Source organism: Rhizobium leguminosarum (genome assembly GCF_010668065.1).
In the GTDB taxonomy this organism is placed as follows: Bacteria; Pseudomonadota; Alphaproteobacteria; order Rhizobiales; family Rhizobiaceae; genus Rhizobium; species Rhizobium leguminosarum_S.
Genome location: NZ_WUEN01000007.1, coordinates 1 through 226,785, shown reverse-complemented (window position 1 = coordinate 226,785; position 226,785 = coordinate 1). Strand labels below are relative to the sequence as shown.

Genomic DNA, 226,785 nt, shown 5'->3' with positions numbered 1-226,785 from the left:
GTGGTCGGCGATGGCACGGAGCTTGGCGGAGGGATTTCGGCCTTCGGGATGGGCCATATAGATGAATTCGGCCTCCGGCCTATGGCCGACATCGATTTCGGCAAGCCGGCAATCGCGGATGGCCGGGCCGGCGATGAAGGCAGGCAGCAGCGCGATGCCGAGCCCGGCAATCGCGGCGTCGCGGAGCATGTCGCCATTGTTGATGCCGAGCGCCAGTTTCGCGCGGACGACGATCGCCCCGTCGGGCGTCTGGAAGCGCCAGTCGGCAACGCCGCGATTGGTGTAGAAGATGCCGCGATGGCTGTTGAGATCAGCCAGCGACGACGGAATTCCCTGGCGCGCGAGATAATCCGGCGAGGCGCAGAGAAGACGGCGGCTGCGCGTGAGTTTCCAGGCGACCAGCCGGCTATCGGCGATCGGGCCGTTGCGGATAATGGCATCGTAGCCGTCCGAGGCGGCATCGACGCGCCGGTCATCGATGTCGAGGGTCAATTCGATCTCGGGATGTTCGGCAAGAAACGGATAAAGCGCCGGGCCGAGATGCATGCGGCCGAAGGTGACGGGGGCGGCGATGCGGATCGGGCCTGACAGCGTTCCGCGCCGCTCGGCCATATCTGCCGCGGCTTCCTCGATCTCGCGCACGATGCGCGCGGCGCGCCCGAGGAAGACCGCGCCATCCTCCGTCAAGGTGAGCTTGCGCGTCGTTCGGTGCAGCAGCACGCCGCCGAGCGACTTCTCCAGTTCCGCCAGCCTTTCGCTGACGACAGATTTGGACAGCCGCAGACGCCGGGCCGCCTCGCTGACCGAGCCCGCCTCAACCACGGCGACGAAAGCCGCAATACCTTCGATCCTGATCATCGTTCGGCTTTTCCGAATTCGAGTTCCTCGATCTGGAGACTAATCCGAACGAAGGGAAAATGCCATCTTCCACTCATCAAAAGGGACGGCAGGGGCCGCCTCGCCTTAAATCTAGGAGATGGAACCATGAACCGCTTGAACAACAAGGTCGCAATCGTCACCGGCGCAAGCTCCGGAATCGGCCGCGCCACGGCAAAGCTCTTCGCCGCCGAAGGCGCCAAGGTCGTCGTCGGCGCCCGCCGCCAGGGCGAACTCGACAGTCTCGTCGCCGAGATCAAGGCAGAGGGGGGCGACGCCATCGCCATTGCCGGCGACGTGCGCTCGGAAGACTATCACAAGGCGCTGGTCGCCGCCGCCGTGACGAATTGCGGCAAGCTCGATATCGCCTTCAACAATGCCGGCACGCTCGGCGAAGCCGGTCCGAGCACCGCCGTTTCGGAAACAGGCTTCAGCGAGGCGCTGGCGATCAATCTGACGGCCTCCTTCCTCGCCGCCAAGCACCAGATCGGCGCAATGGTGGAAAATGGCGGCGGCTCGGTGATCTTCACCTCAACCTTCGTCGGCTACAGCTTCGCCTTTCCAGGCGTTGCCGCCTATGCCGCCAGCAAATCCGGGCTGATCGGCCTGACGCAGGCGCTTGCCGCCGAATTCGGCCAGCAGGGCGTGCGCGTCAATGCCATCCTGCCGGGTGCTGTTGATACCGACATGTATCGGGACATGAACGATACGCCTGAGAAGCAGGCCTTCGTCACCAATCTGCATGCGCTGAAGCGTGTCGCGACACCCGAAGAACTCGCCCGCTCGGTTCTCTATCTCGCCTCCGACGATGCGAGCTTCGTCACCGGCACGGCCTCGCTGGTCGACGGTGGCGCTTCGATCACCCGCACCTGAAATGGCGCGGCACGATTATCCGCTGCGGGTCGGTGATCCTTCAATGCGCCGGCTTATCGTGCCGCTTTTTTCAGAGCATTCTCGCATTGAGCAACAACGGGTCGCGGCCCAGCATTCGATCAAAGGAACGTCATCATGTCACGCCTGCAGAACAAGACAGCCCTCATCACCGGCGGCACCAGCGGCATCGGTCTCGAGACCGCCCGCCAGTTCATCGCCGAGGGCGCCCGCGTCGTCGTTACCGGCAGCAGCGCGGCAAGCGTCGAGGCGGCCCGCGCCGAACTTGGCGGCGAAGCCACCGTCATCCAGGCCGATGCCGGCAATGCGGCCGGCCAGAAGGCCGTCGCCGAGAGCGTGAGAGAGGCTTTCGGCACACTCGACATCCTCTTCATCAACGCCGGGGTCGCCGAATTCGGGCCGCTGGAACAGTGGAGCGAAGCCGCCTTCGACAAGTCAGTTGATATCAACGTCAAGGGCCCGTTCTTCCTGATTCAGTCGCTGCTGCCAATTTTTTCGAAGCAGGCCGCGATCGTGCTCAACACCTCGATCAACGCCCATATCGGCATGCCGAACTCCAGCGTCTACTCGCTGACGAAGGGTGCGTTGCTGACGCTTGCCAAGACCCTGTCGGGCGAACTGATCGGCCGCGGCATCCGCGTCAACGCCGTCAGCCCCGGTCCAATCGCCACGCCGCTTTACAGCAAGCTCGGCGCTTCGGAAGCCCAATCGAAGGCGATGACTGCGCAGATCCAGGCTCAGATCCCGGTCGGCCGCTTCGGAAATCCCAGCGAAGTCGCCAAGACGATCGTCTTCCTCGCCTCCGATGAGGCGGCCTATATCGTCGGCAGCGAACTCATCATCGACGGCGGGATGAGCAACCTCTGACCCCACGAGCGCGGCGGACACCAGCTGCCGCGCTGCTTGCCGGCTTCGGCATGTCGCCCGCGCGATTGCATGTTCTTCGCCAAAGGCTTAGGGTCGAGGGCGGTCAGAAAAGGCAACGGGAAGAAGGCCATGGCTCTCAGCGGCAAACGCATCCTCCTCATCATCTCCGGCGGCATCGCGGCCTACAAGAGCCTGGATCTGATCCGCCGGCTGCGCGAGCGCGGCGCGAGCGTGCGCCCTGTCATGACCAAGGGCGCGCAGGAATTCGTCACGCCGCTTGCCGTCGGTGCGCTGGCGGCGGACCATGTCTTCCTCGATCTGTTTTCGCGCCAGGACGAACAGGATATCGGCCATATCCGGCTGGCGCGCGACTGCGACCTCGTGCTGATCGCTCCTGCCACCGCCGACCTGATGGCGAAGATGGCGAATGGGCTTGCCGACGATCTCGCCTCGACCGTGCTTCTGGCGACCAACAGGCCGGTGCTTGCCGCACCGGCGATGAATCCGGCCATGTGGGCGCATCCGGCGACGCGGCGGAATGCGGCGATGCTGAGAGCCGACGGCATCCACTTCGTCGGGCCGATGGCCGGCGAGATGGCGGAAAGCCGGGAGGCCGGGCTTGGCCGGATGGCGGAACCGCTGGAGATCGTCGCTGCGGCCGAAACCATGCTCGACGACGGAGAAAAGCCGCTCAAGGGACGCAAGGCAATCGTGACGTCGGGACCGACGCATGAGCCGATCGATCCCGTGCGCTATATCGCCAACCGCTCCTCCGGCCGGCAGGGACATGCGATCGCCGCAGCCCTGGCAAAGCTCGGAGCGGAGGTGACCCTCGTGTCCGGGCCAGTGACGATCGCCGATCCCGTCGGCGTCAGCGTCGTGCATGTCGAGCGGGCGGAGGAAATGCGTGATGCCGTGCTTGCGGCGCTGCCGGCCGACATCGCGGTGATGGTCGCGGCGGTTGCTGACTGGCGCGTCGCCTCGGCGGCCGACCAGAAGCTGAAGAAACATCCGGGCGAATCCATCCCGACGCTGGCGCTGACCGAGAATCCGGACATCCTGAAAACCGTCGGCCATCATACGATGCGGCCGAAGCTGGTGATCGGCTTTGCCGCCGAGACGCAGGACGTCGAAAGCAATGCGAAGGCGAAACTCGAGAGAAAAGGCGCCGACATGATCGTCGCCAATGACGTCTCTCCCGCGACCGGCATCATGGGCGGCAGCCGCAACCGCGTCAAACTCGTTCGCCGCGACGGCGTCGAGCAATGGCCTGACCTGGCGAAGGAAGAGGTCGCCGAACGACTCGCGGCACTGATCGCCAAGCAGTTCAGTTAACGCCGAGGGATCAGGCTGGAACGACGACGCGCTGCGATTTGACGGCCGCCCGTTTGCCCGGTCGAAAATCCGCGACGTCGATTCCTCCTTCGTCGACCGTGACGGCGCTGCCGTTCGGGATCTCGGCCCAGGCATCGCCATCGTCGTTCAGCGGCTCCGACACAAGACAATAGCCCTTGCCGACCGGCGAGGCATAAAGAGTCGGCGCCTTGCGATCGGTCGCATAACGGATGGCATAAAGCGCCTTGCCGTCGGAGAAGGCAGCGGTAAAGCGCAGCAGCACCGAGCCGATGGTGTTTTCCGCCAGGTCCTCGATGAAGCCGATCATTTCCGCCATCGCGGCGATCGGCGCTTCGCGCAGGCCGAACTGCAGCGCCAGCAGGAACATCAGCTCGGAATCGGTGGTGCCACCGCGGGCATTGAACAAGTCGTCGTCGAGCATCGCCTCCATCGGCCGGCGCAGACGCTCGAAGCCGGAGACCTGGCCATTGTGCATGAAGGACCAGCTCTCATGGGTAAAGGGATGGCAATTGTCGCGGCGCGTACCGCCGCCCGTGGCAGCGCGGACATGGGCGAGGAAGAGCGGCGAACGGATCTGCCGCGCCAGGCTCTTCAGATTGCAATCCGACCATGCGGGCAGGATATCGCGGTAGCGGCCGGGCTCAGGCCTGTCGCCATACCAGGCGATGCCGAAGCCATCGCCATTCGTCGCCGTCTTGGCGCGGGTGGCGCAATGCGACTGCTCGATCAGGGAATGGGCGGGCGAGGATACCAACTCCTCGAGATAGAGGGGGTCTCCGCGATAGGCTGCCCAGCGACACATGGCTCTTTGCTCCGGAACCCGCCGCATCGGCGGGAATGCTGAAACGCAACTGAATTGTCGAATGTCGTCGCTAATAACAGCTTAACGCCCGGCCGGTTTGCAAGTGAAACATGACGATTTCTTGACGCCTGACCTCTTCAAATTCGGCAAAACGCAGTGTTCTTTTGTGAACACTGCGTTGTCTGCCCCGCAGACTTCGCGCCCGGCAGCCGGGCGGCTATAGTCGCCGCCAAGTTGAACCTCTAGGAGGACGCCATGTCGATCCGCCCCGTCAAGCATGAAAGTACTGCCACACCGACCATGGAAGGTGCCGGCGTCAAGCTGCACCGCGTCTTCGGCTTCGGCGATCCCGCGATGACCGATCCCTTCCTGATGATGGATGATTTCCGCAACGACAATCCGGCGGAATATATCCGCGGTTTTCCCTGGCATCCGCATCGCGGCATCGAGACGATCACCTATGTGCTTGCCGGCACCGTCGAGCACGGCGACAGCTTGGGCAATAGCGGCCTGCTCGGCGCCGGCGACATCCAGTGGATGACAGCCGGCAGCGGCATCATGCACCAGGAAATGCCGAAGGGCGATTTTGCCGGCCGTATGCACGGCTTCCAGCTCTGGGCGAACTTGCCCTCCTCGCTGAAGATGACGGCGCCGCGCTACCAGGACGTCAAATCCACCGATATTCCTGTCGTCGTCGATGATGACGGCACGGCGGTGCGGGTGATCTGCGGCGATTTCTGGGGTAAGGCCGGTCCGGTCGATGGCGTCGCGGCCGAGCCGATCTATCTCGACGTTTCGGTGCCGCCCGGCCGGAAGAAGCGCCTGCCAGTCGATACCTACCGCAATGCCTTCGCCTATATCTTCGCCGGCTCCGGCACCTTCCGCGATGCATCGAAACCCTTCGGCGTGCGCGTCGAGAAGGAAGTCGACGGCGAGGAATTGAATATCCGCGACATGTCCGGCAACCGCACGCTCGTGGTCTTCGACAGCGGCGACGAAGTGACGGTGCAGGCAGGCGACCAGGGCATCCGTTTCCTGCTTGTCTCCGGCAAGCCGATCGAGGAGCCGGTTGCCTGGCACGGCCCGATCGTGATGAATTCGCGCGAGGAAATCATGCAGGCGATGCGCGAACTGCAGAACGGCACCTTCATCAAAGCTGCGCACTGAACGCATTTCTCTCTTGCATCTCAGAAGAATCAGCCTAACTTTAAGTCATCAGCAACAGAACGAAAGGAAGGTGATCCAATGTCTAATGAGATTTCGGACCTCGTAACGGGCATGGAAGAGGTGACGAAGGCGAGGCAGCCCTCGCTCTAATCCCCGCCTTCCTAGGGCTGCATAGACAGTCCAGGCCAGTTTGAGGCCAAACTCATGGAAAGGGTCGCTGAGGCGGCCCTTTTTTATTGTCTTGATGTCCTTATTGTCTCGATGCCAGGCGTTGACGGAAGATCGAAATCCCACTACTCATAAAGTCATCAGATGACTTTATGAGTAGTGGGATGCGAGCACTCAGCAAGACCAATCTCGCCGATGAGGCGATCGAGGCGATCCGCGGCGACATTCTTGGCAAACGCTGGGCGGTCGGCGAGAAATTGCCGAATGAAGCCTCGCTGTCGGCCATGCTTTCCGTCAGCCGCGGCACGGTGCGCGAGGCGGTTCGGGTCCTCGTCTCCCAGGGTTATCTCGAAACAAGGCAGGGTTCGGGAACCTATGTCCGCGCCACCAGCGATGCCGGCCGGCCGCTGACGATGGCGCGGCGCGCCAGCCTGCGTGACCAGTTCGAGGCGCGCTTGGCGCTCGACGTCGAGGCCGCCCGGCTGACGGCGATCCGCAAGACGCCGGAAACGGTTGCCGGGCTTCGCAGGCTGCTAGCCGAACGCGGCAATTACGACGGCGGCAACCAGGCCGCCTTCATCGAACGCGACCTCGCCTTCCACAAGGCCATCATCGCCGCTTCGGGTAACCGGGCGATGATCGAGATCTACGATTTCTTTTCGGCTTCGATCGCCGATACCATCGCCGCGACGCTCGGCAAGGATATTCCGGAACCCGATATGCAGGCGCATGCCGATATCGTCGACGCCATCGAAACCGGCGATCCCGACAGGGCGGATGCGGCGGTGCGCCGCTTCATGGCGCCGGTTCTTGCCGCACTCGAGCGGATGATCCTGTCATGAACACGCCTGCCAACGATGCCACCAGCGCGCTCGACGCCGCCGACGAACTGCTGATCGATGCCGAGGCCGGCAGCCTTCCACCGCCGCAGGCAACGCCGGTGCGAGGAACTGCCGGTCGTTTTCTGCTGGGCGCGAGCCTGGTGCTGATCGCCTTCAACCTGCGCCCGGTCTTCTCGAGCGCCTCGGCGCTGCTGCCGGAAATCCGCTCCGAACTCGGCCTCAGCGCGCTTGGCGCCAGCCTGCTGACGACGCTTCCGGTCGTCTGCCTCGGCGCCTTCTCGCCGCTTGCGCCTCGTCTTGCCCAGCGCTTCGGGACTGAACGCACGCTGCTCGGTGTTCTCCTGCTTCTGGCCCTCGGTACTGGTTTGCGCGGGCTTTCCTCCATACCGCTGCTCTTCATCGGCACGGCCCTTGCCGGCGCCTGCATTGCCGTCGGCAACGTGTTGCTGCCGGGGCTGGTGAAGCGGGATTTCGCCGGGCGCGCCGCGCTGATGACCGGCTTCTACACGATGGCGCTTTGCGCCGGCGCGGCAAGTGCCGCCGGGCTGACACTGCCGATCGAGCATGGGCTCGGCGGCTCCCTCGAAGGCGCGCTCGCCATCTGGGCACTGCCGGCGCTCGTCGTCAGCCTGCTCTGGTTGCCTGAGGTTCTCCGCAGCGGCAGACAGACAAGACGAAACGGCTTTCGCGTCGAAGGCCTCTGGCGCGACCGGCTCGCCTGGCAGGTGACGCTGTTCATGGGGCTGCAATCCGCACTTGCCTATTGCGTCTTCGGCTGGCTGGTTCCGATCTTGCGCGAACGCGGGCTCGACGGCGTCACTGCCGGGGCGATCGTTTCGCTGTCGGTGATGGTGCAGGCGGCATCCTGCCTGATCGTGCCGCATATCGCGGTGCGCGGTCGGGACCAGCGGCTAATCAATGCGAGCCTCTGCGGCGTCGCCGTCATTGCTCTGCTCGGCCTGCTCTTCGCGCCGCTTTCGACGGTCTGGCTGTGGGCGGTGCTGCAGGGCATCGGCCAGGGCGGGCTGATCGCAGCGGCCATGACGACGATCGTGCTGCGCTCGCGCGATCCCGATGTCGCCGCCCATCTTTCCGGCATGGCGCAATGCGTCGGTTACCTGCTCGCCGCCATCGGCCCGCTCATCGTCGGCCTCATCCGCGGCTGGACCGGAAGTTTTTCCTGGTGCGCGGCCCTCTTCGTTGCGCTCGGGCTGGGCGCGGCGATCAACGGCTGGAAGGCCGGCCGGGCGGTGGAGATCAATGTCCATGCGGTCGAAAAAGACGGTTGAGCCGTTCGCTCACCTATCCATCACCATCTCTTGATGCCGGTCGTCGGCAGCGGATGCTACGCTATCTCAGCCTCTCATTCCCGATCGCCGGAGGAGACATCTTGCGCATACGAACCCTGTTTCTGCTCGCCGCGCTTGTAGCATCGCTGGCCCCTGCCCTTTCCCATGCGCAGGAAAGCGATCCACCGAGGGCGAATGCCCAAAGCGGCGCGCGCGGCGGCGTATTGAAGCTGCTGCCGGCCGATTCCGTCACAGAGCACGCGCTGACGATCGGCGACCGGAAGCTTGCCTATACTGCCACCGCCGGCACGCTGGATCTCTTCGGCCAGGACGGGGCGCAGACCGGCGCGATCTTCTACACCGCCTATGTCGCGCGGGATGGCGGGCCGGACCGGCCTCTGACCTTTGCCTTCAACGGCGGGCCGGGTGCTGCTTCCGCCTTCCTGCATCTCGGGCTGGTCGGGCCGAGGGTGCTCGATTTCGGGCCGGACGGACGCGACGGCGCCAATGCGAAACTCGTCGACAACCCGCAAAGCTGGCTCGATTTCACCGACCTCGTGCTGATCGATCCGATCGGCACCGGCTGGAGCCGGACGGCGAGGGCCGACGACACCTCCAATTATTATAACGTCAGTGCCGATGCTGAGAGCATCGCCAAGGCGATCGCGCTCTATGTCGCGCACAACAACCGTTCCAACTCGCCGAAATATCTTCTCGGCGAGAGTTATGGCGGCTTCCGCGCCGCCAAGGTCGCCTCGGCGCTTCAGGAAAGCCAGGGCATCATCGTCGCCGGAGCGGTGATGCTTTCCCCCTTGCTCGAGGGTCAGCTGATGTTCAATGCCGATCAGTTCCCGCTCGGTGCAGCACTAGAGCTGCCGTCGCTCGCCGCCGCCGAACTCGACCGACACAAGGCCTTTGACGAAGAGAAGCAGAAGGCGGCCGAGACCTTCGCGCTCGGGGACTATCTGACGACGCTCGCCGGGCCGCCGCCGACGGGTGCCGAGGCCTCCGCCTTCTATGGCAGGATCGCCCGCCTGACGGGCATTCCCGAGGATATCGTCACCCGCAACCGCGGCTTCCTCGGCAGTTCCTTCGTCAAACATTCCGACGCCGGTAGCGGCGAGGTGATGAGCTCTTACGACGCCTCCTTTGCAGCACCCGATCCCTATCCGGAATCGGATTACGATCGCGGCGACGACGCCATCCTCGACGGTTTCACCCGCGCCTATGGCGGCGCCTTTGCCGATTACGCCCGCAACGAACTCGGTTTCAGGACCGAGATGACCTATTCGCTGCTCGACCGCGATATCAGCCGGCGCTGGGAATGGGGCGGCGGGCGCGGCGGCGGATCGCGCTTCCAGGCCAGCGCCACCGACGACATCAGGCAGCTGCTCGCCGCGAACCAGGCCTTCCATCTGCTGATCGCACATGGCTACAGCGATGTGGTGACGCCTTATGGCGTCAGCCGCTACGTGGTCGACCATCTGCCGCCCTCGCTCGCCAGTGGCCGTGTCAGACTGAAGCTTTATCGCGGCGGCCATATGTTTTATACAAGAGCTGAACAGCGGGCCGCCTTCACGGCGGATGCAAAGGCCTTCTACGCCACACACCCTGCCGCTCAGCCGGCCGACTAACGCGTGGCGATGTCTTGTCGCTAAACCGCTGTACAGTTTTGCGCGACATGCTTTGGGGACTTGCCGATGCATATTACCGGAGGATGCCACTGCGGCGCGATCCGCTATCAGGCGGAGATCGACCCGGAGCGGGTCTCGATCTGCCATTGCACCGATTGCCAGCGGTTGACGGGCTCGGCCTATCGCATCACCGCGCCGGCGCGGCCGGGAAGTTTCACGCTCACTTCAGGCGAGCCGAGAGGCTACGCAAAATATGGCGATAGCGGTGGTCTCAGCCGGCAGTTCTTCTGCCCGAATTGCGGATCGCCACTCTACCGCACGGACGGCGACGGCGGCGGGTTCGGCATCCGCCTCGGCAGCATCGATCAGCGGCAGGAACTGGTGCCGAAGAAACAGATATGGTGCCGCTCGGCCCTGCCCGGGGTGGAGAATATCGAAACGCTTCCGCGCTTCGAGGGCGAGGATTAGGCTGGCCTCGGCTTAATACCCCGCCTTTATTCCGGCATAGGCATGTCCGGCCAGCTATCTGTCACGCCGGCCTGTACCGGGCGCTCCAGATAGGTGGATAGGGCGATATAGCTGCGGGTGCCGGTGACACCGGGAACGGCGTGGATCTGGGCGAGAAAAGCTTCCAAGGCCTGCGGGCTGGCGGTGCGGACCTTGAAGAGAACGCTGGCGTCGCCGGCGACCGAATGCATCTCCTCGACCTCGGGAAACTGCAGAACCTGCATCAGCCGCTCGCTCTTGCCCCAGCCGGCCGCCTCCACATGCACGAAGGCAAGCAGCGGCTTGCCAAGCGCTGCGCCATCCAGTGCGGCATGCACGCCTTTGATGGCACCGGATTGTCTCAGGCGGCGCACACGCTCATGCACGGCCGGCGCCGACAGGCCAACTGCTTCGCCAAGCCTGGCATAACTCTGGCTGCTGTCGGCGGCGAGCGCGGCTAATATTCTTCGGTCGAATGCATCGATGACCGGCTGCTGCCTGCGTCCCTGCCGAAGACCGTCTGTATTTTTCGCCATTCCGCAAACTCCCCTTTCTGCCGAAGAATAATCGCCGATACTGGCATTCTTCAACAGAATATTCGGAAGAGAGGAAAACTCATGGAGCTGATCGCGCACAATCTGGCAAACGGGATCTATGCAGCGAGCCCTGATTACATCCATGCGCTGGAGGTCAGGCATCCATCCCGGCTGCTCTTCGTCAGCGGCACCATGGGTCTCGATCAACAGGGAATGGCGGCGGCCGATCTGGAAGGCCAGCTGGAGCTCATCTGGTCCAATCTGCGCGCCATCCTCACGTCCGCTGATATGACGGTGGACAATATCGTGCGACTGACGAGCTATCTCAGCGACGGCGCCTTTGTGGAGGCGAACCAGAATGCCCGTGTTCGGGCGCTTGGCGGCCGCGCCGTGCCGACCACGGCGATCATCGTCGAAACGCTGCGCGACGACTGGCTCGTCGAGATCGAGATCATCGCCGCCGGCTGACCGGCACATTGGCCATCGCACCCGAGGGGTGCGATGGCCGCGGCGATCAAGCCGCCTGTTTCAACAGGCCGAGCGCCTCGGCCAGATCGACCTCGCCGCGGAAACCGCCGCTGCTTTTCGCGTCCTGCCGATGCTCGATCGCATGGGCAAAACGCACGGCCGGTTCCTGCTGCATGCGCTCATAGAGGCGATGCAGGCCGGGAAACTGCCGGCGGTCGACGACCTGGTGAAAGTCGTTCCAGCGGGCGATGCCGACGAAATAGGCATCCGCCAGGCTCGGCCCATTGCCGAGAAGCCATTCGCGACCTTCGAGCAGACGCTCCAGCGTATGATGCGCCTTTTCGACCGCCGCGATTCCATAGGCGGTGAGGACCTGTTTCTCTTCCGGCTCCATTGGATGCTCGATCGCATACCAGAGCGGGCCGAAGGCCTTGAAGAAGGTGGTGTTGAGAAAGGAGAGCATCTGGTTCAGGCGATCGAAATCCGCCGACCCCTGCACAAAACCCAGACCTTTGCCAATCGTGCCGGCGCCGATATGGTGGAGGATCGCCATGCTTTCGCTGATCGTCCTGCCATCTTCGAGCAGCAGCGACGGCGTTTCGCCGACCATGTTGATCCGCTTGTATTCTTCACTGGAGACTATTTCCGGCATCTCGACGCGGCAGAGCCGATAAGGCAGGCCGGACCATTCCAACGCGACGATCGAGCCGAAGGAGCAGCCCTCCGGCACGCCGTAAAACAATATGGGTGACATCAATCGTTCCTTTCAGAATTGAACCCGTTTGGACACGTTGAATGTGTAGATGTGGACGATCCCGCGGTAGAGCCTATAAATGCATCGCAATGTCCACATATCTGGAAGCTGGCGATGGCGCTTTTCAACCTCAACGACCTCCATCTTTTCGTGCAGGCCGTCGACAGCGGCAGCTTTACGGCCGCCGCAAGGCATCTCGGCATTCCGAAATCGACAGTGAGCAAGCGGGTTGCAGAACTGGAGACCCGGCTTGGCGTCCGGCTGATCCAGCGCACGTCGCGAAGCTTCGCGCTGACCGAGCTCGGCCGGGAATTCTTTCAGCATGCCCAGGCCTCGATCATCGAGGCGGAGATGGCCGAGGGCATCGTGCGGCGGCATCTGGCCGAACCCGCCGGCAGTGTTCGCCTGACCGCCTCGGTGCCGACCGCGCAATTTACCTTGGCGGAGCATCTGCCGGCGCTGGCGGCGCGCTATCCGAAGCTCCGGCTTTCCGTGCACGTAACGGACCGTTTCGTCGATATCGTCCAGGAAGGGTTCGACATCGCGTTGCGCAGCCACCGTGGGCCACTGCCGGATTCGGCGCTGGTGCAGCGGAAGCTCGCCAGCCATCCCTTCTACATTCTCGCCTCGCCGGATTATGTCAGCGCCCATGGCGAACCGCACCTGCCGGAGGAGCTGGCACAGCATGCGACGATCATGACCAGCCTGACGGAGGACCAATGGCGGCTTTACTCGGGCGGCGACGAGGCTCTCGTCGCGCTGCATTCCGTCATGGCGGCGGATGAGCCTTATGTCTTGATGGAAATGGCCATGTCGGGGCTCGGCATTACCTGCCTGCCGACATCCGTCTGCCGCAAGGCGCTGGCCGACGGGCGGCTGGTGCGGGTGCTGCCGGAATGGACGGCCGGCAGCATCGAGACGACGATCCTGATGCCGCACCGGCGCGGCCAACTGCCGGCAGTGCGCGCCGTCGTCGATTTCCTGGCCGAACGGCTTGGCGGTTAGCTATCACGCCGCCTTGGCGGCGTGATATTCCTTGATCGCGACCATCTTGATCGCCGGATGGCGCTCGGACTCGTAACGCAGCGAGAACCCGTCCTGGGCGAGGAAGACCGGATCGCCGTCGAGATCGCGGGCGATATCGCCGCGTTTGACGGTGAGGAATTTCTCGAGATCGGCCGGCTGCTCGGCCGAGATCCAGCGGCAGACGGAAAAACGCGACATTTCGAAGGAGACCGGCAGGCCGTATTCGGCCATCAGCCGCTCCTTCAAGACGTCGAGCTGCAGGGCGCCGACGACGCCGACGATCGCCGGCGAGCCGTCTTCCGGCGAAAACAGCTGGACGACGCCTTCTTCGGCCATCTGCTGCAGGGCTTCCTTCAACTTCTTCGCCTTCATCGCGTCTTCCAGGCGCACGCGGCGCAGGATCTCCGGCGAGAAGTTCGGCACACCCTGGAAGACCAGCGATTCACCCTCGGTCAGCGTATCGCCGATCCGGAGCGTGCCGTGGTTGGGAATACCGACGACGTCGCCGGCATAGGCGGTGTCGGCGAGCTGGCGCTGCGAGGCGAAGAAGAATTGCGGCGCCGTCAGGCCGAGCTGTTTGCCGGTGCGGGCAAGCCTTGCCTTCATGCCACGCTCGAGCTTGCCGGAGCAGATGCGGGCAAAGGCGATGCGGTCGCGGTGGTTGGGGTCCATATTGGCCTGGATCTTGAAGACGAAGGCCGTCATCTTGTCGTCGGTCGCATGCACGGTCCTGGTATCGGCGACCTGGTCACGCGGCGGCGGCGCGAAATCGCCGAGCGCGTTGATGAGGTCGCGAACGCCGTAATTGCGCAGCGCCGAGCCGAAGAAAACCGGCGTCATATGGCCTTCCAGGAAGGCCTGGCGGTCGAAGGGACGGCAGGCCTCGATCGCCAGCTCGGTCTCCTCGACGAAGACCTGGCGCTCGTTTTCCGGCAGCCTGCCGGCCACGCTTTGCGGGCCATTGACCGGCGTTCCCTCGATTTCGGTATCCGAACCGCGCACCGTGTTGGCGGCGATATTGTACGAGCCGCAAAAGGTCTTCGAGCGGCCGATCGGCCAGGTGATCGGCGCCGTATCCAGCGCCAGCTTCTCTTCGACCTCGTCGAGGATCTCGAAGGGATCGCGGCTTTCGCGGTCCATCTTGTTGATGAAGGTGATGATCGGGATATCGCGCATGCGGCAGACTTCGAAAAGCTTCAGCGTGCGCGGCTCGATGCCCTTGGCGGCATCGATGACCATGACGGCGGCGTCGACGGCGGTCAGCGTGCGATAGGTGTCGTCGGCGAAATCCTCGTGACCCGGCGTGTCGAGGATGTTGAAGACGTTATCGTTATATTCGAAGGTCATCACCGAGGTGACGACGGAGATGCCGCGTTCGCGCTCGATCTTCATCCAGTCGGAGCGCGTCTGCATGCGATCCTTCTTCGCCTTGACTTCGCCGGCAAGCTGAATGGCGCCGCCGAACAGCAGCAGCTTTTCGGTGAGCGTCGTCTTACCCGCGTCCGGGTGGGCGATAATAGCGAATGTGCGGCGGCGGGAAACCGCCTCGGCGAGACTTTCGGCCATGCTTGTAAATCCTGTGGAATTGCCGCGTATCTAGCGATTAAAGCCCGGCAATGCAATTGACCTCGGGCCTTCGGGCGCAAAGTAATGGGCCATGACCATTCATCACGATACGCGCCCGACGCTGAACCTCATCCGCTTAGCCAATGGCGAAGGCCTCGATCTGCCCGCCTATGAAAGCAAGGGAGCAGCCGGCATGGACCTGCGCGCTGCCGTCGACGAGGCAGCACCACTGACACTTCTGCCCGGCAAGCGGGCGCTGGTGCCGACCGGCTTCATCTTCGAGATCCCCGAAGGTTTCGAGGGACAGGTGCGGCCGCGGTCCGGCCTTGCCTTCAAAAACGGCATCACCTGCCTGAATTCACCGGGCACCGTCGACAGCGACTATCGCGGCGAGGTGAAGGTGCTGCTCATCAATCTCGGCGAGGAAGCCTTCGTCATTTCGCGCGGCATGCGCATCGCCCAGATGGTGATCGCGCCGGTAACCCAGGCGCGGGTGTCGGAGATCACCGCGGCCAGCGAAACGATGCGCGGCGCAGGCGGCTTCGGCTCCACCGGCGTCTGATGGCAGAGCGCCTCGACAGCGCTGGCCTGACCTTCCGGCAGGACTATTTCGGCGACACCGCCGGCTGGGCGGCGCTAGTCTGTCTGCTCAGGGATATTTTCGGCATCGATATCGGACCGCTGCAACAGCTCGGCGGACCCGACCCCACCAGCATGCCCTTCGGCTGGTTTGATGCCGAAGGCGAGCTTGCGGCCAATATTTCGGCCTTTGCGCTGCCCTTCGTCCTCAATGGCAGGATCGTCAATGCCGCCGGGCTGCAATCCGGCGCCGTGCGGCCAGCATGGCGCGGCCGCGGGCTCTATCGCGACGTCACGGTGAAAGCGCTCGACTGGTGCGATCGACAGGGTTTTGAAGCCGTCATCCTCTATACCGACAAGCCGTCGCTCTACGAAGCCTATGGGTTTCACGCGATACCGCTGCACCGATATGAGGGAGCGGCGGCCGTCCCTTCGTCCTTCGCCGCCCGCGCCCGGCCGCTTTTGCCGACGAATGCGGATGATCTTGCGCTGCTGCAATCGCTGCTGAAGGCACGAAGCCCGGTTTCGACGTCGCTGGCGGTCACGGTCAATGCGGCGATGTTTCTGATCAACACCCAGCTCGATCCCGATATCCGCATCAGCTTTCTGGCAGAGCGGCAGGCGGCCATCGCCTGGAAGATGGATGAGGCGGGCCGCTTCAGCCTCCTCGACGTCGTGGCGGCTGAGATACCGCCGCTCGCCGCGATCCTCGGCGGACTGGAAATCACCCCCGCCTCCGTCGAGGCGCTTTTCCGTCCCGACAAGCTCGGCTGGGAGGGCGCTCCACAACAATTGGAAGGCGGCACGAGGCTGATGCTGCGCGGGCTCGGCGATGCCACCCTGGATTTTCCGGCGATGTTGTCGCCGATGGCGGAATTCTAGAGCAGTTCCAGCAAAAGTGCGCAGCGGCTTTGCGTCCGGAATGCGCAAAAACAAAAAGGCGTTTCGCCGCCCCTCTATTTCCGGCGGGAAAGCGGCGGCAGGCGGCGTTTGACGGGCGAGGCTTTGATCATCGCGGTGTTGGTCTCCGCCCTTTCGGCGACCCGGTCGAGGATGCCGTCGAGGTCGGCCATCGAGCGGATGACCAGGCGGGCGATAAAACAATCATCACCCGTCACCTTGTCGCATTCGATGATTTCGGGAATTTCCTGGATGATCCGCTCGACGATGTGCAGCTGTCCCGGCAGCGGACGCACCCGCACAATCGCCTGCAGGGGATAACCGACGGCGGCGGGATCGAGATCGATGGTGAAGGCCTTGATGACGCCGCGCTCCTCCAGCCGGCGCAGGCGCTCGGCGGCACTCGGCGAGGACAGGCCGACCTGCTGGGCCAGTTCCTTCAGCGAGATCCGCGCATTGCCGGCCAGCGCTTCCAGAATGGCCTGATCGATTTCGTCGAGCGATTGCACATCATTAGCCACAGCGATATATTTTCCTCGTATGATTAGGCGATACCAGTCATTTTCCTTCTTATCCTTATATAAAATCGCCTTCCGCCGCAATATTCTTATGCCACCGAAATGGAGGCAATTATGGGTAGCGACATCAGACGAGGCACGGCGGAAATGACGGCAGCGATGCTGATCTCGGGGACGATCGGCTGGTTCGTCGTCATGTCGGGTCAGCCGGTCAGCGGCGTGGTCTTCTGGCGCTGCCTGTTCGGCGCGCTCACCTTGCTTGTCATCTGCGGCGCTCTCGGACTGCTGCGGCCCGGCATCATCACGCTGCGCGCCTTCGGCATCGCCATTTTCGGCGGTATCGCCATCGTCTTGAACTGGCTGCTGCTGTTTGCCTCCTATTCGCATGCGACGATCTCGATCGCGACGACTGTTTACAACACCCAGCCCTTCATGCTGCTGGTGCTCGGCGCGCTCTTCCTCGGCGAGAAGATCACCGCCACCAAGCTGTTCTGGCTGGCGCTCGCCTTCGCCGGCATGGTGGCGATCGTCCAGGCGAAACCCGGTGCGGGCGGTGATACATTCGACGGCTACGGCCTCGGCATCCTGATGGCGCTCGGTGCGGCGTTCTTCTACGCGCTCGCAGCCCTTGCCGCGAAATGGCTGAAAGGCACGCCGCCGCATCTGATCGCGCTCATCCAGGTCGCAACCGGCATGCTGATGCTGGCGCCGATGACGGACTTTTCCCATCCGCCGGGGGATGTCGGCGCCTGGGCGATCCTCGTAACCGTCGGCGTCGTCCATACCGGGCTGATGTATGTTCTGCTCTACGGCGCAATCCAGAGGCTGCCGACGCATCTCACCGGCGCTCTGTCCTTCATCTATCCGATCGCGGCGATCCTCGTCGATCGGCTCGCCTTCGGCCACGCGCTGCAGCCGATGCAGATCGCAGGCGCGGCGATCATTCTCCTTGCCGCCGCCGGCATGAATCTCGGCTGGGCGCCGCGGTGGCTGCGGCCGCGGGCGCTGGAGAGCTGAGAACCGGGCGGGCATGACACGCCCGGGAGATGCCGATATTATTTCTGTCCGCGCGTCGTTTCGAACAGGAACCAGGTACGGCGCTCGGCCTCGTCGATCCAGTTTTCGATCAGGCTGGCGCTTGCGACATCATTATGCTCGTCGCAGAGATCATGCACCTCGCGCAGCAGCGAAACGAGCTGAACGTTATCCTCGCGCAGTTCCGACAACATGTCCTCGGGCGTGACGAAATCCGCGTCATTGTCCAAAAGGCGCTGCTGACGAGCGATCTGGCCGATGGAGCGCAGCGTCGTGCCGCCGATCTTGCGGGCACGCTCGGCAATGTCGTCGGTCATGGCGAAGATCTGTTCCGCCTGTTCGTCGAGCAGCAGATGATAGTCGCGAAAATGCGGGCCGGACATGTGCCAATGGAAATTCTTGGTCTTCACATAAAGCGTAAAGACATCGGCGAGCAGCGCGGTCAGCGCCGCCGAAATATCGGTAATGGCGTTGGTCGACAGGCTGGACGGCGTCTTGAGTGGCGAAAGCCTGCGGGTTTCGGCTGGCGTATGGGACATTTAATCTCTCCTTGGTGATGAAAATCTCTAGCGCCACCGGCCGGGAAAACGCGGCGGGCCGCGCTGATCGCGCATTTGCAGAGAGAGAAATAGCAAGGCCGGGTCGCTTTCCAAGTGGATCATGGTCTAGCAAACCTATTCCTTATGGTTATGGACCGATCAGCGCCAAAGCATTGATGAGGAAGCGGCGCTTGCCTATAGATGGGCGGTGGCAGCCCTGAGGGTTAAGAAGATGAGCCTCACCGTCCTGATCACCTATGCCGGAGCGCTGTTCATCGCCGCGGCCATTCCGGGACCGGGGATCACCGCGATCGTCGCACGGGCGCTCGGCTCGAATTTCCGCGAGACCTTCTTCATGGGTCTCGGCCTGGTGCTCGGCGACATGACCTATCTCACGGCGGTCATTCTCGGCCTTGCCTTCGTGGCGCAAACCTTCACCGAGGTGTTCATCACAATCAAGATCGCCGGCGTCCTCTATCTCGGTTACATCGCCTGGAAACTCTGGACGGCGGGGCTGTTGCCGCAGGATATCGCGGCACCGAAATCCACCAATATCGGCCTATCCTTCCTCTCCGGCCTGCTGGTGACGCTCGGCAATCCGAAGACGATGCTCTTCTATGTCGCCCTGGTGCCGACGCTGATCGATATCGGCAATATCGGCTTGCGAGACTATGCGCTCCTGCTCACCACCACCTTCGTGGTGCTGATCGTCGTGCTCGTGCCCTATATGCTGCTTGCCTCGCGGGCTCGCACGATGCTGAAGCAGCCTCGCGCCTTGCAGGCGCTGAACCGGGTTGCCGCCGGCATCCTCGCCGGCACGGCCGCCTTCATCGCCACGAGGGCCGCCTGAAATAAACATTCGGCAAGAACCGGTTTTCAAAGGTTATTTTCTCCGAGGACCGCCTCCCCGGGATGAAGGCGGGCTGGCCTAGACCGGTCTTTGACCCTATTCTCCTCCTCGATTTCAAGGACAGGATTTCAAAGGGAGAGCACCCATGTCGCACAAGCCCGGCCGCGGCCGCATCTATTCCTCGATCACCGAGACCATTGGCGACACGCCACTCGTGCGCTTCGACAAGCTGGCGCGGGAAAAGGGCGTCGTGGCGAACCTGATCGGCAAGCTCGAATTCTTCAACCCGATCGCATCCGTGAAGGACCGTATCGGCGTCGCGATGATCGAGGGCCTCGAAGCGCAAGGCAAGATCACCCCCGGCAAGACGGTGCTGATCGAGCCGACCTCCGGCAACACAGGTATCGCGCTCGCCTTTGCCGCCGCCGCCAAGGGTTATCGGCTGATCCTCACAATGCCGGAAACGATGTCGGTCGAGCGCCGCAAGATGCTGGCGCTGCTCGGCGCCGAGCTGGTGCTGACCGAGGGACCGAAGGGCATGAAGGGCGCCATCGCCAAGGCCGAGGAACTGGCGTCCTCGCTTCCCGATGCCGTCATTCCGCAGCAGTTCGAAAACCCTGATAATCCCGAGATCCACCGCAAGACGACGGCCGAGGAAATCTGGAACGATACCGACGGCACGGTCGATATCGTCGTCTCCGGCATCGGCACCGGCGGCACGATCACCGGCGTCGGACAGGTGCTGAAGAGCCGTAAGCCCGAGATCCAGATCATCGCCGTCGAACCGGCCGATTCGCCGATCCTCTCCGGCGGCAACCCCGGCCCGCATAAGATCCAGGGCATCGGCGCCGGCTTCGCCCCGAAGATCCTCGATACCGGCATCTATGACGAGGTCGTCACCGTGTCCAACGACGAAGCCTTCGAACAGGCGCGCCTCGTCGCCCGGCTCGAAGGCGTGCCGGTCGGCATCTCCTCGGGTGCGGCACTGACGGCCGCAATCAAGGTCGGCGTCCGTCCCGAGAATGCCGGCAAGAACATCGTCATCATCATCCCCTCCTTCGCCGAGCGTTATCTGTCGACGGCGCTGTTTGAGGGGCTCGGGAGCTGAGGCGGGGCTCACCGGTCATTCATCTCAGCAGAATAGTGGGGGGTGCATTGAAATCCTGTGTGAAGCAGGATCTGATCGTAGAATACGGCTGGACCGAAGACCACGATCAGAGCGGACCATACAAACTCTGGAAACTGAGAGGGGCGACCGCAAGGCCGCCCCAATCGTGCTTATGCCACCGGGAAATCCGGCGGAAGCTGCTTGGCGGGAGGGATACCGGAGAACATGCGCCCCTTCATCACATCCGCGATGCGGCCGAAATTGAGGCCTGCATAGTATCCGGAAATCCACGAATAAGGAATCCGCATCATGCGGGCGAGCTTAATCACCGGAACCATATCCGGCGTTACCTTGCGGTCGTGCATTACCTTTCCTTTCTAGAAAGGTTGCGACCGGATAACGGTTGACGAGATTCCTGAAATGAATCATGGTCAAATCGTTGATGATGTCCGTTATGCGGTCATCGTTCTGGCCCGAAACCATTTTCGGACTAGGGTGGAGCCGAGGCATTCGCGCCCCGGTTCCTGTCGCCCTGACGGCGACTGCTGAACTAACCGGGTGTTGCAGACCCCGTTAGATCAGGAAGCGGTCGTTATATGGGTTCCATCGTATGCTCCTAACGAAGCCGCCGGCCCGATTCATTGTGGGCTGGCGGCTTCTTTCCGGGGTAGGCTGACGTTCTCATTCCTCGCTTTCCTCATCTCGGGTAACCGGAAAGCAGAAGTCGAGAACGGCTCCAAACGTATTGACGAATCTGTCCCGCTCCTGTTTTGACCAAGAGTTACCCCTGCTTGGCAAGCTCGCCAGAAGCCCAGCCAGTGCGGGCGGCAGGTCGCCACTGAGAGGCGTGCGGTCAGTCTTTTGTGGAGATTTTCCAAACTCCTCTTGCGTTTTGCGCTTCTGTTGTGTGGGTGTTTTTGCGGCGATTGGACGATTTGGTTTCCTGCTGCCCGTCTTGGGTTTCTCAGGCGTAATACCCGCGGCGGCGAACAGTCCCATAAACAGCGTTACCATCCGCGGCTGCTGACCGACTGGTTGATAACCACGGAAAGCATCACGAACCCGGACCTCGTCATCTTTTGCAGGATCTACATAGGAAAGAGCATCTGAATAGGCTTCGGTTAGCCACTCTCTCAGCCGAGTCTCAAATTCTGGCTCAGGCGCTAGGCGTAGGCCTTCAAGAATAGTCGATGGCCTGCCATCCTCACCAATGAGGTCTAGCGTCTGTAACGCCTGTAACGTGCGCGGGATGAGACTGCTCGAAACCCCGGCGCGAGCGAGCACGTCGGCGTCATAGCTCGGAAGACCCCGAGTACGGTGCCGCTGGATTAGCGCCAAGATCGCGGATGCGGGGGCATAAGGGGCCGGACGGTCGGCAGTAACAGGCATCACTGATTCTCCTGCGTTCTTGACTGGTACAGAAGTACCAGAACTGCAAAATCTGTCAATTCTTCGGTTCATGATCATCAGGTACAACTCTGTACTGTATTATCTATATGATATAAATGATGAATATCATACATCATACAATCATATCATAAACAGTGGCGACGCTCTGTTATGAACATGAAACTGGATAAATACCGGTTTGTGAAGACGGTGGTGGTGGATGGCTCGGAATTTCAGCGTCGAGGATGGTCGGTCGGCGTTGTCAGCTCTAATGAGGCGGAAACGGCTCCAGCACTCGGTAGAACGCTGGAGATGCCTGCTCCAACAGGACGGCGGCAACCCAGAAGGCCTCCGGTTGAAGAATGTTGCCTAAGCGCTGTGGCACTGCCACTAACCGCGGTTACAGAGCAGACTTAGGAGCGACTGCAACGACACCCATTATCATCGTTTATTTGGTACCGTATGCTTCATGACGGCAACTCTCACGCCATGCCATGTCGGCGGCGTAGGCGCTAAGATAGCAGCCAGCAGCTGTGGCCGCGCACGCAGTCCGCCGCCCACCAGAACGGCCAGTTGCCATATGACGATCGCCACGCGTCGCGCGGCTATGTCTATTTTAGCGCTTTGCGGCGTTACCGGTCATTCGTTTGCTAGAATACTGGGGCCTTCCGGCGCCCTTTCTCACGCCGCAGCCGTCAGCCTCTCCCCGGCGATGCGGTAGGAAATCGCTTCGGCGAGATGGATGCGGCCGACGGTCGGCTTGCCGTCGAGATCGGCCAGGGTGCGGGCGACCTTCAGCACGCGGTGGTAACCGCGGGCGGAGAATTTCATTTTTTCGGCGGCGTCGCGCAGCAGCTGCAGGCCGCTGGCATCGGGCTCGGCCAGTTTCTCGATCATCGCGGTGGAGCAGCGGGCATTGGTGCCTATGCCCTTTGCGCCGGTGCTTTCGAAGCGCTCCTGCTGGATCTCGCGGGCGCGGGCGACACGGCGGGCGACGTCGGCGCTGGTTTCGGCCGTCATCGGCCGGATCAGATCGGCGGCGGAGACGGCCGGCACATCGATGCGGATATCGATGCGATCCATCAGCGGACCGGAGATGCGGGCCTGGTAATCGCTCATGCAGCGCGGGCCGCGGGCGCAGGTATGGCCAGGCTCTCCCGCCATGCCGCAGCGGCAGGGGTTCATCGCCGCGATCAGCTGGAATTTGGCCGGATAGGAAACGCGGTGATTGGCACGGGCAATGACGCATTCGCCGCCTTCGAGCGGCTGACGCAGCGCATCCAGCGCCTGCGGCGTGAATTCGGGAAACTCGTCGAGAAAGAGCACGCCGTGATGGGCAAGCGAAGCTTCGCCCGGACGGGCGCGTATCCCGCCGCCGACGAGAGCTGCCATGGTGGCGGAATGGTGCGGGGTGCGGAAGGGCCGGCGATCGGAAAGCTTGCCGCCGGAGAGTTGGCCGGCGATGGAATGCACCATCGACACTTCCAGCAGCTCGGCGGCCGAAAGCGGCGGCAGGATCGACGGCAGCCTGGCCGCCAGCATCGACTTGCCGGAGCCCGGAGGACCGACCATCAGAAGGTTATGACCGCCGGCGGCTGCGACCTCCAGCGCCCGCTTGGCGCTTTCCTGGCCCTTGATCTCGGCAAGGTCCGGCAGGTTTGCGGCATTGGCGCGGATCGACGCTTCCGGCCGGGACAGGACCTGCGTGCCGCGGAAATGATTGGCAAGGGCGATCAGGCTGCGGGGTGCGAGGATATCGACGTCCGAACCTGCCCAGGCGGCTTCGGCGCCGCTTTCGGCCGGGCAGATCAGCCCCTTGCCGAGCGCATTGGCGCCGATCGCAGCCGGCAACGCGCCGGATATGGCGGCGATCGTTCCATCGAGGTTGAGCTCGCCGACGACGACAAAATCCGACAGCGCATCGGCGGGAATGGCGCCGAGGGCGGCCATCAGGGCGAGCGCGATCGGCAGATCGAAATGCGAGCCTTCCTTCGGCAGGTCGGCAGGCGCCAGATTGACCGTCACGCGCTTGGCCGGCAGCGCCAGGCCGGAGGCGTGGAGGGCCGCCTGCACGCGCTCGCGGCTTTCGGCAACCGCCTTGTCAGGCAAGCCGACGATCTGCATTGTGAGGTGGATTATTTGATAAGTGTGAGGAAGGCCCGATCCGCGATGACCCGGACTTCGGCGGCACAGTGCAGCTCGCCTGGAACGAATCAGCTTGGGGCCCAAAAGGGGAACTGGTAGAGTTTTTACAGCTGCGCTGAGCATGCGCAGCCTGATAGACGATGATAGAATTCACTCATCAGGAGTTCCCGTGAATGTAATCTGTCCCTTAACCCAACCTCTACCCCTGCAGGTGCAGATGCCAAGTACGCAGGTCTCCCCCAGTGGCGTGGCAGTAGCAGTCACTTTGAAACATCTAGGGCTTGTACGCTGCGCCTCAATGCGACTGCGGCCATTTTGAGAGCTGTACGTGGGTGCGCCTTCCTGCAGGTGCCATCCTTTCGGAGCGCAGACACTTTTAGAACTAACGACGGTGTCCCTGCAGTTACTGGTTGTTGCTTCTATCTGAACGATCTGAGTATCATTCTGAGCATAGCCCATAGGGCTTGCGAAAAGCCCCACCAATACAGAAACCGCAACTTTCTTGAAATGCTGAGCCATGTTTATTTGACCTCCAAGCTAAAGGGAGGCAGCATTTTCGGAGTTGGGTCAGAACTTTTTGGAAAGGGATTCGCAGGCGAATGCGGCGTCACTTGAGCGATGGCTCCGATCGCCGAATCCGGCGCTCGCAGCCGAGCAGAGTCCCAGATCGCAAAGAGTGGTGGGGTCGCGAAGATACAGACAACTACAACTTGAATCATCAGGGCGGCAATGGACTTAACGTTTACCTTCTCTAGTCCTCCAAGGACAATGAAGCCACACATAGCAAACACCGTGACGGCACAATAACCCCAGCCTATGTGAATCTCAGCGAACCTGTACGAATTGGTGCTAGACGGAATCGAAAGCAAAAAAGTCACCGCACCAATGATGCTGAAGCCATTCCTGCCAACAAGCCTGTAGAGATCGGGGTTATGTTCTGTGGGAGGCCGCACAGCAGGCGAAGGCATCGTTGTTGTGCTACCACCATCGGTTCCCGCCGACATAGTATCCTCCTATAGAGTTAAAATGTCATCGAACGGAATGCATCCATAGGTTATACTATAGATGTCAGCGCCACGGCAAAGCAATTCGTTCACAATCGGAATGGCCGGGACTGACTGAACAGGTTGTCCGGCACGAAGCCGAACCGATGCCGATAGGAATGAATAACGATAGCCTGACGGTTCACACTGGCGATCCGTTACAGTCGCCGTGACCTTGAGCTTGCAAAGGGAAATCGGTGATCAGCAGCGGTTCAATCGACAAGGTCACCAGCGCCCTCCAAGCGAGCCAACTGCATTGTTCGCAAGGTCGTTTCGACTCCAGGACGCGCGCCCTTTCCTCAGGCACGCCCACCATGCGCGTACTCCAGGCCCTTGGCTTTGCGTGGTCGCGGCCTTCAATATAAACATGACCCTCTGTAATGGCCCCATAAACGGATTCTCACGCGGGGAGGCAATGACTGGACGCACCGGTTTCCGGCCATAGAGCAGGCCGCCCCAGCGCTCGGGCCGGCAACGATGATCATTGATGGCGAGGCCGTCGTGCTCGACGCAGAGGGTCGGCCGGATTTCGGGCTACTGCAGCAATCGCTGGGCGCATCCGGCCAACAAGCTGCTAACCGTGCTTCCGACGCCGTCCTTTACGCTTTCGATCTTGTTTATTTGGAAGGGCACGTTCTACGCGGTGTCGAATACCGATCCATGAGAAGGCCATGCCCGTCCAGTTGATGACAAAGGAAGAGACCGACACCTGGATGCGGGCGCCCTGGGATGAAGCCAAGGAGCTGGCCCGCCCGGTTGACCTGAATCGTCGAAGAAGGGAATTCCACTCGACTCTAACGGGTATAGGTATCAAAGTGCTAATGTGAGCCAGAGAGGCGTTAATTCCTGGATTCTCCTTTCTGGCGTCTTTCTCGGAGGGGATCATGCCTGAAGAAGTCAGTAAACTATCTGAGGTACTCGACCACAACTTGAAGCATACTCTCGAAGGACAGACGTCGTACGGCGGGGACGAGTATTTTCTCGTGGCCCAGGACGGCGATGAAGAAAGCGCGCTGTCGCTGGTAAAACTGTCCGGCGGAAAGCCTATGTTGATCACTGCTGAGGTTCTCCCAGGCGATCCTGGACTTCGCTCGGTGCCAAAGGAAGTGCTGCAATCACTGTTGCCCCAAGTGGACTTCGCGGTTCCTAGGGAGGGGCCAGAACCTGCGGTCGCTGAAGGTTCGCGGTGGACAAAGGAAGAGCTCTCGTCACTCACTTTTGAAAAAGCTAGGGCGAAGGTCGGTTCCGGAGACATGAACTCTCGCGACAACTCTCCGCCAGCCACCAACCACGGCCGTCTTGCCTGTGCATGGGCCGTAAACAAGATAATCTCGATGGCCCTGGGAAAGCCAGTTGGGGGAGGCCTCGCAACGGCGGCCATGTACGAAGTGCTGAAGGTTAAAGACATCCTGTTCGACGAAGTCCAACTCGTGCCGGGGTTGGTGATCATTTCACCCACAACAGGCAGCAATATCGGACATGTGGGGATAACCGGGCAAGACGACAAAATCTATTCGAACAGTTCGTCCGCAGGGATGTGGGAGCAAAACAGAACGCTGAGAACGTGGAGCGACTACTACCACGTCAGAAAGGGCCTTCCGATACTTTTCTACCAGCTCAATCCAAACAGATTTCCGAAAGCGCTCACGTCCTGATATTTGTGCCTCCATCTAGTGTTTGCGCCAGGAATGCTGAACGCGCTCCCGGCGTTTCAACTTAAATCGCCAGCGGCGTCTGCGCGTCGAATACCGGGTTAGGGGAACCGATTGTCCAGTAATTCGGCGACTGGGTTTCCGGGAGTCGTTTCATGATGGCCTTGTGGAACGTGGCATAATCCTTGGTGAACCTACCGTGGTCCCACGCCGCTATCAGCGCTGCGGTGAAGGCACCGTTCCCAATCCCGTCAAGGGACACCTGGTTGTCCTGGCAGCCAGAGATGAGCTTCACCGTACAGGATAGAGGCTGCTCTTTGGAGCGTGCTGCGCTTTGTTTCTCCAATGTTTTCGTACTGCTCCCGAGCGAAGTGTAGAAGTCCCGGTTTTTGCGGAATGTGCGGCTCGCGACGTTCAACGGCATGGCTTTGGCTTTTGCAACCGGTTCAGGGACCGGAAACGTCGTACCCCTCAACTCGGGCACGATGGCGCGGATGACAGTGCCGCTGTGGCAACTATCGGAAAGGACAAGGACGCGAACGCCAGTTTTGAATTTAGACCAGAGCACGTACAACTCGTCATCGAGTAACTGGCCATTGAAGAGACACCAGGTCTCGTCAACCCCGTCATCTTCGTCACGATTGAAATCCGGAGCCTGCCCGCCGTGTCCCGAATACGATAGGAAGAAGATATCGCCTTCGCCGAGCACGTCGGCGGCGCTGGAAATGCTTGCGATAACAGCCTCTCGGGTTGCTTCGGCGGAAAGCATCAAGGTCGATTTGTATCCCAGCGCGTCGGCGATTTCCTGCATGTCCTGCGCGTCGAACTCGCAAGCTGAGAGTTGCCCGTCCCAGCCTTGGTAATGATCCGTGCTGACCGTGTTCAAACCGATGTGTAGCGACAGTGCTTGAGGGCCGCCTTCTACACTCGCGCTGGGTTGCTTGAGCGCCGAACTGACCGTCGTGGCCTCTGCAACTACCTTCGTGGATCTGGCGGCAGGCGCTTTCGAGGTCTTGCCGTCGACCGATTTCGGTTTGGGCTTCAACTTTTCAATGACACCGGCGAACCTGTCGGCCACTTTCTTGTACCCGGCGTCTGTCGGATGAAGTTCGTCGAACCACTCGGACTTTCCAAGGGTATCCCTGCAATCGATGTAATGCATTCGCGCCGATGTTTTGGAGAGCAGCAGAAGCCTTTCATTGAAGCGGTCGATCATGACACGGGCGATCGACGCCTGTAGATCGCGGTCGACGATTCCGCGGGATTTCATCGGTTCCCCCAACCACGGCCCGTCGTTAGGGATAGTGTAGTCATAGCCGTGGCAGAGGATATCCACCTTCGGGAAGCCCTTAGCGACTTCGCGCACCAGCTTCGAATACAGGCCGATAGCCTCGTCCAATACGGTGTTGAAGGTCGATTTGAGGTGCGCTGCAGCCGATAGTCCGGGATCGTATTCCCGTAGATGTGCGGCGAGGTTGCCGCCAGCGACGACGTCGTTTCCACCGCCGCTGAAAAGAAAGATGGAAGCACCCGTGTCGGTTAGCGCCTTCAGATATTCCTTTTGCTGAAGCATGTTCGACAGTGTGTCACCCGCTGCGTCGAGACTGTAGACCGCGTATTTTGGAAGCAGTTGATCAACTACGTCTTCGAGACGAAAAGGGTATTGGAACCAGCTATCGCCCTCGGAAACCACGATGGGACCGTGGTAGTTGCCCTCGCGGATGCGGCTGTTGAACGCAAATTGGCGTCTTGCTCGCGCGATCCAGTTCGCGCTATTCAAAAGCGAAGCGCTCTTTTGTTGACCTTCGGTAGTCTGAGGGATTTCTACGGTTTCAGGGTTTATCGCCAGGACCGGGTTGAACGGTTTCGAACGAGTTTCATTGACGATGAAATATGGCTTCAGCTCCGAGTCCGGTTTTGTCGTGTCAGCGAGCTTAGCGTTTAGTTCTTCGAGCGTAATCTTTCTTGCCATTGTCTTCCCCTCCTGGTGTCAATGTTGAATTTATTGCTTGGAAAATATTCTCCATGAGCTTCGTCTTGGAATGCAGGTCCTGCTGACGTATTGGTCCGGTTTTCGGGTTGCCGACGTTGATGTCCGATCGCGCGATCCATCGATTGGGTCCGGAAAATGCATCAGGATCAATTTTGGTAACGGTGGCGGCCGATTTTCCGAGGAAGTTCGGCTTGGGCGACATGCGTGATACGAACGAATTCTCGATCAGGCTGAGGATCGGTTTCGTATAGGCCCCCACGCAAAGCCTGCCCTCGTCTTTGGTGGAGGGGACATGCAGCCGGACTAGGCCGGGCTTTTGGCCGGCTCGTTCGAGCAGGTCTGAGAACACTGTTTCAAAGGCACGGACGTCGATGACCGGGGTGATAAGATCCAGGCTCGAAATTCGGGACACCAATTTTCGGTAGAGCTTTGGATCGGCTTGCGCCGTAGATTTTACGAGCTCGGAAAGGACCAGGACACCAGCTCCGTCGCACACGCAGTGAATGCTATATCCACTCAGCGAAAGGATATCTTCGACCAGCGAGAATACGGGGCCGTGCGGCCTCGAAGATTTCATAGCTGCGTTTTCGACGTCTCGCCAGAAAGCGCGCCCGACGCCATGAGTCCGCAATTCGATGAGGAGGTTCAGGTCGTCTCCGCGCTTCTGTACTTGTGCTTCTGAATCCAGGAATATCTGGGCAAGGACTCGGTCGGACTCTTCGACGGTGTCGGCACACCAACTGACTGTAATCGGGTAAAGCCCGTGCGACTTGGCAATTGTCTTGTCTTTGGCTACCTGATCTGCCACGACGTTTATTCCGTTGATGCTGCCTGCGAAGTTGAGGAATATGCCACGGTATCCTTCGGCTGGGAGCGACGTCGTAGCTTCCCGCCACAGAGGCGCGATCGGGCGGCTTGGGTACTTTTGATCACGGCGAAGATACCTTATTGTCTCCGCCATAGTATCAAGGGAGGTCGGGTAGGGTGCCCGGTTGAAGGTTTCCCCATCGTCGAGATGAAGGAGGTGGCCAGTGAGTTCGTGAGCGGGCGTGCTTCTCACAGGGAAATTCGTTGCGGCGAAGTAAATGCCTTGCTCGCCGATGGATAGTGGAAAAACCGTGGGCGCTGGAACGCCTAACCGCAACACCCAACCGTCCATGATCGTGTCCGCCCAGTCGTTGTAACTCCAGTGCGCGACCCCTTTGCATTTGTCGAAACCGCCCCAGGCCGAGCCCCAGGAGTTGAGAACGATGAACCCGGTGTCGTCGTATCCGACGATAACGAACGCGTGCGCCTCGGTGGTATCTCCCACAGGAACGATCTTACCTGAAGCCCGCCGAACGGCGTCTTTTTTCCAGCCTGCATGGATCCAGGCTGAAACAAGGATCGGGCCGACCTCGTTGATGGCCGAGTGATAATCGTTTAGCGACGGTCGAAGCCTGAAGTACGTGCCAAGGCAGATTTCGCGGGCAGCTTTCGATCGTTCCACATTGAACTTCTCGTCGATTTGCAAAGGCTCATACGGCCATACAGAGTCTGGACAAACCCCATTGTGGTAAAACCCTTTGATTACGTCCCTTAGCGAAACACCGCGATCCGGCCTGTCGGAGTGGCGCTCCGCCATTACCGAGAGCATTCTGGCACTCACTGGTCTCAGGTCTGTCGCCGACTCTGCTTTAAAGGTTTTCTGTAAGTCGATTACGGCAGCCAGAGCTTGGGAGGCGCAAGACCCTTCCTCACCTTGATCTCTGGGAAGGCATCGCAAAACGCTTGGGTCGCGAAGAAGAGCCATGACAAAGTCAGACGGTGTTACCCTTGGAAGTAGGGGGCGCAGGGACGGGGTGTAGATTGCATCTCGAAGATCGGGAATGTCGGATTTGACAGCAGATTTGTTAGCTTTCATTGGCGACCACCAGTCCACATCGAGCCGTGCCGGACACCAGCTTGCGTAGCGAATCGGAGGCCATCGGAGCTGCTGAATGATTTTCGGCAGGCCCGTGTGCGTCGGTCAATCACCTCATTGTAGCCCACCATCTCACGCATCAATCGCCCGTGACCGTTTCGCGATTCGAAGTGAAGGCGCGAACGTTTTCTCTGTATTGTTCCGCTGCAACTCCCGACCTGTTGTCCATCCGAATTGCTTTCAGCAGATCAACCCGGTCAACCTTTCACAGACTTCAAGGTGGCGACTGTTGTGCTCAGCGCGCTGCTGATGTCTTTTGCAATCGGGGCAAGGGGTGTCGCCAGGAGGCCAATCAGGAGCGCCAGTAAGAAGTCGGAGCCAGCAGGGACACCTTTTTGGATGACGATGACGCCGGCGATGGACAGTGTGACCGAGATGACCGCGGCCAGCAGTTTTGACGCGTTGCGATACAATTGATCCGCCCGTTCAAATCCGGCATCCATGCGTGCGTCAAGGATGGCGTCGAAGCGACCGAGCGTATTGGCCTCCTGCTCCGAGAGATCACTACCGGAGTTGATCTTGGTGGCTGCGGCGCCGAAGACAGCTGCATCGACGCCGGGTGCGGCGCGAGCCAAATCTGCTGCGGTCGCGGCTGTGATGCCAAGCCGTACGAGCGACTTCGCCATTGCTTTTTGTTCGGCTTTAGCAATGCCATTCAGCCAGTTTGCCTTCAACGGCTGGAGCGGATCGGCCGGGTTGATAACATTCAGCGCCGGAAGAAAGCCTTTGACAGCAGTGCTCAGATGGCCGAATCCTGCGTTCGAAATACCGCCCTTGGAGGCTTTGGTCGAATCGACAAGTCCAAAGGATGTCGTCCCTATCGCGCTGGCGGCGGCCAATATATTCCCGACGTCTCCAAGCGTTCCGGTAATATCCACTGCCATCCTCCCTTTGGCGCGAATAACCTCCTGCCTCACTTCAGAAGCCATACTTCACAGTGCGTCTTTGCTAAAAAGGTACCGTCTATTAAATAAAGATTATGGGATACGGCAATATTTCATCGAGCGACGAATTATAGGTGCCGCTATATACTCTTCCGTCAATCACTATGATTTTTTCAATACACGATAAGGTTGCGCGGCGCAAGTATGATTACTAATAAAATCACAAATATTTTGGAGGCCACTGCGAAATTCGAATGCAAGGACGTGGAAATATTCAACAACACTTTTAGTCCGTGTAACCCGTCACCAATCCCGTCTGATTAACAGGATTCTACTTTTCTGATTTTGGTTGCCACTCGACTATTAGTACTCAATGAGCGGTCAAAAGCAAGATTCTGTGGCGCATACCAGCGCAAGCGATGCGTGCGTTTTTCACCAACATCCGCCAATAGCGAACCCTACAAAGTGTATGAGTCAAACTCGCCGGCTAAGATACATTCTGCATTATGAGGTGGATTAAAAGAACTTTTGTAAGGGGGGTCGGCGGTAGCGTTCGCACCGACAAGAGTGTTGGCTTTCAGTATGCGGGCGGCGTATGAGTCCAACAGCGCTTAGCGCCTCGATTTATTTCAAAGGCAAAGAGAAGTCCGTTGAACTTAAGGTTTTTTGTCAGCGCGCAGGACGGCTTGAATGCTTATTTGCTGAGGCCGCCTGCTTGAAGAAGGCCACGCATTGCGCGCAAACGTCTGGACTTTCTTCTCGCTCGTGACGACAGCTTCGCGGATCACCTGCATTTTTATTCTCATCTAAACGCTCGTCGCCGCCCGGTGGCATTCCAGCTATTTCATCAACCCCTCCCCTTGTCCGGGTTGATGTCGATACCTTCCAGCGTCCTTGGAACTAGGCGTTCCGAAAAGCCGCCCACAAATGACCAGACAAGGAGTTTCATCACATCAATGTCCGTCGGATTATTAAGGCTTGGAAAGAGCGGTCCAATGATGAACTGGCCTCGTAGTAGAATTTGGATAATGAGCGCGCCAAATATGCCTACAACAATTCTCAACATGATCCACCGCACTAGATAGGCGCCCTTTAGCGCTTCGTAGTCCAACAACTCGCTGCTATTTTGGAAAGCAATTAGACGGCTGAACAGCGCACCTGCCGAACCAAATGCAATCGGCGCATACAGCCAGCTGAATATCTTGCTACTGAGTAGCGGGCCATAGCCGTTTTGTTCGTGGAAGAGGCGATATAGCAGAACCGGCACGAGCAGTGTCGCCAAGACAACCAGGGAAATAACTAGCAATCGCGTTCCAGCGTCATACCTCTCGAAGCGGTCAACTCTCCGTTTAACAAAAGATCGATTGATATCTCCGACGAGGGCGGAGAGCAGTTTTCGCTTGTCTTGTGTAGAGTTGTTGACTGCATTTTTGAAATTTTCAGCAGATGGAAGTTTCAGAGTCTCAGCTTCCGACAATCGCCGAACAAATTCAGCGCTTACTGTGGGGTCAGGAAGTGCATGAATGAGAATCTGTTCCGCTTCGAATACCTCTGCCCATGAGGGGTCGGGTCGTCTCAGAATTTCTATCGCAGCAGCAATCTGTGTTGGGGCTTCATTTCCGAGGGAGACAGTAATCTCATTCACATGAGCACGAAGCCTACCTAGGCAAACTTTGCGAAGTATTACGGGGGCGCATTCGCGGCGGTATTGGATGCCTGCGTTAATCCAATCAATGAGTTTCATGTCATCCCCTCCATTCTATAGCATTGGATAAGGTTCGACGCCTAGGGAAGCTTCTGCATTGGAAAACCATCTCCTAGTTGTTCATCCACCTCTGAATAATTGTAGCACATTGCTCGCACTCTGCCTTCATCGCCTACGCATAATGCGCGTTGGTTGGAGAGAGGTTCGCAGCGACGCCCTACTGCTGGTGAATGATAGCCACAATCAATCGGATGGATATTGGTCGAATCGGATTTAGTACATAGCAGAAGCTACCCGCTGAGGTCGCGTTGCTTCTGCTTCTTCGCTGGCCTACTTAACGCTCAAAAAAGGAACGGCCCATACGATGGGCCGCCTACCCGTATTCCTAGGCCTTTGAAGGTGAGGTTCACTATGACCGACTTCAATGCTGCAATCGTTCTCACCCGGCCATATGTTGGTTCGCGGACCAGCAACCCATATCGTGCAGAAGTCTGCCAATGGCATTGTGTCAGCTGGCCGGTCATGTGGAAGTGTCGTCAGAGTTGAAAGAGGAACCATCGTAACCAGCGACGAAATATTTCGTCACTTTACATTTCCCGATCGCCGCACGCGTTGTTTCGACAGCACCGTCGAAGGCCTGTTTAGCGGACTCGCGGCTCGGAAATTCTCCCACCAGGGTCGTGTTCGGAAGCCTGTACCACGTAGACGTCGCCGGAGCATATATCCAAACACTCCATCCGAAAGCATCCGCGTGTTTCAATAGTTCCGAGTGAGGGTCGGGGTAGGTGTCTTCAAGATCATAGCTAATGACGAAACGTGGCATTGAAGTTCCTTTCTGGTTGCATCAGAAGGAGGCCACATGCGCTTGAGTCGTGGAAGTGGTTTTGCGAACCTCGCATCGTAAAAATGAGTGCGAGGCGAGCGTTGTCCACCTTCCTTGAGCAGACGCGCAGATAAGCAATCCAGCTATCATTGAGTTCAATCGTCCCTATAGCAACGTCGTTTGCGCCGGTTCCCCGCCCGTGCTGATGATGCTTGCGCCATAGGCCTCGCGCGAAATAACCTTGATAGCGTCGTTCGGTACCGGGCGAACGAGTGCCTTTGCCTCTTCCCAAGGGGCGCGCATCCACACGTCGACTTCCTCCTGCGTCAGCAGCAGGACAGGCATCGCCTTTCCGTGGATCGGCTTGACGATGTCGTTGGGATCGGTGGTCAAGAAGGCGTAGAGGTCGTCGGTCGTGAGGCCGTCCTTGATCTTTCTGACACTCGTCCATTGCGGCACCCATATGCCCGCGAAAAACATCAGCGGCTTGCTTTCGTCGCGCGCGAACCATGCGTTCGGCGTGCTGCCGCCATCCATTTTGCTGTCGGGATCCGGCTCGGCGAAGCTGTTTATCGGTACGATGCATCTGTTCTCGACACCAAACCATTGCTTCCAGTGCTTGAAATTAAGATTCCGGATGTTGGTGACGCCCTTATCGGGCTCCATCCGCATGAGTGTGTCCATGTCGACAGGCTTGCCTTTCTGTCGCAATTTATCAGCTCGTTTTTCGACTGCTTCCCCGATTACCTTAGGCGGCGAAGGCACACCCCATCTCGCATGAGCGAGCTGCCTGCGGCCGTCAGCAGTGTTGCGGACAATTGGCCCCACCTGGTCAGGGTTCATCTGGTAGGCAGGCATCAAGTTGATCAACCTCTCGGCATCTTGTGCCCACTTGTTGACCCAATCCTTCGCGTCCATGCGATAGAGATTGCACACATCGCCCTCCCTTGGCGTCCACGTACCTTTTCGGCTGACTTCGTCCGTGTCGATAAATTGACCGTTCCACCGATGCCTGAATTGCTGTGCAGCTTCGTGGCTGCTGAAGCAAAAGACAAGATATTGATCCCATTCGATCGAAGCAGAATAGGACTTCGAAGCTTGGTCAAGAGCAAGCGCAGAGGTGAGAATTTCACCCCTTTCACGAGAGGTGTAAGCAGATTCGCCGCTCTGATAGTTGCCCCACCAGATTATGACATGGTGCGGCAGGTGGCGGTCTAGCCGCCAGCGCGCAAGCGGATTCTCACGTCGAGATGCCATGTTATAAAACCCCGTCCTCCCATATCGGCTTCTTGACCGTGGCAACCTTGACTAAGCGGCGCACCGTGAGCTGGCCGGTTTCAGATCCCCAAAGTTGGAGCACTTTCAGACTCATGTAATCTCCCCGGTCGCAGCGCTCGCAATGGAAGCGAGATGCCAGCCGATCGAGGCTGACATTCGTCGTCAGCTGCAGCAGGTCGCGTGGAAAGAAACGGTAGGTTCTTCTGCAGGACTGGCACGTAATTTCCAGCAATTGGCCAGCGTCCCCCGCGTCGCGCAGACTCCATCCACGCAGCTTCTTGGCTTCATTCATTTCCGGCATTGTCAGTCTCGATCGTAACTCGGGCGCCAGCCGCGGGCCATGCCTCGGCTCATGACGCCTTCTGCCAACGCCAACTGCCGGCGAAGGTGACGGATGTCGTCGAGCAGAGTGCCGATCGCGGCGCGGGCGTTATCCTCATGCCAGGCGAGAACGGCTTCGATCTCCCCCTCGGGCGGCAACTCATCAACGGAAAATGCCTCTTTCACGACAGATGCACCCATCGCAAATCTCCGTAGTCCTGAAGAATGGCGAGGTAGCGGGCAAGCGCCAACTCGAAATCCGGCGCAGATCGAAATCTAATCGGGTCGGTCCAAACGTCCCGCAGCACCGGTTGCTTCAGGCCATCGTCATCAACCCATCCAGCGATATCCGTTTCCATGCTGGCAACGCCAACCGCATCACCCGCCATAGCATCGAGCGCGATCACAATGAGCGCACGCCGAAGCGTGTCTGGATCGAGAATATGAACGACGAAGAACCGAACGTCTCTACTGCCAGCAACAGCTTTCACGAGCGCGGGGACAGCTCTTTCTTTGCTGATCTCGCGCGCTTGGCCGCAATAGAACTCGGCATCTTCAAGAAGGTCGGTGTACCAGTGAAGGAGCACAGCTTCGCCGTTCGGCTGCTCGCGCATATCCGTTCTCCATAGCCTCGGTTTTTAGAATGGCGGCCGCCGCGCCGATGTTCTTATTATGTTCGCATCCGGATGCGAGTCAATAATCAATCTAGGCGAATTGCTTTTTAAGGTGTTGCTGATGAAATTGGGGCATGACAAAGCCTTCCAAGCCGCTGCTGCGCGATGATGCGCCTATCCGCAGCAGACCTCGCCGGCAACGCGATCCCGCTCAGCCCAATCTTCCGTTAGATCCCATGCCGGCCCGTATCGAGCCGTGCCTTGCGCTTCTGAGGGCAAAGCCGCCGAAGGGCGACGATTGGGCTTATGAGATCAAATGGGATGGCTATCGCCTGGCCGTTCATATCGAGCCGACGGGCATTCGCATCCTGACGCGCAGCGGCCTAGACTGGACACACCGCTTCCCGGCAATCAAACAAGCGGCCATGTGGCTTCCCGTTGGCACGGCAATCCTCGACGGCGAGGCCGTGGTTCTCGACGAGCAGGGCCGGTCGGATTTCGGCCTGCTGCAACAATCGCTTGGCGGCCGGGGCGGCAAGAAGATGTCAAGCGACGCCATCTTCATGGCCTTCGATCTGCTGTATTTCGACGGTCACGACCTCAGGAATTCCGAACTCGACATGCGTCGGCATCTGCTCGAGGATTTGGTGCCGGCCGGCGGAGAAGGCGATATTCGACTCTCGGAGGAGATCGAGACCGATGGCGATCAGCTACTGGCAAGCGCCTGCGAGCACAATCTGGAAGGCATCATAGCAAAGCGGCGGAACGCGCCCTATAGCTCCGGCCGCCTTGGCGATTGGGTGAAGATCAAATGCGTCCAGAGCGAAAGCTTTGTGATCGTCGGGTATGAGCGATCCACAGTCGCGCGTGCCGGGATCGGTCGGCTTCTGCTCGCCGCGCGCAAGGGCAAGAAGCTGGTCTATGTCGGCGGGGTAGGGACGGGCTTCAATGAACGATCGGCCGCCGAGCTCCGGGAGCAAATGGACAAGCTGATCATCAGCAAACCCGCTGTCGATACCGGAAGGAAGCGGAATGCCGTCTTCGTCCGGCCGGAGCTTGTTGCCGAGATCGAGTATCGGGCCTGGACCCATGACGGCAAACTCAGGCATGCGTCCTATAAGGGGCTGCGGGAGGTGCAGGATGAGGCGATGGTTTATGAGGTAGAATAATCCGCCAGCGCCGCTACGGCCCGCAATTGTAACAAGGCTTGAGGATCCCCGTGGCCCGCCGATGGTCGCCTATCGCTTCGAAGATAGCCGTGCTGGCGATCGTGTCGCCCGGCATCTGAATGGCTATCACGGCATCCTCCAGGTCGACGGATATGGTGCCTACAACAAGCTCGCTCGATCTGACGGAGGCAATGACGGCGTGATACTGGCCGGCTGCTGGTCCCACAGCAGGCGCAAGTTCTACGAGCTCCACGCCTCGGAAAGCTCGACGATTGCGACCGAGACGGTGGAACTGATGGCAAAGCTCTGGCAGGTCGAAGAAACAGCCCGCGGGCAAAGCCCTGATGCTCGTGTCGCGGCGCGTCAGCAGACATCTGCTGCCGTCGTCACTGAGCTCTTCGACCTTTGGCAGAAGACTCTGCCGCGGATCTCCGGCAAGTCGAAGCTCGCCGAGGCTATCCGCTATGCCACCTCGCGTCGCTCCATCTTCGAACGCTTCCTCACCGACGGCCGTATCGAGCTCGACTCCAACATCGTCGAGCGCGCGATCAGGCCCCAGACAATTACGAGAAAGAACAGTCTCTTCGCTGGCAGCGACGGCGGCGGAAGGACCTGGGCGACAATCGCCACGCTCCTTCAGACGGCGAAGATGAACACCGTCGATCCACAGGCCTGGCTCACCCAGACCCTCGAGCGCATAGCCAACGGCTGGCCCAGCAGCGAACTCGATGCACTCATGCCGTGGAATTACGCGGGCTGAACGGTCTCAGCTTGCCGCTTACGCAGCATCAGAAAGGCCGCGAGCTTAACCCCGCAAATATCTTCGAAAAACTTTCCGGACTTCCTCCAGCCGCAGCGTCCATAAAAGCTTATCGCAGATGCATTGAACGCTCCGACGTATAGCTGTCTACCTGAGCGCTCAAGCAGCCTAACCTGCGGCATTCACCGGATGCTTACTGCTTACTCTGTTGGGAACCGGTTGCAGCTATAGCGCCATCGACGAGTTCACGCGAACCTGCTCGCGCCCAGCGTGTCAGATGGCTTCAGCAGCAACCCGAGGCAACCTCACTCTTGCGATTCGCTATGGTCACCGTGATCTGGAGTCTTTAAGGTAAAATTCGCGTGAGTGTGCGTTTCCACTTAACCGCTTTGGAGTGCTGGACGCAACCCGGCTACATTGTTCCAAGGAACGATCCGTGAATACATGGTAACACGCGCCGGGGTTCATACGTTGGTTGCTCTACCTTCCAACGACCACGAGCGGCGCCCAATTCAACTCAGTCGTCTGAGCTAATCCCGGGAAAATCTTACCGTTTCGCATCATTTGCATGGCACTTGTTAGTGCAACATCCATGGGTATTGCGCCACCATCCCATTCAGCTAACGCATATTTTAGCAAAGCTTTAGTTATTATGGTATCCAAAGGCCAGTGCGACACAATCACTCCACTTGCACCAGCGCTTAGAAACGCATCGGCCAAACCTAACAGCGCGTCGCCACCATACCTTCCATCTGAGCTCGCGGAGTTGCAAGCTACTAGGAAGACCCATTCTGCGGAGATATCCAGCGTGGCGATTTCGTCCGACGTAAGTATACCGTCATGGGAATCTAAGGGTCTTGCCTCACTTGGTGCTGACATTATCAAGGCGGGCTGCGCTATCCCTGCGACCTTCTGAGCTTCATCCGATAAAAGCCCATGGGTCGCGAATACAACAACCTCAGCCTTCGAGAAACTGGGGTTATTTCGCAATGCACTCTCAGTTGCAGCAGCACCGCTTAGTAACCATTCACTACTGGACTCATTGATATGCTGATGAAACAGCTCTGCGATTCGCTTGGTTCCTGAAACTGAGCAGAACTGTCTAAACCGAATTCGCTCAACAAACCCCGAGTCGTTTCGTAGAGAGTATGGAGATCGGCTGCACTCTTCCCAAGTTCCTAGTCCACCGGGATCTGCAACAGCAAAGAGTGATTTAAATCTCTGGCCTGCCCTCGCATTCGCGGGGAAATATAGTGCGTCCAGGCCAGGCACTACAACAGTTCGAAAGCGCTCATCAAGCCATGCGCCCTCGGAGCCCACATTCTGCGACGGAAACCGCAACAAATGAAATGGGATAGAAGATAATGGGCCTGCGGCAATTATGGTGACTTTGCTACCATTGAGTTCTTCTGCAATGTCCGCCAATACCAGACCGCCTATTGCTCTTAATGCACTTCTGTCAACGGATGTCTTTCCAACGGCCGCCTTTAAGCTCCGTCTTGCGTCATCAACTAATTTTTCGACGGTACCGCCGCCTGTATCGGTTCGGTATACGATAACTTTACTATTAGTTATGACGGACTTGTATATCGTGGAGCCCTGACCAACTACCACGAATGCGTTCTCGTCACTCGCCAGCTGCAGTTTTGAAGGAGGCACAGCTGAATGAAAAGAGAGCCGATCTTTGAGGTTGGACTCAGACATTTGGTCATCCCAAACTTCGGTATTTCTGACGATCAGGTCTGCAAGCGTTGAGCGTATTTCATTGTCGTCTGCTGGGCGATTCCCGCATGGCGCCTGCAACTCTAGGGCATCACCAATTTGACGGGTACTCATCAGGGCGAACAGAGTGTCGGTAGCTATGAATCGATTGCTTGCCCGCTCGACTCTTTCGAAAGCGATTGCACGTCTCAGCGCGGATGCGTCTGATGACGCTCGCGCAAGCCGTGCTCGGTTGTACGAGATCGCAACTTGCGAACGGGTCCCAACCCTCAACTCATCCAGTACGGTGTTCATTTGCGGTGGTGATAGCTCGCTTCCAAGCAAACGAATTCGGTTGGCAGCCTCCAACGCAAAAAGCAATGGACTAAGGGGAACATTCCCCGCAGCGTCGGGCATCCGACCGAGCTCACTACGCCATTCATGATTTAGGACGCTAGACGGATAAGCGGACGAGCCATCTACGAGGTCTGTCAATTTCGTGAGAGGCCGCTCCTCCAAAAGCCCTCTAAAGAGGAATGTGCTTCCAAACGGTTCTCCGGCCGAACCTGGCCACCACTCTCTTAGTAAACCGAGCTGATCAAGGGCCTCAGTGGGATTACTCGAGGCTAGCAGCACGCGCGCTTTTAGGTAAACAAGTTCGGCACGTGCACGGAGGTCAAGGTTCTGACGCTGTGCCGCTTGGCGCAGGAGCTCGACAGCAAATTCAGTCTGGCCGAGACTCAGTAACATGTGTGCAACCGCAATTTGCTTCAGCAGCATGTGACCGTCTGTAATTTCCTTCATTTGCCCCAGAGTCGAATTACCTTTCATGCCTGGTGCATTGGACAGATCCCAAATTTTGCGAAATGTGGTTAGTGCATCGTCCCAGTCCCGGTCATAGAGCTGAATTACAGCTAAAGCGTGGAACAATTTGGATTTGTACACCTTATCGGCGGTTCTCTCAGCCGATGTCGCTAGAAGGCGTATAGCATTCTCTTTGGACCCTCGTGCGACAAGTGCCTGAGCAAAGGCAAGCTCATCTCCGTTGAGGGCTTCACTTAATTTCTTCACACTCAGAGCATCTAAACTTGCTTTGTTGGTCGAGCAAACCCGAAGAGCGGCGCTTATGTTATCGATAGCGCTCTGTCTTTGATCCTCTTTATCGAGGATAAGTCCACTTTGCCGTAGAAGCGGCTCGGCAAGAACGTATTCTGTTAGGATTTGCTGCGCGCTGAAATGCTCTCCTTCCTGAGTTAACTTGACCACATGAAACAATGTTTCCGAGTCAACGTCATCCAATGTTTCTTTCAGAAATTCCAGACGATCTGCATTATGACCTTCGCCAGCTAGACGCGCCAGGATCTCCAAAACGCGCCTCGGGCTCTCCACTGAAAATGTTCTCAGAAGCGATTCATGTAAAATACCGTTTATCTCACGTCCCGAGACGAACTGGATCTCTCCCGCAAGAAACCTCTCCTTCAGGGTCTCTATCTGGGCATCAACCTCTTGTCGCGCTGCGGTGTCTATCCACAGCCGGCTTAGCCGCAGTAGCTCTGCTGAGTATCTCCCTGTTCCTCCTCGATTGATTTCGATATTCGCGAGAACGGGCTTTAATCTATTGAGAAAAACTGCGTCGTCATTTGTCAACACGGCGATCCGTAGGACCTCCCGTAAGGCCCTCCACGAAGGCTCGCCATCAAGGACGGGCACCTCTTCAACAAAGTTGATTACGGCGTCAGCAAGCATTAGCGCGCTCGGATATTGGCCGGTGTTGACAGCTTTTCTTGTTAAATCGAGTAGTATCTCGGTAGCGCCCTCAATTTCGCTTGTTCGATTGCTCCAGCCGTTTGTCTTCGGCCACCCAAGCTCTGCTTCAGCGTGGACGCTTTGTCCAATAACTGACAGAGCCTCTTCAAGTTTCCTCGTACTGGTAGAGGTCTCAGTCCAGTTCTCTGTTAATTTAGCGACGGCCGATGGGAACGGAGAAGTTTCATCCTCGAGAAAATGAGGGCGCGCTATTGTTTTCAGCCCTTCAGGCATCCGGCCTGATAGACCGATACGGCTGTAAAAAGTACGAAGTTCGTGAAGAGCGGATTGGGCATTCTGCCCTGTAACCTCGACGTAGCTAACCCTTCCTTCCAAGTATCGGAGCTCTGCAATTTCGACCGCATCATGTCGTAGATTGAAATCACCGCTGAGCAAATCTGCGCCTTTGGAGAATATGACTTCGGGCGTAAAAATCTCTAAAACAAGTTCCACGATCAGAGACTCCATCTCTTCCACGTTTGATACATCGAATGCCGATACCAAAGAAGATATACGGCTATAAAGTGGGTGCTCGTCACCTAGCTTTCCGGTTTCGCGCACCATCGGAATTACATCATATAAAGAGAGTACGGGTTCTATTGCTGAATTCCCATTAGCTATAGCGGCCTGTAACTTGAGTGCTGCAAACCGAAGTCCCTGCTTGGAGTTGCATACTTTTTTAGTGGATGAAGATGTCGCCCAGTCGAAGAATTCGCCTAATTCGGGGCTGTAGTTCTCATGGTCTCTAATCTCAAGAATCATTATCAACGGCGCACATAAAGATGCGCGACCTGCTCTAACTTCGGCAATGTACCTCTGGATGAGTTTTTGTGAGCGCTGTGTTACTTCCTTTTCGAAGCCGGCATTCGATAAGGCAACGATGGAGGCTAGAACGCTATTGGCGTCTTCGTCGAGGTTGGCATTTTCGATCAGTTTTAGCTCTGAATCTATCCGTTCTCGGCCAGCTCCCTTAAGCGAGGCATACATGATCATCGGGGAGATGGGAGGGTCATTGTCATCTGAGGCGACAAGCGACCCATCCAGCCCAAGCCCTTCTATCGGTCTAGCAGCTATCGAAGACAGCTCTGGTCTATGTTCACTGAGAAGCGGCGTTTCTATTAGAGTGGTAGTTGGCGCTGATCCATACCATAAAGCTACTCTGGCCCACTTGGTTGCTACGTGAGGCTTCCCGAGTGCTTCGGAAGCTAAAGCTGCTATCGCAGCACTCTCAGCACAACGTGTTCGCTTCCTTATCCGCCAAGCTAGCTCCTCGTCCGCGAGCTCCGAGGCTAATCGTTGAGCAGTCTCAAAGTCGGAGACTCGCAGGTATCCAGCCGCAAGCTTCACTTGCGTCTCCAATCGAACCTCGGGCGCTAGGAGAGTGCCGTTTGACGAGCTAGTCCATAGTTTTATCAATAATTTCAAATGCAAGTCGAATTTTTTTTCTTCAAGAAAGATTTCTGCCAATCTCCAAAAAGCTAACACATCATCCAATTCATATTGGTTGCCCTCAATGTTGGAAATCGAACGCACCAAAGCGTCTCGCTCGCCCTCCTGCTTGGCGACAACGCGGTTATAAAGCACTTGCGCCCACGCTCCACCTGCACTTCGGCCGCGCAAATGTACGGCCAATTTAAGGGCATCATTCAACTTAGTATTGGCTGTTGCGGTGTCACCTTTTGCTTCAGAGCTCGCCGCTAAAAGAGCAAGTGCGTCACTGGCTTCTCGAGGGTAGTCCGTCCGCGAGGCTAACAGGGCCAACCACGGCGGAACTGAAGATGGATCAGCACTTAGTTGCTCGGTCGCCCATTGGATGCGTTCCCGGCGAAAATAGGCCTGGTCGATCCAATCGCCAGGTTCGTCCAGCGGAATTTGATTTATGGCGACTCGGCTAGCCTCCACCAATAATTGACGTGGGTAGCCAAATCGAGCTAAATGCACTTGCCAACGAGCAACATTCAACGGTGGAACGGCATGGCGAAAGCCATAGGCCAATTCGATCCATGCTGCATCGCTCTCTGCGTTGATATCAGAGCGGATCGAAAGCCGCCTCTCAGTCTGCGACCAAACAACCTCCTTTTCAGAGCCATTTCCACGCTTGGAAGCCAGTCCAGAAAGTTGAAACCAGAAGAGAGCCGTCACAGTATCGTGACCTTTCTCTGACGCCATCCCTCTGATAAGCGCGATCTCTGCCCAAAGGTCGAAATACTGCGCGTTTCGGAGATATCTGTCCTTGTCACCCGACCGCAATGGTAGCCGCCAAGGAGCACTTGGTAGAAACTTCTCCGCTCTTCCTAGTGGCAACTCAGTCGCTCGCAGGTCAGTCTCGAGCGAGGCCCTGGCTGCCATTGTAAAGATGGTAGCGAGCTCCAGCCGCGCTGCAGGACCAGGATCGAGGCTAGCGCCTCTCTTATCGGCTATCGCCGTCAGGAGGTCATAGATCTCGACCGGATAACCGTTGAGGTAACTTGTAATTATTCGAGCGGCAACCGAAGGTTTCGGATACTTCAGGTCAGAGGTAATATAGCTGGTACCAAAGGCCCTTGTATTGGCAAGTCTGTTAGAACCTACGGCCGTGTCAAGTTGAAGGTTTAGGTAGAACCAAAGTGTTTTGAAAAACGGAGACAAAGTGTCAGGTTTAAATGCTTTACGCTCGTACTCTCCTCTTAAAAGAGTTATCTCCTGGATCGCGTCGCTTCTCCTTAGAGTCTCAAGGTAGTGGGCCGCTAGTATTAATCGTCCCTGTGCTTTAAACACGTTTACAGAGAATTTCGGAAGTATCCTGGCTAGCCGCGCACCGCCGATTTGGTGTTCACCAGCAACTAATTCGGCGGTTGCCTGAGATATGCACGCCTCTTCATCGAGATGGAATAGTTGTTCGACATTTTCACTGCATGCATCCGTTGCAGCTACTGGATTTAAGGGCATGAAGAGGAGCCCAAAAAATATCCAACGTCTCCAGGTCATGGCTCTGCGCCACCGCCGCGCCCCCTCGACATCAACTCTTTAAACTGATTGACCGAGTCCGTATCATCTTCCGGTGCGAAAGGCAGCCAAATCTGATGCAAATTGTCGGAGGTCCCTAAGACTGCACCTGCCCAAACGGGCACAAAAGCTGGCAATGCAGCTATTGGCAGCACATCTGTATTCAGCATTGTGAACGAGAAGCCGCCCGACGAACTTACTTCCAAATTACCTGCACCACTAAACTCCCGCTTGATTCCCTTCACAGTCTCATCGAGCTCTTCGTCAGTGCTCAACTCAAATACGACCTTACGTTTTGCACTGTAAACTTCTCTAATTACCAGGAGCACCGGACCGTCAGGCGACTTGGCAATGCCGGATTTCACACCGTTCATAATTGGCTTCAGTTCCGGACATTTCGATTCAACATATCCGGCTATTAGATCGTGCTGAGACACTGAGGCCACACTGACGTTCTCAAAAATGATTTGCGCCGACCGAATTTCCTTTCCTAGTGCGCTAGACGAAATAAGATCCCCAAGACCAAGTGCAATCGCTGAAGATTCAGAGGACGACGTCTTGATGCTTGGCAGGACTGACGGAGTTGCAGCGCCGATCTCTAGAGCTGGAAAACAATTGATCCTGCTGTTGATCCATGCGCCTGTCTTACTATCGTAAACATCACCAATCGAATGGGACCCTGGTCGTACTATAGGTATCAAGCCCATCTCGCCGAAGTATCGAAACAGCTCTGAAAATGCCAAGCTATTAGCAGCCGCAATTTCTTTTAGATGCTTAACTCTTAGATAGTGGTAAGTTCCTAATGTTGTGATGATAACACCAAGTAGACAGGTACCGATGAAGACAATCCGGCGGCCAGCCCAGAAACTGGAGTTACCTTGCTGCTTGCGGCTGAATGCGACCACTCGATTTCACCCCCCCTTTATTTAAGCATATTGTAATCTTAACACGCAGATGTTGCAACAGCACGATAAGTGCTTCATTTTTATGACTTAAGAGCGAGTAATCGCTTCGACACTTGAGTGTGACCAATGAGTGCCCGGTGGCAAGTCGAAACCGCTATCGTGGGGCGCTCCGAGACAAAGAGAATGCGGCTACCGTTCCAAAGGAACAATCTCAACAAATAGGCATGGTCAATCACGATGTAGAGCTCTCAACATGAGACGACGATGATGTTGACCTAGGCTTCGGATCGATCGCAAAGAGCTCCGGAAAAGGAGACCGCTCATGTCATTCGAAAACATGAAACTGGTAGCAGCCAAAAAAGAAGGCCCCACTTGATGCAGCCGGAAAACGCCGTGCAGCGGACCGGGTCGGCTCTCACATCCGGCTCGCCTATTGTTGCGCACATGCGCGGCGCAAGCTGGTCGAGATTACCCGCACCAGTGCCGCGCCGATTGCGGAGGAATGCGTGAAGCGGATTGGTGAACTCTACGGCATCGAAGCCGAGCTGCGTGGCCTCAATCCTGACGCTCGTCTTGCAGGAAGGCAGGAGCGATCAGCGCCACTCATCGCGGACATGCGGACCTGGCTTACCGATCATCGCGCCCGCGTCGCTGGCAAAATCGCCGCTCGGCGAAGCCCTCGCCTATATCGCCAAATATTGGGATGGGCTCTGTGTCTTCCTTGGTGATGGCCGTATCGAGATCGACAACAACACCGTCGAGAGAACCATCCGGCCGATAGCCCTCAACAGGAAGAATGCTCTCTTCGCCGGACATGACGCCGGAGCCGAGAACAGGGCGACCATCGCCTCGCTGATCGAGACGTGCAAGCTCAATGCCGTCGATCCGCTCGCCTATCCAACCAGCACACATACCGCCATCGTCAACTGCCATAAGCACAGCCAGATTGAGGGTCTCCTGCCGTGGAATTACCCCTCAGGGTGATACGTGCCTAAAGGCTTCTGTTGGCGTAAAGCAGGTTGCGCAGGGCCTCTTCCATGTCATCTTGCATCGATATGCCAGCTGCGTTGCGCAGCTGCAGTGCAGCATGGCGCAGCATGACTTGCAGATCAGCTCGCGAGATATCTACAATCCGGTCGGCGGCGTCATCGAGGAGAGTGGCGGTATCGGGCGAGGTCATTTTTCAGCACCCGTCATAGTTTTTGTTGCCGCTGGCTGTGATTGTATAGGTTCCGCCTCGAGGGCCTGTAAAGCAATGGGCAGACGTCGTTCGAGGCGCCGACAAACGCACTGGCGCGACAGGCCTCGATCGATATCGCGCTGCGCTGGCGAGTAAGGTTTTTCCAAATTCGCAAGCATAACCGTCCCCATCTCGGTCAAGCCCGTGAGGGTCTGAAGCAGGCCCGCCGCTCCGCAGGAAGAAGCGTTGCGCGTCTCCTGTAGACGAGAAATCGGAACAATCGCGATCGAACGCCATATCGGCGGATCGCGCGTAGGCAGCAACTCCCACTGAGGAGCTGGTTCGGCGGCCAAGATACTCGTCTCCCGAGGATGTTTCCCCGCGCACAGCCAGCTCGGCTTCGATCATCATGACGTCTCGCATCGACGCGGAATAGGTCAACTTGTTCCAAAGCTGGATGCTCGGAACAAGCGTGTAATTGACCGGAACAGGAGGTGACGATTGGGGTGAAGAGACACACCCGCCGAGCAGAAACAAAGGTACAAGAAGCAATACACGCATTTTTCCGCCCCACCCTCAAAACGCGAACGTGACACGCTGCAAGCGGGAGTCAAGTTCGGCGATGAATGGATTAGCCAGCAAGTTATCGATCGGCGTCAATCTGGCAGACCGTTGCACACTCCGCTGCGTTCCGTTCCCTTCATGATCCAATTATCTGCAGCGCCGGCGCAGCCTTTATGCACGGCTCGATGCGTCGATCGTTCGCATCACGTGAGAGAGCTAGATGTCGCACCAATACGCGAGAGACGCGTGAGGCGATTGAACTGGCCAAAGGCGGATCATATCGGCGGCGCTTGATTAGGTCACCTGCAAACACGCTTTAAGAGCGGAACATCAAAAGCGCAGCGAGCCGGGTTCCAAAAACATCCTCGAAAAATTCGCCGGTCTTGCGCCACCCGCAGCCCTCATAAAATGCAATTGCAGAGGTATTGAAGGCTCCGACCGCCAGCCAACGACCGCCAGCGATATACGCGTTATGCAGAAGGCTGAAGCCGATCCTATTTCCCCGGAAAGCCTTGGCAACGGATAACGCAGTGATGAACTCCTCGAACTGGTTGATCACGCCCACGATTTCTCCATCAACTTCGGCGACCTGCATCGTGTCGATAAACAGCCGCAGATGCTCGCCAACTACGTCCCCGTCGGTGAAGCGCTTGACGCTGTCTGCGGACACCTGGGTTCCGTACGTCTCCATCCAGCAGACGTGAAGCAGTTGATGCAAGGCCGAAGCGTCGGACGATCTCGCGGGTCGAAAAATACAGTCAAAATTTAGGGGATCAATCATCCGAAGGCTCCTTCTTATAGGAGCAGCGATCCGGGATGACCTTCTCATATTCAACTGCCGAGAGAAGTTGACCTTAGGCAGCGATCGACCGGAAGGCGCTTTCAGCTAAAGGAGGCGCTTATGTCATTCGAAAACATGAAATTGGTAGGGGCCAAGAAGAAGGCCCCACTTGATGCAGCCGGGAAACGTCGTGCAAGGCTGCTGCATCAAATCAACAAGCAGATCGACTTTGCATCGAAATTCACACCAGCGCGGGCGCAGCGTGGAAGATGGTTTCAGCAGGAACCGGACGGCAGCTTCACTCTGGCGATCCGCTATGGCCGGCGTGATCTCGAACTGTCGAAGGGAAAGTTCGCAATCTCATGCACATCCACCGACGAGTTGATCAAGGCGCTGGAGGCAGGCCGCTTGCATTGTTCAAAGGGTCAATTCGACGAGCAGCTGGAGCGGATTTCCGGTGAGATAAGGCAGGGCTTTAAGCGATAGCAGGTGATGAGCAGCGATTGGTTGGTGGCAGGACACTACCAACCAATTTCTCCCGAAATGCGAAAACAAGCGATTTTTTTGTAGCACCGGGCTGACGGGCTCTTGTATTTCTGCAGCGCGTTACCAAATGCACACTCCCCACGGTCCGCCGTGGTAACTCTAGAAAGGGAGTGAATGCATAAGTCCAGTTTCGCGAATAACTTCACCTTCAAGATCGAGCCTGACGAACAGGGAGGTGCCACCAAGAAAGTAAGTATCAACAGGCACAATATTGCGGGGCCTCCCGATCCGGGAGAAAAGAAAAAGAAAGCGGTTAGCGCTCATCTTCTTATTGGGTTCGACACCGAATACCAAACGATCAAAGATCGTGAAAACCAATACGCCATTGAATATGGCGCCCAAAATGATCTACTCTCCTATCAATTTTCCATAAAGCTCTTCGACAAGAACGATCTGGGTCAACACCCGGAAGCTGAAGGCATTATTATTCCTGAGGCGGACCAGCGTCTATCAATGGAGGAATTTATAGGATTTGCGATCGGGTCACTGATCGAAAAACATCCTGAGATCATTCTGCCGACCAGCATTTACCTCCTCGGCCATTTCATTCGTGCGGATTTGCCAGCATTTTCCGATTTTAAGGAAAAAGCGCGTCAAGGCATGAGCAACATTCGCAGCACGTTCGTGACTCTGAAAAACGCGATACCAATCGGATTTTCAGTGGGTGAAAACGAGATTGCTGAATTCAAAGTTAGCATTCGAGACACCATACTGCTGTCACCAGCGAACGCGAAATCGCTCGCAGACATCGGTGAAATGCTAGAATTCGAAAAAATTCAGCTCGGGACGAAACCGGAAGAAGAGAAAGACATAAAACAGAACATGGCCAAATTTCGAGCTGAACGATGGCCGGAATTTCGAGAATATGCCATCCGCGACGCGCAAGTTTGTGTCCGGTATGCTGAACGCGTGATTGACCAGAGCGACAAGCTATTCAAATCATTCAAAATGCCAACAACGCTAACTTCGTTCGGTACGAAGCTGGTATTGGAGGGGTGGAAGAATGCCAAGCAAGACGTTCTAGGCATCCTAGGGCGTGAGAAGGTCAAAGAGAAGAAATTCAGCCAAAAGCTCGGCCATTTCATAACGACAACCTCAACGCCCTATATGGAAGAAGTTTTCTACGAGGAAGCGTTCATAACGGAAACGTATCACGGCGGACGAAATGAACATTTTCTGTTTGGTGTAGCCGATTTCGGTCAATGGCGAGACCACGATCTCAGCTCAGCTTATACGACAGCTATGTCTCTGATCGGTCTTCCCGATTGGCGCAACTTGGTCAACATCGGCTCCTTGGACGGCATTCAACCAACGGACCTCACCTATGTTTCCGTCGACTTCGAATTTCCCGATAATGTTCGCTTTCCGACCTTGCCAGTCAGGACATCCAACGGGATCTTATTTCCTCAGAAGGGACATTCGAAATGCGCGGCTCCCGAGATATTTCTAGCAATGCAGTTGGGTGCAAAGCTACGCTTCCGCCGAGGCGTGAAAGTTCCATTCGACGCTGAAACCAGGGTCTTCCGGGATTTCATTCGGACCAGCATTCAAAATCGAAGCAAGCATCCAAAAGGGTCATTCGACAACCTGTTTTGGAAAGAGGTCGGCAACAGCACGTATGGCAAAACAGCACAAGGTCTGCGGGCGAAGCGTGTCTACAACTTGAATGCAGACGACATGGAGAGTCTGCCGGAAAGCAAGATTACGCAACCGTACTTCGCATCCTTTATAACCTCTTACACCCGCGCAGTCCTTGGTGAAATCTTAAACAGCTTTTCTGAAGCGGTTGAGGTCTTTAGCGTGACCACCGATGGATTTCTCTCCAATGCAGATGACGTAGAAGTTGAGAGAGCAACGAGCGGACCTTTATTCCAGTCATTCGCTCAAGCACGGAAAGAGCTCGATCAATCAAGCGAACCACTCGAAGTGAAGCATACGGTCCATCGTCCGATAGGATGGAGAACGCGCGGATCGGCAACCCTTGTGCCAGGTGCCGGAAGCAATGGCATCGTTCTCCAAAAAGGAGGCATAAAGACGGATGTCTTCAACGATACAGTGGAAGAAAATTCCGAGATTGTCAGGCTTTTCCTGAATCGGAAACCTGATGACAAAATCCATTACAAGACAGGAATCGGCATCAAAGAGATGATGCGCAATGATACGGATTTCGTTTTCCGTTCAGTGAGCAAGCGGCTATCGATGGAATTCGATTGGAAGAGGGTTCCGATCGGAGAGAAAGAAGTAGATTTCGAATTCGAAGGTCAGCAATACACGCATCTAACTTTCGGAACCGATCCTATCGAAACCGTTGCCGGTTTCGATCACATACGTGATGCTTGGGAGAAATATAACAAGCAAGAACATCACAACCTAAAGACGGTAGCCGACTTCAGGAATTTCGACACCTTCCAGACCGCTCTGAGAATTCCAGGTGAAAAGGCAGCTCTCTACCTTAAGAAAGTGGATGGAGATCTCCAGCGCCTGAAGCGCGATCTATGTCGAGCATTCCAGCATCAACAGGCGGGTTTCGATCTGATGAGGAGCAAGAACAAGGTCACGCATGGTGATTTTCGAAACGCTCTGAACCAGGCTGGTATTCCATGCAAAATTACTGATATCGAAAATGCCAAAAGGAAGGAATTTCATCCACATCAAACTCCAGACATGGAAAGAGTTCGACAGGCATTGGAAACGCTGAAAAACGATTATTTTGCGGAACTGGACATCGGATTGTTTCTTCCGGAAGGCGCCATGGAAAAAATTCAAAAATCCCCTGATTCCTTGGCAGCTTGAATCAACGTCGGTTTCCGATTTCTGATTTTTCTCCATACCCCCTTCCTCGCCTCGAGGTGAAGGGGGTATGTCATCAAATTCCGTAAAAGATAATTCCCCCACTCCCATATATAACTTTTACGGTTTTTCTAATTGCAGATGAATATAGTAAGAAACACGCAGGTAATATCCAATCTCAATCTCGATGTTGTCGATATCATATCATTTTCATACTCCGTAGAAGTCTGCTCCCCACCTCCCATATGTAGCTTTTACGGATTTCGGAGCGAAATACCTTTCGACGAAATTAAGATTGATTAGCTGAAAACAAAGCTCTGTTTACGACTGTCGTTGAGGGTAAATTTCCAAATCGTCCGGAACGCTCAGGTCGATCGTATTAAAACCCAGGAATTTCGATGAATATGAGGACAGCTTCCCTACATCGATCTTTCGATTTCTGTCCGTCTTACTCACTCCACAGACATTAATTTCATCGAAGTCATATCGATCGTCCACGTCATTGCAGATCTCATCGATCTTCTGACGGAACGCCCCCCGCTGACCGTTTCCGAAAACCCATATCGAATGGATATGGAAGTTCTCGATTGGACCGCAAGATTTCCAGTATCGCGTTCCGTTAACGTCCGCAGCAGCGATCATAAGCGGTTGGAATTTCCTTTTGCTTGGCCGATGAAAATTCGAACCAAGAAGCGCTTGGCACACTTCTTTATACACTCGATCAACGTTATCGAATTCAGCGCTCAATTGGCGCCGTTTGGATCCACCTAGCTCTCTTTGAACGCTAACGATGGTTGCTTCGCTGACGCTCAGCCGAGACTTGCGTCTCGCAAGCTTTCTTTTGTCGAAGGTGAAAGTAACGAAAAACGCGTTTGCCTCGACATAGGCGTCATAGGGTTGGAATGGCAGGCGATTACGATCGAGGAAGCTCTCTATCGTCGTTTCGAACCAGTCGGAATAGCTTCTTGCAATTGCCTTGGGGCTTGGAGAATGAATTGGGCTGTTTTTGGACATGATAATATAAAGGCCCACGGAAAGCATGAGCTGTAAGGTGAATGAAGGCATAGCCAGATCTTCCGAGGACATCCGTCGGTAGGTGGAGATGCTGGATTTGGATGATTCTATTTAGGAAATGCCAACGATGGCTGCACGGCTGCAAAAGAACAAAGTAAGAAAAAAATCGGAGAAACTAATCTAGACTTTGCCAGACCTTAGCTTGAACGGGCTAGTGCTTTCAATTGGTCCACAGCTATCAAAAGCTTGTCATCAGGCAGCGAGGCAAGAACAGCATACCCCTGATTTATCTTATCTCTCCGGGCTGGTGTGATTTGTGCATCCTCTGGCAGCAGTAGACTTTCAATCGACGAGTTAAGAACCTTCGACAGTGCTATCAGGGTTTCGACGCTGGGCACGCTGTTGCCCCGTTCAATCATCGAAACGGCGTCCATCGTGCGTCCGATTGCTTCAGCTAGCTCGGTTTGCGTCATGCCTTGAGCCTTACGCAGCTGACGGACTAACGAGCCTATTTGCTTCCCTGATGTCATGCGCCAGACATTGGCGAAGCTGGCGCACAATGGAATGTGGTTGCACTTCGATCTTTCGTAAAAAATTCGATGTCTAGATCGAATTCTGCTAGCCATATTCAGCAGACAGCATTTATATTGTGAATCGCAATTATAGAGGGAAATTTGATGCGCTTTTTTGGAAATGTTATCTGGTTCGTTTTCGGTGGCTGGTATCTAGCTTTGCTTTGGCTGGCGGGCGCGATTGTCGCCGCATTCACGGTCATTGGTCTGCCGATTTCACGTGCAGCCCTGGAAATGGCAAAGATGTCTGCATTTCCGTTCGGAAAGGACGTCGTTCACGTCCGAGAACTCGACGGAAAAGGACTGAATGCTGTCACCGCTCTAACGGGGACGGTAGGATTCATTGTCAACATTATCTGGGCATGCACCTTCGGATTCGCCCTTTTCATTGCTCACCTGTTTGCAGGCATTCTCTCGTGCATTTTTATCATCACCATTCCGTTCGGACTGCAGTCGTTCAAACTAGCTGGTTTGTCGTTCTGGCCGGTCGGTCGACGGGTAGTTAGCATTGAATTGGCGCGTGCAGCTCGCGAACACAATGCAAAGATCAAGCTGGGGAAAATGCATCGTGTTCCAGTTTCTTCCTAAGCGATCTGTTTCCCTGGGCTTAACGATTGCTGCCATGGCCAGCAGCAGCTTTTCGCCGCGGCAAGCTTTCGCTGTCGATCTCGATAAGATGTTCGACAGTCTTGAACCTGCCTACACGACGATGGCAGGAGCTGAAGAATGTGGCTTAAGGATCGAAATTGGACCGCGCCTTTGGCGATACGCCGAGATGCGCGTCAGAGATTTGGAAGCGCGGTCTGGACTTTCGGACAAGCAACTTCGTTCGAAGAGAGAGGTCGCGAAAGTCGAAGGTCAACAGGTCGCTGCAATAGGAGCCTGTGGAAGCGTTCTGGTTGCTTTTCAGGTCCTTGACGAATTGAGGAAAGCGACTGGCCAGCCCTATCCTGACACCGACGCTCCTACCACTGCAACCCTACCTCCTCCCGAAGCGAATGCTTTAGAGAACCATGCACATGATGTGCAGTCGTTAGTGGAGGCATGGGCTAACGCGTATAAGGCCTGCCGAGGGGGATCTGGCGACCAGGAAAGTACATGGGCAGCATGCGGCAAACGCGACGAGATAGCAGAGGGGCTGGCACGGCAAGGCTATTGTGAAGATAGAAGAGCGGACGGTTCGCCTAATTGGGTCACTTGCCGTTCATCGAAATAGGCGAGCTGCGGGTTCGGACGTCCACCAAGAAGTCATCAATTCGCTGTTGGAGGCAAGGCAAACAGGCTGGAAACGGACCAGGACAATCGGCCTCAATATCAACATCATCTGGGCATGCACCTTAGGAATTGCCCTTTTCCTTGCTCATCTCTTCGCAGGCATTCTCTCGTGCATTTTTATCATCACCATTCCATTCGGCCTTCACTCATTCAAGCTTGCAGGCTTGTCGTTCTGGCCGGTGGGTCGACAGGTTGTCGGTGTCGAACTAGCGCGCGCAGTTCGCAAAGACAATGCAAAGATCAAGCTCGCAAAGATGTATCGTGTTCCAGTTTCTTCCAATGAAAAGCCAGAATTTTCATTAAGCTAAGGCACCTAGAAATGGTTGGATAAATGGATTCAACATTATGTCAATTGAGCTTTCTTCCGAGAGCCGGCTGACGTCGAAACAGCTAGAACGATTCCGTCGTTCTGCGCGCGAAAAAGTAGGGCAGTTTGCGCCCAAGCGCGGGCCGGGTCCGAAAGCATGGCTCGCCAAAGAACTGCGAGATCAGATGGAGCAATGAGGTCGGCCACAAACCGCCAAATCTCTTCTTGGTCCCTACGATTGCAACTCCATACTTCGCTCTTTTCGAGACGCGCAATTACCGCATCAATGTTGGGGTTTTCTTCTACCAGCTGCAAGCTCGCAAGGAACGATCGCATCTGGTCATGCCGAAACTCGAACCGGTCTCCAAGTCGCCGTAGTATGCGAATGCCATCCGCGCAGAGGCGCTCGACCTCCATCTCGCCCAGAGTCTGTCGCTCACCGACAGAAAATTGTCGGCGGCCATCAAGCAACATCTCCCAAGCCGTTCGCTTCAACGCGCTTAAATCCATCGGTTCACCGGAGTCATCCGTTGCCAGCTTCAACACCGAGCGGTAGAGATCGATACGTGAGGCAATATTAATAGCCATGTCTGTCGATTTAGACGCCAGATCTGCAATCAACCGCACGTCGTATCCGGACATGAGGTAATCCAAACCCTTTTTCTCGCCGAGATTGCGATAAATGCGATCGCCCTCTCTCTCTCCTAGCCAGAGTTGAAGTAATCCCTGTGTCAGCACCGAAATATTCTTTGGGAGTGACCAGAGTTCGAAGTCGGCCGTGGGCAGCGATTGGCAAGTCGCAATGATCTTCACGCGCGGATAGGCGGCCACAAATTCAGCCAGTGCCCCGTCTCTATCGGCCTCATTTAAACCATCAAGGGCGAGCGCGAACCGGCCTGACGAAAGCATTGCCTTAAGCAGGCCAATGTCTTCAATTCTAAGGTCATAAGCGATCAGTTGACGCTTAACGATCTCAACGAACCACTCGGAACGTTGGTCGGCCTTCTCGGGGACGTCCGCATAGTCTCGCATCAGAATTGGGATTAAGATGAACCCAAACGACTTAACCGCCGCTACGAAGTTCTTTTGTTCACTAAAGTAACGATGGGTCCAAATACGGAAAATCAAACTCTTACCCATTCCCGGGCCGCCATGCAGCCAAACTAACCGTTTACTAGCCAGCCGCTCAATCAACTCAGATGCATCTCTTATCTCTTTATCCAGCCCAGTTGCCGCAACCTGAAGGTAGCTCGGGGCATCTGATGCCTTCAACTTCCGGATATTGTTAAAATACGGCGCGAAAACCCACTGTTGCGCAAATCGCAAATGCCTGAGCGCAAAGAAGGGCCATACAGCTAATTTGGCCCAGACGGGGTCCGTTAAAACTCGAAGCGCCCAAGAGCGATAGTGTGCCAAGTAGAATATTGCCACGAACGTAATAACGTATAGGGCGACAAGAATAAAAGCTATAATCTTCCACCATCTAGCGAGAAGATCCCACCAACTAAAAGAAATTCTCACCTCTTCTGAGGCGAGCAGCTCTTCACCGCCCTCAACCTCACCTACCAGTTCCACCCTCCAGGTGCCCGGCGTATCAAATTTAGCATTGGCCGTTGCACTTATCCAAGTGCCCTTGTCATCGCCAAATTTCTCGAGCCGAAGAGGCGCCTCAAAAGGTTCATCTCCTTTATCATTGAATACCTTTAGCAATAGGTCGAATGACGAAAGCCCTCTCACGCAAGGATGTTTAAAACGCCAGCGCACCTGTACAGGTACGTCTTGGGGAGGCAGTCGTTCGATATTGCCTCTATTTGCTAATATCGGATCCTCTAAGGGCCGACTCAAAACGACCCTCCTAATTAAACCGTGATTATAGATGATATACTCATGATCGGAGGTGGAGAATACATTGATGTCTGATAACACTGACAACCCAGTCTCCCTAATATGCTCCATGGTTAGCGTTTTTGGATCAAGAATATAAAGACCGTTTGAAGCGCTTATATGGTAATTTCCATTGTATATTCGTCCCATATGTTGTAGAGTTTGCCCTTTCGGAACAAGTATATTGTGAAATACACCTTTATTTCCGACGATTACATAAGATAAATTTCCGATTTTCGTCGAGAATACATTGTCGTCAGCCAGCTTAAGGTCGTCTACTTCAAGCGGGATTTGGCTCTTAGTTAGAAAAGTCGCGAGGGTTTTTTCTCGGACCGAGAAACGGACCAATCCAAGTTCGCCAATCGCAAATCCAACATTTGGCGACGACATAACGACCGAGACGACGCGGCCTGCGTCGTGAGGTAGTGTGGAGATTGTTTCGTCGTTTGCGTCAAAGATGAATATGCTCGCGTCAGAACCAAGTATCCAAGTGCCGTTACCGGCCTCTTGAACAACGGAAATCCCTGGGGCATCGGAAAGACGTTTTGCTTTCCCTTCCTTGATATTAGCTAGGAAAACACCCGAATCCGAAGCAACTAAAATCCTCCCATTTTGGGTCGACCGAAAAAGTTGAATTCCCTTCGTTGGTAAGCCCTCGATAGGTTTGATTTGACTGGTTGTCTGATCCCATCGGAATATAGCGTCAGCAAAACCGAGGTACCAAAGGCGAGGATCATCAGTGGTTGCCATGGTCCCGTAAGAACCGTCGGAAACCGTTACCGATTTATTTTTCAGTGAGATGACGTTCACGGACCTTGCCCCCGAGGATGGAGCGTAGACGATATTTTGGTCATCTATAAGCCCTACAACAGGTTCGGCAACTCTGGGCGCGCTGATGACAGTTATCTGACCGTTGAGCCTATCATAGACACCGACGCCCCCTCCGAGATCATTAGTATATTGGAAAAAAACTCTATCCCCGAGGACGAAAAAATCTGTTGGTCGTACAACATTCTCCGGAAGATCAACAATTTTCATGTTCTCAACGTCGAATAAATGCGCGTTTCCTTCCGTAGAAAAACTCAGTACAGCTATGTTTTTTGAATTACCTTCATGCAACAAAAAAATATCATCTAGCATCGCCTTCCCAAGATATGCTGTCTTTCTGTCAGATATTCTTACAGCGTAAACTCTTCCGTTATTTGTAATAAGTAATGTCTCATTTTTGAGAAATCCTGCGTCGTCGAAACCGGGTAGATCACCGACATCTTCTTTTCCCAATGCGGCCTTTTCTATTTCTTTTAGTGAGGCTATTTCGGTGCGATTTCCCGCATGATCAAATTCGACCACCGTGGCGTCTGAAACCACGATCACTCCGTTAGAGGTCTTAACGACGTGTTTGATTTCGTCGGGCCAATCAAAGACATCCATCTGGGGGCGCGGTTCCTGCCTAAATAGCGTCACCGCATTGTCGGTTGCAAGTATGAGTTGACCATGATCGAGAGAGAGGAGGCCATCGTCAATTGGGGTGGGGAAGTCAGAAGGGCCAAAGCACGATAGGGGTACATCCTTTCCGGATGCGAACGAAGCCAAGGATAAGAGTGGAATTAAGCTGCTTACGAACAAAAGCTCTCGGTACATGTTTTTCTGCCGCCCCCATAAACCTTAGGTGGCAATCATATAAGTTTCTATGCGTCGCGTAAATATAGTCGGAGCCCGTTCAAACATCGGTCAGTCTCTTTTTGGTAATGCAGGATCCTGGCGGCTTTATCGATCAAGTAATGGAGAATATGCTGCTCGGCCTCGAAACCTCGGACCCAGACTGTCGCCAAAGAAGATCCCTGGGGGCAGAGTCAGATTGCAGATTCGATAGAGTATTTTCAGACATCAACCGAAAAGTGACCGCTGTGATATCTGGGGTCTCCGGTGTGACAAACAGATCGCTAATTTATTTCTCGCGGCGCGCGGATCATGAGGATTTTGGAAAAGAGGATCCCACCCGCACGCCAGGCTGTTGAGATTGCCATCTTCGTCCAGATGATCCACCGGCGAGATAGGTGCTCTCCTCCATCCACTCCCGGTCGATAGATATGATCGCGTCGTTGCGCGTCGTGACGAACTGGCCCGGTAGGTCGCACGGTGCGTCTTCCATGTCGTCTTTCATCGAGACCGGTGGAGTGCTGCCATGCCACGAAGGGGAATAGTCATCTGCTCGTTCCGTCAGTTGAAGAAGTCTCGGTCGACATCCGGAAAGGACGAAATTTTGTTCTCGATGAGGTTCTTGTTCATGCAGCCGCATTTGTCGTTAAGTTGGCTCAAATTGTTGACCCGAACAGAGATCGGCTGGATCCGTCAAACATAAACCAACGTTTATGTTTGACGGAGACCCATGAAATACGTCGCCTATTATCGCGTTTCGACATCCAAGCAGCAGCGCTCCGGACTTGGCTTGGCTGCCCAAAAAGAAGCAATCGTGAACTTCCTACAGGCCAATGACGAGCTTGTCGCTGAGTTTGTCGAAACGATATCCGGAAAGCGGGATGATCGCGTTCAGTTGGCAAACGCCATCAAAACGGCTCGCAGAAGCAACGCGAAATTAGTAATTGCCAAGTTGGATCGATTTTCGCGCAAAGTAAGCTTCATTTCTCGAATGATGGAAAGTGACGTCGGTATCGTCGTGGCTGACATGCCCACGGCCACGGAATTTCAACTCCATATTTTCGCAGCATTAGCACAGGAGGAACGCCGGCTGATCTCAGCTAGAACAAAAGCTGCCTTAGTTCAGGCGAAGCAGCGCGGGGTACAGCTTGGTGCCAATGGCAAACGCCTTGCCGAGCAAAATCGGAATCGAGCAATTCGAAACGCGACGGAATTAGAACCCATTCTGCCGAGGGCTTGGGATGAAATGTCTTACTCAGCCATCGCGAAATATCTGAATGGTAAGGGCGTAACCACAGCGTTTGGTTCTAATTTTCATGCTCAAACAGTGAAGAATTTGGTAACCCACATCAAGCAGGCTTCGGCTGTTAAAATAATTGCGATTTCAGACTAGCGTAAAGATCGTCGCGATACCTGATCATCCTTCCACGCCGATGGTTGATTTGTTGTTAGGGTGTTTCTTTCAGTTGGTGCTCGCCCTCCATGATGCGACATTTTCAGACAACAGATTGCGAACGACATCAGGCGTTGTGGACCCCTCAGCCCGATCAAAGTGTTGGAGATCTCCGAGTAGAATCTTTCGAGCAGCAATACTCAATGTGGCACTCCGGCTTATTTACCGACGACTCCCGATGCCTCGCGGGCCTGGAACAACTCATTAAAAACGCGATCTGCGCCCCACGCCTGCGCCGAAGTGTAGGCGAGTTGTCGGAGCTGATCCGGCTTTAGCGGCAGCGCTCCCGGTTTGTAACCTAGGTCGTGATTTGCTTCCGACCACGCATGTTGGAATAAAGTCTTGATCTGAAGCTCGAAGAATTTGGGCACCACATCTTTGTCAATTTCGGGATCGACAACGTCGGCCGGCAGCATCAAGATATGGTGTTGCCCAAAGTACCCGAATTCCCACTCGTTGTCGGGCAGGATGTCCTGCGTTTCAATCGCGTGTAGGTATTTCAGCGCAACGGCCGATATCCGGGCGACATCATCGGTATAGAATGTGACGATACGTGCACCAATCTGGTCTTGGATTTGATACAGCGGATCATCGTACTTTAGCTTACCATCCTTAAGCTTCGCCGCTTTTGCCATAAAACGCTCCACCGACTTTGGACGCGTCGATATGCGATCAATCCGGACCTCACCTTGCATGAGATCATGCAGGTAGGTCGAGAGCTTTCCGGCAATGGGAGCCAGCGCCTGGGCATGCCGCACGCGATAGTCGATCTCAAGCTGGTTCATCTGATCTTTTCAAGTTTCTCGCCGACGACCGTTCCGATGGTGCTGAAACGGATCTTCCCCTCTCCGTCTCCAATCTCCTCCTGATCGAATACGTCGTCGAATTCGGCGGAATGTGCGGTCAGCATAGCACCTGAGTCCAGTTCGACGGTCCGGTACGGCAGTTGCTTCGTGAATTCAGCAGTGTCGAATTGGAAGTTGTCCGCTGCAAGATCGTTGCGCCCCATAGCTTTCACGACAGCAGCCTTGGCCTCCGGTGTAAAACCGAACCGATCACAGAATTCATTTACGTTGAAAGGTTGACCATTCAATCCGTCGGCTAACGTCACCGCTGCGCTGATCTGCTTTTTTACCTCGAGCTGTGTCGAATCCTTGATTGCCTGCTTAAGCGCAAGAGCTAGTCGTCGGGTCCCGGACGCCGGGCTAGTCTTGAAAGCTGAGCTCAGAAATTCCTTCACCCAATAATCCGATGATTCCAAGTCCTGACTATTGATCTGCTTGTCGACCGCCATGCCATCCCAGAACCCACCGAGCAAGGACTGATCTTGATACACCACGGCCTTATACGAGTGGGCATTTTTCATGAACACTCGGTCGATGAACTCGACTGTCAGCATGTCCTTACCTTCGCTGACGAGCACGCCGTTGTTTGCCCGAAACCGTGAAAGCACCAGTTTGTGCTTTAGGCCTTCCTTGCCGCAAAGCAGAAACAACAAACCAAGTCCAGATCGCTTCGTGGTGACACCCGAAAGTCGCTCCGCAAGAATGCGGCCGGTCCCGACCGATGGTGCTTTAGCGTAATCGAGAAGTATGGTGCGACAGTCGTTCACCTGCGCACCATTTTGATCTTTGTTAAAAGCGATGCCGATCGTGCATTCGGTGTCGGCCTTTTCGTAGACCAACTTCATCAAAGCGAACATGTCACCGACGTGAGGAACTTCGCTACCCACGACCGCGACTGCGCCGTCAACACCCTTGTTTGGATGCACTAAGTATGTATGGATATGTTCTATCGGCACGCGTTCTCTCCCCAACCAGTGCCTTGTGTAGCAGAGTTTGTACAATTTTAAAGATCAAGCACCACACGTTTTCGGGTTACCGCGTGGTCGCTATAGTACCGGTGCTGGCTTATCGATCTGGCATGGCCGGAACAGTTGAACAATCAGCACATTGATCTTTGCCGCAATATTTTGCGCCCTCGCAAGACTGCTGGCGGATGAGCGTCTTCCCAAGATTCCACGGAAAATTCCTGCGAAAAACAATCTTCAAACACCGGTAGACTATTTCGGCGGGTGGTCGCTCTAACGCTACAGCGTCAGGCTAAGATAGCCGCTGGTGCCTATCTAAAAGCTCAAAGTGACATGGTTGAAATCGTGCTTGATTGTTGCCCTGTAATTGCCCCGGGATGTGCTCACATATCCTGATAAAGGGGCAGACATTCGATGTACGACATGCTCAAGCGCCCTGCCATAGTGATCGCGCTGATCCTATTCATCCTCCTCGTGGCACTGACTACCCTTTACATTGCGCACTGCCGCATTGCTACTTTCCCGAACAAGGACGCCCCCGAAGTGCTTTTTTGGATGGAAGTGTCCAAGCAGGTTCTCCAGATGGCGTCTGTCGGCTTGGGCGGCGGCATCATCGCCGGATTTCTGAAGATCCTATTTGACAGCGTTCAGGAGCAGCGGCAGATGGAAACCGCGAGGGACCAGTTTCGAAAGGAAATCATCGCCGGATTCATAAATGCGCGATATGAGGCCACGGCCTGGCGGGAGAAATTCCTGAACGCTCCCTCTGGCCAGCGTGAAAAGCTATATCGAGGGATGATGGAGGATTTTGTCGTCATCAAGGAGAAGCTTTCGCGGGTGTGGCATGACGTGGAGACAGGGAAGCAGTCACTCACGTATGCGGGCGACATTCAGGAGAATGTTATTAACATGAAGGGTTTCTTCGATAATATGCTCAAGGAGTACAGGTCTTTAAAAGATGAGCGCTTAGCCGATTCTTTGGACTTTTTCCTGGAACGGGAGGCCTTTGGCGATTTCCTTAGTGACGGTACGAATTTTAAAAACTTTCTTGACCGCTATCGAGAAACAATCAGGTTGATCAGGCTCGACCTTCTCGGCAAATAGCCCAGCGGTCGGCTTGGATATTCGAGCCAGCCGTTGCTGTGGCGAAGCAGATTGAACTCGTCAAACTCCGCATCCTGAACATCGCTCTTTTCGAAGATGCGCTTGTCGAAACTGACGGCCGGATCCGCGATCGCAGCACTCCCTCTGGGGCCATCGCCTTTTCAAGATGGTGAACTTGCGCCTCTCCTAACAGTGCTGAAGGTACGGAAGCCGTGACCACAAGTAGAACTGAGTGTCCACGATCGAATACAGAGCATTCGCTTGGATTGCGCCTGACGCTTCTTCGATCGTCGTAGGCATCAGTTGGAGCTGACTCACAAGGATGCCCTCTGCGCCTTCGCCAAAGCGCTCCTGTTGGATGTGTCGATTGACAGTTCGGCGGGTATCCGTGAGTTTACATTAACGATATAGTATATTCGGTAACTACGGTCCATAACGGGAGAGTAAGAGATAGCTTACGGCATAGCGTAAGTTGTGGATGAACAAGCTACCGCGCGACGATTCACGCCCTCGCAATTGGCGAAAAGGATTTTATCCTCAGATCCGAGTATACATCTCTTTCGGTCGGCACCCCGACACCAAGACTCCGCTCTCGGGAATCGCACCGGAACTGGGCAGACCTTAACGTCAAAAACTGGCACCGATTGTCACCGCGTTCGCTGTGCCAAACAACCTGCCATCGTCATGCTGTTTTGGCAGAGCTCGAAATGCGATTAGCCAAGGATTTCAAAATAGTCTTGGCTGCCGATGATTCAGCCATTTCATGGAGCGGGCTGCCTGGAGTTTTAAGCTCCATCAAACGCAACGGCGCTTCATCAAGTCGAGCGAGGGCTGATGCAAACAACGCTTTCTCAAACTCGGGATCGACGCGCCTCGCCTCGCGACGATATCCCTCATAGGCCGTTGCGACAGACGCTTTGAAAGAATAATCCTCAGCTAGCCGAAAACGTTGAGCAATTTGCTTGGTGCTAATCCAGGCAAACCAAATGGGAGCGCCAACGCTAAACGCTGAAATAGCAAGTTGAATCCAGATGCGAGGAGCATCGAAGGTAGGTTGAGAAAATAGGTGTTGCATGGCTGACAGCCTTAGCCAAGCGATTACCAAAATCAGCGTCAGTGTTGCTGCTAAAACCGAAACCCACACCGTAACGGATTTGCTGAGTTTCCTAGCCCGATCATCGAATGACGACGCAAGCGCGATTGAAGTTGTCAAACCATAAGTCTCGGTCGCTTGCTTCACAAGGCTTGCGGCTTCCAAGGACATCTCATCCAGCAGTTCCCTTGCCGCAACAGCACCCTTAAGGTTTTCCTGTATGCGGCCAGAAAACTCGGCCGAATTTGTCGCTATCTGCCGGACTTCGGCTTGGGTGGCCCTAAGTTCTTGCATATCAGTTGGAAGTCGGTCAGCAGCCTCCCTTGCCGCTAGTAGGGTTTGGATATGCATTGCGAGCGCTTCTTTGTCTGGAGCCATTTGATCAATTTCACGAGAAATCTTGTTCATCCGGCGCACAAGCTGATTAGGAAGCCTATTGGAATCTGCGCTGCGCCAGCCGAGCATCGGTGCTACAGTAATTTCAATGTAGGACATTGTCCCGATGAACCCCTGAACCGCCGCGGAAGGGCTGCTCGAAAAGTTGGGAAGCATCTGCTCGCGAACGTCCTTTAAGCTAGCAAGCACGTCTTTGCACTGATCCGTCTCGTCTTCGTTCAACTCATCGAGACTGGCGCCCCTAATTGCGCGGGCGATATCAAAAGGCAGATATGAAAGTTGCCGATAGCTGACCGCCGGTAAATGCCACGCAGTTGTAACTGCAAAGGTGCGCTCCTCCGTCGAAATCTCTCCCACCTTTTGACTGACAACATCCAGTTCGTCGCAAATAGCTTTGAGCAAGTCGTGCATCTAAGTGTCTCCCCCATACACGGTACACCTTAAAGCCGACTGACTAATCTTGCATTCATGAATATTCGCCGAGGCCAGTTACACACCGAAAAATTGTGTCTTTATATTTCGATCGATCGATTGCTGAAGTAGCTTCGACCGATCTCCTAGACGGACTGCATCGAGCAAAGCCGGGCGATCGTTGCCTGCCTCTGCTAGGCAGATACCAAGTTCGCCCTAGTGATCGGGTTTTAGCTGGCACTTAAGCAATTCAATGATGGACCAAATGCTCGCCATCTTGAGTGAGCACCCACCGATCGTCATTGGCGTGAACAGAATAAGATGCCACGGTCGGATCATCGCCGTTTATTTGAACGGTCCGGAACTCCCCGCCTGCCAGAGCTACCGAGAATTGGCGCAGTTTAGCATCCGCTGCGACCTGATCTGACTGATCCAAACCATCCGTGAAAAGCAAGAGTTCTTTGACGTTCCGTTTTATCCAATCAGCAACACGGCTGCGGCTATCACCGTCCGCAGTTTGCCAGCCACCAATCTCTTTGATCATCAGCCTCACCTCTTCTAGAGGGCGTTTTTGACTCGCAGCTGCAATCATTGTCGCTTCTTTGATAGAGGCCAACTTCCTTTCAAGCTCATCGATTTTCATTGATGCGTCGTCTATCTTGCCTCTAACGAACGCCGTAGCAGACGTAGGCTCTCCAAGTAGGTCAAACGCCCGCTCTCGCATTTTCTTTTGCGTTTCAAGATCCGCCGATATAGTTGCAGATTGCCCCTCCAGCGCTTTTCTTGTTTCCTCGCTTGAAGCGCCCTGAACGATAGCAGCGATATCTAGCTCTTCAACGAACCAGAGAAATGCGCCCTCAAAGTGGTCAAGCGGCCAACCGCTCGCGCTGCAATCAGCGCTACGTCGAGCGCGATCGCAACGCAAATACACGCCACCCTTCGGGCCAGCACCCTTGTTAACAATCATCATTCTGGCGTTGCAGTATCCACAAGTTGCAACTCCTTGAAAGAGATTGATGTTGTTTTGACCCTTCCTGCCTGCGCCTCTCAGGCGTCGCACAGCCCTTCCAACCTGAATTCTCTCAAATTGCTCGCGAGCGACGATCGCAGGGAAGTAGTTCGGGATTGGCTCGCCTGAGCGCACTCGTTTGCCGTCGATGTAACGATGCGGTTGAAATTCCCCGAGCACCGCCCGGTTAGTTAGGACCTTGCTGACGTACGATTCATACCAACCCTTTGATGGAGCAAAGGTTGGAACTCCCCGCTGATTGAGCACCCTCGAAATTTGCAGCGAGCCCTTACCCTGATCAGCTTCGTCAAATATCCAGCGAAGAACAGCAACTCGCTCTGGGACCGTTTCAAACGCGGTCCGATCGGCCGACAGCCTAAGCCAGATGGGAGCTACCTGCGTCAGTTTCTTGTCGTGAATGTTTCGCCGCTTGTTTTCCCAGGCAGCGCCAACCCGTAAGCTCTTCGTGCGAGATTCCTCATAAGCTCGGCTCATGATGACAACGGACACAATGATATCGGTGAAGTCAGAGCTTCCAGCTCGATAAACATGCCGGTCCGTAAGAGTAACGATGTTTATTCCAGCCCCTAGGATCTGCAAGAACAGGGTCGTCGCCGCTTGAGGATTTTGCCGGCTTATTCGATCTAACGATTCGACGATAAGATAGGATCCAGCTTGGATTATTTGCTGTTCGCAAAGGACGAGAAATTTTCCTAACGCACCTTGCGCAACATTTTTCCCGTGAAACGCGGAAACGCCGATATCTTCGAGCCGAAAATCCTCAACTAAATCAAGATCATTGTCATCAGCATAGCGACGCGATTCTTCACTCTGTCGACGTAGACTATCGCCCCTAAGCTGAACATCAGTAGACATCCGGATGTAAGAATAAGCTTTTGGTTTCATAGACGCTCCCCGAAGAACGTCAGATTACCTCATAAATTAATCCACCTCAACATCTGCATCCCGACCTTGCCGGGAGCGACCATGACCTGGACCTCGACCGGCACGCCCTCAATGCCCTGAAATGCCACCGTACTGACACGCGCGACCATATGCCCATCCCTTGTCTCGCAAACTCTTATACCGCCCCCGGCCGTTCAGGGCCAGCGGTTGCAATCTGGCATGGAAGCTGGAATAAAACAAGAACAATCAAAGAACATAGTCAGGCATCCGCTGTGACCTTGGTTGTGCTCGGTCGCGGGACCAAAACGGTCATGGCCGGCTGGCTCAGCCGCGCTTGCGCTCGATCGCATCCCAAAGCAGGGCTGCTATATCGGCGCCGCCGAATTTCTTGACCTCGCGGATGCCGGTGGGAGAGGTGACGTTGATCTCGGTCATGTAATCGCCGATCACATCGATGCCGACGAGCAGGAAGCCGCGTTCCCTCAGCGCCGGGCCGATGCGGGCGCAGATTTCCTGTTCGCGCGGCGTCAGTTCGGTGGCTTCGGCGCGGCCGCCGACATGCATGTTGGAGCGGCTGTCGTGTTCGGCCGGAACGCGGTTGATGGCGCCGGCGAATTCGCCGTCGACCAGGATGATGCGTTTGTCGCCCTTGCGCACGTCGGGCAGATATTGCTGGGCGATGAAGGGCTCGCGGAAAAGCTGGCCGAACATTTCCAGCAGCGAAGAGAGGTTGCGGTCGTCGCGGGTCGAATGGAAGACGCCGGCGCCGCCGTTGCCGTAGAGCGGCTTCAGGATGATATCGCCCATCTCGTCGCGGAAGCGGCGGATCTCGGCGGCATCCTTGGTGATCAGCGTCTTCGGCATCAGGTCGGAGAATTCGGTGACGAAGATTTTTTCCGGCGAATTGCGCACCCAGGCCGGATCGTTGACGACGAGCGTCTTCGGATGGATGCGCTCGAGCAGATGCGTCGAGGTGATATAGGCCATGTCGAAGGGCGGGTCCTGGCGCAGCAGCACGACGTCCATGGTCGCGAGATCGACGCGCTCCGGCGCGCCAAGCTCGTAGTGATCGGCCTTGACGTCGCGCAGCACCATCGGCTCGAGGCTGGCATAGAGCCTGCCGTCGCGGAAGCTCAGGCGGTCGGGGGTGTAATGGAAGAGCTTGTAACCGCGCGCCTGCGCCTCCAGGCTCATGGCGAAGGTGGAATCGCCTGCGATATTGATGCCTGCGACATGGTCCATCTGGACCGCTACATTGGTGATCTTGGTCATTTCCATCCCTCGCTGAATGCCGGACAGATGTAGGTCGGCCGGATATCAAACGCAACGGGCAATCAAGGGCTTCCAGTCGCCAGAGCGCGCGCGTCCACTAGGACGCGCCAAGGACGCTCTGTCCCTTTAAATCGGCGCATAATCCTTTCCGAAAACCGATTCCGATTTTCGGGGTTATGCGCTAGCGCCGCGCGTCCAATAGGACGCGCTAAGGACGCACTATCACTTGGAATGGGCGGCGAAAATCAGGCGGCGATGCCCTGGTTGCCGCTGTTGCGCAGCATGTTGCGGAGGCGGTAGGCGATCGCCAAGGGCTTCGGGAAGGGCTTGCGCAGGAAGGCGACCTTGCGGACGTAATTGTCGACCCGCCAGCTCGCCCAGGTTCCACCGGCGAAAAAGGCGACGTCGCCGGCGCACAGGGTTCGTTCGGTGCCGTCCTCGGCGGTGATATGGACCTCGCCTTCGAGGATCATCACGGTCTCGTCCCAGCCGAAATGCCAGCGGAATTCGCCGGCCGTACAATCCCAGATCGCCGTCAGCGAAGCCTCGTCATGGCCGCGCGAATGTTCGGCGGTGCGGGCCTGCGGATTGCCGCTGACGATCCAGTCCGGATTGATCGGCGTGGATTTCAGCGGCAGCAGATCGCTCGCATGCGCGACGAAGGATTTTCCGGCCGGCTTCGCCACGGCAGCATACGGCACCGAGCGCGCGGCCATGGCGACCGCACTTGCAAGCATCAGCTTCCAGGCCATGAAACAACCCCCAATTGTTACCCCTACCGAGACGGCATAGCAGAGAGTCGTAAGGACCTGGTTCAAGCGGGGACTAAAAGTTTAACGATCCGGAAATCCGATGGATCGAAAGCAGCTCAGAAGGCATCCCGGAAATGCCGAGGCAGCCGGCCCGGCATGATCGCGACGATATCATAGCGCTGGGAAAGGCGGGCCTGATCCGCCTGGCGGGCGAGCCAGAGATCGCTTGCCGCCCGTATCCGCTTCTGCGCGGCGACAGAGACGGCATCGACCGCTGCGGCCTCGCCATGGCGGGCCTTGACCTCGACGAAGACGGCGAGATCGCCCTTGCGGGCGATGATATCGATCTCGCCGAGCCGGGTGCGGTGGCGCAGAGCCAGGATGCGATAGCCCTTCAGCATCAGGAAGACGGCCGCGACATATTCCGAGATGCGGCCCCGGCGCAGCGCCTTCCTTCTGATCGCGGTGAGATCGCTATCGCCCATCGGCGTTCTTGATCTCCAGCAGGCGCTGGTAGAGCACTTTGCGCGGCAGGCCGGTGAGGCGGGCGGCCTCGGTCGCAGCGCCTGCCGTCGGCATCGACTTCGACAGGTCGGCCAGCATGGCTTCGACATCGGCCTCATCGGTCTCGACCGGCTCCGGCGGACCGATCACCAGGACGATCTCGCCCTTGACGTTTTCCACCTGCTGATAATGCGCGGCAAGGTCGGCAAGCGTGCCGCGGCGGAACTCCTCATAGGTCTTGGTCAGCTCGCGGCAGACGGAGGCGGGCCGAGCGCCGCCCAGCACATCGGCGGCGGCCAGAAGCGTTGCGCCGATGCGATGCGGCGATTCAAAGAAGATCAGCGTCGCGGGGGCTGCGGCAAGTTCACCGAGACGGTCGCGGCGGGCCTTGTCCTTGGCCGGCAGGAAACCGGCGAAAAGAAAGGCATCGTTCGGCAGGCCGGAGCCGACAAGGGCTGCAAGCGGCGCGGAGGCGCCGGGAATGGGAATGACGCGGTAACCTGCCGCAATCGCCTGCTGCGCCAGCCGATAGCCGGGATCGGAGACCAGCGGCGTGCCGGCATCGGAAACCAGCGCCACCGAACGGCCCGCTTCGAGCGCCTGCAGCAGCCTTAGACCGGCCTCGTCGGCATTGTGCTCGTGATAGGCGAAGGGGCGGTTCTGGATGCCGTAGCGGTCAAGCAGCACGCGGGTGACGCGCGTATCCTCGCAGGCAAGCACATCGGCGCCGGCCAGCGTTTCCAGCGCCCGCAGCGTGATATCGCCGAGATTGCCGATGGGAGTGGCGACGAGATAGAGCGCCGGCTCCACCGGCCGCGCCGGCACCGTTGCATTGTGCAGGCGGAAGCTTCGCCGGCTGGCGGCGTCCGCTGTGGTTTCCTCATTCATGCCATTTGCTTTCGTCCCACCGGATCGTCGCCGGCATCGAACCCTTATGGGCGAGCCGCACCACTTCGGCAAGGGTTCGGATTTCTGTGAGCATTGCTCTGGAAAACCGCAAATGCGGGGGTGCCGGCGTCCATGCCTCTTGCAAAGCAATGCTGAAGTCTGCCATTTTGCCCGTCCACTCCCCCGGCCTCAAGCCGGGACAGCATTCTTCGGGTGCTCGATGCGCCCGGACAGTCACGGTCGAAAGCGGTAGCATCCCATGCGTATTACTATTGAGCGGTCAAACCTGTTGAAATCGCTGAACCACGTCCACCGCGTGGTCGAACGTCGCAACACGATCCCGATCCTGTCCAACGTATTGCTCAAGGCCGACGGCCAGAAGCTCGACATGAAGGCGACCGACCTCGACCTCGAAATCACCGAGGCGACACCGGCTAGCGTCGAGCAGCCCGGCGCCACCACCGTTCCCGCGCATCTTCTCTACGACATCGTGCGCAAGCTTTCCGACGGATCGGAAGTGCTGCTAGCCACCAGCCCCGATGGCGGCACGATGACCGTGCAGTCCGGCCGCTCGAAATTCTCGCTGCAGTGCCTGCCGGAATCGGACTTCCCTGATCTCACAGCCGGCACCTTCACCCATTCCTTCAAGCTGAAGGCGGCCGATCTGAAGATGCTGATCGACCGCACCCAGTTCGCGATTTCGACAGAAGAGACGCGTTATTATCTGAACGGCATCTTCTTCCACACGATCGAGAGCAACGGCCAGCTGAAGCTGAGGGCGGTTGCGACCGACGGCCACCGGCTGGCGCGCGCCGACGTCGATGCGCCCTCCGGCTCCGAGGGCATGCCCGGCATCATCATTCCTCGCAAGACGGTCGGCGAGTTGCAGAAGCTGGTCGACAATCCCGAGGTGATGGTGACCGTCGAGGTCTCCGACGCCAAGATCCGGCTGACGATCGGCTCGATCGTCATGACCTCGAAACTGATCGACGGCACCTTCCCGGATTATCAGCGCGTCATCCCGACAGGCAACGACAAGGAAATGCGGGTTGACTGCACGAGTTTCGCACAGGCCGTTGACCGCGTCTCGACAATCTCCTCCGAGCGCGGACGCGCCGTCAAGCTGGCGCTTTCCGAGGGGCAGCTGATGCTGACCGTCAACAATCCCGATTCCGGCAGCGCGACGGAAGAGGTCGCGGTCGGCTACGACACGGACGCGATGGAAATCGGCTTTAATGCCAAATACTTGCTCGACATCACCGCCCAGCTTTCCGGCGAGGAAGCGATCTTCCTGCTTGCCGATGCCGGCTCGCCGACGCTGATCCGCGACACTGCGGGCGACGACGCGCTCTACGTGCTGATGCCGATGCGCGTCTGACGGAAACGAAGGCTGCACACCTCCGCTTTTCCTGCTGCGCCCCTATCGACGCCAATCACTTGGCCGAAAGGCTCGCCGATCTCATGCCTCGTTCGGCGCCGAAAGCCGCATGAACTGTTGATGCCGATGTCCTTGTTGCGAAAATCCTTGTCCCTTAAGCGACAAGCGGCATATTAAGGCATTCGATCAACATGCGGATGGGTGGAGAATGAGCTTACGGGTCAAGGTGAAGGAACGGCTGGGCAAGAGGTTCGACGACGAGATCCGCTTCTTCCGGGGCATGATGCAGGGGCCGAAGACGGTGGGCTCGATCGTGCCGACCTCCTCGATCACGGCGAAGCGCATGGCAAGCGTCGTCGATATCCATTCCGGGCTGCCGGTGCTTGAACTCGGACCGGGCACGGGCGCCATCACCAAGGCCATCCTCGGCCGCGGCGTCCGTCCGGAAAATCTCGTCGCAATCGAATATTCGACGGATTTTCATAAACATCTGCAGCGGACCTATCCCGGCGTGCACTTCATCAACGGCGATGCCTTCGATCTTCAGACCACTCTTGGCAATTTCAGCGGCCTCACCTTCGATTCCATCGTCTCGGGCATTCCGCTGCTGAATTTCCCGATGGCGAAGCGCATCTCGCTGCTCGAAAGCCTGCTCGATCGCCTGCCGGCTGGCCGGCCGATGGTGCAGATTTCCTACGGCGCGATCTCGCCGATCGCCGCCAATCCCGACCGCTACCATATCCAGCATTTCGACTTCGTCATGCGCAATATTCCGCCGGCGCAGCTCTGGATCTATAAGCGCGGCTGAGATGTTCGGGATCTACATCACTCATCCGCAGGTCAGGATCGACGCCAACGTGCCGGTGCCGAAATGGGGGCTTTCCGATCTCGGCGCGGCGCGCGCCCGCAAAGCGGCAGAGAGCGGCTGGGCCAAGCAATTGCGGCGCATCGTCTCCAGCGACGAGACGAAGGCGATCGAGACGGCCGAAATTTTGGCGAAAGCTTCTGGTGTGACCGTGGAGATCGTCCACGCCATGCACGAGAACGACCGCACGGCCACCGGCTTCCTGCCGCCGCCGCAATTCGAAGAGGCGGCCGACTGGTTCTTCGCCCATCCGCAACAAAGCTTCAAAGGCTGGGAGCGCGCCATCGACGCGCAGGCCCGCATCGTCGAGGCTGTTAACGCCGTTCTTGCCACGCATGATGCGACGGCGCCGATCGCCTTTGTCGGCCATGGCGGCGTCGGCACGCTGCTCAAATGCCATCTGGCGGGCAGCCCGATCGCGCGCGACCGCGACCAGCCCGGCGGCGGCGGCAATCTCTATGCTTTCGGTCTTGCGGATCGCCGCTTATCATGCGACTGGACACCCATCGAAGACTGGCAGGGGTGACTTCAGATGGACGCACGCGAGCGGTTGATCGTCGGCCTGGATGTTCCAACGATCGGCGAGGCGGAAAGACTGGTTTCCACGCTCGGCGACGACATTCTCTTCTACAAGATCGGCTATCAGCTGGTCTTTGCCGGCGGCCTGGAATTCGCCCGCGATCTTGCCGCAAGCGGCAAGAAGATCTTTCTCGACATGAAGCTGCTCGACATCGACAACACCGTCGCCTCTGGCGTCGAGAACATCGCCAAAATGGGCATGTCGATGCTGACGCTGCATGCCTATCCGAAAGCCATGAAGGCGGCGGTCGAGGCCGCGGCCGGCTCCGGCCTCTGCCTGCTCGGCGTGACCGTGCTGACCTCGATGGATGCCGATGACCTTGCCGAGGCCGGCTATAGCCAGGATCCGCACAGCCTGGTGCTGCGCCGCGCCGAACAGGCGCGCGCAGCCGGCATGGGCGGTATCGTCTGCTCGGCGGAAGAAGCGGCTGCTGTGCGCGAAATCGTCGGACCCGACATGGCGATCGTCACCCCCGGCATTCGCCCTGATGGCAGCGACAAGGGCGACCAGAAGCGGGTGATGACGCCTTTCGACGCGCTGAAAGCGGGAGCGACGCATCTCGTTGTCGGCCGGCCCGTCGTCAAGGCGCCGGATCCCCGCGATGCCGCCCGTGCCATCCTCAGCGAGATGGTGAGCGCACTCTGGCCGGCAAACCGCTGACCGCATTCAACGACAAGAGGGAGAAGACCATGGCCAAAGGATACTGGATCGCCCGCGTCGACGTTCGCGATGCCGAGCGCTACAAGGATTACGTGACGGCGGCCAAGCCGGCCTTCGAAAAATATGGCGCGAATTTTCTGGCGCGCGGCGGCGCCTTTACCGAGCTCGAGGGCAAGGCGCGCGTCCGCAACGTGGTGATCGAATTCCCGTCGATGCAACATGCGGTCGACTGCTATAATTCGCCGGAATACCAGATCGCCGCGAAAATCCGCCAGGAAGTCGCGGATGCGGAAATGGTCGTCGTCGAGGGCGTCTAGAGCGCGGTCACATCCTAAAAAACTGACGTCGTGATGGGCCTTCCCGTCGCGCAGGGATTCGGCTAAGACGAGAGCCAATTCAGCATCCCGCAAAGCCTTTCGAGGAGCCTGCCATGACCCTTGCCAACCTGCCGCCGCTCGTCACCGTGTTCGGAGGCTCCGGTTTCGTGGGCAGGCACGTGGTTCGGGCGCTGGCCAAGCGCGGCTACAACATCCGCGTCGCCGTGCGCCGTCCCGATCTCGCCGGCTTCCTGCAGCCGCTCGGCAATGTCGGCCAGATTTCCTTCGTGCAGGCGAACCTGCGCTACCGCAGCTCGATCGACCGCGCCGTCGACGGGGCAAGCCATGTCGTCAACTGCGTCGGCATTCTGCACGAGGCCGGCCGCAACACCTTCGACGCCGTGCAGGAATTCGGCGGTCGTGCAATTGCCGAAGCGGCGCGCGGCGCAGGTGCGACACTGACGCATATTTCGGCGATCGGCGCCGACGCGAAATCCGATTCGGATTATGGCCGCACCAAGGGCCGCGCCGAAACGGCCATCCTCTCGGTCAAGCCCGATGCAGTGATCTTTCGTCCGTCGATCGTCTTCGGACCGGAGGACAGCTTCTTCAACAAGTTTGCCGAGATGGCGCGCATGTCGCCGATCCTACCGCTTATTGGCGGCGGCAAGACGAAATTCCAGCCTGTCTATGTCGAGGATATCGCCGAGGCCGTCGCCCGCGCCGTCGACGGCAAGGTCGCCGGCGGCAAGGTCTATGAGCTTGGCGGGCCCGAGGTGCTCAGCTTCCGCCAATGTCTCGAGACGATGCTGAAGGTTACGTGCCGCAAGAACCCGCTGGTATCCCTGCCCTTCGGCGTCGCTTCGATGATCGGCAGCATCGCCTCGCTGATCCCCTTTATCACGCCACCGATCACGCCGGACCAGGTGCGCATGCTGAAGCGCGACAATGTCGTCTCCCCGGAAGCAGAGGCGGAAGGCCGCACGCTGAAGGGCCTCGGCATTGCGCCCACCATGGTGGCATCGGTGCTCGGCTCCTATCTGGTGCACTATCGTCCGCACGGCCAATACACCGGCACCGGCAAGGCCGCCTGAACATCTTTTCAAGCTGATAAGACTTGGCCGCCTGCGGATGCCGCGGGCGGCCTTTTGGCCTTGCCGTGTCCCGCAAAGCCCGGCGCAAGTTTGAAGTGTTCTGGTGCTCGGCATATTCAGCAGCGTTGCATAAAAGACGCATCGGAAATTTTGTGGAATTAACGCCAAATTTAGCAGGAACGTTTATTGCTATTTGCCATTCCACTGACTACCAAACCCGCGCGTCTTCCAACGGACTCAACGCCTGCGGTCGCGCGCGGCAATCACTGTGAAAGGCAATTCTCAATGGGCAAGTCAATCGCGCTCCTGTTTGCGTGTGCGGCGCTGGTTATCCTTGCAGGCTCTTTCGTTGCGCCCGGTTCGGTCGCGGCGGTAAAGGGTGATTGCTCGCCGGCCTACGGCGTCGATCCTTGCTCTACGGCTTCGATCATCCATTGACGAAAAGCCGGTCCTGCGCCGGCATCTTGCCCAGACAAGCGGTCGATCGGAACGCCTGAAACAGCGCGTTCACAATGAACGCTCAGCCCTGCCTGCTTCAAGCGGCGGCGGGCGCTTGTCCTCTCAATATCGCCTATCTGAAAGATTAGCGGCTTCTGCCGGCAACAGAGTGTCTGTTCGCGGAGTCCGACGGGGCATTTGCATTCGCGCCGGGAGTTGCGCGAATGCAATGCAGGACGGATGTCTCAGGCAATCAAGCCGGTCGCGGCCATGCCGAGCAGCAAAACACCGAGAATGATGCGGTAGATGGCAAACAGCGTAAACCGGTTGCTCCTGATATAGGCAAGCAGCCATTTGACCGCGATGAAGGCAACGACGGTGGAGACGACGAAGGCGATGCCGAGCGCCGTCCAGTCTTCGCCTGCCGCTCCACCATCCCTGAACGTCTTCAGCAATTCATAGGCGCTTGCCGCGTACATTGTGGGAATGCCGACGAGAAAGGCAAACTCGGTCGCCGCGGCGCGGTTGCCCGTGCCTGCCAGCATGGCGACGAAGATCGTGGCGCCGGAGCGCGAGGTTCCCGGGAAGACGCCGGCAACGATCTGGGCGATGCCGACCAGGATGGCGACAAGCCAGGTGATCTCTTTATGGGGCGGCCTGCGGGCGGCGGCCCATTCGGCAAAGATCATCCAGATACCGCCGATGATGAGCGCCCAGGCGATCGGTGTTGCAGTCTCTGGCAGTTCAAAGCCGAGCTTCTTGACGACCAGTCCGAGAATGGCGGTGATGAGAAAGGCGACGATCAGCTTGGCGGCATAATCGCGGTTGGCGGGGTCGCGCCAGCCAAGCACCAGATCCACCAGGCGACGCCAGTAAATGATGGTGACGGCGAGGATGGCGCCCGCTTGAATGACGATGTTGAACATGTCCGACCGGTGGCCGAGCCATTGCTCCGCAATGATCAGATGGCCGGTGCTCGAGATCGGCAGAAACTCGGTGATCCCCTCTATGACACCGAGAATGATAGCACTTATATAATCCATACATTGTCTCCGGTTTAAAGTTCGGCCGGGCCTGAACGCTTGGGTCGATCAGGCCGCCGTTTACAATCATTCGTTAGACCGTGTTTTGCCATTGTCAGACGGGGTAAAATCCGATTCGCTTGTATTGGCGGGGCCAAGCTCCTATAGCTTCAACCAATCAGTCATGACTAGGGCGCTATAATCGAGCTGCCACACAGTCCTGTAACAGCAATCACAAAGCCCGAGTATCTATGCCCACGCTTTATCATCATCCCATGTCATCCGCATCTCGCTTCGTCCGGCTGATCCTGGCGGAATACGGCTATCAGGCGGATCTGATCGAGGAGCAGACATGGGAGAAGCGCCGGGATTTCCTGGCGCTCAATCCGGCCGGCACGCTGCCTGTTTATGTCGACGACAGCATGCGCGCGCTGTGCGGCGCGAGCGTCATTTCCGAATATCTGGACGAGACGCACGGCGTCTTGAAGCGCGACCGGCGGCTGCTTGCCGAAGACCCTTTCCAGCGGGCGGAAATCCGCCGGCTGACCGAATGGTTCATGCAGAAGATGGAAAACGATGTGACCAAGCCGCTCGCCCGCGAGCGTGTCTATAAGTTGCAGATGACCGCTGATCAGGGCGGCGGAGCGCCGGATTCGAAGGTTCTACGCACGGCCCGCGCGAATATCCGACAGCATATGCGCTATCTCACCTGGCTTGCCGGCTCGCGTCAGTGGCTGGCGGGCGAGCGGATGAGCTATGCCGACCTTGCCGCCGCGGCCTCGATCTCGATCCTCGACTATCTCGGCGAGATCGAGTGGGCGGATTCGCCTGTCGTCAAGGACTGGTATCAGCGGCTGAAGTCGCGCCCCTCCTTCCGGCCGATGCTGACCGAGCGCGTGCGCGGCCTGACACCGGTTTCACACTATGCCGATCTGGATTTCTGACGAGGGCTCTTCATGCCCGAACCTGACTATGACGACAAAGAGCGCCGCCGCCGCGACAATTTGACCGAGTTCGTCCGGGCGGAATCTGCCGCCAAGGGCTTCGATCTCTGCCGCATCACGCGCCCGGATGCGATCCCGCATGCGAAAGAGCGTCTCGGCCAGTTCATCGATGCCGGGCGCCACGGGACGATGGACTGGATGGCGGAGACGCGCGACCGGCGCGGCGATCCGCGCGCGCTCTGGAGCGAGGTGCGCTCCGTCGTCGTCTTCGGCCTCAATTACGCCCCGGATGAAGATCCCCGCGGCATTCTCGACAAGCCGGACAAGGCAGCGATTTCGGTCTATGCCCGCAACCGCGATTATCACGACGTCATCAAGGGCCGGCTGAAGGAGATCGCCACGCGCTTTGCGGCGCGGGCGGGCGCCGATGTGAAGGTCTTCGTCGATACGGCGCCTGTCATGGAGAAACCGTTGGCGGCGGCAGCCGGACTCGGCTGGCAGGGCAAACACACCAATCTCGTCAGCCGCGTTCATGGCTCCTGGCTGTTCCTCGGCACGATGTTCACCACCGCCGATCTTGTGGTCGACGCAGCCGAGAGCGATCATTGCGGCTCCTGCCGCGCCTGTCTCGACATCTGTCCGACGGCTGCCTTCCCGGCGCCTTACCAGATCGACGCGCGGCGCTGCATCTCCTATCTCACCATCGAGCACAAGGGACCGATCGACACCGATTTGCGTGGGCTGATCGGCAATCGCATCTATGGCTGCGACGACTGTCTTGCCGCCTGTCCGTGGAACAAGTTCGCAAGCTCCGCCTCCGAGATGAAGCTCCAGGCGCGGGAAGATCTGAAGGAGCCGTCGATCGCCTTTCTGCTGACGCTTGACGATGCCGCCTTCCGGGCCTTTTTCAGCGGCTCGCCGGTGAAGCGGATCGGCCGCGACCGTTTCGTCCGCAACGTGCTGATCGCCGCCGGCAACTCCGGCGACAAGGTGCTCATCGGGCCATGTCGCCTGCTTTCGGACGATCCCTCACCCGTGGTGCGCGGCATGGCGGTCTGGGCGCTTTCGCGGTTGATGGAGACTGGCGAATTTGCGGCCTATGCCGCACAAAGGGCAGACGAGAGAGATGACGACGTATTGAACGAATGGCGATTGGCGGGAGTGGGCTGATGCATGTGATGATCTTTGGCTGCGGTTATTCCGGCACGGCAATCGCCAAGGCCTTTACCGGCGACGGCGTGCGGGTTTCCGGCACCACGCGCTCGCCTGAGAAAGTGGACGCGCTCCGCCAGAACGGCATCGAAGCTTTCCTTTTCGACGGCGAGAGCATGGAAGAGGGGCTGCGCCAAGCTTTGGACAGCGTCACCCATCTGGTGCAGTCGATCGCCCCTGGAAAGGCCGACCCGCTGCTGCGGCTGCTTGATAAAGACGGCGCACGCCTGCTGCCGAAGCTCGAATGGATCGGTTACCTCTCCACCGTCGGCGTCTATGGCGATCACCAGGGCGCCTGGGTGAGTGAGGAAACGCCGTGCCTGCCCGTTTCCGGGCGGTCGACCGAGCGGCTCGAGGCGGAAGAGGGCTGGCTGGCTATGGGCCGGGAGCGCAGCGTGCCGGCGGCCGTGCTTCGCCTTTCCGGCATCTATGGGCCGGGCCGCAACGCCTTCTGCAACCTGGACAAGGGCACGGCACGACGGCTGATCAAGAAGGACCAGGTGTTCAACCGCATCCGCGTCGAAGATATTGGCACGGCGACACGTTTCCTGTCGGAGCGCGGCCTCGGCGGCATCTATAATGTCACCGACGACCGGCCCGGTCCGCCGCAGGATGTGATCGTCGAGGCAGCCCGCCTGATGGGCGTCGAACCGCCGCCGGAGCAGGCGTTCGAGACCGCCGAATTGACGCCGATGGCGCGCTCCTTCTACGGCGAGAACAAACGCATCTCGAATGCGAAACTCAAGGCCGCCGGCTTCGCATTTTCCTTCCCGAACTATCCTATGTCGCTTGCGCAATTGTGGCGGGATGGATGCTGGCGGGGGGAGTAGAACCCAGTCCTGTTTGCGACGGATGCGATCACCCAAAATGAGTAGGAAATTCCTACTTTCCCGCTTTGGTCGGATAATTTTCGCCGCATCTTATGGTTAACGGCCTTTAAATTTGCCCAAATGTGGCAGCAAATATGGCGAAATCGGAAAAATATTTTCGCGATTTTCGTGAACGCCAAGGCGTTAACTATCCCTTCGGAAAATTCGTTCGGATTTTAGCTGATTTTATTAGGTTTTTTCCACATTTGGCGACGGCATGGAGTCCCGAGATTCCATCATAACGCTCACGAATGTTACAGACTGTAATATTCCGTGAACACGCCCGGCACTTTTTCGCCACTTTTTCACAGATTTAAGCCCCGCCGCCTGCAAGGGCGTGAGTTCAATAGTTGAGGGATACTCTGTTTTGAAGAACATACGTCGTTCTATTATCGCCGCTGTAACTATTGCAGCCTGTTCTTCCATGCTTCCGGCAGAGGGTTTTGCTGGCAATGGTTGTGGCGGTGCTTCATGGTACGCACTTCGCTCCAAAACTGCCTCCGGGGAACGTATGAACCCTGCCATTTTGACTGCCGCACATCGTTCGCTTGCTTTCGGCACCAAGGTGAAGGTCACCAACCGCAACAATGGCCGCACCGTCGTCGTTCGTATCAACGATCGTGGTCCGTTCATCCGTGGTCGTGTGATCGACCTGTCGCGCGCCGCCGCGCAGAATATCGGCATGGTGAGCTCCGGCACTGCGAAGGTCTGCTACCAGGTGATCAGCTAAAGCTGACAGCCGAGGTCATCAGCTGAGGCGACCACTGACTGTGCCGGAAGCGGCGCTTGCTCTTGCCGTCAATCGCGGTTACCACCCGGTTGAGACTTGTGAACAATTCACTGCGTGACACTCGCGTTTGCGCTGATCGTTCACACGCCACGGCAACAGGAGACATGTGAATGCGTCTGGGCGGCCGCCTCGAAGGGGCGATTTCTGTGCTCGCGGACATCGATGCCCGCAAGCGGCCCGTCGCCGACGCGCTGAAGGACTGGGGCCTCGCGCACCGCTTCGCCGGCTCCGGCGATCGTGCTGCGATCGGCAACATCGTCTATGACGCACTGCGCATGCGGCTTTCCCATGCCTGGCTGATGGATGACGACAGTCCTGCGGCCATTGCCCATGCCGTCATGTTCCGCCAATGGGGTTTTACATCAGACAGTCTTGCCACTGAGCTGGCGGACGACAAGTTTGCGCCGGCGCCGCTTTCGCCCGACGCCGTCTCTGCCTTTCAAAGCCGCTCGCTCGACGATGCGCCGTCGCATATTTGCGGCGATATTCCCGAATGGGTCCAACCCTCCTTCGAACAGGCCTTCGGCACCGGCTGGCTCGCCGAGGCACAGGCACTCGCCGCCCGACCGACGCTCGATCTGCGCGCCAACCTGCTCAAAGCCTCCCGCGACAAGGTCGTCAAGGCGCTCGAGAGAGCCAACGCGCATGCAGCGAAGATCGCCCGCTACGGAATCCGGATTGCTGCTGGCGAAGGCGCCTCGCGTCTTCCCAACGTGACTGCCGAGCTTTCGTTCCAAAAAGGCTGGTTCGAAGTTCAGGACGAGGGATCGCAGATTGTCGCCGACCTGGTGCTCGCCCATGATGGCGAACAGGTTCTCGACTATTGCGCCGGTGGCGGCGGCAAGACGCTCGCCATGGCAGCCGCCATGCAGAACAAGGGACAGGTTCACGCCTATGACGCCGACCGCAAACGGCTGGCGCCGATCATCGAGCGGCTGAAGCGGGCGGGCACACGCAATGTCCAGGTGCATGACGACGCCAGGGCGCTCTCCAGCCTTGCGGGACGCTGCGACAAGGTGCTGGTCGACGCGCCCTGCACCGGCACCGGCACATGGCGCCGCCGCCCCGATACGAAGTGGCGCCTGACGGCGAAGAACCTCGACGAGCGCACCGCCCAGCAGCAGGACGCGCTGGCGCAGGCGAGCGGCTTCGTCAAACCCGGCGGCGATCTGATCTATGTGACCTGCTCGGTCCTGCCCCAAGAAAACGAGGAGCAGGCGCGCCGCTTCACGGCTGACAATCCTGATTTTCAGATCGTCAGTGCCCTGCCTGCCTGGGATCAGCTCTTCGGAAAGGACGCCCCGCGTCCGCACTCTTCCGACGGCCTGTCGGTGACTTTGACCCCCGCCTCCACCGATACCGACGGCTTCTTCTTCTGCCGCATGCAGCGCAAGGGCTGACGCGACTTAGCGGAGGCCTCCGCAACTGCCGGTTTTTCAAGCAAATGCCGTTCAAAAATGGCCGGTTAGCCACGCCTGTCCATTCTTAAAATCATTCCAAACTAGAGTGTTTGACACCAGTTTGCTTTTGCGCGAAGAGACGGAGCCCGATTAGACGGAAAATCCGTCACAGGAGAGGATCATGAAGCTCAACCGCAAATTCCGCGCAGCCGTGCTGGCGATCGCCCCCGCCGCCCTGCTCGCCCTTCCCGCGTATGCCGAGACCGATGCTGCTAGCGTGGTGAAACACTATGCCGACGTGGCGCATGCAAAATACGAGGACTCGCTGACGACGGCCAAGGCGCTCGACGCCGCGATCGACGCCTTCCTGAAGGCGCCGACCGATGCGACGCTCAAGGCCGCCAGGGAGGCCTGGATCAAGGCGCGCGTCCCCTACCAGCAGACGGAAGTCTATCGCTTCGGCAATCCGATCGTCGACGACTGGGAAGGCAAGGTCAACGCGTGGCCGCTCGATGAAGGCCTGATCGACTATGTCGATGCCTCCTACGGCACAGAGAGCGACGAAAATTCTCTCTACGTGGCAAATGTCATCGCCAACAAGACGATCAAGATCGACGGCAAGGATGTCGACGCCTCCAAGCTGACGCCAGAATTCCTCTCCGGCACGCTCGCCGAGGCCGGCGGTATCGAAGCCAATGTCGCGACCGGCTATCACGCCATCGAATTCCTGCTCTGGGGTCAGGATCTGAACGGCACGGGTCCCGGCGCCGGCGACCGTCCGGCAACCGACTACGACCTCAAGAATTGCACGCACGGCAATTGTGATCGCCGCGCCGAATATCTGAAGTCCGCCTCCACCCTGCTCGTTTCCGACCTGCAGGAAATGACCGACAACTGGAAGCCGGATGCTGCGGCGACGAAGAATGTCGAAGCCGATCCGAAGGCCGGCCTGGTGGCGATCCTGACGGGCATGGGTTCGCTTTCCTACGGCGAGCTTGCCGGCGAGCGCATGAAGCTCGGCCTGCTGCTGCACGATCCGGAAGAAGAGCATGATTGCTTCTCGGACAATACCTACAACTCGCATCTCAACGACGCGATCGGCATCGCTGCCGCCTATACCGGCAACTATACCCGCGTCGACGGCACCAAGCTCAGCGGCCCGTCGCTGCACGATCTGGTGGCCGCCAAGGACAAGGCGCTCGATGCCGAAGTGGAAGGCAAGCTCAACAAGACGCTCGATGCGATGAATGCCATGGCAAAGCGCGGCGAGACGGTCGAAAAGTACGATCAGATGATCGGCGAAGGCAACAAGGAAGGCAACGCCGTCGTTCAGGCCGCCATCGACGGGCTGATCGACCAGACGAAATCGGTGCAGCGCGTTATTGCCGCACTCGATCTCGGCACGGTTCAGCTTGAAGGTTCCGACAGCTTGGATAATCCTAACGCCGTCTTCAAATAAGCAAAAAGGCGGGCCGCTTCGAAAGCCGGAGCGGCCCGGACCCTGAAATGTCGCATGCCCCGGCCCGCCGATTTTTCGCCAGCGCAACGCTCTGCGCCACGCTTGCCGGTTTTTCCGTCAGCATCGCCGCCGGTTTCGACCTGCCGAGAAAGCGCACCGACCTCTCCGAGGCCGATCTGAAACGCGTCGCCGATGTGACGCGACCGACGGCGGATTTTTCCAAGGCCGAACAATACGAAGCCATGCAGGCCGGTGCGACGACCTCGATCGACCCCGTCACCGAGGACAGCTTCTCGCATATTTCGGCAAACATCCCTTTCGAGGAAGAGCAGAATTTCAAGCTCGGCAATGCGCTCTTCCGCAAGCTCTGGGTGTCCTCTCCCTCCTCGACGCAGGCTTCCGATGGTCTCGGGCCGCTGTTCAACGCCCGCTCCTGCATGAGCTGCCATGTCAATGACGGCCGAGGCAAACCGCCGGAAGGGGGGCCAAGCGCCACCTCGATGTTCCTGCGGCTTTCCCGCGCCGCCACGACACCGGAGGAAGAAAAGGCGGTTGCGCGTGCCGATGTCGTCAATTTTCCCGATCCGGTCTACGGCCATCAGCTGCAGGACCTCGCCGTTCCCGGGCTTGCCGCCGAAGGCAAGATGGCGATCAGCTACAGCGAAGAGAGGGTGACGCTCGGCGACGGCGAGACCGTGTCGCTGCGCCGGCCGAGTTATGCGGTGACGAACCTTGGCTATGGGCCGCTCGATCCCGCGACGACGATTTCGCCGCGTGTCGCCTCGGCGATGATCGGCCTCGGACTGATCGAGGCCATTCCCGAGGCCGATATCCTTGCCCATGCCGATCCTGATGATGCCGACGGCGACGGCATCTCCGGCAAGGCGGCGGTCGTGCGCGACCATCGCAGCGGCAAGATCGCCCTTGGCCGCTTCGGCTGGAAGGCGCAGAACGCCACGGTGCGCGACCAGAGTGCGGATGCCTTCGCCAATGATATCGGCATCTCGACGCCCGATCACCCGGATGCGCAGGGCGATTGCACCAAGGCGAAAGAGAAATGCCTTGATATGCCGACCGGCGTGCAGAAACGGCTGGGCGCAGAAGAAGCGCCGGGTCCCATTCTCGACCTCGTCACCTTCTATTCCGGAAATCTTGCCGTTCCGGCACGGCGCAAGGCGAGTTTCCCCGAGACGCTGCAGGGCAAGCGGATTTTTTACGAAAGCGGCTGCATTTCCTGCCACGTGCCGAAATTCGTTACCCGGCGGGATACGCCCGACAAAGCGCAGTCGTTCCAGCTGATCTGGCCCTATTCCGACTTTCTTCTGCACGACATGGGTGACGGGCTTGCCGACGGGCAGCAGGTCGGCCTTGCAAGCGGACGTGAATGGCGCACGCCGCCGCTATGGGGTATAGGACTGACCCGGACAGTCAGCGGACACAGCTTTTTCCTGCATGACGGCCGTGCGCGTGATCTCACCGAAGCGATCCTCTGGCATGGCGGCGAAGCTGAAAAAGCCCGCAACGCTTTCTCCTCCCTGCCGAAGGACGACAGGGCGGCCTTGATTACATTCCTGGAGTCACTTTGATGCGCCTTTGGCACCCCCTGCTCTGCCTTACTCTGATCGGCCTCGCCACATCCGCGGCCGCCCAGACGGCCACTCCCCCGGCAGGGCTGAACGAGGATGCCGTTCCCGCCGTCATGCAGCGCGCCGTCGACGAGGTGATCCGTCCCGGCTATCGCAACATGCAGCAATCGGCCGCCCGGCTGACGACAGCGATGAAGGATCTTTGCGCCGACGGTACGCAGCAAACGCTCGACAAGGCGAAATCCGCCTTCGACGATACGATCCGCTACTGGTCGATCATCGAGATCGTCCAGACCGGACCCGTCATCCAGGACAATCTCTTCGAGCACATCCTGTTTTATCCCGACCGCAAGGGCGTCGGCCTTAAGCAGGTGCAGGCGCTGATCGCCAAGGCCGATCCGAAGGATGCGACGGTCGATGCGATCGCCGGCAAGAGTGTTGCGCTGCAAGGCCTGACGGCGCTGGAATACGTGCTCTACGGCAATGGCTCCAACGATCTCGTCGGGCAGAAAAACGGCTTCCGCTGCCTTTACGGCGAGGCGGTCGCCGGCAATATCCAGCGTGAAGCCGGCGAAGTCGTCGCCGCCTGGGAAAAGCCCGACGGCGTGCAGGCGAGCTGGAAACATCCAGGCCCGCAGAGCAACGATTTCATGGACAATAAGGAAGCGGTGACCGCGTTGCTCGGCATTCTCGTCCATGGTGCGGAGAATGTCCGCGACCAGCGGCTGGAGCAGTTCTACAAGGGCAAGGACACCGCGCCGCGGCCGCGCATGGCGATCTACTGGCGCTCCAAGAACACCTGGAAATCGATGGCCGCCAATCTGGAGGGCCTGCGCACGCTCTGGCAGAAGGCCGGCATGGCCGAGCTTCTGCCGCCGGACAAGCAGCCGATCGCCGCCTCGATCGACGAGGACTTCAAATCGCTGCTCGACAGCGTGCCGAAGCTCAATCCCGATATCGACGTCGCCATAAGCGATGCGGAGAAGGCCAAGCTCGATACGCTGCTTGCCGACAGCCGCGACCTGATCACCCGGATCAGCGACGAATATGGCGCAGCCATCGGCCTTTCGGCCGGCTTTTCCTTTTCGGACGGAGACTGAGACGATGATGCAAAGTGCCGCGATCAACCGACGCAGCTTCGTCAAGGCGGCGGGGCTCGGCTTCCTTGCCACCTTGACGCCAAGGTCGCTGATGGCGCTGGAGCGGACCGATGCGGTCTACGCCTCGGGCATACGGGCAGCCGACGGCTCCTTTGCCATTGCGACCGTGACCGAGCGCGGCGAGATCGTCGATCAGGTGGCGCTTCCCGCCCGCGCCCACGGCATGGCCTTCAGCGCAGCCGCCGGCAAGACTGTCGCCTTTGCACGCCGGCCGGGCACCTATGCGATGATCTTCGATCCCTGGAACAAAAGCGAGCCGATCGTCATCAGCTCCAGGGAAGACCGGCATTTCTACGGCCACGGCGCCTTCTCTCCTGACGGCCGTTTGCTCTACGCCAGCGAGAACGACTTCGACGGCAATCGCGGCATGATCGGCCTCTACGACGCCACCGACCGCTTCACCCGCATCGGCGAATTCGAAACCTACGGCATCGGTCCGCACGACATGACCGTTTCCGACGACGGACGCCTGCTCATCGTCGCCAATGGCGGCATCGAGACGCATCCGGATTTCGGCCGCACCAAGCTCAATCTCGGCGAGATGCAGCCGTCGCTGGCGCTGATCGATGCGGCAACCGGCGCGCTGGTCGAAAAACATGTGCTGCCGGCGGAATGGGCAGAACTCTCCACTCGCCATGTCGATCTCGATGGCGCGGGCCGCATCTGGTTCGCCTGCCAGTATGAAGGCCACCGCAAGGATTTGCCGCCGCTTGTCGGCCATTTCGCCGAGGGGGAGGATCTTACCTTCATCGACCTGCCGGAGGAGACGACGCGCAGGCTCGCCAACTACGTCGGGGCGATCGCCGTCAATCGCAGCGAAGGTCTCGTCGGTATCACCTCGCCGAAGGGCGGCGCCTCGGTGACTATCGACGCTAGGACGGGCAAGATGCTGGCCGAGACTTCCGTTCCGGATGCGGCGGGCATCGCGCCGGCAAGAAGCGGCTTTGCCGTCTCCTCCTATGACGGCGATTTCCTGTCGACCCGCAGCGACGTCGCCTGGGATCAGCACATCGTACGGATCTAAAGCGCGTCGCGATCTTTCAGATTCGCTCATCGCGCTTTAGGTCTTTGTTTTTACGCATGTCGTTATCGCAAAACCGCGGCACACTTTTGCGCGACATGCTCTAATCACGGAAGCAGAGTTTTAGCCGGCACGCGAATAGGCTTTCTGCTCGGCGCTGACGCTCGATGCCGCGGCCCTTGCCGCCTCGTGCAGCCAGTCGTTTCCCCGCGCCGCCAAATCCTTCAGGATCGCCGCAACCGCTGCCGCATCGTCGGAATGGCAATTGGCGATCTCGAAACCCATCAGTTCCAGCATCGTCGGCGAAAGCAGGATCTCGGGGTGTCGGTCGATTTCGACCTTGCAGCTGTTCGGCGAGAGCCGGCGCACAAGGGTGCGGCCGGAAACCCGGTAATGCGGATCGGCTGAGCGCGCCCGCCCATTGGCGATCTCGCTTGCATGGATCGCCACGTCCTGCGGGTTGTGGCGAAGCGACCAAGCGGACGGCACCAGTGCCTTTGCCTCGCGCAGCACCGGTCCACCCAGCCATTCGGCATAGGCGACGAAACGCGGCCGGCCGAGGCTGCCGGTGCCGCCGCTGCGTGGCTTCGCCACGAAGGGTCCTGACCCCAACGGCAGCGCGTCTGCGAGCGCCTTGACATAGGCTGATGGTGCCGGCTTCTTGCCGGGCTGCAGCACTTCGTATTTCTGCCAGAATTCCCGACGTTCGGAATTCGGCAGCAACAGCGCCTTGCGCAGCCATTTGTGGTCGCGCTCGAGGATGACGGGCAGCGGATTTTCAAGGCCTCTGCGATAACCGCTCAAGATCAATTCGCCGATCATGCGAACCGAGGGACCGTCGCCGCCGCGGGCCAGCACGGCGCTTGCCGCAAGGCGAACGAGATCCAGCGCATAGGGCATCACCGCTGCGTCGTCGAAATCATTAACGCCCCAGACGAGCCGGCCCTCGATATCGCGCCAGGTGCCGAAATTCTCCAGATGCGTGTCGCCGATCGCCAGCACCTCAGGCGCGCCTTTAAGTTCCGGGCAGATATCGAGGATGATCTCGCACCAGCGCCAATAGGTGGCGCGCAGGAAGACGAAATCGTCGCTCCGCATCTTCTCATGCTTCTCCCCGAGATCGTCCTTGACGAGATCGTCGCCGAGTTCACCGGCCAGCCAGGTCTCGAAATTCCGGACCGATTGCGATATCGTCGTCATGCCGCCGGCGCTCCATCATTTCGCGACCCGATGAGGAGAATACGCGCGCCGCGCGAAGCTGCAATCGTCTTCGCATCGGATCGCCACAATCGAGCGGTACTGGCCAGCGGTACCGGCCAGCTGTACCAGCTTGCGCGGCGACGCAAAGGTGAAGGGTTGCCTCGGCGACACTGTCCCGGCTTTCCATCACCGCCCGGACCGATTTCAGCAATGTCCAGCTTGTCGAATGCGGCGCGCCATGCCACTTTCGCGGCTGCAAGAGGGGCAGACATGAGCGAGACTGACAGGGGCGATTTCCGCGCGCGAATCCGCCGCAATTTTGCGCGGCAGGCGGCGATGGAAACGATCGGCGCGGAGCTGACGCGCGTCGAGCACGGCGTCGTGGAGATCGAGCTACCCTTCGACGTCAAACTGACACAGCAGCACGGCATCCTGCACGCAGGCATTATTTCCGCAGCGCTCGATTCAGCCTGCGGCTTTGCCGCCTACAGCGTCATCGACCCGGAAGCCTCGATCCTGACGATCGAGTTCAAGGTCAATCTCATGTCGCCGGGACGTGGCGATCGTTTCCTGTTTCGCGGGGAAATCACCAAACCCGGCTCCACCATCATCGTCGCCGACGGACGAGGCTACGCGATCAGCGACGGGCCGGCGAAACTCATCGCCTCCATGACCGGAACGATGATGGTGATCCGCGGTAGAGAGGGCATTACGGGATGAAGTTCGAACTGAAGTCGGTCGCGGGGAAGTCCATTCTTTTCGTCATGGCGGCGGAGGCCGAATACGGTCCCTTCCTGCGTTCGCGCATCGAACCTTTGATGACCGGCGTCGGCCCGGTCGAGGCAGCCATCGCGCTGAGCAAGACATTGGCCCGGCTGGATGCCGTCGACGACCTGCCCGATCTCGTCGTCTCCCTCGGCTCGGCCGGCTCGGCGAAACTGGAGCAGACCGAAATCTATCAGGTGACCTCGGTTTCCTACCGCGACATGGACGCCTCGCCGCTCGGCTTCGAAAAGGGCAAGACACCCTTTCTCGACCTGCCGGCAACGCTCGAGCTGCCGCTGCGCATTCCCGGCATTGCCGAAGCAAGCCTTTCCACGGGGGGCAACATCATCTCGGGCGCCGCCTATACCAATATCGACGCCGACATGGTCGACATGGAGACCTATGCGGTGCTGCGCGCCTGCCAGGGCTACAAGCTGCCGCTGATCGGCCTTCGCGGCATTTCCGACGGCGCCGTCGAGCTGCAGCATATTTCGGGCTGGACCGAATATCTGCACATCGTCGACCGCAAGCTCTCCTATGGCGTCGACAGCCTGTTCACGGCGCTGGAGGATGGGGTTTTCTGGTTCTGAGTCCCTGAATGCGGGACAATTGGAACAATAAAAACCTGATGCCGCCGATTTCCCGGATTGCAAGGCGAAGCGCTTTTCATTAAAGCCTCGCCATGACCCAGACAGCACATCCCGACTCCGTTCTCATCGTCGATTTCGGCAGCCAGGTGACCCAGCTCATCGCACGACGCGTGCGCGAGGCCGGCGTCTATTGCGAGATCGTTCCCTTCCAATCGGCCGAAGAGGGCTTCCGCCGCCTGCAGCCGAAGGCCGTGATCCTGTCCGGCAGCCCGGCTTCGACGGTCGACGAGGGATCGCCGCGAGCGCCTGACATAATCTTCGACAGCGGCCTGCCGGTCTTCGGCATCTGCTACGGCCAGCAGACGATGTGCATGCAGCTCGGCGGCAAGGTCGAGAGCGGCCATCACCGCGAATTCGGCCGCGCCTTTCTCGAGGTCGACAGGGACTGCCAGCTGTTCGAGGGCCTCTGGTCCTCCGGCTCGCGCCACCAGGTCTGGATGAGCCATGGCGACCGCGTCACCGCGCTGCCGGATGGTTTCGAAGTGGTCGCCACCTCCTCCAACGCGCCCTATGCCTTCATCGCCGACGAGAAGCGCAAATATTACGGCGTGCAGTTCCACCCCGAGGTCGTGCATACGCCTGATGGCGCCAAGCTGATCGGCAATTTCATTCACAACATCGCCGGCATCAAGGGCGACTGGTCGATGTCGGCCTACCGCCAGAAGGCGGTCGAGCAGATCCGCGCGCAAGTGGGCGACAAACGTGTCATCTGCGCGCTTTCGGGCGGCGTCGACAGTTCCGTCGCAGCGCTCCTGATCCACGAGGCCGTCGGCGACCAGCTGACCTGCATCCTCGTCGACCACGGGCTGATGCGCAAGGATGAGGCGGCCGGCGTCGTCGCCATGTTCCGCGAGCACTACAATCTGCACCTGCTGCACGTCGATGCCGCCGATCGCTTCATCGGCGAACTCGAAGGCGTCAGCGACCCGGAAACCAAGCGCAAGATCATCGGCCGGCTGTTCATCGAAACCTTCGAGGAAGAGGCGAAGAAGCTCGGCGGCGCCGATTTCCTCGGCCAGGGCACCCTTTATCCCGACGTGATCGAGAGCGTTTCCTTCACCGGCGGCCCGTCGGTGACGATCAAATCGCACCACAATGTCGGCGGCCTGCCGGAGCGCATGAAGATGCAGCTCGTCGAGCCGCTGCGCGAGCTCTTCAAGGACGAGGTGCGCGCGCTCGGCCGCGAGCTCGGCCTACCCGACAGCTTCATCGGCCGCCACCCCTTCCCAGGCCCGGGCCTTGCGATCCGCTGCCCCGGCGGCATCACCCGCGAAAAGCTGGAGATCCTGCGCGAAGCCGATGCGATCTATCTCGATGAAATCCGCAAGGCCGGTCTCTACGACGCCATCTGGCAGGCCTTCGCCGTGCTGCTGCCCGTCCAGACCGTCGGCGTCATGGGTGATGGCCGCACCTATGAATTCGTCTGCGCACTGCGCGCCGTCACCTCCGTCGACGGCATGACGGCGGACTTCTACCACTACGACATGGAATTCCTCGGCCGCGCCGCGACCCGCATCATCAACGAAGTGCGCGGCATCAACCGCGTGGTTTATGATGTGACGAGCAAGCCGCCCGGCACGATCGAGTGGGAGTGAGGGGAGTACCGCCGTCAGGCCCACCCCAACCTTCACGACTTTGTGGCCTTCAAATATTCGGTCGCGCGCTGCTCGAAGATGTTAGAGCGCCGTGAGTCCTTTCGGACGCACGAAGGACGCTCTAACACTTTGAATCTACGCATCGTGCTTTAGCTCTTTGTCTTTACGCATGTCGTTATCGCAAAACCGCTGCACACTTTTGCGCGACATGCTTTAGCGCGCGCGACCAGTTCTCGGCGTCGATCACACGATCATAGATCGATTACTGCTCCTTCTTGAACAAATCCTGGAAGATGAGCTGGCCCCAAGTGCGGCCGCGTGCGTGCACCAGCGCGCCACCCTCGTTGAGCTTTCCCAGCTCGACGGGTGCGAACCCCAGTTGCTTGGCCAAATCCGCCACGGGAGCGATCGCGTCCTCGTCGTCGCTCGACAGAAAGACGACCCGGTGCCCGCCCTCGACGATCGGATCGGCAGCCAGGGTGGCCGCAAGCAGGTGATTGAACCCTTTCACGAACTTGGCGCCGGTGAACGATTTCGCGACGAAGGCGGAGGACGGGAGGCCGTCCAGCTCTTCAGGGACGGGAAATGCGTTCGTCGCATCGATGACCGTCTTGCCTTTCCAGCTCGGCAAGGCCTTCGCAACCTCGCGATGCTCCCCGAACGGGACCGCCAGGATGATCGTGTCGGCCTCGAGTGCATCCCGCAGCGACTTGGCGACGACCGTGGGTCCAATCGCCCGAGCCTGCGGCGCCAACGCCTCGGACGGCCGGCGGCTCGCGACGGTCACCTCGATGTTTTTACGGGCGAAGGCGTGGGCGAGGGCCTGGCCTATCTTACCGAATCCTACAATTGCGTAGCTCATAATGCTTCTCCGATATTGTGTTGATATTGATTTCCCGGCCCTGAACGGCGCTGGGTTATCTACCGAGCCCTACGGAGCTCCGAAAAAATCGAATGGAGCGCCTGGCCAGGTGCAGCGCGTCAGAGTTGCGCAAGGCCGCCGTCAACCGCGACCTCGCTGGCGGTCATGAAGCTGCTGTCCGACGACGCGAGAAAGGCAGCCGCCGCCCCGATCTCCGCCGGATCGGCCATACGCTGGAGCGGCGTCATCGAGGCGAAGACCTTCTGGCCCTCCTCGCCTAGCGCTTCCTTCGCGAGTTCGGTCGCCGTCGCCCCGGGTGACAGCACGTTGACCCGGATACCGGTGCCCTTCAGGTCCTCCGCCCAGGTCCGCGCGAGGTTGCGCACTGCCGCCTTGCTTGCGCTGTAGGCCGTAAATCCCGGTGCGCCCGTGGTGCCGGCGCTCGATCCGGTCAGGATGATCGAACCGCCTGAGCCCATCAGCGGCAGCGCCTTCTGGACCGTGAAGATCGTGCCCTTCACATTGGTGTCGAAGGTCTCATCGATGTGCTCGGCGGTGATTTTGCCGAGCGGAAGCGGGCTTCCGGCCCCGGCATTGGCAAAGACGATGTCGAGCGTTCCGCGCTCTGCCTTCACCGCGGTGTAAAGCCGATCAAGGTCGGCCTCATCCGAGACCGAGCCCTTTACCGCCCGCGCATTGGCCCCGAGGTCCGCCACAGCGGCGTCAAGCGCCTCCTGCCGGCGGCCGAAGATGAAGACGAAAGCGCCCTCATCGATGAAGCGCTTGGCTGCGGCGCGGCCGATGCCCGTAGCGCCGCCGGTGATCACGGCGGTCTTTCCATTCAGTCTGTTCATGTCATGCATCCTTGGTTTCGCCGTCACACGTTTTCGGCTGTACGGGGAGGTCCCCCGAGAGCCCCGATATGGGTTCGCCGACGTCGGGCGGTGAGTGCGCAATCACGCACATCGCTGGTGCAAAAACGATCCATCCAGGTGATTACGTGCCGCAACACTCGCGCACAGCGCGGCTCAGTGTGCTAAAACGGGGTTCGGAAGCCGCGCCGCGCGGCGCGGGAATGCACCATGATCGACTGGGACGACGTTCGCTACTTTCTTGCCGCCGCGCGCGGAGGCTCATTGCGGGCTGCCGCCAAGCGCCTCGGGGTGAACCACGCGACGGTGCTGCGACGCATCGCCCAGCTCGAGGAACGCCTCGGGGCGCAGATGTTCGAAAAGCTGCCTTCGGGCTACCGCCTGACGGCTGCGGGCGACGAGGTCCTCGAACTCGCGAACCAGATGGAAGCGTCGTCACACCAGCTGGAGACGCGCGTCTTCGGGCGCGACCAGAGCGTGCGCGGGCTTCTGCGGGTGACGTTGGCTCCGCCCCTCGCGACACACCTGCTGATGCCGGATTTCGCCGATTTCGCGCGTCAGCATCCTGATATCGAGATGGAAGTCTTGTCGTCCGGCGAGCTGGCAAATCTGACCAACCGAGAGGCCGATGTGGCGATCCGCGTCGTTTACGACCGCAAAACCCTGCCGCTCAATCTTCACGGCCTGAAGGGACCGGATATATTCGGCGGTATCTACATGTCCCGCGATCTGCTGGCAGCGTGGCGCGCGGGCGCGCCTGATCCCATCCGGTGGATCGTCATCAGCATGCATGGAATTCCGGATTGGGCCAGCGAGGGTGAGGTTCGCACCACGGGGGTTCCATTCAGGACCACTGACGGCGAGGCGCAGATCGTTGCTGTACGGCAAGGGCTCGGGATGACGACACTGCCGTGCTTCGTCGGAGATGCCGACCCCCACCTGGCGAGGGTGCCGGGCACCGACCTGCACATGTACGGAACGCTCTGGCTTCTCACACAGGGAGAGACACGCAAGACGAAGCGCGTGCGGCTCTTCACGGAGTTCGTATCCCACAGGCTCGCCGCATACGCTCCGCTTCTCACGGGGCTGTCCATATCGCGCGACTGACGCCCGGCAGGTCGCCGGCGACGCTTGCCGTCATCCGGTCGGAAGCCGAGCTGCGATTTTCGTCTGGCAAGTCGCGAGATCAAGCCGGAACGTAGGTCAACCTGATCACATCCTCGCCAATCCGGTCATGAGCCATCAGGCGGAGTGGCGGCCGGGGTCCGGCGAAATATGGCTTGCCGTGACCGAGCACGACGGGGTGCAGGTAGATTCGATACTCATCGATCAGGCCAAGTTCGGTGAGGCTTTGCGCCAAATTGGGGCCGGCGACTTCGATCTCCCCGTCGCGTTCCGCCTTCAACTCGCGGATTGCGGCCTCAAGATCTTCCCCAACAAGCCTGGCGTTGGGACCGACCGACTTCATCGAGCGCGAGACGACCCATTTCGGCTGGTTCCGCCACGCCGCCGCGAAGGCCTGTCGCTCTGCATCCCATTCAGGATGTTCGCCGTCCCAGTAACGCATGATCTCATACATCTGGCGACCGTACACACTGCCCGCCTGCCGCTGAGCCTCTTCAATGAAGTGGCGGAAGAGCGTGGGGCTTGGCCCAAACGCCATATGATCGACGTAGCCGTCCAGGGACTGGTTCATTCCGAACACAAGCTTAGCCATCCTCACTTCCTTTCCTTAAACGGCATCCGCGCAAGCCTGATTGCATTATGCAATCAGTTGCAAATTGGCTCAACTGATTTGTTATTGCAATTGGTTTTGAGTGCGCATAAATCCGCGACCTGATGGCCGCCAACCGGCCGGCCTGCGCGGACAACGGCCCGTCCGCGATCAGAACGGACAAGCCGTCATCACAGGGCGCTATTTCAGCGGCAGAAACAGCTCCGCCACCGCCTCATGCTCCGCCACTTCCGGGAAGAAGCTCAGCCGTTGGCAATAGATTGGGAAGTTGCGTGCTTCCTCGCCGCTGGCCGGAAGCCATTCGCGATAAAGGTAGAGCGCGGCGGGCTCCAGATTGTCGGTGTTGCCGACGACGCGCAGCACCGCGCAGCGTCCGCCAGGGATCTCGCCGGCCTTGATCTCTTCGCCGTTCGCCCCGATCGGTTGGTCGGTCCCGACACAAAGATCGACGCTATAATCGGCAGGCGACTGAGGACGCCGCTCGGAACGCCAGACGTTGAAGGTCGGACTTGTCCTGGGGTGCAGGCCAGCGGCCTTGCGCCACGCGATGAACCGCTGGATGGTGGCGCCGAGCGTCGCCGGGTCGCCCCGATGCTCCATGATCGCCACCGGCGTGGTGGGCACATTGCGAATTATCACGTCGTCAGTGGTAAAAGTCCTCTGCATGAGCTTGCTCCTTGCATTGTCGAGAGGCCCGAAGGCGGCAAGCCACGGCTCCCAGTCGGGAGACTTCCGAAACGACGAAGGCGATTGTCCGAACCGTTGCTGAAAGGCGCGGGCGAAGGCATCCGGTGCATCGTAGCCGGCATCCATCGCTATATCAGTGACGCGTTCTTCGTCCCGGTAAGCCAGCCGGTATGAAGCGAGCTTCATGCGGGCAAGCTGGATATAGCGATGCACGGACAATCCGAAGGTCGCCGTGAACTGCCGGTGGAAATGAAACTTCGAGAAGGCCGCGACGCCGCTCAGAAGGTCAAGATCGAGATCGTCATCGAGGTGCTGGTCGACATAATCCAGCACTCGCTGCATCCGCTCATGATAGTTCCGAAGCGCTGCGGTCATTCGTCTTGGTCCCCGTGGCAGCTCAAACTAGATTCCTTCGGCAACGCAGCGCTCGACCGATCTTGCGGTTTGGTATGGATCAGCCGGCGTGCCGCCCGATCGGAGCATCTTGCGATCCTCGCCCGGCACTGTTATTCGCATTTCCGTCTTAGAGGAGAATGCCTTTGTTTGCCGTCGCAACGATCCAGAACTCACCGGCTGCGGCGGTAGGGATGAAGGCGCTCGGCATCGTGACCGAAAGCTGATCTCACTCTATCGCTCGGCCTATAGCGCGCCCAATGCTGGCGCATGTCTAATGTCGAGAAAACGATGATTATCGAACTAACGTCTTATGATTTTGAAGCGCTGCTGAAGGGCATCGCGCCTCGCAATCTACACCTTGTCCAAGACAGCGCCATTGCGCCTCCTGAAATCCTGGCGATGTTGAGCCGCCTCGCGGCTGATATCGGCGTGGAATTTTTGCCGTCGGCCTGGATGATCGTGGATGATGACGAGATCGTCGGCCTTTGCTCTGTCATCAAGGTTCCCCAGGACGGAAAGATCCATATCGGCTATGGGGTTGCGCCCTCCCGCCAAAGCCGTGGATGCACCACGCGGGCCATAGGGCAGTTGCTGGAGTGGGCGCGGGACGATCCTCGCGTGGCTTTGATCTCTGCAGAAACCGGCTTCGGCAACATCGCGTCCCAGCGCGTTCTTGAACGCAATGGTTTTATCCGTATCGGCGAGCGTATCGATGCCGAAGATGGTCCATTGATCTGCTGGGAAGCCGCAACCGTTCAGGTTTTACCGGCTGGAGTAGCCCTCACAGGAAGAGGCCGGCCGAGGTTCAGTTGCCTCGGTCGACCGTTGTCATGAAGGGAATGACAACGGCGATCCGAAGCCGGCTTCAGCGGCCGTACGTGACCTCGACGGAGGCCTTGTCGAGCATATTTGCCCTGACATAGAAACCAACCATGGCGCCCGGCGCAGTATCGGGAAGCGGGAGCTTGTCGACCGAGAGCGCGTAGACGGTGAACTGGTAGTGGTGCGGCCGATCGCCGGCCGGCGGGCATGCACCACCGTAGCCTGATGTACCAAAGTCGGTGTGACCTTCGACAGTGCCTGCGGGAAGCTTCTTGTCACCGCTGGCGCCAGTGGCAATCTCCGAGGCATTTGCGGGAATGTTGAACACCGACCAATGCCACCAGCCCGAGCCTGTGGGAGCATCCGGATCGTAAGCCATGATGGCGAAACTCTTGGTCGCCTCAGGCGCACCCGACCAGGTCAGTTCCGGCGAGATGTTCTTGCCGGCGCAGCCGAAGCTGTTGAAGACCTGCGCATCGGCCATCGACTTGCCGGCGATCAAATCCTTCGAGGTGAGCTTCATTTCGGCCTGTGCGGCCGTCGCGCCAAAGACGGATGTGGCGAGTAGTACTGCTGTGATGAAACGCATTCTGTTTTCCTGCGGTTGATAATGCCGGAAAACTATCGTCACCGAGCAAGTGCATCTGCCCCGCTACGCTCAACTTCTGCCCCGATCCGCTCAAAACGCTCGGAGCCACCCCGCACATGGCGTGGATTGACGCCAAACCGCTCTTTGAACCGCGCAGCGAATTGAGAAGGGGAGTCGTAACCGACCTCAAGCGCAACCTGCGCCATCGGCAGAGTTGTGGTTTGAATGAGGCCCAAGGCGCGATTCATCCTTGTATCGCTCAAGATCTCAGTGAAACCGGTATTCTCGGCGGCCAGCTTACGCCTCAACGTCGCTTCGCTCATGTTGAACGAGCGCGCCGCGTGCGCAAGCGTCCAATCAAAGGCCGTATCACTTTCGATCATCTGCCGCAGCCGGTCCTCGAACCGAGGGCTTTGGCCTTGGCCCAACACCGCTCCGCAGAGCGCAAACCAGGTGATCAGCTCCATCAAACGAGCCTTGGCAATGGCGCCGGGAAGCCTCGTCAGATTGCCGGGCTGACAGCAATAGTCGAACAATGCCGCGGCTTCCTCCGGCAGCTTCGAGGTGCCTGCCGGCACAGGCCTCGATGGAACAGCGATCGATCCCATCCTGATATAGGCTTCCTCGAAGAGCTGTCGCGGAACGGGAAGCGCCAGGGTCTGATACTTCTGCGGCGCCTTGGGAATGTTCTCCATCGTCAACGGTCTGTAGTCGGGCAGCAAGCCATAGGCGCCGGCCTCGAGGCGCAAAGCCTTATCGTCGGCCATGACAATCTTCGTTCCCGATTGCACCTGTATCAACAAGGGGCTCGTATTGACGAGACGATAAAAACAAGCCCGCCCACCCTGACGGATCAAAGCCCTGGCCGGAACGGGAAAGACGTCGTCGAGCATATGTTCTCCGCAAAAGGATGGAAGCGCGGCGAGCGGTGGCCTCTATAGCGCGCGCGCCGCCTCGCTGGCCTCTTTCATCGGGAATATCAAAGCCGGATGCCAGCGGCAACATTCAGCCCAAGCCGCAGGATTTGAGCCCGTGCGACTGGCCTGAAATCGCCGTCGAGACTTACCAGCGGCAGCTTGAGCCCAGACCGCATTACCGCCCGTCAAATCTGCGCACATAATCGACCAAAGCGCGCAGCTTCAGCGGCTGCCGCTGGCGCCTGGGGTAGTAGAGATAGAAACCCGGGAAGGGTGGACAGAAGTCCTCCAGCAGCGGCACGAGTTCGCCGCGTTCGATATAGGGCTGGAAGGTCTCCGCCATACCGAAGGTGATCCCGGCCCCGGCGCAGGCCATGCGGATCATCATTCCCATGTCGTTGGTCGTAATGGTGGGATCGACGGAGACGTCGAAGTCGCGATCGTTTTCGGTGAATTCCCAGCGATAGGGCGCCGTATCCGGGCGTGGTCGCCATCCGATGCAGGCGTGGTTCTGCAACTCGCCGGGGTGGCGGGGATGGCCGCGGCGCTCGAGATAACTGCGGGATGCGGCGGCGCATTGTCGCTGCTCTTCGGAGACTGAAATTGCGATCATGTCCTTTTCGATTACTTCGCCGAGCCGAACGCCCGCGTCGAAGCCGGCCTCGACGATATCGAATTCGTCATCGGTGATGGTGATATCGAGTTTGATGTCAGGGCAGGCTTCCATGAAGCCGGCCAGTAAGGTGCCGGAGAGGAAGTTCTCGGCGATCGAGGAAACGGTGATCCGCAGCAGACCGCTCGGGCGCGCCTGCATTTCCCGCACCGTCTGCATCGCATCCTTGACCTGGCGGACCGATGGACGAACCGCGTCGAAGAACACTTCACCGGCTTCGGTCAGGCTGACGCTGCGCGTCGTGCGCTGGACCAGGGCGACTCCGACCCGATCCTCCAGGCGCTGCACGGCCTGGCTGACGGCGGAGCGGGTGACGCCAAGCCGCTCGCCGGCGAGCCGGAAGTTCCGCGCTTCGGCCACCGCAAGAAAAACTGAAATGCCTTCGAGATCATCGACCATTGGTTAGTATTTCTAACCAAGGCATCCTGGATTGGCAACTTAATCATCGCAGATGGGCACGCTATCTTTCAAGTCGAGATCAACGCCAAGACGCACTCATCGGCCGATCTTCTTCGAAAGGCAAGGCAATGCAAAGGATTTTCAAAAGCCCGGTCCTGCAGTTTTTCGCGGCGGTCACCCTGGCTGGCGCGGCGACCAGTTCGTCCGCCACCGATGGCGTGAACCGCCGAGATCAGCAGCAACAAACAAGCGAGAACAGAATGCAGCAACATCCCTATATCGGCATGTGGATGACGGATGATGGCCGCGTCCGCCACGAACTTCTGCCCAATGGCCGCTACGACGAAGCCCGTGGCAGCCGGGAAAGCGCTTATCGAGGACGCTACGAAGTCACCGGAAGCCACATCGAATATTGGGATGACACGGGCTTCACGGCCGACGGCGATTTCGTCGACGGCAACACCCTCCATCATGGCGGCATGGTGCTTCGGCGCAAATGATGTGCCGCCTGAAAGGCAACGATGCGCTGCGCGCAAACTTCGACGCCTGGGCGGAAACAACGCTCAGCGCCGATTTTCCCACCTGACCACCAAAAAACCCTCAGCCGCATCGCCAGGCGAGCGGCGTACACATGGAGCTTGAGATGTCTGATATCAAAGGAAAAGTCATTGCCATCACCGGCGCCAGCAGCGGCATCGGAGAGGCCGCGGCAAAGGTGCTGGCTGCCGCAGGTGCCCATATCGTGATCGGCGCCCGCCGCACCGAGCGCCTGGAGGAACTCGCCGGCGAAATCGCCGCAACGGGCGGGACGGTGCGCCTGCGACAGCTTGATGTCACCGACCGTTCCCAGGTGGAGGCCTTTGCAGGCTTTGCCCGCTCCGAATTCGGCCGGCTGGATGTCATCGTCAACAATGCCGGCGTCATGCCGCTGTCGCCGCTCGACACCCTCAAGGTCGACGAGTGGGACCGGATGGTCGACGTCAACATCAAGGGCGTTCTCTACGGCATCGCGGCAGCGCTTCCGATCATGAAGGCGCAGGGATCAGGGCAGATCATCAACCTGTCTTCGATCGGCGGCCACAGCGTCTCGCCGACGGCGGCCGTCTATTGCGCGACGAAATTTGCGGTGCGGGCGATCTCGGACGGATTGCGGCAGGAGACCGATCTTATCCGTGTGACTGTCATATCTCCCGGCACGACGACATCGGAACTGGCCGACACGATCACCGATCCGACGGCGCGCGATGCCATGAAGGCTTTCAGGGCGATCACGATCAGCCCCGAGGCGATCGCCAATTCGATCCTCTACGCCGTCAGCCAGCCTGATGATGTCGATGTCAGCGAGATCATCATCCGGCCGACAGCCAGCCCGCATTGAGCGGCTGAGATTGCCGCCAAAGCAATTCCAGCAAAAGTGTAGAGCGGTTTTGCCAGGCAAAGCGCGAAGCGATTTTGCCGGGAATTGCGGAAAACGAAAAGCCTCCGCCGCCTAAAAACCCAGCGACTGCTGGGCAGGCGGCGGCGGTGCAAGGTTGACGCCTTCGCGCTCCAGCATGCGGGCCTTCGACGACGAACCGCCGGGAGCGGAGAAGCCGCCGATCTTGCCGCCGGCTGCAAGCACCCGGTGGCAGGGAATGATCAGAGCGACGGGGTTCTTCGCCATCGCCTGGCCGACATCGCGGGCGGCTTCCGGCCCGACGCCGAGCTCCTTGGCCAGCGCGCCGTAAGTGGTGGTGCGGCCCCAGCCGACACGCCTTGCCGCCGCATAAATATCCCGGAAGAAGGTATCCTGGCCGGCAAGGTCGAGTTCGACGCCGGAAAAATCCGTCTCCTCGCCCTGGAAGTAGCGCTTCACGGCCGCGACCGTCTCCAGCACAGCAGGCGTCGGCGCGCCGGCTTCGGCATCCGGCAGGCGGCGCAGCAGGAGCCGTTCGGTCGCCTCTGCTGATTTGGTCGGCAGCTGGAAGCGGGTGATGCCGGCGTCGCTCCAGGCGATACCACAGAAACCGCCCGCGGTTTCGAAGATGAGATAGTGGTGCGTTGTCTCAGCCATGACACAGCCTCCGCGTTTTCGATTGCCCTCAAAATCGTATGGGACGGCCTCGGTTTCAACCCGTTTCTTGCGCGCATAAGGCTTCCGGGAAATATCGCGATCCGTCTCTCGCAATGTCAATCGAACATCCACGTCATCCATTCAGAGAAGATTGTATCGGAAATTTATGTTCTGTTTTTGTTCTTGATATTCAATCTCGTCAGAGTATCCTTCGTCGCGTTTTGGAAACGACGAGGTGGGTCATGACGACCCTGAGAGCCCATGAACCAAATCTCCTTCGACTTCGAGGATGGGCGAAGTCGGCGCGGGCGACCGGGCGAAAACCATAACGGCGGACACCGGCTTTTCTTCGCCCTCTGTCCGCCTGCGGCGGTTGAGCGGCAGGCGGCATCGATCGCCGATGACTATGGGAAGACTTTCTCTCTTTCGGCAAAGCCACGGCTGACGACACTGCATATGACGATCATCGGCATCGACGATTATGAAGAATTGCCCGAGGACGCGGTCTTTGCGGCGCGCCAGGCCGGCGCCACGGTGGAGAGCGCGCCGATTGCGATCACTTTCGACAGGATCATGAGCTTCAGGCGGGAAGGTAAGGCGCGGCCGCTCGTGCTTTACGGCGAAGGCGGGCTGAAACCGCTCACCCGACTGCATGTCCAGCTCGGTGTCGGCATGCACAATGCCGGACTGCGGCACAATATCAGCCGCGATTTCACACCGCATATGACGCTGCTCTACGACCGCAAGACCGTGCCGCCGGCGAGGCTCGACACGCCCGTTTCATGGACGGCGTCCGAATTCCTGCTCATCCACAGTCTTCTCGGAAAAACCGAATATCGGATCATCGATCGCTGGCCACTGCTCGGCTGAGGCAATGATGTCTGCGGACCACGCTTGCGCTTGCCCTATTTCCGCTCATATAGCTCGGAATGCCTAACCGGGCGCTGGTTGCAAACGGGAACGAAGACAGCATGGACGTTTCAGAGATCATCATCCCTGGAGATACGCCGGGAACGGAGTGGCGGCTGCCGGTGCTGCGCTTTAAAGGCCACGATCCGAGGGCGCCGAAGATCTATATCCAGGCGGCACTGCATGCCGGCGAGCTGCCGGGAACGGTGCTGCTGCACTTCCTCTGCGAGCGGCTGCGGCAGGCGGAAAACCAAGGCGGGATCGCCGGCGACATCACCATCGTGCCGCAGGCCAATCCGATCGGTGCGGCGCAATCGCATTTCGGCGAGCTGCAGGGCCGTTTCGACCTGGGCTCACGCACCAATTTCAACCGGGATTTTCCGCTGATCTCCATTACCGATCGGGCGACGCTGATCGAGGATCTTGATGATTACCCGGCTACCGATAGATTGAAGCGACAGCTGCTGCATTTGGCGCTTGGCGCCGATCTCGTGCTCGACCTGCATTGCGACGACGAATCCCTGCAATATGCCTATATCGACGAGGCCTTCTGGCCGGAGGCGGCCGATCTTGCCGCCGCGCTCGACATGGAGGCCGTGCTGCTTTCGGATGGCGAAAGCTCGGCCTTCGAGGAGGCCGTCGGCTTCGCATGGAAATATGAAGTTCCCGGCGAACGCCGCTCCCGGCTGCCTGGCAAACTCTCCGTCACCGTCGAGCTGCGCGGCAAACGCGACGTCGATCCGGTGCTGGCGAAAAAGGATGCGGACGGGCTCTGGCGCTTCCTTGCGGCACGCGGCATCGTTGGCGACGAAAAACCGGCGGCAACGGTATTTTCCGGTCCGGCCGTGCCGCTCGACAATGTGGAGATCATCCGCACGCCAGAAGGCGGCGCCGTACTCTTCCATCGCGATATCGGCGAGAGGATTGCCGAAGGCGAGCTTCTGGCGACGATCGTCACCCGGCCGGGGCAGCCGGGCGGCAGCATCGAGCTCACCGCGCCGCAGGACGGACTGATCCTGACCCGGACCTCCGACCGGCTGGTGCGGCGGCGCAGCGACCTGATGAAGATCGCCTGTGACGAACCCAGCAAGGCCTCCCGCAAGGCCGGCACGCTGGAGAATTGAGCCGGGCCGGTTTTGTCCTGCTGCGATTGTCGACGCGCTCGGGGATAAAAGGTCGCACGGCGTTTGCGCCGGCCTTCGTGCATGTTATCTCGCTGTCATCACAGGGAGATCGATCGGGCATGGCCGTCACCATCTATGGCATCAAGAATTGCGACACGATGAAGAAGGCCCGCAGCTGGCTGGAAGAACATAGCGTCGCCTATGAGTTTCACGACTACAAGGCGCTCGGTATCGACCGCGCCCATCTCGAAGCCTGGATCGACGAAGCCGGCCTCGATACCGTGCTCAACCGCGCCGGCACCACCTTCCGCAAATTGCCCGATGCCGAGCGCGAGAACCTGACCCGGGAGAAGGCGATCCAGCTGATGCTCGACCAACCGTCGATGATCAAGCGGCCGGTGCTGGAGGCGAAGGGGAAATTGCTGGTCGGCTTCAAGCCGGAGATTTACGCCGGTACGTTCGGAGGCTGACAGGCGCCCCGCTGAGCTCACGAGGGAAAGAGATGTCCAAGACCACGCGCGCGACACAGCTTCTTTCGCAAGCAGGCGTCCCCTTCACCGTTCATGCCTATGACTACGACCCCAATGCCGAGCGCGTCGGGCTGCAGGCGGCGGAAGCACTCGGCGAGGCGCCGCACCGGGTGCTGAAGACGCTGATGGCGGAGGTGGACGGCAAGCCGGTCTGCGTCGTCGTGCCGTCGGATCGCGAGGTCAGCATGAAGAAGCTTGCCAGCGCCTTTCACGGCAAATCGGCCAATATGATGAAGCCTGCCGATGCCGAGCGGCTGACGGGTTATCATGTCGGCGGCATCAGCCCGTTCGGCCAGAAGAAGACCGTGCCGACGGCGATCGAGGAGGCCGCGCTTGGCGAGCCGCTCGTCTATATCAATGGCGGGCAGCGCGGGCTGCAGGTGCGGCTCGATCCGAAGGCTGCGTTGAAGGCGCTGAAGGCAGTCGCAGCGCCGTTGATTGCCTGATCGGAGCATGATGCCGAAAAGTGTAGGCGGTTTTCGGACAACATCATGTTCTTACTGTTGAATCTAGAGGAAGCGGTCGAGTAAGCCGGCGATCGCCTTCGCCTCGTTTTCGGCAAGCTTGCAGCCGATGTGGGTCTCGATCGATCTGGCATAGACCGTCCAGATGCGCTCGCGAAGTTTTCGGCCGGCATCTGTGATCACCACCCAGCGGCCGCGCCCATCCTCAGCGAAGTTTTCGCGCCGGACCAAACCCTCTTTTTCCAACCGATCGATCAACCGGGAAAGATTATACTGGGCCAGCAATGTCCGCTCTTCGATCTCGTAGGGGCGCAGCATGCCGTCTTGCGAGCGCGCCAACTCCCAAAGCACGTCATACCAGGCAAGCGGCGGCATGGCGGCTGCCTTTAGGTCAGCTTCGATGGCAGCGAGCAGCCGCTCGCGGGCGCGCATGATGCTCGTCCAGGCAGAGGTGACTGCTTCGCTTGGATTCGACGTTTTTTCGGACATAAATGCAATTACATCTATCTTGAATTCCGCTGCAAGCGATATTAGATGCATTTACATCTATCATCATTGCCAAGGAGGCCCCCATGAGCAAGCTTACCCTCGTCAGCCATCATCTCTGCCCCTATGTACAGCGCGCCGCGATCGCGCTGCTCGAAAAGGGCGTGCCCTTCGAGCGCATCAATATCGATCTTGCCAACAAGCCGGACTGGTTCCTGAAGATCTCGCCGCTCGGCAAGGTGCCGTTGCTGCGGATCGAGGAGGAAGACGGCAGCCAGGCGGTACTCTTCGAAAGCAGCGTCATTTGCGAATATCTGGAGGAAACACAGCCGGGCGTCGCGCTGCATCCGAAAGACGCGCTGACGCGTGCCCGCCATCGCGGCTGGATGGAATTCGGTTCCTCCGTGCTTTCCGATCTCTGGGGTTACGAGACGGCTGAGGATGCCGCGCAGTTGGAGGCCAAGCGCACGGCGCTCATCTCCAAATTCGCAACGCTCGAGAAGGTGTTGACGGACGGCCCCTATTTCGCCGGCAACGACTTCAGCCTCGTCGATGCCGTCTTCGCGCCGGTCTTTCGGTATTTCGATCTCTTCGAGACGCTCGGCGACGGCGACATCTTCGAAGGGCTTGAGCGTGTAAAGCGTTGGCGCAAGGCGCTCTCCGAACGGGCGAGCGTCAAGGCCGCCGTTGGTGAGGATTACCCGCAGCGGCTGATGGAATTCCTCGAAAAACATAACTCGATCCTGCTCAGGCTGCCTGCCGCAGCTTAAAGCCCCGCGAGCGGCCGGACATATAAATCCGGCCGCTGCAATTCGGCAGCGGCGCGCTTCATTTTCGCCGCAAACGGGTCTAAGTCTTCCGGCCTCCCACCGTCGATGACAGAAGGCAGGTTGAACCATGACTTTCATGCCCCAGAGCCAGAACACCGTTGATCCCGTCAAGCTGGAAAAGCTTGCGAAAGTCGCCGTCAAGGTCGGCCTGCAGCTGCAGAAGGGTCAGGACCTGGTGATTACCGCGCCTGTCGTGGCGCTGCCGCTCGTCCGCCTGATCACCAAACACGCCTATCAGGCCGGCGCCGGACTGGTCTCCGCCTTCTATTCCGACGAGGAAACGACGCTGGCGCGCTATCAATATGGCAGCGACGAGAGCTTCGACCGCGCCTCCGGCTGGCTCTACGAGGGCATGGCCAAGGCCTATGCCAACGGGGCGGCCCGTCTCGCGGTTGCCGGCGATAATCCGATGCTGCTGTCCGAACAGGATGCCGGCAAGGTCGGCCGCGCCAATCGCGCCAACTCCACCGCCTACAAGCCGGCGCTGGAGAAGATCTCGAATTTCGACATCAACTGGAACATCGTCTCCTATCCCAACCCATCCTGGGCCAAGGTGGTCTTCCCCGACGATCCGGAACCGATCGCGATTGCCAAGCTTGCCAAGGCGATCTTTGCCGCCTCGCGCGTCGATGTCAGCGATCCCGTCGCCGCCTGGGCCGAGCACAATGCCAATCTTGGCAAGCGCTCCGCCTGGCTGAACGGCGAGCGCTTCGCCTCGCTGCATTTCCGGGGACCGGGCACCGACCTGACGATCGGCCTTGCCGACGGACATGAATGGCACGGCGGCGCTTCCACCGCCAAGAACGGCATTACCTGCAATCCGAACATCCCGACCGAGGAGGTCTTCACCACGCCGCATGCGCTGCGCGTCGAAGGCCATGTGTCGAGCACCAAGCCGCTCTCGCACCAGGGCACGCTGATCGACAATATCCAGGTGCGTTTCGAGGGCGGGCGCATTGTCGAGGCCAAGGCCTCGCGGGGCGAAGAGGTCTTGAACAAGGTTCTCGATACCGACGAGGGCGCGCGCCGGCTCGGCGAAGTGGCACTCGTGCCGCATTCCTCACCGATCTCGGCCAGCGGCATCCTGTTCTACAACACGCTGTTTGACGAAAACGCCTCGTGCCACATCGCGCTCGGCCAGTGCTATTCCAAATGTTTCCTCGATGGAGCGAACCTTAGCCAGGAGCAGATCAAGGCACAGGGCGGCAATTCCAGCCTGATCCATATCGACTGGATGATCGGCTCCGACAAGGTCGATATCGACGGCATCAAGCCGGATGGTTCGCGGGTTCCGGTGATGCGGCAGGGCGAATGGGCCTGAGCGGCATCATCGTGCGCTGACTGGATAAAGCGCGCTGGTGCGGCCAGCCCCGTCCTTCGAGGCCCCTGCGGGGCACCTCAGGATGAGGCTGGAGAGAGGGCGTGCCAGAAGGATAGCGGCAGGCTCATCAGCCTGGGATGCCTGGAGCCTTGATCAGGTCACCAATCACACGGCACCACGATCAGCCCTCATCCTGAGGTGCGGAGGCCAAAGGCCGGAGCCTCGAAGGACGGGGGCGGGTGGCGGGGCGCCCACCTCAGCGCCTGCATTGCTGGATGATACGCCGGCCGCCAGCCCCGTCCTTCGAGGCCCTGCGGGGCACCTCAGGATGAGGCTGGAGAGAAGCTCGTGCCAGAAGGATAGCGGCAAGCTCATCAGCCTGGGATGCCTTGAGCCTTGATCAGCCCACCAATCACACGGCACCACGATCAGCCCTCATCCTGAGGTGCGGAGGCCAAAGGCCGAAGCCTCGAAGTACGAGGGCGGGTGGCAGACACCTCCAGCATTATTGCCGCCCGCCGACCCACCATGCTAGCCTTCCGCCATGGAAGTCACCGTCTATATTCTCCGCTGCGCCGATGGCTCATATTATACCGGCCTCACCAAGCAGGAGATCGAGGCGCGTGTCTGGGAGCATAATGCCGGGACCTATGACGGCTATACCGCCAAGCGCCGCCCGGTCGAACTCGTCTTCACCGAAACCTATGACCGCATCATCGACGCCATCGCCCGCGAGCGCCAGATCAAGGGCTGGTCGCGCCGAAAGAAGGAAGCGTTGATGGCAATGGATTACGAGGCCCTACCTGGCTTGTCGAAGCGCGGGCCTGCCAAAGCCGGGTGATCCTTCGAGGCGATCCTTCGGATCGCACCTCAGGATGATGCGCCGGTGGCCAGCCCCGTCCTTCGAGGCCCCTACGGGGCACCTCAGGATGAGGCTGGAGCAAGGGCGTGCCGGTTCCACGGCATCGCGACCAAGCTCTCCTCCTATCTGTTTTTTCACGCAATCCGAACGCAAACCCGCTGCACACTTTTGCTGGGATTGCTTTAGCGGATCGCCGATAGCAGCTTGCGCACGCGATCGAGATGCGCCCTGCGCTTTGCATCGGTGGCGCGGTCCATGTCGTGCAGGCTGAGCATGCGGAAATTCAATCCCTTCGAGCAGAAGGCGGCGATGCCGCGCTTCAAGAGCCGGCGTACCGGATCACCCATATAGAGACGCACCAGCCACCAGGGCGAGCCTGTCGTCGTCAGCGCATAGAGCAGCCTGATATTGGTCAGCTGCGGCACGATACGGCCGCCGGCGGCATCATGGCTGAAGGCGACGCCGGGGGCGAAGACGCGGTCGAAGAAACCCTTGAGGATCGCTGGGAAATTGAACCACCATTGCGGAAAGACGAAGATCAGGCCATCGGCAGCCTTCAGGCGGGCAACGATATCGGCAACGGCTGACGTATCGTAGGGAATGTCGAAATAGCCGCCGCGCTCAGCCTTCGAAAGGCGCGGATCGAAATTCTCGGCGTAGAGATCGAGTAGATCGACGACATGGCCGGAGGCTTCCAGCGCCTCACGCGCGGTCCTTGCCACGGCGGCGGCGAAACTATCCTCCAGCGGATGGGCAAGCACCAGCAGGATCCGCATCGTCAGAACAGGCTTCCCTGCTTCGGCGGGTCTGCGGGTCTTACACTGCGCTTCTTGGCACCGGCCGGCGGTGCGCCGCCTTCCGTGGTCATGGCGCCGACACGACCGTCGGCGAATTCGATGGCGATGCCCATACCCGCGGAGAGCTGAGCAGCCTGCGAGACCGGCCGGTTATCCTCATCGCGAATGACGGCGTAACCGCGCTTCAGCACATTCTTATAGGAGAGCGACTGCAGCACGCGGTCCTGCGCGGAAAGTTCGGCGCGCGCACGGGTCAACTGGTGGCGGATCGCCGTATCGGCATGGCGCGAAAGATTGCCGAGGCGTTCGCGACCCCGGTCGGTCTGGCTCTTCAACCGGGCCGGTAGCGAGGCGAGGATGGCTTCGGCGCGGTCGACGCGCGATTTCGAGCGGTCGATCAGCCGCTCGACCATTCGCTCGGCCCGGGCCATGCGCTCGTTCAGCGTCTGGCGGCGCTCGGCGATGCGGCCGGCGAGCAGATCGGGGCGCAGATGCGCGGCGACGCGCTCGAAGCCGCGGCGCTTGTTGATGGTATTGAGCTCCAGCCCGCGGCCGAGACCGGTTGCCGCCTCGTCGAAACGGCGGCGCGGCAGAGCGAGAAGCTGATCGAGCGACGGCAATGCCCGAATCAGCGCGCGCACCGACTGGCGGCGCTGATCCATCTGCCGGTTCATGCAGCCCTGCAGACGCGCGGCAAGAGCGGCGGCCTGCGCCTCGAGCTCCGCCTTGACGGGCACCGCCATTTCCGCTGCCCCCGTCGGCGTCGGCGCACGGACATCGGCGGCATAGTCGATCAGCGTCCAGTCGGTCTCATGGCCGACGGCCGAGATCAGCGGTATCCGGCTTTCGGCCGCAGCACGCACGACGATTTCGTCGTTGAAGCTCCAGAGGTCTTCCAGGCTGCCGCCACCGCGCGCGACGATCAGTACATCGGGGCGCGGGATGGCGCCTGAAGGTTCCAGCGCGTTGAAACCGCGGATGGCGTTCGCCACCTCCTCGCCGGAGCCCTCGCCCTGGACCTTCACCGGCCAGACGAGGACATGCACCGGAAAACGATCGGAGATACGGTGAAGGATATCGCGGATGACGGCGCCGGTCGGCGAGGTGACGACGCCGATTACGCCGGGCATGAAGGGCAGCCGCTTCTTGCGGGCGGCATCGAACAGGCCCTCGGCGCCGAGCTTGCGCTTGCGCTCCTCGATCAGCGCCATCAGCGCGCCGGCGCCGGCCGGCTCCAGCGTCTCGATGACGATCTGATATTTCGAGGAACCCGGAAAGGTGGTGACCTTGCCGGTGGCGATGACTTCCATGCCCTCTTCCGGGCGGAACTTCAGCCGTGAGAAGGTGCCCTTCCAGATGACGGCGTCGATGCGGGCGCGATCGTCCTTCAGCGCGAAATAGGCATGGCCCGAGGAGTGCGGCCCACGATAGCCCGAGATTTCGCCGCGCACGCGAACCTGGTCGAAGGCGGTTTCGACGGTGCGCTTGATCGAGCCGGAAAGTTCCGAAACCGAATATTCGGCAAGGTTGGTCGGCGAATCGCCGTCGAAGACGTTGCTCATCCCCTCTTTCTATGTCCATCCGCTGGAAACCGGAAGGGTGGCACGGGCTTTGGGATCGGTTTTCCCAGCCGTTGAAATCGTTGTGGGAGGGGTTCGTCGCCATTGCATCAAGCGCGCTCGTCTCTACGCATCCAGCACATGCACTCGTTGCAGCCAGGTGGACAAACAACAAAATCGTGTAAATCTGTTTTGTTGCGGAACGGATAGTTAGAATATGCGTTTTAGCCGAAAGGGATTGCTAACCACCGTAATACAAAGGCTTTTCGGCGAAGATCGCCGGTAAATCTTTGTTAGTTGGCGCTTCCTATGCTTCCCCTCGTTCTCTCTGGGAAGGTGCTGAAATGATTATTCTCACAGCAGCAGCATTGGGCGTCAGCGCCGGGCAAACGCGTTCGGCTGGCGTGATCGCGCTGGTCGCCGCGTTGATCGGAATCACATTCGCGTTGGCGGCGATAACCTCGCCCGGGCCGGTGTCTATTCTCGCATTCGTCTATGCCGTGCTCGGCTATAATGGCGGCCTCATGCTCTTCGTGCTCGGGCTCTATGCCAATCAGCGCCTTCGCCGCGCCATGCGCGTTTCGCACTGACAGCGCGTTTTCACACTGACAAGCGCGTCGCGATCTTTGAGATCGGCTTCCCGCGCTTGCTTTGTTTATACGCATGTCGTTATCGCGACATGGTTATCCCATCCTGAAGATTGCCGGCGTCAATTCGTCGCCGGCCGATAGCGAAAGAACTGCACGCCCACGTCCGCCGCCTTCGGAAGCGGCTCCAGATAGGGCGGGATATTGCCCTTGCCGAGCTCAGCATAGAGCCCATCCGGCTTCAGTTTGGTGATCTCGCGGGTCTGCAGATCGCCGGGGCAGAAGGCAAGCACCGTCACGCCGGTCCCCTTCAGGAAGGCTTCCGCCTCCTGCGGCTCCGCCATGCCGATATGCAGCTCCGCCAGCATGCCGCCCTGATTGCGATGATAAGGCGCGGAGAGAACCCGGTTCTGCGTGAAGCGGAGGATCGGCACGCCCATTTCCGACGGCGCCGAGACCAGTCCGGCCGGTAGCCCGGCGAGCGGCGCCAGCGCCGCTTGCGATGTGCAGGAAATCTTCTTTGCCGGCTCTGCCGCCTTCTTCTGCGCAGCATTCTGCATCTGCAACGAGACAAATCCGCCGCCGACGGCCCAGGCGGCCGGAGCACTGGCGAGCACGGTGACGATATAGACGAAGGCGGCTGCGACATTCTCGCTGTCGCCGTTGGAGATGCGGCGGACATCTATAATCAACAGGGCAAGCGGCAGGATGGAGATCAGGTTCGAGAACGTCGAACCGCGCACCTGGACCAGCGCGATTGCCCAGCTCGTCATCAGCAGGAAGAGCAGGACCAGATGGATTTGCACGCGGTCACGCTGGACGACGCGGAAGATGCAGACGGCGATGCCGAACAGGCCGGCCGCATAGAAGCCACCGATCGAGAAGAGATCGGTGCGTCCGAGAGCGAAAATCGACTGCGCTTCCGAGACATTTCTGAGCCAGAGCTCGACCAGCATCGGGTCGAGACCGGCCAGCGGATCGCTCAGGCATTGCGGTGCAATCACGATCGCCGAACCGAGAACGCCGGCGCCGACGACGGCGAGTGCGGCAAAGCGCAAGGGCCGGCGCAAGCGGCTCGCGAAAACCGCCGAAAACAACAGCAACCCGCCGCCGATCGCCGCCAGGCTGTAATAGCCGAGCGAGAGATTGTCGCAGGTGACTGTCGAATAAAGCCGGGGCGGCACCGTTGCGAAGAAAAGGATGCTGATCGCAATCGCCAGCGCCAGCCCGAAGGCCTTGGCGGCGGCGGCGAAATTTTCGCCCTCCCATGCCCAGAGCAGGGCGATGGTCAGGCAGACGGCGGCGACGAAGGGGGTCGTCTCGGCGCCGATGGCAATGGCGATGGCAGCCGCGATGCCGGCAACCGCATAACTCCAGGCACGACGCTCTGGATCCAGCAGCATCGCGATCATCGTCGCGACCAGCCCCAGCTGCGCATTGTGATGATCGATGGCGCCCGGCGCGAAGCGGTTTCCGGTGTAGATCGCAAGACCGGTCAAGCCGAGACTGATATGCATGGCGGCAACACCGCCGATGCGCCGACCGGCAACCGCCATGGCCAGCATGGCGGGCAGGATGAGCGATACCGGCCAGACGGCGAGCGCCAGCGCTTCGGCCGTCTCGCGGGGGGCAAACAGGCCAAAGAACCAGATCAGCGAGGCGATCGGCAGATCGATCAGCCGCGACCAATGCATCAGCGTACCGCCGTCGAGGCCGAGACGGTATTGCATCAGATCGAACCAGCCCTGCCCGGCCAGTAAATCGCGAACCTCGACGAGACGCATTCCGTCATCATTGTCGGGGCCGACGTAATCGGTGGCGCCGGAAAGCTTGGTGATGAGGATGGCGGCAGCAAGGATGACGCTATAGGCGATGACGGTTGGCCAGAGACGCGTCAGCAGGTCGCGCAGCCCGCCCCTGGGAGCGTCGATCGCGGAGGATGCATGGGGGATCGGCTGCACAGCGTTCATTGTGGTTAGCGGTTCGTTTCGATACTCGAACTTTAGCCGCCGCCGATCAAGAAAGTGTAAAGCCGTTTGTGGCAGCTGCCGATTTTGCCTGCGTCATAGGGTCTTATTAACGGCGCATGATTTAGGCTGAGCGCGGCTTTCAAGTGTAACGAGTAGAGTCATGGCCCGATCGCGTACCGATAATCTGAATATTGCCGTCCTGCTCCCCTGCTATAATGAGGCCGCGACGATCGGCCCAGTCGTCCAGGGTTTCCGGGCGACGCTGCCCGATGCTGCGATCCATGTCTACGACAACAATTCCACCGACGGCACCGCGCTGCAGGCGATGCTTGCCGGCGCGCATGTCGTGCGCGAGCGGCGCCAGGGCAAGGGCCATGTCGTGCGCCGCATGTTCGCCGATATCGACGCCGACATCTACATCATCGCCGATGGCGACGGCACCTATGCGCCTGAGGATGCCGAGGAACTGGTGCGCACGCTGCTGACCGAGCGCGCCGACATGGTGGTCGGCACCAGGCGTGGCGTGCACGCCGATGCCGGCCGTCAGGGCCATGCGCTCGGCAACCGGCTTTTCAACCTGCTCTACCGGATGATCTTCGGCCCCGACTTCACTGATATTTTTTCCGGCTACCGCGCGTTTTCGCGCCGCTTCGTCAAGAGCTTCCCGGCGGTATCAGGCGGCTTCGAGATCGAAACCGAAATGTCCGTGCATGCCTCCCGGCTGAAGCTGCCGGTCAGCGAACTGGAACTCGACTACGGCCGCCGGCCCGAAGGCTCGCATTCCAAGCTTTCGACATTCCGCGACGGCGCCAAGATCCTCTGGATGTTCGCGATGCTGATGAAGGAAACCCGGCCCTTCGCCTTTTTCAGCGCGATCAGCGCCGCCTTCATGCTGGCGAGCCTCGGCTTCATGGCGCCGGTGCTGGCGGAATATTTCGAGACGGGTCTCGTCAGCCGCATGCCGACCTGGGTGCTGTCGACGGCGCTGATGATGATCTCCTTCATGCTGTTCACCGCCGGCGTCATCCTGGATTCCGTCGCACGCGCCCGCGCCGAACAGCTCCGTATCCACTATATGGGCCTGGAGAGGCCGAGCGCGTTGAAGGCGCCGCTCAGCGACGCAGGGCCGGTATCGCGCGCGCGTCCCGGCAAGGCGGATGCGGCATGAGAAAGCTCATCCGCTTCACGATCGCCGGCGGCATCGGCTTCCTCGTCGATGCCGGCATCTTGTCGGCGCTGCTCCATTTGACGCCGCTCGGGCCGTTTCTGGCGCGGCTCGTGGCGATCGCCTTCGCCATGGCGGCGACCTGGGCTTTCAACCGGAGCTTCACCTTCGATCGCACCGGCCGTTCGCTTGCCGCCGAAGGCTTCCGCTACGGCTCGGTCGGGGTGACGGCAGCGCTTGTCAACTACGGGCTCTATTCCGCGCTTCTGCTGTCGCTGCCGGCGCTTCAGCCGCTGGCGGCCATGGTGATCGCCAGCATCGCCTCGATGATCTTCAGCTTCTTCGGCTATTCGCGCTTCGTCTTTCGCGCGGAATAATCATCAAACCGCTTCCCAGCCGTCCTTCTCGCTGGCCCGGTAGATCGCGTCGATCACCTTCTGGTTCAGCTTCGAATTTTCGAGCGTGACGATCTCTTCCTTGCCGTTCGTCACAGCCCGGGCGAAGGCCTCGACCTGCCGCTTGTACTGGCGGCTGTCCTGGAAGCGGAAGATGCGCGATTCAGAGTGGCTGCGGTCGGCAAGTTCGATCTCTTCCGGCCCCCAGCGATTGGCGTTGAACGGCGACTTGACCTCGATGTACCCTTCGGTGCCGTGGAAGACCATGACCTGGCGGTTGGCCATCTGCGTCGAGATATAGAAGCTCAGCTCGAAATCGCCGAAATCGGCCTTGACGCTCGAATAGATATCCGTGCCGAAATCCGCATCGCGCTCGGTGATCGCCTGGATCCACAGCGGCTCCTTGCCGGTGGAAAAACGCGTGCCCATGACGGGATAGACGCCGATATCAGGAAGGCCGCCGCCGCCGAGCTCGGGGACGTTGCGCATGTTGGCGGGGTCGCGGTTGAAATAGGTGAAGGCGCCCTGCACATGCCGGAGCGAACCGATGGCGCCCTCGTCGATCAACGAGCGCACCTTCTGCCAGACCGGGGAATAGGTGATCATATAGGCTTCGGTGACCACCACCCGGTTGCGGTCGCGGGCGGCGATCAGATCGTCGATATCACCGGCCTTGAGCGCTAAGGGCTTTTCGCAGAGCACGTGCTTGCCGGCATCGGCTGATTTGATCGACCATTCGATATGCTGCGAGGTCGGCAACGGGATGTAGACGGCGTCGATGAGGTCGGAGGCCAGCATCTCCTGGTAGGAGCCGAAGGCATGCGGCACCGAGAAGCGGTCGGCCATCTCCCTTGCGCGCGCCAGATCACGGCTGGCAATCGCCGTGACGACGCAATTCTCCGCATCCTGGATCGCCGGAACGACATTGTCGCGACCGATCTTCGCCGTTGAAATGATACCGAAACGCAGCATGATCCAAGTCTCCCGAGCTGATTTCCGCGAACCATATTCAGGCCCTAGCTGCGGCGCAATGGCACGGCCCGAAATCACGGAAGTTTGCCTTCCCGGATGCGCGGATCGCACTAAATTGGTCAGGGCGGCGTTCTGCCGTATCCGCGATTTCAATTCCTTCACACTTCTGGAGAGCGTCATGGAAATGCGCCGGCTTGGAAAAACAGGTCTATCGGTCGCGCCGATCGTCATCGGCGGCAATGTCTTCGGCTGGACGGCCGACGAAAAAACATCCTTCGCCATTCTCGATGCCTTCTTCGACGCGGGCCTGAACACGATCGATACGGCCGATGTCTACTCCTCGTGGGTTCCGGGCAACAAGGGCGGCGATTCCGAGGAGATCATCGGGCGCTGGCTAAGCCAAGCCAAGGTCTCCCGCGACAAGGCCGTGATCGTCACCAAGGTCGGCTCCGACATGGGGCAGGGAAAGACGCTGAAGGAGACCTATATCCTGAAGGCGGTCGAGGATTCGCTGCGCCGGCTGCAGACCGACTACATCGACGTCTATCTCTCGCACTGGCCGGATGAAGATACCCCGCACGAGGAAACGCTCGGCGCCTATGCGAAGCTGAAGCAGCAGGGCAAAATCCGCGCCATCGGCTGCTCGAATTATGATGCTAAACTCCTCCAGGCTTCCTTCGACGCTGCCGAAAAGGCCGGATTGCCGCGTTACGATGTGCTGCAGCCGGAATATAATCTCTATGAGCGCGCAAGCTTCGAGGGGCCACTTGCCGATCTCTGTGTCAAAGAAGACATCGGCGTCATCACCTATTTCAGCCTCGCCGCCGGCTTCCTCACCGGCAAATACCGCAGCAAGGCCGATACGCAAGGCCGCGCACGCGAGGGCCGGGTTTCGAAATATCTCGACGACAAAGGCCTGCGCATCCTGGCCGCGCTCGACAGGGTTTCTGCCGAGAGCGGTGCCAAGCCGGCGGAAATTTCGCTCGCCTGGCTGCTGCGCAAGAAGGGCGTGACGGCGCCGATCGCCAGCGCGACCAGCCTTTCGCAGCTTGAAAGCCTGGCGAAATCGGCGACACTTGCGCTTTCCGATGAGGCGATGGCGCTGCTCGACGAAGCCGGTGCCTGAAAGAAAGAGACGCCATGACCGTGACGATACGTGATGCCCGCCCCGAGGACGAAGCCCGCTGGCGCGAGCTCTGGGCGGCCTATCTCGCCTTTTACGACGTCACGGTCGATGCCGATATCACCGATTCCACATGGCGACGGGTCTTCGACCCGGCGTCGGCAATCGCGATGCGTGTCGCCGAGGTCGACGGCAGGATCATGGGATTTGCGCTCTATCTCACCCATGAGGGCACGTGGATCCGCGGCAGGGACTGCTATCTCGAAGACCTGTTCGTCGATGCCGAGGCGCGCGGCCAAGGCGTCGGGCGGGCGCTGATGGACGATCTCGTTTCGACCTGCAAAGCCAAGGGTTGGTCGCGGCTCTACTGGCATACGAGCGAGCAGAACAGCACCGCGCGGGCGCTCTATGACAGCTATGTCGAAAGCGACGGCCATATCCGCTATCGCATCAATTTCTAAGGGGAGGAAAGCCTTCATACCATTCGGAATGATCGCCTTGCCAATTGGCCATGCCCGGTTTGGTGAGGATGCCGCGCGGGCTGATATAACTCTGGATCACCCGTTTCGGCCGTTCGTGCCATTGGATATTGAAGGCCCAGAGCTTCGGGAAGAAGCAGAGCGAGGCATAAGGCAGGTGGTCGTGAATCCACCAGGCGAGCCGCTGCCAGTCGCTTTCATCGTGGTAATGGTCGATCATCCATGGCACGGCAATGCAGACGGCAGCACCCATGCAGCCGTCAAAGTCCCTCATATCCCAGATGTGATGCGCGGCGGTGGACGCATTGGTCGAACAGTTCAGATTGTTCTCGTTGCCGAACCTGTTGACCGCGGGCGAGCGATAGCCGGATCGGATATGCAGGCGCCCGAACGTTGCCTCCAGCGGCTCCAGCAATTCCTCGCAGAGCCTCTTGCCTGTCTCGATCGCCAGATCGGGATCCTCGGGGATGTTGGGGATGCGGTAGAAATCGGCGATTTCGGAATGCAGGAAATCGCGAAGAAAGAAGTTTTGCGACAGCCGCACGCGGCCAAGATCCTCCAGACCCTTCATCGAATTCGGTTTTCGCATGACGTCATTCTCCTGCGCATCGACGGCAGGAATCATCGCCCGGCGCCGATTTCCAGTCCACCCGAAATCGATCGGGAACAATTAGCGCGATCTTCGCTTCTTAATGTGTCGCCGCATTCGCGGTTTTCCCCAAAACAAGGATCGAGAAAATGGCCAAGGAAAAGACGTTGGAAGATCTCTTCTACGACACGCTGAAGGACATCTACTTCGCCGAACGGCAGATATTGCGCGCCCTGCCGAAGATGGCGCGCGCCGCCCAATCCCCCGAATTGAAGAAGGGCTTCGAAAAACACCGCGAGGAAACCGAAGGCCAAGTCGAGCGCCTGCAGCAGGTTTTCGAGCTGATCGGCAAACGCGCCCAGGGCAAGACTTGCGAGGCGATCCAGGGCATTATCGCCGAGGGCGAGGAAATCATGGAGGAATTCAAGGGCACGGCGGCTCTCGATGCCGGCCTGATTTCGGCCGCCCAGGCCGTCGAGCATTATGAAATCGCCCGTTACGGCACGCTGAAGACCTGGGCCGCGACCCTCGGCCTCAAGGAGGTCGTCAGCCTGCTCGACCAGACGCTGCAGCAGGAAACAGCCACCGACAAGACCCTCTCCCAACTCGCCACCACGGCGGCAAACCAGAAGGCAAAGGCTGCCTGATGCACACGGCGCCCTAATAAGAACGGGCGGCCCGGTTTCCATTCCTTACCGGCCGCCCGTCTCCTGCTCGCTGTATTTGAAGAAATCGATGAAGGCGCGTAGCGCCGGGCGCATCTGCCGCCGGGTGGGGTAATAGAGAAACGCCCCGGAATAGGGCGCGCACCAATCTTCCAGCACCCGCACAAGTGTGCCGCCCGCCAGTTCGTCATAGACCCGCATGTCGAACAGATAGGCAAGGCCGGCGCCGTTCAGCGCCGCAAGCAGGGCCAGCCGGTCTTCGCTGACAATCAGCGGCCCATCGACCGAAACGACGAGTTCCTGCCCGTCCTTTTCGAATTCCCAGCGATAGATCGAGCCGTTGGTGAAGCGCCGCTTGATGCAGCGGTGATGGACGAGATCGCGCGGATGCTCGGGCTTCGGATGATGCTCGAAATATTCGGGCGAAGCGGCGATCACCGTCGTCAGATCGGGCGAGACCCTGACCGCGATCATATCGGCCTCCAGGCTCTCTTCCAGCCGGATACCGGCATCGAAACCCTCCTTGACGATATCGGTGAAGCCGTCCTCATTGGCGATCTCCAGGGTGATATCGGGATAGAGGTTGAGAAAGTCGCCGAGCCGCGGAGCGAGCAGCAGATCGGAGGCGAAGCGCGGCGCGGTGATGCGCAGGTTTCCGGCCGGCTTGGCGCGCGTATCGCGGACGGCCTCCAAGGCGATATCGATCTCCTCGAGTGCGGGACGAAGTCTTTCAAGCAGCAGGCGGCCCTCTTCCGTCGGCGCAACGCTGCGAGTGGTGCGCGCCAGAAGCCGTACCCCCAGACTTTCCTCGAGGCTCGATATCGCATGGCTGATTGCCGAGGGCGCGACGAGGAGTTCCTTTGCCGCCGCCCGGAAGCTGCGATGCTCCGAGACGGCGGCGAGAACGGCGAGTTGCGAGAGCTGGGTCCTGTTCATTGATCGAAATAATAGAACAACCTGTTAAAAACTGCATGTATTTTCTGATTGATGGCGCAGCGATATGGTCTGCTCGTAACCGCAACAACCGATCAAGCGGTTCAAAACTGCTCACAAAGGAGCGCATCATGAGAACTCGGAAACTCGGAAACGATCTGACCGTCTCTGCCGTCGGTCTTGGCTGCATGGGCATGAGCTTTGCCTATGGCGCCAGCGACGATGCGGAATCGATCAGGACGCTGCATCGCGCCATCGATCTCGGCGTCACCTTCTTCGACACCGCCGAAGTCTATGGTCCCTTTACCAACGAGGTTCTGCTCGGCAAAGCGCTGAAGCCATTCCGCGACCGCGTAGCCATCGCCACCAAATTCGGCTTCAAGATCGATGCCAGCAAGCCTGGTACTGCCGCCATCACCGGCGTCGACAGCCGCCCCGAGCATGTACGAGCGGTCGCCGAAGCCTCGCTGAAACGCCTCGGCATCGAGACCATCGACCTCTTCTATCAGCACCGGGTCGATCCCAACGTGCCGATCGAGGAGACCGTCGGCGCCATGGCGGAATTGGTAAAGGAAGGCAAAGTCCGGGCGCTCGGGCTTTCGGAAGCCGGCAGCGCCACCATTCGCCGCGCCCATGCGGTCCATCCAATCGCAGCCTTGCAGAGCGAATATTCGCTCTGGACGCGCGACCCGGAGGAGGAGGTGCTTGCCACCTGCCGCGAACTCGGCATCGGCTTCGTGCCTTACAGCCCGCTCGGCCGCGGCTTCCTGACCGGGTCGATCCGCAAAGTGGAGGATCTCGCTGCCGACGATTTCCGCCGGCAGGTGCCGCGTTTCCAGGCGGAAAATTTCGACGCCAATGCCGCCCTCGTTGCGACACTCGAGCGGCTTGCCGCCGAGAAGGGCGTGACGGCAGCGCAGCTGGCGCTGGCTTGGGTATTGAGCCAGGGCGACGACATCGTGCCGATCCCCGGCGCCCGCAAGCTTCACCATCTCGAACAGAATGCGGCCGCTGCCGATATCGTGCTGAGCCCGGCGGAACTTGCGAGGCTTGAAGAGGTCATCCCCGCCGGGCAGGTGGCCGGCAAGCGCTATTCGGACGCCTCGCTTGCCATGACGAACATCTGAACCCCTACCGAAACAAAGAGCGAAAGCCCGGTCGGCCACAACCGGCCGGGCTTGCCTTCGGGCCCGGCGAAACTATCTAACGCCATCTCTGAGAACGGGATGACAATATGTCGGACAGGCAGGCAGTCGAACAGACGGTTCATCTCTATGTCGAAGGCATGGCCTTCGCCAATGAGGCAGCCTTGAAAAAGGCCTTTCATCCGAAAAGCTCGATCATCGGCCATTACGAAAATGCGGTCGAATGGCTGACGCGGGACGAATTCATTGCCGCGATCCTGCAGGAGGAGCCGGCGCCGCCCGGCACGCAGCCCTACATGGATATCCAGAGCGTCGACGTCGAGGGCGATGCGGCGAGCGTCAAGGTCACCGACGATTTCGCCGGCATGCGCTTTACCGACTATCTCTCGCTGCTGAAGATCGACGGCCGCTGGACGATCGTCAGCAAACTCTTCCATCTGCATCGGTGAAAAGACGGCCGCTTTTCGCGACCGGTCCATTATCTGGCGACGTTGGGTGAAGCTCAGCTTCTAAGGACACCGCCGGTGAATTTCGTAACACTGGCGACGATCTTCTGCGTCAGCGCTTCGAAATCCTCATCCGTCAGCGTGCGCTCGACCGGCTGGATCTGAACCTCGATCGCCACCGACTTCTTGCTATCGCCAACCGATGCGCCCTCGAAGATGTCGAAGACATTGACGCCGGTCACCAGCTTGCGGTCGGCGCCTGTGGCGGCCTTGACGATGGCCCCGGCTTCCACCGTCTTGTCGACGACGAAGGCGAAGTCGCGCCGCACCATCTGGAAGGGCGACAGCTCGAGCGCCGGCTTGGTGCGCGTCGCCTTGCGCTTGGCATCCGGCATGGCGTCGACATAGACCTCGAAGCCGCAGAGAGCGCCGGAGACGTCGAGCGCTTCCAGCGTCAGCGGATGGAATTCGCCGAAATAGCCGAGCACGACCTTCGGCCCCATCTTGATCGTGCCGGAGCGGCCGGGATGATACCATGCCGGGCCGCCCTGCTCGATCTGAATATTGCCCATCGGCAGGCCGCAGGCTTCAATGACGGCGAGCGCATCGGCCTTGGCGTCGAAGACGTCGACCGGCTTGCCGCCGCCCTTGGCGGCGTTCGACCAGGCGCGACCGGCGCCGGCAAGCGAGGCCGTGCCGCGGCGAATGCCGCCGGCCACACGGCGCTGACCGTCCGGCCGATCGTTCTCATAAGTGCCGGAGACCTCGAAGAGCGCGACGTCGCCGTAACCCTTGTCGGCATTGCGCTGGGCTGCGGTCAGCAGGCCCGGCAGAAGCGACGGGCGCATATCCGACATTTCGGCGGCGATCGGGTTGGCAAGCTTGAGGGCGGGCGAGCCGCCGCCGAACAGCTTTGCCTGGTCTTCCGGAATGAAAGACCAGGTGACGGCTTCGAGCATGCCGCGCGCGGCGAGCGCCCGCTTGGCAAGGCGGCTGCGGATCTGCAGCGTCGTCAGGATCTTGCCGTTGACGGCCGCATGGCTTTCAAGCGGCGCCGGCTTGATATTGTCGACGCCGTGAATGCGCATGACCTCCTCGACGAGATCGGCCTTGCCGTCGACATCAGGACGCCAGGAGGGAACGGAGACGGAGACGCGGTCGCCGGAACCGGAGACGGTGAAGCCGAGGCGCGTCAGAATCGTGTTGCTTTCCTCATTCGAGACGTCGAGGCCCGTCAGGCGCTTGACCTCCGAATAGGGGAAATCGACGATCTTCGGTTCGTAACCCTGGTAGCCGACGATCTCGGCCTTGGCGGCCTTGCCGCCGCAAAGCTCCAGCACCAGTTCCGTCGTGCGCTCGAGGCCGGGGACCATATATTCCGGATCGGCGCCGCGTTCGAAGCGGTAGCGGGCATCGGTGATGATGCCGAGGCTGCGGCCTGATTTGGCGATGTTCATCGGATCCCAGAGGGCGGATTCGATCAGCACGTCGACGGTGTTCTCGTCGCAGCCGGAATGTTCGCCGCCCATGATGCCGCCGATCGATTCGATACCGTTTTCATCGGAGATGACGACGTTGTTCGGTGACAGTTTGTATTCGCGCTGATCGAGCGCCAGCACCGTCTCGCCTTCAGCGGCGCGGCGGACGGTCAGGTTGCCCTTGACCTTGGCGGCGTCGAAGACGTGCATCGGCCGGCCCTGATCGAAGGTCATGTAGTTGGTGATATCGACCAGCGCGTTAATGGGGCGCAGGCCGATGGCGATCAGCCGCTGCTGCATCCAGCGCGGGCTCGGGCCGTTCCTGACGCCGCGCACGAGGCGCAGCGCAAAACCCGGGCAGAGCTTCGGATCGTCGAGATCGAGTGTCAGCTTCACCGGCGTCTCGCCTTCGACGGCGAAGGACGGCGCGGGCCGCGTCTTCAGCGTGCCGAGGCCGGAGGCGGCGAGATCGCGGGCGATGCCGTGGATCGAGGTGCAGTCCGGCCGGTTGGGCGTCAGATTGATCTCGATGAGGGGATCGTCGAGATGCGCATAGGCGGCATAACTCTGGCCGACCGGCGCATCCTCAGGCAGATCGATGATGCCGTCGTGACTGTCGGAGATCTGCAGCTCCTTTTCGGAGCACATCATGCCATGGCTTTCGACGCCGCGGATATTGCCGACGGCGAGCGTCACGTCGATGCCGGGAACATAGGTTCCGGGCGCTGCGAAGGCGCCGACGAGGCCGGCGCGCGCATTCGGGGCGCCGCAGACGACCTGGACCGGCGCGCCGGAACCGGTATCGACCATCAGCACCTTCAGGCGATCGGCCTGCGGATGTTTTTCGGCCGAGACGACCCTGGCGATGACGAAGGGCTTGAAGGCCGCCTTGTCGTCGACATCCTCGACCTCCAGTCCGATCTCGGTGAGGCGCGTGCAGATTTCATCGAGGCCGGCATCCGTTTCCAGATGCTCTTTCAGCCAGGAGAGCGTGAATTTCATCGTCCCAATTCTCCGTTCAAGCGCTGAGGCCGCCGAACAGCGTCGGCATGTCGAGCGGGCGGAAGCCGTAATGCGTCATCCAACGGACGTCGGCGTTGAAGAAGTCGCGCAGGTCGGGCATGCCGTATTTCAGCATGGCAATGCGATCGAGGCCCATGCCCCAGGCAAAGCCCTGATATTCGTCCGGATCGAGCCCGCCGTGACGCAGCACGTTCGGGTGGACCATGCCGCAACCGAGGATTTCCATCCAGTCGCTGCCCTCGCCGAACTTGACGATCGGGCCGGAGCGGTCGCACTGGATATCGACCTCGAAAGAGGGCTCGGTGAAGGGGAAGAAGGACGGGCGAAAACGCATCGTCACGCTGTCGACCTCGAAGAAGGTCTTGCAGAATTCTTCCAGCACCCAGCGGAGGTTGGCGACATTGGCCTTCTTGTCGACGACCAGGCCTTCGACCTGATGGAACATCGGCGAATGGGTGGCGTCCGAGTCCTGGCGGTAGGTCTTGCCGGGAATGATGATGCGGATCGGCGGTGTCTGCGCCTCCATGGTGCGCACCTGCACCGGCGAGGTGTGGGTGCGCAGCACCTTGCGCTCGCCATTCTCATCCGGGTTGAAGAAGAAGGTGTCGTGCATCTCGCGGGCCGGATGGCCTTCGGGGAAATTCAGCGCGGTGAAATTGTAATAATCGGTCTCGATGTCGGGACCTTCGGCGATCGAGAAGCCCATGTCGGCGAAGATCGCGGTGATCTCGTCGACGATCTGGCTGATCGGATGGATACGGCCGCGCTCGGCCGGCGAAGAGCGCACCGGCAGGCTGACGTCGACCGTTTCGGCCTTCAGCCGCGCATCGATCGCCGCTTGCCTAAGCGTCGCCTTGCGGGCGGTGAGCGCCTCGGTCACCGCGTTCTTCAGAACGTTGATCGCCGCGCCCTTGCTTTGGCGCTCTTCCGGCGTCATGGCGCCGAGCGTCTTCAACAGTTCGGAGACGGAGCCCTTCTTGCCAAGGGCGGAAACGCGCACGGCTTCGAGCGCCGTTTCGTCATCGGCGGCGGCGATTTCGGCGAGCAGCGATGCGTTGAGCTGGTCGATATCTGACATTGTCACTTCTTTCCGTCCAGTATCAGGCGGGCGATCGGGAGGCAGGCGGCGCCGGCCGGCGCCAGGAATATAAAGAAAGAAAAACCCGCGCTAGCCCAAACCAGCGCGGGTTTCCCAAAATCATAAATTCAAAAGCTTGGGAAGCGCTGGTTACTTGACCGCGCCTTCAAACTCGTTCGCCGTGCCGGCTTCCTTGAGGTATTCAAGAGCCTTCTTGGCAGCGCTGACCAGCGCGCCGAATGCTTCCGGCTCGTGGATCGCCATGTCGGAGAGAACCTTGCGGTCGACTTCGATGCCAGCCTTGTTCAGGCCGTCGATGAAGCGGCCGTAGGTCAGGCCGAATTCACGCACAGCGGCGTTGATGCGCTGGATCCAAAGCGCACGGAAGTTGCGCTTGTTGACCTTGCGGTCGCGGTAGGCGTACTGCTTCGAACGATCGACAGCAGCCTTGGCAGTACGGATGGTGTTCTTGCGGCGGCCGTAAAAGCCCTTTGCGGCCTTCAGAACCTTCTTGTGCTTGGCATGAGAGGTGACGCCTCTTTTTACACGTGCCATATCATGATCTCCTTAAATCTAGCGTTCGCGGACGAGTCTCAGAGACCGTTCGGCAGGTAATTCTTGATAACCTTGCGGCCATCCGGTTCTGCGAGAACCATGGTGCCACGTGCATCGCGAATGAACTTGTTGGAACGCTTGATCATGCCATGGCGCTTGCCGGCAGCGGCAGCCTTGACCTTGCCTGACGCGGTGATCTTGAACCGCTTCTTGGCCGAGGACTTCGTCTTCATCTTGGGCATTTTGCTACTCCTTCTGTCCTCCCTGCGCGCTTTATCAAAAAAGCCCTTCCCGCGAAGTCCGGTTCTCCGGCCGTCGCAACAAGGTGCGGGAGCGTTTGTTGTTGATCTGCGGCATCGGCGACGAACCGTTCCGCAAGCATTCGAAACTGCCACGGCATGCCCTGCCGGTCAGTTCGGACGCGCGCTTATAACCGTAGCGTCATGAAAGTGCAACGGGGCGGCGGAGGAATCTTCGCTGCTCCCAAAATACACCGGCCCAAAGCAGAATGGCAGAAAGCACAAAAGCCGCCCTTGCGGACGGCCTTGGGCGAAAAACTGCCTGGCGCTTATTTCGGCGCCAGCACCATCATCATCTGGCGGCCTTCGAGCTTGGGTTCGGCTTCGACCTTGGCGAACTCAATCGTATCGGCCTTGACCTGCTGCAGAAGCTTCATGCCGAGTTCCTGGTGGGCCATTTCGCGGCCGCGGAACTTCAGCGTCACCTTGACCTTGTCGCCTTCGTCGAAGAAGCGACCCATCGCCTTCATCTTCACCTCATAATCATGGGTGTCGATGTTCGGGCGCATCTTGATTTCTTTGACTTCGACGATCTTCTGCTTCTTGCGCGCCTCGGCAGCCTTCTTCTGGTTGGCATATTTCAGCTTGCCCAGATCGAGGATCTTGCACACCGGCGGTTCGACATTGGGGGAAATTTCGACGAGATCGAGGCCGGCTTCTTCGGCCATTTTCAAAGCCTGGTCGGTGGGCACGATGCCGACATTCTGTCCATCAGCTCCGATCAGCTGAACTTTGGGAATGCGGATTTCACGGTTCGAGCGCGGTCCGTCCTTCACGGGCGCATCGGTTTTAAAAGGTCTGCGAATGGTCGTATTCTCCTCGCGTTGTTTTCGGAACGTTGCAGCCTCGCGCTCCCGATCAGGGGCACAAACGTGTCGCGTCATCGCTGCAACGGAGTCAATATCATCCTTTAGCGGAAAAATCACCCGCTGTCAGCCTGCCAAGAATCTGTTTTATAGGCCAAAACAACAGGAGTTTCGCCGATGTCCGATCAGATGCCCGATTCCGCGCCGCAGTTCCTGACGGTCGGCGAGGGCGAAGCGGCGCGTGAGATCGCCATGCTCGTCCGCCCGGCGCAAGCCGGCAATGGCGCGCCGGCGCTTGTCTGGCTGTCCGGCTACCGCTCCGACATGAGCGGCACCAAGGCGGTGGAACTCGACGGGCTGGCGGCAGAACTTGGGCTCGCCTGCATCCGCCTCGACTATTCCGGCCACGGACTTTCCGGCGGCAACTTCGGCGACGGCACGATCTCGCGCTGGCTGGAGGAGGCGCTGGCCGTCATCCGTCATGTCGCCCCCGATCGGGTGATCCTCGTCGGCTCGTCGATGGGCGGCTGGATCGCGCTCAGGCTGGCGCAGGAGCTTGCGCGGCAGGGCGGCATGACGCTCGACGGCCCAAAGCTCGCAGGCATGGTGCTGATCGCGCCCGCCCCCGATTTCACTTCCGAGCTGATCGAGCCGAACCTCAAGGCCAAAGAGCGCAAATCGCTGGCCGAGCGCGGCTATTTCGAAGAGCGTTCGCAATACAGCCCGGAACCCAACATCTATACGCGGGCGCTGATCGAGGACGGCCGAAAGAACCGGGTGCTCGACGGCATCATCGAAACCGGCTGCCCGGTGCACATTCTCCAAGGCATGAAAGACGCCGACGTGCCGCATGCGCATGCGATGAAACTGGTCGAACATCTTCCCGCCGACGACGTGGTGCTGACCTTCGTCCGGGACGGCGACCATCGACTTTCCCGCCCCGGCGATATCGCGCTTCTCCTGAGCGCCGTCAAAGGCATCATCCGTTCATCAACAAATAGGCAGATGCCCACTTGAATGGCAGCGACGGATAAATTCGCCTGCTGCAGGTCCCCAACCCGTTGCATTTTAACCATGTCGGCGAGTCGTAAGGTCCCCCCAAGAAGTAACGATTGACTCTTTTGGGCCCTCTCCATTAACACTTTGTTAATAAATAAGGGGCGATGCAAGGAAAGAGCGGGCGTGCGGATCAAGGGTATCTTTGTGGCCATGATGGCCGTGTTTGCGATGGCGACGGCCGCCATACCGGCCCCAAGCAGAAATGCTTCAATGGTAACGGGCAATGCCACTTCACAGCCGATCGGCCACTACGATTTCTGTCAGATCCACCGCAGTGAATGCGGCGCAAACCGCAATTCCGGCCCGGTCGCGATGAATCCGGGGAAGTGGTCGCTGGTGCGTTCGGTCAACGCCACGGTCAACCGCACGATCACGCCGATGACCGACAAGGAAATCTACGGCAAGGATGAGGTCTGGGCCTATCCGACCACCGCCGGCGACTGCGAGGATTTCGCGCTGCTGAAGCGCCGCATGCTGATCCAGCGCGGCTTTTCGGCTGCCGACCTGCTGATGACCGTCGTGCGCAAGCCGGACGGCGAAGGCCATGCTGTGCTGACGCTGCGCACCGCCGAGGGCGATTTTGTGCTCGACAACCTCGCCGCCGACGTCAAGCCGTGGTTCGGAACCCCCTATTCCTTCGTCAAGCGCCAGTCGAGCTACAATGCCGGCCGCTGGGTCACCATCGAGAACGGCCGCGACGTCCTGGTCGGCGCGCTGCGGTAAGAGTTAAAATAGAGAATGTGGAAAGGCCGGCGATTTGCCGGCCTTTTTGTTTGTTAACAAACCTGGCTCTCCACGCGGCGTCATCCTCTTTCGGGTGACACTTCTGTCCGGTTGGCGCCGATGACTGCCCCTCACCCTAACCCTCTCCCCGTAAAAACGGGGCGAGGGGACGTGCCCTGCGAAAGCGAGGTGAGAACGGAGAGGTCGCGGCATATCCCCTTCGCCCCGCATGCGGGGAGAAGGTGGCGGCAGCCGGATGAGGGGCTGGCGTCGCCGTCTCCCGGCCCTTCGCTGCAATCGATTCACTGGATCGATTACTCGGGCTGCGCCCGACCGCAACTCACCCATTCCCGATCAGGATACCCGCGCCGAGCACCAGGCCGCCGCCCAGCACCACCTGGAAGGCGGCGCGCAGGAAGGGGGTTTCCATGTAGCGGTTCTGGATGAAGGCGATTGCCCAGAGTTCGAAGAAGACGACGACGGCGGCGGTGATCGTCGCCGTCCAGAAGTGCGGGATCAGATAAGGCAGTGCGTGGCCGAGGCCGCCGAGCGCCGTCATGATGCCGCAGGCAAGGCCGCGCTTGACCGGCGAGCCTCTGCCGGAGATCTTGCCGTCGTCATGGGCGGCCTCGGTGAAGCCCATCGAGATGCCGGCGCCGACAGAGGCCGAAAGACCGACAAGAAAGGTCTGCCAGGTATCCTGCGTGGCAAAGGCGGCAGCGAAGATCGGCGCCAGAGTCGAGACCGAGCCGTCCATCAGTCCGGCAAGACCCGGCTGCACATAGGTCAGCACGAATTGCCGATGCACCGTCGCGTCCTCGTCGTGCTTGACGTCTGCGGGCGTATGTTTGTCGCCCAGCATGCGGGCGATATCCTCATGTCCCTGTTCGGCGAGGGCGAGATCGCCGAGAAGCTCGCGCGTCGAGGCGTCCGAGGTGCGTTTTGCCGCCTCGACATAGAAACGGTAGGCCTGCTCCTCCATCGCCTCGGTTTCTTGCCGCATCGCATCCAGCGAAAGGTTTGCCCTGAGCCAGTCCGGCTTGCGCTCGTAAAAGCCCCGCACATGCTCGCGCCGGATCAACGGGATGCGCTCGCCGAAACGCTGGCGATGAATCTCGATCAGCGACTTGCGATGTGTATCCTCGACCTCGGCCATATCCTCGAAGACCTTGGCCGAGGACGGAAATTCGCGGCGCAGCCTGTCGGCATAAGCGAGATAGATGCGGGCATCGTCTTCCTCGGAGGCGATCCCAAGGGCAAGGATCTCCTGCTCGGACAGCGACTCGAAAGATCGTTTCGAGGATCTGAAAAACCGCGCCAGCATGACTTTCTCCAATTTTTTAGAATTATTCTAAATCTAAAGAAGGAGGCGGTGACGGTCAAGTAGATGGGGCAGGCCAGCTGACAGATTGCCGCAAGCGACACGGGTGACTTTGGCTCGCCGCCATAAGCACCTATATGGAGGCTGCCGCATCACGCGGCGCCGGGGTTTTGGAATGGACAATGACATTCAGGGCCGCCCTGCCCATGTCGCGGCGATCCGCGAAAGGGCGGAGGCGGAGATGCGGGAAATGGGCGTCGACGCGGCCTTCATCGACAGGCTGGTCGAGACCTTTTACGGGCGCGTGCTGGCGCATCCCGATCTCGGCCCGGTGTTCGACGCCAGGCTATCAGGGCGCTGGCCGGAGCATATGGAAAAGATGAAGAGCTTCTGGTCGGCCGTCGCCTTCCGCAGCGGCGCCTATGGCGGCAAGCCGGTGCAGGCGCACACAGGTGTCCAGAACCTGACACCCGATCTCTTTCCGAAGTGGCTGTCGCTGTTTGCCGCAACGCTTGACGATATCGCCCCGTCGCCGGAGGCCAAGGCCTGGTTCATGGCAACGGCGGAGCGGATCGCCAAAAGCCTGATACTGTCGCTGTTCTACAATCCGGCTCTCGACGATCCCGCCCGCAAACCCGCCTGATCCATCTTATAGAGACGGTGTTCCTCGAAAAAACGCTAGTACTTTTCTAGGTCTTCGCCGCCGAGGCGGTGGCGCCGGCGCTGGCCGCCACGACGAGCGCCGTACCCAGCATCTGCAGCGCAGTCATCGGCTGGGCCAGGACCAGAAAGCCGGCGAGCGCGCCGAGCGCCGGTTCGAGGCTCATCAGAATGCCGAATGATGCCGACGGCATGCGCCGCAGCGCCACCATCTCCAGCGCGTAGGGCAAAAGCGGCACGAGGATGGCAAGGCCGAGAACCTCGACCAGTCCCTCCACCGTAAAGGCTCCCCCCGTCTCGGCCAGACCGAAGGGAGTTGCGACGAGGCCGGCAACGATCAGCGACATGGAGAGACCTTCCAGCCCCTTGAAGGCAGCGCCGACCTTCTTCGTCAGCAGGATATAGACCGCCCATCCCACAGCCGAGCCGAGGGCGAAGATGACGCCTGAGGAATTGCCGACCCAGCCTTCGCCGTCATGGGCGAGGAAGAGAATACCGGCCGCAGCGATCAACGGCCAGGTGAGCCGCCAGGTCAGGCCATAGCCGAAGACGGCGACCGAGAGCGGCCCGAGGAAATCGATGGCGATCGCCAGGCCGAGCGGCAGCCGCTGGATCGCCGCGAAAAAGCACAGTGTCATGGCAGCCGTCGTCGTGCCGAGCAGCAATGTCGCCCGCCATTGGACGCCGCTATAACGCAGCACCGAGGGCCTGACGACGGCGGCAAGGATGATCGCCGCGAAAGCAAGCCGCAGCCAGGTGGCACCGGCAACGCCATAGGTCGCAATGGCTGACGAAGACAGTGCCGCGCCGAACTGGATCGACGACATCGACATCAGGCACATGGCGACACCGGCCGCCAAGCCGCCCGAAGTCGGCGATACGCCCGGCTGCGCAATCAAGGCTGCGCCGTCCGTCCCAGTCTCGATATTCTTGATGTCCATGTGGCCCCCGATCCTGGCGCGGTTCTAAGCCGAAGACAGGGGAGAACCAAATTCAAACTTTTCATGCCGGGATCAAGAGCGCTGATGCTGAGGCGTCAAGGAACGGCCGGCGGTGCGGGATATCGCCGGCGGCAGCCCCTCATCCGCCTGCCGGCACCTTCTCCCCGCAGGCGGGGCGAAGGGACCATGCCGCGACCTCTCCGTTCCCCACTCGCTCTCGCAAGGCACGTCCCCTCTCCCCGTTTTTACGGGGAGAGGGTTAGGGTGAGGGGCAGTCATCGACGCGATCCGGCCAGCAAAAGCTCTTATGGGAAATCAGCGACGGCCAGCAAGGATGACCTCTTCGGCATCTTCGAAGCTCATGTCGAAGACCTTCCTGCCGATGTCGAAGCTGAAGCCGTTGCGGGCAAAAGCCGAAAGCTCTTTGGCCTTTCGCTTTTCGTCAAGCTCGACCCGGCGGAAGGGGCCGAAGGCGCGCTTGCGGGCGAAGATCGCCGCGGCATAGAGATCGTCAGCCTCTTCAAGAGCCGCCTCGACCTTGTCGCTGGAGACGCCCTTGGCAGCAAGCTTCTGGGCGATCGCGCGCCTCGATTTACCGCCGCGCACGGCAGAACGCGTGCTGATCTCCGCATAGGCGCTGTCGTCGAGCACCTTGTTGTCATAGGCAAATTTGACGGCGAAATCGGCGATGGCCTTGAGTTGCGCCACGCTGATATCCGCGAATTTCTCCTTCGCCTTGCGGGTAATTGCGTCAAAGAGCTGCTTTTCCGTCATCATCCGCCGCTCGAGGCGATAGATAGCGGAATTGCGCGCCCAGCTCAGCATGCGTGAAGTCGGGATCTCGGATGGAACGGTCTCGTCGGTCATCGGCGGTGATCAGGCTTCCAGACCCTTGAGGACGTTGGCGACGTTAAGGCCGATCTCCGGCACGCCGTAGCCGCCCTCCATGCAGGCAAGCACCGGCAGGCCGGCGGCTGATATCATCGCGCCCATGCGGGTGAAATCGTCGGAGGTGAGGCCGAAGAAGGAGATCGGATCGCGCTCGAAAGTGTCGACGCCGAGGGCCACGACGATCGCCTCGGCGCCGAAGGCCTTGATGCGGGTGAGCGCATCGGCAAGGGCCGAAGACCAGACATCCCAAGGTGTACCAGGCGGCATCGGATAGTTGCGGTTGGCGCCGGCACCCTCCCCCTCGCCTTCCTCATCGGCATGACCGAGAAAATAGGGAAAGGCGTGCATGGGATCGCCATGCAGCGAGGCGGTGAAGACATCGCCGCGGCGATAGAAGAGATCCTGCGTGCCGTTGCCATGGTGGAAGTCGACATCCAGCACCGCGACCTTCCTCGCACCATGGTCGAGCAGCCGCTGTGCGGCGACACCTGAATTGTTGATGAAGCAATAGCCGCCGAAGAGATCGATGCCCGCATGGTGGCCGGGCGGGCGGCAGAGCGCGAAGGCAAAGCGATTGCCCTGCGTCAGCCAGTCGGCGCCTGTAATCCCGCAGCGCATGGAAGCGATCGCTGCCTCGTAGGAGCCCTTGGTGATCGAGGTATCGGCGGCATTGGCGTAGTGGCCGATCGCACCGACGATATTGTCGGGCACGCGCTGGCTGGTGCGGCGAACGGCGAAGGAATTGGCGATCGCCTCGCCGGTGAAACCAGCCGCCACCCAGCGGTCCCAGACGGTGGCGAGGAAATCCAGATAGGCGGGATCATGCACTTTTCGAGCCGTTTCCAACCCGTGCGCATCGGGCGCCACGACATCGGTAAAGCCCGCCTCCTTGACCGCCGCCAGGATCCATTCGGCGCGAAACGGCGCCTCGAAGGGCGTCACCAGCTGGCCGGCGTGCAGCTCGGTCCTGGCATCGCGCAGCTTGTGGTCCTCGGAATAGATGACGCGCATTTCAGATCCTGCCCTTGATTGACAATGGAGATTTACACGGCTCGGCCGCGACAAAAAAGTGGCGCGACGTCTTGAACGCCCAGGCGGATGACGCCACTTTCGCCGGTGTTTTGAGAACGAGGAAATTTTCCGCATGAAAGTGCTGATGGTCGATGTCGACGGCGTGCTCATTCATGGTCGTCCGGTGGACGGCCTGCCTCACTTCACCTATCTGGAGCGCGATCTCGGCCTGCGTGTCGACCTGCTGCAGCGGGAATTCTTTCAGACCCACTGGCGCGATATCATCACCGGCCGCGAGGCGTTGGAGCCGAGGCTCGGCGACGTTCTCGCAAAGATCGCGCCCCACCTCAGCGCCGACACGCTGATCGACTACTGGTTCGAAAACGATTCCCGCCTCGACCGCAATCTGCTCGAAGAGCTCGCTACCCTCAGGCAAAGCGGCATCACTCTCCTGCTGGCGACCAACCAGGAGCATAGGCGGGCACGCTACCTGATGGAGCAGATCGGCCTTAATGCACATTTCGACGACATCATCTATTCCGCCGCACTCGGACACAGCAAGCCTTCCCCCGACTTCTTCCGGCTGGCGACCGAGCGGGCCGGCGTGCTGCCCAGCGAAATCGCCTTCATCGACGATATGGCGGTGAATATCGAAGCGGCGCGGCAGTTCGGCTGGAATGCTGCGCAATGGACGGCGGGCGCGACGCTTGGCGGCGCGTTTCCGGTCTTCGCCAGGCCGGCTTGAGCGGGGCCGGCGCAATCAGGCGAGCCGCTTGTAGAACAGCGTCGTGGCGCAGAAGCCGCCTTCCGGCCACAGCGCATAATCCGGAATGACGCCGACGCGCTGCCAGCCCAGGCGCGGATAGATCGCCTCGGCATCGCTGCCGGTTGCCGTGTCGAGCACAAGCAGGGTCTTGCCGCGGCTTGCCGCCTCGCGCTCAGCAGTATCCATCAGCAGCCGGGCAAGGCCCTGGCCGCGGGCGGAGCGATGTACCAGCAGCTTCTTCAGGTCGCCGCGATGCGGCTGGTTCGGCATCTGCGCGGCACCCACCTGCACCGTGCCGACGATCCTGCCGTCGAGTTCAGCGACCAGCAGCAGGTTGGCGCCGGTGGCGACCGCATCGGCGACATCGCGCCAATAGGGCTCGGCATCTTCAGGCCCATAGGGCTGCATGAAGCCGACGGAGGCGCCGCCCGCGACGCAATCGACAAGCACCTCCGAAAGAGCCGGAATGGCCGCGCGGGCCTCCTCGGCGGAAAGGGTACGAATAGCAGGCATGCTGTTCTCCTGAAATGAATGCTGTTATCGGCCGCCGCGATCAAGCACGACGCAATAACGCGCCGGCGCGTTGCCGGGATTGTGGAAGACATGGCCCTCGCCGACCGGCATGAAGAGGCAATCGCCCGGGCGCAGCCGGTAGACGGTCTCGCCCGCCGTCATCTCCAGCTCGCCGTCGAACAGCCAGATATGCTGCATCATGCCATGGGCGCTCGCATGCGGGGGGAAGCTGACGCGGGCACCGGCCGGGAATTCGACCTCGACGATATCGACATCGGAAGCCGTGCCCGGAGGTGAAACAGAGCGTCTGAGATAACCGGTCTCCGGATCGCGCCAGACCTGCTGCTCCTGCCTCCGGGCAAGCGGCGAGGCCTGCCCCTCTTCCGCAAAGAAGGCCGACAACGACAGGCCAAGGGCGGCGCAGATCCTCGCCAGCAGCGAGGCGGTCGGGCTCGCCTCCGCCCGCTCGATGCGCGAGATCATCGCCCGGCTGACGCCGGAGGCCGCAGCAAGATCATCAAGCGTCAGAGCCTTTTCCTGCCGCAGCGTGCGGATGCGGATGCCGATCGCCTGTTCGAGTTCCGGTTCCATTTTCCCGTCCAATTTTCCAGTCCAATGATTCCACTATAAGAGAAATACATTATCTGATGATGGAATCAAGTGCCTACGAAAAGCGGCCAAACGCGCCTTGCTTTCGCCGCCGCTCCGTCCATATATGGCGGCGTAATCCGAGGAGAGAGTGATGGACGCCAGCACGCAGAGCACGGAACTGACGGGAAGCTTCACGGCTGCCGCCTGGGACAGGATCGCGCCGATCATGGCAGAAATCGAGGCCTTGCCGCTGCTGCAGCGCCTTTCGGACGGCACGCTGCCGCCGGAGGTTTTCCGCCATTACATCCTGCAGGATGCGCTCTACCTCAAGCATTATGCGCGATGCCTTGCGATCGTCGCGGCCAAGGCACCCGACAATGCGCAGGTCCTGCGCTTCCTCGGTTCGGCGCAGAAGGCGATCACCGTCGAGCAGGGCCTGCATGCCGGCTTCCTCACACAGTTCGGCATCAGTTCCGCCGATGTTACATCAGCCGAGCCCTCGCCTGCCGGCTTTGCCTATACAAACTTCCTGCTTGCCACCGCCTATCACAGCTCCTACGCGGTGGCGCTGTCGTCCATCCTCCCCTGCTTCTGGATCTACTGGCACGTCGGCGAAGCGATCAAGAACCGGCCTGTTATCGAGGGCAATGCCTTCCAGGCCTGGATCAACACCTATGGCGATCCGCAATTTGCCGCCGGTGCCCGCGAAGTGATCGCGCTGACCGACATCGCCGCCCGCGCCGCATCGCCGGTGGAGCGGGCGCAAATGACCGATGTCTTCGTGCGCGCCTCGCAATATGAATGGATGTTCTGGGATTCGGCTTGGCGGCTGGAGACGTGGCCGGTCTGATAGACGCCCGACACAGGACGAAATAGCGTAAACAGCGGGATAATTACCGCTTTGCGGCAGGGGGCGGCGCTGCTATATGGCGCGCATGAGCACCAATTCCACCACTCCGCTGTCCCATATCCGCAACTTTTCGATCGTGGCCCATATCGACCACGGCAAATCGACGCTGGCCGACCGCCTGATCCAGACGACGGGCGGTCTTGCCGAGCGCGAAATGTCCGAGCAGGTGCTCGACAATATGGATATCGAGCGCGAGCGCGGCATCACCATCAAGGCGCAGACCGTGCGCCTGCATTACCAGGCGAACAACGGCGAGAAATACATTCTCAACCTGATCGACACGCCCGGCCACGTCGACTTCGCCTATGAAGTCTCGCGGTCGCTGTCGGCCTGCGAGGGCTCGCTGCTTGTCGTCGACGCCAGCCAGGGCGTCGAGGCGCAGACGCTCGCCAACGTCTATCAGGCGATCGACAACAACCACGAGATCGTCACCGTCCTCAACAAGATCGACCTGCCGGCGGCCGAACCCGACCGCATCAAGGAACAGATCGAGGAAGTGATCGGCATCGACGCTTCGGAGGCGGTGCTGATTTCGGCAAAGACCGGCCTCGGCATTCCCGACGTGCTGGAAGCGATCGTCCACAGGCTGCCGGCGCCGAAAAGCCCCGGCGGCGACAAGGCGCCGCTGAAGGCGCTGCTCGTCGACAGCTGGTACGACGCCTATCTCGGCGTCATGGTTCTGGTCCGCGTCATCGACGGCGTGCTGACCAAGGGCCAGACTGTGCGGATGATGGGCACCGATGCGAAATACCAGGTGGAGCGCGTCGGCGTGCTGACGCCGAAGATGGTCAATATCGACCGCCTCGGCCCCGGCGAGATCGGCTTCATCACTGCCTCGATCAAGGAAGTGGCCGATACCCGTGTCGGCGATACGATCACCGAAGACAAGCGGCCGACAGCCCAGGCGCTGCCGGGCTTCAAGCCGGCGCAGCCGGTGGTGTTCTGCGGCCTCTTCCCGGTCGATGCCGCCGATTTCGAGGATCTGCGCGCCGCCATGGGCAAGCTTCGCCTCAACGACGCCTCCTTCTCCTTCGAAATGGAATCGTCGGCGGCACTCGGCTTCGGCTTCCGCTGCGGCTTCCTCGGCCTGCTGCATCTCGAAATCATCCAGGAACGGCTGGAGCGCGAGTTCGACCTCGACCTCATCGCCACCGCACCCTCGGTCGTCTACAAGATGTTTATGACCGACGGCACGGAGCGCGAGCTGCACAACCCGGCCGACATGCCAGATGTCGTCAAGATCTCGGAAATCCATGAACCGTGGATCCGCGCGACGATCCTGACGCCCGACGATTATCTCGGCAGCATCCTGAAGCTCTGCCAGGACCGGCGCGGCATCCAGATCGAACTCACCTATGTCGGCACGCGCGCGATGCTGACCTACGACCTGCCGCTCAACGAAGTCGTGTTCGATTTCTACGACCGGCTGAAGTCGATCTCGAAGGGCTATGCCTCCTTCGACTACACGCTGACCGACCACCGCGAGGGCAACCTCGTGAAGATGTCGATCCTCGTCAACGGCGAACCGGTCGACGCGCTGTCGATGATGGTGCACCGGACGGCTGCCGAAAAGCGCGGCCGCGACATGTGCGAGAAGCTCAAGGAGCTGATCCCGAAGCACATGTTCAAGATCCCGATCCAGGCGGCGATCGGCGGCAACGTCATTGCCCGCGAGACGATCTCGGCGCTGCGCAAGGACGTGACCGCGAAATGCTACGGCGGCGACGCCACCCGCAAGCGCAAGCTGCTCGACAAGCAGAAGGCCGGCAAGAAGCGCATGCGCCAGTTCGGCAAGGTGGAGATTCCCCAGGAAGCCTTCATCGCAGCATTGAAGATGGGCGACGAATAACGCTTCTCAACGGTATTTTATGCGCATATAATGTGCGCATAAGACTGAGGAGATCGTTATGGCCCAGCAGCCAAGAAAAGCAGCGAACCTGTCTCTTGACGAAGGCCTCGTCTCCGAAGCGCGCGAGCTCCAGATCAACATTTCCCGGGCGGCGGAAGATGGTATTGCAAAGGCCATAAAGGCGGAGCGCGAGCGGCTTTGGCGTATCGAGAACGCTGAGGCTATCCGTCTGGAAAACGAATATGTTGAAAAGCACGGCTTGCCCTTCGCCAAATACCGTCAGTTTTAGAGCGGTTCAACGTTCACGGAAGCGTAGAACCGCTCTAAGTTTTGCTTTTACGCAATTCCTGACGGAAAACCGCTTCGCACTTTTCCTGGAATGCTCTAGTGGCACGCTTTCACGTTTATCGCCTTAAAAGCGGAAATCTCCTGGCCATCGATCTTCAAGCCAATCTGCTTGACGATCTGCCTTCGCGCGTCATGGTTCCGTTGCATCCAGTACAGGAACTGAGCTGGTCGATCTCGCGACTGAACCCACGCTTTACCATCGAGGGTGAAACCTATGTCATGGCCACCCAGCGCATGGCATCGGTCCCGACCGCGGAAATTGGAAAAGTGGTGGCGGATCTATCGGGCAAAAGCGATGCCATCATCGGCGCCATGGACTTTCTCTTCCAGGGCTTCTGAGATCAACTTCGCGCCATATACTCCTTCACCAGCCCTTCATACGCGTCCATCTCAGGCAGCGCCTCATAGCTATACACCGCGCCAGTCTCGGCGAAGGACAGTTTCTCGCTCGTCCATGTCTCGATGAAGGGGGTGAACCAGTTGGGGTCGTCGAGCATGGTCGCGCGCAGATTGACGAACCAGTCCATGCCTTCCGGGCGGGTGAACATCCAGCTCATGCAATGTGGGCAGAAATAATGCTTCGTGACGCCATGCAGGCCGCCGACCACCGGCTCGCCTTGTGTGACATCGAAGCCTTCGCTGGGGATGGCCGCACTCAGCGAATAGGCGCTTGATGTCATCTTCTGGCACCCTGTGCAATGACAGGCCATGGTGAGCAGCGGCGCGGCACTGATCTTCAACCGCACCCGGCCGCAACGGCAGCCGCCTTCCATGGGTAAGGTTCGCTGGCTCATGATGTCCTCCCGTTTTGCCTTCTGATCTAGCGGAGCTTTCCTCGCTGTCGAGGTCATCGCGGAATGGGCGGCCTTGCCGGCGTTAGAGCATTTCCGTTTTCTCCGAATCACGGAAATGCTCTCTCTCTCTCTCTCTCTCTTTGTTTTCACGCAATTCCGGACGCAAAACCGCTACGCACTTTTGCTGGAATTGCTCTAGCGGATGCGGGCTGGATTGCCGACCACGGTTGCGCCAGCCGGCACATCCCTGGTCACCACCGCACCGGCCCCGACAATCGCACCGTCGCCGATGGTGATGCCGCCGAGGATGACGGCGCTGCCGCCGATCCAGACATCGTTGCCGATGGTGACAGGCCGGGCGATCTCGATGCCCGTGCTGCGCAGTGCCGGCTCCTTGTGATGCTCGGCGCAATAGATCTGCACGCCGGGGCCGAACATGCTGCGATCACCGATCGTCACCCGGCCGGAATCGAGGATGGTGCAGCCGGCATTGAAATAGACGCGTTCGCCGAGAGTAATATTGATGCCGTAGGAGCAGTGAAACGGCGCTTCGATGAAGATATCGGGCGCGGCCTGCGCAAAGAGCGCTCGCAGGGCCGGCGCGACGGCGCCGCGCTCATCCGGCGGCAGCGTGTTATGCGCGTGGACGGCTAAGCGCGCCTGCCGGCGCAAGAGATCGAGCTCGTCATCGAGACAGCAATACCATTCGCCTGCCGCCATCTTGTCGCGTTCGCTGGCCGGCATCGCATCGGCCCTCACGCCGAGGCCCGCGAGAGCATTTCGACCTCTTCCTGCTCGATTAGGCTGATCCAGGCACGCGCAATGGCAAGGCCCGCGGCATCGGCGGCACCGGCATGTCTTGCAGCCAGTTCGGCATAGTTTTCCAGCCAGCCCGGCGCAATGCGCGCGATCGTATCGGGGAATTCGGCCTTCCATTGCGCGACGACCGCTGAATTGGCCTCGAAATGGAACTGGGTGCCATAGACGGCGCGGCCAATGCGGAAGGCCTGGTTTTCGGCGACGGGGCTCGAGGCGAGACGCACCGCGCCCTCGGGCAGGGAAAACGTATCGGCATGCCATTCGAAGATGGTGAATTCACCGCCAAGCGCCGACAACAGCGGATCGGCCCGGCCATCGGCGGTAACGCCGATCCCGTGCCAGCCGAATTCGCGGGCAATTCCTAAATGATTGTCGGCGCCATAGGCGCGAGCGAGGATCTGGCTGCCGAGGCAGATGCCGAGCACCGCCTTGCCGGCATCACCGAAGCGGCGCGTGAGCCGGACGAGTTCCGGCAGGTAGGGGTGTGTTTCGTCATCCAGCGCGCTCTGCTCGCCGCCGAGAACAACCAGCGCGTCATGGCCGGATATATCTTTCGGCAGGATTCCGTCCTGCCACCCCCGGAACCACTCGATCTCCGCGCCCGCCTCGTCGAGGGCCGCGGCAAGCGCGCCGAGGCCGGTATTCCGCATATTTTCGATGACTGCGACGCGCATGGGCTCTTCCTAGTATGGCCGATCACGGGAAGAGACCATGGCGGAAGGCGGTGCGCAAGACGCTTGTGAGAGGGCGATTGCGCGCACGCGCCACAGGGCTTAAATCTCAGCAAACGAAAGGATATCGCCATGACCGAAAAAGCCCGCGTCACGATCCTCTACTGCACCCAGTGCAACTGGCTGCTGCGCGCCAGCTGGATGGCGCAGGAGCTGCTGCATACCTTTTCCGACAGCCTCGGCGAAGTGGCGCTGATCCCCGCCACCGGCGGCAATTTCGAGATCCGCGTCAATGGCGATCTGATCTGGGAGCGTAAGCGCGACGGCGGCTTTCCCGGGCCGAAGGAGCTGAAGCAGCGGGTCCGCGACATCGTCGAGCCCGGCCGCGATCTCGGCCATGTCGACCGCGCCTCGCTCGAAAGCTGACGGCTCAGCGGTAGGGCGAGCGGCAGGTTTTGTAGATGCCTTCATAGGTCAGAAAACGGTCCGTCCTCGGATTGTAGGAGCGGTATTCGTTGCTGCACCAGGCGGCATGGCTGTTCATGTCACGCGGCTTCGGCTGCACCCTTTGCACCGGTGGCGGATCATAGGTCAGCTGCGGCCGGCCGGCAGCGCCCGGCCGGTAATAGGTCGGCCCCGCGCCGCGCGGGCGATAATTCGGCTGGACATAGGCGGGACGATGCCATTGCTGCGGCCCGAAACCGAAGCAGCCGCGAAAATCGCAGAGCGTCGATCCAGTATTGAGCGGACCAACCCCCGGCTTGCCCAGCTTCAGCGAATCGGCCCCGGCGATGGCGGGCGTGAGAATGGCGAGAAGGCCGGCGAGCAGAAGCGTGCGGGGAGCAAGCATGAGGCATTCCTTTCGATACTTCCTTTATATAGGGCGTGACCGCCGGAGCGCTATGCCCGCCTTGGGCCACTCCCGCCCATGTGATCAGCAGCTTTCTCGCCAACTGTCAGAAAAACTTCAAAAACCCAGTTGACAGTCAGGGGCCACCCCCTTACATCGCTCTCCGTCGCCCAGATGGCGGAATTGGTAGACGCGCCAGCTTCAGGTGCTGGTACCCGAAAGGGTGTGGAGGTTCGAGTCCTCTTCTGGGCACCATTCCATTCTTGATCGCTACCAAGATCAAGGAGTTAAGCCTTTCCAACCAGGTTGCGCATTTTGTGCCTTTTAGCAAAGGCCAGCCAGAATGCGCTTGAGGCTTGTTCACTCGATAGCTCCCAAGAACTCTCCGAAATCCTGATTTCTGGACGCTTATTCCCACCGCTCTTGATAGCTGGCCTCCATTGACTCCCTCACTCCAAAATGTGAACATATAGCGAACATAATGGAGTCTTGCGATGATCCGATACGCCACGTCCGCAGCCGGCAACCCCCAGCCACCAAAGGCGCGCGAGCTGTCAGCTGCCGAACCGGCCGTTGAAATGCCTCCCCCCAAGCCGGTCATTGAGGTAGCCTCTGCCGGCGCGGTGCTTGCTGCTTACCCGCTGCTGCCCAGCGGCGAGTCAGATGAGCTAGGCTCCGACACTCTGCCGAAGACCACCAAACCACCACGCCGTGCAGCAACAAAACGTAAGCCTAAGGTCGCCGAGGCAGGCGACACTCCACTCCAGCTTAGTCTGGAGGCTTAGACGCAACCATCCGACCAAGGCGTAGCGGTAGGGAACTCCCACCATAATCTATATAGCACTTCGGAATCCCGAAATTGGTTGTGGGTCTGAAATCATTGGATGTTTTTCCATGACGACAGCCCGCGAAAGGCGTCGAATTTCGGGATCCCGAAGCGGGGGAATTTCGGGATTCCGAAGTGGGATTTTTTTCTTCGAGCCGACGCGTCGGGCCTTTGCCGGGGGCAATCGGCCGGCGGTATCTGACGTTTTCCTATCAGGATCGGTCGCTTCTGGCCGGGTCAATTGCGCCCTTGGCGCTTCTCGTAAAACTCGAAGGACGTGTCTTCGGCCAAACGGGATGTCCCGAACGGCAAGCTGTTCCATTGCTCAACGCACGGCCTGCGAAACGCGCGGCTGCCGTTCCGATACCCCCGCAAGCCTCGCACAAGAACGAAATCGGATACCGGGGCAAGGATGAACATACGGCCGTTCCGCCTGTAAAGAGCCGGGCGGCTCTGAGGGTGGTCGGGAAACCTGACTAGACACTCTGGAGTTCGCTTGGGATGAAAGTCGTAATTCTCGCCGGTGGCCTTGGCTCGCGCCTTGCCGAGGAAACCAGTATCCGACCCAAGCCTCTGGTCGAAATCGGCGGCATGCCGATCCTCTGGCACATCATGAGCATCTACGCCCATCACGGGCTCAATGATTTCATCATCTGCGCCGGCTACAAGGGCTATTTGATCAAGGAATATTTCGTAAACCTTGTTCTGCACCACAACGACATCACCGTCGACCTAGCCTCCAACAGCATCAACTACCACGGCGGCACACGACCGAACTGGCGCGTGACAGTGGTCGATACCGGCATGCATTCGATGACCGGCGGCCGCATCGGGCGCATTCGCGATCATCTTACGCCAGGCGAACCCTTCTGCATGACCTATGGCGACGGCGTCGGCGACATCGATATCGCCGCCGAGGTCGCGTTCCATCGCAGCCATGGCCTCAAGGCGACGATGTGCGCGGTAACCCCGCCCGGACGTTACGGCGCCACGAATATCGAGGGGCAGTTCATCACCTCCTTCGTCGAGAAACCGAGAGGCGACGGCCAGCGCATCAACGGCGGCTTCTTCGTGCTCGATCCTTCGGTGGTCGATCTCATTCCCAGCGACGACACGATCTGGGAGGCCGGGCCGCTGGAATGGCTCGCCGCCAACAACCAGCTCGCCGCCTTCAAGCATGACGGTTTCTGGCAGCCGATGGATACGCTGCGCGAGCGCAACCAGCTCGAGGAGCTCTGGAGTTCCGGAAAGGCACCGTGGAAGCTATGGGCCTGACGGACTTCTGGAATGGCAGGCGCGTGTTCCTGACGGGACACACGGGGTTCAAGGGATCCTGGCTGTCGTTGTGGCTGGAAAAGCTCGGTGCGGAAGTGGCGGCGGTCTCGCTCGAACCCGAGACCAATCCCTCGCTCTATGGGCGGCTTGCGCCCTGGAACGGACAGGGCCACCACATTGCCGACATCCGCGAAGCGGCGACGTTCAAGCAGCATTTCATCGATTTCGAGCCTGAAATCGTCATCCACATGGCAGCGCAGGCGCTGGTGCGGCGCTCCTACGAAAATCCGACCGAAACCTTCGCGACCAATGTGATGGGAACGGCAAACGTGCTTGACGCGGTGCGGGAAACGCCCTCGGTGAAGACGGCTCTCGTCGTCACCTCCGACAAGGTCTATGCCAACAACGGCAGCGGCGTTCCCTTCGTCGAGACGGATATGCTGGGCGGCAAGGACCCCTACTCCAACTCCAAGGCCTGCACCGAACTCGTCGTCCAGAGCTACCGCGACAGCTTCTTCAAGGGGCGCGATATCAGGCTTGCGACGGTACGTGCCGGCAATGTCATTGGCGGCGGCGACTGGTCGAAAGACCGGTTGATCCCGGACTTCATCCGCGCCTTCGAAAGCAGCCAGCCGATCCTGCTGCGCTATCCCGAAGCGATCCGCCCCTGGCAGCATGTGCTGGAGCCGCTCGGCGGCTATCTCGCCTTCGCCGAGGCCTTGACACTTGCCGGCGAGCAGGAGCTGCCCGAAGCACTCAATTTCGGTCCCGATCCGCAGAGCTTCGCGACGGTCTCCGAACTTGCGGAAGCGCTCGGACGCGCTCATCGCGTCGAAGACGTGTGGCGGCTTGCGCCGGGCGAACATCTGCCCGAAGCGCCGGCGCTGACGCTGAGCTCCGCTCTGGCGCTCGACACCATCGGCTGGCGTCCGCGCCTCAGCCTGCAGCAAACAATCGACTGGACAGCCGCATGGTACAAGGCCAATCGCGAGGGAGCCGACATGCGCGCCTTCTCGCTCGGGCAGATCGCGGCTTATGAGGAAATAGTATCATGACAGCGCATAATTGCCGGTTCTGCAACGCTCCGCTGAAACATCGTTTCGTCGATCTGGGCTCGACGCCGCTCGCCAATGCCTATCTGACGGAGGAGCAGCTCAAGCTGCCCGAGCCATCCTATCCGCTGCGCGCCTTCGTTTGCACGGAATGCTGGCTGGTGCAGGCCGATGCCTTCGTTCCGCCGGAGGATATCTTCAGCCACTATGCCTATTTCTCCTCCTACAGCGACGGCTGGGTGGAGCATGCCCGCCAGTTTACGATCATGGCGCGCGAGCGCTTCGGCCTCGACGCCACATCACAGGTCATCGAAGTGGCGAGCAATGACGGCTACCTCCTCAAGCATTTCGTCGAGTCGGGCGTGCCGGTGCTCGGCATCGAGCCGGCCGAGAACGTTGCGGAAGTGGCGCGGCAGATCGGCGTTCCCACGGAAGCGCGCTTCTTCGGCAAGGAAACCGCTGCTGATCTCGTCTCCCGCGGCCTTGCCGCCGACATTGTCATCGGCAACAACGTGCTGGCGCATGTGCCTGACGTCAACGATTTCGTCGGCGGGCTTTCGGCCGTGCTGAAGCCGGACGGCGTCGTCAGCGTCGAATTCCCGCATTTGCTGCGGTTGATGGAAAACATCCAGTTCGACACTGTCTACCACGAGCATTTCTATTATCTGTCGTTGCTCGCCGTCGAAAAGGTGTTCGCGGCGCACGGCCTCAAGGTCTTCGACGTGGAAGAATTGCCGACCCATGGCGGCAGTCTCCGCGTACTGGCCTGCCGCGCAACATCCACGGCTCACGCAACCGGCCATGGCCTTGCCAAGGTGCGCACTGAGGAGGCCGCCGCCGGCTTCGACAAGGTCGAGACCTACGAGGCCTTCCAGAGCCGCGTGGCGCCGATCAAGGATGGGCTGCTCGCCTTCCTCGAACAAGCCAAACGCAGCGGCAAGAAGGTCGCCGCCTATGGCGCTGCCGCCAAGGGCAACACGCTGCTGAATTTCTGCGGCGTCGGCACCGACCTCATCGAATACGTCGTCGACCGCAATCCGCACAAGCAGGGGCATTTCCTGCCGGGGAGCAAACTGCCGATCTACGCACCGGAGAAGATGGACGAGACGCAGCCGGATTACGTCCTCATCCTGCCCTGGAACATCAAGAACGAGGTCGTTGCGGCCAACAGCAGGATCGGCGCCTGGGGCGGACGCTTCGCGGTCGCCGTGCCGGAACTGACGGTGCTCGGATGAAATTCCTTCCGACCGCGGTTTCGGGCGCCTTTGTCGTGGAAGTCGACGCACGCTCCGACGACCGGGGAATGTTCGCACGAACCTTCGACGCGCAGACCTTTGCGGCGCAAGGTCTCGTGCCGGTCTACCCGCAGTGCAATGTCTCGCAGAACCACAGGCGCGGGACGCTGCGCGGCATGCATTACCAAGCCCAACCGCGGCCGGAGATCAAGCTGGTGCGCGCCACGCGCGGCAGGGTCTTCGACGTGGCGCTCGATCTGAGGCCGGATTCGCCGAGCTATCTCAAATGGGCCTCCGTCGAGCTCGATGCCATCAGTCACAACGCCTTCTACATACCTGCCGGATGCGCGCACGGCTTCCTGACGCTCGAGGATGATTGCGAACTCTTCTACCAGATGTCGGAAACCTACGTACCGGAGCTTGCCCGCGGCGTCCGCTGGGACGATCCCGCCTTTTCCATCGCCTGGCCGTTCACGCCGAGCATCATCAGCGAGCGCGACGCCGCGCTTGACAGCTACGGCCAGGAGACAAGCCTTTGAGCGGTATCAAACTCAGCATCTGCATCCCGACCTATAACCGCGAAGCCTATCTCAGAAACTCGCTGAACCTGCCCAATCTCGTGTTCCACGAGCACGATGTCGCCCGGCACATCATCATGTGAGCCTCGCGCCAGCTTCAAAAACTAGCGTCGTGGCGGGCGCCTGCGTCTTGATTTCAATTCAACAGAATTAGCGGCATGACAAACAGGATCTTCTACACCAAGCCTTCGATCACCCAGCTCGAAACGGATTATGCGGCCGATGCCGCCGCCACCGGCTGGGGCGCGCGCTGCTACGACTATCTCAACCGCTTCGAACGTGACTTCAAAACCTATCTCGGCAGCGGCTTTGCGATCGCGACCTCGAGCTGCACCGGCGCCATGCACATGGGGCTTGCAGCGCTCGGCGTCGGCGCCGGCGATGAAGTGATCCTCGCCGATACGAACTGGGTTGCGACCGTTTCCCCGATTGTCCATCTCGGCGCAATACCCGTTTTCGTCGATGTGCGCGCCGACACGTGGTGCATTGATCCCGAGCAGGTCGAGCGCCATATCACGCCGAAGACCAAGGCCATTATCGCCACGCATCTCTACGGCAACCTCTGCGATATGGATGCGCTGCTGGAAATCGGCAAGCGGACGGGCATTCCGGTGATCGAAGATGCGGCTGAAGCGGTCGGTTCCGTCTGGCACGGCCGCCGCGCCGGCTCGATGGGCGCATTCGGCACCTTCTCCTTCCACGGCACCAAGACGCTGACGACAGGCGAAGGCGGCATGTTCGTCACCAACGACGCCGCCCTTTACGAAAAGGTGCTGACGCTCAGCAATCACGGCCGGGCTCGCGGACAGACCAAGCAGTTCTGGCCGGATGCGATCGGCTTCAAATACAAGATGTCCAACATCCAGGCGGCCATCGGATGCGCCCAACTCGAGCGCATCGAGGAACTCGTCAACCGCAAGCGCGAAATTCTGGCCTCCTACATGATCCGGCTTTCGGCCCTGCCCGGCATCACAATGAACCCGGAATACACCGGCACGATCAACGGCGCTTGGATGCCGACCGCCGTCTTTCATCCGTCGACGGGCATTACCCGCGAGATGATGCAGCAGACCTTCGAGACCGCCAATATCGACGCGCGCGTCTTCTTCTATCCCCTCTCCAGCCTCTCCATGTTCGAAGATCGGCCCGAGAACGTGAACGCCTGGAGCATTCCGGGCCGCGCGATCAACCTGCCGAGCTATCACGACATGAGCGAAGCCGATATCGACCGGGTAGCGGCAACGCTGCTCGATATGGCGGCCGGGCGGATCTATCACAACAGCACGGCATTGCGGCAGTCGGTCTAAGACAGCCCTACAGCGAAGGACAAAGAACAGTCATGACCACGAAGGACGATCGTCTCGAATTCGAAGCCCACAAGCGGGAAATGTCGCTTGCCCTCGGCAAGGACGAGACAAGTTTCCAACAATCGCTGAACACGCTGATCGGGCTCGACAAGTTCGACTATTTCTATCTCTGGTCATGGATGGGCGTGCCGATCATCCAGCTTCCGGTCGATATCCTGGCGACCCAGGAAGTCATCTGGGCGACCAAGCCCGATGTCATCATCGAAACCGGCATTGCGCGCGGCGGCTCGCTGATCTTCATGGCGTCGATCCTCGCCGCCATGGGCAACGACAAGGCCAAGGTCGTCGGCGTCGACATCGACATCCGCGCCCATAATCGCGAGTCGATCGAATCCCATCCGATGTCGAACAGGATCAAGATGATCCAGGGCGGTTCCGTCGACGACGACGTGCTTGCCGCCGTGAAGGCCGAGATCCCGCCAGGCGCCCGCGTCATGGTGGTGCTCGACAGCGACCATTCCTACGAGCATGTTCTGGCGGAATGCCGCGCCTACGGTCCGCTGGTGACGGAAGGCTGCTATCTCGTCGTCGCCGACACGCTCATCGGCCACCTGACGGAGGAACAGGCCTTCACAAAGCGCTCCAAGGTCTGGCTGCGCGGCAACGAGCCGCTGAAGGCAGTCACCGATTATCTGGCGGAAACCGACCGCTTCGAAGTCGATCCGGTTCTGAACGGCAAGCTCGTGCTGTCTTCCTCGCCGGGCGGCTACTGCATCTGCCGCAAGGCGTGAGCGGAATCAGGGATAGTCGTTCATGGCGCAGGTCGATATCGTCAACCTCAAGGACAATGCGGATCCGGCCAGACGGCTCCGACTTCCGATCAGGGACGATAGCGGCAGGCACGTCGGCGACCTGCAATGCATCGACAAGGCAATGCTTGCCGATCCCGGCCTGATCGACGACCTGACGACGTGGCGCAACCAGTCGATGCCGTTTTTCCTCACCCAGTTTAGCGCCACCGAGGAACGCACACGGCGGTGGCTGGAAACCATCTCGCTGCCCGCCGCCGACCGAATCCTATTCGTCATTTGCGATCCAGGCGGAAACCGGTTCGGCAATTTCGGCGTCTGCAACATCCGGCCCGGCTCGGCCGAATTCGACAACGTCATCCGCGGCCGGGCGAGCGATACCCGCAACCTGATGTTCCATTGCGGCATGGCACTGCTGGAGTGGATGTTTTCCGGGCTTGGGGTCGAAACCGCCGAGTTGCACGTCTTCTCCCACAATGAAAAAGCGATCGGCCTTTACAAGCGACTGGGCTTTGCGGCGGCCGAAAACCTGCCGCTGCGGCGCACCGAGGAAGAAGGCGTGGTCAAATATTCGATCGTCGCTCCATCGGAAGCAAATGCCGGCTTCGACTATCTGAGGATGGAGCTTCCGATCGAACGTTTCCGGCAGGCGCATCCATCGGCTTTGCTGACCGCCTGAAGTCCCTCACCGCACCGGCTGATAGTGGCCGCGGAGCGGAACCTTGTCGTCCATCGAGATGAAGCCGTCGCGTTCGCAGACATACATCAGCGTCGGCATGCCGCCGGAGCGGAAGATCTCGTCATAACGGCGGCGGACCTGAACGGTTTCGGTGCGGCAATTGTAGGATTCCTCTTCCTTCTTGTCCGGCTGCGCCTTGACGCCGGGAAGACCCTTATAGGGATAGAGGGGTTGAACGCCCGAATCGACGGATTTCGTCCAGTCGACGGCAAGGGCGGACGCCGGTGCGAGGCCAGGCACGGCAACGAGCGATATCAGAAGCATCATCAACAGCCGCATGGGAACTCTCCTGCCGGCTAGAGCGGTTCAGCTTTTCACGGAAACGCAGAACCGCTCTAACTTTTCGTTTACGCAATTCCGGACGGAAAACCGCTTCGCACTTTTCCTGGAATTGCTCTATAGGCCGCTTCCCCGATGTAGGGAAACCGACGACTGTCATCAAGCGGCCGCAGCGGGCGACTTCCTGAAATAACTTCTGATGACGGGATGGCCGAAGAGACCGGCAAGGATCGCAAAGCCGGCGCCGACGACAAAACCGGCAAGAAAACCGCCGATGATGCCGGCGACCAGCAGGATTTTCTTTCCCGGACCGTCGGCCTTGACCGGCGGTTCGGCCGGCGAGATGACGCGAATGTTACTCTGGTTGAGGTTCTGCTCCTCGCTCGTCTGGCTGGAGCGCTTCAGTACCGTCTCGTAAATATCGCGCGCCGCAGTCGCCTTGCGCTGCAATTCGTTCAATTCCACCTGCTTGTCCGACGAACCGGCGTGCAGCGCCTTCTGCACGGCAAGCTCCTTGGCGATGCTGTCCTCGGCGGCCTTGGCCTGCTCGTATTCGCCCCTTGCCGAGGTGGCGAGACGCTGCAATTCGCCCCTGATTTCGACTGATATGCTCTGCAGCGACGAGCGGGCCGCCTGCAGGCGCGGATGACGCGTGCCCATCTGGCTTTCGAGGCTGCCGACGGCGGCGGCCTGGGTGGCATATTGCTGACGCAGGCTGACGAGTGGCGAGGTGACGCCGCCCTCCGCCTGGTTGCCGGCGACGATGTCCTCGACGCGGAGATTGGCGACGGCATCGGCGCGCGCCTTTGCCTGGATGGTCTTTTCCTGCGCCGTCACCAGCAGCGTGTTCAGCGAGACGAGCCGCTGATCGGAGATCAGGTTGCCTTCGGTCGCGGCCATGTCGTTGTCGGCGCGGAAGGTTTCGACTGCCTGCTCGGCTTCCAGCACCTTCTGGCGCAAGTCGTTGAGGCGTCCATCGAGGGTCGAGGAGGTGTTTTCGTAAATGCCGTTCGAGGCGCTGTTCTCTTCCTCGGTGAAGGAGGTGACGACCTGGTTGGCAAGCCTTGCGGATTTTTCGGGATCGTTGGTCGTGGCAGCAAGCGAGACGACATAGGTGCTGGCCTCACGAGTGATGACCAGCGCCTTCTGCAGAGTACCGATCACAGCGGCGCCATCCGTCCGGCCGCCGGTGAATTCGGGATCCTGGTCGAGCTTCATGGCTTCGGCGACGCGCCGCAGCACATTGCCCGAAGTGAGGATCTGCACCTGGCTATCGATCAGCGCCGAGATCATTTCCGGCGAGGGACCCGACGATTGCGCGCTGGCGTCGGCAAGGCCGATCTGGCGCGGATCGAAATAGAGGCTGCTGACGGCGGTGAACTTCTGGGCGATGAGCGGCGCCACCGCCCCGCCGGCGAGGGCTCCGAGAAGCGCCAGGCCAAACACGATCAGCCTCCGGCTCCAGATCGCGGCGATACTCGAGCGGAGGTCGAGAAGCGGTGCGGCAGGCGCGGGCTCTGCATTCGGCGGCGCGTCGACGACAGGCGGTTTCGGAAGAGGAGGCGCCGGACGCTCATATTGGCGGGTTTCCGCCATGCTTGCCGGCGGTACGAAGGGTGGTGGGGCGGGTTCGGGCGATGGCCGGGCGAAGTCATCCGGGCGAATGACAGGACTGCGCACGCGCACGCCTTCCGGCGCAGTCTGAGTTGGCTCAAAACTGCGCCAGCCAGGGAGCCGGCTTACCCTGTTCCTGTCATACTGGTTCATACGCGCACTCGTGTCCTGCCCAGCGTGAAAGACTGAAGCCGAGGTGCCGATACTTTAGAAATTCTTAGCTAACGGACCGTTAAAATAAGCTCAGCGACGCCGATGTTGCGATTTGCCGCGATAGCGAGGATGCCCATGAAGACGACACGACATCTGACAGCGCTGCTGCTTGCGGCCGCTCTGATCCCGTCGCCGGCCCTTGCGGCTGAGGCCCCCTGCTACCGCGGCGTCAATTTGTCCGGCGGCGAATATGGCGAGCGCGGCGGCATCTACGGCACCAACTACACCTATCCGAGCGAAGACACGATTGGCTATTTCGCCGAAAAAGGCATGACGATCATCCGGCTGCCCTTCCGCTGGGAACGGCTGCAGCCGGCGCTCGGCGGGCGGCTCGACGAGGATGAGCTCAAGCGGATCAAAGATACGATCGGCCTGATCCGCAAACACGGCATGGCGGTTCTGCTCGACCCGCATAATTTCGGCTATTACGACAAGACCCAGGTCGGTACGGCGCCGGCGACGGATGCCGCCTTCGGGGACTTCTGGGCAAGGCTCGCCGTCGAATTCGCCAATCAGGATGGCGTTCTCTTCGGCCTGATGAACGAACCGCACGACATCAAGGCGACGGACTGGCTGGATGCCGCCAATGCCGCGATCCGCAGCATCCGCGCCGTCGGCGCTCGCAACCTCATCCTGGTGCCGGGCACCGCATGGAGCGGCGCGGGCAGCTGGGAAAAGGATGTGATCGGCGGCGCCAACGGCACGGTGATGCTCGGCGTACGAGACCCGCTCGACTTCTACGCCTATGAGGTCCACCAGTATCTCGACGCCGATTCCTCCGGAACCCATCCGACCTGCGAAGGTGCCGGCGCCGCGGTCGCCGCGATCAACGGCGTTACCGCCTGGCTGAAGCAGAACCACAAGCGCGGCTTTCTCGGCGAATTCGGCGCCTCCGCCGACAAGGACTGCATGAGCGGGTTGACCGAAATCTACGCCACCATGTCTGATAATAGCGACGTCTGGCTCGGCTGGTCCTATTGGGCGGCCGGCGATTGGTGGCCGGCGAACGAGCCGTTCAACGTCCAGCCGCGCAAGGGTCCTGAGCGGCCGCAGATGCGGCTTCTTGCCGAGGTGGCAAAAGCCGATGCCGGCACTTGCTCCGCCGTCAAGCCTGCGGGGAAATGAGCATGGCGGTCGTCGATCACAGGGCAGCAACATTCACTGTAGCCGGCACCGTCGCCGGCAACCGGCTCGATGCCGCCCACGAGGCATCGCGTACCGATTATACGGTGCTCTGGCTCGGCCTGCTCTCCGTGCTCTATAACGGCATTCTCGCCTTCATCAACCACAATATCGTGCCGCTCTCGCTGACGCATGTCGCCGCCAGCGAAGGCCTGATCATGGCGAGCGCCATCATCTATATCCTGCATAAGGGGATCTACGAGACCGACCTTCCGGCCTTCCTGTTCCTGCTGTTCACACTCGTCGTGACCATCTATGTCAGCGTGCTCAACCGCATGCTGTTCATCGATCATTTCCGCAACGTGCTGATCATCTTCTGCTTTACCGGGATCGGGGGCTGGAGCAACGAGAAAACGATGAAGCTCGTCTTTCGCTGGGCAAGCCTTGCCGTCATGATCTTCCTGATCTTCGAGATCGTCAGCGTGCCGTTCTACGTCAGCATCGTCCACCCGTCCGATTATTTCGCCAATACGCGCGGGCTGCTGCCGCTGAGCTACAACACGACGGGCCTCTTCCAGAACGCGCTCGGCTTTCCCGAGCGCTTCTCCTTCGGCATCATCGACCACCGTTCCTCCTCGATCTTCCTCGAGCAGGTGTCGCTTGCCAATTTCTGCGGCGTGATCGCCGTCTACCTGATTTCGATGTGGGAAAAGCTCAGCCGCTGGGACCGGCTGCTGATGATCGGCACGGCCGTGCTGATACTGGTGACGAACGACACGCGCACGATGCTGATCTTCTGCTTTGCCTGCATCGTCGGCTATTTCGTCTTTCCGAAAATCCCGAAGAATTTCAATCTGGCGCTGATGCCGCTGATCGTCGCCGCGGGTTTCCTCGTCTACGTCCTGAAACCCAATGCGACCGGCGACAATTTCACCGGCCGCATCAACCTGACGATGAAGAAGATCATGGAACTCGATCCGCTCGCCGTCCTTGGGCTTTCGGTCGACCGGGTCGCGGAATTCGCTGACAGCGGCTATGTCTACCTGATCTACGCGGCGACAATCTTCGGCGTCATCGCTTTATGGCTGTTCGTCTGTCTCTTTCCCGCCGGGCGCACGGCAGCACAGCGGCGCTGCGCCCATTCACTTTCTCTTTTCATTTTTCTGAATATGATGATCGGAGGAACCGCGGTCTTCTCGATGAAGATCGCCGGTCTCCTCTGGTTCGTCGTCGGATATATGCGTTTCCACGACAGCCCGCGCATCCGGCAGGGTCGTCCGGCAGATGTATTGAGTTGACCGCAGCGGGCGCCTGTCCGCGCGAGCCCTAGAACAGGATGATTTTAGGCCGGATCGGCCTAAAATCTGAATCCTGTTCTAAATCAAAGAAATAGAGCATAATGTCGTCCGAAAACCGCCCACGCTTTTCGGCATCATGCTCTGGGGAGCAAGACGCTCAATGCTTGTCCAGCTTCAATATCTGCGCGCCATCGCGGCACTGATGGTCGTCTATTTCCACGCGGTATTGCAGCTTGCCAAGGTCAATCCCGCGGTCGATGCCACCGCCTTCGTCTATGGCGAAACCGGCGTCGACATCTTCTTCGTCTTGAGCGGTTTCGTGATGTGGCTGACGACGAGCGGACGCGCGATGAGCCCGGTCGATTTCGCCCGCCGGCGCATCAAAAGGATCGTGCCGCTCTATTGGCTGGCGACGCTGTTTTCGGCGACGGTGGCGTTGCTCGCTCCATCATTGCTGAATTCGACGGTGTTCGACCTGCCGCATCTCATCGCCTCGCTGTTCTTCCTGCCATGGAGCAATCCCGCCGATCCCAGCACGATCACGCCGGTGGTCGTTCCGGGCTGGACGCTGAATTACGAAATGTTCTTCTATTTCGTCTTCGCGCTGCTTTTGCCGCTACAGGAAGCTCGGCGCATCCCGGCGATGTTTGCCGTCTTTGCCGTCATCCTGATCGCCTGCCGGCTGCTGCCGGAAACGACTGTGACCCGGTTCTACGGCGAACCGATCATGCTGGAATTCCTCGCCGGTGTCGTGCTTGGCTGGCTCTACGGGCAGAAGGTGCTTCTGCCGAACCGCTGGGCTTGGGCGGCTCTTGCCATGGGCTTCGCCTTTCTCTTCATCAACGAGGCGCTGATGCCGCCGGAAAGCCGGTTCTATGCCTGGGGAATCCCGGCGATCTTCATCGTCTACGGCGCGATCTCCATCGATTTTTCCAGGCTGCCGCTGATCGGATGGCTGAACTATCTCGGCGACTGCTCCTATAGCATCTATATCACCCACGCCTTCACCCTGGCTTTTCTCAGGGTCGCCGCCGACCGCCTGCCGATCGGCATCCTGCAGCAGCCGGTGCTCTTCGTGATCCTCTCGCTGGTGCTCTCGTCGATCGGCGGCGCGATCATCCATGAGATCACCTCGCCGCGCCGCCGGAAGGTTGCGGTGGCGAGCCGGCCGCCGGCCTAAAGCGCGTCGAAGGCGAGAATACGCATCCAAGCGGCGCTGACGGTACAGTTTTTCGCGCAACTTCTCCTAAGCTTCAGACTGAGCAATGACAGAACTTGCACAGACGTGATGGTTTATCTTGCAATTTGTCGCATGAATGAAAGTGCGCCGGCCTATTCGCGGTCCGGGCTTTGATCTAAGCACAGCGGCGGCCTTGGAGAGGGAAGAGGGAAAGACATGACAAGTTACGTATTGACGGTATCCTGCAAGTCGACGCGCGGCATCGTGGCGGCGATTTCGAGTTATCTGGCCGACAAGGGCTGCAACATCGTCGATAGTTCGCAGTTCGACGATCTCGATACCGGCAGGTTCTTCACGCGCGTCAGCTTTATCTCCGAGGAAGGCGTGCCGCTTGCCGAACTCAAGGAAGGCTTCGAGCCGATCTGCAAGCGGTTCGCCATGGATGCCGAGATCCATGACGGCAATGCCCGCATGAAGGTGCTGTTGATGGTGTCGCGCTTCGGCCATTGTCTCAACGACCTGCTCTACCGCTGGAAGATCGGCGCCCTGCCGATCGATATCGTCGGCGTCGTCTCCAACCATTTCGACTACCAGAAGGTCGTGGTCAACCATGACATCCCCTTCCACCACATCAAGGTGACGAAGGAGAACAAGCTGCAGGCCGAAGGCCAGATCATGGATATCGTCGAACAGACGGGCACCGAACTGATCGTGCTGGCGCGTTACATGCAAGTGCTTTCGGATGCGATGTGCCAGAAGATGTCCGGGAAGATCATCAATATCCACCATTCCTTCCTGCCGAGCTTCAAGGGCGCCAACCCTTACAAGCAGGCCTACGGCCGCGGCGTGAAGCTGATCGGGGCGACGGCGCATTACGTCACCGCCGATCTCGACGAAGGCCCGATCATCGAGCAGGATACGGCGCGCATCACCCATGCGCAGTCGCCCGACGATTATGTTTCGATCGGCCGCGATGTCGAAAGCCAGGTGCTGGCGCGTGCCATCCATGCCCATATCCATCACCGCACCTTCCTGAACGGCAACCGCACCGTGGTCTTCCCGGCAAGCCCGGGTGGCTACGCCTCCGAACGCATGGGCTGAGCGCAGCCCTGCATCTCTTTTGCTGGCAAACGACAATCCCCGTTGCCTGCCAGCGGCAAGTACTTGATTATCTCGTTCAATAGGTAATCGAATCATGCTGCGGGAGGGGTGTCATGACCGACGAGGCGCTTGTTGATCGCATGGCGCTGCCGCGCCCCGACGTGACCGCCACCGACGCGGAGGAGATCCTCCTTGCTCATTACAGCCTCTCCGGCAGGCTTGCCGAACTCGGCAGCCAGCAGGATCGAAACTATCGCGTCGATAGCGACAGGGGTCGTTACGTCCTGAAGATCTGCCATGCCGCCTACGAGATCCGCGAGCTCGAAGCACAGAATGCGGCGATCCGTCACCTCAAAAGCAGGCAAGGTGCGCCGCGCGTTCCGAAGGTGATCGCCACCAATGACGGGCGGGAGATCGTCGTCCTTACCGTGCGTGGGCAGGGCTATCAGGCTCGGCTGCTGGAATATCTGGAAGGCCATGGGCTGACGGAGCTGACCTATCTGGCGCCGGCTTCCGTTGCGGCCCTCGGCGCGCTCTGCGCCAGGCTGGCGCAGGCGCTTGCCGATTTCGACCATCCCGGTCTCGACCGCAGCCTGCAATGGGATCTCAGACGAGCGGGTCCCGTTGCCGTGCAGCTGCTTTCGGCCATCACCGACGGTGCGGCGCGCGACCGGATCGCCAAGACCATGGTGATGGCCGTTCGCCGCATCCAGCCGTTGGCGCCATCGCTTCGGCTGCAGGCCGTGCATCACGACGTCACCGGCGACAATGTCGTCGGCCACCGTGACGCCCGTGGCCATATCATCCCCGACGGAGTGATCGATTTCGGCGACATTATCCGCGGCTGGCTGGTCGGCGACCTCGCCGTCACCTGCGCTTCGCTGCTGCATCAGGCAGATGGCGACCCTTTTCATATCCTGCCCGCCGTCACCGCCTATCAGGCGGTCTATCCGCTGAGCGACGAGGAACTGAAGGCGCTCTGGCCGTTGATCGTCGCACGCGCGGTCATTCTCGTCGCCAGCGGCGAACAGCAGATTTCGGTCGATCCCGACAATGACTATGTCCGCGACAATCTCGACCGCGAGCGGGCGATCTTCGATACGGCGATGTCGGTTCCCTTCGATCTCATGGAAGCGGCGATCCTCAAGGCAGCCGGCGCAGATGTCGCCGCGCCGGAAACATCGGGATGGCTGCCGTTGCTGCCCGACATCGATCCCGCCGGGATCGCCTATGTCGATCTTGGGGTGCGGAGCCCGCATTTTTCCGCCGGCAACTGGCTGAATACCGACATGGACTGGCGGCTGCTTGCCCGCATGGCAACCGAAAACGGTACGGCAGCGACGCGCTACGGCGAATATCGGCTTTCCCGCGCGGGAACTGCCAAGGGACAGGCGACCTGCGCCCTGCATATCGACATATGCCTGGCCGCAGGCAGCGCGATTGCCGCGCCCTTTGCCGGCCGCATCGGCTGGAAGGAACAGCATCTAACGCTCGCCGGCGACAACATGACCCTGCATCTCGACGGGCTCGACCTCTCGGTCGAGGATGGAGCCGAGATTGCCGCCGGCGATTCGCTCGGCACGGTTTTCGGAGAGGCGTCGTCGCTCGGCGGGCTCCGCGTCCAGCTTTGCAGCGTCGCCGGTCTCGAACCGCCGCTCTTTGCCTCACCGCGCGCGGCGGCGGCCTGGTCGGTGCTCTGCCCTTCGCCTTCGCTGCTTCTCAGCCCGCAAGCGGATGCGCCGCAAACTGAAACCGCCGCGCTCTTCGCCAGGCGGCGGGCGCATCTCGCAAGGCCGCAGAAGAATTATTATGCGGCGCCGCCGCAGATCGAGCGCGGCTGGAAGGAGCATTTGTTCGATGTCGAGGGCCGCGCCTATCTCGACATGGTCAACAACGTCACCATCCTTGGCCATGGCCATCCCAAGCTCGCGGCGGCGATCAGCGCGCAATGGCTGCGGCTCAACACGAATTCGCGCTTCCACTACGCCGCGATCACGGAATTTTCCGAACGCCTCGCCGCGCTGTCGCCGGATGGGCTCGACGCGGTCTTCCTGGTCAACAGCGGCTCGGAGGCGAACGATCTGGCGCTTCGGCTCGCGCAAGCCCATAGCGGCGCGCGCAACATGCTCTGCCTGCTCGAAGCCTATCATGGCTGGTCGGCGGCGAGCGATGCCGTCTCCACCTCGATCGCCGACAATCCGCAGGCACCGACCACCCGGCCGGACTGGGTGCATGCCATCGTTTCACCGAATACCTATCGCGGCGCATTCCGTGGTCCCGATACCGCGGCAAACTATCTCAGCGCGGTAACGCCGGTGCTGGAGGCGATCGACGCCGGCGGCAACGGCCTTGCGGGCTTCATCTGCGAATCGGTCTACGGCAATGCCGGCGGCATTCCACTGCCGGACGGTTATCTCAGGGAAATCTATGCGCAGGTGCGCGCCCGCGGCGGCCTTTGCATCGCCGATGAGGTGCAGGTCGGTTATTCCAGGCTCGGACATTATTTCTGGGGCTTCGAGCAGCAAGGGGTGGTGCCCGATATCATCACTATCGCCAAGGGCATGGGCAACGGCCATCCGCTCGGCGCCGTCATCACCACGCGGGAGATCGCGCAATCGCTGGAGAAGGAGGGCACTTTCTTTTCCTCCACCGGCGGCAGCCCGGTCAGTTGCGTCGCCGGCATGACGGTGCTCGACATCATGGCCGAGGAAAAGCTGCAGGAAAATGCCCGGACGGTCGGCGATCATCTGAAGGCGCGGCTCGCCGCGCTGATCGATCGCCATCCGATTGCAGGCGCCGTGCACGGCATGGGCCTCTATCTCGGCCTCGAATTCGTCCGCGACAGAACGACGCTGGAGCCGGCGACGGAAGAGACGGCTGCAATCTGCGACCGGCTTCTCGAACTCGGCGTCATCATGCAGCCGACCGGCGATCACCAAAATGTGCTGAAGATCAAACCGCCGCTCTGCCTCAGCATCGACAGCGCCGATTTTTTCGCGGACATGCTGGAGAAGGTGCTCGAAGAAGGCTGGTGACACAGGGCTTCCAGCATTAACCAAATCGGTCATTTCGAGGCATTTCGATTTTTAATGAAACGGGCCATTGCCTGATACAGCAAGGCTTCCTATGTCTGCCGCGGTGATCGATCGAAGTTCGATTCTGTCATGCGAATTTAACGAAGAGCTGATATGTTTCTTTCTGTAAGTTCGGGCTGTGACGGAATGAATTTTTTCGGATCGTCGATATTTTGACACGTTTCGGAATATGTTTCTGACAGGCTATCGGGTAATCTCTACCAAGTTAGTGGATTATCGAAGGCAGCCTTCACCGGCCCCGGGCTCTACCGGGACCACTCAAGTGCAACGCCAACACAAGGAACGAGCATGATAGACATCGATATTCTCGCCGATCTCCTTGGGCGATCTGTGCTTGGCAATGACCGTCCGGGCGCCCTCTCCCGCCCGAACTGTCGAATGTGACGTTCGTCCTCCTTTCAACGGTACCAGACAAGTCAATTCGCCATGGCTGCGCATGTTGTGCGGCAGGAGTTCTATCTATGAAAAAGCAAGTTATCGAATATGCAGGCGTTCCCGTCGGGATCGTCATTCCCGATGAAGACCGGCTGAAATTCATCGCCGTGAAATTTCATGTCCACGACCTCGACGAGCAGCGTTTCGGCTCGCCGGACGAGGTGCGGCTGGCCATCCATGACCTGATGACCCGCCGTCATCCGAAGCCGCTTCATGCCTGAGGGCATGAGGCCGCGATTAGCATTCACGGTTTTTCCCGATGTCCGACCGGTCCCGCCAAATGGGGCCGGTCTTGTTTTTTGAGGACATTACAGCGCCGCGCGTCTTTATCAGACGCGCAAAGGACGCTGTAACACTTTGAATTGCTGCATAATTTTATCCTTAAATCGATTCCGATTTAAGGAATTATGCAGTACAGTCCTACCGGCCGCCTTTCCGCATAAGGATCCGCCCTTGCCCGATCTTCTGAACCTCATCACCGATATCGAAGGCGTTTCCGTCGGCCATGCGACCGACCTTGCGCTCGGTTCCGGCGTCACGGTCATCATCTTCGACGAACCGGCCGTCGCATCGGGCACGGTGCTCGGCGGTGCGCCCGGCGGGCGCGACACCGGCCTGCTCGATCCGTCGATGACCGTCAATGCCGTGGATGCCTTCGTGCTTTCCGGTGGCTCGGCCTTCGGGCTGGATGCCGCCGGCGGCGTGCAGGCAGGCCTGCGCGAACTCGGCCGCGGCTTTGCCGTCGGGTCGGTGCGCATTCCGATCGTGCCGCAGGCAATCCTGATGGACCTGCTGAACGGCGGCGACAAAGATTGGGGCCTTCACTCGCCCTATCGCGACATGGGTTATACGGCACTGCAGGCTGCAGCCAAGGGCACATTCGCGCTCGGCACGACAGGTGCCGGGACGGGAGCGACGACGGCCACCGTCAAAGGCGGGCTCGGCTCAGCCAGCGCCGTCAGCAGCGCCGGGCATCGCGTCGCAGCGATCGTCGCCGTCAATGCGCTCGGTTCGGCAACGATCGGCGACGGGCCGCATTTCTGGGCGGCACCCTTTGAAAAAGACGCGGAATTCGGCGGGCTCGGCATGCCTGCGGTGGCCGACCACCGGATGCGGCTCAAGGGCATGAACACGCCGGCAACGACGATCGGCGCAGTGGTGACCGATGCGCAGCTGACGAAGGCCGAGGCGCACCGGCTATCGCTTGCCGGCCATGACGGGTTTGCCCGAGCACTACTTCCGGCGCACCTGCCGCTCGACGGCGACACCGTCTTTGCCGCTTCGACGGCCAGGCATCAAAGAGACGACATGGCAAGCCTGATGGAGCTTTGCCACCTTGCGACCATCGTCATGGCGCGGGCGATCGCCCGTGGCGTATACGCTGCCACCGCGCTGCCGGTCGAGGGCGCGCAAAAGGCCTGGCGCGACCGCTATGCGAGCAGCAGCTGATTGAATAGGGTCAGACTCTCTACAGATCCAATATGCCGAATGGCGGAGAGACGTGAATGCAGATCCGGGCGCTGATGTATTTCGACGAGCTGGTCAGGACCAATTCGATGCGTCAGGCGGCCGAGAACTTGAATGTCGCGCCGACGGCGATCAGCCGGCAGATCGAGAACCTCGAATATCATTTCGGTGCGCCGCTCGTCGAACGCAGCGCCCGTGGTGTCAAGCTGACGGCCGCCGGCGAGCTGCTTGCCGCCCGCGCCGGCCGGACGCTACGCGAGCTCGATCATGTGCAGCAGCTGATCGAAGACCTGAAGGGCCTGCAGCGCGGCCGCGTCAGCATCTATGCCAATGGCGCCACCGTCGCTAATCTGCTGGCGCCGGCGCTTGCCGAATTCAGCCTGAAATATCCGAAGCTGCGTTTTACCGTGACGATCACCAGCGCGCGGCAGGCGATCGATGCCGTCAACAGCGCCGAGGCGGATATTGCGGTGACGCTGTTTGCGCCACCGATGTCCGGCACCAAGGTGCGGCTGCGCTCCGAGATCGGCTATGATCTCATCGCCACGCCGCAGCATCCGGCCGCCGCGCATGCCGAGATCCCGCTGAGGACGCTTGCCGACTACGCATTGGCGCTGCCCGATCAATCCTTCGGCTTCCGCCAGGCCTTCGACGCGCTGTTCGAGAAGGAGGGGTTGAGCCTCGATCCCGTCTTCGTTACCAGCTCGCTCGAAATGCTGAAGGAACTCGTGCTCAGCGGAGCTGCGGTCACGCTGCTGCCGGCGCTGACCGTCCGCCGCGAGATCGAAGCGGGTCAGCTCCTTGCCATTCCGCTGGCCGGCAAAACCGGCATCCGCACCCATGTCGATCTCTGCGTCGCGCCGGACCGGCAGCTGTCCTTCGCCGCGACGAAACTGCTCGACTTCATCGAGAGGTTCATGCGCGAACGCACGAACCGCAGGGCCGAGACGAAAGACTGACGCCTCGAGCTTGCATTGCCCGCGGATTTACGGTGTAGCTTTTTCGGCTACACTGAGCACACAAAATCGTCATTGTGTGTGCACCGGCATAGTGTCACTCTCCTCGCAAAAGGTCGTCGTCATCGACGCGCGGCCAGATAAGGGAACATGATGATCAAGCTTTCGTTTGCGCCTTCAGCGCGCTTGGCCCGGCGGCTTTCGCTCAGTGCCGCGCTTTCGGCTGGTCTGGTGATGACGGCGATGACGCCCGCCGAGGCGGCGAAGACCACGCTCAATCTCGGCATGAGCGTCGAGCCGACCGGTCTCGACCCGACGATCGCGGCACCCGTCGCAATCGGCCAGGTGACCTGGCAGAACGTGTTCGAGGGGCTGGTGACGATCGACCAGGCCGGCAAGATCCAGCCGCAGCTGGCAAAAAGCTGGGAGATCTCTGCCGATGGCCTGACCTATACGTTCAAGCTGCAGACCGGCGTCAAATTCCATGACGGAGAGGCCTTCGATGCCACTGCTGCCAAGTTTTCGCTCGACCGCGCCCGCGGCGCCGATTCCGTCAATCCGCAGAAGCGCTTCTTCGCCTCAATCGCCTCGATCGATACGCCCGATGCCGAAACGCTGGTGCTGCATCTCTCGGCGCCGACCGGCAGCCTGATCTACTGGCTCGGCTGGCCAGCCTCGGTGATGGTCGCACCGAAGACGGCTGCCGACGACAAGACGACGCCAGTGGGCACCGGTCCGTTCAAATTCACCAGCTGGGCGAAGGGCGACAAGGTCGAACTCGCCAGGAATGCCGACTATTGGAACAAGGATGCGGCCGCCAAGCTCGACAAGGTGACCTTTCGCTTCATTGCCGATCCGCAGGCGCAGGCGGCTGCGCTGAAATCCGGTGATCTCGATGCCTTTCCGGAATTTGCCGCGCCTGAGCTGATGAGTTCCTTCGACGGCGATGCGAGGCTCGTCACCAGGATCGGCAATACCGAACTCAAGGTCGTTGCCGGCATGAACACTGCCAAGAAGCCGTTCGACGACAAACGCGTCCGCCAGGCGCTGATGATGGCGATCGACCGCAAGACGGTGATCGATGGCGCATGGTCCGGCCTCGGCACACCGATCGGCAGCCATTACACGCCGAACGATCCGGGCTATCAGGACATGACAGGCGTGCTGCCCTACGACGTCGAGAAGGCGAAGGCACTGCTTGCCGAAGCCGGCTACCCCAACGGCTTCACCTTCACGATCAAATCGCCGCAGATGGCCTATGCGCCGCGCAGCGCCCAAGTGATGCAGGCGATGTTTGCCGAGATCGGCGTGACGATGAATATCGAGCCGACGGAATTTCCGGCGAAATGGGTCCAGGACATCATGAAGGACCGCAACTTCGACATGACGATCGTTGCCCATGCCGAACCGCTCGACATCGACATCTATGCCCGCGATCCCTATTATTTCAATTACAAGAACCCTGCTTTCAACGCGCTGATGAAGAAGGTCCAGGAGACGGCCGACCCCGCCGCACAGAATGCGATCTATGGCGAAGCGCAGAAGATCCTCGCCGAGGACGTGCCGGCGCTCTACCTCTTCGTCATGCCGAAACTCGGCGTCTGGGACAAAAAGCTGAAGGGCCTGTGGGAGAACGAGCCGATCCCTTCCAACGTGCTGTCCGGTGTTTCCTGGGACGAGTGAGAGGCGGGTTCGGGCGGATTGAGAGGCATGGGATGAGCGAAGGGAAGCCGCATAGCGAAACGCCCAATGCCGGTCGCACTCGCCATGCCAGATCGAAAGCGTGGCACGCATGATCTCACTCCTCGCCCGCCGCTTCGCCGGTCTCATCGTCACGCTCGTCGTCGTCTCGCTGCTGATCTTCGCCGTCATGGACCTTCTGCCCGGCGATCCCGCCTCGATCATGCTCGGCACCTCGGCAACACCGGAAACGCTTGCAGCGCTCCGTCACAGTCTCGGCCTCGACCAGTCGCTGCTGCTACGCTACGGGCAATGGTTGACCGGCGTGTTCTCCGGCGATCTCGGCAATTCCCTGACATATGGCGTACCGGTCGCGGGGTTGATCGTCGAGCGGCTGGCGGTAACGCTGCCGCTGGCGCTGATGGCGATCGTGCTTTCGGTGGCGATTGCCCTGCCGCTCGGCGTGCTGGCTGCCTCGCGCCGCGGCGGCGTCTTCGATCTCATCGCAACGCTGTTTTCGCAGATCAGCATCGCCGTGCCCGCCTTCTGGGTGGCGCTGCTGTTGATCATCCTGTTTTCGACGATGCTCGGGCTGATGCCGGCCGGTGGTTTCCCGGGCTGGAGCGCCGGCCTGATGCCGGCATTGCAGGCGCTGGTTATGCCCGCCGTCGCCCTGGCGATGCCGCAGGCGGGCGTGTTGACGCGGGTGGCGCGCTCGGCGGTGCTCGACACGATGCATGAAGATTTTGCCCGTACCGCGGTCGCCAAGGGGCTGTCACGCAGTGCGGTGCTTTGGCGCCATATCGTGCCGAATGCGCTGATCCCGATCCTGACGATGATTGGGCTGCAATTCACCTTTCTCGTCGCCGGCGCGGTGCTGGTGGAAAACGTCTTCAACCTGCCCGGGCTCGGACGGCTCGCCCTTCAGGCGCTCTCTCAGCGCGACATCATCGTCATGCAGGATGTCGTGCTGTTCTTCGCAGGCCTCGTCATCGTGATGAATTTCATCGTCGATCTCTCCTATCTGGCGATCGATCCCAGGATGAGAAAGGCGGCCTGACGCATGGCACCGATCGTGTCCACCGCCATCACCAGCCGCCGCCGGGTCTTTAGACTTAGCCGGCGAATGAACCTGATTTCGGGGGTCGTCATCATCGGCCTGCTGGTCGCCGTGGCGCTGCTGTCGCTCGTCTGGACGCCGCTGCCGCCAGCAAAAATGCAGATCATCCATAAATTGCAGCCGCCGCTCGCCTTCGGCCTGCTCGGCACGGACCAGTTCGGCCGCGATGTGCTTTCGATGCTGATGGCGGGATGCTGGAATTCACTGTCGATCGCCATCACAGCGGTTGCGATCGGCGGGACGCTCGGCTCAATCGCCGGCATTTCGGCTGCGGCGATCCGCGGTCCTTTCGAGGCGTTGCTGATGCGCATCTGCGACGTCATCTTTGCGCTGCCGCCGATCCTGTCGGCCATGGTGCTTGGCGCCTTTCTCGGGCCAGGGCGGTTCACTGCGATCACCGCGATCGCCGTCTTCATGATCCCGGTCTTTGCCCGCGTGACGCTTGCGACCTCGCTGCAGGCCTGGAGCCGCGACTATGTGACGGCAGCGCGCGCCATCGGCAATACCCGCCTGACCATTTCGCTGCGCCATGTGCTGCCGAATATCATCAGCCAGATCATCGTGCATGGCGCGATCCAGCTGGGGCTGGCGATCCTCACCGAAGCGGGTCTCAGCTTCCTCGGGCTCGGCATGGCGCCGCCGGCGCCGACCTGGGGCCGGATGCTTGCCGATGCGCAAACCTATCTGGCGCTCGCCCCCTGGCTGGCGATCCTGCCCGGCCTTGCCATCGCGCTCACCGTCTTCGGCTTCAACATGCTCGGCGACGGTTTGCGCGATCTGCTCGACCCGCGCGAGGCGAGCCGCTGATGACCTCCCAAGACGAAAAGCCTGAAAGACCATGCCATGACCGAAACCGACCTTACCATTCGCGAACTCAGGCGGCGCTTCGCCGATAAGAGCCTCTCCCCTCTCGAATACTGGCTCGCCCTCGAAGACCGTATCGCCGCCTGGGAGCCGTCGATTTCGGCACTCTACCTCTACGATCCGGAATCGGCGCGCGCCCAGGCGAAAGCGTCGACGGAGCGCTGGGCGAAGGCAGAAACGCTAGGCCCTCTCGACGGCATCCCGGTGACGCTGAAGGAACTGATCGCCACGAAGGGCCAACCGGTACCATCAGGCACAAGGGCAGTGGAACTCAAACCCGCGGACGCCGATGCGCCGGCCGCCGCCCGGCTGCGGGAAGACGGCGCGGTGATCTTCGCCAAAACCACCTGCCCCGATTACGGCATGCTTTCCTCCGGGCTTTCGAGCTTTCATCCTCTCAGCCGCAATCCCTGGAACACCACGCAGAATCCCGGCGGATCGAGTGCCGGGGCTTCCGCAGCGGCAGCGGCCGGTTACGGGCCACTGCATATCGGCACCGATATTGGCGGTTCGGTGCGCCTTCCCGCCGGCTGGACCGGCATCTTCGGCTTCAAGCCAAGCCATGGGCGCATTCCGGCCGATCCCTATTATGTCGGGCGCTGCGTCGGGCCGATGGCGCGCACGGTCGAGGACGCGGCCTTTTCAATGGCGACGCTGTCACGGCCGGACTGGCGCGATGGCACCAGCCTGCCGCCGAACGATTTCAACTGGATGGATCTCGACATCGACCTGTCGGGCATGAGGATCGGGTTGATGCTCGATGCCGGCTGCGGGCTTGCGGTGGACGACGAGATCAGGGCCGCGGTCGAAACGGCGGCGAAACAGTTCGAGGCGGCCGGCGCGACTATTGTATCCGTCCAGCCGGTGCTGACACGCGCGATGCTGGATGGGCTCGACAATTTCTGGCGATCCCGGCTCTGGGGCGATATCGCCGATCTCGACGATAACAGGCGCGACAGCATCCTGCCCTATATCAGGGATTGGGCGAAGGGCGGTGCCGACATCCGCGGCGTCGACGCGGTCAGAGGCTTCAACCAGACGATCGAGATGCGCAAGAGCTGCGGACGGCTGTTCACCGAAGTCGACGCCCTGCTTTCGCCGACCAATCCGATCATCTCCTATCCGGCCGAATGGGCATCTCCGACCAATGATCCGGCCCTGCCGTTCGAACATATCGGTTTCACGGTGCCGTGGAACATGTCGGAGCAGCCGGCCGCCTCGATCAATTGCGGTTTCTCCCGCTCAGGCATGCCGATCGGGTTGCAGATCGTCGGGCCACGCTTCGACGACATGCGGGTGCTGAGACTGTCGAAAGCCTTCGAGGACTGGACAGGCGGAGTGAGATCCTGGCCGCAGCCTCCGATCGGCTGATCAGCTGATCGGGCGGCGATAGCCGGTCGGTTGCTCGTAGAGCCAGCCGATGCGCTCGACCGCGGCCGCGAAATTCTCGCGCGCCACCGTCATGCTATGGCCGTTGGCATGGAGGATGGTTTCTGGATCTTCGAAGACGGCGACATGACCCTTCCAGAATACCAGGTCGCCACGACGGATTTCGGAGCGATCGATCGGCTGGCCGAGGCCTGCCGCCTGCATATCGGTATCGCGTGGCGCAGCTCTGCCCGTCATCAGCATCGCCAATTGGACGAGGCCGGAGCAATCGATGCCGAGGCCGGAACGCCCGCCCCAGAGATAGGGCGTTTCCAGGAAACGGGCGACGATCTCCACATAATCGGCGCCATCGAGCGCGCCGATCGGCTGGACGTGCTTGGCGAAGATCGCGGTTCCGTCCTCGAGCACGACATAGCGATTGCCGCGCGCTTCCGCCTCGCTGGCGACGTGAACGCGGCTTCCCATCGACAGGATGGCCTGGTGGGGTTTGCGCAGTTCCGGTTCCGGATAGACGAAGCTGCGCTGGACGGTGACGATATGGGTCGGCGCCGGCCGGCCTTCCAGGAGCGCGTCTGCCTGGACATAACCGACATAGCCGTCCGAGGCGGCTTTCGCCCAGCACCAGCCGTCGGCGCGATCGAAAACGGTCACGTCCTCACCGAGAAGCAGCTCGGTATCGATGCCGCGCGCAACATCCGGTTCAGGGCGCAAGCCTACGACAGGAACGGCGACACGCGCCGGCGCGCCTTTCACAAAGCGCAACGCCTCGACCTTGCCTTCGAGGCCGGCTTCCGCGAGATCAGGTCTGTAGGCATGCAGGCGGCGGTCGAGCATCGTCATTCGCATTCCTTTCAGATCGGCAGCCGGCGGGCCTGATCTCGTATGAGATCGCCGAGCTTTTCCAGGTAGAGCGCGCCGCCGACGGTGCGCTTGATGATCACGTTGCGCCGGTCGGCATCGTCACGCACACGATCGACCAGGCCCATCTCGCCCATCGTATCCAAGGCGCGGGTAATGACCGGCTTGGTGACATCAAGCGTGGCGGCAAGCCCGCGCACCGTGTGCGGCGGCGGCACCAGATAAATATGCAGCAGGATCGCCATCTGGCGCAACGTCAAATCGCGGTCATCGTGGCGGACCTGATCGAGCGCCGCGCCATGCCAGAGCCCCAGCGCCTGCGAGGCGGTCAGTTCGATCGGCACGGCCCCTCCGGAAGATCGTTACGCTAACGTTCCATTTTCCGGCAGTTGCCACGCACATGCAAGGGGCGGCAGAAATTGCCGCCCGGCAAGGTGAATAAAATTTTAACGATCGGCAGCAAGGCGCGGCGCGTGAACCGGGATCATGGCACGCGCCTCAGCGCCTACTTTGGCATGGCGTCAGCGCAGGCTCTCGCGGATATGGTGAAAGAGCGCGCGGATTGCCTGAGCTTCGCCACCACCAGGCGAATGCGGCCGTTCGGACGGAGCCCAGCCGTAAATATCGAAATGCACCCAGCTCTTCGCCTTGCTGACGAAACGCTTGAGGAAGAGGGCCGCAGTGATCGCCCCTGCCATGCCACCGGCCGGCGCGTTGGTGAGGTCGGCGAACTTGGTGCGGATATCCTTTTCGTAGCCGGAATAGAGTGGCAGGCGCCAGAGCGGATCGTCGGTTTCCAGGCTCGCTTCGGTCAGATCATGCGCCAGATTGGCGTCGTCAGTGAAGAAGGGCGGGAGATCCGGGCCAAGCGCAACGCGGGCAGCGCCGGTCAGCGTCGCCATGTCAATCAGCAGTTCGGGTTCTTCCTCGTCGGCATAGGCAAGCGCATCGGCAAGAATCAAACGGCCTTCGGCGTCGGTATTGTCGATCTGGACGGTCAGGCCCTTGCGGCTGCGGTAGATGTCGCCGGGCCGGAAGGCATTGGACGAGATCGCGTTTTCGACGACGGGCAAGATAACGCGCAGGTCGACCTTCAGCTTGGCGTCCATGATCATCAAGGCAAGTCCCATGACATTCGCCGCGCCGCCCATGTCCTTCTTCATGAGCAGCATGGAAGCGGCAGGCTTGATGTCGAGACCGCCGGTATCGAAGCAGACGCCCTTGCCGACGAGCGTCACCTTGCGATGGCCCTTCTTGCCCCAGCGCAGCTCGAGAAGGCGCGGCGCATCGGCGCTGGCGCGGCCGACGGTATGGACGAGCGGGAAGTTCTGCGTGAGCAGATCGTCGCCTGATATAACCGACATCTCCGCCTTGTAGTGTGCGGCCAGGCCACGGAAAACGGCCTCGAGCTGGTTCGGCCCCATATCATTCGTCGGCGTATTGATGAGGTCGCGGGCGAGAAAGACGCCGGCGAGCTGGCGCTTGATGTCGGCGGCGTCGGCATCGCGGGGAATCATCAGCGTCGCCGCTGGCGATTTTTCGGATTTGTAGCGGTCGAAACGGTAGCTGCCGAGGCCAAAGCCGAGGGCCAGGCGATTTGCCGTCAGCGGCGCGGTCTCGATGTGCCAGTCGCCGGCCGGCAGCGCACGGGCGAGCCTGCCGGTGATGTAAGGCTGCTCGGATGGGTTGGTGCCGAGGCCGTAAAGCGCGCCGCCGAGATGGCCTTCGGCCGTCGGGATCAGCAGCAGCGACCCGCTCTCAGCCTTGTAGCCTGCCCTGCGCGCCCAATCGAGCGCGATCGGATCGATCGTGCCGGTCTCGATATGGGCAGGCGTGACGGCAAAGATCGGCAGCGTCGAACCGCCCTTCGTGTTGAAAGGGGTTGGTCTCTCGATGAACTGATAGGGGGCCATGATTGTCCTTCGGCGGTCGCAAGGAATCGTTCCTTAACGGTCTGTTAGGGTTAACAGACTATTGCTGGAGCGAAGATTACGCGTCAAACCTTTCCCTGTTCCGCTTCGAGGTCAGGCGCCGATTTCGGAATCCAGGAACGCGCCATGCCTGCCTCGCTCACCACCACAATCACGAATCGTATCCTGCAGGGCGCTGCGGCATCGCTGCTCGTCTTGGCACTTGCCGGTTGCTCGACGACCAAGGACCGGATGACAACAGGCTCGGTGCCGAAACTCACCAAGCCGGTTGAAGAGATGGACGCGACCGAGCTGCGCTCGGCGACGGACCGGCTCGGTCAGGCCTATGAAAAGAACCCGCGCGATCCCGTCACCGGCGTCAACTACGCCAATCTGCTGCGCATGAACGGTCGCGACACGCAGGCGCTCGCCGTCATGCAGCAGGTGGCGATCGCCAACCCCGGCGACCGCAACGTGCTGGCCGCCTACGGCAAGGCGCAGGCGGCGGCCGGCCAGTTCCAGCAGGCGCTCGATACGATCGGGCGCGCCCAGACGCCGGACCGTCCGGACTGGAAGCTGATCTCGGCCCAAGGCGCGATCCTCGACCAGATGGGCCGGGCAAGCGATGCCAGGCAGCGCTACCGCGACGCGCTCGACATCCAGCCGAACGAGCCGTCCATCCTTTCCAACCTCGGCATGTCCTACGTGCTGACCGGCGATCTGCGCACGGCCGAAACCTATCTGCGCTCCGCCGCCAGCCAGCCGACCGCCGACAGCCGTGTCAGGCAGAACCTTGCCCTCGTCGTCGGTCTGCAGGGGCGTTTCCCGGAAGCCGAGCAGATCGCCCGGCGCGAACTTTCGCCGCAGCAGGCCGATGCCAATGTCGCCTATCTCAGAGGCATGCTCTCGCAGCAGAATTCCTGGCAGAAACTCGCCGCCAAGGACAAGACGCCGCAAGCAGCAGGCGACAGCAACACCAATTGACCGAATCATCTCGTCGAAAAGGCTTACGGCTTCGGAGAGATCATGATGTAATTTAAAGAGTTAGAGCATGATGTTGTCCGAAAACCGCGCACACTTTTCGGCATCATGCTCTTAGCGGGCGCTCAGGCCCGAAAGAATGAGACGCAAACCTAGGCCGCCCATGACGGCACCGGCGGCCCGGTCGATCCAGCCCTTGGCGGCAAGATAAAGACGCCGCGGTTGGCGGGCCGAAAAGGCGAAGGCCACGATCGAATACCACCCGGCCTCCACGGCAAAGACGCCGAGCGGCAGCGCGACGATGAGATCGAGCGGCACCGTTCTCGGCAGAAGTGCCGCAAAGAGGCTGGCATAGACGATGATGGTTTTCGGGTTGCTGAGCTGGGTCAGCAGCGCAGTCATGAAGCTCAATCTCAGCGCTCGGTTGCCGTTGACGGCGTCAGAGACTTCGAGCGGCTGACCGGCGCTCCTCCAGATATTGACGGCGATATAGACGAGATAGGCGCCGCCTGCGACCTTTAGCAGGACATAGAGCCATTCGAACTGAGACAGCAGCGCCGTCAGCCCGGCAAGCGCCAGCACGGCAAAAACGACACCGCCGACGCCCATGCCGAGCGCGGCCGCAAGACCATCCAGCCTTGAACGCGAGATAGCGATCCTGGAGACGACGACGAAGCTTGGGCCGGGGCTCATCGCGCCGACCGCCAGGGCTGCCATGATGCTGATGAAAATGCCGGCAGAAGACATCGGAAACCTCTCTCTTGGATTGAAGGAGCGCCAGGGGCACTGCGGTTGCATCCGCGCTTGCCGATGGTCGTCCATCCCGTTTACCAGCTATGCCGGCGGCGGTCACGCGTGTTTGAAGCCCGCGATCGGCCGACGATCCTTGAGGCAACATCGCCTTCTGCCGAAAGCGGCATCCGCTTTCCGGCGCCGGCGCAACCGTCAGAACTTGTCTGCCACCTGAATGCCGGCCGGACCGAGAATGACGGCGATCAGCACCGGCAGGAAGAACAGGATCATCGGCACCGTCAGTTTCGGCGGCAGCGCGGCCGCCTTCTTTTCCGCCTCGTTCATGCGTTCGTCGCGCCCTTCCTGGGCGAGAACACGCAGCGCCTGCGCGATCGGCGTGCCGTAGCGATCGGCCTGGACCAGCGCCTGCGTCACCGAGCGTACCAACTCGATCTGGGTACGTGTGGCAAGATTTTCGAGCGCTACGCGGCGATCCGGCAGGAAGGAGAGCTCGGCCGTGGTCAGCACCATCTCCTCGGCGAGCGCCGGCGACTGCTCGCCGAGCTCTTCCGACACACGACGCATCGCGGCCTCGATCGAGATACCGGATTCGACACAGATCAGCATCAGGTCCAACGCATCCGGCCAGGCGCGCTTGATCGAGTGCTGACGCTTGCCCATACGGTTCGAGATATAGATGTTCGGCGCGTAGAAGCCGAGATAGCCGATGCCGATGACGGCGAAGAGGCGGATGCCCATGCCCCTTTCGGCGAGATTGCCGAGGCCGAAGACCCAAAAGGCAGCTAGCGCCAGGAAAAGGAAAGGCAGCAGGAAACGCGCCACGAGGAAGCTATTCAGCGCATTCTCCGAGCGGAAACCGGCGGCGCGCAGCTTGTTGACCGTGTTCTCGTCGACCAGCGCCTTGCGCAGGTTGAAACGCTCGACGATCTGGCGGACCGAGCGGTTGTTCTGGCTCCTGAGTGAAGCCTTGCCGGCGCCGGTTTCCGCGTTCATGCGCGCGCGCTCGCGGGCGCGGATCTGCTCGCGCTCTGTGGAAACGGCCTTCATGCGCTTGGTGAGATCGCCGCGCTCGAAGAAGGGAACAGCGATCGTATAAAAAGTAGCGAAGACGGCAATCGCCACGAAAAGTGCGATCAGCATGCTCGGATTGGTCAGCGTTGCGGCAAGGTCCTGCGACATGGTGCTTCCTTCCGGCTAGATATCAAAACTGATCATTTTGCGCATGACGAAAATGCCGATCGACATCCAGATCGCCGAGAAACCCATGATGAAATGGCCACGCGGATCGGTGAAAAGGATCATCATGTAGTTCGGCGAGGTGAGATAGACGAGGGTCGCGACGATGAAGGGCAGAGCCCCGATGATGTAGGCCGACGCCTTGGCTTCCATCGAGAGCGCTGTAACCTTGGCCTTCATCTTCCTGCGATCACGCAGGACCTTGGAGAGGTTGCCGATCGCTTCCGAGAGATTGCCGCCCGCCTGCGACTGGATGGCGATGACGATGGCGAAGAAATTGACTTCCTGGAGCGGCATGTGGATCGTCATGCGGGCGCAGGCATCGGGAATGCTGAGACCCACCTGCTGCGCTTCAATGACTCGCCGGAACTCGCTCTTGACCGGCTCGGTGCCCTCTGTTGCGATAAGACGGATCGCATCGTTGAGTGGCAAGCCCGATTTGATAGAGCGGATGATGACGTCAAGTGCATTGGGGAGCTCATTGAGAAACTTGTTCTGGCGACGCTTGATCAGGAAGCCGATAACCCAGCGCGGCAGGCCGAGACCGGCGACGACGGCGACACCGACCATGACCATCCACGATACACCAACGATGAAGGCCACGAGCAGCAGCACGGAGGCGAAGATGGCGCTGATGAGATAGAATTTCGCCACCGTGATCGTCAGGCCGGCCTGCACCAGCCGGGATTTCATCGACAGGGTTTTCTTGGTCTTTTCGTGCTGACGCTTTTCCAGGTCCTTCAGGTTGTCCTGCACCGACTTGCGACGCTTCGACAGCTCCTGCACCCGGTCGCGGGCAGCCTTGACCTTGACACGGTCGCTTTCGGCCGACTTGACGCGGTTGATGCGGCTTGCCGATTTCTTGTCAGTCTCAATCCGGGAAAACAACAAGACATAGGCCACCGCGCCCGCGGAGACGGCGGCCAGGACGACGATTGCCAACACTATCGGATCGAACCCGAACATCTCGCCTATTCCTTCGTTTTCGCTTCCATTGCGTCGAGGGCGGCGGCAAGACGCTTTTCCTCGTTGAAGTAGCGGGCGCGATCCCAGAAATGCGGCTTGCCGACGCCGGTCGACATGTGCCGACCGATCAGGCGGCCATTCGCATCCTCGCCTTCGATCTCGTAGCGCATCAGATCCTGGGTGATGATGACGTCGCCTTCCATGCCGACCACCTCGGTGATCTGGGTGATGCGGCGCGAACCGTCACGAAGGCGCGCCGCCTGAATGACGACGTCGACCGAGCTGGAAATGATCTCGCGTACCGTCTTTGCCGGCAGCGTGAAGCCGCCCATGGCGATCATCGATTCGATACGGCTCAGGCATTCGCGCGGCGTATTGGCGTGGATGGTGCCCATTGAGCCGTCGTGACCGGTATTCATCGCCTGCAGCAGGTCGAAAACCTCCGGTCCGCGCACTTCGCCGACGATGATGCGCTCGGGACGCATACGCAGGCAATTCTTGACCAGATCGCGCATGGTGATCTCGCCCTCGCCTTCGATATTCGGCGGACGCGTTTCGAGACGAACGACATGCGGCTGCTGCAGCTGCAGTTCGGCGGTATCCTCACAGGTGATGACGCGCTCGTCCCTGTCGATATAGTTGGTGAGGCAGTTCAGAAGGGTCGTCTTGCCCGAGCCGGTGCCGCCTGAAATGACAACATTACAGCGCACGCGTCCGATGATCTGCAGCACGGTTGCGCCTTCCGGCGTGATCGCACCGAAACGGACGAGCTGATCGAGCGTCAGCTTGTCCTTCTTGAACTTGCGGATGGTGAGCGCCGGCCCGTCGATCGACAGCGGCGGCGCGATGACGTTGACGCGCGAACCATCCGGCAGGCGGGCGTCGCAGATCGGGCTCGATTCGTCGACGCGGCGGCCGACCTGGCTGACGATGCGCTGGCAGATCGAGAGAAGCTGTGCATTGTCGCGGAAGCGAATCTCGGATTCGATCGTCTTGCCGCCCACTTCGATGAAAGTCTGGCCGGCGCCGTTGACCATGATGTCGGCGATGTCGTCGCGCGCCAGCAACGGCTCCAGCGGGCCGTAGCCGAGGACGTCGTTGCAGATATCCTCGAGCAGTTCTTCCTGCTCGGAGATCGACATCGCAAAGTTCTTGATGGTGATGATGTCGTTGACGATGTCGCGGATTTCCTCGCGGGCGCTTTCGCCGTCGAGCTTGGAAAGCTGCGAGAGATCGATCGTGTCGATCAGCGCCGAAAAGACCTGCGCCTTGGTGTTGTAATATTCATCGGTGCGGGCCGGGCGCTTGCGCTGCGGCGTCTGCATCGGCGGTGGCGTCACCTGCTGGCGTGCGGACTCGCGCGAGGGTTCGACCAGAATGGAGGGGGAAGAGGCCGCAGGGACGGCGGCCGGAGCCGGCGGCGGAGGAGCAATCGCCCCCCCGACCTTTCCGGGACCTTCGTTTCCGCGTTTTCCAAACATGCCACTCGATCCAATCTGCTCGTTCTAGAGCATTTCCCGATCTCTCCGGAGTCACGGAAATGCTCTATCTTTTTGTTTTCACGCAATTCCGGATGCAAAACCGCTGCCCGCTTTTGCTGGAATTGCTCATCGTCTACTTGCGCTTCAGGAGGCCCAGCAGGCCGCCCTTCTTCGCCTTCTTGATCGCGACACGGCCGGTGACGATGTGCGATATCTGCGAAAAGGTTTCCGCCGTTGGCGACTTCGGGTCGACTTCAGAAATCATCCGACCGCTATTGGCGGCGTTGCCGAAGAGACTGATGTCGAAGGGGATGATCGCGATCGGATCGATCTCCAGCGGTTCGCAGAAATCCGACGGTGAAATCTCCGGGCGCTTCGGCATGCCGACCTGATTGAGGATCAGATGCGGCGGCTTGTCGTTCGGCCGCATCTTGCGCAGCGCGTCCAGCATGTTCTTGGCGTTGCGAAGATTAGCGAGATCGGGAACCGCGCAGATCACCACCTCGTCGACGCTCGACAGCACCGAGCGGGTCCATTCCGACCACGCATGAGGAACATCGAGCACCGTGACGGGCGCGCTGCGCTGCAGGACGTCGAGCACCGGCTGGAAAGCCTGGCCATCGAAATCATAGGCGCGGTCGAGCAGCGAGGGGGCGGCAAGCAGAGAGAGATGCTCGGAGCATTTTGTCAGCAGGCGGTCGAGGAAGACTTCGTCGAGACGATCGGGCGCAAACACCGCTTCGGCGATGCCCTGGGCCGGATCCTGGTCGAAGTCGATGTTCGCCGTGCCATAGGGCAGGTCGAGATCGGCCAGAATCGTCTCGGTGGAGAAGAGATTGGAAATGCCGAAGGCGCAATTATGCGCGATGGTCGAGGCGCCGGTGCCGCCCTTGGAGCCGATGAAGGCGACGCTGCGGCCGAGCGGCTCGGCGTCGGGATCGACGAAGATCGAGGCCATCGCCGCCAGGATATCGGGCATGGCGACGGGCTGGACCATATATTCGGAGATGCCGTTGCGGATGAGATCGCGATAGAGGCCGATATCGTTGTAATAACCGATAATGACCACCTTGGTTGTTGGGTCGCAGACGGCGGCGAGCGGTGCAAGTTCGCTCAGGAGGTTCGCCGCATTCGCCTTGGTCTCGATGATGATGAGGTTCGGCGTCGGGGTGCTGGTAAACATATTGGCAGCAGCGGCAGTGCCGCCGCTGGTGATGCGCATGCTGGCCTTCGCCATGCGCCGATCATTGGCGCAGCGTTCCATAACGTTCTGCAGGGCCTCGCTCTCGCAGAAAGCGTGGACGGAGATGCGCGGCAGCGGCCGCATGTTTTCCAGATCCGCCATGCGCACCGCCTCCTCGGCGTTGCGAAGCTCGCTGGGGTTTTTGATTTCGTATTCGATCGCGCTCATCGTGCCGTTCCGCCTCAGAAGCTGCTGTCGCTGCCGGCGACATCTTCGATCGTCGATGTCGTCGTCCGGTATTCCTGGATGGCATTGTTGCGCCGCTGCGCGTCGATCGGGGTCATGCCGCGGGGCGCCACCAGATCCTCCGGATTGGCGATCTGGGCGGCAAGGTTGTTCTGCGAGGCGCAGCCGAAATTATAGTAGTTCTGGTTGGTCAAATCGTTCGATATGTCCTTTGGCCACTGACCGCATTGCGTGGTGACCGCGGTGGTGCCGGTAAAGCTCAGCCGGATCGGCGCCGCATCACCGGGACCGACGGCGGCATAGGAGGTGTTGACGATTTTCGAGCTTGCAATCCCCCTCGATGTCAGCTCGGCACGAACCTGATTGCGCAGCTGATAGGCGGCGGCCGAATTGGGCGAGCCTTGCGGCGACAGCACGTAAACCGGGCCCGAGGCGCGCGAGATATAGTTTGCGGCAAAGCCGCGGATGAGATCGCGCTGGGCGATGGTCAGCCGGCGATCGGTGGAGGCAACAGGTATATCCACCGTCTGCTCCGCTTCCGTGACGATGATCGGGTGGCGGGCACGGTAATCGTCCGGAATGCCGCCGGTCGTCAGCTGGTCGTGCGGGCCGGCGCATCCGGAAAGGACGGCCACCGACATGGCGGCCGTGGCGAAAAGCGCCTTCGAGATTCCGAGGCGGGGTGTCGTCGCATTCATATGGGCCATCGCCTGATCTCTGTTCTGTGCCATCGCTGCCGTGCACGCCCCGCTCATTTGTAGATGAACCCGATCGAGCCGTGGAACTGCGCATCGGCGACGGGCGCCTCGCGGCGGCCATAGACCTTGTTGACACGGTTGAGGAAGAAGGTCGCACCGTCATTCTCGGGGCTGAAATTGTCGTCCGGTCGGTTGAGCTGATTGCGCGCCACCGGGCGCACCAGATAGGGCGTTGCGATGATGACGAGTTCGGTTTCCTGACGCTCGAACCCCTTCTGGCGGAAGAGCGTCCCGAGCAGCGGGATCTTCGAGACGCCAGGGGTGCCGCCCATCGTCTGGGAAACATTGTCACGGATAAGGCCGGCGAGCGCGATCGAGCCGCCCGAGGGCAGTTCTACCGAGGTCTCCGCCGAACGGCGCTGATAAGTGGCGTTGCCGCTGCCGGCTACCGGTTCGGAGACATTGGTCTTGATCTGCAGGCTGATGCGTCCCGATGACAGCACGACCGGTTTGAAGGCGAGGTTGATACCGTAGTTGAACGGCACGACGGTGACGTTGCCGTCGTTGTCGGTCGTCGAATAAAGCTGCTGGCCGCCGGAATTGAAGGTCGCGGCCTGGCCCGATATCGCCGTCAGCGTCGGCTCGGCGAGCGTCTTGACGACCTTGGCCTGTTCCAGCGCGTTGAGGTAGGTCGAAATGTCGTATTTGCCGATCGAGCTCTTGAAGAGCGCCGCCAGACCGCCGCCGACGGTCGATGTCGCGCTGTCGGCGCTTGGGCTGCCGAGCTGGGCGACCGTCATACCGGAGGAGCTGGAAACCAGATTGTCGAAGCCGAGCTGCTTCAGCACCTCGCGGCGGACCTCGGCGATCGTCACCTTGAGGGTGACCTGGTCCTCGCCCTCGATCTGCAGGAGGTTGACGACCTGCGAGGCCTGGCGACCTTCTGCAAAGAGCGCCACGGAGCTGTCGCCGCCGGTGCCGGATGCCGTTTCGGTTCTGGTCGTCGCCTCACCGCCTTTCAGGAAGACCTGCGCCAGATCGGCCGCCTGCGTGGCAGCCTGCGGCGTGCGCACGGTGCCGGTCAGCACGATGTTGTCGGAGACTATTTCGACGTTGATGTTGGAGTCGGGAATGAAGCGGCGGAGATTGACTTCGAGGCCGGAGACGTCGCGCTCGATCTCGATATCGAGATTGACGATCTCCTGTCCGCCGGCGCCGAAGACGAAGATGTTCGTCTGGCCGACCTTCTTGCCGAACAGGTAGATTCGCCGCGAGGTGCGGGTCACGGCATCGGCCATGCTTGGATCGGAGACGAGGATATCATGCGCGTCGTCCGGCAGATCGACGACGACGGCCTTGTTGAGCCCGAGCTTCAGCCGGCGATGGGCATTGGGGCCGGTCTGAGAGATCCGGACCAGGCTATCGGAATCGGCGCGCGCCTCGCCTGCACCGAAAAGCGGGGCGAAAGAGGCCGGCACTATACCGGAGAGGCCGACTGCTAGCGAAAGGCAGCCCGTCAGGAGAGGTCTGGCGCGCCGCGTTGAATTGCCCATTTGCACGTCCTTTACTCCGCCTTCGGCGCTGCGCTGGCATCCGTGACGATGGCGCCCGACTTGATGACCTGGATGATCGCACTGCCGTTGTCGCCGCTCAGGAGATAGTCGGCGGCACTGGTATCCTGCTCCTGCGCATCGGCGACCGAGCGCAGCGCGAGCGACAACCGGTCCGCCATCTGCTGGGCGACCGCGAGAACCTTCGTTTGATCAGGGGTGAGCTCGAGCGTCGCGGTCGTGCCGACCACCGATTTCGAGCCGTCGTCCTTTTCTTGTATCTGCTGGTCGATGGCGAGAACGCGGACATTGCTCAGCACGGTTTCGGTAATGAGCTTGTCGGCCTCAGTGCCCTTGCGGACCATGATGACGTCGACGCGGTCGTTCGGCAGGATGAAACCACCGGCGCCGGTTGCCACCGATATCTCGGTCGCGACGGCGCGCTTGCCGGCCGGCAATAGCGAGGAGAGGATGCGGCTGCTGGAATCGGCGACCTTTTCCGGCCGGATCGGTTCGCCTTCGAAGATCGGCAGACGCACGACGGCGCCCTGCAGATCCTTGATCGCATCCGGCTTGTCGGCTTCGGTGATGAGTCCCGGGACGACGCCGCCCTGCGGCCAGGCCATCCAGTGCACCGACTTGTCGTCCAGCCTTGCGCCGACCGGCAGATTGGCGCTCGAGACGAGGATGTTGACGGTGGGTTCCTTCTCGACGACCGAGCGTACCTGAGTGACGACGCCGCCACTGCCCGCCATGCGCATTGCCAGGAGGCCGGCGAGGCCGGCCGCCGCCACGGCGACAGCTAGGATTATAAGGCGGGCCGGTTTCATCGATCATTCCTCGGGGCACGATATGTTCGCCCTGTAGAATGCTCAGCAATTGGTATAATTATGGTTAATGGAACGCTTACATTTTAAGTTAACGGGCATTTAAAATGCCGTCATTTCAGGCTTTCCAGCGCGGCGATGAAGAGCGGCGAGGAGGGGAAGGCCATGAAACCGCCGATCGCGATCGCGATGCCGTAAGGAACCTTCTTGGCAAGCAGCAGCGAATTGGGGATGGGAAGGCCGATGGCCAATATCGTATTTGACTGTGACCGGATCAACAGGATCGCCAACGTGACCAAGCCGCCGATGGCACTGACATAGGCCAGAAAAGTCAGCAGAGCAGGCTCGCAACCGAACCAGAGCGCAGCCGCGCTCAAAAGTTTCGCATCTCCACCGCCCATCACATTGAGCGCAAACAGGGCAAAGCAAATGCCGAACACGATGGCGGCGCCCAGCGCATGCATTCCGATTGCCGGAAGAGCCACCCCGCTCAATGGCGCCAACACGGCGAATGAAATCACCATGATCAACGATACCCTATTCGGGATCGTCATCGTCAACAGATCGGATATGGCCGCAAAAGCAAGGCAGAGCGGAAAAACCAGAAGGATTGCGGCTACGATCATCTTCTCACCTGCTTCGATACTAGTCTGCCTCGAGTCTCATCTGCCCAAGACGAACAGGCTCACGGCGTTCGCTCGTGAGCCTAATTCATTTCTAAACCAGAGCTGCGCCCCAGTAGTTACGGCTTCGGGGTGACAGCGTCGTCCAGCTTGGTACCCAGCGTGGTGAACGTGCTGTTGAGCTTGCCACCGAGCGTGGTTGCGCCGGTCACGAGCGCTACGGAAATGAGGGCGGCGATGAGGCCGTATTCGATTGCGGTCGCGCCGGATTCGTCCTTCAGAAAACGGCTAAAAAGCTTGGTCATGGTAACTCCTAACTCCAGTTGATGTTCAGCACGTCCGCCAACTGTTTGCCGTTGATCGGATGACTGCAACCTAGCGAATGGCCGTTTCCATCGGCTTAAGGAAAAGCGTTAACGACATGTGAACGAGACAACATGCCCCTGTAGAGTCAGTATTTTCTTACGCACTTCGCTCAATATTTAACGATATTCCTGGGATAACCGCTGCATTCATCCGAAAATAGCACATATTCTGCTTCCAACCGGGGCGCGAGCCGCCCTGAAGCCGTACCAAATCGGATCATTACGCTTCATCCTGGAACAGAGCGGCGGGCTTAAGGCTTCGTTCACCATTTTTTTCCATTCTATGCGCATATTGCGCTGTGATCGTGAAAGAGGACCAAATGTCATCAAGCGGCAAAACCATTTTCTTTGCCGGCATGATCGCCGCTTTCGGTGTTTCGGGAGTTTCCGCGGCCGCAGACGATGACATGCTGCGCGTCTACATGGATCACGCGCGCGTGCTGAAGCTCGATCGCCCCGTCAGCAAGGTGATCGTCGGCAATGCCAAGGTCGCCGATGCGACGGTCGCCGACGCCAAGACCATCGTGCTGACAGGCCGCAGCTTCGGCACTACCAATCTGGTGCTTCTCGATGCCGACGGCAATGCGATCCTCGACGAGCGCATCCTGGTGTCGATCGACGAGGGCAATACGGTGCGTGTCTACCGGCAGACCGAGCGCTCCGTGCTGTCCTGCACACCGAATTGCGAGCAGCATGCGCAGCAAGCGGCCACCGCGACCGCCTCACCCTGAGCACCATCTCGGAGCTTTCTCGACCATTCGTTAAAATCGTCGTGTCAGGTTGAAACGGAAAATCAACGAACGGACCTTAGTCTGACGACTGGAAAATGTCGCTCGGGTCCAGGCAATGACGGTAATTGATCAGAAGACGGATAAGGGGCGCGCTTTTGCGCCGTTCCGTTTCTTACGGTTTCGCGCTCTCGCCCGCTCGCGCGAGGGTGCTGCGGCGATCGAATTCGCGCTGCTCGCCATTCCCTATTTCCTGGTGATTTTCGCAATCCTCGAAACTTTCGTCGCCTTCGCCGCCGAGGAACTCGTCTCCAATGCCGTCGATACGATGAGCCGCCGGATGCGAACCGGGCAGATTACCTATAATCTCGGCCGCACGACCGATATGAACCAGGCGCAATTCCGCCAGGCTTTCTGCGATGAGGTCTCGATCCTGATCCGCTGCTCGGCGACCGAAGTCGCCACGCCGAGCAAGCTCTACCTGGATGTGCAGACGTTCAGCACCTTCTCGGCCATTCCGACGACGATCCCCAAGGTTTCCACCGACAAATATGCCGACATCAACCCGGCTGCCTTCAAATATGCGCCGGGCGGCGCCGGCACGATCAACATGCTGCGCGCTTACTATCGCTGGGAAATCACCGCGGATCTGGTCCGGCCTTACATCACCACGATACGTCCCTCCGACGCTTCGATGCCGAGGCAATATCTGATCGTCGGGACCGCGGCCTTCCAGAACGAGCAGTATCCATAATGGCGTTGCGCAACCCGTTCACCAGACTGGTCCTGACGATGCGGCGGCTGGGCCGCGACCGCAAGGGCGCCGGAGCGATCGAATTCGCGATCCTCTTTCCCGTGCTCGTCATGCTCTATATCGGCGCTTTCGAGATCACGGTCGGCCTCAGCGTCAGCAAGCGCGTGACACGCGCCGCAGGAACGGTGGCCGACCTCGTCACCCAGCAGCAATCCGTCACGAAGAGCGCGCTCGCGCAGATGCCGTCGGTCGCAACGGCGATCTTCGTGCCCTACAACTCCACGTCGCTGACGCTGAAGATCACCGGGATCACCATCGATGCCGGCGCCAATGCGAAGGTGCTCTGGTCCTGGGCGAAGGCCGGTACGGTGCCCTATGCCAAGAACACCTCGGTGACCAACGTGCCAGCGGATATGAAGACGGCGAACAGTTTCCTGGTCCGTACCGAGCTCAGCATCCCCTATACGATGTTCCTGTTCGCCCCGAACTTCATGCCTGACGGCATGCGCACGATCACCATCAGCCGCAGTTATTTCTACCGCCAGCGGCAAGGCGACTCGATCCCCTGCGGCGACTGCTGACGGCCGCCGCCTACTCTTCTCGAATTTGCCAAGCCGGCCGCAGCATTATATGGCTGGATCTCAGCCGCCTCCGACATTCCAGAGGCCGGCGATCGGCTCTCTCGGGTGTAAAATGGCGCGTGCCTTTCTTTTTGTTCTGGATTCCTTCGGCGTTGGCGGAGCGCCGGATGCGGCGGCTTATGGCGACGAGGGCGCCGATACGCTCGGCCATATCGCCGAGTTCTGCGCAGCCGGAGCCGCAGACCGCGCCGGATTGCGCGAAGGGCCGCTTTCCCTGCCCAACATGTCGGAACTCGGACTGATGCACATCGCGCGATCGGCGTCGGGCCGGTTTCCGGCCGGCATGCCCGTCCCGGAAAAGGTCTACGGCATTTATGGCGCCGCCACCGAAATCTCCCGCGGCAAGGACACGCCGTCGGGCCATTGGGAGATCGCGGGAACACCTGTCAGTTTCGATTGGGGTTATTTCCCGACGGAGGGCGACGCCTTTCCTCAGGAATTCATCGAGGCGCTGTGCAGGGAGGCTGACGTGCCCGGCATTCTCGGCAACTGCCATGCCTCGGGAACGGAGATCATCACCCAGCTCGGCGAGGACCATATCCGCACCGGCAAGCCGATCTGCTACACCTCCTCGGATTCGGTCTTCCAGGTCGCGGCGCATGAGGTACATTTCGGCCTCGATCGTCTGCTCGCCTTCTGCCGTTTGGCCCGGGGGCTGCTCGATCCCTACAATATCGGCCGCGTCATCGCCCGGCCCTTTATCGGCCAGTCCGCCTCTACTTTCCAGCGCACCGGAAACCGGCGTGACTTCTCCGTGCTGCCGCCGGAGCCGACGCTGCTCGATCGGCTGATCGAGCACGGCCGGCATGTGCATGCTGTGGGAAAGATCGGCGACATCTTCGCGCATCAGGGCATTTCCAGGGTCATCAAGGCGAATGGCAACGAGGCGCTGATGGATGCGTCGCTCTCGGCGATCGATGAGGCTGAGGACGGCGATCTCGTTTTCACCAATTTCGTCGATTTCGACATGATCTACGGTCATCGCCGCGACGTGCCGGGTTATGCCGCGGCACTCGAAGCCTTCGATGCGCGCTTGCCCGAAGTCCACAAGAAACTGAAGCCCGGCGATCTCGTCGTGCTCACCGCCGATCACGGCTGCGATCCGACCTGGCGCGGCACCGACCATACGCGCGAGCGCGCGCCTGTCATCGCTTATGGCCCCGGCATCCGGTCTCGTTCGATCGGCGTGCGCCGCAGCTATGCCGATATCGGCGAGAGCATCGCCCGGCATCTCGGCATCCCGGCCGGCCCGCACGGAAGGAGTTTTCTGTGACATCGCATTTGAAGAAGGTCGAACTGCACTGCCATCTGGAGGGTGCGGCACCGCCAGCGCTGACCGCGGCGCAGGCACGGAAATATGGCGTCGACATCAGCGCACAGCTTCGCGACGGCGCCTATGTCTGGCATGATTTCGCAAGCTTCCTCGAATGTTACGACAAGGTTTCCGAGGTCTACAAAACCGAGGAGGACTATGCGCTTCTGACCGAAACCTATCTCGACGAACTCGCCGGCGTCGATACGATCTACAGCGAGCTCATCGTTTCGCCCGACCACGGCAAGCGCATCGGGCTTGGCGCCGACGCCTATATATCCGGTATCTGCGAAGGCATCCGGCGGGCCAGGGAAAAGAGCGGCATCGAAGCCCGGCTGATCGTCACCGGCGAGCGGCATTTCGGTCCGGAGAGCGTGATCGGTGCTGCCGAATATGCGGCAAAGGCCGGCAATCCTTTGATTACCGGCTTCAACCTTGCCGGCGAAGAACGCATGGGCCGTGTCGCCGATTATGCCCGCGCCTTCGATATCGCCCGCGATGCCGGCCTCGGGCTCACCATCCATGCCGGGGAGGTCTGCGGCGCCTTCAGCGTCGCCGACGCGCTCGATGCGGTGCGCCCCTCGCGCATCGGCCATGGGGTGCGCGCCATCGAGGATCTCGATCTGGTGAAGCGGCTTGCCGATCTCGGCACCGTGCTGGAGATCTGCCCAGGCTCCAATATCGCGCTTGGCGTCTTTCCCGATTTCGCGTCCCATCCGTTGCGCCGGCTGAAGGAAGCAGGCATCCGGGTGACCATCAGCTCGGACGATCCGCCTTTCTTCCATACTTCGCTCAAGCGGGAATACGAACTTGCCGCTACGGCTTTCGGCTTCAGCGACGCGGAGATCGATGCCACGACGCGCACGGCGGTCGAGGCAGCCTTCGTGGACGAAGAGACGCGCAAGGCCCTGCTTGCCCGGATTTGAGGGCGAGAGGCTGGGGAAGATTGACCACCACTCTTGCGGTCGGGCCGATTTCCGTGAAAGAAACATTCGATAGAAAGAATGAAAGGCTTCCCCATGGACGGCGTCACAGTCATCGATCATCCGCTTGTGCAGCACAAGCTCACCATCATGCGGCGCAAGGAGACATCGACGGGAAGTTTCCGGCGCTTGCTGCGCGAAATCTCGACGCTGCTCTGCTACGAGGTGACCCGCGATCTCGAACTGACGATGGAAACGATCGAGACGCCGCTGCAGACGATGGAATCGCCGATCCTCGAGGGCAAGAAGCTGGTCTTCGCCTCGATCCTGCGCGCCGGCAACGGGCTGCTCGAAGGCATGCTCGATCTCGTGCCGTCCGCCCGCGTCTCGCATATCGGCGTCTACCGCGACCACGAGACGCTGCAGCCGGTCGAATATTACTTCAAGGCGCCGGAAGACGTGGCCGAGCGGCTGATCATCGTCGTCGACCCGATGCTTGCGACCGGCAATTCCTCGATCGCGGCGATCGACAAGCTCAAGGAACGCGGCGCTCACAATATCCGCTTCCTCTGCCTGCTTGCCGCCCCGGAAGGCATCCGCAACTTCCGCGCCGCGCATCCCGATGTTCCGGTCTTCACCGCATCGATCGACAGTCATCTCAACGAGAAGGGCTATATCATGCCCGGCCTCGGCGATGCCGGCGACCGCATGTACGGCACCAAGTAATTTCAATCTTCCTTTACCAAATCGAAAGACTTCACGGCCCGGAGGTTCATTCCGGGCCTTTTGTTGTCGATATTAGCAACTTATCAGCACTTGAGGTTTAGCAAGCTTGGAGGATGAGGCCCTGCATGAAGCCGGGTTTATACAGGAAGGATTTCTGTTTCATGCTCGTGCGTACCGTTCTATTCGCCAGCATCGCCGCGGTGCTCGCCACACAGGTGCCTTCCTTCTTCGGAACCACCAGCCAGCAGCCCGCTGAAACTCTCTCCGCCAATTACGTATCGACCGAAACCGAGCAGCCGGTCGCACCGGAGCCCGTCTACGGCAGCAGTGCGATCCGCCTGCAGGCCGATGCGCAGGGCCACTATACCGGCAGCTTCAAGATCAACGGCAAGCCGGTGCAGGGCCTGATCGATACCGGCGCCACCTATGTGGCGCTCAACGAGACGCTCGCCCGCCGGCTGGGCTTTACCGCCAACCAGCTCGATTTCCGCTATGGGGTGAACACGGCGAACGGCCAGACGAAGGCCGCGCATGTGACGCTCGACCGCGTCGAGATCGGCGGTATTCGCGTGCGTGAGGTCGAAGCCTTCGTCCTGAAGGACGATGCGCTGACGACGACGCTGGTCGGCATGAGTTTCCTGCAGAAGCTCGCCTCCTATTCCGTCGCCGACGGTTCGCTCAGCCTCAAGCAGTAAACCGCGTCAGAGCAGGCCCGCAATCACCGGTGTCAGCTCCGGCCTCTCCTCTGTGATGCGGTAGTGCGCGGCAAGTGCCGCAACTGCTCTCTCCGCCGCTGCGTCGTCGGCGGCATGAACCAGCGCGATCGGTTCGCCGGCATTGACGCGGGTGCCGAGCGGCAGGAGTTCGGAGAAGCCGACGCGATGATCGATCCGGTCCGCCGGATGGCGTCTTCCGCCGCCGAGATCGATGACACTGACCCCGATACCGCGCGCATCGCAGGCGCCAAGCCAGCCGGACCGGGCGGCCGGAACAGGCTTTGCGACCGGCGCCCTGGCCAGGTATCGGTCGGGGTTTTCGATGAGATCGGCCGGGCCGCCGAGCATGGATACCATGCGCGCGAAGACCTCTGCCGCCTTTCCCGATGACAGGGCCTGACGCGCCATCCTCTCGGCTTCATCAGAGGAAGCGGCAACGCCGGATTTCACCAGCATCTCGGCGGCGAAGGCGAGAACGACAGTCTCGAGCCGCGTGTCCGCCTTTCTGCCCACCAGGAAATCCAGGCAGTTGCGCATCTCGACGGCATTGCCGGCACTATCGGCAAGCGGCTGGTTCATGTCGGTGATCAGGGCCGAGGTCTTCACGCCGGCGCCATTGGCCACCTCGACCAGCGACTGCGCCAGGATCTCCGCCTGGCCGCGGTCCGCCATGAAGGCGCCGTTGCCGACCTTGACGTCGAGCACCAGCGTCTCGAGCCCCGCCGCAAGTTTCTTCGAGAGGATAGAGGCGGTGATCAGGGGAATGGAATCGACGGTGGCGGTCACGTCGCGCACGGCATAGAGCCTGCCGTCGGCGGGCGCCAAGGTGCCGGTCTGGCCGATGATGGCGCATCCCGCCTCCTTCACGACCCTGTGGAACAGATCCGCATCCGGGGTGATCATATAGCCGGGAATGGATTCGAGCTTATCCAGCGTGCCGCCGGTGTGGCCAAGGCCGCGCCCGGAGATCATCGGAACGGCAAGGCCGCAGGCAGCGGCGATCGGCGCCAGCATCAGCGAAACATTGTCGCCAACGCCGCCGGTCGAATGTTTGTCGGCGATCGGGCGATCGATATCGGCCCATTGCAGTCTGTCGCCGGAATCGGCCATCGCCAGCGTCAGGGCAACGATTTCGGCCCGCGACATGCCCTTGAACCAGACGGCCATGGCGAATGCGCCGATCTGGCCTTCCGACAATTGGCCGGCAGCGAGCGCCGCGATGAAGGAGCTGATCTCGGCGGCGTTGAGTTCGTCGCCATCGCGCTTACGTCGGATGATCTCCTGCGGAATCATTTCAATAGCTCGACGCCGTAGCCGGTGCCGACTGTGTTCCGCTCAGAACCGCCAGGATATCGTCGAGCAGGTCGGAAGCGCCGAAGCGGAACGTCGACGGCATCGCCCAGTCCGGTGTCATGATGGTTTCGGCAAGGCTCAGATAGAGCGCGGCATCGGCCACCGAGCCGATGCCGCCTGACGGCTTGAAGCCGACCTTGCGGCCGCTCTCGCGGATAGCGCGGATCATGATATCGGCGGCTTCAAGCGTCGCATTGACGGCGACCTTGCCGGTCGAGGTCTTGATGAAATCGGCGCCGGCTTCGATGGCGAGTTCGGAGGCACGGCGGATCAATGCGGCATCCTTCAGTTCGCCAGTCTCGATGATGACCTTCAGCAGGACGGGGCCGGCGCATTCGGCGCGCACGGCCTTGACCATGTCGGTCACCGCCTTCTCATTGCCGGCGAGCAGCTTGCGGTAGGGGATGACCAGATCGATCTCATCGGCGCCATCGGCAATCGCCTCGCGTGCTTCGGCAGCGACATCGGCCACTTCCATATCGCCGGAAGGGAGGTTGACGACGGTCGCGATCCGCACGGCGTGCGCAGTGCCAAGCATATTGCGGGCCTGAGCGACGAACCGCGGCCAGATGCAGATCGCAGCGCTGGTGCCGTAGGGCGTCTGCGCACGGGCGCAGAGCGCGTCGATTTGCGCCTCGGTGCAATCGTCCCTCAAATTGGTGAGATCGAGAAGAGAAAGGGCGACAGCCGCCGTCTCCCGGTTGGAATGGCTATTCATCTTCGCTTCCTCTAGAGCATGATGCCGAAAAGTGTGAGCGGTTTTCGGACGACATCATGCTCTAACTATATCATGTAGAACAGGATTCAGATTTTAGGCCGACCGGGCCTAAAATCATCCTGTTCCAGCCGCAATCATATCTTTCAATATGGCGGCGAGACGGGCGCCGCCGATGGGCGCCATATCCTTGGTTTCTTCATGGCTGAGCTCATTGCCGGTCATGCCTGCCCCATAGTTGGTGATAACGGAGGCAGCTGCAACCCTCAGGCCCAGCATTCTTGCGATGATGACCTCGGGCACCGTCGACATGCCGACGGCATCTGCACCGAGGATGCGCGCCATGCGGATTTCGGCCGGCGTTTCGAAGCTTGGACCGGAGAACCACATATAGACACCTTGCGCCAGCTCGATTTCAAGCTTTGCCGCTGCCCTCTGCATCGCCGCGGCAAGGCCCGCATCATAGGCATTGGTCATGCCGACGAAACGGTGATCGCTTTCCTCGCCGATCAGCGGGTTCATGCCGGAATAGTTGATGTGATCGGTGATCTGCATTACCGAACCGGGCGGCATGTCGTCACGCAACGATCCGGCCGAATTGGTCAGGATCAGCGCTTCGACGCCGAGCGCCTTCAGCACCTCGATCGGCAGGCGCATGGCGTTGGCATCGCCCTTCTCGTAATAATGTACGCGGCCGGAGAGCATGACGACAGGCACGCCGCCGAGGCGGCCGGCGACGACTTCGCCTGCATGGCCGGAGACGGCACTGACGGGAAAGCCCGGCAGGTCGCGATAGGGAACACGAACGGCGCCGTCCAGCTCACCGACGAGAGAGCCGAGACCGGAGCCGAGCACGATACCATGGCGCGGCTTGATGCCGCCGAGCAATGCGGCAAGCAGGTTGACGGTCGCCTTCATCCGAGTTCGGTCTCAAAACTGAAGGGAAGAAGCTCTTCCAGCGTCATGGTCTTCTTCACGCCTGCCTCATCGCAGAGGTAGATCTTCGTCTCCTTGGAGGCGAATTCGGAGATCTTCTGGCGGCAGCCGCCGCAGGGCGGGCAGAGCGGCAGCTTTTCGGCAATAACGGCCATTTCGACGATCTTCTTCGCGCCGCCCATGATCATGGCGCCGATCGCCGTCGGCTCGGCGCACCATCCTTGCGGAAAGGAGAGGTTTTCGATGTTGGCTCCGGTATAGACCTTACCGTCCTCGGCGCGGATCGCGGCGCCAACCGGGAATTTCGAATAGGGCGCATGGGCAAAGGCCATAGCACCGCGGGCGGCTTCGAACAGATCGTGAGACATATCAACGCTCCTTCGTATAGGGCACGCCGCCGGCTTTCGGCGGGGTCGCGACGCCGATGAAGCCGGCAAGCAGGACGCAGGTCAGGACATAGGGCAGCGCCTGGAAGACCTGAACCGGCACTTCGCCGATCAGCGGCACCTGCTTTCCCTGCATGAAATTTGCCAGCGCATCGAGGAAGCCGAAGAGCAGGCAGGCAAACATGACGGGCACCGGCTTCCACTTGGCAAAGACGAGAGCGGCGAGCGCGATGTAGCCCTTACCGGCCGACATGTCCTTGATGAAGGCGGCGGACTGGGCGATTGCCAGATAGGTGCCGGCAAAGCCGCAGAGAATGCCGGCACACATGACGGCGCGGTAACGCAGCCAGGCAACAGAAATACCTGCCGTATCGACCGCTCCCGGGTTTTCGCCGACGGCGCGCAGCCGCAGGCCGAAGCGTGTGCGGTAAAGCACCCACCAGGAAAACGGCACGGCGAGAAAGGCGAGGTAGGTGAGGATATTGTTGCCGGATATGACATTGGCATAAAGCGGGCCGATGATCGGTATGTCGCGGGCGGCATCGGCGCCCGGCAGGATGATCGGCGCAAAGCGCGAATCCGGCGCCAGCTGCGGCGTGCGCCCGCCCTGGCCGAACCAGGCCTGGCCGAGCACGATGGTGATGCCGGCGATGAAGAAATTGATCGCCACACCTGACACAATCTGGTTGCCGCGGTTGGTGATCGAGGCAAAGCCATGCACCAGGCTCAGCGCCACCGAGCACAGGATGCCGGCACCAAGTCCGAGCCAGGCTGAATCGGTGAGGTAGGCAACGCAGGCGGCGGCAAAGGCCGAGCCCAGCATCTTACCCTCGAGGCCGATATCGAAGATACCGGCGCGTTCCGAAAACAGACCGGCAAGGGCGGTGAAAATCAGCGGGATCGACAGGCGAATCGTGGAGGCTAGAACGCTGATGAAGATGTCATAATAATCCATCGTCCGCTCCTCAGGCTCGCTTTAACTGTTGATAGAGGCGCACCATTGCCGGCCGGAACATGTATTCCAGAGCGCCGGCAAAGAGGATTACCAGACCCTGGATGACGAGGATCATCTCACGGGTGATATTCGGCATTTCGAAGGAGATCCAGTCGCCGCCCTGATAGAGGATGCCGAAGAGGATTGACGCAAGGATGATGCCAAGCGGATGATTGCGGCCCATCAGCGATACGGCGATGCCGACGAAGCCGGCGCCGCCGACGAATCCCACCTGCAGGCGGGCGGAGGCGCCCATAACCGGATTCAGCGCCATCATGCCGGCCAGCGCGCCGGAGAGCATCATCGCGATCATCACGATTCGTACGTACGGAATACCGGCATATGAAGCAGCTGTCGGGCTGACACCCAGCGTGCGCATCTCGAAGCCAAGTTTCGTGCGCCAGATTAACAGCCAGACGACGTAGCACATAACCAGCGCAATGATGAAAGAGACATTCAACGGGGCAGCACCCAGCTTTGTCCCGAATATCTCCATCAGCCATGTTAGCTTCGGCAACTGCCCACCCTCGAGGAATGTGCGTGTTTCCGGCGCCATTTTGCCGGGTACGATCAATACGTGCACCAGCAGGTAATTCATCAGCGAGGCGATGATGTAGTTGAACATGATCGTCGTGATGACGATATGGCTGCCGCGCTTCGCCTGAAGCCATGCCGGAATGAAGGCGGCAACCGCGCCGAAGAGTGCAGCGCCGACCACCGCAACCGGCATCGTCACATACCATGGCACGTAATTATCGAGCGAAAGCGCCACCAAAGCACAGCCGAGGCCACCCATGTAGGCCTGGCCTTCGGAGCCGATATTGAAGAGACCGGCATGGATTGCCACCGCGACGGAAAGGCCGGTGAAGATGAAGCTCGTCGCGTAGAACAGCGTGAAGCCGATGAATTCGCCATTGCCGAGCGCACCCTCGATCAGCAGCGACAGCGCATCGAGCGGGCTTTCACCGATCAGCCAGACGACGAAGCCGGAGATCAGGAAGGCGACGACGAGGTTCAAAATCGGGATGAGGCCGTAGTTGATCCAGTTTGGCAGCGGAACGGAAGCAGTGCTCATAAAGGCCTCATGCGGCAATGCCGGCCATCATCAGGCCGAGGGTCTGTTCACCGGCATCGGGCGTCTTCTCGCCGACGACATGGCCGGCAAACATGACAAGGATACGGTCTGAAAGGGAGCGGATTTCATCGAGTTCGACGGAGACGAGCAGGATCGCCTTGCCCGCGTCGCGCATTTCGATGATCCGGCGGTGGATGAATTCGATAGCGCCGATATCGACGCCGCGTGTCGGCTGGCCGATGATCAGCATCTTCGGATCGCGTTCGATCTCACGAGCAACGACGATCTTCTGCTGGTTGCCGCCGGAGAAATTCGCCGTCTTCAGCCGCGGGTTCGGCGGGCGGATGTCGTATTTCTCGATCTTCTCCATCGCATCCTTGCGGATTGCTTCGAGATCGAGCAGCGGGCCTTTGCTGTAGGCCGGGTGGCGATGATAGCCGAGCACGGAATTTTCATATTCCTCGAATTTCAGCACCAGGCCCATATGGTGACGATCCTCGGGAATATGAGCGAGGCCGAGATCACGCAGGCGGGCGGGATCGGCCTTGTCGATCGTCTGGCCGTCGAGAAGGATTTCGCCGGAGGTCGGCTTGCGGATGCCGGCAATCGCCTCTAGCAATTCGGACTGGCCATTACCGGCGACACCGGCGATGCCGACGATCTCACCAGCGCGCACGTCGAAGGAGACGTTGTCGACCATGGTGACGCCACGATTGTCCTTGACCGTCAGGTTGCGGACGGACAGCACGGCGGCCCCAGGGTTCGCCTCGCCCTTCTGCACGCGCAGCAGCACGCGGCGGCCAACCATCAGCTCGGCGAGCTCCTCCACCGTCGTCTCCGCCGTCTTGCGGGTCGCGACCATTTCGCCGCGGCGCATGACCGAGACCGTATCGGTGATCGCCATGATCTCGCGCAGCTTGTGGGTGATGAGGATGATCGTCTTGCCCTGATCGCGCAGCACCTTGAGGATACGGAAGAGATGATCGGCCTCTGCCGGCGTCAACACGCCGGTGGGCTCGTCGAGGATCAGGATCTCGGCGCCGCGATACATGGCTTTCAGGATCTCGACACGCTGCTGCAGGCCGACCGGGAGCTCTTCAATCAGCGCGTCGGGATCGACCTCCAGGCCATATTCCGTTTCCAGCCGCTTGAGCTCGGCACGGGCCGATGCGACGCCCCTCGCCAGCAGCATGCCGCCTTCGGCGCCAAGCATGATGTTCTCGAGCACCGTGAAATTGTCGACCAGCATGAAGTGCTGGTGCACCATGCCGATGCCGGTGGCGATCGCCGCCTGGCTGTCGCGGATGGTGACGGGATTACCGTTGACGCGGATCTCGCCGCTATCGGCATGGTAGAAACCATAAATGATCGACATCAAGGTCGATTTGCCGGCTCCGTTTTCGCCGATGATGCCGTGGATCGTCCCCTTGGCAACGGTGAGGTTGATGTCCTTGTTGGCGTGGACGGCACCGAACTTCTTGTCGATGCCGACAAGCTCGATAGCGGGCTTATCTGTCACTGCAGACTCCAAATAAGAAAAGGGCGTATGGCGAAAATCCCCTCCGCCATACGCCCGATCTCAATCGTCGATCACATTCGGGCGCGGATCACTTCGGGCAAGCGTTGTCCGAGGTGTAATCGTGAACCTTGACGGTTCCCGCGATGATGTCGGCCTTGGCCTTGTCGACGGCAGCCTGCATTTCCGGTGTGATCAGCGACTTGTTGTTGTCGTCGATCGCGGCGCCAACACCGTCTTCCTTGACGCCGAGCGCCTGGACGCCAGCGGTGAACTTGTCGTTCTTGGTGTCGTTGTAGGCATTGTAGACGGCGAGGTCGACGCGCTTGACCATCGAGGTCAGGACCGAGCCCGGATGCAGATGGTTCTGGTTGGAGTCGACGCCAATCGACAGCTTCTTGTTGTCGGCGGCCGTCTGCAGAACGCCGAGACCGGTGGCACCGGCTGCCGCATAAACGACGTCAGCGCCCTGGTCGATCTGGTTCTTGGCCAGTTCGCCGCCGCGGACCGGGTCGTTCCAGGCAGCGCCCGTGGTGCCGGTCATGTTCTGGAACACTTCGATATCGGCCTTGACGGAGCGGGCGCCCTGCTCGTAGCCGCATTCGAACTTGCGGATCAGCGGAATGTCCATGCCACCGACGAAGCCGACCTTGCCGGTCTTGGAGGCCATGCCGGCGAGAACGCCGACGAGGTAGGAGCCTTCTTCTTCCTTGTAGACAACCGAGCGGACGTTCGGCTTGTCGACGACGGAGTCAACGATGATGAATTTGGTGTCCGGGAATTCGGCTGCAACCTTCTCGATGGCCGAGGTCCAGGCGAAGGAAACGGCAACCACCGGATTGAAACCGCGGCTTGCGAAGTTACGGATGGCCTGTTCGCCCTGGGTGTCGCCCGTCGGCTCGAAGTCGCGATAGGCAATGCCGGTCTCGGTCTTGAACTTCTCGGCGCCGTTATAGGCCGCCTCGTTGAAGGACTTATCGAACTTCCCGCCGGTGCCGTAAACCAGCGCCGGCTTGACATCGGCGGCAAGCGCCGTCGTCGACATGGCAGCCACGGCAAAGAGAGTGAGAAGGGATTTTTTCATTGTGCAGCCCTGTTGTTGCTATTCGTTAGGGGTCCTCCCGCAAGCCCTTTTTGGGCATGTCTGCGGAACCACCGACCTCCCCCCGGAGGCCTGGCTGCGTGCATCCTTGCATGGCTCACGGAAAAATTCACCAGAAATTTTTCAGCTGGTAAAGATTTGCAGCGATTGCCGAAAATCAGCTCTTCGGGGCTGATTTTTGGACATTCTCTCCATCAGAATGCGGATTTTCTAGCCAATCCGGCGGCAAATGCCGACGCAGCAGAGGGGTGACAGCCAACCGGATTAACTGCGTTTTTTATGCGGTGAAGCGACCCGCCACCGGCGGCTTCTTGTAGCCGATCATCCACAGAAGCAGCGCGATCACCAGGAAAACGGCAAAGGCCGGCTGGAGCATCAGCCACTGGAAGATGAGCGTGTAGAAACGCGGGTGGATATAATAGGAAAGGGAGGATTGCAGCGACGTCAGCGTTGCCGGGCTCACGTCCTGCCAAGCATCGGAGATCGGCGTCATCACCACGGAGGACGCCGCAACCGATTGGATCGAATCGATGGTCCCGGCAATCACGGCCGCCGCAAGCGCGACAAGACTCGCCAGACGCAACAGGAAACGCATCAATTCCTCCGACGCTCGATATGCCGGACAATTCCGGCCGGCCGCGCCATTCTCCACCTAGAGAATTACATAGTCGTCGATGAGGTGAAGCACAATGGATGGGCCGAGGCGAGTTTTATCGGAAGAAGTCAAAAAACTGTTAGATTTCGGTTGATCGGCAAAAATTCATCGGTATATATCGCGCCGTTCCGACGATTTGCTCCTACCCTAGGCGCGAACGCCAAAAAAGGACAGGTGGCCGAGTGGTTTAAGGCGCACGCCTGGAACGCGTGTGTACGTGAAAGCGTACCGTGGGTTCGAATCCCACCCTGTCCGCCATACCCTCATTCTCAATATTGATTCAAACCGTATCGAGAGCGGGACGCGGAAGCGTATTGGCGCACGCTTCGATAGAACAAGCTGGTCGTCCGCATATTCTCAAGGGCGCTGCAGCAGGGCGCGTCCAATCGGCTTCGGATTCTCGCTGCGCAACACCAGAGATGTCGTCACGGCCCCAAAACGCGCGATCGTGTCAACGATCGTTTCCAGCTCTCCCGGCGACGGAACCAACACTTTCAAAAGAAAACAGTCCTCTCCGGTGAGGCGCAATACTTCCATGACTTGCGGCATCTCCGCGAACTGTTTCAGACAGGGTTTGATATGCTCATGCGTCGTGCGCAAGCGAAGCACAGCCGTCATTCCAATTCCCAAAGCGGTGGGGTCGATACGGGCGGCGTAACCGACAATGATGCCGCGGTCTTCCAGCCGCTTGACCCGTTCCGATGCTGCCGGCTGAGAGAGCCCGACCCGCCGACCGAGTTCGGAAATCGCAATGCGTCCATTTTCCTGCATCGCTTCGATAATGGCGATATCGGTTGGATCGAGCAGCACCCGATTGTTTTCCTGAAAAGCCATGGGATCACCTTGAAATCATCGGAGAGGGACGTGGTTTTCCGATGATCATTCATTCCGAAGCAAATGAAAATGCATCATTTTCAACTGCGCGGATGATCAGAGGAAAACACATGAAGGACATCATCATATTGCCGGGGATTGGCGGTTCGGGCGAGGCTCATTGGCAAACACGCTGGGAAAGGTCGAACCCGGAAATGCAACGTTTTCAACCAGCCGATTGGGAAAAACCCGACCTGGCAGACTGGATTTCAGCCCTGGAGCGCGCCGTCGGCGCATCGGCAACTCCTCCCCTGCTGGTCGCCCATAGCCTTGCCTGTCTGCTGGTCGCTCATTGGCAGCAGGTTTCTTCGCTTGCCGTTGCCGGAGCATTTCTTGTGGCGGTCCCGGATCCGCAGTCCGCGTCATTCCCTGAGGAGGCGGCCGGATTCGCCGATCCGCCATCGAAAAAGATGCGCTTCCCCACTCTGATCATCGCAAGCGCCGATGATCCCTTCGGCACGCTCGACCATGCCCATGCGCGAGCTGATCTGTGGGGCAGCGGTCTTGTCGCCATCGGTCCTTTCGGCCATATCAACGGGAAAAGCGGCCTTGAGGACTGGGGCCAGGGAAAGGCCTTGCTAACGGCGTTTTCCGCCGGATTGGCAAAATCTGATCGGGCTTGATCTTGTTTTCGAGTTCACGATCGAGGCTCATCGAACCCGTCGCTCCGGCCCGCGCGGCGAGGTTTAAAGCGCCCAAAGATTCCTGATTTTTTACCATGCGGCTTCACCGCGTCTTTGCACGTTTGGGTTTACCGTCTGCCAAAATCAAAAACAGAGGTAAAACAGGTGGAAGAACTTTCGGTAAAGTCGAAGATCATCAAATCCGTCTATTTCAGCCAGGAAGACGGACGGCTCAGGATTTGTTTCAAGAATGGCGAGGAACGTCTGTTCGAAGGCGTTCCCTCCTCGGAAGCGCATGCGATGACGGTGGCGCCGTCTCCCGGCCATTATTATCTCGACCGGATCAGAACCCGGTTTCGCAGATTGGCAGCCTGAAAACCCGAGCGGATACCACCGCTCGCATTGCGGGATTGTGCGAGATCGGGACGAGGCCGGTGGATATTAACCGGCTGTTAGTCCTCGATACCATCCGGGTTGGATCGCCGCTGGCGGAAAGCGGCAACGTGTCGGCGCTGCCGGCTTGTTCAAGGTCGGCCAGCCGGGAGGCTCGGCGGCGGACCCCAGCCAGGAAGCCGAGCCTCCCCGTCATGGGTGCTAGTGGACCGTGATGGTGAAAGGCATGGGCGGCTCTCGGACGCAGCCATGCTCTGCTTGTCTGATGAAATGACCCGGAACGGCTGCGACCTCATCATCCCCTCAACTAGCGAATTGGGGCTAATCCTGTGAAAAACCCGAATTGCCGCATCCGGACTCGACAACGCTTTATTAGAATGATTGCATAATCGGGATAAAGACCGGGGGTAACGATGTTCGAAAATCTGCTTGAGATGCAGGAGCGTGGCGCACGGGACCGTGCCCGTGGCCGCAGCCTAGCCGACAATCCGATGTCGAAGCCGGATATCCTGCCGATCACCGATTTTCAGGAATGGTACTCGATGTTCGACGCCTGGCGCTTCGGTTGGTCGATCGAGGATGCGATGGCGGGGCAGGTCAATATGCCCCGGGATGGCGGCACATTGACCCAGACCTACACCAGAACGGTCTGATCGATCCTGTCCTCGGCGCCGAAGAATTTCAGGTAGCGTTCGACCTCGGCCGGGTCGCCGGTCGCCTTCTGCGGGTTGTCGGAGAGCTTCACCGCTGGACGGCCGTTGGCGTCGCTGACCTTGCAGACGACGGAGATCGGGTTGAGGCCGGAGATCTCGATCGGCGCGCAGCCGGAAAAATCATTCGTCAGGTTCGTGCCCCAGCCAAAGCTCATGCGCACGCGGCCTTCGAAATGCCGGTAGGTATCGATGATGGCGTCGACATCGAGGCCGTCTGAGAAGATCAACAGCTTCTGGCGCGGATCGCGGCCCATCTTCTTCCACCAGTCGATGATCTTCTCGCCGCCTTCGATCGGCGGGGCACTGTCCGGGCGGAAACCGGTCCAGTCGGCGACCCATTCCGGCGCGTCGCGCAGAAAGGCGGCGGTGCCGAAGGCGTCCGGCAGCACGATGAGAAGGTTGCCGCCATAAAGCTTGTTCCAGTCGCGCAGGATCTTGTAGGGCGCGTTGCGGAGCTGCTCGTCGGTTTCGGCAAGGGCGGCGGCCACCATCGGCAGCTCGTGAGCATTGGTGCCGACGGCCTCGAGATCGGAATCCATCGCCAGCAATACGTTGCTGGTACCGGCAAAGGCCGGGCCGATGCCTTCCTTCAGCGCCTCGACGCACCAGCGCTGCCAGAGGAAACTGTGGCGGCGGCGGGTGCCAAAATCGGAGATACGCAGGCCCGGCAGTTCCTTCAGCCGTTCGACCTTCGACCACATCTTCGCCTTGGCGCGAGCATAGAGCACATCGAGGGTGAAGGGACCGAGCGCCTTCATCGCCGAGCGCGAGCGCAGCTCGTTGACGATGGCGAGCGCCGGGATTTCCCACATGGTGGTTTCCTTCCACGATCCGTGGAAATCCAGCACATACTGGCCGTCCTTCTTCGACAGCTCGTATTCGGGAAGCTGGAAATTGGAAAGCCAGGCAAGGAATTCCGGTTCGAAGATCTGCGCGCGACCATAGAAGCTGTTACCGGCAAGCCAGATCATTTCCTTTTTGGAAAGTCTCAGCGTACGGGCATGATCGAGCTGCTCGCGCAACTCACCTTCGTCGAGCTCCTCGGCCAGACGCACCCGCTTGGTGCGGTTGATGAGGGTGAAGGAAGCGTTCACGTCCGGATAAAGCTTCCAGATCATCTGCAGCATCAAAAGCTTGTAGAAGTCGGTATCGATCAGACTGCGGATGATCGGATCGAGTTTCCAAGCGTGATTGTAGACGCGTCTTGCGATATCGGTCCTGGCCATCAAACTCCCGCCCCTGTCCACTCCGGTCAGGTGCTGCCAAATTCCTGGGTACTGCCAAGTTCCCGGCCGGCGCACAAAACCGGCTCGTGCGCCTTCTTATCGAAAAATCAGCAGACAAAGTCCAGACAAAACAATAAACGTCCCGCCGCAGTGTCGCGACGGGACGTGAACATGGTTTTGCTCACGATTATTGGGCCGGCGTTGCGGGCGCCACATTCGGAGCGGCCGGCGTGGTGTTCGGCGTTTCGGTCGGAACGGCAGTACCATTCTGCAGCGCCGGCGCGGGGGCCGGAGCAGGCTGCTGCGACTGAAGCTGCTGGCCTGGCTGCTGCGGTGCCACCTCGTTCGCCTCGCGGTTGCCCCAAATCTCGACCGGTATCCAAACCACGAAGGCAAGCACCAACGCGACGATCAGCACCGTCAGGATGCGATAACCCGTGCGTCCCTGCCTTGCCTTCACGGGCGGGATCAGCTCCTCCTTGTGAAGCTTGCCGTCGGACTTTTCCCAGCGTGTTTCCGTCTGATGGGCCATCATCGTCTCCTTCCGCTGTCTTAACCCGGCCGATCCGGCCGCGAAGAATTTCCGCGGAGGAAACGGGTGGCAGTCTGGAAGGTTCCGAAAGCTCAATAGCCGGCGGCGCGGTCGACCATGAATTGCAGCGGCTCGCCACGCTCGAAACGGGCGATCTGTGTCTCGACATGACGGAACAGCGCGTTTTCTTCGGAGACGGCTGCATCGTGCGGCGTGAGGAACACGTTCTGCAAGTCCCACAACGGGTTGTCTGATGCAAGCGGCTCCGTCTCGAAGACATCGAGGGAAGCGCCGCCGAGGGTGCCGTCACGGATGGCAGAAACGATATCGGCCTCGACCTGGCTCTTGCCGCGGCCGGCATTGATGAAGACCGGCTGCCCGAGCGCGCCGTTGCGGCGCAGCTTCGCAAACAGCCCGGCGTCATAGAAGCCTGCTGTTTCAGGCGTCAGCGGCAGCAGGCCGACGAGGATGTCGGTCCTGGCGAGGAAATTATCCAACTCGAGGGCATCGAAGGTTTCGATGCCCTCGATCTGCTTACGGGTGCGCGACCAGCCGATGACGTTGAACCCCATCACTTTCAGCTTGGCGACTGCATCCTGCCCGAGAATGCCAAGGCCCATGACGCCGACCGTCACTTCTGCCGCCTCCGGCGCGATCAGCTTGGCCCACTCACGCTGCCGCTGATGGCTGTCATGGGTGTATTGCCCGCGCAGATGCATCAGGCATTGCATGACCACCCATTCGCTCATGCGCGTCGTCAGGCTGCGGTCGACAAAGCGGACGATCGGGATCTCGGGCAGGCCGGCCATGCCGATGATGTGGTCGACGCCGGCGCCGCCGGAGAAGATCACTTTCAGGTTCGGCGCCCGTTTGAAGAGATCGGCATCCGGCTTCCAGAGAAGCGCGTATTCGACCTCGCGGAGATCGCGTGACCGATTGGCCGGATCGGCGAGATTGATGCTGCCGCGGTCGGCGAAGGCGGTCTTCAGCACGCGGGCGACGCCTTCGGGATTGAACTTGATGTCGACGAGAACGGGAGAGCTTGCGGGCATGATTTTCTTTATTGCTGTACGGCAGGTGTCGGCACCGCCTCGATGTTGAAAGCGGCGGCCATCAGTGCTCGGGTGTAATCGTCCTTCGGCGCGCGGAAGATGTCGGCTGACGGACCCTGTTCCACCACCTTGCCGAAACGCATGACGATGACGTCGTTGGCGAGCGCCTTCACCACCTTCAGGTCGTGGCTGATGAAGAGATAGGCGAGATCGTGCTTCTTCTGCAGATCGCGCAGGAGATCGACCACCTGCGCCTGGACGCTCATGTCGAGCGCGGAGGTCGGCTCGTCGAGCATGACGAAGCGCGGTTTCAGCACCATGGCCCGGGCGATGGCGATGCGCTGGCGCTGGCCGCCGGAGAATTCGTGCGGATAACGCCAGCGGGTCAGGGGATCGAGACCCACCTCCTCCAGCGCCCAGCAGACGCGCTGGTCGCGTTCTTCTGATGTCAGGGAGCGCTCATGCACCTTCAGCCCTTCCGCGACGATATCGCCGACCGACATGCGCGGGCTGAGCGATCCATAGGGATCCTGGAAGACGACCTGCAACTGGTTGCGCAGAGGCCGCATCTCATTGAATGAATAGCCGGCTATGTCCTTGCCGACGAAGGCGATCCGCCCTTCCGAGGAAATCAGCCGGGTGAGCGCCAGGCCGAGCGTGGTCTTGCCCGAGCCGGACTCGCCGACGACGCCGAGGGTCTGGCCGGCGCGCAGCGAAAGATCGATGCCGTCGACCGCCTTCACATGATCGACGACGCGGCGCATCAGCCCTGATTTGATCGGGAACCAGACGCGGATGTCCGAACCTTCCATCACCATCGGTTTCGACGGATCGGCCAGCGGCGGCTCGCCGCGCGGCTCGGAGGCGAGAAGATGGCGGGTATAGTCATGCTTCGGATTGGCGAAGACCTCTTCGACAGTGCCGGTTTCGACGATCCTGCCCTTGGTCATGACGCAGACGCGATCGGCGAATTTGCGGACGATGCCGAGATCATGGGTGATGAACAGCAACGACATGCCGTGGACGGCCTTCAACTGCCGGAGCAATTCGAGGATCTGCGCCTGCACAGTGACATCGAGGGCGGTGGTCGGCTCGTCGGCGATCAGCAGTTCCGGCCGGTTGGCGAGCGCCATGGCGATCATGACGCGCTGGCGCTGGCCGCCTGACAGTTCGTGCGGATAGGCCTTCAACCGTTTCTCCGGCTCGCGGATGCCGACCTGGTTCAGCAATTCCAGCACGCGCTCACGCGCCGGCTGGCCGGTAAGGCCCTGGTGCAGGGCCAGGATCTCGGCGATCTGCTTCTCGATCGTATGAAGCGGATTGAGCGAGGTCATCGGCTCCTGGAAGATCATGGTGATGTCGTTGCCGCGCACTTCCCGCAGCGCCCGCTCCGACGCCTTCAGGAGGTCCTTGCCCTTGAACAGGATTTCGCCGGAGGGATGGCTTGCGGAGGGGTAAGGCAAAAGCCGCAGGATCGAGTTGGCCGAGACCGACTTGCCGGAGCCGGATTCGCCGACGAGCGCCACGACCTCGCCTTTGGCGATATCGAAAGAAATGTGATCGACGGCGAGCGAGGTTTCGCCGCCCTGATGAAAGGCAACCGAGAGATCGCGGACGGAAAGGAGCGGTTCTGTCATGTCACTCATTGAAACGTCTTCCTCGGATCGAAGGCATCGCGCACGGCTTCGCCGATGAAGATCAGCAGGGAAAGCATGATCGACATGGCGAAGAAGGCCGTCAGCCCGAGCCACGGCGCCTGCAGATTGGTCTTGCCCTGGGCGATCATCTCGCCGAGCGAGGGGGAGCCCGGCGGCATGCCGAAGCCGAGGAAATCGAGCGAGGTCAGTGTCGTGATCGAGCCGGACAGGATGAAGGGCAGGAAGGTCAACGTCGCGACCATGGCGTTCGGCAGCAGGTGGCGCCACATGATGGTGCGATTGTTGACGCCGAGCGCGCGGGCGGCGCGGACATATTCGAAATTGCGGGCGCGCAGGAATTCGGCGCGCACGATGCCGACGAAGCCTACCCAGGAGAAGAGCAGCATGATGCCGAGCAGGACGAAAAAGCCGGGCGGCAGGAGTGCGGCGATGATCAGCAGGATGTAGAGCACCGGCATCGACGACCAGATCTCGATGAAGCGCTGCAACAGCAGATCGGTCCAGCCGCCGAAATAGCCCTGCACCGCACCCGCCGTCACGCCGATGACCGCCGAGCAGATGGTCAGCACCAGGCCGAAGAGCACCGATATGCGGAAGCCGTAGATGACGCGCGCCAGCACGTCGCGCGCCTGGTCGTCAGTGCCGAGCCAGTTCAGATTGCCGAGGGTGCAATCCGGATCGTTCACCCCCTGCGGGTAGCCTGCGCAGCGCTCCTCCTTCGTCATCAGCCAGAAGGGAGCGGTGGGGGCCGAATGCGGAATGTTGGAATTGACCGAGCGGTAGGAATAGCGGATCGGCGGCCAGATCATCCAGCCATTGGCATTGATCTCGTCGGCAATGACCGAAGACCGATAATCGGTTTCGGCCAGGAAGCCGCCGAACTTTTCCTCGGGATAGTCGATGAGGACGGGAAACAGCACCTCGCCCTTGTACGAGGCGATGATCGGCCGGTCGTTGGCGAGGAACTCGGCAAACAGGCTGAGGATAAACAAGACCATGAACAGCCACAGCGACCAGTAACCGCGGCCGTTCGCCCGGAAATTCTGCCAGCGGCGGATGTTGGTCGGCGAGAGCAGGCCCTTGCGCGGCGGCTTGACCGGCGTCGTGACAGCGGGATTTGCGGCGGCGTCCATCAGACATCCCTCCGCTCGAAATCGATGCGCGGATCGATCCAGGTGTAGATCAGGTCGGAAACCAGGCTGACGACGAGGCCGAGCAGCGAGAAGATGTAGAGCGTGGCGAAGACGATCGGGTAATCCCGGTTGATGACCGAGAGATAGCCGAGACGGCCGAGGCCATCCAGCGAGAAGATGTTTTCGATCAGCAGCGAGCCGGTGAAGAAAGCGGAAATGAAGGCGCCGGGAAAACCGGCAATGATGATCAGCATAGCGTTGCGGAAGACATGGCCATAGAGCACCTGCCGCTGGTTCAGGCCCTTGGCGCGGGCGGTGACGACATATTGCTTCTTGATCTCCTCGATGAAGGAATTCTTGGTCAAAAGCGTCGTCGTCGCGAAGGCGGACAGGGAAAGCGAGATCAGCGGCAAGGTCAGGTGCCAGAAATAGTCGAGCGGCTTCTGCCACCAGGCAAGCTGGTCGAAATTGTCGGAGACCAGGCCGCGCAACGGAAACCAGTCGTAGAAGGAGCCGCCGGCGAAAAGCACAATCAGAAGAATGCCGAAGAGGAAGCTCGGCACGGCGTAGCCGACGACGATGACGCCCGACGTCCAGACGTCGAAGGTCGATCCGTCCTTGACCGCCTTGCGGATGCCGAGCGGGATGGAGATGGCGTAGGAGAAGATCAGGATCCAGATGCCGAGCGAGATCGACACCGGCAGCTTTTCCTTGATGAGTTCGAGCACGGAGGTGTTGCGGAAGAAGCTTTCGCCGAAATCGAAGCGGATGTAATTCCACATCATCTCGCCAAAACGGGTCAGCGGCGGCTTGTCGAAGCCGAACTGCTTTTCGAGCTTGGCAATCAGTTCCGGATCGAGCCCTTGGGCGCCGCGATATCTGGAGCCTTCGTCCCCTCCTCCGTCACCCATCAGGTCACCGCCACCGGACAGGCGCTGATCGGCGCCATCGGCCTGGCCGGTCAGCTGGGCGATCACCTGCTCGACCGGGCCACCCGGTGCGAATTGAATGACGATGAAGGAAATCGCCATGATGCCGACGATGGTCGGGATCATCAGAAGCAGGCGGCGAATGACATAGGCGCCCATCAGCCTTCAGCCTCCGGAAATCTTCTTCTTGTCTGCCTGCCGTCCCGTCCGATGCTGCTCAATCCGCCAGCCTTCCCTTGCCGGCCGTACCGGCTTGTCGTGATTCGCTTGCGCCATTTGGAGCCGAGGCCGCCTTCAATGCAAGCCCGCTCATTTCGCCGAGGTCGACCACCAGGCATCGGGGAAGCCTAGGCTATAGGCCGGGAATTCGGCGAGATGGGTGATCGTGCTCCAATAGACGATGTTCTGGGTACCGCGGTAGAACAGCGGGATGATGTAATGGTTTGCAAGCAGTACCCTGTCCATCGCCTTGATCGCCGCGACCTGTTCATCGCGGTTCGGCGCGAAGATGATCATGCGGATGAGCTCATCGACGGCCGGATTGGCGATGCCTGCGTAATTTTGAGACCCCTGCTGATTGACCGAATCGGATCCCCAATAGTCGGCTTGCTCGTTGCCAGGGTTCATGGACTGCGCCCAGACATTCCAGATCATGTCGTAATCGAAGCTGCGTTCGCGATTGACGGCTTGCGAGGCATCGACCGTCCGGACTTGCGCATCTATGCCGATTTTCTTGAGATTGCTGGCATAGGGCACCGCCCAGCGTTCCAGCATCGGGCTCGACAACAGAATCTCGAAGCTCATCGGCTGGCCGGTCTTGGTATTGACCATGCGATTGCCCTTGATCTCCCAGCCGGCTTCTTTGAGAAGCGCAATTGCCTTGCGGAGGTTATCGCGGCTCTTCTGCGGATCGCCACCGACCGGATTGGCATAGGGCGTGGTAAAGATTTCTGCCGGCACCTTATCCTTCATGCCCTGCAGAATTTCCAGCTCTCTGCCCTGCGGAAGGCCGGAGGAGGCGAGTTCGGTGTTCCAGAAATAGCTGTCGATGCGCTTGTAGCTGTTGAAGGCAACCGTGCGGTTCAGCTCCTCAAAATCCAGACCATAGTTCAGCGCCTCGCGGACCCTGATGTCCTTGAAGAGGTCACGTCGCATGTTGGGTACGAGAGCCTGCATGATGCCGGTGGCGCGTAACGGATTTGCAACCTCCTCTTTCTTGACACGCCCTTCCTTCACTGCCGGAAAATCATATCCCGTCGCCCAGCGGGCAGCCGTGGTTTCCTGCCAGTAGTCGCTGTTGCCGGCGCGAAAGGCCTCGAACTCGACATCCCGATCACCGAAATAGGTGTAGTTGACGTTGCGGAAATTGTTCTGGCCGACATTCACATTCAGGTCCTTGCCCCAATAGTCGTCGCGTAGTTCATAGCGGATTGTCGCGCCTGGCGAGAAGGAAGCAATCTTGTAGGGTCCCGAACCCATCACGGGCTCAAGCGTCGTCTTTGAAATATCGCGTGGCTTGCCGTCCGGTCCCTGCCCCTCCCACCAATGTTTCGGCACGACCACCAACTGGCCGAGAATATTCGGGAGCTCCCGGTTGTTCTTCTCGTCGAAGGTGAAGGTGACGTCGCGGTCGCCGGTCTTTTCGGCCTTCGCGACGTGGCGGTAATAGTTCGCCGTGAGGGGATTTAATTCCTTCGTCTTATCCAGACTGAAGATGACATCCTCGGGCGTTACCGGCTGACCATCCGCCCATTTCGCTTCCTTGCGCAGGCGGAAGGTCGCGCTCGAGACGTCGGCGGGAAAAGACAATCCCTCGGCAAGCAGACCGTAGGAGACGAGCAGCTCGTCGTCGGCGGGCTTCATCAGCGTGTCGTAAACGAGCGTCAAGCCCACTGCCGCCTGGCCTTTAGCGAGCAGCGGGTTGAAGGTGTCGAAGGCGCCGCTTGCGGAGAGGCGCAGGTCTCCGCCTTTCGGTGCATCGGGATTGACGTAGTCGAAGTGCGCAAAGCCCGGCTTGTACTTCATCTCGCTGATGACCGAGCTTCCGATCAGAAACGGCTGGTCCTGAGCCGTTGCCGTCATTGGCGCCAAGGCACCCGCAAGCGACAGAAACAAACCGATCTTCGACCACAGAGCCGCCATTCACGCTTTCCCCTGATTATTGATGGGTTCGACAATACGAAAAATACGGGCGAAAAACAGGAGAGAGTTTGGTTTTTGCCGGGCGCGCGAAATTTTGAGCCATCGGCTCGCTTGGAGGCGTCACCTCTTCGAGCCGCCGTCGCAACATGCGGCGCAACTCTGCGGCAATCGGTCACCGCCGCTTGCCCGCATCGCCAGCCAAAACATCGATTCACCAAAATTGCTTTTCACGATAGATTCGATCGCAAATCACTTCGGCAGCGGCTCAAGGGAACAGTATGGCTTTCGGCTTCGCTCAGGCTTTCAGGACATTCGGCAAACTGACGCTTGCCGGCGCAATCGGCGCAAGCCTTGCCGCCGGCGACGTCGGCGCCCAGCAGAAGACGCCGAGCCCGGGCAGCGCCAAGGGGCAGTTCGGCGCCGTCGGCCTGCCGACGCAGGGACCGGCACAGCCGATCGGCTTTTACGCAAAGGGCTGCATGACGGGCGCGGTGGCGCTGCCGACCGACGGGCCGACCTGGCAGGCGATGCGGCTTTCGCGCAACCGCCGCTGGGGCAATCCGGCGATGATCGCGCTGCTCGAACGTCTTTCGCAGGACGGGGTCAAATATGCCGGCTGGCCGGGCATTCTCGTCGGCGACATTGCGCAGCCGCGTGGCGGGCCGATGCTGAACGGCCATGCCTCGCACCAGATCGGTCTTGATGCCGACATCTGGTTTACGCCGATGCCCACGCGCCGCATGACGGCCGAGGAGCGCCAGGATCTGCCCTTCACCACCATGTTGCAGAAGGGCAAGTTCCTGACCGTCGACCCCAAGGTGTGGACGCAATCGCACGCGCGGCTGCTGATGCTGGCGGCAAGCTATCCCGAGGTGGAGCGCATCTTCGTCAATCCGGCGATCAAGAAGAAGATGTGCGATACCTGGACGGGCGACCGCACCAATCTTGGCAAGCTCCGGCCGGAATACGGCCATGACTCGCATTTCCACATCCGCATCAAATGCCCGCCAGGTGCCAAGGGATGCACGCCGCAGGCCCCAGTCGTTGCCGGCGACGGCTGCGACAAGTCGCTCGCCTGGTGGTTCACGCCGGCGCCCTGGGCACCGCCGAAACCGCCGAAGCCCGGCGCCAAGCCGCCGAAGCCGCCGCGCGAGATGATGGTCTCCGACCTGCCCAAGGCCTGCGCCGCCGTGCTCGATGCGGCTTCCGTCGCCTCGATGCAGGCCGCCACCTATGGCGGACCTTCCGCCGCAAGCGCGCTCACCGCCGCTCCGGCCGCAGCGCCTGCCGCCGCCGACGACGGCGCTTTGCCCGATGTCGGCCCAGTTCCGAACGACAAGCCGGCGATACAATGATCGAGGTCCTGGGACCGAGCCCTGAGACCAGGCCGGGGGCGGTGACCCGGGATACGCTGTCTTTCAAATCGCAAATTCTTGGTATAAAGCGGTCAAATCGATTGAATTTCTCGGGCGGAGGGGTTGATGGCCGGCGGCAAATGCCTTGCATTGATTGCGCATGACCAGAAGAAAGACGATATGGCGGATTTCGCCCGCGCCAACAGGGACATTCTCTCCCATTGGAAGATCGTCGCCACCGGCACCACCGGCGGGCGCGTGCTCGACGCCGCCCCCGACCTCCACGTTACGAGGCTGAAAAGCGGACCGCTCGGCGGCGACCAGCAGATCGGCGCGCTGATTTCGACCGGCGAGGTCGACGCCCTGATCTTTTTCGTCGACCCCTTGACGCCGATGCCGCACGATGTCGACGTGAAGGCGCTGATGCGGCTGGCGATCGTCTACGATATTCCGATGGCGCTCAACCACGCCACCGCTATAAAACTTCTTCCCACCCTCGAAGCCTGATCAGCACGGAACCGGCCATGCCAAAACCGAACAACAGCACCGCTCCGCAGCCTTTCCCGATCCTGATCGGCGATATCGGCGGCACGAATGCCCGCTTCTCCATCCTGACCGATGCCTATGCCGAGCCGAAGCAGTTTCCGAACGTGCGCACGGCGGATTTCGCCACGATCGACGAAGCGATCCAGCAAGGCGTGCTCGACAAGACCGCCGTGCAGCCGCGCTCGGCGATCCTCGCCGTCGCCGGCCCGATCAATGACGACGAGATCCCGCTGACCAACTGCGACTGGGTGGTGCGGCCGAAGACGATGATCGAGGGCCTCGGCATGGAGGATGTGCTCGTCGTCAACGATTTCGAGGCGCAGGCGCTGGCAATCGCCGCGCTTTCGGATGAAAATCGCGAACGCATCGGCGACGCCACCGGCGACATGATCGCCTCCCGCGTCGTGCTCGGACCGGGCACCGGCCTCGGCGTCGGCGGGCTCGTGCATGCCCAGCACAGCTGGATCCCGGTTCCCGGCGAAGGCGGCCATGTCGATCTCGGGCCGCGCAGCAAGCGCGATTATGACATCTTCCCGCATATCGAGACGATCGAAGGCCGCGTTTCGGCCGAGCAGATCCTCTGCGGGCGCGGTCTCGTCAACCTCTATCACGCCATCTGCGTGGTCGACGGCATCGAGCCGACGATGAAGGATCCCGCCGACATCACCTCGCACGCGCTTGCCGGCAGCGACAAGGCGGCCGTAGAGACCGTCTCGCTGTTTGCCATCTATCTCGGCCGCGTGGCGGGCGACATGGCGATGGTGTTCATGGCGCGCGGCGGCGTCTATCTTTCCGGTGGGATTTCGCAGAAGATCATCCCGGCGCTGAAGAAGCCTGAATTCCGCATCGCCTTCGAGGACAAGGCGCCGCATACGGCGCTGCTTCGCACCATCCCGACCTATGTGGTGACACATCCGCTGGCAGCGCTTGCCGGGCTTTCCTCCTATGCGCGCATGCCGGCGAATTTCGGCGTCTCGACGGAAGGCCGCCGCTGGCGCCGCTGACCCCGGCGCGCAAAGCAAATAGAGCGTGCCCGGCGCGTCCTATCCGGGCGCGCGGCGCTCTAGCCAAACCGGTCCCAACTCTTTATAGACCCCGGCAAATGTGCGCGTCGCCTTCGCGGGGCGCTTGGTCCGAGACAGGAAACCTCATTTTTGGAAGCGGCGGAAAGCAGAACGCAGAGCGTCAGCAGCGATACCGTAACCGGCATCCTGAAGCGCATCATCGCTGAAAACGGCCGCGACCATCTGTGGGGCTATGTCTTTGCGATCGCCTGCCTCATCGTGGTGGCGCTTTCGACGGCGTTCACCGCCTGGATCATGCGGGCGATCATCGATGAGGCCTTCGCCAATCGGCGCGCCGACGTCGTCTGGATCATCTGTCTTTCGATCTTCATCGCCTTCGTGCTGCGCGGCTTTGCGAGCTATGGCCAGGCGGTGGCGCTGTCCAGGGTCGGCAACGATATCGTTGCCCGCTACCAGCGCCGGCTCTATGCGCATCTGATGACGCTTTCGGTCGGCTTCTTCAGCGAGGCGCGCTCGGCCCATATCGCCGCGCAGGTGAGCCAGAACGTCAGCGGCATCCGCGACGTGCTCAACCTGACGATCACCTCGACGGTGCGCGACCTGCTGACCTTCGTTTCGCTGCTCGCCGTGATGATCATCCAGGATCCGCTGCTCAGCCTTGCCGTGTTCATCATGGCGCCGCCGCTGCTTTATGCACTGCGCTATGTTTCCAAGCGGCTGCGCTCGGCGACCCGCGAGGCCGTGCATCTGAACAGCCACGTTCTCGGCGCCATGCAGGAGACGATCCAGGGCATCGCCATCGTGAAAGCCTTCACGATGGAAGAAGAACTGGAGCGCAAGGTCAACAAGCTCATCAAGGGCGCCGAAAGCCGGGCCAACCGGATTGCCCGGCTGTCCGAACGCACCTCTCCTCTGACGGAGAGTTTCGCGGGCTTTGCCGTCGCCAGCGTGCTTGCCTATGCCGCCTACCGCTCGATCTACTTCAATGTGCCGCCTGGCGCCTTCTTCTCCTTCGTCACGGCGCTGCTGCTTGCCTATGACCCGGCCCGTCGGCTTGCCCGGCTGCAGGTGCAGATGGAGCGCGCCGTCGTCAATGCGCGGATGATCTATGAACTGCTCGACATGGAGCCGCGCCAGCGCGACCTGCCGGATGCCCGGCCGCTGACGGTGACGCAGGCGAGGATCGAATTCCGCAATGTGTCCTTCGCCTACGGCAATGAGAGCGTGCTCAGCGGCGTCAATTTCATCGCCGAGGGCGGCGCGACCACAGCGCTGGTCGGCCCCTCCGGCGCCGGCAAGTCCACCGTCATCAGCCTCATTCCGCGCTTCTACGATCCGCGCGAGGGCGAAATCCTGATCGACGGGCAGGACATCGCCCACATCACCAAGAAGTCGCTGCGCCAGCAGCTCGCCTATGTCTCGCAGCAGCCCTATCTGTTCGAGGGCACGATCCGCGACAATATCCGCTATGGCCGGCCGGAAGCGACCGATGCCGAGGTGGAAGAGGCCGCACGGCTTGCCTATGCGCATGACTTCATCTCGGCACAGCCGCAGGGTTATGAGACGCCGGTCGGCGAGAACGGCGTGACGCTTTCGGGCGGCCAGCGTCAGCGGCTGTCGATCGCGCGCGCTTTGGTGCGCAATGCGCCGATCCTGCTTCTCGACGAGGCGACCTCGGCCCTCGACACCGAATCCGAGGCCGCCGTGCAGAAGGCGCTCGATGAAGCGATGAGCGGACGCACCGTCGTCGTCATCGCCCACCGGCTTTCGACCGTGGTGCGCGCCGACAAGATCGTCGTCATGCAGCAGGGCCGTGTCGTCGAGGAAGGCAATCACGAGACGCTTGCGAAGGTCAGCGACGGTCTTTACGCTCGCCTCAACAACCTGCAGAGGCCTTCCGCCTCCGATTCAAACTGACCTGGTGAGACTGAGATGAGCGATGCTGCGATGAAACTGGTGGTGGTTGGCGCAGCAGGACGCATGGGGCAGACGCTGATCCGGCTCATCCATTCGATCGAGGGCGTGAACCTGCATGCCGCGGTCGAGCGCGCCGGCTCGCCCTTCGTCGGCAAGGATGCCGGCGAAATCGCCGGTCTCGGCCCGACCGGTGTCATTATCGGCGACGATCCGCTCAACGCTTTTCTCGATGCCGAAGGCGTGCTCGACTTTACCTCGCCTGCCGCAACGGTGGAATTTTCAGGCCTCGCCGCGCAGGCCCGCATCGTCCATGTCATCGGCACGACGGGCTGTTTACCCGACGACAATGCCAAGATCGCCGCGGCGGCCCGCCATGCCCGCATTGTCAAGTCAGGCAATATGAGCCTCGGGGTCAATCTGCTCAGCGTACTCGCAGAGCAGGCAGCGCGTGCGCTTGATCCTGCCGATTGGGATATCGAGATCCTGGAAATGCACCACAGGCACAAGGTGGATGCGCCTTCCGGCACCGCTCTTCTCCTCGGCGAGGCCGCGGCAAAGGGGCGGGGCATCGATCTTGCCTCGCAATCGGTCCGGGTGCGCGACGGCCATACCGGCGCCCGCGAAGCGGGCACGATCGGTTTTGCGACGCTGCGCGGCGGCTCCGTCATCGGCGAACATTCGGTGCTTTTTGCCGGCGAAGGCGAAATCGTCACCCTGTCGCACAGTGCAGCCGACCGCTCGATCTTCGCGCGCGGCGCCATCAAGGCAGCCCTTTGGGCGCGCGACAAGAAGCCGGGTCTCTATTCCATGCTCGACGTGCTCGGGCTTTCTTCCTCATAACGATACTACGGAGGCATATTCATGAGCGGTACCCTCGTCCTCGTTCGCCACGGCCAGAGTGACTGGAACCTGAAGAATCTCTTCACCGGCTGGAAGGATCCCGATCTGACCGAGCTCGGCGTCCAGGAAGCCAATGCAGGCGGGGCGGCGCTCGCCGAATACGGGATCAAATTCGACGTCGCCTATACCTCGGTGCTGGTGCGCGCGCAGCACACGCTGAAGCTCATCCTCGACAAGGTCGGCCAGCCCGATCTCCTGACGATCCGCGACCAGGCACTGAACGAGCGCGACTACGGCGACCTCTCCGGCCTCAACAAGGACGATGCACGCGCCAAATGGGGCGAGGAGCAGGTGCATATCTGGCGCCGCTCCTATGACGTGCCGCCTCCCGGCGGTGAAAGCCTGCGCGACACCGGCGCCCGCGTCTGGCCCTACTACCTCACCGAGATCCTGCCGCGCGTGCTCAGGGGCGAGAAGGTGCTGGTTGCCGCGCACGGCAATTCGCTGCGCTCGCTGGTGATGGTGCTCGACAAGCTCACACGCGAAGGCGTGCTTGCCCTCAATCTCGCGACCGGCGTGCCGATGGTCTACACGCTGAAGGCAGATTCCACCGTCGCTTCCAAGGAAGTGCTCGGCGACATGTCGGGCGCGCATTGATCTCAGTTGATCTTTCCCCGCTTCGGCGGGGAAAGGCGCTCAGTTCTCGATGGTGAACTGGACCCGGTCGGCCGCGAAGCGGCTGATCGAATATTGCACCGGCACACCCTCAAGATCGGTATTCATCGCCTTGGCGATCAGCAGGATCGCGCCGGGGGTGAGTTCGAGGTCCGCCATATCGGCTGCACTCGCATGGGCTGCCGTCACCTCGGTCGTCGCCCGGACGTAGTCCGGCAGGCCGAGTTCGGCGAAAGCCTTGGTGATCGATTCCTCCGTCCGGTAAGCCTCACCGATACCGGTAAAGCGCTTGGCGGGAAACCAGCTCGTCGCCCTTGAAACCGGCCGCTTGTCTGCCTGGCGCAATGTTTCCAGGCGGATCACCTGTTCTCCTTGTTCAAGGCCCAGCCAGCGGGCGATCTCGGCACTCGCCTCCTCCTTCGCCTCATCGAGCAGAAGGCCGCGCATTTCACGCGCCTGATCGCCGATGCCGGCGGTGAAACGCGTGCGCCTGGTGATCGGGAAATTCAGCCGCTCCTTGCGCTCGATCAGCGTGCCGCGACCTTGTACCGCACGGACGATACCTTCCTGCGCCAGCGCCGCCAGCGCGCTGCGCACCGTATGGCGGTTGACGCCGAATTGCAGCGCCAACATGGTTTCCGGTGGCACCATTCCCGTTTCGTCATAGGCTCCGCTGCTGATCGCCTCGCGAATGCGATCGGCGATCTGGCGCCAGAGCGCCACGCCGGTTTGCCTTTGCACCTGCTTCAATCCCGCCATTCCACCCCTGCCCTGCCACTTCACGCCTTCTGCTACAGCGTCCTTTGCGCGTCTTAAAAGGCGCGCGGCGCTGTAGGATGTCACACGCTTGTCACGACATCGATTTAGAGCTAAACATATCTTGTATAGTTGTCTATATCAATAGACATTTTAAGGGAAGCGGCAATGATATCAGCGGACAGGACAGACGCTGCGTCACAGACGGCATCCGGGCGTAAACGCGCCGCCGATCTGCTGGCGCGTGCGGAGCGCAGCGAACTCTTGGCGGTCTTCGATGCGCTGCCGGAAAAGCCTGTTGCCCATCAGGTGCGCGGACCGGAGACCGGGCTGGTTATGGTGCGTGGACGCATCGGCGGCGGCGGCGCTCCCTTCAATCTCGGCGAAGTGACCGTGACGCGGGCGACGGTCCGGCTTGGCTCCGGCTCGGTCGGCCATGCGCAGGCGCTCGGCACCGACCGCGAGAAGGCCCGGCTTGCGGCGATCTTCGACGCGCTCTGGCAGGAGGAAGCGACGAAAGATTTCGTCGAACAGGCCCTGCTTTTACCGATCACTGAGCGGATCGCCGATGCCGAACGCCGCAAGGCGGACGAGACGGCGGCAACCCGCGTCGATTTCTTCACCATGGTGCGGGGAGACAACTGATGGGTCTGAAGACAGAAGCTCTGACCGGCGGCTTTGCCGAGCCGGTCTTCCATTCCCAAAGCGTGTTCAAGATGCTGATGGACGGTATGGCCCGCCCCGGCACGATCCAGACGGTTCAGCCCGACGTCGCTCCGCCGGCACCGCTCGGCATCGCCGCCGGCACGATCGCGCTGACGCTTTGCGACCACGACACGCCCGTCTGGCTTTCCCAGGGACTGGCGAGATCCGCCGTGCCGGAGTGGTTCGGCTTCCATACCGGCGCGCCGTTGACCACCGAAAAAGCCGAAGCGCGCTTTGCCTTCACCGAGGCCGGCACCGCACTTTCCTCCTTCGGCCTCTTTGCACCAGGCACGCAAGAATATCCCGACCGCTCGACGACCCTCGTCATCGAACTCGCCGAACTCGAAGGCGGCCGCAGGCTGGCGCTGATGGGTCCCGGCATCCAGAGCGTGACGGAGATCGCGCCGATCGGCCTGCCGGAGACCTTCCTGCGGCTTTGGACCGAGAACCGCGCGCTCTTTCCGCGCGGCGTCGACATCGTGCTGACGGCGGGCAAGCGTTTCCTCTGCCTGCCGCGCACCACCAAGATCACAGCAACGGAGATCTGAGCTCATGTATGTTGCCGTCAAGGGTGGCGAGACCGCCATCGCCAATGCCCACCGCCTGCTCGCCGACCGCCGCCGCGGCGACCGTTCGCTGCCGGCGATCGGCATCGAACAGATCGTGGCGCAGCTGGCGCTCGCCGTCGACCGCGTCATGGCCGAGGCTTCGCTTTTCGACCGCACGCTCGCAGCCCTTGCCGTCCGCCAATCGCGGGGCGACATGATCGAGGCGATCTTCCTGCTGCGCGCCTACCGCACGACGCTGCCGCGTTTCGGCTATTCGAAGCCGCTCGACACGGCTGATATGACGATCGAACGCCGCATCTCGGCGACCTACAAGGATCTGCCGGGCGGCCAGCTTCTGGGACCCACCTTCGACTATACCCACCGCCTGCTCGATCCCACGCTGCTTTCGGACGAGGCGGTCGAGACGCCCGCTCAGCGCGCCGCCGAGACCGGCCACGTCATGCGCGTCTCCGAAATCCTCGGCGAGGAAGGCCTGATCGAGGCCGACGGCGACATGCCTGAGGATCACGAGATCGGCGACCTGACCCGCGAGCCGATGGAATTCCCGATGACCCGGGATCTCCGCCTGCAGGCGCTTGCCCGCGGCGACGAGGGCTTCCTGCTGGCACTCGGTTATTCCACCCAGCGCGGCTATGGCCGCAACCACCCCTTCACCGGTGAAATCCGCATCGGCGACGTCGAGGTGGAATTCGATGTGCCTGAACTCGGTTTTGCCGTCTCGCTCGGCACGATCCAGATCACCGAATGCCAGATGGTCAACCAGTTCAAGGGTTCGGCCAAGGCGCCGCCGCAATTTACCCGCGGCTACGGCCTGGTCTTTGGCCAGAGCGAGCGCAAGGCGATGGCGATGTCGCTGGTCGACCGGGCGCTTCGCGCCGAAGAGCTCGGCGAGGATATCACCGCGCCGGCACAGGACGAGGAATTCGTCATCTCGCACTCCGACAACGTCCAGGCGACGGGCTTCGTCGAGCACCTGAAGCTTCCGCATTATGTGGACTTCCAGGCCGAACTCGATCTCGTCCGCCGTATGCGCCGCGAATTCGAAGCCGCCCGCAACGGTGGCGAAGACATGAAGGAAGCCGCCGAATGACCGATCTGGCCAGCTACAACTTCGCCTATCTCGACGAACAGACCAAGCGGATGATCCGCCGCGCCATCCTGAAGGCAATCGCCATTCCGGGTTACCAGGTGCCCTTCGCCTCGCGCGAAATGCCGATGCCCTATGGCTGGGGCACCGGCGGCGTGCAGGTGACGGCCTCGATCATCGGACCTGACGACGTGCTGAAAGTCATCGACCAGGGCGCCGACGACACGACCAACGCCGTTTCGATCCGCGCCTTCTTCCAGAAGGTCGCCAATGTCGCGGTGACGACGCATACCAAGGATGCAACGATTATCCAGACGCGCCACCGCATTCCCGAGGAAAAGCTCGGCCCCGGACAGGTGCTCGTCTACCAGGTGCCAATCCCCGAGCCGCTGCGCTTCCTCGAGCCGCGTGAGACCGAGACCCGCAAGATGCACGCTCTCGAAGAATACGGTCTCATGCATGTGAAGCTCTACGAGGATATCGCCCACAACGGCCGCATCTCCAGGACCTACGCCTATCCGGTGAAGGTCCACGGCCGCTACGTCATGGACCCGTCGCCGACACCGAAATTCGACAATCCGAAGATGCATATGTCGGACGCGCTGCAGCTTTTCGGCGCCGGCCGCGAGAAGCGCATCTATGCGGTTCCGCCCTATACCGACGTCATCAGCCTGGATTTCGAGGATTATCCCTTCGATATCCAGCGTTTCGATAAACCCTGCGCCCTTTGCGGCGCCGAGGATGTCTATCTCGACGAAGTGGTTCTCGACGACAAGGGCGGGCGCATGTTCGTCTGCTCCGACACCGATCATTGCGAAGACCGCCGCGCACACGGACATGCCGGCGAGATGCTGGCCCGGGAGGCTGCAGAATGAGCGATACCCCGCTTCTCAAAGTCCATGACGTTTCGAAATTCTATGGCAACCGCATCGGCTGCCGCGACGTCTCCTTCGAGCTCTGGCCCGGCGAAGTGCTCGCCATCGTCGGTGAATCCGGCTCCGGCAAGACGACGCTGCTCAACTGCCTTTCCACCCGGCTGCTGCCGAGCACCGGCAGCGTCGAATATCATATGCGCGACGGCAGCTACCGCGACCTCTATCGTATGAACGAGGCCGAGCGGCGTTTCCTGATGCGCACCGATTGGGGCTTCGTGCATCAGAACCCTGCCGACGGCCTGCGCATGACCGTCTCTGCCGGCGCCAATGTCGGCGAACGGCTGATGGCGATCGGCGACCGGCACTACGGCAAGATCCGCGCTTCGGCGATCGACTGGCTGGAGCGCGTCGAGATCGACGCCGACCGCATTGACGACCAGCCCCGCGCCTTTTCCGGCGGCATGCGCCAGCGATTGCAGATCGCCCGCAACCTCGTCACCGGCCCACGGCTCGTCTTCATGGACGAGCCGACCGGCGGCCTCGACGTCTCGGTTCAGGCGCGCCTGCTCGATCTCGTGCGTGGCCTCGTCAACGATCTCGGTCTCTCGGCCATCATCGTCACCCACGATCTTGCCGTCGCCCGCCTTCTCTCGCATCGGATGATGGTGATGAAGGACGGCTACGTCATCGAACACGGGCTCACCGACCGCGTGCTCGACGACCCGCGCGAACCCTATACGCAGCTGCTCGTCTCCTCGATCCTGCAGGTCTGAGGGAAGCGCAGAACCGCTCTAACCTTTTGTATTTACTCAACTCCGGACGGAAAACCGCTTCACAGTTTTCCTGGAATTGCTCTAGAAAGAAGAAATCATGGCAACGCCTCTCGTCGTTTCCGAAGTCTCGAAGAGCTTCACCATGCATCTGCGCGACGGCATCAAGCTACCTGTCGTCTCCGATGTCGCCTTCTCCGTCGCATCGGGCGAATGCGTCGTGCTCGGTGGCCCATCGGGCATCGGCAAGAGCTCGCTGCTCAAGATGATCTACGGCAATTACGCCGTCGACACCGGCCAGATCCTCATCCGCCACGACGGACGTATCGTCGATCTCGCCTCCACCGATCCGCGCACAGTGCTCAACGTCCGCCGCAATACGCTCGGTTATGTCAGCCAGTTCCTGCGCACCGTGCCGCGCGTCGCGGCGATCGACGTGGTTGCCGAACCGCTGGTGGCACGCGGCGAGGACGCCGTCACGGCACGGGAAAAGGCGGGCGCCCTGCTTGCCAGGCTCAACCTGCCGGAAACGCTCTGGCAGCTTCCGCCCGCCACCTTCTCCGGCGGCGAGCAGCAACGCGTCAATATCGCACGCGGCTTCATCACCGAGCACACGATCCTGCTTCTCGACGAGCCCACGGCCTCGCTCGATGCCAGGAACCGTGCCGTCGTCGTCGGCATGATCGCGGAAAAGAAGAAGGCGGGGGTCGCCCTTCTCGGCATCTTCCACGACGAAGAGGTGCGCGAAGCCGTCGCCGACCGCATCCTCGACGTCCAGCAGTTCTCACCCAGAAAGATCGCTGCATGAGCCGCAAGCTTGGCATCGAGCCGTACTTTCATGAGACGGCATCCGTCAGCGATTCCACTTTCGGGCGCTATACGGAGGTCTCTGAACGCTGCCGCATCAGCGAGGCCACGTTCGGCGACTATTCCTACATCATGCAGGATGGCTCCGTCTGGTGTGCGACGATCGGCAAGTTCGTCAATATCGCCGCCGCCGTGCGCATCAACGCCACCAACCATCCGACCTGGCGCGCGACACTGCATCATTTCACCTATCGCGCCGCCGACTATTGGCCGGACGGCGACGTGGAAACGGACTTCTTCGCCTGGCGGCGCGCAAACCGCGTGACGATCGGCAACGACGTCTGGATCGGCCACGGGGCGACGATCCTGCCCGGCGTCAACGTCGGCAACGGCGCGGTGATCGGAGCCGGCGCCGTCGTCTCAAAGGACGTCGCGCCCTATACGATCGTCGGCGGGGTGCCGGCCAAGCTCATCCGCGAGCGCTTTCCAAGAGAGGTCGGCGAACGGATGGACAGGCTTTCCTGGTGGGACTGGGAGCATGACCGGCTGCGCCAGGCGCTCGAGGATTTTCGCAACCTGGACGCGGAAGATTTCCTGTCCCGCTACGGCGGTTAAAACCCCCGATATGGGAGCGAAGAATTGTGACAGGACTTACACAAATATGACATGCGAGGTTCATCAAGCGGGACTAATGCGATGCTGATTAAGGCCTGGATCGCAAGGGAAGAGCATGATGTTCGAGCTGAAGAATGTCACACGTCGTTTCGGAAAAAAGCTCGCTGTCGATTCCGTCACGCTCGCCATTCCCCAAGGCCAGATGGTTGGCATCATCGGCCGCTCCGGCGCCGGCAAGTCGACGCTGCTGCGCATGATCAACCGCCTTCAGGAGCCGAGCTCCGGCTCCGTTCATTTCGCCGGCGTCGAGGTCTCCGGGCTTCGCGGCCAGGCGTTGCGCAACTGGCAGCGCGACTGCGCGATGATCTTCCAGCAGTTCAACCTGGTGCCGCGCCTCGACGTTCTCACCAATGTCATGCTCGGCCGCCTCAATCATCGCTCGACGCTTATGAGCCTGCTCAACATCTTCACCCGCGAGGAACGCGTGCATGCCATCGCGGCACTCGAACGCCTCGGCATCGAGCAGACGGCGCTGCAGGCAGCCGGCACGCTTTCCGGCGGCCAGCAGCAGCGCGTGGCGATCGCCCGCGCGCTGATGCAGAACCCGAAAATGGTGCTCGCCGACGAGCCGATCGCCTCCCTCGATCCGCTGAACGCCAAGATCGTCATGGATGCGCTGCGCGATATCAACGAGCGCGAGGGCATCACCGTCATCACCAACCTTCACACGCTCGACACCGCCCGCAACTATTGTGAGCGCATCGTCGGCATGGCCGGCGGCCGCGTCGTCTTCGACGGCAAGCCCTCGGAGCTGACTGCCGAAGCGGTGAAGGAAATCTACGGGACGGACAAGGACGGCGCCGGCATCGACGAAACGATGACCTCAACCAGCCTCGAATCCAAGCGTCGCGCCGAGGATACCTCATCCGGCAGGGTGGCCAAAGCAGCCGCCGTGCACTGACCCGTTTCCGGCCGACGGGACAACGGTCGGAAAAATAACTGACAAACAAACCATGTCACAAAAGGAGACTTCCATGTCTGCATTCCGCAAGATCCTGATGGCAACCATCGCCGTCGCCGCCCTCGCCGGCAATGCTGCTGCCCAGGACGTCAAGGTCCTCCGCATCGGTCTCGATGGCGGTGAAAACGAAGCCGACCAGGTTCGCCGCACCGAGTGCGTCAAGCCGGGCCTGATCGCTGCCACCGGCGTTTCCGAAGTTCAGCTCTTCCCATCGCCGAACTACAACGGCGTCATCCAGGGCCTCCTTGGCGGCACGATCGACCTCGCCGTCATGGGCGCCGCCTCTTACGCCGCGATCTATATCAAGGATCCGAACGCCGTCACTCCGGTTCTGACCACCAAGCAGGCCGACGGTTCGACCGGATACTACTCGATCATGGTTGCCCGCAAGGATTCCGGCATCAAGACGCTCGCCGACGCCAAGGGCAAGAAGCTCGGCTTCGCCGATCCGGACTCTACCTCCGGCTATCTTGTTCCTAACGTTGCCCTTCCGAAGGACACCGGCGCTCCAGTCAAGCAGTACTTCTCTGAAACCGGCTTCGGCGGCGGCCACGAGAACCTCGTTCTCGGCGTTCTCGACAAAAAGTTCGACGTTGGTACCACCTTCGGTTCCGGTCAGGGCGACTGGGCGCAGGGCTACTCCTCCGGCAACCTGCACCAGATGGTCACCAAGGGCCTGCTCGACATGGACGATATCGTCGAAGTCTGGAAGTCGCCGCTCATCCCGAACGGTCCGCTGATGGTTTCCCAGAAGCTGCCGACCGACGTCCAGAAGAAGGTTACCACCTACTTCGCCGAACTGCCGAAGACAGACAAGAGCTGCTTCGAATCGTTCACGGGCGGCGGCTACGTTGATTGGGCGCCGGTCGACCAGAGCTTCTACCAGACGATCATCGACGCCCGTAAGGCCGTTATCGGCGGCTGATCCTCAGTCTGAACAAGCTTGCGGCGGCATCATGATGATGCCGCCGTTTTCCAAGAAGGAAGCCACATATGGCGCACTCGGCCGGCGCGGACTCTCTGAGCGGATTGCAGGAGGGCTCCCGCACCATCCTCGATCATTATCAGAGCCAGGTTCGAACGCGGCGGATCTATACCGTCGTTTCAATCGTGGTCTTCCTGATCATCCTCGGCGCCTCTCTCGACTTCGCCAACAGCGCCAATTCGGGCAAGTTCTTCGAGCGCCTTCCCTATTTCTTCGACTTCATGAAGAGCTTCGTGCCGGACAGTCCGCTGGAGATCTTCCGCGCCATGTTCGACCTGCCGTCGCCCTTCTCCGATGGTTCGATCAAATACGACTATACAAGCGACCGCGTCTGGATCACCGATAGTTTCTACATCCCGAATTTCTTCTACCAGCTCGCGATCACGCTCAACATCGCCATCGTCTCCACCATTCTCGGTGCGAGCGGCGCGTTCTTGCTCTGCTTTTTCGCTTCCACCAATCTGGTCGGTGCAGGCGTGACGCGCTGGGTCGTGCGGCGCATCATGGAAATCATGCGCGCCTTCCCGGAAATCGTCGTCGCCGGTCTTCTCGCCGCGATCCTGTCGATCGGTCCGATTTCGGCGATCATCGCGGTATGGGTCCATACTGTCGGCGCGCTTGGGAAGCTGTTCTTCGAAGTCGTCGAGAATGCCGACATGAAGCCGGATGAAGGCCTGCGCGCCGCCGGTGCCGGCTGGCTGGAGCGCGTGCGCTTCGCAATCCTGCCGCAGGTGTTGCCGAACTTCGTCTCCTACACGCTGCTGCGGACTGAGATCAACGTCCGCGCCTCGACGATTATCGGCGCCGTCGGCGGCGGCGGCATAGGCGAGGTTTTCAGCCTGTCGATCGGACGCGACCATGCTGCCAAGACCTATGCGATCATCATCTTGCTGCTGATCACCGTCATTTGCGTCGACCAGTTCTCCGCCTGGCTGCGCCGCCGGCTGATCGGCAAGCAGTCCTTCGAATTCGGACAGGGAGCAGCCTGATGTCCTCTGTTCCGACCATCAACGCCGCTGAGCGCGAACGACTGCTTTCCGCCTATCCGGACGTCTTCCATCGCAGCTTCATGCAGCGCTGGGGTCTGCTCCTCATTTCAGCAGCGGTCTTCGTTTACCTTGCCTTCTGCTTCGCGTTCTTCAACGTCATCCCCACCTTCGTGAACGGCAACTGGGACCGCGCGGCGATCTATGTCCAGGACTGGTATTCCTGGCGCGCCCAGCCGCGCCTGCGTTTCCAGAACGATCAGGTCGTGCCCCAATGGACGAGCCGCCGCCAGTATCCCGAGGGCGCCGATATCAACTGGCTGAAGCCCAATGCCGACGCCAGCCGATACACCGTCACCTTCGGCAGCGACGGCGACCGCATGGAAGTGGCGCCGAGCCGCGTCGACGTCTATATCGACGGCAAGCTCTATCCCGTGACCATCACCCATGATCGTGCCTCCCTGCCGTCCGATGCACCTGCCCGGATGCAGCAGGACGACAACAAGGTGAACGTCTATTACGGCTTCGCGGGACAGGCGGAAATCCGTACCAACCAGGTCTATATCCAGCGCCGCTTTCTCGGCTGGGCAAACTTCTTCTTCGATACGCATTCGCCCTTCTGGGGCCGTAGCCTGCCTGAGGTCGTCGGCCTGATGTTCTCCGGCGAACGGCTCGATCCGAACCAGTCCAATGCCTCGCTGGCGTTGGACAACTTCCTGAACAACGCAAGCTGGCAGCATGGCGACATCCTGTCGAAGTTGATGCAGACGCTGGTCATGGCCTTTGTCGGCACGCTCTTCGGCACGCTGGTCGCTTTCCCGCTCGCCTTCATCGCCGCGCGCAACATCACGCGCAGCCGCGCTGCGAACTGGGGCACGAAGCGGCTCTTCGATTTCCTGCGCTCGATCGACATGCTGATCTGGGCGTTGTTCTTCACCCGTGCCTTCGGCCCAGGGCCGCTTCCGGGCATCGCGGCGATCTTCTTCACCGATACGGGCGCGCTCGGAAAGGTCTATGCCGAAGCGCTTGAGAACATCGACGACAAGCAGCGTGAGGGCGTGAGATCGGTCGGTGCGGCACCTGTGGCCGTCCAACGCTACGGCGTCATCCCCCAGGTCCTGCCGGTGTTCATCTCGCAATCGCTCTATTTCTGGGAATCGAATACCCGCTCGGCGACCGTAATCGGCGCCGTCGGTGCGGGCGGCATTGGCCTCAAGCTGCTCGAATCCATGAAGACCAATTCGGACTGGGACAAAGTCGCCTATATGGTCCTGCTGATCCTCCTCGTGGTCTTCGCCTTCGACAACCTCTCGAATGCGCTGCGTTCGCGCGTGATGGGAAAAAAGGGCCACTGACGAACTGACGCCATCATCATTCTGTCACGGAAATCTTTTAGCCGGGAGCCTGCTTGCGGTTCGCCGCCAAATCACTGCACAGTGCCCTCCCCGTTTGGACGATCTCCAGGATAAAAGCCTTGCGCTACGCTCTCTATTTCTCGCCGCCGAAGGATGATCCCCTGACCGGCGCGGCCTCGCTCTGGCTCGGCCGCAATGCTTTCACCGGCGAGACCTATCCGGCACCGGAATATGAGCAACTGGGTGCGGCAGAACAATTCGAGCTGACCGCCGACCCCCGCCGCTACGGCTTTCATGCCACGATCAAGGCGCCGTTTTCGCTCGCCTCCTCCGTCACCGAGAAGGATCTCATGACAGTTGCCGAGGATTTTGCCCAGCGCACGCAAGCCTTCGAGATTCCTGAACTCGTACTTGGCCAGCTCGGCCGTTTTTTTGCCCTCGTTCCCGGTTCTCTTCATCAACCTCTTCAGGATTTCGCCGCGAAGGTGGTAAGGTCCTTCGAACCGTTCCGCGCAGCGCTTTCTGAGGCCGATATGGCGCGGCGCAACCCGGAGAAGCTCAGCGACAGCCAGCGTGCCCATCTGCAGCGCTGGGGTTATCCTTACGTCATGGAGGATTTCGGCTTTCACATGACGCTGAGCGGCCAGGTGCCCGAGACACGCGCCGAGGTGATGAAAGCGATCCTGACCAAGCGTTTTGCCGCTTTCACCGGCCGGCCGCTTTCAATTTCCGGCCTTGCCGTCTTCATCGAGGAGACGCGCGGCGCCCCGTTCAAAGTTCATTCCTGGCTACCGCTTGCCGGCGCCAAAAGCTGAAAGACCTGACGCCATGAGCAAAGAGACCGTGTTTTCCAACGCCCGCATCGTTCTCGAGGACGACATCCTCTCGGGCTCGATTCTCATCCGCGACGGGAAGATCGCCGACATTTCCGAGGATAACTCGGTAGCCGGCGAAGATTTCGAAGGCGACTACATCATTCCCGGCCTTGTCGAGCTGCACACCGATCATCTCGAAGGCCATTATCAGCCGCGTCCCGGCATTCGCTGGAACAAGACCGCCGCCATCCAGGCGCATGACGCCCAGATCGTCACCTCAGGCATCACCACGGTGTTCGACTGCCTGCGCATGGGGGCGGACGAGGACGGCGGCTTCGAACATGGTGAGATGCGCGAGATGGCCGATGCCATCCAGTCGGCGGAGACAGAAGGCAGGCTGCGTGCCGAGCACCTGCTTCATTTGCGCTGCGAAGTCTCGGCCGACAATGTGCTCGAACATTTCGCCGATTTCGAAAACGACCGGCATGTGCGGCTCGTCTCGCTGATGGATCATGCGCCCGGCCAGCGTCAGTTCCAGACGATGGATCAATATATCTTCTACTACCAGAAGAAGCGGGGCCTAACCGACGAGGCCTTCGCCCGTTTCGTCGCCAAGCGCCAGGCAGAATCGGCGCGCAATTCGACGCCACACCGCAACGCCATCGCCAAGGTCTGCGCCGAGCGCGGCATCACCGTGGCAAGCCATGACGACGCGACGCTCTCGCATGTCGACGAGGCGATCGACAACGGCGTGCGCCTGGCCGAATTCCCGACCAGCTTCGACGCCGCCCGGGCTTCGCACGGACACGGCATGAGCGTGCTGATGGGCGCGCCGAACATCGTGCGCGGCAAGTCGCATTCCGGCAATATCGCCGCCCGCGACCTCGCCGAGATGGGCGTACTCGACGTGCTTTCCTCCGACTACGTACCGCTCAGCCTGCTGCATGCGCCTTTCATCCTCGCAGACGAGGTCGAAAGCATCAGCCTGCCGAAGGCGATCGCCATGGTGACGTCGACGCCGGCCCGTACCGTTAGCCTCGATGATCGCGGCCGGATCGCGACGGGGCTGCGCGCCGATCTCGTCCGCGTCCATCGTTCGCACGGCGTGCCGGTGACACGCTCCGTCTGGCGCCAGGGACGCCGTGTCGCATGATGCCGCACGAACCCCACCCCGGAGCCGGAGCCGAGCGCGGCATCATGGTCGTCGTCGTCGGACCGAGCGGTGCTGGCAAGGACACGCTAATGAACCTCGCGGCCCGGCGTTTCAAGGGCCGCGACAATGTGCATTTCGTCCGCCGCGTCATCACCCGCCACCGTGACGCCGGCGGCGAAGATCATCTTTCCGTCTCCCTCGAAGGGTTTGCGGCCATGGAGCAGTCAGGCTCCTTCGCCGTCTGGTGGGAAGCGCATGGCCTGAGATACGGTATTCCGGCCGAGGTCTCGGTGGCGCTGTCGCGAGGCCATATCGTCGTCGCCAACGGCTCGCGCTCGGCGCTTCACCGCTTCCAGGCCGCCTTCCCGCGGCTGAAGGTCATCAACGTCACCGCCCGCCCCGAAGTGCTCGCCGGCCGGCTGGAGGCGCGCGGCCGCGAGACGCATGAGGATATCATGGCCCGGCTCGCCCGCGGACCGCTGACGGTGCGTGGCGAGTATGACGTGGTGGAGCTCGACAATAGCGGCTCGCTCGAAGAGGCCGAGCAGAAGATGATCGAGATCCTCGACGGATTGCTGAGCAAGGCGCCCTGAACAGATCGAGAGGAAGGGCATGCGCGCCATCAAGGTGGTCGACTACGATCCTTCCTGGCCGCGGCTGTTTGCCGAGATCAGCACCGAGGTCTCCGCCTTGCTCGGTGACCGCCTGCTTTCCATCGATCATATCGGCAGCACGTCGGTGCCTGGCCTGCCGGCCAAGCCGAAGATCGACCTTGCTGCCGTGATGATATCAGACGCCTTCCTGCCAGCGGCGATCGAGATCGTGCGCGCTGCCGACTTCGTCTTCCACGGCGATACTGGAGAGCAACGATGGGCCTTCGCCCGCGATCATGACGGTTTTGGGTTCAGGCTCTATCTTTGCGGGCCTAATAATCGCGCGCATCGGGAACGCATTCTGTTTCGCGATTATCTTAGGGATCACCCCGAGAGGGCCAAGGCCTATGCCGATCTGAAACGCCGGCTGGCTGCGGAGGCAGACGGCGATTGGGATTTTTATACCGGTGGAAAGACCGAGTTTATCAGCGAGACGGTTCGGCTGGCTGCCTCGAGGATGTAAAACAGGCATCCGTTAGACGCCCTGGCCGGCGGCGATTACTCGCCGTCGCCCCGTCCCGATACGATCTCGCGCTTGCCGACATGGTTGGCCGGGCCGACGAGGCCTTCTTTTTCCATGCGTTCCACCAATGAGGCGGCGCGGTTGTAGCCGATGCCGAGGCGGCGCTGGATATAGGAGGTCGAGCATTTCTTGTCGCGCATAACGACCTTGACCGCCTGCTCGTAAAGCTCGTTGCCATCCTCGGAGGCCATGGCGCTCTTGTCGAAAACGGCGCCGGCTTCTTCCTCTTCCGTCTCGTCCTCCTCGTCGGCGGTGACGGTGTCGAGATATTCGGGGCGGCCCTGGGTCTTCAGATGGGCAACGACCTTTTCGACCTCGACATCCGAGACGAAGGGTCCGTGGACACGGGAAATCCGCCCGCCGCCCTGCATATGCAGCATATCTCCCTGACCGAGCAGCTGCTCGGCGCCCTGTTCGCCGAGAATGGTGCGGCTGTCGATCTTCGAGGTCACCTGGAAGGAGATACGGGTCGGGAAGTTTGCCTTGATCGTGCCGGTGATGACGTCGACCGACGGACGCTGTGTCGCCATGATCAGATGAATGCCGGCGGCGCGCGCCATCTGGGCGAGGCGTTGGATCGCCCCTTCGATGTCCTTGCCGGCGACCATCATCAGGTCCGCCATCTCGTCGACGATGACGACGATATAAGGCATCGGCGTCAGGTCTAGCGCCTGGCTTTCCTCGATCGGAGTGCCGGTGCCCTTGTCGAAGCCGACCTGGAGCATGACATGGATGGTCTCGCCCTTTTCGCGGGCCTGGGCGACGCGGTCGTTGTAACCGTCGATGTTGCGGACACCGAGGCGCGACATCTTGCGATAGCGCTCTTCCATTTCGCGCACGGCCCATTTCAGCGCCATGACCGCCTTCTTCGGATCGGTGACGACTGGCGTCAGCAGGTGCGGGATGCCGTCATAGACGGAGAGTTCGAGCATCTTCGGGTCGACCATGATCAGGCGGCACTGTTCCGGCGTCATGCGGTAGAGCAGCGACAGGATCATCGTGTTGATGGCGACCGACTTGCCGGAACCGGTGGTGCCGGCGACAAGCAGATGCGGCATCTTGGCGAGCTCGGCAATGACAGGCTCGCCGCCGATGGTCTTGCCGAGGCCGAGCGCCAGCTTGTAGCCGCTCTTCTCGAAATCCTGGCTCTCGATCATCTCGCGGAAATAAACGGTTTCGCGCGTGACATTCGGCAGTTCGATGCCGATGACGTTGCGGCCGGGCACTACGGCAACGCGGGCCGAGAGCGCCGACATTGAGCGGGCGATATCATCGGCAAGGCCGATGACGCGCGACGATTTCACGCCCGGCGCCGGCTCAAATTCATAGAGGGTGACGACGGGGCCGGGACGGACATGGATGATTTCGCCCTTGATGCCGAAATCTTCCAGCACGCTTTCCAGAAGCCCGGCATTCTGCTCCAGCGTCTCCTGCGACATGATCTCGCCGAGGCGTTCCGGCGGTTCCTGCAGCAGGGCACGCGGCGGGAATTCATAGCCGGATGCGTCGATCCTTTCGGGCCTCACGGCCAGGCGCGGCGACGGCAGAACCGCGGCCACAGGCGGCGTGCGCTGCGGCGCCGGCGCTGCCTGAGGGGCTGATGCAATTTGAGGGGCTGGCGCGACCTGAGTGGCTGGCGCAGCCTGAGGTGCCAGCATGACCGGTGCCTCGACAATAATGCGCCTGGGCTTTTCCAGGGACGGGGCGGCCGCAGGGCGCGCGGCAACCTTCGCGGAGACCGCGGCGGGCTGCGGG

Annotated in this window: 221 protein-coding genes, 2 tRNA genes and 7 pseudogenes (1 of these 230 only partly in view); 128 read left to right on the top strand and 102 right to left on the bottom strand. The window is 60.2% G+C overall.

Going from position 1 to position 226,785, the window contains the following annotated elements; translation table 11 throughout:
* Positions 1–858: the 5' portion of a LysR family transcriptional regulator gene (locus GR198_RS20775; protein ID WP_029873942.1), read on the bottom strand. It extends 48 nt beyond the left edge of the window; only the first 858 of its 906 coding nucleotides appear in the window; its start codon is at positions 856–858; the stop codon falls past the left edge of the window.
* Between the two features lie 126 nt (positions 859–984).
* On the opposite strand from GR198_RS20775, the gene GR198_RS20770 reads away from it, so the two are divergent.
* The 3 genes from GR198_RS20770 (at position 985) to coaBC (ending at position 3,969) form a co-directional block, all read left to right on the top strand.
* Positions 985–1,749 (top strand): SDR family oxidoreductase, encoded by a 765-nt coding sequence (locus GR198_RS20770; RefSeq protein ID WP_029873943.1) that lies wholly within the window; start codon positions 985–987, stop codon positions 1,747–1,749.
* Between the two features lie 135 nt (positions 1,750–1,884).
* Positions 1,885–2,634, top strand: a complete 750-nt coding sequence (locus GR198_RS20765) for an SDR family oxidoreductase (RefSeq protein WP_131707824.1) — start codon at positions 1,885–1,887, stop codon at positions 2,632–2,634.
* Between the two features lie 129 nt (positions 2,635–2,763).
* Positions 2,764–3,969, top strand: a complete 1,206-nt coding sequence (gene coaBC / locus GR198_RS20760) for a bifunctional phosphopantothenoylcysteine decarboxylase/phosphopantothenate--cysteine ligase CoaBC (RefSeq protein ID WP_164046352.1) — start codon at positions 2,764–2,766, stop codon at positions 3,967–3,969.
* A gap of 10 nt (positions 3,970–3,979) precedes the next feature.
* Here the strand turns inward: coaBC and GR198_RS20755 are convergent, their stop codons facing one another.
* Positions 3,980–4,792: a class II glutamine amidotransferase gene (locus GR198_RS20755; protein ID WP_029873946.1), complete on the bottom strand. Its 813-nt coding sequence runs from the start codon at positions 4,790–4,792 to the stop codon at positions 3,980–3,982.
* A 255-nt stretch (positions 4,793–5,047) separates the two neighbouring features.
* Here GR198_RS20755 and GR198_RS20750 point away from each other — a divergent pair, with 255 nt between their 5' ends.
* The 5 genes from GR198_RS20750 to GR198_RS20730 all read left to right on the top strand — a co-directional run bounded on the left by GR198_RS20750 (position 5,048) and on the right by GR198_RS20730 (position 10,360).
* On the top strand, positions 5,048–5,959 hold the full coding sequence (locus GR198_RS20750; protein WP_003544775.1) for a pirin family protein: 912 nt from the start codon (positions 5,048–5,050) through the stop codon (positions 5,957–5,959).
* A gap of 332 nt (positions 5,960–6,291) precedes the next feature.
* A complete protein-coding gene (locus GR198_RS20745) occupies positions 6,292–6,969 on the top strand; it encodes a FadR/GntR family transcriptional regulator (protein WP_164069513.1) in 678 nt (225 codons plus the stop codon).
* On the top strand, positions 6,966–8,258 hold the full coding sequence (locus tag GR198_RS20740; RefSeq protein ID WP_164069512.1) for a CynX/NimT family MFS transporter: 1,293 nt from the start codon (positions 6,966–6,968) through the stop codon (positions 8,256–8,258). Before GR198_RS20745 ends, GR198_RS20740 begins: the two co-directional genes overlap by 4 nt.
* Positions 8,259–8,359: 101 nt before the next feature.
* The gene (locus GR198_RS20735) at positions 8,360–9,892 is read left to right on the top strand and encodes a S10 family peptidase (protein ID WP_164069511.1); all 1,533 of its coding nucleotides are present in this window, start codon (positions 8,360–8,362) and stop codon (positions 9,890–9,892) included.
* A 66-nt stretch (positions 9,893–9,958) separates the two neighbouring features.
* On the top strand, positions 9,959–10,360 hold the full coding sequence (locus GR198_RS20730; RefSeq protein WP_029873950.1) for a GFA family protein: 402 nt from the start codon (positions 9,959–9,961) through the stop codon (positions 10,358–10,360).
* Between the two features lie 26 nt (positions 10,361–10,386).
* On the opposite strand, the gene GR198_RS20725 is transcribed toward GR198_RS20730, so the two are convergent.
* Complete coding sequence (locus GR198_RS20725) at positions 10,387–10,968, bottom strand: Lrp/AsnC family transcriptional regulator (protein WP_029873951.1); 582 nt, start codon at positions 10,966–10,968, stop codon at positions 10,387–10,389.
* A gap of 27 nt (positions 10,969–10,995) precedes the next feature.
* On the opposite strand from GR198_RS20725, the gene GR198_RS20720 reads away from it, so the two are divergent.
* On the top strand, positions 10,996–11,382 hold the full coding sequence (locus GR198_RS20720; protein ID WP_164069510.1) for a RidA family protein: 387 nt from the start codon (positions 10,996–10,998) through the stop codon (positions 11,380–11,382).
* Positions 11,383–11,428: 46 nt separating this feature from the next.
* On the opposite strand, the gene GR198_RS20715 is transcribed toward GR198_RS20720, so the two are convergent.
* Positions 11,429–12,136, bottom strand: coding sequence for a glutathione S-transferase family protein (locus GR198_RS20715; RefSeq protein ID WP_164069509.1), 708 nt, complete (start codon positions 12,134–12,136; stop codon positions 11,429–11,431).
* A gap of 114 nt (positions 12,137–12,250) precedes the next feature.
* Between GR198_RS20715 and GR198_RS20710 the strand changes: the two genes are divergently transcribed.
* A complete protein-coding gene (locus GR198_RS20710; protein ID WP_164069508.1) occupies positions 12,251–13,141 on the top strand; it encodes a LysR substrate-binding domain-containing protein in 891 nt (296 codons plus the stop codon).
* Between the two features lie 3 nt (positions 13,142–13,144).
* Here GR198_RS20710 and GR198_RS20705 read toward each other — a convergent pair whose 3' ends face one another.
* Positions 13,145–14,728: a peptide chain release factor 3 gene (locus tag GR198_RS20705; protein WP_011650148.1), complete on the bottom strand. Its 1,584-nt coding sequence runs from the start codon at positions 14,726–14,728 to the stop codon at positions 13,145–13,147.
* A gap of 91 nt (positions 14,729–14,819) precedes the next feature.
* On the opposite strand from GR198_RS20705, the gene dut reads away from it, so the two are divergent.
* Together dut and GR198_RS20695 are read left to right on the top strand one after the other, a co-directional pair.
* Positions 14,820–15,290, top strand: a complete 471-nt coding sequence (gene dut / locus GR198_RS20700; RefSeq protein ID WP_164069507.1) for a dUTP diphosphatase — start codon at positions 14,820–14,822, stop codon at positions 15,288–15,290.
* A complete protein-coding gene (locus GR198_RS20695) occupies positions 15,290–16,189 on the top strand; it encodes a GNAT family N-acetyltransferase (protein ID WP_164069506.1) in 900 nt (299 codons plus the stop codon). Before dut ends, GR198_RS20695 begins: the two co-directional genes overlap by 1 nt.
* 74 nt (positions 16,190–16,263) lie before the next feature.
* On the opposite strand, the gene GR198_RS20690 is transcribed toward GR198_RS20695, so the two are convergent.
* Complete coding sequence (locus tag GR198_RS20690; RefSeq protein ID WP_012759850.1) at positions 16,264–16,728, bottom strand: Lrp/AsnC family transcriptional regulator; 465 nt, start codon at positions 16,726–16,728, stop codon at positions 16,264–16,266.
* Between the two features lie 99 nt (positions 16,729–16,827).
* Between GR198_RS20690 and GR198_RS20685 the strand changes: the two genes are divergently transcribed.
* Entirely contained in the window at positions 16,828–17,742 is a 915-nt protein-coding gene (locus GR198_RS20685) for a DMT family transporter (protein WP_204337183.1), read from the top strand.
* Positions 17,743–17,780: 38 nt separating this feature from the next.
* On the opposite strand, the gene GR198_RS20680 is transcribed toward GR198_RS20685, so the two are convergent.
* On the bottom strand, positions 17,781–18,299 hold the full coding sequence (locus GR198_RS20680; protein WP_164055304.1) for a Dps family protein: 519 nt from the start codon (positions 18,297–18,299) through the stop codon (positions 17,781–17,783).
* A 232-nt stretch (positions 18,300–18,531) separates the two neighbouring features.
* Here GR198_RS20680 and GR198_RS20675 point away from each other — a divergent pair, with 232 nt between their 5' ends.
* Together GR198_RS20675 and cysK are read left to right on the top strand one after the other, a co-directional pair.
* Positions 18,532–19,149, top strand: a complete 618-nt coding sequence (locus GR198_RS20675; RefSeq protein WP_164069504.1) for a LysE family translocator — start codon at positions 18,532–18,534, stop codon at positions 19,147–19,149.
* A 145-nt stretch (positions 19,150–19,294) separates the two neighbouring features.
* Positions 19,295–20,257 (top strand): cysteine synthase A, encoded by a 963-nt coding sequence (gene cysK / locus GR198_RS20670; protein WP_113546513.1) that lies wholly within the window; start codon positions 19,295–19,297, stop codon positions 20,255–20,257.
* A 170-nt stretch (positions 20,258–20,427) separates the two neighbouring features.
* Here the strand turns inward: cysK and GR198_RS20665 are convergent, their stop codons facing one another.
* The 4 genes and pseudogenes from GR198_RS20665 to GR198_RS20650 form a co-directional block, all read right to left on the bottom strand.
* The gene (locus GR198_RS20665) at positions 20,428–20,622 is read right to left on the bottom strand and encodes a hypothetical protein (RefSeq protein ID WP_164069503.1); all 195 of its coding nucleotides are present in this window, start codon (positions 20,620–20,622) and stop codon (positions 20,428–20,430) included.
* A gap of 316 nt (positions 20,623–20,938) precedes the next feature.
* Positions 20,939–21,646: a DUF5343 domain-containing protein gene (locus tag GR198_RS20660; protein WP_164069502.1), complete on the bottom strand. Its 708-nt coding sequence runs from the start codon at positions 21,644–21,646 to the stop codon at positions 20,939–20,941.
* Positions 21,647–22,327: 681 nt separating this feature from the next.
* Positions 22,328–23,773: pseudogene (locus GR198_RS20655) on the bottom strand (YifB family Mg chelatase-like AAA ATPase); the annotation flags it as partial.
* A 539-nt stretch (positions 23,774–24,312) separates the two neighbouring features.
* A complete protein-coding gene (locus GR198_RS20650) occupies positions 24,313–24,795 on the bottom strand; it encodes a hypothetical protein (protein WP_164069501.1) in 483 nt (160 codons plus the stop codon).
* Between the two features lie 432 nt (positions 24,796–25,227).
* On the opposite strand from GR198_RS20650, the pseudogene GR198_RS20645 reads away from it, so the two are divergent.
* A pseudogene (locus GR198_RS20645) lies at positions 25,228–25,500 on the top strand (ATP-dependent DNA ligase); the annotation flags it as partial.
* Positions 25,501–25,718: 218 nt separating this feature from the next.
* The gene (locus GR198_RS20640; RefSeq protein WP_164069500.1) at positions 25,719–26,489 is read left to right on the top strand and encodes a hypothetical protein; all 771 of its coding nucleotides are present in this window, start codon (positions 25,719–25,721) and stop codon (positions 26,487–26,489) included.
* Between the two features lie 61 nt (positions 26,490–26,550).
* On the opposite strand, the gene GR198_RS20635 is transcribed toward GR198_RS20640, so the two are convergent.
* The 8 genes from GR198_RS20635 to GR198_RS20600 all read right to left on the bottom strand — a co-directional run bounded on the left by GR198_RS20635 (position 26,551) and on the right by GR198_RS20600 (position 36,067).
* Positions 26,551–28,458 (bottom strand): caspase family protein, encoded by a 1,908-nt coding sequence (locus GR198_RS20635; RefSeq protein WP_164069499.1) that lies wholly within the window; start codon positions 28,456–28,458, stop codon positions 26,551–26,553.
* Entirely contained in the window at positions 28,421–30,271 is a 1,851-nt protein-coding gene (locus tag GR198_RS20630; RefSeq protein WP_246711119.1) for a C1 family peptidase, read from the bottom strand. The genes GR198_RS20635 and GR198_RS20630 overlap by 38 nt, the downstream gene beginning before the upstream one ends.
* 368 nt (positions 30,272–30,639) lie before the next feature.
* Positions 30,640–31,320, bottom strand: a complete 681-nt coding sequence (locus GR198_RS20625) for a hypothetical protein (RefSeq protein ID WP_164069497.1) — start codon at positions 31,318–31,320, stop codon at positions 30,640–30,642.
* Between the two features lie 853 nt (positions 31,321–32,173).
* Positions 32,174–33,070: a hypothetical protein gene (locus tag GR198_RS20620; protein WP_164069496.1), complete on the bottom strand. Its 897-nt coding sequence runs from the start codon at positions 33,068–33,070 to the stop codon at positions 32,174–32,176.
* 949 nt (positions 33,071–34,019) lie between these two features.
* Entirely contained in the window at positions 34,020–34,790 is a 771-nt protein-coding gene (locus tag GR198_RS20615) for an SOS response-associated peptidase family protein (protein ID WP_164069544.1), read from the bottom strand.
* Between the two features lie 322 nt (positions 34,791–35,112).
* Complete coding sequence (locus GR198_RS20610; protein WP_164069495.1) at positions 35,113–35,433, bottom strand: hypothetical protein; 321 nt, start codon at positions 35,431–35,433, stop codon at positions 35,113–35,115.
* A gap of 2 nt (positions 35,434–35,435) precedes the next feature.
* Positions 35,436–35,654 (bottom strand): hypothetical protein, encoded by a 219-nt coding sequence (locus GR198_RS20605; RefSeq protein ID WP_164069494.1) that lies wholly within the window; start codon positions 35,652–35,654, stop codon positions 35,436–35,438.
* Complete coding sequence (locus tag GR198_RS20600) at positions 35,636–36,067, bottom strand: hypothetical protein (protein ID WP_164069493.1); 432 nt, start codon at positions 36,065–36,067, stop codon at positions 35,636–35,638. The genes GR198_RS20605 and GR198_RS20600 overlap by 19 nt, the downstream gene beginning before the upstream one ends.
* A gap of 134 nt (positions 36,068–36,201) precedes the next feature.
* Here GR198_RS20600 and ligD point away from each other — a divergent pair, with 134 nt between their 5' ends.
* Positions 36,202–37,236, top strand: coding sequence for a non-homologous end-joining DNA ligase (gene ligD / locus GR198_RS20595; protein WP_164069492.1), 1,035 nt, complete (start codon positions 36,202–36,204; stop codon positions 37,234–37,236).
* A gap of 52 nt (positions 37,237–37,288) precedes the next feature.
* Positions 37,289–37,996, top strand: a pseudogene (tnpC, locus tag GR198_RS20590) (IS66 family transposase); the annotation flags it as partial.
* 480 nt (positions 37,997–38,476) lie between these two features.
* On the opposite strand, the gene GR198_RS20585 reads toward tnpC (GR198_RS20590), so the two are convergent.
* A complete protein-coding gene (locus tag GR198_RS20585; protein ID WP_164069491.1) occupies positions 38,477–44,470 on the bottom strand; it encodes a CHAT domain-containing protein in 5,994 nt (1,997 codons plus the stop codon).
* On the bottom strand, positions 44,467–45,393 hold the full coding sequence (locus GR198_RS20580) for a hypothetical protein (protein WP_164069490.1): 927 nt from the start codon (positions 45,391–45,393) through the stop codon (positions 44,467–44,469). Before GR198_RS20580 ends, GR198_RS20585 begins: the two co-directional genes overlap by 4 nt.
* 395 nt (positions 45,394–45,788) lie before the next feature.
* Here GR198_RS20580 and tnpC (GR198_RS20575) point away from each other — a divergent pair.
* Positions 45,789–46,377: pseudogene (gene tnpC, locus GR198_RS20575) on the top strand (IS66 family transposase); the annotation flags it as partial.
* A 31-nt stretch (positions 46,378–46,408) separates the two neighbouring features.
* Here tnpC (GR198_RS20575) and GR198_RS20570 read toward each other — a convergent pair.
* The 3 genes and pseudogenes from GR198_RS20570 to GR198_RS20560 form a co-directional block, all read right to left on the bottom strand.
* A pseudogene (locus GR198_RS20570) lies at positions 46,409–46,573 on the bottom strand (CopG family transcriptional regulator); the annotation flags it as partial.
* Between the two features lie 3 nt (positions 46,574–46,576).
* Positions 46,577–46,870, bottom strand: coding sequence for an excalibur calcium-binding domain-containing protein (locus GR198_RS36370; RefSeq protein WP_409514060.1), 294 nt, complete (start codon positions 46,868–46,870; stop codon positions 46,577–46,579).
* Positions 46,871–47,453: 583 nt separating this feature from the next.
* Complete coding sequence (locus GR198_RS20560) at positions 47,454–47,918, bottom strand: GNAT family N-acetyltransferase (protein ID WP_164069488.1); 465 nt, start codon at positions 47,916–47,918, stop codon at positions 47,454–47,456.
* Between the two features lie 120 nt (positions 47,919–48,038).
* On the opposite strand from GR198_RS20560, the gene GR198_RS20555 reads away from it, so the two are divergent.
* Together GR198_RS20555 and GR198_RS20550 are read left to right on the top strand one after the other, a co-directional pair.
* Complete coding sequence (locus GR198_RS20555) at positions 48,039–48,404, top strand: DUF6641 family protein (RefSeq protein ID WP_164069487.1); 366 nt, start codon at positions 48,039–48,041, stop codon at positions 48,402–48,404.
* 174 nt (positions 48,405–48,578) lie between these two features.
* Positions 48,579–51,257, top strand: a complete 2,679-nt coding sequence (locus GR198_RS20550) for a DNA polymerase (RefSeq protein ID WP_164069486.1) — start codon at positions 48,579–48,581, stop codon at positions 51,255–51,257.
* A gap of 318 nt (positions 51,258–51,575) precedes the next feature.
* Here GR198_RS20550 and GR198_RS20545 read toward each other — a convergent pair whose 3' ends face one another.
* Positions 51,576–52,319, bottom strand: a complete 744-nt coding sequence (locus tag GR198_RS20545; protein WP_164069485.1) for a hypothetical protein — start codon at positions 52,317–52,319, stop codon at positions 51,576–51,578.
* 146 nt (positions 52,320–52,465) lie between these two features.
* Entirely contained in the window at positions 52,466–52,798 is a 333-nt protein-coding gene (locus GR198_RS20540) for a helix-turn-helix domain-containing protein (RefSeq protein ID WP_281412171.1), read from the bottom strand.
* Positions 52,799–52,945: 147 nt separating this feature from the next.
* Between GR198_RS20540 and GR198_RS20535 the strand changes: the two genes are divergently transcribed.
* Both GR198_RS20535 and GR198_RS20530 read left to right on the top strand, forming a co-directional pair.
* Positions 52,946–53,428 (top strand): YccF family protein, encoded by a 483-nt coding sequence (locus GR198_RS20535; RefSeq protein ID WP_164069483.1) that lies wholly within the window; start codon positions 52,946–52,948, stop codon positions 53,426–53,428.
* A 569-nt stretch (positions 53,429–53,997) separates the two neighbouring features.
* Positions 53,998–54,423 (top strand): YccF domain-containing protein, encoded by a 426-nt coding sequence (locus GR198_RS20530; RefSeq protein ID WP_312876459.1) that lies wholly within the window; start codon positions 53,998–54,000, stop codon positions 54,421–54,423.
* Positions 54,424–54,458: 35 nt separating this feature from the next.
* On the opposite strand, the gene GR198_RS20525 is transcribed toward GR198_RS20530, so the two are convergent.
* A complete protein-coding gene (locus GR198_RS20525; RefSeq protein WP_164069482.1) occupies positions 54,459–57,737 on the bottom strand; it encodes a hypothetical protein in 3,279 nt (1,092 codons plus the stop codon).
* Between the two features lie 958 nt (positions 57,738–58,695).
* Here GR198_RS20525 and GR198_RS20520 point away from each other — a divergent pair.
* Positions 58,696–59,358 carry a recombinase family protein gene (locus GR198_RS20520; protein ID WP_164069481.1) on the top strand — a complete coding sequence of 221 codons (663 nt, stop codon included), beginning with the start codon at positions 58,696–58,698 and terminating at the stop codon, positions 59,356–59,358.
* A gap of 218 nt (positions 59,359–59,576) precedes the next feature.
* Here the strand turns inward: GR198_RS20520 and GR198_RS20515 are convergent, their stop codons facing one another.
* Complete coding sequence (locus GR198_RS20515) at positions 59,577–60,203, bottom strand: GTP pyrophosphokinase (RefSeq protein ID WP_164069480.1); 627 nt, start codon at positions 60,201–60,203, stop codon at positions 59,577–59,579.
* On the bottom strand, positions 60,200–61,219 hold the full coding sequence (locus GR198_RS20510) for a hypothetical protein (RefSeq protein ID WP_164069479.1): 1,020 nt from the start codon (positions 61,217–61,219) through the stop codon (positions 60,200–60,202). Before GR198_RS20510 ends, GR198_RS20515 begins: the two co-directional genes overlap by 4 nt.
* Before the next feature lie 423 nt (positions 61,220–61,642).
* Here GR198_RS20510 and GR198_RS20505 point away from each other — a divergent pair, with 423 nt between their 5' ends.
* Positions 61,643–62,332 carry a hypothetical protein gene (locus GR198_RS20505; protein WP_164069478.1) on the top strand — a complete coding sequence of 230 codons (690 nt, stop codon included), beginning with the start codon at positions 61,643–61,645 and terminating at the stop codon, positions 62,330–62,332.
* Between the two features lie 682 nt (positions 62,333–63,014).
* Here the strand turns inward: GR198_RS20505 and GR198_RS20500 are convergent.
* The 7 genes and pseudogenes from GR198_RS20500 to rsmI form a co-directional block, all read right to left on the bottom strand.
* Positions 63,015–64,232 carry a hypothetical protein gene (locus GR198_RS20500; RefSeq protein WP_164069477.1) on the bottom strand — a complete coding sequence of 406 codons (1,218 nt, stop codon included), beginning with the start codon at positions 64,230–64,232 and terminating at the stop codon, positions 63,015–63,017.
* A gap of 250 nt (positions 64,233–64,482) precedes the next feature.
* Positions 64,483–66,147, bottom strand: a complete 1,665-nt coding sequence (locus GR198_RS20495) for a recombinase family protein (RefSeq protein WP_164069476.1) — start codon at positions 66,145–66,147, stop codon at positions 64,483–64,485.
* Between the two features lie 47 nt (positions 66,148–66,194).
* A pseudogene (locus GR198_RS36365) lies at positions 66,195–66,296 on the bottom strand (ATP-binding protein); the annotation flags it as partial.
* A 175-nt stretch (positions 66,297–66,471) separates the two neighbouring features.
* Positions 66,472–67,419, bottom strand: a complete 948-nt coding sequence (gene gshB / locus GR198_RS20490) for a glutathione synthase (RefSeq protein WP_164069475.1) — start codon at positions 67,417–67,419, stop codon at positions 66,472–66,474.
* Positions 67,420–67,664: 245 nt separating this feature from the next.
* Positions 67,665–68,171, bottom strand: a complete 507-nt coding sequence (locus GR198_RS20485; protein WP_164069474.1) for a cupin domain-containing protein — start codon at positions 68,169–68,171, stop codon at positions 67,665–67,667.
* A 116-nt stretch (positions 68,172–68,287) separates the two neighbouring features.
* Complete coding sequence (locus GR198_RS20480) at positions 68,288–68,656, bottom strand: YraN family protein (protein ID WP_164069473.1); 369 nt, start codon at positions 68,654–68,656, stop codon at positions 68,288–68,290.
* Entirely contained in the window at positions 68,646–69,563 is a 918-nt protein-coding gene (rsmI, locus tag GR198_RS20475; RefSeq protein ID WP_164069472.1) for a 16S rRNA (cytidine(1402)-2'-O)-methyltransferase, read from the bottom strand. Before rsmI ends, GR198_RS20480 begins: the two co-directional genes overlap by 11 nt.
* Before the next feature lie 259 nt (positions 69,564–69,822).
* Between rsmI and dnaN the strand changes: the two genes are divergently transcribed.
* From dnaN to GR198_RS35455, 7 genes are all read left to right on the top strand, one after another.
* Entirely contained in the window at positions 69,823–70,941 is a 1,119-nt protein-coding gene (gene dnaN / locus GR198_RS20470) for a DNA polymerase III subunit beta (RefSeq protein WP_164069471.1), read from the top strand.
* 208 nt (positions 70,942–71,149) lie between these two features.
* Complete coding sequence (gene pmtA, locus GR198_RS20465; RefSeq protein ID WP_164046318.1) at positions 71,150–71,749, top strand: phospholipid N-methyltransferase PmtA; 600 nt, start codon at positions 71,150–71,152, stop codon at positions 71,747–71,749.
* A gap of 1 nt (position 71,750) precedes the next feature.
* A complete protein-coding gene (locus tag GR198_RS20460) occupies positions 71,751–72,332 on the top strand; it encodes a histidine phosphatase family protein (RefSeq protein ID WP_164069470.1) in 582 nt (193 codons plus the stop codon).
* Between the two features lie 6 nt (positions 72,333–72,338).
* On the top strand, positions 72,339–73,046 hold the full coding sequence (pyrF, locus tag GR198_RS20455) for an orotidine-5'-phosphate decarboxylase (RefSeq protein WP_012759833.1): 708 nt from the start codon (positions 72,339–72,341) through the stop codon (positions 73,044–73,046).
* A gap of 29 nt (positions 73,047–73,075) precedes the next feature.
* A complete protein-coding gene (locus GR198_RS20450; protein WP_017990037.1) occupies positions 73,076–73,363 on the top strand; it encodes a DUF1330 domain-containing protein in 288 nt (95 codons plus the stop codon).
* 113 nt (positions 73,364–73,476) lie between these two features.
* A complete protein-coding gene (locus GR198_RS20445; protein ID WP_029873971.1) occupies positions 73,477–74,457 on the top strand; it encodes a complex I NDUFA9 subunit family protein in 981 nt (326 codons plus the stop codon).
* Between the two features lie 285 nt (positions 74,458–74,742).
* Entirely contained in the window at positions 74,743–74,895 is a 153-nt protein-coding gene (locus tag GR198_RS35455) for a hypothetical protein (RefSeq protein ID WP_003544729.1), read from the top strand.
* A gap of 245 nt (positions 74,896–75,140) precedes the next feature.
* Here GR198_RS35455 and GR198_RS20440 read toward each other — a convergent pair whose 3' ends face one another.
* A complete protein-coding gene (locus tag GR198_RS20440) occupies positions 75,141–75,938 on the bottom strand; it encodes an undecaprenyl-diphosphate phosphatase (RefSeq protein ID WP_164069469.1) in 798 nt (265 codons plus the stop codon).
* 230 nt (positions 75,939–76,168) lie between these two features.
* On the opposite strand from GR198_RS20440, the gene GR198_RS20435 reads away from it, so the two are divergent.
* From GR198_RS20435 to GR198_RS20395, 9 genes are all read left to right on the top strand, one after another.
* The gene (locus tag GR198_RS20435; RefSeq protein WP_003544722.1) at positions 76,169–76,861 is read left to right on the top strand and encodes a glutathione S-transferase family protein; all 693 of its coding nucleotides are present in this window, start codon (positions 76,169–76,171) and stop codon (positions 76,859–76,861) included.
* Positions 76,862–76,873: 12 nt separating this feature from the next.
* A complete protein-coding gene (gene queG, locus GR198_RS20430) occupies positions 76,874–78,031 on the top strand; it encodes a tRNA epoxyqueuosine(34) reductase QueG (protein WP_164069468.1) in 1,158 nt (385 codons plus the stop codon).
* Positions 78,031–78,903, top strand: coding sequence for an SDR family oxidoreductase (locus tag GR198_RS20425; protein WP_164069467.1), 873 nt, complete (start codon positions 78,031–78,033; stop codon positions 78,901–78,903). The genes queG and GR198_RS20425 overlap by 1 nt, the downstream gene beginning before the upstream one ends.
* A 406-nt stretch (positions 78,904–79,309) precedes the next feature.
* Positions 79,310–79,672 carry a septal ring lytic transglycosylase RlpA family protein gene (locus tag GR198_RS20420; RefSeq protein WP_029873975.1) on the top strand — a complete coding sequence of 121 codons (363 nt, stop codon included), beginning with the start codon at positions 79,310–79,312 and terminating at the stop codon, positions 79,670–79,672.
* A 170-nt stretch (positions 79,673–79,842) separates the two neighbouring features.
* Entirely contained in the window at positions 79,843–81,132 is a 1,290-nt protein-coding gene (locus tag GR198_RS20415) for an RsmB/NOP family class I SAM-dependent RNA methyltransferase (protein WP_029873976.1), read from the top strand.
* A gap of 181 nt (positions 81,133–81,313) precedes the next feature.
* Positions 81,314–82,591: an imelysin family protein gene (locus tag GR198_RS20410; RefSeq protein ID WP_029873977.1), complete on the top strand. Its 1,278-nt coding sequence runs from the start codon at positions 81,314–81,316 to the stop codon at positions 82,589–82,591.
* Positions 82,592–82,638: 47 nt separating this feature from the next.
* The gene (locus GR198_RS20405) at positions 82,639–84,177 is read left to right on the top strand and encodes a di-heme oxidoreductase family protein (protein WP_029873978.1); all 1,539 of its coding nucleotides are present in this window, start codon (positions 82,639–82,641) and stop codon (positions 84,175–84,177) included.
* Positions 84,177–85,277 (top strand): imelysin family protein, encoded by a 1,101-nt coding sequence (locus tag GR198_RS20400; protein WP_029873979.1) that lies wholly within the window; start codon positions 84,177–84,179, stop codon positions 85,275–85,277. Before GR198_RS20405 ends, GR198_RS20400 begins: the two co-directional genes overlap by 1 nt.
* A gap of 4 nt (positions 85,278–85,281) precedes the next feature.
* Complete coding sequence (locus tag GR198_RS20395) at positions 85,282–86,361, top strand: DUF1513 domain-containing protein (RefSeq protein WP_029873980.1); 1,080 nt, start codon at positions 85,282–85,284, stop codon at positions 86,359–86,361.
* A gap of 120 nt (positions 86,362–86,481) precedes the next feature.
* Here GR198_RS20395 and GR198_RS20390 read toward each other — a convergent pair whose 3' ends face one another.
* Entirely contained in the window at positions 86,482–87,558 is a 1,077-nt protein-coding gene (locus tag GR198_RS20390) for a DUF2252 family protein (protein ID WP_164069466.1), read from the bottom strand.
* 270 nt (positions 87,559–87,828) lie between these two features.
* Between GR198_RS20390 and GR198_RS20385 the strand changes: the two genes are divergently transcribed.
* From GR198_RS20385 to guaA, 3 genes are all read left to right on the top strand, one after another.
* Complete coding sequence (locus tag GR198_RS20385) at positions 87,829–88,278, top strand: PaaI family thioesterase (RefSeq protein WP_003544704.1); 450 nt, start codon at positions 87,829–87,831, stop codon at positions 88,276–88,278.
* Positions 88,275–88,913 carry a 5'-methylthioadenosine/S-adenosylhomocysteine nucleosidase gene (locus GR198_RS20380; RefSeq protein ID WP_018485266.1) on the top strand — a complete coding sequence of 213 codons (639 nt, stop codon included), beginning with the start codon at positions 88,275–88,277 and terminating at the stop codon, positions 88,911–88,913. Before GR198_RS20385 ends, GR198_RS20380 begins: the two co-directional genes overlap by 4 nt.
* Positions 88,914–89,005: 92 nt before the next feature.
* Positions 89,006–90,568: a glutamine-hydrolyzing GMP synthase gene (gene guaA / locus GR198_RS20375; RefSeq protein WP_029873982.1), complete on the top strand. Its 1,563-nt coding sequence runs from the start codon at positions 89,006–89,008 to the stop codon at positions 90,566–90,568.
* Between the two features lie 262 nt (positions 90,569–90,830).
* Here the strand turns inward: guaA and GR198_RS20370 are convergent, their stop codons facing one another.
* Positions 90,831–91,457 (bottom strand): NADPH-dependent F420 reductase, encoded by a 627-nt coding sequence (locus GR198_RS20370; protein WP_409514059.1) that lies wholly within the window; start codon positions 91,455–91,457, stop codon positions 90,831–90,833.
* Positions 91,458–91,549: 92 nt separating this feature from the next.
* Positions 91,550–92,284, bottom strand: a complete 735-nt coding sequence (locus tag GR198_RS20365) for an SDR family NAD(P)-dependent oxidoreductase (protein WP_029873984.1) — start codon at positions 92,282–92,284, stop codon at positions 91,550–91,552.
* 228 nt (positions 92,285–92,512) lie between these two features.
* Between GR198_RS20365 and GR198_RS20360 the strand changes: the two genes are divergently transcribed.
* Positions 92,513–93,409 carry a LysR family transcriptional regulator gene (locus tag GR198_RS20360; RefSeq protein WP_164069465.1) on the top strand — a complete coding sequence of 299 codons (897 nt, stop codon included), beginning with the start codon at positions 92,513–92,515 and terminating at the stop codon, positions 93,407–93,409.
* 79 nt (positions 93,410–93,488) lie between these two features.
* Here the strand turns inward: GR198_RS20360 and GR198_RS20355 are convergent, their stop codons facing one another.
* Both GR198_RS20355 and GR198_RS20350 read right to left on the bottom strand, forming a co-directional pair.
* The gene (locus tag GR198_RS20355; protein ID WP_029875628.1) at positions 93,489–94,019 is read right to left on the bottom strand and encodes a dihydrofolate reductase family protein; all 531 of its coding nucleotides are present in this window, start codon (positions 94,017–94,019) and stop codon (positions 93,489–93,491) included.
* 198 nt (positions 94,020–94,217) lie between these two features.
* Complete coding sequence (locus GR198_RS20350) at positions 94,218–95,099, bottom strand: AraC family transcriptional regulator (protein WP_029875627.1); 882 nt, start codon at positions 95,097–95,099, stop codon at positions 94,218–94,220.
* Positions 95,100–95,387: 288 nt separating this feature from the next.
* Between GR198_RS20350 and GR198_RS20345 the strand changes: the two are divergent.
* Positions 95,388–95,876 (top strand): annotated as a pseudogene (locus GR198_RS20345) (GNAT family N-acetyltransferase); the annotation flags it as partial.
* A 109-nt stretch (positions 95,877–95,985) separates the two neighbouring features.
* Here the strand turns inward: GR198_RS20345 and GR198_RS20340 are convergent.
* The 3 genes from GR198_RS20340 to GR198_RS20330 all read right to left on the bottom strand — a co-directional run bounded on the left by GR198_RS20340 (position 95,986) and on the right by GR198_RS20330 (position 98,520).
* Positions 95,986–96,531, bottom strand: a complete 546-nt coding sequence (locus GR198_RS20340) for a YbhB/YbcL family Raf kinase inhibitor-like protein (RefSeq protein ID WP_029875625.1) — start codon at positions 96,529–96,531, stop codon at positions 95,986–95,988.
* A gap of 38 nt (positions 96,532–96,569) precedes the next feature.
* Complete coding sequence (locus GR198_RS20335; protein WP_029875624.1) at positions 96,570–97,424, bottom strand: helix-turn-helix domain-containing protein; 855 nt, start codon at positions 97,422–97,424, stop codon at positions 96,570–96,572.
* A gap of 199 nt (positions 97,425–97,623) precedes the next feature.
* Positions 97,624–98,520, bottom strand: coding sequence for a LysR family transcriptional regulator (locus tag GR198_RS20330; protein ID WP_029875623.1), 897 nt, complete (start codon positions 98,518–98,520; stop codon positions 97,624–97,626).
* A gap of 128 nt (positions 98,521–98,648) precedes the next feature.
* Between GR198_RS20330 and GR198_RS20325 the strand changes: the two genes are divergently transcribed.
* Both GR198_RS20325 and GR198_RS20320 read left to right on the top strand, forming a co-directional pair.
* On the top strand, positions 98,649–99,020 hold the full coding sequence (locus GR198_RS20325) for an Atu4866 domain-containing protein (protein ID WP_080658273.1): 372 nt from the start codon (positions 98,649–98,651) through the stop codon (positions 99,018–99,020).
* A 143-nt stretch (positions 99,021–99,163) separates the two neighbouring features.
* The gene (locus GR198_RS20320) at positions 99,164–99,898 is read left to right on the top strand and encodes an SDR family oxidoreductase (RefSeq protein WP_164069464.1); all 735 of its coding nucleotides are present in this window, start codon (positions 99,164–99,166) and stop codon (positions 99,896–99,898) included.
* A 111-nt stretch (positions 99,899–100,009) separates the two neighbouring features.
* On the opposite strand, the gene GR198_RS20315 is transcribed toward GR198_RS20320, so the two are convergent.
* Complete coding sequence (locus GR198_RS20315; protein ID WP_164069463.1) at positions 100,010–100,573, bottom strand: methylated-DNA--[protein]-cysteine S-methyltransferase; 564 nt, start codon at positions 100,571–100,573, stop codon at positions 100,010–100,012.
* A gap of 261 nt (positions 100,574–100,834) precedes the next feature.
* Here GR198_RS20315 and GR198_RS20310 point away from each other — a divergent pair, with 261 nt between their 5' ends.
* From GR198_RS20310 to ybaK, 4 genes are all read left to right on the top strand, one after another.
* A complete protein-coding gene (locus GR198_RS20310; RefSeq protein ID WP_029875620.1) occupies positions 100,835–101,443 on the top strand; it encodes a 2'-5' RNA ligase family protein in 609 nt (202 codons plus the stop codon).
* A gap of 101 nt (positions 101,444–101,544) precedes the next feature.
* On the top strand, positions 101,545–102,606 hold the full coding sequence (locus GR198_RS20305; RefSeq protein ID WP_029875619.1) for a succinylglutamate desuccinylase/aspartoacylase domain-containing protein: 1,062 nt from the start codon (positions 101,545–101,547) through the stop codon (positions 102,604–102,606).
* Positions 102,607–102,725: 119 nt separating this feature from the next.
* Positions 102,726–103,076, top strand: a complete 351-nt coding sequence (locus tag GR198_RS20300) for an ArsC family reductase (RefSeq protein WP_029875618.1) — start codon at positions 102,726–102,728, stop codon at positions 103,074–103,076.
* A gap of 32 nt (positions 103,077–103,108) precedes the next feature.
* Positions 103,109–103,582, top strand: coding sequence for a Cys-tRNA(Pro) deacylase (ybaK, locus tag GR198_RS20295; RefSeq protein WP_029875617.1), 474 nt, complete (start codon positions 103,109–103,111; stop codon positions 103,580–103,582).
* Positions 103,583–103,645: 63 nt separating this feature from the next.
* On the opposite strand, the gene GR198_RS20290 is transcribed toward ybaK, so the two are convergent.
* Positions 103,646–104,089: a MarR family winged helix-turn-helix transcriptional regulator gene (locus tag GR198_RS20290; RefSeq protein WP_028740595.1), complete on the bottom strand. Its 444-nt coding sequence runs from the start codon at positions 104,087–104,089 to the stop codon at positions 103,646–103,648.
* Between the two features lie 83 nt (positions 104,090–104,172).
* On the opposite strand from GR198_RS20290, the gene GR198_RS20285 reads away from it, so the two are divergent.
* The 3 genes from GR198_RS20285 (at position 104,173) to GR198_RS20275 (ending at position 107,078) form a co-directional block, all read left to right on the top strand.
* Positions 104,173–104,856 carry a glutathione S-transferase family protein gene (locus tag GR198_RS20285; protein WP_029875616.1) on the top strand — a complete coding sequence of 228 codons (684 nt, stop codon included), beginning with the start codon at positions 104,173–104,175 and terminating at the stop codon, positions 104,854–104,856.
* A gap of 127 nt (positions 104,857–104,983) precedes the next feature.
* Positions 104,984–106,237: an aminopeptidase gene (locus GR198_RS20280; RefSeq protein WP_029875615.1), complete on the top strand. Its 1,254-nt coding sequence runs from the start codon at positions 104,984–104,986 to the stop codon at positions 106,235–106,237.
* Between the two features lie 544 nt (positions 106,238–106,781).
* The gene (locus GR198_RS20275; RefSeq protein ID WP_029875614.1) at positions 106,782–107,078 is read left to right on the top strand and encodes a GIY-YIG nuclease family protein; all 297 of its coding nucleotides are present in this window, start codon (positions 106,782–106,784) and stop codon (positions 107,076–107,078) included.
* A 203-nt stretch (positions 107,079–107,281) separates the two neighbouring features.
* Here GR198_RS20275 and GR198_RS20270 read toward each other — a convergent pair whose 3' ends face one another.
* On the bottom strand, positions 107,282–107,875 hold the full coding sequence (locus GR198_RS20270; RefSeq protein WP_029875613.1) for an NAD(P)H-dependent oxidoreductase: 594 nt from the start codon (positions 107,873–107,875) through the stop codon (positions 107,282–107,284).
* A 2-nt stretch (positions 107,876–107,877) separates the two neighbouring features.
* Entirely contained in the window at positions 107,878–109,458 is a 1,581-nt protein-coding gene (xseA, locus tag GR198_RS20265; protein ID WP_029875612.1) for an exodeoxyribonuclease VII large subunit, read from the bottom strand.
* Between the two features lie 341 nt (positions 109,459–109,799).
* Here xseA and GR198_RS20260 point away from each other — a divergent pair, with 341 nt between their 5' ends.
* Positions 109,800–110,045 carry a hypothetical protein gene (locus GR198_RS20260; RefSeq protein ID WP_029875611.1) on the top strand — a complete coding sequence of 82 codons (246 nt, stop codon included), beginning with the start codon at positions 109,800–109,802 and terminating at the stop codon, positions 110,043–110,045.
* A 119-nt stretch (positions 110,046–110,164) separates the two neighbouring features.
* Here the strand turns inward: GR198_RS20260 and GR198_RS20255 are convergent, their stop codons facing one another.
* The gene (locus GR198_RS20255) at positions 110,165–112,012 is read right to left on the bottom strand and encodes a hypothetical protein (RefSeq protein WP_029875610.1); all 1,848 of its coding nucleotides are present in this window, start codon (positions 112,010–112,012) and stop codon (positions 110,165–110,167) included.
* A 160-nt stretch (positions 112,013–112,172) separates the two neighbouring features.
* Here GR198_RS20255 and GR198_RS20250 point away from each other — a divergent pair, with 160 nt between their 5' ends.
* Both GR198_RS20250 and GR198_RS20245 read left to right on the top strand, forming a co-directional pair.
* The gene (locus GR198_RS20250) at positions 112,173–113,180 is read left to right on the top strand and encodes a glycosyltransferase (RefSeq protein WP_029875609.1); all 1,008 of its coding nucleotides are present in this window, start codon (positions 112,173–112,175) and stop codon (positions 113,178–113,180) included.
* Positions 113,177–113,554, top strand: a complete 378-nt coding sequence (locus tag GR198_RS20245; protein WP_029875608.1) for a GtrA family protein — start codon at positions 113,177–113,179, stop codon at positions 113,552–113,554. The genes GR198_RS20250 and GR198_RS20245 overlap by 4 nt, the downstream gene beginning before the upstream one ends.
* Positions 113,555–113,557: 3 nt before the next feature.
* On the opposite strand, the gene GR198_RS20240 is transcribed toward GR198_RS20245, so the two are convergent.
* On the bottom strand, positions 113,558–114,544 hold the full coding sequence (locus GR198_RS20240) for a Gfo/Idh/MocA family protein (protein ID WP_029875607.1): 987 nt from the start codon (positions 114,542–114,544) through the stop codon (positions 113,558–113,560).
* 178 nt (positions 114,545–114,722) lie between these two features.
* Here GR198_RS20240 and GR198_RS20235 point away from each other — a divergent pair, with 178 nt between their 5' ends.
* Positions 114,723–115,670, top strand: coding sequence for an aldo/keto reductase (locus tag GR198_RS20235; RefSeq protein ID WP_029875606.1), 948 nt, complete (start codon positions 114,723–114,725; stop codon positions 115,668–115,670).
* Positions 115,671–115,684: 14 nt separating this feature from the next.
* Entirely contained in the window at positions 115,685–116,128 is a 444-nt protein-coding gene (locus tag GR198_RS20230; RefSeq protein ID WP_029875605.1) for a GNAT family N-acetyltransferase, read from the top strand.
* On the opposite strand, the gene GR198_RS20225 is transcribed toward GR198_RS20230, so the two are convergent.
* Positions 116,118–116,771, bottom strand: coding sequence for a hypothetical protein (locus tag GR198_RS20225; RefSeq protein ID WP_032984943.1), 654 nt, complete (start codon positions 116,769–116,771; stop codon positions 116,118–116,120). The two genes, GR198_RS20230 and GR198_RS20225, sit on opposite strands and share 11 nt — an antisense overlap.
* A gap of 113 nt (positions 116,772–116,884) precedes the next feature.
* Here GR198_RS20225 and GR198_RS20220 point away from each other — a divergent pair, with 113 nt between their 5' ends.
* The gene (locus tag GR198_RS20220; protein ID WP_029875603.1) at positions 116,885–117,382 is read left to right on the top strand and encodes a YciE/YciF ferroxidase family protein; all 498 of its coding nucleotides are present in this window, start codon (positions 116,885–116,887) and stop codon (positions 117,380–117,382) included.
* 45 nt (positions 117,383–117,427) lie between these two features.
* On the opposite strand, the gene GR198_RS20215 is transcribed toward GR198_RS20220, so the two are convergent.
* A complete protein-coding gene (locus tag GR198_RS20215) occupies positions 117,428–118,336 on the bottom strand; it encodes a LysR family transcriptional regulator (protein WP_003544627.1) in 909 nt (302 codons plus the stop codon).
* A 128-nt stretch (positions 118,337–118,464) separates the two neighbouring features.
* On the opposite strand from GR198_RS20215, the gene GR198_RS20210 reads away from it, so the two are divergent.
* Positions 118,465–119,460, top strand: coding sequence for an aldo/keto reductase (locus GR198_RS20210; protein WP_029875602.1), 996 nt, complete (start codon positions 118,465–118,467; stop codon positions 119,458–119,460).
* A gap of 107 nt (positions 119,461–119,567) precedes the next feature.
* Positions 119,568–119,927: a nuclear transport factor 2 family protein gene (locus tag GR198_RS20205; protein ID WP_003544625.1), complete on the top strand. Its 360-nt coding sequence runs from the start codon at positions 119,568–119,570 to the stop codon at positions 119,925–119,927.
* Positions 119,928–119,980: 53 nt separating this feature from the next.
* On the opposite strand, the gene pheT is transcribed toward GR198_RS20205, so the two are convergent.
* The 5 genes from pheT to infC all read right to left on the bottom strand — a co-directional run bounded on the left by pheT (position 119,981) and on the right by infC (position 125,163).
* Complete coding sequence (gene pheT / locus GR198_RS20200; protein ID WP_029875601.1) at positions 119,981–122,404, bottom strand: phenylalanine--tRNA ligase subunit beta; 2,424 nt, start codon at positions 122,402–122,404, stop codon at positions 119,981–119,983.
* A gap of 16 nt (positions 122,405–122,420) precedes the next feature.
* Entirely contained in the window at positions 122,421–123,503 is a 1,083-nt protein-coding gene (gene pheS / locus GR198_RS20195; protein WP_029875600.1) for a phenylalanine--tRNA ligase subunit alpha, read from the bottom strand.
* Between the two features lie 150 nt (positions 123,504–123,653).
* Complete coding sequence (gene rplT / locus GR198_RS20190) at positions 123,654–124,058, bottom strand: 50S ribosomal protein L20 (protein ID WP_003544622.1); 405 nt, start codon at positions 124,056–124,058, stop codon at positions 123,654–123,656.
* 38 nt (positions 124,059–124,096) lie between these two features.
* On the bottom strand, positions 124,097–124,300 hold the full coding sequence (rpmI, locus tag GR198_RS20185) for a 50S ribosomal protein L35 (RefSeq protein WP_012759782.1): 204 nt from the start codon (positions 124,298–124,300) through the stop codon (positions 124,097–124,099).
* Positions 124,301–124,626: 326 nt separating this feature from the next.
* Positions 124,627–125,163 (bottom strand): translation initiation factor IF-3, encoded by a 537-nt coding sequence (gene infC / locus GR198_RS20180; RefSeq protein ID WP_072640862.1) that lies wholly within the window; start codon positions 125,161–125,163, stop codon positions 124,627–124,629.
* Between the two features lie 177 nt (positions 125,164–125,340).
* On the opposite strand from infC, the gene GR198_RS20175 reads away from it, so the two are divergent.
* A complete protein-coding gene (locus tag GR198_RS20175; protein ID WP_029875599.1) occupies positions 125,341–126,180 on the top strand; it encodes an alpha/beta hydrolase in 840 nt (279 codons plus the stop codon).
* Between the two features lie 165 nt (positions 126,181–126,345).
* A complete protein-coding gene (locus tag GR198_RS20170) occupies positions 126,346–126,945 on the top strand; it encodes a transglutaminase-like cysteine peptidase (RefSeq protein WP_029875598.1) in 600 nt (199 codons plus the stop codon).
* A gap of 340 nt (positions 126,946–127,285) precedes the next feature.
* Here GR198_RS20170 and mbfA read toward each other — a convergent pair whose 3' ends face one another.
* The gene (mbfA, locus tag GR198_RS20165) at positions 127,286–128,269 is read right to left on the bottom strand and encodes an iron exporter MbfA (RefSeq protein ID WP_029873657.1); all 984 of its coding nucleotides are present in this window, start codon (positions 128,267–128,269) and stop codon (positions 127,286–127,288) included.
* Between the two features lie 172 nt (positions 128,270–128,441).
* On the opposite strand from mbfA, the gene GR198_RS20160 reads away from it, so the two are divergent.
* A complete protein-coding gene (locus tag GR198_RS20160; RefSeq protein WP_029873658.1) occupies positions 128,442–128,909 on the top strand; it encodes a group III truncated hemoglobin in 468 nt (155 codons plus the stop codon).
* 46 nt (positions 128,910–128,955) lie between these two features.
* Here the strand turns inward: GR198_RS20160 and GR198_RS20155 are convergent, their stop codons facing one another.
* The 3 genes from GR198_RS20155 to GR198_RS20145 all read right to left on the bottom strand — a co-directional run bounded on the left by GR198_RS20155 (position 128,956) and on the right by GR198_RS20145 (position 131,769).
* On the bottom strand, positions 128,956–129,867 hold the full coding sequence (locus GR198_RS20155) for an EamA family transporter (RefSeq protein WP_029873659.1): 912 nt from the start codon (positions 129,865–129,867) through the stop codon (positions 128,956–128,958).
* Positions 129,868–130,182: 315 nt separating this feature from the next.
* Entirely contained in the window at positions 130,183–130,734 is a 552-nt protein-coding gene (gene recX, locus GR198_RS20150) for a recombination regulator RecX (protein ID WP_029873660.1), read from the bottom strand.
* Positions 130,735–130,743: 9 nt separating this feature from the next.
* Complete coding sequence (locus GR198_RS20145) at positions 130,744–131,769, bottom strand: histone deacetylase family protein (RefSeq protein WP_029873661.1); 1,026 nt, start codon at positions 131,767–131,769, stop codon at positions 130,744–130,746.
* 133 nt (positions 131,770–131,902) lie between these two features.
* Between GR198_RS20145 and GR198_RS20140 the strand changes: the two genes are divergently transcribed.
* Entirely contained in the window at positions 131,903–132,514 is a 612-nt protein-coding gene (locus GR198_RS20140) for an HAD-IA family hydrolase (RefSeq protein ID WP_164055006.1), read from the top strand.
* Between the two features lie 15 nt (positions 132,515–132,529).
* Here GR198_RS20140 and GR198_RS20135 read toward each other — a convergent pair whose 3' ends face one another.
* Together GR198_RS20135 and GR198_RS20130 are read right to left on the bottom strand one after the other, a co-directional pair.
* Entirely contained in the window at positions 132,530–133,048 is a 519-nt protein-coding gene (locus tag GR198_RS20135; protein WP_029873663.1) for a GNAT family N-acetyltransferase, read from the bottom strand.
* A 24-nt stretch (positions 133,049–133,072) separates the two neighbouring features.
* Entirely contained in the window at positions 133,073–133,639 is a 567-nt protein-coding gene (locus GR198_RS20130; RefSeq protein ID WP_029873664.1) for a helix-turn-helix domain-containing protein, read from the bottom strand.
* Between the two features lie 151 nt (positions 133,640–133,790).
* Here GR198_RS20130 and tenA point away from each other — a divergent pair, with 151 nt between their 5' ends.
* From tenA to GR198_RS20110, 4 genes are all read left to right on the top strand, one after another.
* Positions 133,791–134,489: a thiaminase II gene (gene tenA / locus GR198_RS20125; protein ID WP_029873665.1), complete on the top strand. Its 699-nt coding sequence runs from the start codon at positions 133,791–133,793 to the stop codon at positions 134,487–134,489.
* Positions 134,490–134,565: 76 nt separating this feature from the next.
* Entirely contained in the window at positions 134,566–136,398 is a 1,833-nt protein-coding gene (lepA, locus tag GR198_RS20120) for a translation elongation factor 4 (RefSeq protein WP_130662656.1), read from the top strand.
* A 58-nt stretch (positions 136,399–136,456) separates the two neighbouring features.
* Positions 136,457–136,687, top strand: coding sequence for a type II toxin-antitoxin system CcdA family antitoxin (locus GR198_RS20115; protein ID WP_164069462.1), 231 nt, complete (start codon positions 136,457–136,459; stop codon positions 136,685–136,687).
* Between the two features lie 98 nt (positions 136,688–136,785).
* A complete protein-coding gene (locus tag GR198_RS20110) occupies positions 136,786–137,085 on the top strand; it encodes a CcdB family protein (protein WP_164069461.1) in 300 nt (99 codons plus the stop codon).
* Positions 137,086–137,087: 2 nt separating this feature from the next.
* On the opposite strand, the gene GR198_RS20105 is transcribed toward GR198_RS20110, so the two are convergent.
* From GR198_RS20105 to GR198_RS20095, 3 genes are all read right to left on the bottom strand, one after another.
* The gene (locus GR198_RS20105) at positions 137,088–137,540 is read right to left on the bottom strand and encodes a GFA family protein (protein WP_029873667.1); all 453 of its coding nucleotides are present in this window, start codon (positions 137,538–137,540) and stop codon (positions 137,088–137,090) included.
* A gap of 195 nt (positions 137,541–137,735) precedes the next feature.
* A complete protein-coding gene (locus GR198_RS20100; RefSeq protein WP_029873668.1) occupies positions 137,736–138,284 on the bottom strand; it encodes a sugar O-acetyltransferase in 549 nt (182 codons plus the stop codon).
* Between the two features lie 11 nt (positions 138,285–138,295).
* Complete coding sequence (locus GR198_RS20095; RefSeq protein ID WP_029873669.1) at positions 138,296–139,033, bottom strand: type 1 glutamine amidotransferase; 738 nt, start codon at positions 139,031–139,033, stop codon at positions 138,296–138,298.
* Positions 139,034–139,162: 129 nt separating this feature from the next.
* On the opposite strand from GR198_RS20095, the gene GR198_RS20090 reads away from it, so the two are divergent.
* Entirely contained in the window at positions 139,163–139,456 is a 294-nt protein-coding gene (locus GR198_RS20090; protein WP_003544579.1) for a SelT/SelW/SelH family protein, read from the top strand.
* Between the two features lie 4 nt (positions 139,457–139,460).
* On the opposite strand, the gene GR198_RS20085 is transcribed toward GR198_RS20090, so the two are convergent.
* Positions 139,461–139,880, bottom strand: coding sequence for a BA14K family protein (locus tag GR198_RS20085; RefSeq protein ID WP_003544577.1), 420 nt, complete (start codon positions 139,878–139,880; stop codon positions 139,461–139,463).
* Positions 139,881–140,048: 168 nt separating this feature from the next.
* On the opposite strand from GR198_RS20085, the gene GR198_RS20080 reads away from it, so the two are divergent.
* The 10 genes from GR198_RS20080 (at position 140,049) to GR198_RS20035 (ending at position 147,641) form a co-directional block, all read left to right on the top strand.
* Positions 140,049–140,135 (top strand) — tRNA-Leu (locus GR198_RS20080).
* A gap of 239 nt (positions 140,136–140,374) precedes the next feature.
* Complete coding sequence (locus GR198_RS36260; protein WP_029873670.1) at positions 140,375–140,665, top strand: hypothetical protein; 291 nt, start codon at positions 140,375–140,377, stop codon at positions 140,663–140,665.
* Between the two features lie 542 nt (positions 140,666–141,207).
* A complete protein-coding gene (gene rfbF, locus GR198_RS20070; protein ID WP_029873672.1) occupies positions 141,208–141,981 on the top strand; it encodes a glucose-1-phosphate cytidylyltransferase in 774 nt (257 codons plus the stop codon).
* Positions 141,972–143,036 (top strand): CDP-glucose 4,6-dehydratase, encoded by a 1,065-nt coding sequence (gene rfbG / locus GR198_RS20065; RefSeq protein WP_029873673.1) that lies wholly within the window; start codon positions 141,972–141,974, stop codon positions 143,034–143,036. The genes rfbF and rfbG overlap by 10 nt, the downstream gene beginning before the upstream one ends.
* A complete protein-coding gene (locus tag GR198_RS20060) occupies positions 143,033–144,268 on the top strand; it encodes a class I SAM-dependent methyltransferase (protein WP_029873674.1) in 1,236 nt (411 codons plus the stop codon). Before rfbG ends, GR198_RS20060 begins: the two co-directional genes overlap by 4 nt.
* Entirely contained in the window at positions 144,265–144,807 is a 543-nt protein-coding gene (gene rfbC / locus GR198_RS20055) for a dTDP-4-dehydrorhamnose 3,5-epimerase (RefSeq protein WP_029873675.1), read from the top strand. The genes GR198_RS20060 and rfbC overlap by 4 nt, the downstream gene beginning before the upstream one ends.
* Positions 144,804–144,929: a hypothetical protein gene (locus tag GR198_RS36140; protein WP_281412172.1), complete on the top strand. Its 126-nt coding sequence runs from the start codon at positions 144,804–144,806 to the stop codon at positions 144,927–144,929. Before rfbC ends, GR198_RS36140 begins: the two co-directional genes overlap by 4 nt.
* Before the next feature lie 75 nt (positions 144,930–145,004).
* Positions 145,005–146,153, top strand: a complete 1,149-nt coding sequence (locus tag GR198_RS20045) for a DegT/DnrJ/EryC1/StrS family aminotransferase (protein ID WP_164069460.1) — start codon at positions 145,005–145,007, stop codon at positions 146,151–146,153.
* A gap of 32 nt (positions 146,154–146,185) precedes the next feature.
* Positions 146,186–146,944: a cephalosporin hydroxylase family protein gene (locus GR198_RS20040; RefSeq protein WP_164069459.1), complete on the top strand. Its 759-nt coding sequence runs from the start codon at positions 146,186–146,188 to the stop codon at positions 146,942–146,944.
* A 22-nt stretch (positions 146,945–146,966) separates the two neighbouring features.
* The gene (locus GR198_RS20035; protein WP_164069458.1) at positions 146,967–147,641 is read left to right on the top strand and encodes a GNAT family N-acetyltransferase; all 675 of its coding nucleotides are present in this window, start codon (positions 146,967–146,969) and stop codon (positions 147,639–147,641) included.
* 6 nt (positions 147,642–147,647) lie between these two features.
* On the opposite strand, the gene GR198_RS20030 is transcribed toward GR198_RS20035, so the two are convergent.
* Both GR198_RS20030 and GR198_RS20025 read right to left on the bottom strand, forming a co-directional pair.
* Positions 147,648–147,980, bottom strand: coding sequence for a hypothetical protein (locus GR198_RS20030; RefSeq protein WP_017962830.1), 333 nt, complete (start codon positions 147,978–147,980; stop codon positions 147,648–147,650).
* A 159-nt stretch (positions 147,981–148,139) separates the two neighbouring features.
* A complete protein-coding gene (locus GR198_RS20025; RefSeq protein WP_164069457.1) occupies positions 148,140–149,747 on the bottom strand; it encodes a GumC family protein in 1,608 nt (535 codons plus the stop codon).
* A 135-nt stretch (positions 149,748–149,882) separates the two neighbouring features.
* Between GR198_RS20025 and GR198_RS20020 the strand changes: the two genes are divergently transcribed.
* The 12 genes from GR198_RS20020 to GR198_RS19965 all read left to right on the top strand — a co-directional run bounded on the left by GR198_RS20020 (position 149,883) and on the right by GR198_RS19965 (position 165,496).
* On the top strand, positions 149,883–150,932 hold the full coding sequence (locus tag GR198_RS20020; protein WP_164069456.1) for a glycoside hydrolase family 5 protein: 1,050 nt from the start codon (positions 149,883–149,885) through the stop codon (positions 150,930–150,932).
* Between the two features lie 2 nt (positions 150,933–150,934).
* Positions 150,935–152,227 (top strand): hypothetical protein, encoded by a 1,293-nt coding sequence (locus GR198_RS20015; protein ID WP_164069455.1) that lies wholly within the window; start codon positions 150,935–150,937, stop codon positions 152,225–152,227.
* Between the two features lie 160 nt (positions 152,228–152,387).
* Entirely contained in the window at positions 152,388–153,407 is a 1,020-nt protein-coding gene (locus tag GR198_RS20010) for an acyltransferase family protein (RefSeq protein ID WP_164069454.1), read from the top strand.
* A 216-nt stretch (positions 153,408–153,623) separates the two neighbouring features.
* Positions 153,624–154,508 carry a formyltetrahydrofolate deformylase gene (gene purU, locus GR198_RS20005; protein ID WP_003544549.1) on the top strand — a complete coding sequence of 295 codons (885 nt, stop codon included), beginning with the start codon at positions 153,624–153,626 and terminating at the stop codon, positions 154,506–154,508.
* 113 nt (positions 154,509–154,621) lie between these two features.
* Positions 154,622–157,543, top strand: coding sequence for an aminotransferase (locus GR198_RS20000; RefSeq protein ID WP_164069453.1), 2,922 nt, complete (start codon positions 154,622–154,624; stop codon positions 157,541–157,543).
* A gap of 521 nt (positions 157,544–158,064) precedes the next feature.
* Complete coding sequence (locus tag GR198_RS19995) at positions 158,065–158,259, top strand: hypothetical protein (protein ID WP_003544544.1); 195 nt, start codon at positions 158,065–158,067, stop codon at positions 158,257–158,259.
* Between the two features lie 232 nt (positions 158,260–158,491).
* Positions 158,492–159,487, top strand: coding sequence for a P1 family peptidase (locus tag GR198_RS19990; RefSeq protein ID WP_164026555.1), 996 nt, complete (start codon positions 158,492–158,494; stop codon positions 159,485–159,487).
* A gap of 56 nt (positions 159,488–159,543) precedes the next feature.
* Positions 159,544–160,464, top strand: a complete 921-nt coding sequence (locus tag GR198_RS19985; RefSeq protein ID WP_003544535.1) for a LysR family transcriptional regulator — start codon at positions 159,544–159,546, stop codon at positions 160,462–160,464.
* 150 nt (positions 160,465–160,614) lie between these two features.
* On the top strand, positions 160,615–162,144 hold the full coding sequence (locus tag GR198_RS19980) for an ABC transporter substrate-binding protein (RefSeq protein WP_029873685.1): 1,530 nt from the start codon (positions 160,615–160,617) through the stop codon (positions 162,142–162,144).
* 109 nt (positions 162,145–162,253) lie between these two features.
* Positions 162,254–163,201 carry an ABC transporter permease gene (locus GR198_RS19975; RefSeq protein ID WP_029873686.1) on the top strand — a complete coding sequence of 316 codons (948 nt, stop codon included), beginning with the start codon at positions 162,254–162,256 and terminating at the stop codon, positions 163,199–163,201.
* 3 nt (positions 163,202–163,204) lie between these two features.
* Positions 163,205–164,068, top strand: coding sequence for an ABC transporter permease (locus GR198_RS19970; RefSeq protein WP_029873687.1), 864 nt, complete (start codon positions 163,205–163,207; stop codon positions 164,066–164,068).
* A gap of 36 nt (positions 164,069–164,104) precedes the next feature.
* Entirely contained in the window at positions 164,105–165,496 is a 1,392-nt protein-coding gene (locus GR198_RS19965) for an amidase (protein WP_164046231.1), read from the top strand.
* On the opposite strand, the gene GR198_RS19960 is transcribed toward GR198_RS19965, so the two are convergent.
* From GR198_RS19960 to GR198_RS19950, 3 genes are all read right to left on the bottom strand, one after another.
* Positions 165,497–166,354, bottom strand: a complete 858-nt coding sequence (locus GR198_RS19960; protein WP_029873689.1) for a C40 family peptidase — start codon at positions 166,352–166,354, stop codon at positions 165,497–165,499. It abuts the gene before it with no gap.
* Between the two features lie 11 nt (positions 166,355–166,365).
* On the bottom strand, positions 166,366–166,716 hold the full coding sequence (locus GR198_RS19955) for a MarR family transcriptional regulator (protein WP_003544522.1): 351 nt from the start codon (positions 166,714–166,716) through the stop codon (positions 166,366–166,368).
* A 177-nt stretch (positions 166,717–166,893) separates the two neighbouring features.
* The gene (locus tag GR198_RS19950; protein WP_029873690.1) at positions 166,894–168,285 is read right to left on the bottom strand and encodes a leucyl aminopeptidase family protein; all 1,392 of its coding nucleotides are present in this window, start codon (positions 168,283–168,285) and stop codon (positions 166,894–166,896) included.
* Between the two features lie 144 nt (positions 168,286–168,429).
* On the opposite strand from GR198_RS19950, the gene GR198_RS19945 reads away from it, so the two are divergent.
* A complete protein-coding gene (locus GR198_RS19945) occupies positions 168,430–169,266 on the top strand; it encodes a tetratricopeptide repeat protein (RefSeq protein WP_164069452.1) in 837 nt (278 codons plus the stop codon).
* A 111-nt stretch (positions 169,267–169,377) separates the two neighbouring features.
* Here the strand turns inward: GR198_RS19945 and GR198_RS19940 are convergent, their stop codons facing one another.
* The 10 genes from GR198_RS19940 to GR198_RS19895 form a co-directional block, all read right to left on the bottom strand.
* Complete coding sequence (locus tag GR198_RS19940; protein ID WP_164046226.1) at positions 169,378–170,010, bottom strand: LysE family translocator; 633 nt, start codon at positions 170,008–170,010, stop codon at positions 169,378–169,380.
* Between the two features lie 198 nt (positions 170,011–170,208).
* Positions 170,209–171,195, bottom strand: coding sequence for a type II secretion system F family protein (locus GR198_RS19935; protein ID WP_029873693.1), 987 nt, complete (start codon positions 171,193–171,195; stop codon positions 170,209–170,211).
* A 15-nt stretch (positions 171,196–171,210) separates the two neighbouring features.
* Positions 171,211–172,218, bottom strand: coding sequence for a type II secretion system F family protein (locus GR198_RS19930; RefSeq protein WP_029873694.1), 1,008 nt, complete (start codon positions 172,216–172,218; stop codon positions 171,211–171,213).
* A 5-nt stretch (positions 172,219–172,223) separates the two neighbouring features.
* Positions 172,224–173,699 carry a CpaF family protein gene (locus GR198_RS19925; protein ID WP_029873695.1) on the bottom strand — a complete coding sequence of 492 codons (1,476 nt, stop codon included), beginning with the start codon at positions 173,697–173,699 and terminating at the stop codon, positions 172,224–172,226.
* 133 nt (positions 173,700–173,832) lie between these two features.
* Positions 173,833–175,110 carry an AAA family ATPase gene (locus GR198_RS19920; protein ID WP_029873696.1) on the bottom strand — a complete coding sequence of 426 codons (1,278 nt, stop codon included), beginning with the start codon at positions 175,108–175,110 and terminating at the stop codon, positions 173,833–173,835.
* A 14-nt stretch (positions 175,111–175,124) separates the two neighbouring features.
* A complete protein-coding gene (locus GR198_RS19915) occupies positions 175,125–175,883 on the bottom strand; it encodes a CpaD family pilus assembly protein (RefSeq protein WP_029873697.1) in 759 nt (252 codons plus the stop codon).
* Positions 175,880–177,379, bottom strand: a complete 1,500-nt coding sequence (locus GR198_RS19910) for a type II and III secretion system protein family protein (protein WP_029873698.1) — start codon at positions 177,377–177,379, stop codon at positions 175,880–175,882. The genes GR198_RS19915 and GR198_RS19910 overlap by 4 nt, the downstream gene beginning before the upstream one ends.
* 11 nt (positions 177,380–177,390) lie before the next feature.
* Positions 177,391–178,206, bottom strand: a complete 816-nt coding sequence (cpaB, locus tag GR198_RS19905) for a Flp pilus assembly protein CpaB (protein WP_029873699.1) — start codon at positions 178,204–178,206, stop codon at positions 177,391–177,393.
* Between the two features lie 110 nt (positions 178,207–178,316).
* Positions 178,317–178,829, bottom strand: a complete 513-nt coding sequence (locus GR198_RS19900; protein ID WP_029873700.1) for an A24 family peptidase — start codon at positions 178,827–178,829, stop codon at positions 178,317–178,319.
* Between the two features lie 116 nt (positions 178,830–178,945).
* Positions 178,946–179,131: a Flp family type IVb pilin gene (locus GR198_RS19895; RefSeq protein ID WP_029873701.1), complete on the bottom strand. Its 186-nt coding sequence runs from the start codon at positions 179,129–179,131 to the stop codon at positions 178,946–178,948.
* 380 nt (positions 179,132–179,511) lie between these two features.
* On the opposite strand from GR198_RS19895, the gene GR198_RS19890 reads away from it, so the two are divergent.
* The 7 genes from GR198_RS19890 to GR198_RS19860 all read left to right on the top strand — a co-directional run bounded on the left by GR198_RS19890 (position 179,512) and on the right by GR198_RS19860 (position 184,970).
* Positions 179,512–179,922: a pilus assembly protein N-terminal domain-containing protein gene (locus tag GR198_RS19890; protein WP_017966539.1), complete on the top strand. Its 411-nt coding sequence runs from the start codon at positions 179,512–179,514 to the stop codon at positions 179,920–179,922.
* Positions 179,923–180,037: 115 nt separating this feature from the next.
* The gene (locus GR198_RS19885; RefSeq protein ID WP_029873702.1) at positions 180,038–180,673 is read left to right on the top strand and encodes a TadE/TadG family type IV pilus assembly protein; all 636 of its coding nucleotides are present in this window, start codon (positions 180,038–180,040) and stop codon (positions 180,671–180,673) included.
* A complete protein-coding gene (locus GR198_RS19880; RefSeq protein WP_164069451.1) occupies positions 180,673–181,254 on the top strand; it encodes a TadE/TadG family type IV pilus assembly protein in 582 nt (193 codons plus the stop codon). The genes GR198_RS19885 and GR198_RS19880 overlap by 1 nt, the downstream gene beginning before the upstream one ends.
* 112 nt (positions 181,255–181,366) lie before the next feature.
* Entirely contained in the window at positions 181,367–182,587 is a 1,221-nt protein-coding gene (locus tag GR198_RS19875; protein ID WP_164026531.1) for a phosphopentomutase, read from the top strand.
* Complete coding sequence (locus tag GR198_RS19870) at positions 182,584–183,552, top strand: adenosine deaminase (protein WP_029873705.1); 969 nt, start codon at positions 182,584–182,586, stop codon at positions 183,550–183,552. Before GR198_RS19875 ends, GR198_RS19870 begins: the two co-directional genes overlap by 4 nt.
* Positions 183,553–183,645: 93 nt before the next feature.
* Positions 183,646–184,275, top strand: coding sequence for a uracil phosphoribosyltransferase (gene upp, locus GR198_RS19865; RefSeq protein WP_003544477.1), 630 nt, complete (start codon positions 183,646–183,648; stop codon positions 184,273–184,275).
* Between the two features lie 125 nt (positions 184,276–184,400).
* Entirely contained in the window at positions 184,401–184,970 is a 570-nt protein-coding gene (locus tag GR198_RS19860) for a TIGR02281 family clan AA aspartic protease (RefSeq protein WP_029873706.1), read from the top strand.
* Between the two features lie 6 nt (positions 184,971–184,976).
* Here the strand turns inward: GR198_RS19860 and deoA are convergent, their stop codons facing one another.
* The 9 genes from deoA to GR198_RS19815 all read right to left on the bottom strand — a co-directional run bounded on the left by deoA (position 184,977) and on the right by GR198_RS19815 (position 193,663).
* Positions 184,977–186,284, bottom strand: a complete 1,308-nt coding sequence (deoA, locus tag GR198_RS19855) for a thymidine phosphorylase (RefSeq protein WP_029873707.1) — start codon at positions 186,282–186,284, stop codon at positions 184,977–184,979.
* Between the two features lies 1 nt (position 186,285).
* A complete protein-coding gene (gene deoC / locus GR198_RS19850) occupies positions 186,286–187,062 on the bottom strand; it encodes a deoxyribose-phosphate aldolase (RefSeq protein ID WP_164069450.1) in 777 nt (258 codons plus the stop codon).
* A gap of 114 nt (positions 187,063–187,176) precedes the next feature.
* Entirely contained in the window at positions 187,177–187,977 is an 801-nt protein-coding gene (locus GR198_RS19845; RefSeq protein ID WP_028740640.1) for a purine-nucleoside phosphorylase, read from the bottom strand.
* A complete protein-coding gene (locus GR198_RS19840; protein ID WP_164069449.1) occupies positions 187,974–188,363 on the bottom strand; it encodes a cytidine deaminase in 390 nt (129 codons plus the stop codon). The genes GR198_RS19845 and GR198_RS19840 overlap by 4 nt, the downstream gene beginning before the upstream one ends.
* A 1-nt stretch (position 188,364) precedes the next feature.
* Positions 188,365–189,336: an ABC transporter permease gene (locus GR198_RS19835; RefSeq protein ID WP_138388476.1), complete on the bottom strand. Its 972-nt coding sequence runs from the start codon at positions 189,334–189,336 to the stop codon at positions 188,365–188,367.
* Between the two features lie 10 nt (positions 189,337–189,346).
* Entirely contained in the window at positions 189,347–190,450 is a 1,104-nt protein-coding gene (locus tag GR198_RS19830; RefSeq protein WP_164069448.1) for an ABC transporter permease, read from the bottom strand.
* A 7-nt stretch (positions 190,451–190,457) separates the two neighbouring features.
* Positions 190,458–191,969 carry an ABC transporter ATP-binding protein gene (locus GR198_RS19825; RefSeq protein ID WP_094086967.1) on the bottom strand — a complete coding sequence of 504 codons (1,512 nt, stop codon included), beginning with the start codon at positions 191,967–191,969 and terminating at the stop codon, positions 190,458–190,460.
* Positions 191,970–192,057: 88 nt separating this feature from the next.
* Positions 192,058–193,050 carry a BMP family lipoprotein gene (locus tag GR198_RS19820; RefSeq protein WP_164026525.1) on the bottom strand — a complete coding sequence of 331 codons (993 nt, stop codon included), beginning with the start codon at positions 193,048–193,050 and terminating at the stop codon, positions 192,058–192,060.
* A gap of 295 nt (positions 193,051–193,345) precedes the next feature.
* Positions 193,346–193,663, bottom strand: a complete 318-nt coding sequence (locus GR198_RS19815) for a hypothetical protein (protein WP_164026524.1) — start codon at positions 193,661–193,663, stop codon at positions 193,346–193,348.
* Between the two features lie 228 nt (positions 193,664–193,891).
* On the opposite strand from GR198_RS19815, the gene GR198_RS19810 reads away from it, so the two are divergent.
* Positions 193,892–193,981 (top strand) — tRNA-Ser (locus tag GR198_RS19810).
* A 99-nt stretch (positions 193,982–194,080) separates the two neighbouring features.
* On the opposite strand, the gene GR198_RS19805 is transcribed toward GR198_RS19810, so the two are convergent.
* Positions 194,081–194,557 carry an Lrp/AsnC family transcriptional regulator gene (locus GR198_RS19805; RefSeq protein ID WP_062943089.1) on the bottom strand — a complete coding sequence of 159 codons (477 nt, stop codon included), beginning with the start codon at positions 194,555–194,557 and terminating at the stop codon, positions 194,081–194,083.
* 41 nt (positions 194,558–194,598) lie between these two features.
* Between GR198_RS19805 and GR198_RS19800 the strand changes: the two genes are divergently transcribed.
* From GR198_RS19800 to GR198_RS19790, 3 genes are all read left to right on the top strand, one after another.
* On the top strand, positions 194,599–195,219 hold the full coding sequence (locus GR198_RS19800; RefSeq protein ID WP_164069447.1) for an RBBP9/YdeN family alpha/beta hydrolase: 621 nt from the start codon (positions 194,599–194,601) through the stop codon (positions 195,217–195,219).
* A 165-nt stretch (positions 195,220–195,384) separates the two neighbouring features.
* Positions 195,385–195,594 (top strand): KTSC domain-containing protein, encoded by a 210-nt coding sequence (locus GR198_RS19795; protein ID WP_003555857.1) that lies wholly within the window; start codon positions 195,385–195,387, stop codon positions 195,592–195,594.
* 431 nt (positions 195,595–196,025) lie between these two features.
* Positions 196,026–196,265: a CrpP-related protein gene (locus GR198_RS19790; RefSeq protein WP_164069446.1), complete on the top strand. Its 240-nt coding sequence runs from the start codon at positions 196,026–196,028 to the stop codon at positions 196,263–196,265.
* On the opposite strand, the gene pncB is transcribed toward GR198_RS19790, so the two are convergent.
* The 7 genes from pncB to GR198_RS19755 all read right to left on the bottom strand — a co-directional run bounded on the left by pncB (position 196,247) and on the right by GR198_RS19755 (position 204,997).
* Complete coding sequence (gene pncB / locus GR198_RS19785; protein ID WP_003544452.1) at positions 196,247–197,551, bottom strand: nicotinate phosphoribosyltransferase; 1,305 nt, start codon at positions 197,549–197,551, stop codon at positions 196,247–196,249. The genes GR198_RS19790 and pncB overlap by 19 nt on opposite strands.
* Positions 197,552–197,738: 187 nt before the next feature.
* Entirely contained in the window at positions 197,739–198,086 is a 348-nt protein-coding gene (locus GR198_RS19780; protein WP_029873715.1) for a hypothetical protein, read from the bottom strand.
* Positions 198,087–198,175: 89 nt separating this feature from the next.
* Positions 198,176–199,135, bottom strand: coding sequence for a 2-hydroxyacid dehydrogenase (locus GR198_RS19775; RefSeq protein WP_029873716.1), 960 nt, complete (start codon positions 199,133–199,135; stop codon positions 198,176–198,178).
* Between the two features lie 8 nt (positions 199,136–199,143).
* Complete coding sequence (locus tag GR198_RS19770; protein WP_164069445.1) at positions 199,144–200,781, bottom strand: ABC transporter ATP-binding protein; 1,638 nt, start codon at positions 200,779–200,781, stop codon at positions 199,144–199,146.
* The gene (locus GR198_RS19765) at positions 200,778–201,926 is read right to left on the bottom strand and encodes an ABC transporter permease (RefSeq protein ID WP_164069444.1); all 1,149 of its coding nucleotides are present in this window, start codon (positions 201,924–201,926) and stop codon (positions 200,778–200,780) included. Before GR198_RS19765 ends, GR198_RS19770 begins: the two co-directional genes overlap by 4 nt.
* Entirely contained in the window at positions 201,926–203,014 is a 1,089-nt protein-coding gene (locus tag GR198_RS19760) for a microcin C ABC transporter permease YejB (protein ID WP_164026516.1), read from the bottom strand. Before GR198_RS19760 ends, GR198_RS19765 begins: the two co-directional genes overlap by 1 nt.
* Before the next feature lie 150 nt (positions 203,015–203,164).
* Entirely contained in the window at positions 203,165–204,997 is a 1,833-nt protein-coding gene (locus GR198_RS19755; protein ID WP_164069443.1) for an extracellular solute-binding protein, read from the bottom strand.
* A 278-nt stretch (positions 204,998–205,275) separates the two neighbouring features.
* On the opposite strand from GR198_RS19755, the gene mepA reads away from it, so the two are divergent.
* The 6 genes from mepA to GR198_RS19725 all read left to right on the top strand — a co-directional run bounded on the left by mepA (position 205,276) and on the right by GR198_RS19725 (position 211,337).
* A complete protein-coding gene (gene mepA / locus GR198_RS19750) occupies positions 205,276–206,352 on the top strand; it encodes a penicillin-insensitive murein endopeptidase (protein WP_164026514.1) in 1,077 nt (358 codons plus the stop codon).
* A gap of 126 nt (positions 206,353–206,478) precedes the next feature.
* Positions 206,479–206,859 carry a methylglyoxal synthase gene (locus GR198_RS19745; protein WP_064247513.1) on the top strand — a complete coding sequence of 127 codons (381 nt, stop codon included), beginning with the start codon at positions 206,479–206,481 and terminating at the stop codon, positions 206,857–206,859.
* A 17-nt stretch (positions 206,860–206,876) separates the two neighbouring features.
* On the top strand, positions 206,877–207,902 hold the full coding sequence (locus GR198_RS19740; protein ID WP_164069442.1) for a glucokinase: 1,026 nt from the start codon (positions 206,877–206,879) through the stop codon (positions 207,900–207,902).
* Between the two features lie 150 nt (positions 207,903–208,052).
* Entirely contained in the window at positions 208,053–209,840 is a 1,788-nt protein-coding gene (locus tag GR198_RS19735) for an ABC transporter ATP-binding protein (protein WP_020052382.1), read from the top strand.
* Between the two features lie 15 nt (positions 209,841–209,855).
* A complete protein-coding gene (gene dapB / locus GR198_RS19730; RefSeq protein WP_164026513.1) occupies positions 209,856–210,680 on the top strand; it encodes a 4-hydroxy-tetrahydrodipicolinate reductase in 825 nt (274 codons plus the stop codon).
* A gap of 21 nt (positions 210,681–210,701) precedes the next feature.
* Positions 210,702–211,337, top strand: coding sequence for a 2,3-bisphosphoglycerate-dependent phosphoglycerate mutase (locus GR198_RS19725; RefSeq protein WP_130687014.1), 636 nt, complete (start codon positions 210,702–210,704; stop codon positions 211,335–211,337).
* Positions 211,338–211,376: 39 nt separating this feature from the next.
* On the opposite strand, the gene phnF is transcribed toward GR198_RS19725, so the two are convergent.
* Positions 211,377–212,114: a phosphonate metabolism transcriptional regulator PhnF gene (gene phnF, locus GR198_RS19720; protein WP_164069441.1), complete on the bottom strand. Its 738-nt coding sequence runs from the start codon at positions 212,112–212,114 to the stop codon at positions 211,377–211,379.
* Positions 212,115–212,279: 165 nt separating this feature from the next.
* On the opposite strand from phnF, the gene phnG reads away from it, so the two are divergent.
* From phnG to GR198_RS19645, 15 genes are all read left to right on the top strand, one after another.
* Positions 212,280–212,756, top strand: coding sequence for a phosphonate C-P lyase system protein PhnG (gene phnG, locus GR198_RS19715; RefSeq protein ID WP_025396672.1), 477 nt, complete (start codon positions 212,280–212,282; stop codon positions 212,754–212,756).
* On the top strand, positions 212,756–213,364 hold the full coding sequence (gene phnH / locus GR198_RS19710; RefSeq protein ID WP_164026511.1) for a phosphonate C-P lyase system protein PhnH: 609 nt from the start codon (positions 212,756–212,758) through the stop codon (positions 213,362–213,364). The genes phnG and phnH overlap by 1 nt, the downstream gene beginning before the upstream one ends.
* Positions 213,365–213,368: 4 nt before the next feature.
* Positions 213,369–214,475: a carbon-phosphorus lyase complex subunit PhnI gene (locus tag GR198_RS19705; protein WP_164026510.1), complete on the top strand. Its 1,107-nt coding sequence runs from the start codon at positions 213,369–213,371 to the stop codon at positions 214,473–214,475.
* On the top strand, positions 214,472–215,347 hold the full coding sequence (locus GR198_RS19700) for an alpha-D-ribose 1-methylphosphonate 5-phosphate C-P-lyase PhnJ (RefSeq protein WP_164069440.1): 876 nt from the start codon (positions 214,472–214,474) through the stop codon (positions 215,345–215,347). Before GR198_RS19705 ends, GR198_RS19700 begins: the two co-directional genes overlap by 4 nt.
* Positions 215,344–216,120 (top strand): phosphonate C-P lyase system protein PhnK, encoded by a 777-nt coding sequence (gene phnK, locus GR198_RS19695; RefSeq protein WP_003544413.1) that lies wholly within the window; start codon positions 215,344–215,346, stop codon positions 216,118–216,120. The genes GR198_RS19700 and phnK overlap by 4 nt, the downstream gene beginning before the upstream one ends.
* 97 nt (positions 216,121–216,217) lie before the next feature.
* Entirely contained in the window at positions 216,218–216,925 is a 708-nt protein-coding gene (phnL, locus tag GR198_RS19690) for a phosphonate C-P lyase system protein PhnL (RefSeq protein ID WP_003544411.1), read from the top strand.
* Positions 216,922–217,539, top strand: a complete 618-nt coding sequence (locus GR198_RS19685) for a DapH/DapD/GlmU-related protein (RefSeq protein ID WP_029873731.1) — start codon at positions 216,922–216,924, stop codon at positions 217,537–217,539. The genes phnL and GR198_RS19685 overlap by 4 nt, the downstream gene beginning before the upstream one ends.
* A 118-nt stretch (positions 217,540–217,657) precedes the next feature.
* Complete coding sequence (phnC, locus tag GR198_RS19680; RefSeq protein ID WP_164026509.1) at positions 217,658–218,500, top strand: phosphonate ABC transporter ATP-binding protein; 843 nt, start codon at positions 217,658–217,660, stop codon at positions 218,498–218,500.
* A gap of 73 nt (positions 218,501–218,573) precedes the next feature.
* Positions 218,574–219,485, top strand: a complete 912-nt coding sequence (phnD, locus tag GR198_RS19675; protein WP_164069439.1) for a phosphonate ABC transporter substrate-binding protein — start codon at positions 218,574–218,576, stop codon at positions 219,483–219,485.
* A gap of 68 nt (positions 219,486–219,553) precedes the next feature.
* Entirely contained in the window at positions 219,554–220,534 is a 981-nt protein-coding gene (gene phnE, locus GR198_RS19670; protein WP_011649983.1) for a phosphonate ABC transporter, permease protein PhnE, read from the top strand.
* Positions 220,534–221,886 carry a phosphonate ABC transporter, permease protein PhnE gene (gene phnE / locus GR198_RS19665; protein ID WP_029873733.1) on the top strand — a complete coding sequence of 451 codons (1,353 nt, stop codon included), beginning with the start codon at positions 220,534–220,536 and terminating at the stop codon, positions 221,884–221,886. Before phnE (GR198_RS19670) ends, phnE (GR198_RS19665) begins: the two co-directional genes overlap by 1 nt.
* A gap of 119 nt (positions 221,887–222,005) precedes the next feature.
* Complete coding sequence (locus tag GR198_RS19660; RefSeq protein ID WP_029873734.1) at positions 222,006–222,701, top strand: DUF1045 domain-containing protein; 696 nt, start codon at positions 222,006–222,008, stop codon at positions 222,699–222,701.
* Between the two features lie 13 nt (positions 222,702–222,714).
* On the top strand, positions 222,715–223,854 hold the full coding sequence (locus GR198_RS19655) for an alpha-D-ribose 1-methylphosphonate 5-triphosphate diphosphatase (RefSeq protein WP_029873735.1): 1,140 nt from the start codon (positions 222,715–222,717) through the stop codon (positions 223,852–223,854).
* On the top strand, positions 223,851–224,447 hold the full coding sequence (gene phnN, locus GR198_RS19650) for a phosphonate metabolism protein/1,5-bisphosphokinase (PRPP-forming) PhnN (RefSeq protein ID WP_029873736.1): 597 nt from the start codon (positions 223,851–223,853) through the stop codon (positions 224,445–224,447). Before GR198_RS19655 ends, phnN begins: the two co-directional genes overlap by 4 nt.
* A 19-nt stretch (positions 224,448–224,466) precedes the next feature.
* Positions 224,467–224,970, top strand: a complete 504-nt coding sequence (locus tag GR198_RS19645; protein ID WP_029873737.1) for a GrpB family protein — start codon at positions 224,467–224,469, stop codon at positions 224,968–224,970.
* 35 nt (positions 224,971–225,005) lie between these two features.
* On the opposite strand, the gene GR198_RS19640 is transcribed toward GR198_RS19645, so the two are convergent.
* Positions 225,006–226,785, bottom strand: a 1,780-nt coding sequence (locus tag GR198_RS19640; protein WP_164069438.1) for a DNA translocase FtsK, incomplete at its 5' end; no start/stop codon positions are given.

Coding starts and splice junctions, on each gene's coding strand:
- GR198_RS20770 (WP_029873943.1), top strand. CDS start 985: ATGAACCGCTTGAACAACAAGGTCGCAATCGTCACCGGCGCAAGCTCC.
- GR198_RS20765 (WP_131707824.1), top strand. CDS start 1,885: ATGTCACGCCTGCAGAACAAGACAGCCCTCATCACCGGCGGCACCAGC.
- coaBC (WP_164046352.1), top strand. CDS start 2,764: ATGGCTCTCAGCGGCAAACGCATCCTCCTCATCATCTCCGGCGGCATC.
- GR198_RS20755 (WP_029873946.1), bottom strand. CDS start 4,792: ATGTGTCGCTGGGCAGCCTATCGCGGAGACCCCCTCTATCTCGAGGAG.
- GR198_RS20750 (WP_003544775.1), top strand. CDS start 5,048: ATGTCGATCCGCCCCGTCAAGCATGAAAGTACTGCCACACCGACCATG.
- GR198_RS20745 (WP_164069513.1), top strand. CDS start 6,292: ATGCGAGCACTCAGCAAGACCAATCTCGCCGATGAGGCGATCGAGGCG.
- GR198_RS20740 (WP_164069512.1), top strand. CDS start 6,966: ATGAACACGCCTGCCAACGATGCCACCAGCGCGCTCGACGCCGCCGAC.
- GR198_RS20730 (WP_029873950.1), top strand. CDS start 9,959: ATGCATATTACCGGAGGATGCCACTGCGGCGCGATCCGCTATCAGGCG.
- GR198_RS20720 (WP_164069510.1), top strand. CDS start 10,996: ATGGAGCTGATCGCGCACAATCTGGCAAACGGGATCTATGCAGCGAGC.
- GR198_RS20715 (WP_164069509.1), bottom strand. CDS start 12,136: ATGTCACCCATATTGTTTTACGGCGTGCCGGAGGGCTGCTCCTTCGGC.
- GR198_RS20710 (WP_164069508.1), top strand. CDS start 12,251: ATGGCGCTTTTCAACCTCAACGACCTCCATCTTTTCGTGCAGGCCGTC.
- GR198_RS20705 (WP_011650148.1), bottom strand. CDS start 14,728: ATGGCCGAAAGTCTCGCCGAGGCGGTTTCCCGCCGCCGCACATTCGCT.
- dut (WP_164069507.1), top strand. CDS start 14,820: ATGACCATTCATCACGATACGCGCCCGACGCTGAACCTCATCCGCTTA.
- GR198_RS20695 (WP_164069506.1), top strand. CDS start 15,290: ATGGCAGAGCGCCTCGACAGCGCTGGCCTGACCTTCCGGCAGGACTAT.
- GR198_RS20685 (WP_204337183.1), top strand. CDS start 16,828: ATGGAGGCAATTATGGGTAGCGACATCAGACGAGGCACGGCGGAAATG.
- GR198_RS20680 (WP_164055304.1), bottom strand. CDS start 18,299: ATGTCCCATACGCCAGCCGAAACCCGCAGGCTTTCGCCACTCAAGACG.
- GR198_RS20675 (WP_164069504.1), top strand. CDS start 18,532: ATGAGCCTCACCGTCCTGATCACCTATGCCGGAGCGCTGTTCATCGCC.
- cysK (WP_113546513.1), top strand. CDS start 19,295: ATGTCGCACAAGCCCGGCCGCGGCCGCATCTATTCCTCGATCACCGAG.
- GR198_RS20665 (WP_164069503.1), bottom strand. CDS start 20,622: ATGCACGACCGCAAGGTAACGCCGGATATGGTTCCGGTGATTAAGCTC.
- GR198_RS20660 (WP_164069502.1), bottom strand. CDS start 21,646: ATGCCTGTTACTGCCGACCGTCCGGCCCCTTATGCCCCCGCATCCGCG.
- GR198_RS20650 (WP_164069501.1), bottom strand. CDS start 24,795: ATGTCGGCGGGAACCGATGGTGGTAGCACAACAACGATGCCTTCGCCT.
- GR198_RS20640 (WP_164069500.1), top strand. CDS start 25,719: ATGCCTGAAGAAGTCAGTAAACTATCTGAGGTACTCGACCACAACTTG.
- GR198_RS20635 (WP_164069499.1), bottom strand. CDS start 28,458: ATGGCAAGAAAGATTACGCTCGAAGAACTAAACGCTAAGCTCGCTGAC.
- GR198_RS20630 (WP_246711119.1), bottom strand. CDS start 30,271: ATGGCTCTTCTTCGCGACCCAAGCGTTTTGCGATGCCTTCCCAGAGAT.
- GR198_RS20620 (WP_164069496.1), bottom strand. CDS start 33,070: ATGAAACTCATTGATTGGATTAACGCAGGCATCCAATACCGCCGCGAA.
- GR198_RS20610 (WP_164069495.1), bottom strand. CDS start 35,433: ATGCCGGAAATGAATGAAGCCAAGAAGCTGCGTGGATGGAGTCTGCGC.
- GR198_RS20605 (WP_164069494.1), bottom strand. CDS start 35,654: ATGGGTGCATCTGTCGTGAAAGAGGCATTTTCCGTTGATGAGTTGCCG.
- GR198_RS20600 (WP_164069493.1), bottom strand. CDS start 36,067: ATGCGCGAGCAGCCGAACGGCGAAGCTGTGCTCCTTCACTGGTACACC.
- ligD (WP_164069492.1), top strand. CDS start 36,202: ATGACAAAGCCTTCCAAGCCGCTGCTGCGCGATGATGCGCCTATCCGC.
- GR198_RS20585 (WP_164069491.1), bottom strand. CDS start 44,470: ATGACCTGGAGACGTTGGATATTTTTTGGGCTCCTCTTCATGCCCTTA.
- GR198_RS36370 (WP_409514060.1), bottom strand. CDS start 46,870: ATGGCGTTCGATCGCGATTGTTCCGATTTCTCGTCTACAGGAGACGCG.
- GR198_RS20560 (WP_164069488.1), bottom strand. CDS start 47,918: ATGATTGATCCCCTAAATTTTGACTGTATTTTTCGACCCGCGAGATCG.
- GR198_RS20555 (WP_164069487.1), top strand. CDS start 48,039: ATGTCATTCGAAAACATGAAATTGGTAGGGGCCAAGAAGAAGGCCCCA.
- GR198_RS20550 (WP_164069486.1), top strand. CDS start 48,579: ATGCATAAGTCCAGTTTCGCGAATAACTTCACCTTCAAGATCGAGCCT.
- GR198_RS20545 (WP_164069485.1), bottom strand. CDS start 52,319: ATGCCTTCATTCACCTTACAGCTCATGCTTTCCGTGGGCCTTTATATT.
- GR198_RS20540 (WP_281412171.1), bottom strand. CDS start 52,798: ATGACATCAGGGAAGCAAATAGGCTCGTTAGTCCGTCAGCTGCGTAAG.
- GR198_RS20535 (WP_164069483.1), top strand. CDS start 52,946: ATGCGCTTTTTTGGAAATGTTATCTGGTTCGTTTTCGGTGGCTGGTAT.
- GR198_RS20525 (WP_164069482.1), bottom strand. CDS start 57,737: ATGGATGTCTTTGATTGGCCCGACGAAATCAAACACGTCGTTAAGACC.
- GR198_RS20520 (WP_164069481.1), top strand. CDS start 58,696: ATGAAATACGTCGCCTATTATCGCGTTTCGACATCCAAGCAGCAGCGC.
- GR198_RS20515 (WP_164069480.1), bottom strand. CDS start 60,203: ATGAACCAGCTTGAGATCGACTATCGCGTGCGGCATGCCCAGGCGCTG.
- GR198_RS20505 (WP_164069478.1), top strand. CDS start 61,643: ATGTACGACATGCTCAAGCGCCCTGCCATAGTGATCGCGCTGATCCTA.
- GR198_RS20500 (WP_164069477.1), bottom strand. CDS start 64,232: ATGCACGACTTGCTCAAAGCTATTTGCGACGAACTGGATGTTGTCAGT.
- GR198_RS20495 (WP_164069476.1), bottom strand. CDS start 66,147: ATGAAACCAAAAGCTTATTCTTACATCCGGATGTCTACTGATGTTCAG.
- gshB (WP_164069475.1), bottom strand. CDS start 67,419: ATGACCAAGATCACCAATGTAGCGGTCCAGATGGACCATGTCGCAGGC.
- GR198_RS20485 (WP_164069474.1), bottom strand. CDS start 68,171: ATGGCCTGGAAGCTGATGCTTGCAAGTGCGGTCGCCATGGCCGCGCGC.
- GR198_RS20480 (WP_164069473.1), bottom strand. CDS start 68,656: ATGGGCGATAGCGATCTCACCGCGATCAGAAGGAAGGCGCTGCGCCGG.
- rsmI (WP_164069472.1), bottom strand. CDS start 69,563: ATGAATGAGGAAACCACAGCGGACGCCGCCAGCCGGCGAAGCTTCCGC.
- dnaN (WP_164069471.1), top strand. CDS start 69,823: ATGCGTATTACTATTGAGCGGTCAAACCTGTTGAAATCGCTGAACCAC.
- pmtA (WP_164046318.1), top strand. CDS start 71,150: ATGAGCTTACGGGTCAAGGTGAAGGAACGGCTGGGCAAGAGGTTCGAC.
- GR198_RS20460 (WP_164069470.1), top strand. CDS start 71,751: ATGTTCGGGATCTACATCACTCATCCGCAGGTCAGGATCGACGCCAAC.
- pyrF (WP_012759833.1), top strand. CDS start 72,339: ATGGACGCACGCGAGCGGTTGATCGTCGGCCTGGATGTTCCAACGATC.
- GR198_RS20450 (WP_017990037.1), top strand. CDS start 73,076: ATGGCCAAAGGATACTGGATCGCCCGCGTCGACGTTCGCGATGCCGAG.
- GR198_RS20445 (WP_029873971.1), top strand. CDS start 73,477: ATGACCCTTGCCAACCTGCCGCCGCTCGTCACCGTGTTCGGAGGCTCC.
- GR198_RS35455 (WP_003544729.1), top strand. CDS start 74,743: ATGGGCAAGTCAATCGCGCTCCTGTTTGCGTGTGCGGCGCTGGTTATC.
- GR198_RS20440 (WP_164069469.1), bottom strand. CDS start 75,938: ATGGATTATATAAGTGCTATCATTCTCGGTGTCATAGAGGGGATCACC.
- GR198_RS20435 (WP_003544722.1), top strand. CDS start 76,169: ATGCCCACGCTTTATCATCATCCCATGTCATCCGCATCTCGCTTCGTC.
- queG (WP_164069468.1), top strand. CDS start 76,874: ATGCCCGAACCTGACTATGACGACAAAGAGCGCCGCCGCCGCGACAAT.
- GR198_RS20425 (WP_164069467.1), top strand. CDS start 78,031: ATGCATGTGATGATCTTTGGCTGCGGTTATTCCGGCACGGCAATCGCC.
- GR198_RS20415 (WP_029873976.1), top strand. CDS start 79,843: ATGCGTCTGGGCGGCCGCCTCGAAGGGGCGATTTCTGTGCTCGCGGAC.
- GR198_RS20410 (WP_029873977.1), top strand. CDS start 81,314: ATGAAGCTCAACCGCAAATTCCGCGCAGCCGTGCTGGCGATCGCCCCC.
- GR198_RS20405 (WP_029873978.1), top strand. CDS start 82,639: ATGTCGCATGCCCCGGCCCGCCGATTTTTCGCCAGCGCAACGCTCTGC.
- GR198_RS20400 (WP_029873979.1), top strand. CDS start 84,177: ATGCGCCTTTGGCACCCCCTGCTCTGCCTTACTCTGATCGGCCTCGCC.
- GR198_RS20395 (WP_029873980.1), top strand. CDS start 85,282: ATGATGCAAAGTGCCGCGATCAACCGACGCAGCTTCGTCAAGGCGGCG.
- GR198_RS20390 (WP_164069466.1), bottom strand. CDS start 87,558: ATGACGACGATATCGCAATCGGTCCGGAATTTCGAGACCTGGCTGGCC.
- GR198_RS20385 (WP_003544704.1), top strand. CDS start 87,829: ATGAGCGAGACTGACAGGGGCGATTTCCGCGCGCGAATCCGCCGCAAT.
- GR198_RS20380 (WP_018485266.1), top strand. CDS start 88,275: ATGAAGTTCGAACTGAAGTCGGTCGCGGGGAAGTCCATTCTTTTCGTC.
- guaA (WP_029873982.1), top strand. CDS start 89,006: ATGACCCAGACAGCACATCCCGACTCCGTTCTCATCGTCGATTTCGGC.
- GR198_RS20365 (WP_029873984.1), bottom strand. CDS start 92,284: ATGAACAGACTGAATGGAAAGACCGCCGTGATCACCGGCGGCGCTACG.
- GR198_RS20360 (WP_164069465.1), top strand. CDS start 92,513: ATGATCGACTGGGACGACGTTCGCTACTTTCTTGCCGCCGCGCGCGGA.
- GR198_RS20355 (WP_029875628.1), bottom strand. CDS start 94,019: ATGGCTAAGCTTGTGTTCGGAATGAACCAGTCCCTGGACGGCTACGTC.
- GR198_RS20350 (WP_029875627.1), bottom strand. CDS start 95,099: ATGACCGCAGCGCTTCGGAACTATCATGAGCGGATGCAGCGAGTGCTG.
- GR198_RS20340 (WP_029875625.1), bottom strand. CDS start 96,531: ATGCGTTTCATCACAGCAGTACTACTCGCCACATCCGTCTTTGGCGCG.
- GR198_RS20335 (WP_029875624.1), bottom strand. CDS start 97,424: ATGCTCGACGACGTCTTTCCCGTTCCGGCCAGGGCTTTGATCCGTCAG.
- GR198_RS20330 (WP_029875623.1), bottom strand. CDS start 98,520: ATGGTCGATGATCTCGAAGGCATTTCAGTTTTTCTTGCGGTGGCCGAA.
- GR198_RS20325 (WP_080658273.1), top strand. CDS start 98,649: ATGCAAAGGATTTTCAAAAGCCCGGTCCTGCAGTTTTTCGCGGCGGTC.
- GR198_RS20320 (WP_164069464.1), top strand. CDS start 99,164: ATGTCTGATATCAAAGGAAAAGTCATTGCCATCACCGGCGCCAGCAGC.
- GR198_RS20315 (WP_164069463.1), bottom strand. CDS start 100,573: ATGGCTGAGACAACGCACCACTATCTCATCTTCGAAACCGCGGGCGGT.
- GR198_RS20310 (WP_029875620.1), top strand. CDS start 100,835: ATGAACCAAATCTCCTTCGACTTCGAGGATGGGCGAAGTCGGCGCGGG.
- GR198_RS20305 (WP_029875619.1), top strand. CDS start 101,545: ATGGACGTTTCAGAGATCATCATCCCTGGAGATACGCCGGGAACGGAG.
- GR198_RS20300 (WP_029875618.1), top strand. CDS start 102,726: ATGGCCGTCACCATCTATGGCATCAAGAATTGCGACACGATGAAGAAG.
- ybaK (WP_029875617.1), top strand. CDS start 103,109: ATGTCCAAGACCACGCGCGCGACACAGCTTCTTTCGCAAGCAGGCGTC.
- GR198_RS20290 (WP_028740595.1), bottom strand. CDS start 104,089: ATGTCCGAAAAAACGTCGAATCCAAGCGAAGCAGTCACCTCTGCCTGG.
- GR198_RS20285 (WP_029875616.1), top strand. CDS start 104,173: ATGAGCAAGCTTACCCTCGTCAGCCATCATCTCTGCCCCTATGTACAG.
- GR198_RS20280 (WP_029875615.1), top strand. CDS start 104,984: ATGACTTTCATGCCCCAGAGCCAGAACACCGTTGATCCCGTCAAGCTG.
- GR198_RS20275 (WP_029875614.1), top strand. CDS start 106,782: ATGGAAGTCACCGTCTATATTCTCCGCTGCGCCGATGGCTCATATTAT.
- GR198_RS20270 (WP_029875613.1), bottom strand. CDS start 107,875: ATGCGGATCCTGCTGGTGCTTGCCCATCCGCTGGAGGATAGTTTCGCC.
- xseA (WP_029875612.1), bottom strand. CDS start 109,458: ATGAGCAACGTCTTCGACGGCGATTCGCCGACCAACCTTGCCGAATAT.
- GR198_RS20260 (WP_029875611.1), top strand. CDS start 109,800: ATGATTATTCTCACAGCAGCAGCATTGGGCGTCAGCGCCGGGCAAACG.
- GR198_RS20255 (WP_029875610.1), bottom strand. CDS start 112,012: ATGAACGCTGTGCAGCCGATCCCCCATGCATCCTCCGCGATCGACGCT.
- GR198_RS20250 (WP_029875609.1), top strand. CDS start 112,173: ATGGCCCGATCGCGTACCGATAATCTGAATATTGCCGTCCTGCTCCCC.
- GR198_RS20245 (WP_029875608.1), top strand. CDS start 113,177: ATGAGAAAGCTCATCCGCTTCACGATCGCCGGCGGCATCGGCTTCCTC.
- GR198_RS20240 (WP_029875607.1), bottom strand. CDS start 114,544: ATGCTGCGTTTCGGTATCATTTCAACGGCGAAGATCGGTCGCGACAAT.
- GR198_RS20235 (WP_029875606.1), top strand. CDS start 114,723: ATGGAAATGCGCCGGCTTGGAAAAACAGGTCTATCGGTCGCGCCGATC.
- GR198_RS20230 (WP_029875605.1), top strand. CDS start 115,685: ATGACCGTGACGATACGTGATGCCCGCCCCGAGGACGAAGCCCGCTGG.
- GR198_RS20225 (WP_032984943.1), bottom strand. CDS start 116,771: ATGATTCCTGCCGTCGATGCGCAGGAGAATGACGTCATGCGAAAACCG.
- GR198_RS20220 (WP_029875603.1), top strand. CDS start 116,885: ATGGCCAAGGAAAAGACGTTGGAAGATCTCTTCTACGACACGCTGAAG.
- GR198_RS20215 (WP_003544627.1), bottom strand. CDS start 118,336: ATGAACAGGACCCAGCTCTCGCAACTCGCCGTTCTCGCCGCCGTCTCG.
- GR198_RS20210 (WP_029875602.1), top strand. CDS start 118,465: ATGAGAACTCGGAAACTCGGAAACGATCTGACCGTCTCTGCCGTCGGT.
- GR198_RS20205 (WP_003544625.1), top strand. CDS start 119,568: ATGTCGGACAGGCAGGCAGTCGAACAGACGGTTCATCTCTATGTCGAA.
- pheT (WP_029875601.1), bottom strand. CDS start 122,404: ATGAAATTCACGCTCTCCTGGCTGAAAGAGCATCTGGAAACGGATGCC.
- pheS (WP_029875600.1), bottom strand. CDS start 123,503: ATGTCAGATATCGACCAGCTCAACGCATCGCTGCTCGCCGAAATCGCC.
- rplT (WP_003544622.1), bottom strand. CDS start 124,058: ATGGCACGTGTAAAAAGAGGCGTCACCTCTCATGCCAAGCACAAGAAG.
- rpmI (WP_012759782.1), bottom strand. CDS start 124,300: ATGCCCAAGATGAAGACGAAGTCCTCGGCCAAGAAGCGGTTCAAGATC.
- GR198_RS20175 (WP_029875599.1), top strand. CDS start 125,341: ATGTCCGATCAGATGCCCGATTCCGCGCCGCAGTTCCTGACGGTCGGC.
- mbfA (WP_029873657.1), bottom strand. CDS start 128,269: ATGCTGGCGCGGTTTTTCAGATCCTCGAAACGATCTTTCGAGTCGCTG.
- GR198_RS20160 (WP_029873658.1), top strand. CDS start 128,442: ATGGACAATGACATTCAGGGCCGCCCTGCCCATGTCGCGGCGATCCGC.
- GR198_RS20155 (WP_029873659.1), bottom strand. CDS start 129,867: ATGGACATCAAGAATATCGAGACTGGGACGGACGGCGCAGCCTTGATT.
- recX (WP_029873660.1), bottom strand. CDS start 130,734: ATGACCGACGAGACCGTTCCATCCGAGATCCCGACTTCACGCATGCTG.
- GR198_RS20145 (WP_029873661.1), bottom strand. CDS start 131,769: ATGCGCGTCATCTATTCCGAGGACCACAAGCTGCGCGATGCCAGGACC.
- GR198_RS20140 (WP_164055006.1), top strand. CDS start 131,903: ATGAAAGTGCTGATGGTCGATGTCGACGGCGTGCTCATTCATGGTCGT.
- GR198_RS20135 (WP_029873663.1), bottom strand. CDS start 133,048: ATGCCTGCTATTCGTACCCTTTCCGCCGAGGAGGCCCGCGCGGCCATT.
- GR198_RS20130 (WP_029873664.1), bottom strand. CDS start 133,639: ATGGAACCGGAACTCGAACAGGCGATCGGCATCCGCATCCGCACGCTG.
- tenA (WP_029873665.1), top strand. CDS start 133,791: ATGGACGCCAGCACGCAGAGCACGGAACTGACGGGAAGCTTCACGGCT.
- lepA (WP_130662656.1), top strand. CDS start 134,566: ATGGCGCGCATGAGCACCAATTCCACCACTCCGCTGTCCCATATCCGC.
- GR198_RS20115 (WP_164069462.1), top strand. CDS start 136,457: ATGGCCCAGCAGCCAAGAAAAGCAGCGAACCTGTCTCTTGACGAAGGC.
- GR198_RS20105 (WP_029873667.1), bottom strand. CDS start 137,540: ATGAGCCAGCGAACCTTACCCATGGAAGGCGGCTGCCGTTGCGGCCGG.
- GR198_RS20100 (WP_029873668.1), bottom strand. CDS start 138,284: ATGCCGGCCAGCGAACGCGACAAGATGGCGGCAGGCGAATGGTATTGC.
- GR198_RS20095 (WP_029873669.1), bottom strand. CDS start 139,033: ATGCGCGTCGCAGTCATCGAAAATATGCGGAATACCGGCCTCGGCGCG.
- GR198_RS20090 (WP_003544579.1), top strand. CDS start 139,163: ATGACCGAAAAAGCCCGCGTCACGATCCTCTACTGCACCCAGTGCAAC.
- GR198_RS20085 (WP_003544577.1), bottom strand. CDS start 139,880: ATGCTTGCTCCCCGCACGCTTCTGCTCGCCGGCCTTCTCGCCATTCTC.
- GR198_RS36260 (WP_029873670.1), top strand. CDS start 140,375: ATGATCCGATACGCCACGTCCGCAGCCGGCAACCCCCAGCCACCAAAG.
- rfbF (WP_029873672.1), top strand. CDS start 141,208: ATGAAAGTCGTAATTCTCGCCGGTGGCCTTGGCTCGCGCCTTGCCGAG.
- rfbG (WP_029873673.1), top strand. CDS start 141,972: ATGGGCCTGACGGACTTCTGGAATGGCAGGCGCGTGTTCCTGACGGGA.
- GR198_RS20060 (WP_029873674.1), top strand. CDS start 143,033: ATGACAGCGCATAATTGCCGGTTCTGCAACGCTCCGCTGAAACATCGT.
- rfbC (WP_029873675.1), top strand. CDS start 144,265: ATGAAATTCCTTCCGACCGCGGTTTCGGGCGCCTTTGTCGTGGAAGTC.
- GR198_RS20045 (WP_164069460.1), top strand. CDS start 145,005: ATGACAAACAGGATCTTCTACACCAAGCCTTCGATCACCCAGCTCGAA.
- GR198_RS20040 (WP_164069459.1), top strand. CDS start 146,186: ATGACCACGAAGGACGATCGTCTCGAATTCGAAGCCCACAAGCGGGAA.
- GR198_RS20035 (WP_164069458.1), top strand. CDS start 146,967: ATGGCGCAGGTCGATATCGTCAACCTCAAGGACAATGCGGATCCGGCC.
- GR198_RS20030 (WP_017962830.1), bottom strand. CDS start 147,980: ATGCGGCTGTTGATGATGCTTCTGATATCGCTCGTTGCCGTGCCTGGC.
- GR198_RS20025 (WP_164069457.1), bottom strand. CDS start 149,747: ATGAACCAGTATGACAGGAACAGGGTAAGCCGGCTCCCTGGCTGGCGC.
- GR198_RS20020 (WP_164069456.1), top strand. CDS start 149,883: ATGAAGACGACACGACATCTGACAGCGCTGCTGCTTGCGGCCGCTCTG.
- GR198_RS20015 (WP_164069455.1), top strand. CDS start 150,935: ATGGCGGTCGTCGATCACAGGGCAGCAACATTCACTGTAGCCGGCACC.
- GR198_RS20010 (WP_164069454.1), top strand. CDS start 152,388: ATGCTTGTCCAGCTTCAATATCTGCGCGCCATCGCGGCACTGATGGTC.
- purU (WP_003544549.1), top strand. CDS start 153,624: ATGACAAGTTACGTATTGACGGTATCCTGCAAGTCGACGCGCGGCATC.
- GR198_RS20000 (WP_164069453.1), top strand. CDS start 154,622: ATGACCGACGAGGCGCTTGTTGATCGCATGGCGCTGCCGCGCCCCGAC.
- GR198_RS19995 (WP_003544544.1), top strand. CDS start 158,065: ATGAAAAAGCAAGTTATCGAATATGCAGGCGTTCCCGTCGGGATCGTC.
- GR198_RS19985 (WP_003544535.1), top strand. CDS start 159,544: ATGCAGATCCGGGCGCTGATGTATTTCGACGAGCTGGTCAGGACCAAT.
- GR198_RS19980 (WP_029873685.1), top strand. CDS start 160,615: ATGATCAAGCTTTCGTTTGCGCCTTCAGCGCGCTTGGCCCGGCGGCTT.
- GR198_RS19975 (WP_029873686.1), top strand. CDS start 162,254: ATGATCTCACTCCTCGCCCGCCGCTTCGCCGGTCTCATCGTCACGCTC.
- GR198_RS19970 (WP_029873687.1), top strand. CDS start 163,205: ATGGCACCGATCGTGTCCACCGCCATCACCAGCCGCCGCCGGGTCTTT.
- GR198_RS19965 (WP_164046231.1), top strand. CDS start 164,105: ATGACCGAAACCGACCTTACCATTCGCGAACTCAGGCGGCGCTTCGCC.
- GR198_RS19960 (WP_029873689.1), bottom strand. CDS start 166,354: ATGACGATGCTCGACCGCCGCCTGCATGCCTACAGACCTGATCTCGCG.
- GR198_RS19950 (WP_029873690.1), bottom strand. CDS start 168,285: ATGGCCCCCTATCAGTTCATCGAGAGACCAACCCCTTTCAACACGAAG.
- GR198_RS19945 (WP_164069452.1), top strand. CDS start 168,430: ATGCCTGCCTCGCTCACCACCACAATCACGAATCGTATCCTGCAGGGC.
- GR198_RS19940 (WP_164046226.1), bottom strand. CDS start 170,010: ATGTCTTCTGCCGGCATTTTCATCAGCATCATGGCAGCCCTGGCGGTC.
- GR198_RS19935 (WP_029873693.1), bottom strand. CDS start 171,195: ATGTCGCAGGACCTTGCCGCAACGCTGACCAATCCGAGCATGCTGATC.
- GR198_RS19930 (WP_029873694.1), bottom strand. CDS start 172,218: ATGTTCGGGTTCGATCCGATAGTGTTGGCAATCGTCGTCCTGGCCGCC.
- GR198_RS19925 (WP_029873695.1), bottom strand. CDS start 173,699: ATGTTTGGAAAACGCGGAAACGAAGGTCCCGGAAAGGTCGGGGGGGCG.
- GR198_RS19920 (WP_029873696.1), bottom strand. CDS start 175,110: ATGAGCGCGATCGAATACGAAATCAAAAACCCCAGCGAGCTTCGCAAC.
- GR198_RS19915 (WP_029873697.1), bottom strand. CDS start 175,883: ATGAGCGGGGCGTGCACGGCAGCGATGGCACAGAACAGAGATCAGGCG.
- GR198_RS19910 (WP_029873698.1), bottom strand. CDS start 177,379: ATGGGCAATTCAACGCGGCGCGCCAGACCTCTCCTGACGGGCTGCCTT.
- cpaB (WP_029873699.1), bottom strand. CDS start 178,206: ATGAAACCGGCCCGCCTTATAATCCTAGCTGTCGCCGTGGCGGCGGCC.
- GR198_RS19900 (WP_029873700.1), bottom strand. CDS start 178,829: ATGATCGTAGCCGCAATCCTTCTGGTTTTTCCGCTCTGCCTTGCTTTT.
- GR198_RS19895 (WP_029873701.1), bottom strand. CDS start 179,131: ATGACCAAGCTTTTTAGCCGTTTTCTGAAGGACGAATCCGGCGCGACC.
- GR198_RS19890 (WP_017966539.1), top strand. CDS start 179,512: ATGTCATCAAGCGGCAAAACCATTTTCTTTGCCGGCATGATCGCCGCT.
- GR198_RS19885 (WP_029873702.1), top strand. CDS start 180,038: ATGACGGTAATTGATCAGAAGACGGATAAGGGGCGCGCTTTTGCGCCG.
- GR198_RS19880 (WP_164069451.1), top strand. CDS start 180,673: ATGGCGTTGCGCAACCCGTTCACCAGACTGGTCCTGACGATGCGGCGG.
- GR198_RS19875 (WP_164026531.1), top strand. CDS start 181,367: ATGGCGCGTGCCTTTCTTTTTGTTCTGGATTCCTTCGGCGTTGGCGGA.
- upp (WP_003544477.1), top strand. CDS start 183,646: ATGGACGGCGTCACAGTCATCGATCATCCGCTTGTGCAGCACAAGCTC.
- GR198_RS19860 (WP_029873706.1), top strand. CDS start 184,401: ATGAAGCCGGGTTTATACAGGAAGGATTTCTGTTTCATGCTCGTGCGT.
- deoA (WP_029873707.1), bottom strand. CDS start 186,284: ATGATTCCGCAGGAGATCATCCGACGTAAGCGCGATGGCGACGAACTC.
- deoC (WP_164069450.1), bottom strand. CDS start 187,062: ATGAATAGCCATTCCAACCGGGAGACGGCGGCTGTCGCCCTTTCTCTT.
- GR198_RS19845 (WP_028740640.1), bottom strand. CDS start 187,977: ATGAAGGCGACCGTCAACCTGCTTGCCGCATTGCTCGGCGGCATCAAG.
- GR198_RS19840 (WP_164069449.1), bottom strand. CDS start 188,363: ATGTCTCACGATCTGTTCGAAGCCGCCCGCGGTGCTATGGCCTTTGCC.
- GR198_RS19835 (WP_138388476.1), bottom strand. CDS start 189,336: ATGGATTATTATGACATCTTCATCAGCGTTCTAGCCTCCACGATTCGC.
- GR198_RS19830 (WP_164069448.1), bottom strand. CDS start 190,450: ATGAGCACTGCTTCCGTTCCGCTGCCAAACTGGATCAACTACGGCCTC.
- GR198_RS19820 (WP_164026525.1), bottom strand. CDS start 193,050: ATGAAAAAATCCCTTCTCACTCTCTTTGCCGTGGCTGCCATGTCGACG.
- GR198_RS19815 (WP_164026524.1), bottom strand. CDS start 193,663: ATGCGTTTCCTGTTGCGTCTGGCGAGTCTTGTCGCGCTTGCGGCGGCC.
- GR198_RS19805 (WP_062943089.1), bottom strand. CDS start 194,557: ATGGCTTTTCAGGAAAACAATCGGGTGCTGCTCGATCCAACCGATATC.
- GR198_RS19800 (WP_164069447.1), top strand. CDS start 194,599: ATGATCATTCATTCCGAAGCAAATGAAAATGCATCATTTTCAACTGCG.
- GR198_RS19790 (WP_164069446.1), top strand. CDS start 196,026: ATGTTCGAAAATCTGCTTGAGATGCAGGAGCGTGGCGCACGGGACCGT.
- pncB (WP_003544452.1), bottom strand. CDS start 197,551: ATGGCCAGGACCGATATCGCAAGACGCGTCTACAATCACGCTTGGAAA.
- GR198_RS19780 (WP_029873715.1), bottom strand. CDS start 198,086: ATGATGGCCCATCAGACGGAAACACGCTGGGAAAAGTCCGACGGCAAG.
- GR198_RS19775 (WP_029873716.1), bottom strand. CDS start 199,135: ATGCCCGCAAGCTCTCCCGTTCTCGTCGACATCAAGTTCAATCCCGAA.
- GR198_RS19770 (WP_164069445.1), bottom strand. CDS start 200,781: ATGAGTGACATGACAGAACCGCTCCTTTCCGTCCGCGATCTCTCGGTT.
- GR198_RS19765 (WP_164069444.1), bottom strand. CDS start 201,926: ATGGACGCCGCCGCAAATCCCGCTGTCACGACGCCGGTCAAGCCGCCG.
- GR198_RS19760 (WP_164026516.1), bottom strand. CDS start 203,014: ATGGGCGCCTATGTCATTCGCCGCCTGCTTCTGATGATCCCGACCATC.
- GR198_RS19755 (WP_164069443.1), bottom strand. CDS start 204,997: ATGGCGGCTCTGTGGTCGAAGATCGGTTTGTTTCTGTCGCTTGCGGGT.
- mepA (WP_164026514.1), top strand. CDS start 205,276: ATGGCTTTCGGCTTCGCTCAGGCTTTCAGGACATTCGGCAAACTGACG.
- GR198_RS19745 (WP_064247513.1), top strand. CDS start 206,479: ATGGCCGGCGGCAAATGCCTTGCATTGATTGCGCATGACCAGAAGAAA.
- GR198_RS19740 (WP_164069442.1), top strand. CDS start 206,877: ATGCCAAAACCGAACAACAGCACCGCTCCGCAGCCTTTCCCGATCCTG.
- dapB (WP_164026513.1), top strand. CDS start 209,856: ATGAGCGATGCTGCGATGAAACTGGTGGTGGTTGGCGCAGCAGGACGC.
- GR198_RS19725 (WP_130687014.1), top strand. CDS start 210,702: ATGAGCGGTACCCTCGTCCTCGTTCGCCACGGCCAGAGTGACTGGAAC.
- phnF (WP_164069441.1), bottom strand. CDS start 212,114: ATGGCGGGATTGAAGCAGGTGCAAAGGCAAACCGGCGTGGCGCTCTGG.
- phnG (WP_025396672.1), top strand. CDS start 212,280: ATGATATCAGCGGACAGGACAGACGCTGCGTCACAGACGGCATCCGGG.
- phnH (WP_164026511.1), top strand. CDS start 212,756: ATGGGTCTGAAGACAGAAGCTCTGACCGGCGGCTTTGCCGAGCCGGTC.
- GR198_RS19705 (WP_164026510.1), top strand. CDS start 213,369: ATGTATGTTGCCGTCAAGGGTGGCGAGACCGCCATCGCCAATGCCCAC.
- GR198_RS19700 (WP_164069440.1), top strand. CDS start 214,472: ATGACCGATCTGGCCAGCTACAACTTCGCCTATCTCGACGAACAGACC.
- phnK (WP_003544413.1), top strand. CDS start 215,344: ATGAGCGATACCCCGCTTCTCAAAGTCCATGACGTTTCGAAATTCTAT.
- phnL (WP_003544411.1), top strand. CDS start 216,218: ATGGCAACGCCTCTCGTCGTTTCCGAAGTCTCGAAGAGCTTCACCATG.
- GR198_RS19685 (WP_029873731.1), top strand. CDS start 216,922: ATGAGCCGCAAGCTTGGCATCGAGCCGTACTTTCATGAGACGGCATCC.
- phnC (WP_164026509.1), top strand. CDS start 217,658: ATGTTCGAGCTGAAGAATGTCACACGTCGTTTCGGAAAAAAGCTCGCT.
- phnD (WP_164069439.1), top strand. CDS start 218,574: ATGTCTGCATTCCGCAAGATCCTGATGGCAACCATCGCCGTCGCCGCC.
- phnE (WP_011649983.1), top strand. CDS start 219,554: ATGGCGCACTCGGCCGGCGCGGACTCTCTGAGCGGATTGCAGGAGGGC.
- phnE (WP_029873733.1), top strand. CDS start 220,534: ATGTCCTCTGTTCCGACCATCAACGCCGCTGAGCGCGAACGACTGCTT.
- GR198_RS19655 (WP_029873735.1), top strand. CDS start 222,715: ATGAGCAAAGAGACCGTGTTTTCCAACGCCCGCATCGTTCTCGAGGAC.
- phnN (WP_029873736.1), top strand. CDS start 223,851: ATGATGCCGCACGAACCCCACCCCGGAGCCGGAGCCGAGCGCGGCATC.
- GR198_RS19645 (WP_029873737.1), top strand. CDS start 224,467: ATGCGCGCCATCAAGGTGGTCGACTACGATCCTTCCTGGCCGCGGCTG.